The sequence below is a fragment of the Kitasatospora sp. NPDC022785 genome, from assembly GCF_055561295.1.
In genome coordinates this window covers 113,300-337,434 of the sequence record NZ_JBVHHB010000003.1, presented here as the reverse complement: position 1 = coordinate 337,434, position 224,135 = coordinate 113,300, and the positions used below count along the sequence as shown (strand labels likewise).

Below are 224,135 nucleotides of genomic sequence, written 5' to 3'. Positions count from 1 at the left end.
GTCTCCCATGCAGCCCCCGCCGCGCCCCCGCGTCCATCCCGGCGCCACCAGGCGGGTGACGTCGCGGGGCCGGAGGCGGGCCGGGCTCGGGACCCGCCCGGCGGACTCGCCGTGCGCCGGGGGCCGCGTCGAGGAGAGCGACACCGCCGGGCCCGGGGCGCCGAGCCAGGTCCTGTCCGCCCTAGTTCGAGGCCGCCAGCTTCAGCCCGAAGCCGATCACCACCGCACCGGTCACCCGGTCCAGCAGCCGGCGCGCGGCCGGCCGGCGCAGCCAGCCGCGCACCACCTGGGCGAAGCCCACCAGCACCGCCGACCAGAGCAGTCCCTCCACGACGTGCACGCAGGTCAGCGCCACGCCGGCGGCGAAGTGCGGCGCACCCGCCGGGATGAACTGCGGCAGCACCGCCACGTAGAAGACGCCGACCTTGGGGTTGAGCAGGTTGGTCAGCGTGCCGCGCCGCCAGCCGTGCGCCAGGCCCCCGCCCGCGAGCCCCTCCTCCGGCTCGGCCGCGCCGCCGCGGTTGCGCAGCATGGCGACGCCCATCCAGACCAGGTAGGCGGCCCCGCCCCAGCGCAGCACGTCGTACGCGAGCCGGGAGGCGGTCAGCAGGGCCGTCACGCCGGCCGAGGTCAGCGTGCCCCAGAGCAGCGTGCCGGTCTGGATGCCGAGCACCACGCCCCACGCCTGCCGCCGGTGCCCGAGCGCCGAGGTGCGCAGGATCAGCGCGGTGTCGAGCCCGGGCGTGAGGGTGAGCAGCCCCACGACGAGGGCGAAGGACCACAGGGCGGTCGTCATCTCCATGGGTCCTGATCGTAGGCGGCCGGGCCGCTCCTACAACCGGCGGACCCGCTCGGCGACCGGGCGGCCCTCCTGCTCCGTCGGGTCGAACTCCACCCGCTGGCCCTCGGTGAGCGCCCGGTCCCCCTCCGCCACGATCGAGTCGAAGTAGACGTACAGCGCGGGACCTTCCTCGTCGGGCGTGATCAGGCCGTAGCCGTGGTCCGCGTGGTAGGACTGCACGGTGCCGGTGGCCATGGGTGTGCTCCTTCGGTCGGCGGGTGGGGGTGTCCCCGGTTTCCACCCATCGTCACCGCCGGGCCGCCTCGCCGCACGCCGCGTTCACCGCACGCCCCCGGCAAGGGCGCCGTGGCGCCGCCCGCCGCCCGCCGCCCGACCAGTGCGACCTTGCCCTTGAGCGGCTGCTTCATGCGCGTGCCTTCCCTCGTGGCTGCCCGTCTCCTGCGGCGACGCCGACGCCCCGGTGAGGGGCGCGGCGTCGACGTCAGTCACGGTACGAGGCGGGAGGGCGTTCCCCAACCGCGAGGGCCGGTGAGGTCGAGTCCGGGTGGAGTCGACCTCACCGGCCCCGTGGCACGCGCCGTCAGGTCAGGCCGTGGGCGGGCGCCTCACTGGCAGCCGTGCTGCCAGTTCCAGCCGATGAAGGTGTGCTTCAGCTGCACGTCGAAGGTGCAGCTGCTGGTGAGGTCCGGGTTCAGCGTCAGGTACGTGTGGTGGGTGTTGCCGTACCAGCCACCGGTGACGTCGAAGATGCCCTTGTATCCGAAGTCGGCGTGCGCCTGGGAGTTGACCACGGCGCAGTCGGTGGTGCAGTCGTCGCTGCTGGTGGCGGACTTCACCGACCAGCCGGCGTCCCACGGCTCGCGGTTGAACTCCTGGCGCGCCACGGTGGTGGCGCTGGTGACGCGACCGTCGGCGGTGTTCCAGTCGGACGTGGTGTACAGCCCGGTCATCCGGATGTTGCAGCAGTCGAACATCTGGTTCCAGCTGCTGATCTGCCGCTTGCCCGTGGTGGCGCCGGCGGCGGCCGCGGCCTTCACGGACTTCGCGGCGGGGGTGGTGGTGGCCGGGACGTACGTCACCGGGCCCTCCTGCGGCTTGCAGTCCTCGCCGATCGTCACCGTCTGCTGGACCGCGAGGCCGGCGGGCGGCACCGGCAGCGATCCGGAGAGCGTGACGCCCTCGCACGACCTGGCGTTCGTCGTCTCGGCGGCGGGTGCGGCGGAGGCCCCCGGAGCCACCGCCAGGACCAGGCCCACCGCGGAGAGCGCAGCGGAAACCAGACGCTTGTTCACTTGATCTGTCCCCTCGTCATGATCTTCGCCGGAGCCTAACGACGCCCGGCCGGGGCCGGGCGTCGCCAGGGGGATGTTGGCAGGAACCTGCCGCCGGCCGGCTTCAGGTGACGTTGAGGCGGGCGGCGAGGCGCAGGAGGCCCGGGGAGAGGCGGCTGAGGAGGCGGGCGGCCTTGGCCTCGGGAGTCACCGGGACCACGGGCTTTCCGGCGCGGACGGCGTGCAGGATCGCGGCGGCGACCTTCTCGGGCGGGAAGCCGCGACGGGCGTAGAGCCTGGCGGCACGGGCCTGCTTGGCGGCCTGCTGGGCGGCGCTGGTCGCGGAGAAGGTGGAGGTGCGGGTGATGTTGGTGTTGACGATACCGGGGCAGATGGTGGAGACGCCGATGCCGTGGCCGGCCAGCTCGGCGCGCAGGCAGTCGGAGAGCATGAAGACGGCGGCCTTGCTGGTGGCGTAGGCGGTGAGCGCCTTGGACGGCAGGTAGGCGGCGGCCGAGGCGAGGTTGACGATGTGGCCGCCGGCGCCGCGGTCGGCCATCAGGGTGCCGAACGCGCGGCAGCCGTGGATGACACCCCAGAGGTTGACGTCCAGGACGCGCTGCCACTCCTTCTCGGTGGTCTGCAGGAACGTCCCGGAGTGGCCGATGCCCGCGTTGTTGACCACCACGTCGGGGACGCCGTGGTCCTCGGCGACCTGCTGGGCGAAGGCGTCGACGGCGGCGCCGTCGCTGACGTCCACCCGGTAGGCGTGGGCCGGCGGGCCGATCAGGGAGGCCAGTTCGGCGGTGCGGCGGGCCGCGTCCAGGTCGAGGTCGCAGACGACGACGCGGGCGCCGTCCTCGGCGAAGGCCAGCGCGGTGGCGCGGCCGATGCCGCTGCCGCCACCGGTGACCACCACCAGCCGGCCGAGACCGGCCCGCTCGGCGCTCTGCCCGGCGTCGACGGCGGTGGTGAACTCACGGACCATGCCGGCCACGGCGGATCCCTTCTCCAGCAGGGCGGACCAGTGGGTGGCGTGCAGCGAGCGGCGGGTCAGCCTGGGCACCCAGCGCTCCAGGCCCTCGGAGAGGAACTCGCCGACGTAGTGGTCCTTGGTCAGGGTGATCAGCTGGACCGGCACCTCGGTGGGCCGCTCGCGCGGGCTGCGCAGGGTGGGCCGCATGTTGGCGCGGTACAGCTCGATGCCGCGCACCGCGTCCCGCCGCAGGGTGGGCTGGGGGTGTCCGGGCCGCGGGGTGACCTCCTCCAGGTCGCGCAGCACCCGGCCCCAGGCGCGGGCCAGGCCGAGCCGCCAGATGCCGGGGGCGAGGTAGGGCAGGTGGAAGGCGGTGATGTACCAGGAGTGGACGCCCTGGGAGAGCAGCTGCTTCAGGTGGCGCGGGGTGGGGCGGCGGTAGCGGTCGCGTAGCCAGTACCCCATGTGGTCGAGGCAGGGCCCGGACATGGTGGTGTAGGAGGCGATCCGCTGCTCGGCGCCGGGCGAGGTGACGGCCTCCCAGGACTGCAGCGAGCCCCAGTCGTGGGCGACCACGTGCACCGGGCGGTCCGGGCTGACGGCGTCGGCGACCGCGAACAGGTCGGCGGCGAGCTGCTCCAGCCGGTAGCCCTCGCGGGAGGCCGGGGCACCGGACTCCCCGGCGCCGCGCACGTCGTAGCGGACGACGTGGTGGTCACGGGCGAGGTCGGCGGCGACGTCGTCCCAGACCACGTGGGTGTCCGGGTAGCCGTGCACCAGCAGGACGGTGGGCGCGGCCGGGTCGCCGTCCTCGAAGACGGCGAGCGGCAGCCCGCCGGAGTGGACGGTCCGGCGGCGGGTGGTCGTCATCGGGTCGCCTCCTGGGCGGTCTTGGGCGCACCGGCCGCGGTCTCGGTCCCGGCCGGTGCCACGGTCAGGGCCGACGCGGTCCCGGAGGCGGCCGCCGTGCTCTCGCTCCCGGCCGCCGCCGTCCAGCGGCGGACGTGCGGCAGGTCGTCGTCGAGCCAGTACGCGTCGTCCTCGGTGACCACGAGCAGCTCCTCGAACTTGATACCCACCTCGCGGAACCCGATGTGCGGCTCCACCGCCCACAGGCCCGGGGTCGGCGCGTGCCGGGACGCCCGGCCGTCCGCCCAGAGCGGCGAACGGCCGTGCAGGCGCTCACTGATCAGCTCACGGCCGAGCGTCTGGAGTGTACGCACCCCGAAGCCGAAGAGGTTGACCCCGGCCGGGCCGCGGGCGGTCGTCCGGGTCACCTGGTGGCCGATCACCCGGCCCGGGTAGACCTGGTGGCGGTTGTCGTAGCCGTGCGCGGCGATCTGCGCGTCCACCGCCGCGTACACCTCGTCGAGCGGCTTGCGGGCGCGGACCTCGGCGAGGATCAGCTCGCGGTAGACCCGCAGGTCGGCGGCGAGCCGGTCCCAGACCGGGTTCTCGCCGACCTTGCCGCCGTAGCCGATGTCGGCGGTGTAGCCGTCCACGACGGGCGCGCAGTCCAGGACGTACGGCATGCCCTCCTCCAGCCGGCGGCCGCCGGCGAAGAACTGCAGCGGCGTGTGGAAGTGCCGGAACGCCGTCCGGTCGCCGAACCAGGCGAACGGGACGTGGAAGAAGTCCTGCACCCCGGCGGCGACCAGGCAGCGGCGCAGCTCGGCGGTGGCCTGCCGCTCGGTGACGCCCGGTTCGATCCAGGCGGCGACCTGTTCGGCGCAGTGGTAGGCGAGTTGCTGGGTCTCCCGGAACCGGGCGAGGTCGTGCTCGGTGAACGGGAAGGCGGGCTGGGCCATCGGGGGCTCCTTAGACGTCGAGCACGAGGGTCTCGCCCTCGGCGGCCCGGGAGACGCAGGGCAGCAGGGCGCCGGCGGCGCGCTGCTCGGGGGTGAGACGGCGGTCGCGGTGGTCGGGGGTGCCGGACAGCAGCCGGACCTCGCAGGTGCCGCAGAACCCCTGGTGGCAGGAGTAGGGAAGGTCGGGCCGGGCCTCGCGGAGAACCTCCAGGGCGGTCCGGTCGGCGGGGACGTCGAGCACCGGGCCGTCCGTGCCGAGCCGGAGGGTGAACGGCTCGCCGCCGGTGACCGGCGCGGCGCCGAACCGCTCGAAGTGCAGGGCGGCGGAGGGCGATCCGTCCAGTGCCCGCTGGACGGCGGCCAGCATCGGGGCCGGGCCGCAGCAGTAGACGGCGGCACCGCGCGGGGCGTACGCGAGCAGCTCGGCACCGGTCGGCACGCCTCCGTGCACGTCGTCGGTACGCAGGTGCACCCGGTCGGGGTCGAGGGCGCGCAGCTCGTCCGCGTACGGGAGGGTGCCGGCGGTGCGGCCGACGTGGACGAGCTGCCAGTCCAGGCCGTGGCGCCGCGCCTCGCGGGCCATCGGGAGCAGCGGGGTGACGCCGATGCCGCCGGCCAGCAGCAGGACGGCGGGCTCGGCGCAGAAGGCGAAGCCGTTGCGCGGGCGGCGGGCGGTGAGGCGGGCGCCGGGGTGCAGGGTCTCGTGGATCTCCACCGAGCCACCGCCGCCCTCGGGCAGCCGGCGGACGGCGATCCGGTAGGCGGTGCGGTCGGCGGGGTCCCCGCAGAGGGAGTAGTGGCGCTCGCGGCCGGAGGGGAGCGCCAGCCGCAGGTGCGCTCCGGGCTGCCAGGCGGGGAGCGGGCCGCCGGAGGGGTCGGCGAGGCTCAACTCGACGGCGTCGGCGGCGACCTGGCGGCGGGCGGTGACGACCAGTTGCAGCGGCGGGGTGGGGCGGCTGGGCGGGCGGCGGGGGCTGCGGCGCAGCAGCGGCGAGCCGAGCGCGGGGCTGTAGCGGTCGCCGAAGGCGGTGAGGCGCCGCATGAACCGGTCGGCGCGGGGGCGGCCGTAGAGGTCGGGGGGCGGGTTGTGCAGGTCCATCCGGCGGGTCCTTCGGTCCTTGGGGCCTTGGCGGCGGGAGGGCGGCGGAGACGGCTGCCGGTCGTCAGCCGGCGGCGGCCGCGCGGGCGGCCGGGGAGGTGGCGAGGTAGCCGAGCGCCTGGCTGGAGGAGCCCTCCTGGGTCGGGTGGTAGCCGGGCCGCAGGTAACGCAGGCCGGAGCGGACCGACTTGACCGGATCGGGCAGCAGCCCGCGCTTGGCGATCCGGCCGGCCTCGCGCCAGCTGGGCCGCAGCCGGCCGTCCAGGGTCGGGTCGGCGGCCAGCAGGAAGCGGGCGCCGCGCACCCAGAGGTGGACCAGCAGCGGGCCGGAGACCGCCATGCCGCGGATCCGCCGCAGGTAGCCCGGGTCGAGGTGGACCATCAGGTCGAACGCGACGCTGCGGTGCTCGACCTCCTCCGCGCCGTGCCAGCGCAGCAGGTCCAGCATGGTCGGGTCGGCCTTGGCACGGTCCAGGCCCGGGGAGTTGAGCGCCCAGTTGCCGAGGAAGGCGGTGAAGTGCTCGATGGCCGCGACGAACGCGACCCGCTCGATGATGTTCTCGCGCCGCCGGGCGGGCGACAGTCCGGGCTTGTCGCCGAGCACGCGCCGGAACAGCCAGGAGACCTGCCGGACGTACGGGCGCGGGTCGAGGCCCTGGCCGAGCAGGTGGTCCAGCACCTCCTGGTGCGCCTCGGCGTGGATCGCCTCCTGCCCGATGAAGCCGAGCACCTCCTCGCGCAGCTGCTCGTCCCTGATCAGCGGCAGCGCCTCCTTGAACACCTTGACGAACCAGCGCTCGCCCTCGGGCAGGAGGAGGTGGAGGACGTTGACGATGTGGGTGGCCATCGGCTCGTCCGGGATCCAGTGCAGCGGCAGCCCGGCCCAGTCGAAGCGGACGTCGCGGGGCTCCAGGACGAGGCTGTCGTGCACGCGAGGGGCGGGGGCGGCGACGGCGGGGACGGGAGTGGTGCTGGGCATGGGAGGGCCCTCCTGACCTGCGGGTGGCGGCTCGGGTCCAGAGCAACTTACCCATGGGTACAGCAGGCCACAATGGTTTCGGCCAACCTTATCGACAGCACGTCTAATAAGCCCGCGCCGACGACTCCCCCGACGCCTCGGACCGGGCCGCACACCCCTGCCACCGGACCTGCGGCGTCGAGGTCCGCGGCCGAATGCCGGGCGCCGGCCCGCCGGCCCTGTGCCGTCGTCGATCTGCCGACGTATCGACACCAAGCGGTCGCGACCCCCGCCACCCGGGCGGGAGCCGCGACCGTCCGCACCGTGCCACCACAGCCCGGTGCTGTCAGCACCTGCCGGGAAGGCCCGCCGACCCACCCCGAGTGCGGTCGGCGTGCCGCCGGCGCTGCGAATGGCCCGGGCAGTCCGATGGACGCGAGCCGTTCAGACGCGCACCTTGCCGGAGGCCTTGTGGGAAGCCCGCCGCCCCTTCTGCCGCGGCGAGGTCCGGCACGACTTGCGACTGCCGATGATCTGACGCACCAGCTGGTGCAGCGAGACCACCCCGGTGATCGGCGGCAGGCCGGCGACCACGAGGTCCGGCATCGTTCGCGACACGCCGACCGCACACAGCCAGGTCGCGACACCGGCGAACAGGGTCACCACGATCCAGGAGTGCACGGCCCGACGACCGTCCAGGGCTGCCCGCAGCACCGACAGACAGCCCACGAGCCACGGGCCGATGACGACGACGGGCCACAGTCCCGACAGGCCGTGCGGAACCCTGGAGATGGCCAGACCCTGCAGCGGGTCGTAGGAGAGGGCCCAGCCCAGAAGGCACACGGCGGTGAACGTGGCCGCCGTCATCACCCCGAACAACGGGCCGACCAACCGCGCCCACGAGCCCCCGGGCGGCCTCGGCCGCCGCCGTGGCCCCGCGGGCGGCACGGCGGCGACGCCGGGCGCGGCCGGTGACGGCTCCTCGGTCGCGACACGGGGCGGAGGAACGAAGAGCCCGACCGGCTCCCAGGTGTCCATGACTTCGAGGTCGGGGGCGAACCAGGGGCCGCCGGAGACCTCACCGTCGACGTGCCAACCGTGCTGCTCATAGGCCGCGGCCCGCTGGTAGTCCTCCGCGGATCCGTACCAGGTGGCGCCGTAACCGTGCGGGGCGTAGAACTCACCTGTCCGGTCATAGGTCACGGGACGCTCCGGACAGTCGACGCCTCGCGGGTCCGCCGGCTATCGCCCTCCCGCATCCGATCGGGGCCGTCACGCTCCGCCCTCCGCCCGCTGGGAACCGGACCGCGCGACGAAGTCGTCCTCCAGCTGACGGATCGTCCGCACGAACTCGGCCAGGATGCGCGAGCAGTTCTTCAGGACGACACGCTCGCCATTGCGGGAGAGGTAGCCGATGCGCAGGTCACCCACGACGTTCGGCCGGTCGGGGACGAAGAGCCACATACCCAGCCTGCAGACGGGGTCACGCGCTGGTGGGACGGGTGGACGACACATTGCAGTCATGCCACGTCAACGAGGCGCGGCCGGGCCGGAATGTACGACATTCGGGCGTCCTTCTATATTCAACGGGATATCGCTCCGCGAAATTCCCCGGCGGCACACCCCCAGCCACCCGACCTTTCCACCGGTCCCTTTCCCCGTCCGGTCGCCCCGGGCCCGGTAAAAGGACCAGACCAAAGCACCTTACCGCATTCACGGCAATGGTGCTCGATGAAACTCCCCAGGCGCGCCGAGCCACTCCTCACTCCCCCCACCCGACCAAAAGCGCTGGTCAGGGAAGTAGCAAGATTCCGGCACACGCCTTGCCCCGTCGGCCCACAATCACGCTCCGCGAAATTCCCCAACCCCATTGCCAGACTGCATAAACCTTTCTGCAGGGCGAGCCGTCCGACATCGTGCTATATTTCCCGCCTCGTTGGAGACGCCATTGCTTCAGAGTCCGCATGGGCAGGAGAACGGATTGCAAGGGGGTTTGGATGCTCACCAAGGAGGAATTCGAGGAGGCTCGCTCACGTCGCGCGCAGGGGTGGACGATCTCGGCGATCGCCCGCCACCTGGGCCGCGACCGCAAGACCGTGCGGTCCTACCTCGACGGGGAGCGGATCGCGGGCGTCCGGAGCCGCCCGCAGGACGGCTTCACCCGGTTCTCGCCGTACTGCCGCCAGCGGCTGGCCGATGACCCGCACCTGTCGGCGAGCACGCTGTTCGAGGAGATCGTCGAGCTGGGCTACCCCGGCGGCTACTCGACCTTCACCCGCTCGCTGCGACAGCACCAACTGCGACCGCGTTGCCCGCACTGCCAGCGCATCGCCCGCGATCACAGCACCGTCCCGTCCCCGCCGGCCAGCGAGGAGGTGCGCTTCGACTGGCTCACCCTGCCCGGCGCCCCGACCCACTGGGGCAGCGGCGGACGCGCCCATCTGCTGGTGGGCTCGCTCACCCGTACGGGGCGCTGGCGCGCGGTCGTGGCCGAGAACCAGGAGTTTCCGCAGGTCGTGGAGGCCATGGACCAGCTGCTGAGACGGCTGGGTGGCACCGGCACGCGATGGCGGTTTCACCGGACGCCCGCGGCCTGCTGTCCCGAGACCGGCCGGGTGACCCCGGCCTTCAGCGAGGTCGCGAAGTACTACCACGTGGCGATCGCCTGCCCGCCCCGCTGGGAGGACCGCGACCGAGGGCCGGACGAGGGCCTTCGGGCCACCACTCACCACTGGTGGCGCAACCTGCGCCACGAGACCCCTCTGCTGGCAGCGCAGGACCACCTCGACGAGCTCGCGGCGAGGATGGACCGTGTCCGGCCGACGGACGGGGTGCCGGACGAGGGACACGCCGGCGCGAACGGCCTCCTGGACCTGCCGAGCGCTCCCTTCCCCGCGCGGATCTGCGTCACCCGTACGGTCAGCACTCACAACGTGGTCCCCTTCCGTGGCAACGTCTACGCGGTCCCGCCCGAACTGTCCGGCGCCACCGTGCAGGTCCGCTGGCGCCTGGACGAACCGCACCTGTCGATCTCCACCACCCGCGGAGCGGTGATCGCCCGACACGCCGTCGCCCCGCGGGGAGCGGGCGTCGCCGTGACGGGACGCGGACACGCCGTCGTCCTGGAACGCCCGCTCCCCGCCCGAGCCGCGCCCTGCCCCGCCAACACCCACCGCCCGCCGTCGGCGGCGGCCCTCGCCGAGGCCGAGGCCGTGCGCACGGGCCGTCCGGGGTAGGGACGCCCTGACGCCCGACGCCCGACGTCCGACGCCGGCCGAACCTCGTGCCGCCACCCCGGGATCCGGGCGGCTTCGGACGACCTCCGGCGGGCCGGACCGGCTCCATCCCGCCCGGCCCGAACACGCGGGCGACCCTCGGACGGGCGGTCAGACGGCCATGGCCAGCATCAGCGGCGCCGCCCGGGCCGCCAACAGCTCGGCGGCCGCCTTCAGCCGGTGCACGTTGTCCACCGGCATCGAGGTGGCCAGGCAGCCCACCGTGCTGCCCGCCATCACCGGGACGGCCGCGCAGACCGTGCCGAGCGCGTACTCCTGGATGTCCAGCACCGGCACGGTGGCCGGCTGGCGCTCCAGCCGGTGCATCAGCTGGTCGGCGTCGGTGACGGTCCGCGAGGTCAGCCGGGCCACCGGGTGCCGGGACAGGTGGTCCCGGCGGGCGTCGTGGTCGAGCTGGCTCAGCAGGCACTTGCCGATCGCGCTCGCGTGCGCGGTGGCCCGGAAGTCCACCCACTCCTGCACCGCAGGCGCGTGGTCGGCGGCGGAGACCGCCTCCACCGACAACTCGCCGTCGTGGTAGCGGCTGAAGTACACGGCCGCACCCAACTCGTCGCGCAGGTCCGCGAGCTTGCGGTCGAGCCGGGCGCGTACCAGCTGCTCCCGGTTGCCCTGCCCGAGCAGGGCGAAGGTGCCGCCGAGCACCCAACCGCCGTCCTGGCACTGGAGATAGCCCTCGATCTCCAGGATCTCGGCGAGCCGGCGAACCGTCGGCAGGCCCAGGGACGTCTCCCTGGCGAGGGAGACCAGGGTGGCACCGCCGGGGTGCCGGTCGACGGCCTCCAGCAGTCTGAGCGCGTACTGCAAGGAGGTGAACGGACCGGGCATGCCCTGGTCCAGTGCGGCGTGACGACCCGGGGCTGGTGTCGACATGTCGTCCCCTTCCGATGTCCGCCCGCGGAGCGACCTGCGGGCGTCCTCCAGCCTAGCCACCCCGAGGCCCCGGCAGTTGCCGTCCGCGAATATTCGGTGAAGGTGCTGGACGACCGGGCGGCGGCGTGCTTCCGGCGGACCGGCGTACGCCTGCGGCACGCGCCGTACGCACCGGGCCGGCGCACGACGGACGGGCCCCTCCCCCACTGCCCTGGGGGGAGAGGCCCGGTCGCGACCGCCGGGGTGCGGGCCCCGGCGGCCGGTGAGGGTGGTCCGGCGGAACGTCAGCCCTCTTCGCCGGCACGGAGCTTGGCGACGGCGGCCTCCAGGCGGGCGCCGTACTCCTCGTCGGCCGCGTGGAAGTGGGCGAGGTTCCTCTCGACGATGTCGTCGCGCGAGACCTGCGCCAGGAAGCCCGCGATGTTGTCGATCAGGCGGGTCTTCTCGCCGGCCGACATCAGCCGGTAGAGCTCACCGGCCTGGAAGAAGTCGTCGTCCTTGGTGTGCGCCGGCGTGGTGTAGGTGCCGGTGTAGCCGTCCAGCTTGACCGGCGCGGCGAGCGCGCTGTCGGTCTGGGCGGGGCCGTCGTACGAGTTGGGCTCGTAGTTCTTGCCGCGGCCCGACTTGTTGACGGCGGAGAAGCCGTCACGGCCGTAGTTGTTCGCCTCGGTGGCCCGGGGGGCGTTGACGGCGAGCAGGGTGTGGTTGACGCCGAGGCGGTAGCGCTGGGCGTCGGCGTAGGCGAACAGGCGGCCCTGGAGCATCTTGTCCGGGGACGGACCGATGCCGGGCACAAAGTTGTTCGGCGAGAACGCGGACTGCTCGACGTCGGCGAAGACGTTCTCGGGGTTGCGGTTCAGCACCAGGCGGCCGACCTTGACCAGCGGGTAGTCGGCGTGCGGCCACACCTTGGTGAGGTCGAACGGGTTGAAGCGGTACTCCGCGGCCTCGGCGACCGGCATCAGCTGGACGTAGAGGGTCCAGGACGGGAAGACGCCGCGCTCGATGGCCTGGTGCAGGTCACGCTGGTGCGAGTCGGCGTCGGCGCCGAGCACCTCGGCGGACTGGTCGCCGTCCAGCGAGCGGATGCCCTGGTTGGTCTTGAAGTGGTACTTCACCCAGAAGGCGTCGCCCTGCTCGTTGACCCACTGGTAGGTGTGCGAGCCGTAGCCGTTCATGTGGCGGTACGAGGCCGGGATGCCGCGGTCGCCGAAGAGCCAGGTGATCTGGTGGGTGGAGGCCGGCGAGTGGGCCCAGAAGTCCCAGACGTTGTCGGCTTCCTGGACGCCGGTGTACGGGTCGCGCTTCTGCGAGTGGATGAAGTCGGGGAACTTCAGCGGGTCCTTGATGAAGAAGACCGGGGTGTTGTTGCCGACGAGGTCGTAGTTGCCCTCCTCGGTGTAGAACTTCAGCGCGAAGCCGCGCGGGTCGCGGACGGCGTCGCTGGAGCCCAGGTTGCCGGCCACGGTGGAGAAGCGCAGGAACAGCTCGGTGCGCTTGCCCACCTCGGAGAGGAACGCGGCCCTGGTGTACTGCGAGACCTCGTCGGTCACCTCGAAGTAGCCGTACGCGCCGGAGCCGCGGGCGTGCACGACGCGCTCCGGGATGCGCTCGCGGTTGAACCGGGCGAGCTTCTCCAGGAGCTGCTGGTCCTGGATGAGCAGCGGGCCGTACTCGCCGGCCGACGCCGAGTTCTGGTTGTCGGCGATGGGCGCGCCGGACTCCGTGGTCAGGATCTTGGACATGGAGGGTCCTTCAGGTGTCGATAAAGGCGTTGCGTGGAGAGTGAGGTGACGGGACCTCAGGTGACGAATGCTCGGATCCGGGGTGCCGCTCCGGCCCCGGACTGCTCAGATGCCGAGCAGGCGCCAGACGGCGGAGCGACGGCGGGAGGAGTGCTCGCCGTCCGGGCCGTCGGTCGGCCGGAGCGCGGCGACGGCGGCGGCGGCCGCGCTCCGGTCCGCCAGCGGGCGGGCGGCGGCCAGGTCGGCGGCCTCGTCGGCGCTCAGGCCGGCGTCGGTGAGCGCCGCGGAGGCCTCGGCGGCCGGGACGGCGTTGAACCAGCGCAGCGCGAGGGCGGCGCGGCCGGCCTCGGTGAGCCGGCCGGTGAGGCGCAGCCGGGCGAGGCCGCCGTCCGGGTGGACGTTGATCCGGACGTGCGTCACCGGGCGGCCCACGTCGAGCCGGAAGCGGTGCCGGGTGTCGGGCTGGAGGCGGGTGCGGGGCAGGATCTCGAACCAGCCGTCAGCGTCGTTCGAAGGTTCCGCGGCCTCGGACGGGTTTCCGCCGGCCGAGGCGTCGTAGCCGGCCAGGTCGGCCCAGCCGGGGGCGTTGGCGACGAAGTGGGTGGTGTCCACCTCGGCTGCCAGGACCTCGCCGCCCCCGGCCAGGGCGATCTGCACCCAGTCGTTGGCCTTGTCGCGCCGACGCCGGGTCTCCCAGCCCTCGCCCATGACGGAGGCGCGACCGGGAGCGTTCAGGTTGTGCGGGGAGGAGAAGTAGCGGTCGGACGCCGCCTCGGCCACGCCGCCGTACTCCTGGGCGGCCAGGTCGAAGGTGAGGCCGTCCAGTTCGCGCGGGTCGGGCAGGACCTCGCCGTGCACGCGGAGCCGGGCGACGCCGCCGTCCGGGAAGATGTTGAGGCGTACGTGGGTGAAGCGGGTGGCGTTGTCGACGGCGAACTCGTGCGCGGTGTCGCCCTGGAGCGGGGTGCGCGGCAGGAGCTCGATCCACTCGGCGCCGGCCAGCTCCTCCGGCGACGGGTGCCCGGGGACGGCCGCGGCCTCGACCGAGGCGCTCTCCGGGTAGTTGCCGGTGAAGTGGGCGGTGTCGACGACCAGCCCGCGGACGACGCCGCCGACGCCGAGCCGCACGATCGTCCAGTCGTGGTCGTCGTCGGTGGGGTGCGGCTGGTCGGCGCTGACGCCGCGGCGGCGCTTGGACTCCCAGCCGTCCATGATCTGGCCCTTGTGGCCGAAGGTGTGCGCACGGAACTCGGCGGGCTTGGCGACCAGCAGGTTCTCCGCGTCGGCGAAGGTGTCCTCGTTGGTGGCGACGACGCCGGCACCGAGCAGCCGGGAGGCCAGGTTGACCAGCTCGGTGAACGGAGCGCTCGGGGTGTTGGCAGTGCTCACGGAGACTCCTCGTGGCGGATGACCGGGCGGGTGATCTGGCGGCCGAACGGCTCGGCCGTGACGTCGACGACCCGGCCGCGGAGCCAGGTGGCGCGCACGGCGCCGGTCAGCGTCCGGCCCGCGTACGGGGTGACGGGGTTGCGGTGGTGGAGTTCGGCGGCGTGCACCGCGAAGTCGGCGTCCGGGTCGAAGGCGACCAGGTCGGCGTCGTGGCCGACCGCGATGGCGCCCTTGGTGCCGGTCAGCCCGACCAGGCTCGCCGGCCCGCCGGCCATCCAGCGGACGACGTCGACGAGCGTGTGGCCGCGGCGGCGGGCCTCGGTCCAGATCGCCGGCAGGCCGAGCTGCAGGGAGGCGATGCCGCCCCAGGCCGCGGCGAAGTCCCCGCTGCCGCCGAACTCGGGCAGCAGCTTGAGGTCCGGGGTGGACGGCGAGTGGTCGGAGACGATCGCGATGAACTCGCCGTCGGCCAGGGCCGCCCAGAGCGCGTCGCGGTTGGACTCGTCCCGGATCGGGGGGCAGCACTTGAAGGCGGTGTCGCCGTCCGGGATCTCCTCGGCCGCGAGGGTGAGGTAGTGCGGACAGGTCTCGGCGGTCACCTGCACGCCGTCCTCGCGGGCCTGGCGCAGCAGCGGCAGCACGGCGGCGGAGGAGACGTGCAGGATGTGGACGCGGGCGCCGGTGCGGCGGGCCGTGTCCAGCAGCCGGGCGACGGCGGTGGTCTCCGCGTCGTCGGGGCGCGAGGCGAGGAAGTCCCGGTAGTGGACGCCGGGCTGCTGCGGGGCGGCGGCGAGGACCGCCGGGTCCTCGGCGTGGATGATCGCCAGCGCGCCGATCCGGGCCTGCTCGGCCAGCGCGGCCTCCAGGTCGGCCTGCTCGACGTGCGGGAACTCGTCGACGCCGGACGGCGCGAGGAAGCTCTTGAAACCGAACACACCGGCGCGGTGCAGCGGTTCGAGGTCGGGGACGTTGCCGGGGACGGCGCCGCCCCAGAAGCCGAGGTCGATCCAGGCCTGGCCGTCGGCGATCTTCCGCTTGGCCTCCAGGCCCTCCACCGTGGTGGTGGGCGGGATGGAGTTGAGCGGCATGTCGATGACGGTGGTGACGCCGCCGGCCGCGGCGGCCCGGGTGGCGGTGGCGAAGCCCTCCCACTCGGTCCGGCCGGGCTCGTTGACGTGCACGTGGGTGTCGACCAGGCCTGGGAGCAGGGCGGTGTCGCCGAGGTCGGTCAGATGCTGGTCGCCGGCCAGGAGGGACCCGTGCGCGGCGATCTGCTCGATCCGCCCGTCCCGGATCAGCACGTCCGCGGGACGCTCGCCGTCCGGCAGGACCACCCGGCGGGAACGGATCACCACGGTGTCGCTGAAGGGCATGGGGGACCTCCGAAAACCTTAGGGGGTGGTCTGATGAAGGAAGGGGGCTTCGTCGAAGGATTGCCGGGAGCCTAGGGCCGCCTTCAACAAAACGTCAATGGAGGAACGCACGAGGGGCGGGCGGCTCGTTCATCCGCCCAGGAGCGCGGCCGCGAGCCGCTCCCCCGCGACCTCGGCCAGTTCCGCAGCCTTGGTCATGCTGTCCCCGGGCTGTTCGGCCAGGTCGGTGAGGGCGTAGGCGGCGGCGAACCCGGCCGCCCGCCACTCGCTCTCCGACAGTTCCAGCCGCCCTGCCACAGCGGCCACCCGAACCCCCGCCCGGGCGGCCGCCGCGGCAACTCCGGCGGGTGCCTTGCCATGGAGCGTCTGTGCGTCCAGGCAGCCCTCACCGGTCACGACGAGGCGTGCCCCACGCACGGCCTCGTCGAAACCCAGCAGTTCGAGCATGAGCTCGATGCCGGGTCGCATGGTGGCGCCGAGCAGGGCGAGGGCGGCGAAGCCCACCCCGCCCGCCGCCCCGGCGCCGGGGGCGTCACGGAAGTCCCGTCCGACGGCCTCGCCGACCACGTCGGCGAAGCGGGTCAGGCCTTCCTCGAGGACCACCAGGTCGTCGCCGTCGGCGCCCTTCTGCGGGCCGTACACGGCGGTCGCGCCGCGCGGGCCGAGCAGCGGGTTGTCCACGTCGCAGGCCACCACGACCTCGACCCCGGTCAGCGAGTCCGCCAGCGGGCCGACGTCGAGCCGGGCCAGCCTGCGCAGCGCGGCCCCGCCCGGCGGCAGCTCGGTGCCGTCGGCGTCCAGCAGCGAGACGCCGAGCGCCTGGACCATGCCCGCGCCGCCGTCGGTGCAGGCGCTGCCGCCGAGACCGAGCACGATCCGCTTGGCGCCCAACGAGACCGCCCGGCCGATCAGCTGGCCGACCCCGTAGGAACCGGCCGCGAGCGGGGCGGTCCGGCCGCCGGGGAGCCGGGCCAGCCCGGAGGACTGCGCCAGCTCGACCACGGCGGTGTCGCCCCTGACGGCGAGCGCGGCGTCCACCGGCAGGCCGGTGGGGCCGGCCACCTTGGCCGGGATCCGGGTGAATCCGGCCGCCAGCGCGGCGGCCAGGGTGCCCTCACCGCCGTCGGCGACGGGCAGTTCACGGATGTCGGTGCCGGGCGCGGCCCGTCGGATGCCGGCGGCGATCCGGGCGGCGACCTCGGCACCCTCAAGGGTGCCCTTGAACTTGTCGGGAGCTACGACCACATGGCCCTGGGTGGGGGTGGCGGGCATGGCGTGGGCCTCACTTCCGGACGGGTCTGGCGATGGTTCAAGCATGTGCCCCGGGGTCCGCCGAGGGACCCCCGTGGACCGCTGTGCCCCGGGTGGGTGGGTGCGGCCCCCTCCCCGCCGTTCCCCTCGTCCCGCTTCCGACGTACGAGAGGCTCCCCTCGGCGAGGGAGGGGGCCGGGCGACGCACAACAGGCACGACCGAAGTGCCCCCGACAGGGAGTGTGCGTCGCCGGTCTGGACGATCGGCAGGAGGCGGATGAGCCCCAGCCCACCTGCCGATCGGGCCTGGCCTCCTGGTGACGCGGGCACGACCGGTTAGGTACACGCCACCAGGAGGAGTCTCCGGGGCCGGGGCGGGTGTCACCGCCCCGGCGTGGTGGCCGGGGTCTCACCACCCCGGCCACCGGGGTGTCCGCGCCGCGCGGCCCGAAGGGGCGGCGGCGGGCTCGGGTCCCCCGGCCTGAGGCCGGGGGAGGACGGGCTACTTGACCTCGCGGCCCGACAGTCGCTCGACGCCGCGCAGCAGCGCCGAGTGGTCGAGGGAGCCGTCGCCGTTGGCCCGGGCCGAGGCGACCAGCTGGGCGACGACCGCGCCGACCGGCAGGGCGGCGCCGACGGCACGGGCGGCGTCGGTGACGATGCCCATGTCCTTGTGGTGCAGGTCGATGCGGAAGCCGGGGGCGAACTCGCGGCCCAGCATGTTCGCCTTCTTGCGGTTGAGCACGGTCGAGCCGGCCAGGCCGCCGCCGAGCACGTCCAGCGCCGCGGCGAGGTCGACGCCGGCGTTCTCCAGGAAGACCACGGCCTCGGCCAGTACCTGGATGTTGACGGCGACGATCAGCTGGTTGGCGGCCTTGACGGTCTGGCCGGCACCGGCCGGGCCGACGTGGACGACCGTGGTGCCCAGCACGTCGAACAGCGGCTTCGCCTCGGCGAAGTCCTCGGCGGCGCCACCGACCATGATCGACAGCACGGCCTCGATGGCACCGGCCTCGCCACCGGAGACCGGGGCGTCCAGGGTGCGGACGCCCTTCTCCTTGGCGGCGGCCTCGACCTTGATCGAGGTCTGCGGGGTGATGCTCGACATGTCGATCACGAGGGTGCCCGGCTTCACGTTCTCCAGCACACCGCCCTCGCCCAGGATGGCCTGCTCGACGTGCGGGTCGGCCGGGACCATGGTGATGACGACCTCGGCGTCCTTCACCGCGTCCGCGATGCTGGTCGCACCGTGGCCGCCGGCCGCGACCAGGGCGTCGATCTGCGGCTGGGTGAGGTTGAAGCCGGTGACGTGGTGACCGGCCTTGACGAGGTTGGCGGCCATCGGGCTGCCCATGATGCCGAGGCCGATGAAGGCGATCTTGCGGCTCATCGCGTCGTTCCTTTGTACGTGGTGGGGTGGGGGTGCCGAAGGGCCTACCGAGCGGCGCGCGTCACCTGGACGGACGCAGCTCGCGCGGGAGCCACTCGAAGCTGTCGGCGCTGACGCCGGTGGAGGGGCGGTACTCCAGGCCGATCCGGCCGGTGTAGCCGGCGGCGGTGAGACGGGAGAAGAGGTCCTCGAAGTCCAGCTCGCCGGTGCCGGGCTCGTTGCGGCCCGGGTTGTCGGCGATCTGCACGTGGCCGAAGCGGTCGGCGTAGGCGTCGATGACGGCCGCCAGGTCCTCGCCGTTCTTGGCCAGGTGGTACAGGTCGCAGAGGAACTTCGCGTTGCCGAGGCCGGTCGCGGCGTTCACCTTGTCGACGACCTCGACGGCGGCGGCGGCGGAGACCAGCGGGTAGTCCGGGGACTCCGGCTTGTTGAGCGCCTCGACCAGCAGGATCGCGCCGACCTCGTGGGCGGCCCTGGCCGCGAGAACGAGGTGCTCCAGCGCGAGGGCGTCCTGCTCGGCCGGGTCCACGCCCTCGACCCGGTTGCCGTAGAGGGCGTTGAGCGCCTTGGTGCCGAGCGAGGCGGCGAGCTCGGCGGTGACCGGGACGTTGGCCCGGAAGCGCTCCTGCTCGGACGGTACGGAGACGGTACCGCGGGCGCCCTTGGTCAGGTCGTCCAGGAAGTTGAGGCCGGTGAGCTGCACGCCGGCGTCGGTGAAGGCCTTGCGGAGCGCGTCCTGCTCGGCCTGCGACGGGGCGTGCTCCTCACCGAACGGCCACCACAGCTCGGCGGCGGTGAAGCCGGCGGCGGCGGCAGCGGCCGGGCGCTCCAGGAGCGGCAGCTCGCTGAACAGGATCGACAGGTTGACCGTGAAGCTGTGCTGGGCGGCGGCCGTCACGTCAATCACCTCTCACTCTCTTCCGTCATCCGCAACTTCCACGATCCGGAAGAGGGATTCTGCTTGGTGGAAGCATGTCCGCACCGCTGAGCGGGTGTCAAGACTGTCGCAACAATTTGTTGAAGCCGACCGAAACCACTCCGCCCCAGGCCCGGCCGCTGTTCGATCGACCAGCCCCCAACCTCGCCCGCACCCGCTCGCTAGAGTGAGCAGGTGCGATTGATGGTGGAGTTCACGACAGAACCGTTCGAACTGGACACGTTCCCGGAGCACGCCGTGGCGGCCCGGAAGGTGGTCGACGACGCCGGCCTGGCCGTCTCGGTCGGCCCGTTCGGCACCGGCGCGGAAGGCGGGGCCGAGGAGGTCCTGGCCGCCGTGACCAAGCTGCTCCGGGAGACCCTGGACGCGGGTGCGACCCGGATCTCCGTCCAGGTCAGCGTCCTCGGCGAGGAGGGCGGTACGCCATGACCGATCACCTGGAACACCCGCTCTCCGCGGCGATAAAGCCGCTGCTGGCCGCCGTCGGCGCGACGCCCGTCCCGCTGGACGAGGCCAAGGCCGAGGACGTCGTCCTGGAGTGGGAGGGCACCCCGGCACTGGCAGTCCGACTGCCGCACCTGAGCAGTGCGCTGGACCGGCTGCTGGCCGAGATGACCCGCCAGTTCGACGGCCGCCCACTGTCCGAGCTGGACCGCTGGGAGAAGCAGCGCGTGGTCGCCCTGCTGGAGGAGCGAGGCGCCTTCACCGTCCGCCACGGAGTGGAGACGGTCGCCACGGCGCTGGGCGTGAGCCGCTTCACCGTGTACAACTACCTCAACCGCCAGGACGGCTCGAAGTCCGGCTGAGCACGGCCGGGCACGCCCTGACGGGTGTGCCCGGGTGAGCCCTGCCGGCCCGGCCAGTCTTCACCAGCCCCCGGCGGGGCACACTTGTCTCATCGCACACGAAACGGCCCGGTAACCGGGGCCGGTTCAAAACGTAACCACCAACCGTTCAACAAAGTGTTGACGGCCCGGATGGGTGGATCTAGCTTGTGCGGGTGGCACCACTCTTCAGGAGGTCCACTCGTGACCAACCACCCCCACGCCCTTGACGCCCTGGCGGCGGCCGACGCCGCCGAGCTGAGGACGATCCTGCTGGAGGTCTGCTCCAGCCCCCGTTGGGCCGACGCCGTCGCGGCGGCCCGCCCGTGGTCCGACCGCGAGGCCCTGCTCGACGCCAACGCGTCGGCCATGGCCACGCTCACGGCCGCGGACCTGCACGACGCGATGGCCGGCCACGCCCGGATCGGCAAGCCGAAGTCGGGCGACGCCACCTCCGAGCGCGAGCAGGCCGGCATCCGGGGAGTGGACACCGCACTCCTCGACGAACTGCACGACGCCAACGCGGCCTACGAGGCCAAGTTCGGCCACGTGTTCCTGATCTGCGCGACCGGGCGCACCGCGGACACCATGCTCGCCGCCCTGCGCGAGCGGTTCCCCAACGACGCCGCCACCGAGGCGGAGATCGTCCGGGGCGAGCTGCGCAAGATCAACGACATTCGCATCAACCGCCTGCTCGACGAGGCCTGACGTCACTTCTGACGTAACGTCAGTCTCTTCCGACGTAAAGTCACATCTGCCATCAGTAAGGTCACTTCACCCATGACTGGCATCTCCACCCACGTGCTCGACACCAGCCTCGGCCGCCCGGCCGAGGGTGTCCCGGTCGAGCTCGCACTGCACACCGAGGGTGGCTGGAAGGTGCTCGGCACCTCCGCCACGGACTCCGACGGCCGGGCGAAGGACCTGCCGGCCGTGGAGGCGGGCTCGGTCGTCCGGCTGCTCTTCGACACCGCCGCGTACTACGCCGGCCGGTCGGACGGGACGCCGTTCTTCCCCGAGGTCTCGATCGTCTTCACGGTCGCGCCCGCGCAGCACCACTACCACGTGCCGCTGCTGCTCAACCCGTTCGGATACTCGGTCTACCGCGGAAGCTAGACCGCTTGATTGATTGGGAGCCAAGTCATGGCCCACGTGCTCGGTCAGAACCAGTACGGCAAGGCGGAGAACCGCATCGTCCGGATCTACCGTGACTCGACCCGTCACGAGATCAAGGACCTGAACGTCTCGGTCTCCCTCCAGGGCGAGTTCGAGGACGTCCACCTCACCGGGTCGAACGCCAACTGCCTGCCCACCGACACGACGAAGAACACCGTGTACGCCTTCGCCAAGGAGTACGGGATCGAGTCGGCGGAGCAGTTCGGCATCATCCTGGCGCGGCACTTCGTGGACGACACCGAGCGCGGTGTGGTGCACAGCGCCCGGATCCGGATCGAGGAGTACGTCTGGGACCGGATCAAGACGCCGGACAACTCGGCCCGCTTCATCGGCTCCGAGGAGGTCGGCCACTCCTTCGTCCGCAACGGGCAGGAGACCCGCACCACCGAGATCGTCTACGACGGCGAGACCGTCCAGGTCATCTCGGGCCTCAAGGACCTCATCGTGATGAACTCCACCAACTCGGAGTTCTGGGGCTACATCAAGGACAAGTACACCACCCTCCAGGAGGCGTACGACCGCATCCTCGCCACCCAGGTGACGGCGCGGTGGAAGTACGGCTTCAGCGGCCGTGACGGCGAGGCCCAGCCCAACTGGAACCGCTCCTACACCCACGTGCGGCGGCACCTGCTGGAGGCCTTCGCCGAGACCTACTCGTACTCGCTGCAGCAGACCCTGCACGCGATGGGGACCCGGGTCCTGAACAACCGCGCCGAGGTGGACGAGGTCCGCCTGGAGCTCCCCAACAAGCACCACTTCCTCGTCGACCTGGAGCCGTTCGGCCTCAAGAACGACAACGAGGTGTACTACGCCGCCGACCGGATGTACGGCCTGATCGAGGGCACCGTGCACCGCGAGGGCGTGGTACCCGTCATCCCGGTCGCCTGACCTCTCCACCCCCATGCCCCCGCCCGGCACGGTTGCACCCTCCGGCCCCCCGCGGCCGGCCGATGCCGGACGGACGGAAACACCCGCAGTACCGGCACCACCCGCTGTACCCGCACCACCTGTTTCTCCATCCCCCACCCACCGGAGATCGTGCCCGCCTCACGGCGGCCGGCCCCGGGTGCTGGAGAGGCCGGCCGAGGGACCCTTGCACCGCCGTCCCGCCCTCGGCCGAGGCAGTACCAGCCAGTCTCCAGCGCCACGGGCGCGTCGCGAGCCACGGGCACAAGAGGGGCTCGACATGGCACCCAGTAACACCGGCAACACCGACGGCGGTTCCACCCCTGCAAGACCTTCTGGTCCGGACGGTGCGTCAAGCAGCCTCCCCGGCAAGCCGTCCGGACCGGAAACCCACCCCGTGGACGAGTTGCTGCCACCGGTGAAGCTCGTCTCCACCGGCCTGCAGCACGTCGCCGCGATGTACGCGGGAGTCGTCGCTCCCCCGCTCATCGTCGGCGCCGGCGTGGGGCTCTCCCCCACCGAGCTCGCCCTGCTCATATCGGCCAGCCTGTTCACCGCCGGACTGGCCACCCTGCTCCAGACCCTCGGCATCTGGAAGATCGGAGCGCGGCTGCCGTTCGTGAACGGCGTCTCGTTCGCGGGCGTCGCGCCCATGATCGCCATCGCCGAGGAGCACGGGCCGAAGGACGCCCTCCCGGTGATCTTCGGAGCGGTGATCGTCGCGGGGATCCTGTGCTTCCTCGCGGCACCGTACTTCTGCAAACTGATCAGGTTCTTCCCACCGGTCGTCCAGGGCACCGTGATCACCCTCATCGGGGTGTCCCTGCTCCCGGTGGCGGTGAACTGGGCGCGCGGCGGCTCGCCGGGCGCCCCCGGATACGGCTCCATGCGGGCCATCGGTCTCGCCGCGATCACCCTCGTCGCGGTGGTGCTCTGCAACCGGCTGCTGCGCGGCTTCTGGCAGCAGCTCTCCCTGCTCCTCGGACTGGCGATCGGCACCCTGCTCGCCTTCCCGCTGGGCCTGGCCGACTTCGGCGCGGTCCAGGACGCGAAGATCTTCGCGCTCCCCTCCCCGTTCCACTTCGGCGCCCCCGCCTTCGACGCGGCCGCGATCGTCTCGCTCTGCATCGTCATGGTGGTCTCGATGACCGAGTCCACCGCCGACATGCTGGCGCTCGGCAAGATCGTCGACCGCGAGGCCGACGAGCCCGTGCTCGCCGCCGGCCTGCGGGCCGACGGACTGGCCACCGCGCTCAGCCCGGTCTTCAACGGGTTCGCCGCCAGCGCCTTCGCCCAGAACATCGGACTGGTGGCGCTGACGAAGATCCGCAGCCGTTTCGTGGTCGCGGCCGGCGGAGGCATCCTGATCCTGCTCGGGCTCTTCCCGGTGCTCGGGTCGGTCGTCTCCCTCGTACCGCAGCCGGTCCTCGGCGGCGCCGGGATCGTGCTCTTCGGCACGGTCGCGGCAAGCGGCATCCGCACCCTCGCGGAGGCGGGAATGGAGTCCAGCTCCAACACCATCCTGGTGTCGGTCTCGCTCGGCGTCGGCATCATCCCGATCGCCGTCCCGGCCTTCTACGACGCGTTCCCCGAAGCCGTCCGCACCCTGATGCACTCCGGGATCTCGGCCGGCTGCGTGATGGCCGTCCTGCTCAACCTGCTCTTCCACCACGTCGGAGTCGCCCGCCGGTCGCCGGCCGACGGGACATCCGGCACGACGGTGCCGACGGCGACACCGTCCTGACCCACCGGGCGGGCATGCGCCCCATGCCCGCCCGGCCTCCCCCATAGGAGTTCCCCATGGCAGTCCAGCCTCCGCCCGCCGACCAGCGGATCGTGATCGAGAACGTCGCGATCGCGACGGTCGACGCCAACGACACCGAGTACGCCCGCGGCCACGTGGTCATCCTCGGCAACAAGATCGAGTCGGTCGGCGACGGCCCCGCCCCGCAGTGGCTGGACAACGTGGTACGCCGGATCAACGGCGAGGGCCACCTCGTCACCCCCGGCCTCGTCAACACCCACCACCACTTCTACCAGTGGATCACCCGCGGCCTCGCCCAGGACAACATCCTCTTCGACTGGCTGGTCGCGCTCTACCCGACCTGGGCCCGCATCGACGACAAGCTCGTCCACGCCGCCGCCCAGGGCTCGGCCGCCGCACTACTCAAGTCCGGCTGCACTACCGCCTCCGACCACCACTACGTGTTCCCGAAGGACGGCGGCGACATCCTCGGCGCCGAGATCGAGGCCGTCCAGGAGCTCGGCATGCGCTTCACCGCGCTGCGCGGCTCCATGGACCGCAGCAAGAAGGACGGCGGCCTGCCGCCGGACCACGCGGTCGAGAACACCGAGGAGATCCTGATCGCCTCCGAGGCGGCCGTCGACACCTACCACGACGCCTCCTTCGACTCGATGCTGCAGATCGCCATCGCGCCCTGCTCGCCCTTCTCGGTCTCCACCGAACTGATGCGCGAGGCCGCCCTGCTGGCCCGCCGCAAGGGCGTCCGGCTGCACACCCACGGCTCCGAGACCGCCGAGGAAGAGGCGTTCTGCAAGGAGCTGTTCGGCATGGGCCCGACCGACTACTTCGAGTCGGTGGGCTGGCTCGGCGAGGACGTCTGGATGGCGCACTGCGTCCACATGAACGACTCCGACATCGCCAAGTTCGCCGAAACCGGCACCGGTGTCGCCCACTGCCCCTCCTCCAACGCCCGCCTCGCCGCCGGCATCGCCCGCGTCCCGGACATGCTCAAGGCCGGCGTCCCGGTCGGCCTCGGCGTGGACGGCACCGCCTCCAACGAGTCCGGCGAGCTCGGCACCGAGCTGCGCAACGCCCTGCTGATCAACCGCCTGCACGGCTACCCGACCGCGCTCACCGGCCGGCAGGCCCTGCGCCTGGGCACCATGGGCGGCGCCCGGGTGCTCGGCCGGCAGAACGAGATCGGCTCGATCGAGGTCGGCAAGCTCGCGGACCTCGCGCTCTGGAAGATCGACGGGATCATGCACTCCTCGATCGCCGACCCGATCGCCGCCCTCACCCTCGGCGCGCTGCCGCCGCTGGCCACCCTCTTCGTCAACGGCAACGCCGTGGTCGAGAAGGGCTTGCTGACCACGGTGAACGAGGACCGGATCGCCCAGGCCTGCGCCCGCGCCGCCAAGGAGCTGGCCGCCCGCCCCGTCTGACCCCCGTTCGCTGTACCCCTGAACTCCGGGCCGCCCAGGGACGGTGCGTCACCCGGACTCCGTGCGCCGTCGCTCAGGACGGCCCACGGAACACAGCCCCGGACCCACGGCGAGGGTCCGGGGCTGTGGCGTGCCCGCGCACACCGGCCGGCCCGCTCCCACCCCCGTGGGGCGCGGGCCGACCGGCCTACCCGGCGCGCTCCGCCCCACGGGCGGCGTCGGGGGCGGCGTCGGGGGCGGCGTCGGGGGCGGCGTGACGGGCGGCCGCGCGGGCGGCCGCCGGCATGGCCAGACCGGCCAGCGCGAACAGCCCCGCCAGCACCGCCCAGCCGGCACCCCCGTGGTCGACGACCGTCAGGGTGATCACCAGCGGGCCGATCACGTGCGCGGCCGCCTGACCGCTCATGAACACCCCCTGGTACTCGCCGTGCGCCTGCGGATCGGCCAGGTCCAGACTGAGCGTCCAACCGCCGGCCGAGGTCAGCAGCTCGCCGAGGCTGTGCACCAGCGCCCCCGCCAGGACCACCCCGGCCGCCAGGGCCGCCGGACCGGACTGCGCCGCCGCGTACACCAGACAGGCCCCCGCCAGCAGCAGCGCACCCCGCGCACAGGCCCGCCCGGCCGAGACGACCTCGGTGACCCCGCGGCTCGCCCGGACCTGGAACACCACCACCAGCAGGCAGTTGACCACGTTCACCGCCGAGACCACCGCCGCCGGCGCGTCCGTGGCGAGCACGATCCAGAGCGGCAGGCCCACGCTGAGCACCGCGAGCTGCAGCTCCAGCACCGCGTGCAGCCCGGTGACCAGCAGGTACCGGCCGTCCCGCAGCGCCGTGCGCCGCTTCGCCGGCCCGCCCTCGGCACCCGCCGGGCGGGCCGCCCCGTCCGGGACGGGCAGGCCGACCAGCAGCGCCGCCGCGCCCAGGAAGCTCACGGCGTCCAGCGCCAGCACGGCCACGTAGCCGGCGTACGCATCGGCCTGCAGGGCGAGCGCCGCGCCACCGGACCCCACGACGAGACCCGCGTTCATCACCGAGCGCAGCAGCGCCCGGGCGCGGACCTGGCTCTCGGCGGGCAGCGCCCGGGCGATCAGGGCGCTGCGCACCGCCACCGCGCCGCGCTCCAGCACCGTTGCCGCACAGGCCAGTGCCACGAAGGCGGCGAAGGAGTGCACGAACGCGTAGCCGAGCACCGCCGCGGCCTCCAGCGGCCCGACCACCATCAGCAGCCGCTTGCTGCCGACCCGGTCGGCCAGCCGCCCCATCGGCACGCCGGCGAGCACGCCGCAGATGCCGGCCGCGGTGAGCCCGAGCGCGACCCGGCCGGGCGTCAGACCGATGGAACGGGTGAAGAACAGGACGCTCACCGTGATGAAGAGTCCGTTGCCGACGGTGTTCACCAGGCTCATCAGGACGAGCCGGCGCAGGAGCGGATCGTCCGGCAGAAGGCGGCCGGAAGCAGCGGGGCGCACCGCGGTGGAGGTCATGGCAGAAGCACAGCGGGCTTCCCGGGCGGGCGGAATTCTTTTACCGTTACGGTCAATGTTCGAGTTCCGCTTCGGCGTTGACGACCTCGCCGCCACCTGGTTCGCCTATTCGCCACTCCAGGAGGCGGTGCTGAGCCTTCGTGCCCGCCGGTCCGCCGCCCGCTATCCGGAGCAGCAGCCGTGGATCGCCGGCTGGCGCTCCCGGTACGAGAGGCTGGACACCGCGCTGCTGGAGTCGCTGATCGCGCCGGTCGGCTTCGTGCCGGACTTCCTCACCCCCCGTCCGGCGGCCCCCCGCCCGGACTTCCACGCCGAACTCGCGCGGCTGGCGGCCACACCGCCGGAGGTCGTGCGCTCCGACGTGCTCGCCGCGTACGGGGGCGACGGGAGCCCACTGCCGCCCGTACTGGCCGGGCTCATCGACGACCCGGCGGCGCTCACCGCACGGGTGGCCGAGGTGCTGGAGGCGTACTGGACGCGCTGCCTCGCCCCGGCCTGGTGGCCGAGGGCGCGGTCGGTGCTGGAGGCGGACATCGCCTACCGGGGCCGGATGCTCTCGGAGCGCGGCGCGGAGGGGCTCTTCGCCGATCTCGACGTCCGGCTCTCCTGGCGTGCCGGGGTGCTGCGGCTCACCGATCCCCATCCGGCCGTGCAGGCCGTGGGCGCCTCGGTGGACGTCGCCGGGCGGGGGCTGGTGCTGATCCCGACGCTGTCCGGGCTCGGTGCGCAGACCGACATCAGCCAGGTGGGGCCGCCGCTGATCGCGTACCCCGCGCGCGGCAAGGCCACGATGGCCGAGGGCCTGGACGCGGGTCTCCGTGGGGACCGGGCCGGGCCGGGCGGGCCGCTGGCCGGGCTGATCGGTTCGCCGCGGGCCAGGCTGCTCGCCCTGTTGGAGACCCCCGCCAGCACCACCGAACTCGCCCACCGACTGGGCGTCACCCCGGGCGCGGTCAGCCGCCATCTCGGCGCGCTCGCCGCCGCCGGCCTCCTCGACCGCACCCGGCACGGCCGCAGTGTCCTCTACCGCCGCAGCCGTCTCGGCGACGCCCTGCTCGGGCGGGAGTCCTGACCAGGGGTGCTCGGCGGTTCAGGCCGTAGGGCCAAGAGGTGCTCCGCGGCTCAGGCCGTACGGCCCAGGGTGGCGAGGTAGGCGCGCCAGCCGCCGTGGTGGGTGATCTCGCGGTGGACGCCGCGGTCGGCCTCGCCGCGGGCCAGCAGCATGGAGAGGCAGGCGGAGCCGTCGGCCAGCTCGATGACGCCGAGTTCCAGCTCGCGCGGCTCACCGGGGAGGATGACGTCGCGGAGGTGTTCGAGGGTGATGTCGTACAGCTCGCCCTCGATCGCGGTGCCGGCGGCGGGGTCCGGGTGCAGGCCGGGGCAGACGTCTCCGATGGAGAAGAAGCGGTAGCCGGGCGCGGTGCGGACCGGGCCGATCAGGGCGTCGGCGACGGACGCGTGGAACGGGCCGCCGACCATGGCCTGGCCGTTGAAGAAGATGCGGGGCATGGGGGTTCCTCGGGCGAAGGGGCCGTTCCGTACGGCGACGAGAGGACAGGTGGATTCGTCGCCGTACGGAACGGAGCAATGGGGCGGGAGGAGTGCTACAGCCTGGCAGGCGGCAGCCTCCTCCGCACTGGATAGATTGGGGCTCAGCCCAGCAGGGGAAGCGCGGGGAGGGTCAGGAAGTCCGCGAACTCCTCGGCCAGGGCGACCTGTTCGAAGAGCTTGGCGGCCTCGCGCCAGCGCCCACCGGCGTAGGCGTCCTCGCCCAGCTCGGCCCGGAGCCCGGCGAGCTCCTCGGCCACCAGGCGGCGCACGAGGTCGGCGGTGGCCTTCTCGCCGGTGTCGGAGAGCACGACGCCGTTGTTGATCCACTGCCAGATCTGCGAGCGGGAGATCTCGGCGGTGGCGGCGTCCTCCATCATGTTGAAGATGCCGACGGCCCCGAGGCCGCGCAGCCAGGCCTCGATGTAGCGGACGCCGACCTGGACGGCGTTGTGCAGGCCCGCATGGGTGCAGGTCCCGCCGGCGCCGGCGATGTCGAGCAGTTGGGCGGCGGTGACGGGCTCGGCCGGGCCGGGGTTGTCCTTCTGGTTCGGGCGGTCGCCGAGGACGGCGTCGAAGGAGGCGCGGGCGACGGGCACGAGGTCCGGGTGAGCGACCCAGGAACCGTCGAATCCGTTGGCGGCCTCGCGGTCCTTGTCGGCCTTGACCTTCTCCAGGGCCGCGGCGTTGACCGCCGGGTCCTTGCGGCTGGGGATGAACGCGGCCATGCCGCCGATCGCGTGGGCGCCGCGGCGGTGGCAGGTCTGCACCAGCAGCCGGGTGTAGGCGGCCATGAACGGGGACGCCATGGTGACGGTGTTGCGGTCGGGCAGGATGTAGTGCTCGCCGGCGTCGCGGAAGTTCTTGACGATCGAGAACAGGTAGTCCCAGCGGCCGGCGTTGAGCCCGGCGGCGTGCTCGCGCAGCTCGTGGAGGATCTCCTCCATCTCGAAAGCGGCCGTGATGGTCTCGATCAGCACGGTGGCCCGGATGGTGCCGTGCGGGATGCCCAGGGCGGCCTGGGCGTGGGTGAAGACGTCGTTCCAGAGCCTGGCCTCGAGGTGGCTCTCGGTCTTCGGCAGGTAGAAGTACGGGCCGGAGTTCGGGTCCTCGGGGCCGCGGGCGATCAGCCGGGCCGCGTTGTGGAAGAAGTAGAGCCCGAAGTCGAAGAAGGCGCCGGCCACCGGGACGCCGTCGACCAGCAGGTGGTTCTCGTCCAGGTGCCAGCCGCGCGGGCGGACCACGACGGTGGCGAGTTCGGCGGCGGGCTTGAGGGTGTAGGCCTTGCCGGCCGAGGACGTGAAGTCGATCCGGCCCTCGAAGGCGTCGATCAGGTTGATCTGGCCGCTGACCACGTTGTCCCAGGTCGGGGCGGTGGCGTCTTCGAAGTCGGCGAGCCAGACGCGGGCACCGGAGTTCAGGGCGTTGATGACCATCTTGCGGTCGGTGGGGCCGGTGATCTCGACCCGGCGGTCCTGGAGCGCGCGCGGGGCCTCGGCCACCGTCCAGTCGCCTTCGCGCACGGCGGCCGTCTCGGGGAGGAAGTCCAGGGTGCCGGCGCGGGCGATCTCTGCGCGGCGGGTCTTGCGGCGGGCCAGGAGCTCCTGTCGGCGGTCCTCGAAGGCGCGGTGAAGCCCGACGACGAAGGCGACCGCCTCCGGAGTGAGCACCTCCTCCGCCCGATGGACGCGCGGACCGGCGACAGTGACGACCGGAGCGGCGGGGGAGGCGCCGGCGGGTCCCTGATCTGTAGCCATGAGCAGGACACTCCTAAGACGGTTGAGCATGGCGAAGGGAGCTCCGGTGGGAACTTCCTTGATCTGAACCGATCTGAACCCGACTACCGGCGGGTTCGATTCTGTAAGGTGGAGACTAGTTTCCGCGATACAGAATTTCAACGGTTTGTTGAGGTGATCGCAGGGACTCTACTCCTCCCCCGACATCGAAGGGAACGCCGGTGGTTGCGACCCCCGACACGGCATCGACGACGGGCACGGACCGCGCGAGCGGCGGTGTGCAGTCCGTCGAGCGCGCCTTCCAGCTGCTGGAGGCGCTGGCCGACTCCGGCGGCGTGGCGACGCTCAGCGAGCTCTCCACCACCTCCGGGCTTCCGATGCCCACCATCCACCGACTGGTTCGTACCCTCGTCCAGCAGGGCTATGTACGCCAGGACACCGCGCGTCGCTACACCCTCGGCCCGCGGCTGATCCGGCTCGGCGAGACGGCCGGCCGGCTGCTCGGCAGCTGGGCCCGCCCCTACCTGGCCGAGCTGATGGAGGCCACCGGCGAGACGGCCAACCTGGCCGTACTGGAGGGTGGCGAGGTGGTCTACGTCGGGCAGGTGCAGTCGCGGCGCTCGATGCGAATGTTCACCGAGGTCGGCCGCCGCGTGCAGCCGCACTGCACCGGGGTCGGCAAGGCCCTGCTGGCCCAGCTGCCCGAGGCCGAGGCACGCGCCGTCCTGGGCCCCAACCCGCTGCCCGCCCACACCGAGTTCACGGTGACCGACCCGCAGGAGCTGCTGGACCAACTGGCCGAGGCACGCGAGCGCGGCTACGTGGTGGACGACCAGGAGCAGGAGATCGGGGTGCGCTGCATCGCCCTCGCGGTGCCTGGCGCGCCGACCCCGACGGCGCTCTCGGTCTCCGGCCCGGAGGCCCGGATCCGGGCACTGGAGGAGCAGGCCGGCGCGGCCTCCCTGGTGCCGGTGATGCACCACATCGCGGCCCGGCTGGGGCAGGTCCTGGCCCCCTGACGCGGCATCACCGGGGTTTTCGCGCACAGGAGGTCGGCCCGGGACGACTTCCTGTGGACGTGTTCGCCCGTTCGAGCGGCCCGAGGGCGGGTTGCCCCGGCGGCGGGGGGCCGGTCGGTCACGCTGGGTGCGGACGCGCCCCGCGACGATGCGGGGCGCCGGAACGCAGAGGGCAGGGTGAGCGGCGATGTCGCGCAGTGGGTCCGTACGGGGTTATTTCGGCAGGTCACTGACGGTGGGGTCCGTGCTGGTGGCGCTGGCCGCCGGGCCGGCGTGGGCGTGTCCGGGCGCCGACCCGGAGCCCGGGGGCGATCCGGCGGCGGAGGTCGCCGCACCCGCGGCGCCCGCGGCACCCGCCGCGCCCGTGACGTCCGACTCGGACCTGGAGGTGGTCCGGATCGACCCGGACGCCGCCACGCCGGGAGGCACCACCACGGTGCACGCCTTCATCGCCAACACCGGACCGGACCGGACGGCCTCCCCCTTCACCCTGGTGATCACCCTGCCGGAGGGGGTGACGGCCGAGGGGCCGTTCTTCCCGGAGAACTGCTACGACTTCCAGAACGGCCACCGGGTGCGCTGCACCTTCCCGGCCGGGCTGGGCGCGTTCCGGAGCGCGACGGCGCTGGTCCCGGTCCGGCTCGCCACCACCGTCCCCGTCGGCGACCTGAGCGGCGGCTACGTCGCGGTGCGTAGTGACGACGACCGGAACGACGCCAACAACCGGCAGCCGTTCACGATCCACGTCGTGGAGACCGCCCGCTCCTGACGGGACGGGCGGTCTCCGACGGGCCTCTCGGCCGGGCAAGGCCTAGCGGTACACCCGGACGTAGTCCGCGGCGAAGGTGATCGGAGCCGTGCCCTGGGGCGCGGGGTGGTACTGCCCCGCGCTCAGGGACAGGTTGAGGATCAGGTACGCGGACCAGTCGGCGCCGACGCCCTTGCCGTCCGAGAACACCTTGGTGCCGTTGACGTACCAGTCGACCGAGTTGGCGCCGTAGTAGGTGCCGATGGTGACCCAGCCGTCCTTCGCGATCGCCTTGGCGTCCGTGTAGTACAGGTGGCCCGGGTTGACGTGGTTGGTCAGCTCCAGCAGGTTCGGGTTGTCGGGGTGGTACTCGAAGGAGTCGATCTCCCCGTGGGTGCCGCTGGTGCCGTTCCAGGTCCAGAGCGCCGGCCAGGCGCCGGTGCCGGCCGGGAGCTTGACCCGGGTCTCGGCGTAGTCGCCGGTCTTCACCTTGAAGGCCTCGTTGGAGTACTCGGTGGTGAGCAGGCCGGTGTCCCAGGCCTGCTTGCCGTTCTCCAGCGTGTGCGCGCCCGGCTTGGCGGTGAAGGTGGCGACGCCGCCGGAGACGCTGACGTTGTTCTTGTTCAGCCAGTCGAGCTTGTTGTCGTTCGGGTTGTGGTCCCCGTAGTGGTACGAGCTGCTCTTGTCTGCGGTCCAGCGGGAGCCCAGGCCGAGGCTGTTGAAGTCGTCGGACCAGGTGAGCTTCTTGCCGGCCACGGGCGCGCCGGTGGCCGGGGTGCCGGTGGCGCTCGGCGAGGGGGTCGCCGACGGGGTCGGCGCCGGGGCGGCGGTGGGCGTCGGCGCGGGGGTGGCGGTGGCGTTGGAGACCACCAGCTGCTGGGAGGCCAGGTTGTGCCAGGCGCCGCCGTTGTCCTGCCAGAAGCCGAACTGGGTGTAGGTGCCGGCCGGCAGGGTGCGCGAGCCGGTGGTGATCGACAGCCCGCTCGGGCAGATCTGCTTGTTGGAGACGTTGCCGGGGAAGTCGAGGTTGTGGCCGGCCGCGTCGCGCACGCCGACGCCGACCGTCTTGGCGGTGAAGCAGGCCGACGAGTGGACGGTCAGCGAGGCGGTGGAGGCCTTGCCCGCGACCATGGTGGCCGGGCCGAGCTTGTCCTGGGTGACGGTCGGCGCCGTGGCCGCCTGGGCCCCGGTCACCGCCGGCACGCCGAGCAGTCCGGCGCCACTGATGGCGAGCGCTCCGGTGACGGCGAAGGCGGCGTTGCGGCCGCGGCGGGAGGGGCGAGCATGGCGCGGCGCGGCGCGCCGGGCAGGCTTCTGCATGGCGGTGTCCTCTGTGACGCCTGCGAGGTGAGCTGTCGGGTTCGGGCTGAGGTCGCCCGGCCGCCCTTGGAGCGGCTTCACCCCTAGCCGCGGCCCGCGCGCACGGAGCGCACGGGCCGGGCACTGACCTGGGTCCCCCGCTCCCGTCCGCTGTGGTGCTCGGTTGCCGGCCGGCGGGTGGACAGGACTCGGCGTCCCGACGGCGGAGGTCCGCGAAGCGGACGTCCCGTGCAGGCTAGGCAGGCCGTCCGGGAGGCGACAACCCGACGGGGGGCGTTGTCGCGCAGCTCACAGTGGAGTCGATCAACGACGGTGCGGAGTGGATCAGTTGGCTTGGCCGGTCAGCCGAGCCAGCTGTCCACCTGGCTCATCGCGTCCGGGGACCAGGCCAGCTCCAGGTGGTTGAGCCCGGTGAGCAGCCGGGTGCCGCCGAGGGTACCGATCCCGGTGGCGTCCAGGGCGCTGCGGGTGAGGACGATGCCGTCGCTCGGCCCGCGGTTCTCGTTGAGCACGCCCGGGATGTCGGCCGAGCCGCCGGCCAGCAGGTAGGTGCGGACCGCCGCCGGGACGCCCGCCTGCTGGAGCGGCCCGATCAGCGAGCCGGCGTCGATGGCCGCCTGGATGCCCTGGCCGGAGGTGTAGTAACCCTGGCCGCCGTAGTAGGTCGTCCACCAGTCCTGGGCTGAGCCGTCCACCCCGTAGGTGGCGTCCCAGCGGGCGAGCAGCTGGCGCTGGCCCGGGTAGCAGTCGTACCCGCCGCTGGGCAGCACCCCGAGGCAGGGCTGGGCGGTGGAGGTGCCGTAGCAGGTCATGTACAGGTGCGGAGACGGCGCGTTGGCGGTGCCGCCACAGGCCGGCCAGGTGGCCAGCGAGAACGCCCAGCCGTGCGCGTACACGTAGTCCAGGCCGCCGTTCGGCCCGCCGAGGGTGACCAGGCGGCGGACGTCGCCCGCGTACGCCCGGCCCCAGGACGGACGCACCGAGGACACGTACGCGCGGGCCGCGACCTCGCCCTTGCTCCACGCGACCACGTCCACCCGGGGCACCCCGAGCCGGGCGCGGATCAGGGCGATCGCGTCGCCGACGGCCTGTGCCTGGAGCAGGTTGTCGCCCTGCTTGTGGGCGAACCCGATCGCGAAGACGCGGTGGCCGGTGCCGGCGAGGTACTGGGCGAGCCCGGTGGAGGGGCAGGCGGACGCGCCGCAGGTGCCGCTCTCGCCCGGGTCGGCCCAGGCGCGGTCCGCGTTGTCGTTGGCGCCGTGGACGAGCAGGACGGGGGTGGCGCGACTGCTGGTGTCCCAGCCGGCGGCGGAGTAGAGCAGGAAGCGCCCGGAGTAGGGCTGGCGGACACCGCCGAAGTAGGTGAGGCGGGCGCCGTCCTGGTCACCGCGCCCGCCGGGCGGGTACTGCTCGGTGCGGAAGCCGGTATTGGTGTCCAGGTAGCGCTCGACCTTGGCCCAGCCGTTGCCGGGGGCGGGGAAGCCGGCCTCCAGGGTGAGGGATGCGATGGCGGGGGCGGCGGTGGCCGCCGATGCGGGTGGGGGCGCACCGAGGAGGAGGGCGGCGAGGGTGAGGACGGCGGTGAGGACGGCGGTGAGGACGGCGGACGGACGGCGGGCGGTGGGGCGCGGGGTGGCGGGGCGCGGGGTGGCGGGCGGTCGTCTGTCGGACGGGCGTCTGTCGGACGGGCGTCCGGTGGTGAGGCGCGAGGCGGCGGGCATCGGCGGCTCCCTGGTCGGGCCGGTGGGCCGTAGGGCGGGCTGGGGCAGGCCCACGTCCCGGTGGGCCGGAGCTGCACGGTACGGCCGGGCCGCCGGGCCGCCCATGTGCCGGTGTCACACCCGGCGGGCGGGCGGCGTGGCGGCCTGTGCCGTGGCGGGAGTGGCCGCAAGGCCGCCGCCGAGGTCACCCGTCGGATAGGTTGGAGCTCCACCCGCGGTGCCGTACCGCCCAGACGAGAGACGAGGACCCGTCCCGCCATGACCGCGCCCCTGCCCGCCTTCGCCGGCCGCACCTACCTCTTCCAGGTCGACAACGGCGCGGCCTTCCGCAACGCCTACTCGGCCGACGGCAAGCGGCTGCGCTGGGAGGGCCTCGGCGAGTCGGCCGGCCAGTGGGAGGACGTGGCGCTGCACGTCGCCGAGGTGGGCCCGGAGCTGTACTTCGTCAGCTGGACCGAGCAGAGCGGCATCACCGTCAGCCACGTGATGGACCTCGGAAAGCTGACGGTGCGTGCGTTCTGGACGTACGAGGGCGAGGGCGGCCGGGTCGGCGAGCTGCACACGGGCACGCTGGAGCCGGTGGCCTGAGCCGGTGCGCTGAGCAGGTGGGTCGGGCCGATGCTCTGCGCCGGTGCTCTGAGCCGGTGCTCTGAGCCGGTGCTCTGAGCCGGTGCTCTGAGCCGGTAGACCTGCCGGACCGGCCGGACCGGCCGCCCCGTCAGACCGGCTGGCCCGGCACCTGGAGGTGCTGCGAGAGCCACTCCAGCGAGGACGGCAGCAGCTTGCTCCACGTCTCGAAGTTGTGGCCGCCGGTGTGCAGCATGCTGTACGAGACCTTCATCGGGCTCTGCACCGCGGCCACGAACGCCTCGGTCTCGCGCCGGTAGTTGCCGTCGCCCTCCTTGGTCCCGGCCAGCAGCACGGACACCTTGGGCTGCGGCAGGTTCTTGAGACGCCACATCAGGTCGGCCTCGTTGCGCCTCCGCTCACTGCCCTTGAAGAGGTCGGGGACGGTCGGGTCGTCGGCGGCCTGGTAGTAGCCGGAGAGCGAGACGGCGGTCGGGAAGACCTCCGGGTGCCGCATGGCGAGCTTGAGCGCGCAGTAGCCGCCGGTCGAGTTGCCCATGAAGCCCCACGCCCGCGGGTCGGCGGAGACCCGGTAGCTCGCCTGGAGCGCCGACGGGACGTCCTTGGTGAAGTACGTCTCCGACTGGGCGCCGCCCGGGATGTCCTCGCACTCGGTGTCCAGCGGCAGCGCGGGCGAGGGACGCACCAGCACCATCACGGTCGGCTGCATCCTCCCCTCCTGGAGCAGCTTGAGCGCCGCGCCCGGGTAGTTCAGCCGGGTCACCAGGTTCTTGGCGATGCCGGGGAAGCCGGTGCTGACGATCACCACCGGGAACTGCCGCTGCGCGTACTCCGGTTGGAAGTACTGCGGAGGCAGGTAGACGTATCCCTCGGTGGAGAGCCGGGTGGTGGCCCCGTCGATCCGCACCTCGCGGATCTCGCCGGACTGCTTGGGCTCGCGACCGAGCGCACCGCCGCCCTGGACGGAGGCGTGGCCGATGGTCTCCACCGTGAGCCGGCCGGAGGCGTCCGCCTTGTTCTGGATGACCACCGGGCCGGAGTCGCCGGTGCCGAGCAGGTCGTCCCAGCTGCTGTAGAAGGCGAAGTAGTTGTTGGCCACCAGGCCGAGTGCGGCGAGCACCGTGAGCTGGGTGGCGAGCAGCGCGCCGATCCGGCCGAACACCGCCTGCCAGGTCTGCTTCGCCAGCCTCGGCCACAGCCAGACCGTGCCGGCCATCATCACGACCGCGATCAAGACGGTCAGCGCCAGCACCTTGTGGCTCGTCAGACCCATGTCCTACTTGCTCCCACGCCTCGTACGTCCCCTGCCCCGACCACCGGCGGCCAGTTGCCAGGACACTCGGGACGGCCGCCCCGGTTCCCCCGTCCGCAGCGGGGGCCGTCGCCGAGGCTCGGTCAACAACCCTAGCGGTCCACGGAGGCCTTCCGAACCCGCCGACCAGCGGGGATCCGCGGGTGGGACGGGGTCCGGAAGTATGACGTGGGGGCGTGCGGTGGTGCGCTGCGGGGGTGCGGTGGTGCGAGGCCGCGGGTGATACGGGCGGGGCGCGCATCGGGCGCTCCGGGCGTGGCGCGAGGCGTTCGGTGGCGCAGGTGGGCCGTGGCGCAGCTGGGCGGTGGCGCGGGGCCGTGGTGCGGGCACGGGCCGGTGCCGGTGGTGAACTGGCGCCCGGTGAACTGGCGCCCGGTCAGCTGACGAGCGTCCAGAGGCGCAGGCCCGCGGTCAGTTCGCGCATGCAGCGGGCGCCCAGTTCCTGGGGCGATCCCGGGCCGGTGGTCGGGGCCTGTGAGAAGGCCCACTCCTCCAACGCCACCCGAATGGCGGTGGTCGCGGCCGCCGCCGCGAGCCGGATCTCCAGCGCGTCCGTCCCGTGCGGGCAACGGGAGGCGATCACCTCGCGCAGCCGCTCCTCCGAGTCGCCGTGCACCCGCTGCCAGACGTCGGCCAGGCTCGGGTCCCGGAGCAGGTCGCGGGTCCAGTGCATGGCCTCGACGGCCGGGTCGTCGGACGGGGTCAGCGACTCGACCGCCGAGCGCTCCAGCGCCGCACGTACCGACAGCTCGGCCGAGCTCTCCGCGAACAGCAGGACCCAACGCTGCCCGCCCGCCGCCAGCAACGGGGCGACGGCGTCCTCCTTCACCGAGAAGTAGCGGTAGAAGGTGCGCAGCGAGATGCCGGAGGCGAGGGCGATCTCCTCGGCGGTGACCGCCTCGGCGCCGCGCTCGGCGAAGAGTTCGGCGGCGTTGCGGGCGATCTCCAGCCGGGTGGCGTCACGGCGGCGCTGGTTCAGGGTCGGGCGTCCGGTCACGGTGGTCAGCGTACGCGGGCGGGCGGGCGCGGTGGCGCGACGTGCCACTTCGGCGCGGCGTGCCGTGGTGGCGTGGCGTGTCGCGGGGACGCGGCATGCCTGGGCGGCCTGGCGCGCCCGGGTGGCGTGGCGCGTCGTGGTGGCGTGGCGCGCCCGGGTGGCGTGGCGTACCCAGGTGGGTGCGGCGGGTCGTGGTGGCGCAGCGGGTCACGTCGGCGCAGCGCAGCGCGCTCACACGGCGTGTCGCAGTGGCACATCGAGCCTTATTGGCACGTCGTGCCACTTAGGCGTACCGTGCCATGCGAGGGTCGCGAGACCATGAACGAACGGAGTACCACCATGGAGCGCTTCAGCGGACGGAACGTCCTGATCACCGGCGGCGGCTCGGGCATCGGCCAGGCCACCGTGCACCGGATCCTCTGCGAGGGCGGGCGGGTCGTCGCGGTCGACGTCAACGAGGACGGCCTCAAGGCCACCCTGGACCGGGCGGCCGCCGCAGGCACCGCCGACCGGCTGACGATCACGGTGCTGGACATCTCGGACGAGGCCGCCGTCCGGACGGGTGTCGCCGAGGCGGTGGCCGGCCTCGGCGGGCTGGACGTCCTGGTCAACGCCGCCGGGATCCTCCGCTCCTCGCACACCCACGAGACCACGCTGGAGTTCTGGAACAAGCTGATCGCGGTCAACCTGACCGGCACGTTCCTGATGACCCGCGAGGCTCTCCCCGCCCTGCTCGCCGGCGGGAAGGGCGTGGTGGTGAACTTCAGCTCCACCTCCGCGACCTTCGCCCACCCCTACATGGCCGCGTACGCCGCGACCAAGGGCGGTATCCAGTCCTTCACGCACGCGATCGCGTCGGAGTACTCGAAGCAGGGACTGCGCGCGGTCTGCGTCGCCCCCGGCAGCATCGACAGCGGCATGACCAACAACCCCGGCCTGCCGGCGGACGCCGACTTCAGCCTGCTCGCCAAACTCTCCCCCGCCCTCGGCCAGGGCTTCGCCGGGCCGGAGACGGTGGCCGGCGTGATCGCCATGCTGGCCTCGGACGACGGCGCCTTCGTGACCGGCACCGAGATCCGGATCGACGGCGGCACCCACATGTGACCCGCTGCCCCACCGGACGGCTGTGACGGGCTGCGAGCGGGGCCCGGCGGTGCCCCGGCGCCCGGCGCCCGAGCCCGCCGGCCGGCCGTTTCCCGGACGGCGACCCCGGTCGGGGCTGTTCCTGAGCGCGGGGGTGGCCTTTACTGGAAGGGAAGGCACCCGAGCCGACGGGCGGGCGGACCGATCCGCCGCCGTCAGTGGTTCACCGGTTCACCGGTTCGCCGGTCTCACCCGGCAGGAGGTAGTGCCATGAGCCCGCCTTCGCGAGAGCAAGCCTTACCCCGTCTCGTCGTCGACAGCCCCGACCAGCTCCAGGGGCAGGTCTTCGTCCTCGCCGATCAGCCGATGACGGTCGGCCGGGACTCCGAATGTCAGATCCACGTGGGCGATCCCGGCGTCAGCCGGCGCCATGCCGTGGTGTGGCGGTCCGGCGGGCACACGACAGTCGAGGATCTGGCGTCCACCAACGGCACCCGGCTGAACGGCCACCCGGTGCTCGGGCAGCAGGAGCTGCACACCGGGGACGTGCTGGACTTCGGCCCGTTCGAGGTGCACTACGAGGAGCCGCGCGACACCGCCGTGACCGTCCCCGGGGTCGGCGCGGCGGGGCTGACGGCCACCGTCGCGGGCGTCCCGCCGCCGGGCCGGCAGGCACCAGCGCCGCCACCGCCGTCACAGCCACCACGGCCCCAGTGGCCGCAGCCGTCCCAGCAGGCACCGCCGCCGTCCCACCAGCCGCTGTCCCACCAGGCGCCGCCGCCGCCGTCCCACCAGGCGCAGCCGCCGTCCCACCAGGCGCAGCCCGCGGCGGGGCACCGGTTCGACGTGGAGCAGCAGCAGGCCGGGAACCTCAGCAACGTCGCCGGGAACCAGTACAACTACGTGATGCAGGCGCGGCGGGACAGCTTCTTCCGCGAGATCGCCGCCACCCGCACCCGGGCACGGCACCTGGTCATGGCCGGTTTCCTGCTGCTCGTGATCGGCGGCGGAGTCTACGGCTGGGCGCTGGTCAGCTTCATCGTCCACACCAACAACGCCGCCCAGTCCGCCAACCCCGACTTCTCCGTACCCGACCTGCTCGGGCCGAAGGTCGGCGGAGTACCGGTCGGCGCCCTCGGCTTCGCGGCGGCGGCGATCGGCGGCGTCCTGCTGATCGTCGGCATCGTCCTGCACGTCGTGACCACCTCGCGGCGCCGGCGCTTCGAGGAGGAGGAGTCACGCCGGCTGAACGTGCCGCCCCCGCCGCGCTGAGGCCACCGCGTCGCCCCCGTCGATGGCCGCCGGCCCGGGCGGTCGCATCAGGCCGACGCAGCAAGCCAAGGCGTCAAGCCGTCGCATCGAGCCACCGCACCGAGTCCATCACGGGAGGACCGGCCATGGTCTTCAACATCGGCAGCCAGCAGGGCGGCGTGATCAACAACGTCGCCGGCGACCAGACCGTCCACGGCGGTCAGTCCGGCCACTTCACGGCGGACGGGCAGGACGTGCGCGGGCTGGTCGGCGAACTCCGTACGGCCGTCGAGCAGGCGCAGCTGCCGCCGGCGGTGGCGCCCGAGGTCCGGGCCGAACTGGACTCGATCGATGCGGAGGTCGCCCGGCCGGAGCCGGACCGCGAGGCGGTCGCCGGCCGACTGACCCGGGTCACCAAGCTGCTCAGCTCCGCCGGCGCCCTCGTCGCCGCCGGCACCGGCCTGCTCGGACCTCTCTCCGCACTGGCCGGCTGGCTGGGCACCCTGGGCCTGCCGATCCTGCATGCCCTCGGGGGCTGAGGCCGGCCGTCCTCGGACCGTCTGCTCGGACCACCCGGCTTTCGGTCGGTGGCTCGCCGCCGCCGGCCGCGGTCGTCGGACCGCGTCCAGGGCGCGCCTCCGGCTCGTGCTCACGTCGGCCGGGCGTGGGCGCGGCGGCCGGTCGGCGCGGTGCCGGTACGGACGTCCCGGCGGTCGCCGAGGGTGTTGCCCGCCCACAGCAGCACGGCCCCGACCAGGGCGAAGCCCCCGGTCGTCAGGAAGGACGCCCCCGCGACCCGGCAGTAGCCGCCCGGGATGGTGGGGTCGAGGAACACGTACGGGTACCAGTCGACCACCACGCCGCGGAGCAGCGTGTAGGCGAGGTAGAGCAGCGGGGGTACCAGCCAGCCGGCCGCCTCCACCGGGCGGATCCGGCGCTCCGGCGGGTCGACCAGCCAGTCGGCGAGCACTGCGGCCGGCACCACCTGGTGCACGACGTGGTGGACCCACGGGACCATCATGTCGACGGGGTAGGGCGCCTGGAGCAGTCCGTACGCGAGCCCGGTGACGGTCGTGCAGAGCAGTACCGCGCCCCGCACCGTACCGGGCACCGGGCGCCGGCCGGTCAGTGCGGCCCCTCCGCCGAGCAGCAGGACGACCGCGGCGGCCATGGCGCTGAGGTTGCCGAAATAGCTGAAGAAGTTCGGCAGTCCGGTGATGCCGGTCGCGGCGCGGTGGCCCGCGAAGCCGAGTGCGACGACGGTGAGGAGCGCGAAGGCGATCCTGGCCGGGGCGAGCCATCGGTACATCCTCGGATCCGCCTCTCCGCCGGGGGCTACGGTGCCGTGGTTGCTCAGATTCAAACCCCGGCACGGGAATCCGGCCACCGGGCGGCGGCCGACGGGCCGGCACGTCGGCGGGCCGGCACGTCGGTCGGTGGGCAGCGGGGCCTGAGTGGCGGGGCGAGGGGCGACCTACGGCGGGCGGCGGGCGGCGGATCGGGCTGTCGGGGGGAGGCGCTAGCGTGCGGGCATGACCGCGACGACGACCGGCGACGACCGCAGCTTCCCGCCCGCCCTGGCCGAGGTGGCCCGGGTGGAGTTCGAGTACGGCGAGGAGGGCGAGGGCGTCGACTTCGAGCCGTACGACGTCTTCGACTCCGCCGAGGAGACCACCGACTGGATCCGGTCCTGGACCGGCAACCGCGAGCTCGACGGTGCCGCCTACCGGGTGTTCGGGCAGGACGGCACCGGGGGCCTGGCCGCACTCTGGCTGGTGCGGCCCGGCCGCCCGCTCGCCGACCAGCCGGTGGTCTTCCTGGGCTCGGAGGGCGAGCGGGGGGTGGTGGCCGGGAGCCTCTCCGACTTCCTGTGGGTGCTGGCCGACGGCCTCGGCCCGCTGGAGGCCGCCGTCCACGAGGAGTGGGAGTCCCGTCCCTCCCCCGTCCTGGCCGACCTGGCCGAGCGCCACGCCACCACCGCGCGCCGGCCCGCCCGCGAGATCATCGCGGAGGCGCAGACCGAGTTCGCCACGTTCTCGGAGGACCTCGACGCACTCTGCCGCTGAACCGGCCGCGGGGACAGGACCCGGTACGTCGGTGCCGGAGGACCCGCCCGCTCAGGAGGGCCAGGCCACGGCCAGCGCCCGGGCCGGGTTGGCCGTCAGGAGGAGCTCGGGCAGCTCGGGGCCGAACTCACGGGCGAGGCGCGGGGCGAGGGCGGTGAGGAGGTGCGCCGGGCCGGGGGCCAGGCGAGCGGTGCGGGTGGTGGTGTCGCCGCCGAGGAGGAGTTGCGGGGCGTGGCCGGCCTCCACCAGGGCGGCGACGGTGTCGAACAGGTGGTGGTCGGTGGCGTGGTGGGCGCGGGAGGGGCCGTCCAGGGCGAGGTACGCGCCGGACTCGGCGAGGTGCCGGTGCAGCCGTAGGTCGGGGAACCGGTTGAGGTGGCCGAGGATCACCCGCTGCGGGGGCACGCCGTACCGGTCGCAGAGCAGGTCCAGCACGTCGGACGCGGCGGTGCCGAGTTCGTGGTGCACGGCGATCGGGGCCCCGGTGGCGTGGTGGGCCTCGGCTGCGGCCGCCATCACGCGGCGGGTGTGGTCGCCGAGGCCGTGGTAGTCGCCGGCCACCTTGACGAGCCCGGCCCGGACGCCGCCCGGCACGTCGCGCAGGCCGATGGTCAGCTCGGCGGTGAACAGCTCGCCGAGCCCCTCGTACAGCGCGTCCAACACGGCCGGTTCGTAGTGGACGGCCTGGTGCAGGCCGGTGGCCGCGACCAGGTGGACGCCGGTGGCGCGGGAGAGCCCGGCGAGCGCGTCGCCACCGCGGCCCATGCCGTGCGGGGTCCACTGGACGAACGCCCGGCCGCCGGCCGCCGCGAAGGCGCGCAGGACCTCCTCGGCCGCGGCGGCGTCGTCCAGCTCCTCGCCGGGGAGGCGGGGGCTGCGAAGGAAGAGGTGGTCGTGGGCGTCGCACACGCCGAGCTCGACGGGGTCGAGGTCGCCGAGGACGGTGCGGACGGCGGCGCCCGGAGCGACGGCGCCGGTCATGCGGACTCGGAGAAGGTCGCGGCGGCGACCCGCAGGCCGGCCAGCACCTTGGGAACGCCGACGTAGGGCGCGAGGTGGACCAGCACCTCGGTGATCTCCTCCCGGGTGACACCGATCCGCAGGCTGTTGCGGACGTGGTCGGCGAGCTGTGGTTCGACGCCGCCGAGCGCGGTCAGGGCCGCCAGGTTGGCGATCTGACGGTCACGCAGGGCGAGGCCTGGCCGCTGGTAGGTGCCGCCGAAGAGGCTGGTGACGATCCAGTCGGGGAAACCGGGCGCCAGTTCGTCCAGGCCCTGGAGGGTGGTCGCCTGCGTCTGCGGGCCGGCGAGTTCGTTCAGCAGGGCGTAGCCGGCGGCGCGGTCCAAGGGGGTGGGGGTGAGCGCGGTGGAGTCCATCGGAGGGGGTGGTCCTTTCACCAGTGGCGCCCGGCGGGCAGCCGGTCGAGTTCGGGGCTGGACAGGTGGAGCACCTCGTAGCGGGTGCCGGGATCGGCCTCGGGGGCCGCGCCGTCCCAGAGGGCGATGCGCAGCAGCTCCCAGCGGCTGGGGTCGACGGCGACCGCGGCCGTGTGCAGGGCGGGGTGGTCGGGCAGGGCGGGGTGGTCGGGCAGGGCGGCGAGGGCGGCCTCCACGGCCTCGGCCGGGTCGGCGCCCTCCGGGAGGCGTTCGATGTGGCGGGTGGCGGTGACCGGGGCGTCCCTGGCGGGGCCGCGGCGCAGGCCGGTGCCGAGCCAGTGACGGACGGCGGGGCGGCCGAAGTCCTGGCTCAGGCCGCGGAAGCCCGGGCCCCAGAGGAAGCTGTTCATGCCCTCGGGGGTGCGCCAGAGGTAGAACGGGGCGTACTCGTTGACGGGCGACCCGGCCCGGCCGCGCTCGCGGATCAGGTACGCCTTGAGGCCGAGGCCGGGGAAGGCGTCGAGCAGGTGGCCCTTGTCGGCGACCCGCCGACGGATGATCCCCATGTCGTAGTCGGCCGGGAGGGTGATCTCGTACTGCATGGCGTGCACGGGCGGTCTCCCCGAGTCGTGACTCCGGGCCGGACGCGTCGGCCGGCCCGGCGTGCGGCGGGTGCTTCAAGGCGGGTAGCTCAGGCGGGTAGCTCAGGCGAGCGTCTCGCGCGGGCAGCTCAGGCGGGTGCGCCGGGCCGGTGCGCCGGGCCGGTGCTTCACGCAGGTGCTTCGGCCGGGGCGATGGGCCGGTCAGCCGATGCGGTGGGCGGCGAGCAGGCCGAGGACGCCGCGGACGGCCTGTTCGAACGGCGCGGCGGTGCCGGCGGCCCGGGCGAGGACGTATCCGCCCTGGACGACGGCGACCACGGCAGCGGCGGTGTCGGCCGGGTCGGCGGCGGGGGTGAGCTCACCGGCGGACTGTCCCTCGGCGACCACCTCGGCGAGACGGCCGCGCAGCCAGTCGAAGGTCTCCTCGACGGGTGCGCGCAGCTGTGGGTCGGCGATGACGTCCGGGTCCTGGGCCATCCGCCCCATCCGGCAGCCGCGCAGCACCTCGCGTTCGCGGTGCAGGTAGGCGGCGATCCGGTCGTAGGCGGTGCCGGGGCCGGCCAGGTCGGCCTCGGCGATCGCCCGCATCTGCTCGGCGCTTCGGCGCAGGGCGGCGGCGGCGAGGCCGGGCTTGCCGGTGAAGTGGTGGTACATGCTGCCCTGGCCGACGCCGGCGTGCTGCTGGATGGCCTTGGGGCTGGTGCCGACGTAGCCGCGCTCCCAGAGGAGTTCCTGGGTGCTCTCGATGAGGCGGTCCTGGGTTGCTGCCATGCGGATCACTGTACATACCTGTAGGTACAGTGTCCATACCAGTAGGTACAGAAGCCGGGAGCTCGTGAAACGCCGATGGGCCGTGGGCCGCCCCCCAGCGGCCCACGGCCCCGCGTGATCACCGCCCCCCGGGACGCAGCGCGGCATTCACCGCGCCACGGAGGCGCGCGTCACCCGGGGGAACGGTCGGGCGGCGGTTGCCGGAGCCGCATCCCGGCCGACGAGGCCGAAGCGTCAGGCCCACTGGCAGTCACGGCAGTTCACGGCGGATCACCGGGGCGACCTCACTCGCGAACAGTTCCAGTTGCTCGTGCTGCACCTCCTCGGTGAGCGAGTCCACGCCGATGCCGACCACCTCGTTGCCGAAGGCCTCGTGGTAGCGGTGGATCTTCTCGATCACCTGCTGCGGACTGCCGACCAGCGCCGAACCGCGCTCCAGCGCGTCCTCCAGGGACGCGAACGGCGAGTTGTTGTGCTTGCCGGCCGCGGAGTTGAACAGCGCGTCCCAGTAAGGGCGGAAGCCCGCGACGGCATCCTGCGAGCGCCGGGCGATGAACAGGCCGCCGAAGCCGGTGCCGACCCTGGCGTCCTTCGGGTCGCGGCCGTGGTGCTCCCAGCGCTCGCGGTAGTGGTCGACCAGCGCCTTGTACTTCGCCAGCGGGTGAAAGGAGTTGGCGGAGAACAGCGGGTCCCCGTAGCGGGCGGCGAGATCGGTGGACTGCTCGCTGGTGGCGCTGCCGTGCCAGACCGGGATCGGATCCTGGAACGGGCGCGGCGAGGTGGTCACTTCCGTGAGCGGCGGCCGGGTGGACCCCTCCCAGCTGACCTTCTCCTCACGCCAGAGCCGGTGCAGCAGGCCGTAGTTCTCGGCCAGCGCGTCCCACTGGCGCTCCTCCGGCAGGCCGAACAGGTCTAAGTGGCGCGGGTCGTTGCCCTTGCCGATGATCAGTTCGAGGCGTCCTCCGGAGAGTTGGTCGAGCACCGCGTAGTCCTCGGCGACCCGGACCGGGTCCAGGATGCTGAGCACCGTGACGGTGGTGAAGAGCCGGATGGTGGACGTGCGGGCGGCGATGGCGCTGAGCAGCACGGGCGGCGCCGGGGAGAGGAACGGCTCACCGTGCCGCTCGCCCACCCCGTAGCCGTCGAACCCGAGCCGCTCGGCGGTGACGGCCTGGTCGATGACGTTGTGCAGCTTCTCGTACGGGGTGCGCTGCACCCCGGTGACGGGGTCGGGTCCGTTGGAGACGAGGGACGAGACGGTGAACCGCATGGCGGCCTCCTTGTGGGCGTTCGGCGGCCTGGGGCCACCGGGCGTGCCCCGCAAGGCCTGCGAGGGCCTTCGGGGCGTCCGGTGGCCTTGAGAGGCGCTCGGAGATCGGCTCCGCCGGGAGACGGCGGGGCCCGGGGCTTCGGTGGCGGCCCGGCGGAGCGCCCGGCAGGCGGCTGCGCTCGCACGGGGGCAGCACCGGGGGCGGGATCGCGCGGAGGTCGACTCTCGGGCGGAGGCCGGCTCTCGCGCGGTGTCAGCGCGCGGCGGGGCGCGGGCCGCGGAGGTTACCGGGGCTGCCGGGGCTGCCGGGGCTGCCGGGGCGACAACAGCGCAGGGGCGCGGCACGGTCGGACATCCCCGCTCCCCCTTTCGCCTCGCACACACACGATCCCCGCGAGCATAGGCACCGGTCGGGAGCGGGGCAAGAGCTTGATCCCGGCCGCCGGACTGGCAGGATGTCCGCCATGACCTACCTCGCCGCGGATGACCGCTATGCCTCGATGACCTACCGCCGGGCCGGCCGCAGTGGCGTCCAGCTGCCCGCCGTCTCGCTGGGTCTGTGGCACAACTTCGGTGACACCCAGCCCCTCGACGTGCAGCGGGCGGTACTGCGCCGCGCGTTCGACCGGGGCATCACCCACTTCGACCTGGCGAACAACTACGGCCCGCCGTACGGCAGTGCCGAGCGCAACTTCGGCTACCTGTTCGCGCAGGACTTCCGCCCGTACCGGGACGAGCTGTTCATCGCGAGCAAGGCGGGCTGGGACATGTGGCCGGGCCCGTACGGCGACGGCGGCAGCCGCAAGTACCTCCTGGCCAGTCTGGACCAGTCGCTGGGCCGGATGGGCCTGGACTACGTGGACGTCTTCTACTCGCACCGCCACGACCCGGACACTCCGCTGGAGGAGACCATGGGCGCGCTGGACTCGGCGGTGCGCTCGGGCAAGGCCCTGTACGCGGGCATCTCCAACTACCCGGCCGCGCAGCACCGGGAGGCGGTGGCGATCCTCCGCGACCTGGGCACGCCGGTCCTGATGAACCAGTCCGCGTACTCGATCCTCAACCGGTCCGTGGAGGACGGCGTCCTCGACGCGGTCGGCGACACCGGGACCAGCCTGATCGCCTACTCGCCGCTCGCCCAGGGCCTGCTGACCGACCGCTACCTCTCCGGCGAGGTGCCGGCGGGTTCGCGGATGTCGGTCGGGCACTTCCTCAAGGAGGAGGCGCTGACCGGCGCCAAGCTGGAGCAGCTGCGGGCCCTGAACAAGGTGGCCGAACGGCGCGGCCAGACCCTCGCCCAGCTGGCGCTCTCGTGGGTGCTGCGGGACGAGCGTGTGGTGTCGGTGATCATCGGCGCCAGCAGCGTCAAGCAGCTCGACCAGAACATCGACGCGCTGAACGGCGGCCCGCTGACCGCCGAGGAGCTGGCGGAGATCGACGCGCTGAGCCGCTGAACTCCGGGCGGGCCTCGGCGGGTCGCGCGGGGACCCGGCGGGGTAGCGCGGGGTGGACCGACCCTCCTCCGTCCACCCCGCGACCGCACTCCGGCCGGGCAGGCCACGCACGCCGGGGCCGTGACCCGCCGGGGCGCCGGGCGTTGTACCGTCCGCACACGTCCTTCGAGACCCCGGGAGTCCCCGTGCGGACGATCCTCCTGCGCGCCCTGGCCCGCTTCGCCCGTCAGCTGGCGCTGACCTCCCCCGTGCCGTTCCCCGTCCTGCCCGGCACGCTGCCGCGCGCTACCGGCGACTGATCCCCAGCGCGGGCAACACCGTCTCGGCCACCCGGTGGGCCTCCTCCAGCAGCGGGTTGCCGGAGAGGATGAAGGTGTCCACGCCGAGCGACTCGAACTCCTGGAGGCGCTCGACCACCTGCGCGGTGGAGCCGACCACCGCGGTGCCCGGCCCCGGGCGGAACAGGCTCATTCCGGGCCAGAGATTCGGGTGGCTCTCCAACTCCCTTGCACGCGCTGGGACTCTGCCGCCGTACTGGCGGAACTGCCGCTGCCAGCCGACCCCGTCCTCACCCTTGGCACCGCCGAGCTGCCGGGCGTAGGTGGCCTCGCTGGTGACGTCGAGCAGCCGGTCGGCGGCGGCCCAGGCCTCGTCCTCGGTGTCACGGACGATCAGGTGCAGCCGCAGCCCGATCCGCAGGCTGCGCCCGTACGCGGCGGCACGCTCGCGGACGAGGTCCAGCTTCTCCTTCAGCAGGTGCGGCGGCTCGCCCCAGGTGAGGTAGACGTCCACATGCCGGGCGGCCATCTCGATGCCGGCCGCCGAACTGCCGCCGAACCAGAGCGGGATGCCGCCCGGCTGCACCGGGGTCAGCTCGCGCAGGCTCGCACCGGCGTTCTTCAGGTCATAGAACTCGCCCTTGTGGTCGAAGACTTCACCCGCCGTGAGGCGCTTGACGATCGACCAGTACTCGGCGCTGAGCCGGTACCGGTCGTCGTGCTCGATGTCCAGGCCGTACTCGCGCAGCTGCGCGGTCGATCCGTTGACCACGTTGAAGCGCAGCCGGCCGCCGTGCAGGTGGTCGAAGCTGAGCGCCATCTTGGCCAGCAGGGTGGGCGAGATCAGTCCGGGGTGCACGGCCAGCAGCGGCTTGAACGCGGGGGTGGTGGCGGCCGCGAGCGCGTTGCCGAGATCCCAGACGTCGTAGAGGTCGGTCGCCAACAGCGCGCCGGCGTAGCCCAACCGCTCGACGCTGCCCGCGAGTTGCTGGAGGTAGCGGAGGTCGACCGGTCGGCGGCCGGCGGGCTCCCACGGGTAGTGCCCCTCGCGCGGGATGATGTACCAGAGGACTTCGGAGGCCATCGGGTCAGACCGCCCTGGCGAGCGCGGCGGCCACCGGGGCCTCCAGGCCGGGCAGATGGGCGTCGGCCACGGTCACCGCGCGGTCGATGAAGCCGACCCCGTGGAAGATGTCCGCCGCCTCCTGCTGCTCGGCGACGAACCCGGCGGTGGCGGGCTCCAGTTGCCACGGAAGCGCGGCCAGAGCGGCCTCCCAGTCCTCGGCCGTGCCGCCCAGGTCGGCGGCGGCGATCGCGGCCGCCTCGGCCGGGTTGGCCGCCACCCAGGCGTCCGCCCGGCGCAGCGCGGCGCCGATCGCGGCGACCACCTCGGGGCGGTCGGTGGCGAAGCCTCGGCGGGTGAAGAACACCGAGCGGTCGGTGATGACGTCGCCCGTCCGGATCAGCTCGCGGAACCCTCCGCCCCGCCGGGCTGCGGCCAGCTCGGCGCCCTGCGCGATCCAGCCGGCGATCTCGCCGTCGCGCAGCCGCTGCGCCTGGTCCTGGCCGGCCGCCGGGCGGACGGGGGTGATGTCGGCAGCGTAGGAGAGGCCCTCGGCGTGCAGGGCCTTGGCGAGCAGGTGGGTCTGCCAGGAGCCGACGCCGAGCACGACGGTCCCGCCCTTGAGGTCGGCGACGGACCGCACCGGGCCGTCGTCACGCACCAGCAGCGCGCCGTGGCCCGGACGGGGCGCGGAGACCACCGCGTACACCAGGTCGTGGCCGGCGGCCTGGGCGGTGACCGGCGGGGTGGATCCGGTGCCGCCGAAGTCGATCGTTCCGTCGGCGAGCAACTCGCCGGTTCGGGTGCCGTCGGTGTAGTGGTGGAACGCGCCGGTCTCGCCGAGCGGGGCCAGCTCCTCGTCGAGGTGGTCCAGCCGGGAGAGGTAGTAGAGCGTGGGGTTGGCGGCATGGACGCCGAGAGTGATGGCCATGGTGAACTCCGTTGCGGGTGGTGGGGGCTGGGGCCGGCTCCGGTGGAGCGGGGTCAGTGGACGCCGAGGTCGGCGAGCAGGCGGCGGCGCAGCTCGGCGAAGGCCGGGCCGGCGGGGTCGCGGGGCCGCCCGACGGTGACGCGTTCGTCGCGGACGAGGCGGCCGTCGCGCAGGACGGCGACGCGGTCGGCGAGCCGGACGGCCTCCTCGACGTCGTGGGTGACCAGCAGCACGGCCGGACGGTGACGGCGGACGAGCTCGCCGACCAAGTCCTGCATGCGCAGTCGGGTGAGCGCGTCCAGGGCGGCGAACGGCTCGTCCAGCAGCAGCAGTCGGGGCTCGCGGACGAGCGCCCGGGCGAGCGCGACGCGCTGCGCCTCGCCGCCGGAGAGGGTGGCGGGCCAGGCGCCGGCGTGCTCCTCCAGGCCGACCTCGGCGAGCGCCCGCAGCCCGGTCGCGCGGGTTGCGGCGGCGCGTGGCAGGCCGACGGTGACGTTGGCCAGGACCCGCCTCGAGGGGACCAGCCGGGGCTCCTGGAAGACCACAGTGCGCGCCGGCGGGACGAGAACGGTGCCGGCATCGGCCTTGTCCAGGGCGCCGAGGATGCGCAGCAGGGTGGTCTTGCCGGTGCCGCTGGCGCCGAGCAGGGCGACGAACTCGCCGCGGGCGATGGAGAGATCGACACCGTCGAGGACGGCCCGGGTGCCGAAGACCCGGCGCAGACCGCGCAGGTGGACGGCGGGGACCGCTGCGGCGCCGGCCGTCGGCGACTCGGCGGCGGGCCCTGCGGGGGTCGCGGGTTCGGCGGTGGCGGGCGCGGTGGTGGCGGGCGCGGTGGTGGCGGTCGGAGTGGTCATCGGCCCGCTCCTTGGGTGGCCTTGCGCCAGGGCATCAGGAAGCGCTCCAGGACGCGGACGACGCCGTCGGCGGTGAGGCCGAGCAGCCCGTAGATCAGGATGCAGACGGCGAGGACGTCGGTGCGCGAGTAGTTCTGCGCCTGGGCCATCAAGTAGCCGATTCCCTCGGTGGAGTTGATCTCCTCGGCGGCGATCAGGGCGATCACGCTGAGCGTCATGGAGAGCCGCAGACCGGAGAGGAGCGAGGGCAGGGCGCCGGGCAGGACCACGGTGCGCACGATAGCCCAGCGGCCGAGGCCGAAGCTGCGCATGGCCTCGATCAGCTTGCGGTCGGTGTTGCGGACGCCGCCGGAGGTGGAGACGTACATCGGGAAGCTGGTGGCGACGCCGATCAGGGCGATCTTCGCCGTCTCGGTGATGCCGAACCAGACCATGAACAGCGGCACCAGAGCCAGGAATGGCACCGTGCGCAGGACTTGGACCGCCGAGTCGAGCAGCTCCTCGCCGAGCCGGAAGAACCCGGTGACCACGCCGAGGACCAGCCCGGCCGTGGCGCCGAAGAGCAGGCCCAGGCCGGCCCGGGTGAGCGAGACGGTCAGCGCGTCGGTGAGCTGGCCGTTGCCCCAGAGCTCGCCGACCGCGTGGGCGACCTGGCGGGGCGAGGCGAGCACGTCCTGGGTGAGGGCGCCCGTGCCGGAGGCCAGTGCCCAGCCACCGAGCAGGGCGAGCGGGCCGATGGTGCGCAGGGTGACGGCGAGGGCGCGCGGGCGGGGCGCGGGCAGCCTGGTCCGCGGGGCGACGAGACCGGCGTCGAGGGCGGCCGCGGTGCCGTCGTCGGCGGCGGTCGCGGTGACGGGGCCGGTGGCCACGGTGGCCGCACCCGGGGCCGCCGTGGCCGTGGCGGTGCTCACTTGGCGCCGCCCGCGAACGTGCTGATGTCGATCAGGTACGGCCTGACGTCGACCAGCTGCTTGGTGACCTTCTGGTCGGCGAAGAACCGGGCGACGGTGCCGAAGCGGACGGTGTCGGCCTCGGAGATCACGTCCGCGGTGGCGCCCTGCCTGCCGACGTCGATCGCGAGGTCCTTCTCGGCCGCGGTGACGGCCGTCGGTCCGGCATCCGTGAACACGTTGAGGTAGGCGGCCGGGTCGGCCTTCTCCTTGAGGCTGTTCTCGTGCAGGTAGGTGTAGAAGGCCTTGACCACCCCCGGGTGCTTCTCCGCGAAGCCGTTGCGCACCGCCCAGACGGCGTAGTTGTCGGAGCCGACCTCCTTGCCGTTGGCCAGGAAGTGCGCACCCGCGTTGGCGATCGACGGGGTGGAGAAGGTGTTCCACGTCGCCCAGGCGTCCACCTGTCCCGAGTTGAAGACCCCCGAGGTCTGGTCGGCGCGCAGGTAGACGCGCTCCACCGCGTCGGCCGGGACGTTGTCCTTCTCCAGTGCCTTCAGCAGCAGGTACTCGCTGGTGCCGCCCTGCGAGACGGCGACCTTCCTGCCGGCCAGATCCCGGACGGACTTGATGGGCGAGTCGTTCTTCACCAGGATGCCCTCGCCCACCCCGTCGGGTGCGGTCTGGGCGAACAGCTTGAAGCCGGGCTTCTGGGCGAGCGCGGCGACGGCCGAGGTGATCGAGCCCTGGGCAACGTCGAGCTGGTCGGCGGAGAGCGCCTGGGCGGCGGGGGCGAACGGGCCGGCGCTGCCGGTCCAGGCGACCTTGGCGTGGACGGCGGCCAGGGCTCTGTCCAGCGAGCCGTCCTTCTTGCCCACTGCGAGGAAGCCGTTGTTGCCCGGATCGGGCACGCGCAGCACGACGTCGGCCCTGCCCCCGCCGTCGGCGGAGGCCCTGGCCCTGTCGGCGGACGAGCCGCAGGCGGCCAGGGCGGTGGTGGCGAGCAGCACGGTGCCGGCGAGGGCGAGGCGGGAGGTCTTCACTGGCTGGCTCCAGGTGGGGTCGGCAGGGGGCGGGGCTCGGAAAACGGGCGGCCGGGGGCTTCGGGCAGACGGCCAGTGGCTTGGGGCAGAGGGCCGGACGCTCCGGGCAGACGGCCGGCGGCGCGCCGGCGTTCGACCAGCTCGCGGGCGGCGCGCAGCGGCTCGGGGTCGGTCCAGGCGCGGACGTCGACGGGGGCGGCGAGGAAGCCGTGGCGGCGCAGGAACCGCTCCTGCTGGGCCAGCAGGCCGAGGCGCTCCTCGGAGAGGTCGAGGTGCAGGGTGCGGTGACCGCCCGCCGCGTACGCCCCGGCGACGCCCTCGGCACCTGCGCCCGTCTCGGCCTGCAGGATGCGGACCACCTCGGCGGGGTGGCCGGCGGCCCAGTCCGCGGCGTCCAGCAGGACGGCGAGGAAGCGGGCGACCAGCTCCGGGTGGTCCTCCAGCAGCCGCTGGTGGACGGTGACCGGGCGCGGCGTGCCGTTGTTGACCCGGGCGCGGCGGTCCGGCGCGGCGTCCAGCTCGACGGCGACCTCGGCGCCGATCCGGCGGGCCGCCTCGACGGCCAGCGCCCCCTTGACGTAGACGGCGTCCACGGTGCCGTCGCGCAGCGCGGCCAGCTCGGCCGCCCACTGCCCGCCACCGGGCAGGGCCGGGACGTCCACCAACTCCGCGTCGTCCGGGGTGAGTCCGGCCAGCGACAGTGCACCGTGCAGGCCGGCCAGTGCCATGGCCCGCCAGAAATCGATGCCGATCCCATGACGTGGAACGGCGAGCCGCAGACCGCGCAGCTGCCCGGGCGCGGTGATCCCGCTGCCGGAGCGGACCAGGACGACTTGGCGCTCCTCGATCCAGGTGAGGCCGATCAGCCGCGTCCGCTCACCCCGCGAACGGGCCCAGAGGGCGGGCACGTTGCCGCCCTCACGGAACAGTCCGGTCAGCGCGTGGGTGTAGTGGTGGTCGGCGGCGACCTCGGGCGGGGCGTCCTGGAGCGAGCGGACGGCGATGCCGTCGGCGGCGAACTCCCGGTCGAGCCACCCCTGGCCGGCGGCGATGCCGGTGGCGGTGGGGACGGGGCAGCGGGTGAACCAGAGGGTGTCCGGGGCTTCGGCTGACGCCTGGACGGCGGTGCGGGCGTGACTGGGCACGGTGGGCGGGTTCCTCTGCGGATGGGGGTGCACGGGCGCGGCGGGGCGCGGCTCGGACGCGGGACGCCGGGTGGGCGGTGTGGCTTCGCGGCGGCGCTGGAGGGGTCAGCGACAACAGACGCAGGGGGCGGGGCACCGGTGTGTCGTCACGGCGCTCCTCCTTCCTGCGGATCGGGCCGTCGATGCGGCCGACCGACGGGGATCGTCGGGGGCCGTCGGCGAGCCGGACGCGCACGGGCCCGGCGGGCGCTCCGGGCGGGGCCGTCCGGAGCGATGCGCCGAGCGTTCCACGGCGCGGGAGCACGAAGCAAGCTTTTGCCACATGATGGGATCGCTTGTTCATGAACGCCATTCCATTGCAACGCCATCGACATAATCCCGAAGCATCGGCTGCCCTACTCTGGGGACCGACTTCGGTGAACCGGCCGGAGCGCCGGACAGAACGCGAGGTGCCATGGCCGAGGCCGCCACCGCCGTCCAGAGCCCGCCGGCCGGCGCACAGGCCGTCCAGCGGGCCCTGGGGCTGCTGCACTGCTTCCACGACAACGGCCCCGACCTGAGCGCCTCGGACCTGGCCCGCCGGATGGGACTGTCGGTCTCCACCGCGCACCGGCTGGCCCGCACCCTGGTGAGCGCCGCGTTCCTGGAGCAGGACGAGCAGACCGCCCGGTACCGGCTCGGCCCGGCCGTCGCCGAACTCGGCCAACTCAGTTTTCACCAGCGCGGGCTGCACCTCGCCGCTCCCGAGCTCGACCTGCTCTCCAGGCGCACCGGCGCCACCGCGGACCTGGCGATCCGCAGCGGTCCGCACGCGGTGATCCTGGTCGGCGCCTCGGTCCGCCCGGACACCGGGCTCGGCCTGCGCCGGCCGCTGCACTCGACGGCGCTGGGCAAGGTCCTGCTGGCCTGGCCGCGCCCCGGCGACCCGGGGGCGGCGGCGATCGGCCCGCTGCAACCGTTCACCGACCGGACGATCACCGAACCGGAGCTGCTGGCCGAGGAGTTGGTCAAGGTCCGCGCCGCGGGCTTCGCGCTCAACGACGGCGAGTCGGCCACCGGGGTCCGGACCGTGGCGGTGCCGGTACTGGACAGCGGTGGGCAGGCCCGGTTCGCGCTGGCCCTCCGCTCGACCCCGGCGCACCTCACCGACGACCGGCTGGACTGGTTCCTCGGGCACGCGCGGACCTGCGCGGGCGCACTGGCCGTCCTGCTGCTGCCACCGGACCAGCGCGCCTGAACGACAGGGCCGGCCGGCACTCCCGGCCGGGCCGGCAATCCGGACCGGGCCGGGCCCGGAACGACGGTGCGGGCCGGGCGTTCAGGGGGAACGCCCGGCCCGCACCGGCAGGGTTCAGCGGCGGCTCGCGCGCGTGTCCGCGCCCGGGTTCACGCCACCGGGGTGTACTTGTAGCCGACCCGACGGACCGTCACGATGCTGTCGCGGTAGGCCGATCCGAGCTTGCGGCGCAGGCGTGCCACGTGCACGTCCACCGTGCGGCCGTCGCCGACGTGGCCGTAGCCCCAGACGGCGGAGACCAGGTGGTCGCGGGTGTGCACGCGCTGCGGGTGCTCGGTCAGGTGGGCCAGCAGCTCGAACTCCAGGTAGGTGAGGTCGAGCAACCGCCCGTCGACGTAAGCGTTGCGGCGCTCCACGTCGACGGTGATGCCGCGGCCGGCGGGGCGGACCGGGCGGACGACAGCAGAGCCGTGGGACGGGACCGCCGACGGCACCCGGGCGCCACCGGAAACGGCGGAGACCGTCGAAGTCGCGCCGACGGAGGACGAGTCGGCCGGAGCCGCCCCGGTCTCGGCGGGCACCAGGACCAGGTACCCGACCATCGGGTGGCCGTTCGCACCGCCGAGCTGCGCACCGAACTGGGCGCCGTACTGGGCCAGCAGGGCCTGCGGCAGCGCACCCTGAGGGAGAGCGGCGACCACGGTGGCCCCCTCCGGCAGTGCGGCGAGCAGGGCCTGCGGAGCCTGCGGGGCCGGGGCTCCCGGCGCGACCGCGGCCACTGCCGCTGCCGCGGTGTGCGACGGGGTAGCCACCGGGTGCTGCTGGACGGACGGGTGCTGCGGGCTGATGGCGTGCGGACCGGCCTGGTGCTGGCCGTGCCATCGGTCGGCGGTGGAGGGGACGGAGCGGACCGCGCGCAGGTGCGGGGTCGCGGCGGGCAGGGGAAGGGTGGCCGTGGAGGAAGAAGACATGGTGCCGCTCATTTCGCGCGTGTGACGGACGGGGTGGAGTCGTCTGCGCGTCGACCGGGCGTACTGCCGGGGGCTGATCAGAAGTCAGCGGGCGGAGTGCCGGGACGCGCTGGGCGAACCCGGACACGTCTGGTCGAACAGGTGCGGCTGCCGGGACGGCCAGAACGGCTCGAGGTCGAAGTGACCTCGGCTGCTGTCCACGACGTTGCTCATGCGCCCATTCAACCATGTGAACGGACCGTTGCTCCGCACGCGGTGCATCGCCCCCGGCACGCGGACGGGACCGGCAACGGCTCTGATGCCGGCGACGGCGACGGGGGTGGAGGTGGGGAAGACGAGGTTCACTGATGCTCTCCGCGAGGCGGGCCTTGGCCACGGCCGTACGCCGGACGGGGCGATGTCCGATACGGCCGGGTCGACGAGTTGACGGATCGTCAGGAAGTGGACGGGGCGGTGACCCGGCGACCGCCACCGGAGGGGGCGGGGCGCGCGGGGCCGGCCGGGAGATCCGTCGGAACAGCGGGGACGGGCTGGTCCGTCACCGACAACAGGCGCTGCAGATCAACGCGTGGTCGATGTACCGGCGGATCGTCAGCGCCGGGGTGACCGGAGTGCGGGCGGGTGCGGCTGCTGCGCGTCGCTGGTCGACGGTCACGGTGCTACCCCTCCCCCTGGTTCCCGAACGTCCTGGCCGAACGCCATGGCCGGACATCCCTTGCCGGACGCCCCTGCCGGACGCCCTTCTCGGACATCCCTTGCGGCATGCGGTACATCGTTGCCGTGGTGCGCCCCGGTGCCTGACCGCGACGTCCTGCGCGGTGCCCCTTCGGGCGCCCCGGGACATCCCGAAAGCAGGTCCGGGCGGCCTTCGAGGACAGAGCCTTCCACGCCGCGCCGGTCAAGGCAACCTCCCGGCCGCAGAACGTCCGGGATGCGGACGCCCGAATGAGACGGCGGACTCCCGAGCCCCGGCCGGACCGTCCGACCGACCGCCCGTCGAACCGTCGCCCGCCCCTCCGTCAGACCCGTGCGGCAGCGCCCCGGCGTCGGTCCGCGGCGTGTTCGACCAGCGTGACCAGGAGTTCCTTCCCGTCCTCGCGCCGGCGCGCATCGCAGAGCACCACCGGGATACCCGGGTCCAGATCGAGCGCGTCCCGGACCTCCTCCGTCGTGAACGCCTCGGTGCCGTCGAAGCAGTTCACCGCCACCACGAAGGGGATGCCGCGCTGCTCGAAGAAGTCCACCGACGGGAAGCAGTCCGCCAGCCGCCGGGTGTCGGCGAGCACCACGGCGCCGAGCGAACCGCGCGCCAGCTCGTCCCAGACGAACCAGAACCGGTCCTGGCCCGGCGTGCCGAACAGGTAGAGCGCGAGCCCGGGTCTCAGGTCGATCCGGCCGAAGTCCATCGCCACGGTGGTGGTGCGCTTGGCCTCCACGCCCGAGGTGTCGTCCACCGGGCGGCCGAGCTCGCTCAGCTCCTCCTCGGTGCGCAGCGGACGGATCTCGCTCACCGAGCCGACCAGCGTCGTCTTGCCAGCGCCGAACCCGCCGGCGACCAGGATCTTCACGGCGACGCCCGGACCGCCCCGCCACTGCGGGTCGCCGGCGTTCCCCTGCCCCTCGGCTTGCCGGTGTCCCCGGTGTCCCTCGTGTTCCCCGCGGGGCTGGTGGTCAGAGCGCACGGAGTCCATTGATCACGTCTCGCAGCAGGCGCTCGTCCGGCAGCTCGGCGAGCGGAACGGGTCGGGTGACGCTGATCAGCTCGGCGTCGTAGAGGTCACCGAGCAGGACGCGGACCACACTGACCGGAAGGTCGGTGTAGGAGCCGAGTTCGGCGACGGACAGCGGCTCCCGGCGGCACCAGGCCAGGATGGTCTGGTGCTCCGGGTCGAGCACGTGCGCGGGCACGGCGCCCGCTGACGGCCCGGGCTCGGCGGCGGTGACCAGCGAGATCAGGTCGAACAGACCGTCCTCGACCGGCCGGGTGCGGCCCCGGGTCATCGAGTAAAGCCGCACCACCGGCCCGGCGTCGTCGTCGAACCAGCGGTCGTCGACCGGGGTGCGCGCCCGGAACAGGTCGACGTCGGGCTCGTCCCCGCCCGGGTCGTCCTGTTCGCGCGTCGGCTCCTCCTCCGCCATCGGGCCGCTCATCTCCCCGGCGGGGCGACTTCGGTGCGTGGCTCGGCGGCCAGGTGCTCGCCGACCCGCTTGACCAGCAGGGCCATCTCGTAGGCGATCTGGCCGATGTCGGCCTCGGCCTCGCTCAGCACCGCCAGGCAGCTGCCGTCGCCGGCCGCGGTGATGAAGAGGAACGCCTCGTCGAGTTCCACCATGGTCTGGCGGACGCCGCCGACCTTGAAGTGGCCGCCGGCGCCCTTGGCCAGGCTGTGGAAGCCGGCCGCCACGGCGGCGAGGTGCTCGGCGTCCTCGCGGTCGAGGTCGCGGGAGGCGCCGGTGGCCAGCCCGTCGCTGGACAGGATCACCGCGTGCCGCAGGGCCGCGACGCGACCCACCAGGTCGTCCAGGAGCCAGTTGAGGTCCCCGGATGACTGCGTCGAAGTGGTCATGAATCTGTTCCTTCCGCTGGAGCGGGTGGTGCGGGTGGTGCAGACACTGCAGGTGGTGCGGGTACTGCGGTTGGTGAGGGTGTTGACGACGGTGTCCGGGCCGCGCGCGGCGCCGGGGGTGCAGACGGCATGCGGCGGGCCAGCGGCGCCGAGCCGGTCGCGGGCGGGGCGGGCAGCGCGGCCGGGGCGGGCGCCGGGCTGATCGCCCGTCGGGCCGGGTCCGGAGGCAGCCAGGCGGGTACGGCGACGGGCCGGGCGAGCGGGTTCGCCGGGGCGGTCCCGGTGCCGGTCCCGGTCCCGGTCCTGGTTCCGCCCCCGGCGCCGGTGCCGGCGCCGGTGGTGACTCCGGCGCCGCGTCCACGGGTGAAGCCGCGCTGGAACGAGGCGAAGGTCGCCCGCGCCTCCTCGGGCGAGCGCTCCCGGATGCTCTCGGCACCACCCGAGCCCTGCCCGGAACCCGGAGAGGCGTCCTGGGCGGCGCGCTCGCGCAACTGCGGCGCGAGGCTCGCCTGGCGCACCCGACGCGGGAGCGGGCCGGGGCCCGCGGGCGCGCCGCCCGCCGGAGCGGCGCCGGCAGGGCCGGAGGCGGCGGGCGCGGGTACGGCGGCGGGGGCAGCTGCGGCGGCCGGGGCAGGTACAGCGGCAGGCGCAGGTACGGCGGCGGGCGCCGAGACGGGTCCAGCGGCAGGCGCAGGCACGGCCGCCGGGGCAGTCGCGGCCGCCTCATCGCGGCGGTGGCGGCCGGTGCCCGGGGAGTCCTCGTCGCCGGGCGTCGGCACCAGCACCGGACCGCTCTTGGTCCGGGAGCGCCTCGGCAGCCCGCCCGGGGTGCGGGCCGGTTCAGGCGCCGACGGGCGCGGCCCGCCGCTCACCCGGTGCCGCCCGCCCTGGCCGGCCGCGGCGACCGGGCCGCCACCCGCCGCGCCGCCGGCACGGCCGTCGTCGCCCTCGTCGCTCAGCGCCGGCACCGCGACCAGGTCGCGCTGGCCCCGCCGGGCGGGCACCGCGCGCTGCGCCGTACCGGCAGCGCCGGTGACACCCGAAGCACCCGAAGCGGCGACGCCCCCTCCCGAGGGCGGCTCCGGCAGTCCGTCCGGCGCCTCCGCCAGCAGCTCGCGCGGGATCAGCACCACCGCCGTCGTCCCCCCGTACGGCGAGGGCCGCAGGTGGACCCGGATACCGTGCCGGCGGGCCAGCCGGCTGACCACGAAGAGACCGAGCCGGTCGGTGTCGGCGAGGTCGAACTCCTGCTCCACGGCGAGGCGTTCGTTGATCTCGGCGAGCGCCTGCTCGCTCAGCCCGAGGCCGCGGTCGTCGACCTCCAGAGCGAAGCCGTGCGCCACCACCTCGCCCTGGACGGTCACCTGGGTGTTGGGCGGGGAGAACACGGCGGCGTTCTCGACCAGTTCGGCCACCAGGTGGGTGACGTCGGCGACCGCACTGCCGAGCAGGCCGGTGCCGGGGAACGGCCGGACGGTCACCCGGGCGTAGTCCTCCACCTCGCCGACGGCGGCGCGGACCACGTCCACCATCCGCACCGGCTTGCGCCAGGCCCGGCCCGGCGAGCCGCCGGCCAGGATGATCAGGCCCTCGGCGTGGCGGCGCATACGCGTGGTGAGGTGGTCGACCTTGAAGAGGTCCTCCAGCTCCGCCGGGTCCTCGGTGCGGCGCTCCATGGTGTCGAGCAGGGTCAGCTGGCGGTGCAGCAGCACCTGGCTGCGCCGGGCCAGGTTGACGAAGACCGCGGAGACGCCGCGCCGCAGGTCGGCCTGTTCGACGGCGGCCTCGACGGCGGCCCGCTGCACGGCGTTGATCGCCCGCCCGACCTGGCCGACCTCGGCCGGGCCGAATTCCAGCTCGGGTGCCTCCGCCGCGACGTCCACCGCCTCGCCCCTGCGCAGCCGCAGCATCACCGAGGGCAGGCGGGTGCCGGCCAGCTCGTTGGCCGCGTTGCGCAGGCCGATCAGCTCGCGGGCCATGCCGCGGCCGATGCGGTAGGAGATCATCACCGACAGCACCACGGCGATCAGGCCGATCGCACCGGCGATGCCGCCGCGCCAGAGCATACCGACGGCGTAGGAGCGTTCGCGGTCGCCGATCGCCACGGCGAGGCGGCTGTTGATCGCGGCGAGGTCGCCCAGGGCCCGGTCCGCGGTCTCCCGCCAGGAGTCGCCGTTGATCGCCTGGACCACCCGGTCCGGCCCGCCCGCGCCGACGAAGTCCGCCTCGGCGCGGGCCAGCGCCGCCCAGGCCTCGCCGCCGCGCAGGGCGATGTAGTCGGTCTGGTCGGCCGGTTCGAGCTCGGCGATGTAGACGGTGAACAGCGCCTGCTGGTTGTGCAGGGCGTCCAGCGCGACCTGGTACTGCTCGGCCGTGGGCCGCCCGGTGGCGGTGCGCAGCCCCTCCATCGCCGCGTCCTCCTGCGCGAGGTACTCGCGGGCGCGCGCCAGCTCGATCAGGATCGTTCCCTGGCGCGGAAGTTGGCCGCTCTGCCGGGCGACGAAGGCGGACCGGAAGCTGAAGGTGGGCTTGACGAGGTCGCTGTACTGGCCGAGCGCGAACTCCCAGTTGAGTGCCGCGCGGTTGACCTGGCCACGCAGCGGGGCGAGCTGGTCCGCGGCGGCGAGGATCTGCACGTAGCGCCCGCGCTGCGCGGTGTCGAGCCGGCTGCCGCCGCTGTCCTTCTTCTGCCGCAGCACGGCGAGGCCCTGGTCGGTGGCGGCCTGGGCGTGCTCGAAGGCGTCCCGGGCGGCCCGCGAGGCCGGGTCGGCCAGCCGCTGGACGGCGGCGCGGCGCTCGTTCTGCAGGTCGGCCGCGTACTGGTCGACCGGTGTCCCGAACTCCTTGTACGTACTGCTGACCTCCAGCCGGCTCCAGACGTCTCCGGTGGTGGCGAGTGTCGCGTAGGCCCACAGGGCGGTCAGGGCGACGATGGGCACCAGGAGCAGCGCGATGATCTTCGCGCGGATCGAGCTGCTGCGCAGACGCATGGAGTCCTCGGTCGGGAAGTGCCAGGCGCGGACGGGGAGCGGTTCGAGGGACGGACGGGACGACAGTACGGGCGGGAAGACCGTTACGAACGGGACGGGCGGGACGACAGTACGGGCGGAACAGGCGGAACGACGGTACGGCAGGGCGGGTCGGGCGGGCGGTCGGTGGGCACATCAGGCCTGGCCGGGAGCTCCCGGCCGCAGGTCTGCGAGAGCCTACTACGCCCTGACCACTCGTTCGAGGGTCGAACCCGTCCTCCCCCGCCCTCGCCCCGATCCCGTCCGGATCATCCCTGAAGTCCCGGATTCACCCACTCCCCCGCCCGTCCCACGCCACCCCGGCCGCGGCCCGCTACGGCACTTTCCCTACGAGCCTGTGCCGATCTCGTCGCGTCACGGTCACAACCCTGGGCAGTGACAGAGCAATCCGATAGTTTCGCTCCCACCTGCCCGACCGGTCAGCGCGCCGCCGATCCGGACGCCCGAACGGGCCCGGCAGGCAGGGGCCGCAACGGGATCGGGGGCAATGTGCGCGAGTTCACCACCCCCGCACCGGCCGGCCCCCCGGCCAGTGGCGGACTGGCCGACTCGCTCTACGACGCCGCCGAACGCACGCCCGGACTGATCCAGCTGGCCCGCCTGGACGGTTCCGGCCGGGAATGGCACGAGGTCACCGCGACGGTCTTCCGGGACGAGGTGCTGGCGCTCGCCAAGGGCCTGCTCACCCGCGGCGTCCGCTACGGCGACCGGGTCGCACTGATGTCCCGCACCCGCTACGAGTGGACGCTGTTCGACTACGCACTCTGGTCGATCGGGGCGATCCCCGTCCCGGTCTACCCGACGGCGGCGCCCGAGCAGGTGCGCTGGATCCTGGCCGAGACCCAGGCGGTGGCCTGCGTGGTCGAGGACGAGGACCACGCCATGACGGTCGGCGCGGTCTGCGACGCACTGCCGGACCTCACCGGGATCTGGCAGCTGGACCGCGGCTGCCTCGCCGCGATCACCGAGGACGGGCGCGGCGTGCCGGACTCGCTCGTCCACCGCCAGCGGCTCGGCGTCGCGGCGGCGAACATCGCCACCGTCGTCTACACCTCGGGCACCACCGGCCGGCCCAAGGGCTGCCTGCTCACCCACGCCAACCTGGCCGCCGCGGCCGACGCCCTGCTCGACGGCTGGGGCGACGTCCTCCGGGACACCGGCTGCGGCAGCCAGCCGTCGACCCTGCTCTTCCTCCCGCTGGCGCACGTCTACGGCCGGATGGTGCAGGTCGCGGCGGTCCGCGGCGGCTTCCGGATCGGGCACGTCCCCGACGTCACCACCGAGGCCCTGCTGCCCGCGATGGCCTCCTACCGGCCGACCTTCCTGCACGTCGTCCCGTACATCTTCGAGAAGATCTTCCAGCGGGCCCGGCGGACCGCCGAGGAGTCCGGGCGCGGCGAACTCTTCGAACAGGCCCGGCAGGTGGCCGTCGAGTGGGCCGCCGCCCGCGAGCAGCGCACGCTCGGCCGCGGCCCTGGTCCCGGCCCCAAGCTGCGGCTGCGCCACCTGGCGTACGAGCGGACCGTCTACCAGCGGCTGCGGGCGGTGCTCGGCGGCCGGGTGCGCGGTGTGATGTGCGGCGGCTCCTCGCTCGGCCGGGAGCTCGGCCTCTTCTTCACCGGCATCGGCCTCGACCTGTACGAGGGGTACGGCCTCACCGAGACCTCCGCCGCGATCACCGCCAATCCGGCCGGGCGGCAGAAGCTCGGCACGGTCGGCCGGCCGGTGCCCGGCGCCACCGTGGCGATCGCCGACGACGGCGAGGTCTGGGTCCGCGGCTCCGGCGTCTTCGACGGCTACCTCAACCACCCGCAGTGCACGGCCGAGGCGCTGTACGACGGCTGGTTCGGCACCGGGGACCTGGGCAGCCTGGACGAGGACGGCTACCTCACCATCACCGGGCGCAAGAAGGACCTGATCGTCACCAGCAGCGGCAAGAACCTCGCCCCGGGCGCCCTGGAGGAGCGGGTCCAGGCGCATCCGCTGGTCTCCCAGTGCCTGGTGGTCGGCGACGACCGCCCGTACGTGGCCGCGCTGATCACACTGGATCCGGCGGCGCTGGCGCACTGGCTGAAGTCGCACGGCCGCGAGCAGCTGGACCAGTGGGCGGTGCTCACCGACGAGGAGCTGCACGCCGAGATCCAGCGGGCGGTGGGCGCCGCCAACACCGCCGTCTCGCGCGCCGAGTCGATCCGTGCGTTCCGGCTGCTGCCACGGGAGTTCGGCGTGGAGCAGGGGCTGCTGACGCCGTCCCTGAAGCTGCGGCGCTCGGCGATCACGGAGTACTACGGGCAGGACATCGAGGAGTTGTACTCCCCCTGACGGTGCGTCTCGTCCCTTTTGCCGCACGGCGGATGACTTTCTGCTGCTTCGGCGCGCGGGGACGCGCGGTTCACCCCTCGCTCCCTTGACGATCCCAGTGGTCCAGTCCATTGTTCTGCCACGGTCCGCGTGCGGCACGCCGACGGCTCCCGTCCCTCGGGGAGTGCTCCACCCCGTTCCACCCGCCCTCCCCACGGGCGTGGTCCCCCACGGCCCCACGGCCCCACGCAGGAGTCCTCACGTGTCCATGTCCTCACGCCTGTCCGCGATCTCGCGCCGGTCCTCACACCTGTCCGCGCTGGCCGCCTGCGCCTCGCTCGCCGTATGCGGCCTCGCCGCCCCGGCGTCCGCCGAGCCTGCCGCACCTGCCGCACCTGCCGCACCTGCCGCGAGCGTCGCCCCGACGGTCAACCTGGCGACCAACCCCGGGTTCGAGATCCCCGCCTCCTCGCTGGCCGACTGGGGCAGCGTCCCCGGCTGGCGCTGCACCGGCGGCCCCGCCGAGGCGGCCGTCACCACCGCCGCCCCGCACTCGGGCGGCTCCGCCCTGGCCGTCACCCCGGCGGGCGACGACTCCAACGGCGAGTGCGCCCAGACCGTCTCCGTCCGGCCCGACACCACGTACACCGCCTCGGCGTGGGTCCGCGGCACATTCGTCTACCTGGGCGCCACCGGTACCGGCCGCGACGTCGCCCCCGCCTGGACCGAGACCACCGACGGCGGCTGGCAACAGCTGACCACCCGGTTCACCACCGGCCCCGACGCGCGCACCGTCCGGCTCTACGTCCACGGCTGGTACCAGCAGGGCCCGTTCGCCGTCGACGACGTCCGGGTGGACGGCCCGGCCCCCACCCCCGCGACCGGCTCGGGCTCGGTGCCGACCGGCGACAAGGTGGTCTTCTTCACCGTGGACGACGGCTGGCAGCGCACCCCCGAGGCGGAGAGGTTCATCGCCGACCACAAGCTGCCGATCACCGCCTTCCCGCTGCCGATGCCGGCCGCCACCGACCCCGACTTCTTCCGGCGCGTCACCGCCGTCCCCGGCTCGTCGATCCAGGACCACAGCGTCTCCCACACCGACCTGACCACGCTCTCGCCCGCCGAGCAGCAGGTCGAGATCTGCGACGCCCGGGACTCCCTGACCCGCGCCTTCGGCACCGCCCCGACCGTCTTCCGCCCGCCGTACTTCGCGTGGAACGCCGACACCCTGCAGGCCGCCGCCAACTGCGGCATCCGCACCGTCCTGACGGCGGACGCCGACTTCAGCTGGGGCGCCTCCGACATCTGGCACGAAGGCACCCTGTCGCCCGGTGACGTCGTCCTGATGCACTGGACCGACACCCTCGCCACCGACCTCCAGCGTGCCCTCGCCGCCGCAGACGCGGCCGGCCTCAAGCCCGCCGGGCTGGCCTCCTACCTGCACTGACCACTGCGGGGCCGCTCTGCCGATCCCGGGGGGACCGGCAGAGTGGCCCCGCGGCACCCCCGGCCCGACGGCGACTACGGCCCGACGGCGACTACGGCCGGACACCGAGGACCTGCCGCACCCAACCGTCGAGCAGCCCGCCGAAGACGCGGGCCGCCGAAGACGCGGGCCGAGGTGATGCCCTGAGCCGGGATCGCGCCGCCCTCACCGCCGGACAGATGGTCGACGTCGGCCCAGCCGCCCCGGAAGAGGACCACCAGCAGCTCGGTCTCCGCCGGGCCGGAGAGGTGGATCCCGACGGAATCCGGATCGGCCGCCCGGGCCCGGTCCGTCTCCAGGGGCTGCGGCCACCGGGCGAGCCCGTCCCGCCAGGTGACCGGGCGGACCACCGGGCCGGCCGCCCGCCACCGGTCGAGCCGTGCAGCCAGCTCCTCGGCCGCCACGTCCACATCGACATGACGTTCCATGACGGGATCATCCGCCAGCCACCGCAGGCCGGGCACCCGGTTTTTCGCGGCACCGGCCGACGCCCCGGCGATCTTGCTCGTTGACAGGTGGCGGGGCGGGTGGCTCTAATGTGAGGCGTGCAGCGCGGCATCGGCCAAAGAGAACTGGGCCGGCCGACAGCCGAGCAAGCACCTTTCACAGAGGGACGATGCGCGATGAGTACCTACTCCGCTTCCCTTGTCTGACCTCAGCGGCTGCGGCGGCGTCCGCGTGACGGCTTTCGTCCTCGACTGCTGAGCCTCCGGGCTCCGGCCTCCCGCCTGCTCACGCATTGCTGCACCGCTCCGTGCAGCTCTCTACAGCGCCGCCTGTGGCCCTTCGCTCCCCATGTTCACGTTCGGAGAATCCACAGGCGTATGCCCATGTCTTTCAATCAAGCGATCATCGAGGAATTCCGCGCCAACGCCGGCAAGGTCGGCGGCCCCTTCGAGGGCGGGGACCTGCTCCTGCTGACCACCCTCGGCGCCCGGTCCGGACAGGAGCACACCGTGCCGCTCGGCTACGTCCGGGCGGACGGGCTGTTGCTGGTCGTCGCCTCGGCGGCCGGAGCTCCGGAGCACCCGCAGTGGTACCGCAACCTGCTCGCCCGGCCGACGGTGCGGGTGGAGCTCGGGACGGAGGTGTTCGATGCGGTCGCGGTGCCGGCCGAGGGCCCCCGGCGGGACCGGCTGTTCGAGGCGGTGGTGCGGGTGGCGCCCGGGTACGGCGACTACCAGGCGCACACCGCACGGCTGCTGCCGGTCGTGGTGCTGAAGCAGTCCGCGACCGAACCGCGTGAGGTGACCACCCTCGCGGACAAGCTGCTGGAGGTGCACACCTGGCTGCGCGCCCAGCTGCAGCACGTCCGGGCGGAGACCGAGGCGCACTTCGCGGCCGGGCCCGCGGGCGACGGCCGGCCGCCGGGCCTCGGGCTGCAGATCCGGCAGCACTGCCTCGCGCTCTGCGAGGGGCTGACCCACCATCACACCGGCGAGGACGCGGCGGTCTTCCCCGCGCTGGGGCGGAGCCACCCGCAGCTGCGGGGGACGCTGGCGCGGCTGGGCGAGGAACACCGCTCGGTCGGCCGGATCAAGGACGAGCTGATGGGGCTGCTCGCCGGGATCGGGGTGGCCGAACCGGAGCGGTTCCGGGCGGAGCTGGCGCGGATGTCGGCCGAGCTGGAGGCGCATCTGGACTACGAGGAGCAGGAGCTGCTGCCGGTGCTCGCCGGCATCCCGTTCCCGCCGAGGCGCTGAGACGCCGCGCCCGCCGGTCCCCCGCCCCGTTGCCGGGGTGGGGGACCGGCGGTGCGCAGCCGGAACCGGCAGGCGCCCGGCTCCGGTCCGGTTACACCTGCGCGGAGAACACCGGCAGGTAGCCGCCCGAGTGACCGGAGGCCTTCGGGTGGTAGCTCTCGTCGATGGGCAGGGTGGTGCTGTTCAGCCAGGTGGTGCCGGAACCGCAGATCTCGTGCTCGGTGAAGATGCTCCGGACGTCACCGAAGGCGAAGCCCGCGTTGGCGGCACGCTTGGCGATGACGCCGTCCAGGACGTCCGCCGCGCTGTTGATGGCGGAGCGCTTGGTGTCGCCGATACCGAAGATGCAGCTTCCGCCGATCTTGTAGAGGTGGGGGTAGCCCAGCACGACCACGTGGGCGTTGGGGGCCTTGGCGTGGATCGCCGCGTAGACCTGGTCGAGCAGGCCGGGCAGGGTGTTGGTGGCGTAGTTCTTCGCGGTGGCGACGGCATTGAGGCAGGCGCTGTCGGAGTCCAGCACGCAGGTCTGCATGGTGCTGGCGAAGCCCGCGTCGTTGCCGCCGATGCTGATGCTGACCAGCGTGGTGCCGGAGTTCAGCACCGAGAGCTGGTTGTTGAGTACGTCACCGGTTCTGGCGCCGGAACAGGCGACGAAGGAGAAGGACGACGGCGCGTGCGCGTTCTTCCAGAGGTAGGGGTAGGCGTTGGTGCTCCGCTTGCAGCTTCCGCTCTCGCTCGTGTAGCTGCCGGCGCCGACACCGGAAGCGTAGGAGTCGCCCAGAGCAGCGTAGTTGACGCCGGCTGCGTGGGCGGACGAGGCGGTGAAGAGGGTGGACAGGGTGAGGAGCGCCGCGAAGGCGGCGACGGACATGGAGCGAGTGGGGCGCAGCATGACACCTCCAGGGAGTGACGTGAGTCACAGAATTTGATACCAGGCAGTAGGTATCCCGGGAAGTGGTCATGCCAAGGCAATTGACGGTCAGTCTGACGACCGCCAGGTGAACTACCCTGCGGACAGGGGAAAGTGCGCCGGTCAGGCACCCGCGAAGCACCCTGGGGCACCCCACGGCAAGTCACTCATTCGGAGGACCGCACTCGGCCTGAGGGCCGTCCGGCAGTCCGACGGCGGGGCCCACGGCGAAGTCCACCGGCGTGGCGGAGTGGCGGCGTGGCGGAGTGGACTGCGCGCGGCTCGAAGCGCTGACCGTCGATCAGGTGTACTGCCCCGACGGGGGCGACGCGCGGCGTCCGGTCGGAGGTTCACTCCCCTCCGGGGCGGGTCGTACCGGCGCCCCGGTAGGACGCGCCGGGGTGGACCGTGCCGGGTGAACCGAACTGGGTCGGACGGCACCGGGGTTGACCGCGCCGGGGTTGACCGCGCCGGGGTTGACCGCGCTGGGGCCAACCGTGCCGGAATGAGCGGCACCGGGTCGGGCGGCACCGGGCTGGGCTCCGCCGGGATGGGCGGCGGCCCCGCCCAGGTGGACCACGCCTGGGAAGACCGCGCCCGGGAAGACCTCGCAGCCCTCGTCCGGCAGCTCCTCGATCGTCTCGTTGGCGGCCGCGGGCACGCCGAGCCACCGGACGCCGGCCGACACCGCCGCCCGGGCCTGCCGCAGGCCGGGCGCACCCCAGCCGAGCAGCTCGACCGCGAGGCCGGGTGCGACCAGCAACCGCCGGTAGTGCCGCCCGGAGGCCGGGTCCGGTGCGCTGGGGCCGACGGCCCGCAGCGCCGCGGCCATCCGGACCCGTGCGCACTCGTGCCCGCCGTTGGCCGAGCCCACCCGGTCGTAGAGGTAGCCGAGGTAGTGCGGCGTGCCGATCAGCGCCTGGGCCTCCTCGGCCGCCTCGCGGGCCAGGGCGGAACCCGGATCACCGGCGTCCTCGGGCTCCAGCGAGCCGCCGGGGAGCGAGACGATGCCGTCCCTGGGGTTGACCAGGGTCAGCACCCGGCCGTCCGGTGCGAACAGCCAGCCCCACGACTGCTTGACCGGCAGCCCGTCGGGCACCCGCTCGGCCGGCCGCCAGGGCCAGCCTGCGGTGGGACGCCGTCGCACCTTGCCGAGCAGCTCGGCGATCTCCGCGCTGTACTCGATCCGGCTCATGCGTCCCCCCTTTCGGTGTCGGGCTCGCCGGACCGGCGGTGCGCGGGGAGGACCTGCGGTGCGCGGTTCGGGGCGGAGCGGCCGGAGCGGCGGCGTGGGGTACCGCCGGCTCCTGCTGTTGATCTTCCCCGAAATCTTCCCCGAACAGGCGGTCGATGAACAGTCCCCAGCGCCGCTTGGTGGACACGGAGACCTGAAGTACCTGGTCAGCCCACGGCCTCACCACCCTCCTCACGCGCCCCGCCGGCACCCGGCGGCCCGGCGCCCCGCGGCCCGTCGGGCGGCACCGCGCCCGGCAGCGCGAAGCCCGGCAGCGGGACGGCGCCCGGCGGGAAGGGCATGCCCCGGCCCACGTCGTCGGCGAGCGAGTCGAACACCTCCTGGGCACTCATCGGCGCCAACCGGCCGCCCTCGAGGGTCCAGCCGCGCACCGCCTGGCCGCCGGGCGCGGCCGGATCGCCGTGCAGCAGCAGCGCGCCCTCGCCACCGGCGGCCACGCCCGCCGCGAGCGTGACGCAGAACGCCTCGGTGTCCCGGCCGGCGTCGAGCAGGCGGCCGCCCCGGACCCGGACGTCCGCGGCGGCGGTGAGCTGCTCGCCGTCCTCCGGGCCGTGGCAGCGCAGGGTCAGCAGGTGGCGCCCCTCGCCGGCGCCCTCGGCCAGCGCCAGGTAGACGGAGGTGACGTACGTCATCACCGCCACCAGCCCCGGCCGCCCGGCCGGGCCCTCCCCGAGCGCGTCCAGCAGCGCGGTGCAGCCGACGGTGATCCGCACCCTGGCCCGGTGGTCGTCGGCCAGCACCGGGAGCAGCTCGGTCAGCCGTTCCCCCGCGTAGACGAAGGGCTCGCCGGCCAGCTCCGGGTCGGCGGCGTAGGCGACGCGCGCGGCCGCGCCCGCGGGATCGAAGCCGAGGGCCTCGCAGTAGTCCTCGTAGTCGGCCGGGTCGAGCACCCGCAGGTGCACCTCGACCCCCTGCCCGCACAGGGCTCTGAGCTGGGACTCCGTCCGGCGCAGGTACTCCCGGAAGGCGAGGCCTCCGAACAGTCCGCGGCGGGCCAGGCCGGAGAAGTCGGCCTGGCGGACGGCCAGGGCGACCGCCACCGGCAGCGGCGGCGGCGCGCCGCGCGCACGGCCCCGCTGCCGCGCTCTGCCGCCGGGCCCGCCCGGGCCACCGGCGCCGCTGGGAGTGCCCCGGCCCACGCCGCCCGCACCGCCGCGCGGAGGCCGGCCGCCACCCCTCCCGTCGGACGGCGGACCGCCCGGCCGACCACCCGGCAGACCGCCCGAAGGACCGCCGCCGCCCGGCCCGCCCGGACCCGGCCGCCGCGCGGACACCCTCCCGGGCAGCCTCCCGGAGGCCCTCCCGGGCGGCACCTGGCGGCCACCCGCAGCCGCCCCCGCAACGGCGCGCACCCGCCGCGCCAGGGGCTCGGCGAGGCCGAAGAACTGGGACTGCACGGACATGGTTCCTCCCACGAGGTCGTGCCGGTCGCTCCCGAGCGGCGCCGGCGATCGCGACCATACACACCGTCACCGACAATCCACCGAGAGCGACCACCGGCCGCCCCGGGCGGGACCCCCGAGTCCCCTGTTCACGCCGCGTTGTCAGTGCCGGACGTTAGGGTCGGGGACCATGCGACTGCTGCATACCTCCGACTGGCATCTCGGGCGCTCCTTCCACCGGGAGAGCCTGCACGACGCCCAGCGCGCCTTCCTGGACCACCTCGTGGCGGTGGTCCGGGCCGAGCGCGTCGACGCCGTGCTGGTCGCCGGCGACGTGTACGACCGGGCGCTGCCGGGCCTCGAGGCGGTCGCCCTGTTCGACGACGTGCTGCACCGGCTGGCCGAGCTGGGCGTGCCCACGGTGTTCATCAGCGGCAACCACGACTCGGCCCGCCGACTGGGCGTGGGCGCCGGCCTGATCGGCCGGGCCGGCATCCACCTGCGGACGGACCCCGGCGAGTGCGCCGTGCCCGTCCTGCTGGCCGACGAGCACGGGCCGGTGGCCGTCTACGGGCTGCCCTACCTGGAGCCGACCCTGGTCCGCGAGCAGTTCGGGCTGGCGCGCGGCGGCCACGCGGCGGTGCTCGGCGCGGCGATGGACGCCGTCCGGGCCGACCTCGCGGCCCGCCCGGACGGCACCCGCGCGGTGGTGCTGGCGCACGCCTTCGTCACCGGCGGCGCCCCCAGCGACAGCGAGCGGGACATCGCGGTCGGCGGCGTCGCCTCCGTGCCCGCATCCGTCTTCGACGGCGTGCACTACGCCGCGCTCGGCCACCTGCACGGTTGCCAGACCCTCGCTCCCCACCTGCGCTACAGCGGCTCCCCGCTCGCCTACTCGTTCTCCGAGGCCGGGCAGCGCAAGACGATGTGGCTGGTCGACCTTGCCGCGGACGGTTCGGTCACCGCCGAGCGGGCCGACTGCCCGCAGCCGCGCCCGCTGGCCTGCCTGCGCGGCCGGCTGGACGAGCTGCTCACCGACGAGAGGTACGCCGGGTACGAGCAGTCCTGGGTGCAGGCGACGCTCACCGATCCGGGCCGCCCCGCCGAGCCGATGGAGCAGCTGCGCCGGCGCTTCCCGCACACCCTCCAGCTGCTGTTCGACCCCGAGGAGAGCGGGACCGCCCCCTCCCCGTCGTACGCGGCGCGGGTGAGCGGGCGGGCCGACCTGGAGATCGCCGAGGGCTTCCTGCGGCACGTCCGCCCCGGCGCCGAGCCTGACCCGGACGAGCTGGGCTGGCTGCGCGAGGGCTTCGAGACCGTCCGGGAGACCGGCGACCGGAAGGCGGAGCTGCCCCGATGAGGCTGCACCAACTCACCGTCACCGCCTTCGGCCCGTTCGCCGGCACCGAGACGGTGGACTTCGACGCGCTCGCCGCCGGAGGCCTCTTCCTGCTGCGCGGGGCGACCGGCGCGGGAAAGAGCAGCGTGCTGGACGCCGTCTGCTACGCCCTCTACGGCGAGGTGCCCGGCACCCGCCGGGTCAACCGGCTGCGCAGCGACCACGCCGACCCCCGGCGGCTGACCGAGGTCCGGCTGGAGCTGACGCTCGGCGGGCGCAGGCTCCAGATCACCCGCCTCCCGGAGCAGCTGCGGCCGAAGAAGGTCGGCACGGGGACGACCGTCGAGCGGGCTCAGACGCTGCTGCGCGAGTGGTCCGCGGACGGCTCCGGCAGCGGCGACGGCACGCCCGGCTGGCGGGCCGTCAGCAAGTCCCACCAGGAGGCCGGGGAGGAGATCCACCGCCTGGTCGGGATGAGCCGGGACCAGTTCTGCCAGGTGGTGCTGCTGCCGCAGGGCGACTTCGCGCGCTTCCTCAAGGCCGACTCGGAGGAGCGCAGCAAGCTGCTGCGGCGGCTGTTCGACACCGAGCGGTTCCAGCACGTGGAGTCCTGGCTGGCCGAGCAGCGGCGGGCCCAGGAGGCCGCCGTCCAGGCCGGGCGCCGCCGGCTGCGGGACCTGGCCAGCAAGGCCGAGCAGGCGGCCGGCCCGCAGGCCGAGCCGGCCACCGGCTGGGTGCCCGGCGAGGACGGGCCGGCCCAGGCCGCCGACCTCACCGCGGGCGTGCTCGGCTGGGCCGCGATCCTGCGCAGCGGCGCCGCCGAGCAGCTCGCCGTCGCGGACGCCGCGCTGGCCGGCGCCGAGGCCGGCCACCGCGCGGCCCAGCTCGCCCGGGCCGCCGCCGAGGAGCTGGCCGGCCGGCAGCGGCGCCACCAGGCGGCGGCGCAGGAGGCGGCGCGCCTCACCGCGAGCGGTCCGGCGGTCGAGCACGACCGCCGCCGGCTGGCCGACGCCCAGGCGGCCGTCGGGGTCGAGTCGGTTCTGCACCTGCGCCGAGCCGCCGCCGAGGCCCACCGGGCGGCCGCCCAGGAGGAGCGCCTCCGCCGCGAGGCGCTGGCCGGCGCACCCGGCGGCGAGGGCGCAGAGCCGGCCCGGGCCGGGGCCGAGGGGCTGGCCGCGGCCGAACAGCGGCTGCGGGCCGAGGTCGTCCGGCTGGAGGCGGCCCAGGCCGACGAGCGGCGGTGCGCGGCGCTCGGCCGTGAGCAGGCCTCGCTGGACGCGGACCGGCGCCGGGCCGAGGAGCTCGCCGAGGAGGCGGCCGACTGGCTGGCCGAGTTCGACGGCCGGCTCGCCACGCTGCAGGAGGAGCAGACCGCCGCCCGGGAGGCCGGCACGCGCGTCGAGCAACTGGACTCCCGGCACGGCGAGATGACGGAGCGACTGGCCGCCGCCCGCCGCCGGGACGGCCTCCGGGCGGAGATCGGGGCGGCCGAGCCGCGCGCGCTCGCCCGGCGCGCCGAGGCGCTGGACGCCCGCGAGCACAGCCAGGACGTCCGGGAGCGCCGGCTCACCGGCATGGCCGCCGAGCTGGCGGAGCAGCTCCGGTCGGGCGAGGCCTGCCGGGTCTGCGGTTCGCCGGAGCACCCGGAGCCGGCCAGGCCGGCCGGCGGGCAGGTCGGCGCGGCGGACGAGGAGCGTGCCCGGGCCGCTCAGGCGGCGGCCGAGCAGGCGGCCGACGCCGCCGAACGCGAGCTCGCGGGCCTCCGGGTGCGCGAGGCGGCCGCCGCCGGCGCGGCCGGGCCCGAGAGCGTCGGGGCCCTCGCCGAGGCGCTCGCCACGCTGGAGCGGGAGCGTCGGGAGGCGCTGCGGTCGGCGGAGGGGCTGGGCCCCGTCACCCGCCAGATCGAGCGGCTGACGGACGACCGGAACCGCCGGCTCGCCGAGCTGCGCGACGCCGGTGAGCGCACGGCCGCGCTCACCGCGCGGATCGAGGCGCTCGGCACCGAACGGGAGGGGCTCGACCACCGGGTCGCGGCCGCCCGGGGCGACGCGCCCTCGGTGGCCGGCCGGGCCGCGGCGCTGGCCCGCCTCGCCGGGGCCGTGGCGGCGGTCGCCGACGCGGCGCGGGCTACCCGGGCGGCGGCCGGGCGGCTGGAGGAGGCCTCCGGGGAGCTGGCCCGGGCCGCCGAGGCGGCCGGGTTCCCGGGCCCGGAGGAGGCCGCTGCCGTCCTGCTGCCGCGGGAGCAGCGAGAGCAGCTCGACGGCCGGCTCAAGCGGTACCACGCGGAGCTGGCCTCGGCGCAGCAGCAGCTCACCGAGCCGGAGCTGGCCGCGGCCGCGGCCCGCCCCCCGGCGGACGTTCCGGGCGCGCAGTCCCGGCTCCACGCGGCCGTCGACCGGCTGCGCCGGGCGCACGCGGCGCAGGAGGCGGCCCGGGAGCGTGGCGAGGCGCTCGCGGCGATCGGCCGGGAGCTGTCGGAGCTGGCCGCCTCGCTGGCCCCGGCCCTGGACCGGTTCGGCCGGATCAACCGGCTCGCCGCGCTCACCGCCGGCACCTCGGCGGAGAACCGGCTGCGGATGCGCCTGGAGTCGTACGTGCTGGCGGCACGGCTGGAGCAGGTGGCGGCAGCGGCCAGCGACCGGCTGGTGCGGATGTCGGGTGGCCGGTACACCCTCGTCCACAGCGACGACCGGGGCACCGGCACCAAGCGCTCGGGCCTGGCCCTGCGCGTGGTGGACGCCTGGACCGGCACCGAGCGGGACACCGCGACGCTCTCCGGCGGCGAGAGCTTCTTCGCCTCGCTGGCCCTCGCCCTCGGCCTGGCCGACGTGGTCACGGACGAAGCGGGCGGCATGCCGCTGGACACGCTCTTCATCGACGAGGGCTTCGGCACGCTGGACGAACAGGCGCTGGAGGAGGTGATGGACGTCCTCGACGGCCTCCGGGAGCGGGACCGCGCGGTCGGCATCGTCAGCCACGTCGCCGACCTGAGGTCCCGGATCCCGGCGCAGCTGCTCGTCCGCAAGGGCCGGAACGGCTCCACCCTCGCCCTGGCCGGCCGGGAGGACGCCTGACGAGGAGATGAGGAGAGGGGGGAATCCGCGTTCCGGGATCCCGGAACCCGGAGAACAAGGGACAGGCAGGAAAGGTAGGGGCAGGTACCGGCGGGGTCAGCCGGAACATGCGATCCGCTGTGCCTGCTGCCAGGCGCAGACCGGGCAGAGCGTGGTGCCCGGGTGGTCGGCGGGCAGCTCGGTCGGCTCGCCGCAGAGCACGCAGTCCGCGCGCGGACCGGTCAGCCCGGGATCGTGCGCCAGCGCGGCCTGCGCCGCCTCGGCCCCGGCCAGGACGCACACCAAGCCGTCGCCGTCCGCCACCGAACCGGCCGTCGCCGAGTCGTCCGTCACCGAGCGGTCCATCGCCGAGCCGTCCGCCGCCGCGCTGCCGGCCGTCACAGCCGCCGTCACGCCCACCGCCGCGTCCACCGCCACCGAGTCGCCCGCCGCCGCTGCTTCGCTGCTCATGCCGCCTTCCTACTCCGCTCACCCACCCGGCCGCAAGGCCACCCGTGGCGCCCCGGCGACGGACCCGGACCCGCGGCGTTCCCGCTCTACGGCCTCCCGTACGGTGGCCCCGTGCCTGCCGACCTCGCCCAGATCCTGGCTTCCGCCCGCGCCGCCTCGCCGAGCTACCCCGAGGTGGGCGCCACCCGGGGGCCCCGGCTGCCGGCCGGGTACGCGCAGCTGCGGCGGCGCGTCCACCTCGGTCACGGGCCCGCCGTGCTGGAGCGGGCCGGGCGGTACGTGCTCGGCTGGGGCTGCCAGCTCGGCACCGGCTTCGCCGTCCACCCGTACGCGCCGGCCGAGGAGGGCGCGACCATCCTGCTGCGGCTGAGCCCGCCCCGGCTGCGGTGGCCCCGCGTGGTGATCCCCTGCCGGGTGATCTGGACGGTGGACGAGCCGGACCGGATCGGCTTCGCCTACGGGACGCTGCCCGGGCACCCGGAGTGCGGCGAGGAGGCGTTCCTGGTGACCATGGACGCGACGGGCGAGGTCTGGTTCGAGGTCACGGCGTTCGCCCGGCTCGCCGCCTGGTACGCGCGGCTCGGCCGCCCGGTGGCGGTGCTCTGCCAGTACCTGGCGATCGAGCGCTACCTCGCCGCGGTGGCCGCCGCCGTCGCCGACCTCCCCGCTCTCCCCGCCCTCACCGACCTCTCCCCAGCCCCCGGCGAAGCCTCAGAAACCACAGAAGCCGGGTAGCCGAGGCCACCGGGCCACCGGGCCACCGGGCCAGCGCGAAAGCCGCGCCACCCGGCCCACCGAGGCCACCGGGCCACCGAGGCCACCGGGCCACCGAGGCCACCGCGAAAGCCCCTCAACCCCTCAGCCCGTCACGGCCGTCACGCCCGTCAGCCGAGGAAGGACAGCCGGACCGTCCGGTGCGGGTTGTCGCCGTTGGTGTCGATCAGGACGACCGACTGCCAGACGCCCAGCGCGAGTTGGCCGCCGATCACCGGCAGGGTGGCGTGCGGGGCGACCAGGCCGGGGACGACGTGGTCGCGCCCGTGGCCGGGGCTGCCGTGCCGGTGGCGCCAGCGGTCGTCCGCGGGGAGCAGGTCGCGAAGGACGGCGAGGAAGTCGGAGTCGCTGCCCGAACCCGTCTCCAGTACCGCGATGCCGGCCGTGGCGTGCGGCACGAAGACGTTGAGCAGGCCGTCGCGCCCGGCGGCCCGGTCGTTGAGGAACTCGGCGCAGCGGTCGGTGATGTCGAGTGCGACCTCACGGCTGCCCGTGGTGATCTCGATGGTGGTGGTGTGGAAGGGGCTGGAGTGGGTGTTGTCCGCCATGCCGTCATCCTCACCCACGCCCGGGGGTGCGCCGGCCCGCCTCGCCGACTCTCCTTGCCTGGGAGGCAGGGTGTCGTAGGCTGAACGGTTCGGGCAGCTGCCGGGCCGAGCCGATCCCCCCGGGCCGTCCCCCGAGCCGATCGACCGCCCCCGAGTCGACCGACCGCCCCGGGCCCACGCTGCCGCCCCTGCCCCGCCGTTCGCCCGCGGACACACCAAAGACCCGACGGTCCCTGAGGTCCGTCGGGCCGGATGCCGGTCGACGCGGGGCGGCGTACTGCCCCAGGTCCCGTCCGGTCGATCTTGGCGGATCAACGCCCGGCAAGATCGGCCGGGCAGGACCTAGCCGCGACTCCCGAACAGGCTCCGCCGCAGCCGGCGCAACGGCGCCAGCAGCGACACCCGCACGTGGCGGCGCGGCGCGGTGGGGGCGCCGGCGCCGCGCGGCGTCAGCTCCCTTATCAACCCGAGAGCCTCGGCGGTGTCCACCGCCGGGAGTGCGGGCGCGCCGAGCACAGCCAGGTGACGCTCGATCCGACGGCCGGTCGCGCCGACACCGCACTGGATCGCCGGCACGCGGGGCCGAGTCCGCACTTGCATGTGTTCCATCAGTTTTTCCCACCCCTACGAGGCGCCAGGGCCGTGAGGCGAAGACTATCCGTGACTGACGGCCTTCGCGCAACCGTCCTGGTGTCCCGCCACCGTATCGCGCGGCGTCAACTGACGGCGCACCAGGGGCCACCCGTCCCGGTCACGACTAGGCATCAATGATGGTGCACGACCCGCAGAACGTCACCGGGGCCACGGGGGCACGGGCCCGGCGCCTGCCCGGGAGGCACGCGCCGGGCGCGCAGGGTCACCGCCGGTCACGGTCCGCACACCGCGCCCGCCCTTGACAGCCGCACATCACCCTGCGGAGTTACCTCGACAAATCCCTATGACAATCAGTTCAGGAAGTGAACACAATCGAGGGATTGACTCGAGCGAAACCTCCAAGCAATATCTTCATCGACCGCACAGGGTTGCTTCCCGCTCACCTGCGCGTTCGACTGATGAACATCGATGAGGGTCGATGATGATCTCCGGCTCCCCCGAGCCACTGCCCGGCCGCCTCGACGCTGCGGTGGCCAGGCTCGGGAGGTTGCCCGGACCGGCGGCCGGCCGTAGAGGGTCGGCCGGGCCGCCACCAGGCTGCCGGTGCCGCCCCGTACGGGGCCCGGCACCGGCGGTTCCGGCCCCGGCCCCCGGGGGCCCCGCCCCCGCCGCTCGCGCCGCCCACGCCCCGGACCCGGCCGATCCCGGCCCCCGGCCCCGAGCGGCCCCGGACGCCGTCGCGCTCGGTAGACTCACCCAGCGTGCCAGTCCTCCTCAGCATCGTGCTCCCGGTCCACGGAGTGGAGCGCTACCTGCCCCGCTGCCTCGACTCGATCCTGGAAGCCACTCCCGCCGGGGAGTCCCGCTTCGAGGTGATCGCCGTCGACGACCTCTCCCCCGACCGCTGCGGCGCGATCCTGGACGAGTACGCGGCCCGCGACCACCGGCTGCGTGTGCTGCATCTCACCGAGAACCAGGGTCTCGGCGGCGCCCGTACCGCCGCCCTCCCCGAGGTGCGCGGCGAGTACGTCTGGTTCGTCGACAGCGACGACTGGCTTCCCGAGGGCACGGTCTCCGCCCTCCTCGACGAACTCGACGGGGAGCGCCGCCGCGAGACCCCCGCCGATGTGCTGCTCACAGGTTTCACCCACGTCTACCCGGACGGCGGGACCGAGCCCAACCCCTGGCGCCACGTGCTGGTCGGCTCCCCGCTGACCGACGGCGCCACTCTCGCCGAGCACCCGGCCCTGTTCCAGACCGTGATGTCGGTCTGGAACAAGGTGTTCCGCCGGGAGTTCCTGCTCGGCCTCGGCGTCTCCTTCGGGCGCGGCTTCTACGAGGACATCTCGGTCACCTACCCCGCGCTGCTCGCCGCCGAGCGGCTGCGCTACCTCGACCGCCCCTGCTACTTCTACCGGCGCGGGCGGGCCGGCGCGATCACCTCCACCGCCTCCCCCAAGCACGCCGACGCCTTCGCCCAGTACGACGCGATCTTCGCGTTCCTGGACCGCCCGGACCGGCCCGGCCGCCCGGTGCCGGACTCGCTGCGCACCCTCGTCTTCGACCGGACCGTCAAGCAGGCGCTCACCGTCTACGACACCCCCGGGCTCGTCCCGGAGGACCGGCGCAAGGACTTCTTCCGCCGGATCGCCGAGCACTTCGCCCGCCACCGCCCGGCCGGCTACCGGTTCCCGGCCGGCCTGCGCGGCGTCCAGTACCGGCTGGCGGCGCGCGGCGCCCGGATCGCGTACGCCGAGCTGCGCCGCACCGGGCGGCTTCCGCGCGAACTCAAGCGCGGGGCGCGCGCGGTGGCGCCGGCGGTGAAGAAGGGGGTCAAGAAGGGCGTGCGAAGCAGCGCCCGGTTCACCGCGTACAACGCGTTCCGCCGGCTGCCGCTGGACGAGCACCTGGCGGTCTACGCGGCGTACTGGCACCGGGGCTACGCGTGCAGCCCGGCGGCGATCTACGAGAAGGCGAAGGAGCTGGCGCCGGACGTCCGGGGCGTCTGGGTGGTGGAGAACCGCACCCAGGCGGCCACGCTGCCCGCCGGCGTGCCGTACGTGATCGTCAACACACCCGCGTACCTGAAGGCGATGGCGACCGCCAAGTACTTCGTCAACAACGTCAACTTCCCGCGGACCATGGCGAAGCGGCCGGGCACGGTGCACGTCCAGACGCAGCACGGCACGCCGCTGAAGGCGATGGGGATGGACCTCAGGGACCACCCGGTCGCGGCCGACGGGATGGACTTCGACCGGCTGCAGGAGGCCGTCGACCGCTGGGACTTCCTGGTCTCCTCCAACCCGCACACCAGCGAGCACTTCGCCCGGGCCTTCCCCGGCCGGTACGAGATGCTGGACACCGGCTACCCGCGCAACGACCGGCTGGCCGCCGCCACCCGGGCCGAGGTGGCGGCGATGCGCGAGCGGTTCGGCCTGGCGCCGGGCCGTACGGCGGTGCTGTACGCGCCGACGCACCGCGAGGGCAAGGGCGGCTACGTCCCGCTGGTGGACGTACGCGAGCTGGCCCGTCGGCTCGGGCCCGGCTTCACCCTGCTGGTCCGCACGCACTACTTCCACACCGGCGGCCCGGGCGACCTGGTGGCGGGCCCGGACGCGGCGGAGATCGTGGACGTCTCCGCGCACCCGACCGTGGAGGACCTCTACCTTGCGGCGGACGTGCTGGTCACGGACTACTCGTCGATGATGTTCGACTACGCGGTGCTGGACCGGCCGGTGGTGATCTTCGCGCCGGACTGGGACGAGTACCGGCAGAACCGCGGCGTCTACTTCGACCTGTTCGAACAGCCGCCGGGCGCGGTGACGGTGGACGCCGACGGGCTCGCGAAGGCGCTGCTGGCGGGCGATCCGGAGCCGGCGGCGCGGGCGCGGTTCCGCGAGCGGTTCTGCCCGTGGGACGACGGCGGGGCGGCGGAGCGCGTGGTCCGCCGGGTGTTCCCGACCCGGGGCTGAGGCACCGGCCCCGAGGACGGACGGGTGCCGAGCAGGCGCTGAGCCCGGGCCGGCCCCTCGGTGCGGGCCCGTGGGTGGGCCCGTGAGTGCGCCCGTGAGTGGGCCCGGATGGGCGACGGGCGGGTCCCCGGGAGTCCCGGAGCCCCGCCCGAACCGACTCGGCCGGTCTTGGCCGATCTCGGCCGATCTCGGCCGGCCCGACCCGACTCAGCCCTGACGCGCGGCCAGGAACTCCTCGAAGGTCAGCTCGCCGTCGTGGTTGGTGTCCATCTGCTTGATGATGGCCTCGGCCACCGAGATCGACGTGGTGAGGTCGCCGAGCTCGCGCGCGACCTTGGCGTACTCGACGGCGGTGATCCGGCCGTTGCCGTCCACGTCGTACTTGTCGAACGCCGCGCGGATGGTGTCGACGTCTGCCATGGGTGGGCCCTTCCTGATGAACTGCTGATGTGCGTTTCCGACGGCCGTACCCTACCCGCCGTGGCGAGCGCCACGGCTGGCGGGAGTGGACGGGCTCGGGGGTGGGTGTCGTAGTCTGCGGGTCTGTTCCCGGCCCGGCCGGGGATTGATCGACCACCGATCGTCGTCTGTTCAGGCCCGGGCACACCCCTCGGGCGTGCACGTCCTGGGAGGGACCATGCTCGATCTCGTCACCAAGCTGGTGCTGAAACCGCTCGCGCGGGGGATCTGGCGGCCCACCATCGAGGGCCTGGAGAACGTGCCGCGCAAGGGCGGTGTGATCCTGGCCAGCAATCACCTCTCCTTCATCGACAGCGTCGTGATCCCGATGACCGCCCCGCGCCGGGTGCACTTCCTGGCCAAGGCCGAGTACTTCACCGGCACCGGGCTGAAGGGCGCGCTGTCCAAGAGCTTCTTCCAGGCCATCGGCGCGGTGCCGGTCGAGCGCGGCACCTACCGCTCGGCGCAGGCCTCGCTGGAGTCGGCGCTGGAGATCCTGGAGGACGGCAAGGCCTTCGGCATCTACCCGGAGGGCACCCGCTCCCTCGACGGCCGCCTCTACCGCGGCAAGACCGGCGTGGCCTGGCTGGCCCTCACCGCGGGCGTCCCCGTGGTCCCGGTGGCGTTGGAGGGGCCGGAGCAGATCCTGCCGGTCGGCAAGCGCGTGCCCCGCATCCGCAAGGTGACGGTCCGCTTCGGCGAGCCGCTGCACTTCGACGAGCTGCACGGCCAGGCCCGCTCGCTCAAGGCCCGCCGGCAGGTCACCGACGAGGTGATGCGGGCGATCCAGGAGCTCTCCGGCCAGGAGGTCGCGGAGACCTACAACGAGGTCCCCAAGGCCGCCTGAGGCTCCTGCGGCCGCCTGGAGGTCTCCGAGGCGCCCGAGCCGGCCGGCGCGGCCGAGGCGGCGGCCGGCCCGGCCCGAGGCGGCTCCGGGCTCTCGGCCGGCTCCCGGGACCCGGCTACACGTGCCCCAGCGCCGCGGGCACCGGTGCCTCGCGGCGCAGCAGTGCCGCGTAACGGCCGTCCGCCTCGACCAGTTCGTCGTGGGTGCCCAGCTCGGCCACCTCACCGCGGTCCAGGACGACGATCTGGTCGGCGGCCCGGACGGTGGAGAGCCGGTGGGCGATGGTGATGGTGGTCCGGCCGGCCGCCAGGGTGTCGATGGCCTTCTGGACGGCGTGCTCGGTGCGGTTGTCCAGCGCACTGGTGGCCTCGTCCAGGATCAGCACCGGCGGGTTGCGCAGGATGGTCCGGGCGAGCGCGAGGCGCTGCTTCTCCCCTCCCGAGAAGCGGTAGCCGCGCTCGCCGACCAGGGTGTCGTAGCCGTCGGGCAGGCCGGCGATGGTGTCGTGGATCTGGGCGGCCCCGGCGGCGGCGACCAGTTCGGCGTCGGTGGCGTCCGGCTTGGCGAAGCGCAGGTTGTCGGCGACCGAGGCGTGGAAGAGGTAGGTCTCCTGGGAGACCACGCCGACCGCCCGGGACAGCGTGTCGAAGGAGAGGTCGCGGACGTCGACGCCGTCGATGGTGACCCGGCCGCCGGTCACGTCGTAGAGGCGCGGGACGAGGTAGCTGAGCGTGGTCTTGCCGGAGCCGGTCTCGCCGACCACCGCGAGCGAGCTGCCGGCCGGCACCTTGAGTTCGACGCCGGAGAGCGTCGGCCGCTCCTGCTCCGGGTCGTAGCGGAAGTCGACGCCCTCGAAGCGCACCTCGCCGCGGATCTCCTCCAGTGCGACGGGGCGCTCGGGCTCGGCGATCTCCACGGGGAGGTCGAGGTACTCGAAGATGCGCTGGAACAGCGCCAGCGAGGTCTGCACCTGCACGCCCGTGGAGAGCAGGCTGATCGTCGGGCGGAAGAGCCCCTGCTGGAGCGAGACGAAGGCGACCAGGGTGCCGACCGAGACGATCGGCGCACCGTCGGCGGCGGCCAGGCCGGCCGCCCAGTAGATCACCGCCGGCATGGCGGCCATCACGATCTGGATGGTGTTCATCCGCCAGCGCCCCGCCATGCTGGCGCGCACCTCCAGCTCGGCCAGCTGGTCGGACTGCCCGGTGAACTCCTTGGCCAGCGAGTCGGAGCGGCCCATGGTGCGGCCGAGCAGGATGCCGCTGACCGAGAGCGACTCCTGCACCGCCGAGCTCATCGCGGCGAGCTGCTTCTGTCGCTCGGTGGTGATCTTCTTGCGCTCGTTGCCGACCCGCCGGCTGATCCAGACGAAGAGCGGCAGGAGCAGCAGCGAGACCACGGTGAGCCGCCAGTCCAGTGCGACCATGGCGACCACGGAGGCGATCACGCTGGTGAAGTTGGAGACCAGCGAGGTGGCGGTGGAGGTCACGGTGGACTGCATGCCGCCGATGTCGTTGGCGATCCGGGACTGCACCTCGCCGGTGCGGGTCCGGGTGAAGAACGCCAGTGACATCCGCTGGAGGTGGCTGTAGACGGCGGTGCGCAGGTCGTGCATGACGCGCTGGCCGACGGTGGTGGAGATCAGCGTCTGCAGCACGTTGAAGATGCTGTTGACCACGGCGGCGGCGATCATGCCGAGCGCGAGCAGGCTCAGCAGGCCGGTGCGGCCCTGCGGGATGGCGGTGTCCAGCACGGCCCTCAGCAGGAACGGCGATATCACCGAGACCACTGCGGAGGCCGCCACCAGCAGGCCGACCACGGTGAGGCGGCCCGAGTACGGGCGGAACAGCGCAAGGATGCGGTGCCACTGGGCCGGCGGGCGGGGTTCGTCCTCGGCGCGGGCGGGCGGGGTCCATCGGATGCCGTCGGGCCTCAAGGGCGGGCCTCCCTGGGTCGGATGCGCGGGCGCGCGGCGGGCTTGGCGGGTGTCGCGGCCGCCGCGGGGTTCGCGGGCGTGCCGGGTGCCGCGGGGTTCGCCGGTGCCACGGGTGTCACGGATGTGGCGGGTGCCGCGGGGTTCGCGGGCACGGCGGGTGCCGCGGGCATGGCGGTCGGGCGGCCGCCAGCATAGCGAGAATAGCTCATAGTTAGCGAAGCTAATAGTGAGGCTCGCCCTATTCCCACTTCCCGTGGATGCTGTGCGGCCGCCCGGGGCCGGAGTGCTGCCCGGCCCCCGCCGGGTCCGCCCGTCCGCACGGGCAGCCGCCGACGCGGGCCGCCCGTCGATGCGGACCACCCCGTCCGCACAGGGCCCGCCGAGGCCGGCCGCCCGTCCGCTTCCGAGGTGCGCCGGCCGGCTAGGTGGTGCGGTAGGTCCGCGCCGCCTTCGAGGAGACCCCGCCGAGCTTGCCGGACGGCAGCAGGCGGGCGATGGCGACCGCGATCTTGTAGCGCTTGCCCGGGACGGACACCGAGCGGCCGCGGGCCAGGTCGCGCATGGCCTCGTCGACCACCCGCTCGGCGGACAGCCAGCCCCACGACGGGATGTTGCCCGTGCCCATGCCGGCCCGCTGGTGGAACTCGGTCCGGGTGAAGCCCGGGCAGAGCGCCATCAACCGCACGCCTGCGCCGCCGAGGTCCCGCTGCACGCCCTGGGTGAAGCTCACGACCCACGACTTGCTCGCGCCGTACGTGCCGCGCGGCAGGAAGGCCGCCACCGAGGCGACGTTGACGATCGCCCCGCGCCCTCGCTCGCGCATGCCCGGCAGGGCGGCGGTGGTCAGCCGGAGGATCGCCTCCACGTGCACCTTCAGCATGTCCAGCTCGTCCTGGAGCGGGACGGTCAGGAACGCGCCCTTGTTGCCGAAGCCGGCGTTGTTCACCAGCAGGTCCACCGGGCGGCCGGCGTCGGCCAGCCGTGCCTCCACGGCGGCGATGCCGTCATCGGTGGCCAGGTCGGCGGTCAGCACCTCGGCGTCGACGCCGTACTTCGCTTGCAGGTCGGCGGCGGCGCGCTCCAGCCGCTCGGTGTCCCGGGCCACCAGGACGAGCCGGTAGCCGCTCCGGGCGAGCCGGCGCACGAACGCGGCTCCGATGCCGGCGGTCGCGCCGGTGATCAAGGCAGTGGTCATGCCCCTGACCGTACCGACTGCGCCCGGCGACGGGTACCGCTATCCGCAACGCGCGCCCGCCCCGCGGAGCGGCGGACCGGGACCGGAGGGCCGGCGGACCGGGACCGGGGGGCCGGCGGACCGGGGAGCCGGCGGACCGGGACCGGGGAGCCGGAGGGCCGGCCCCGGGGGGATCACCATCCGCCACCGGCGCTGCCTGCCGCACCCGACACCGGACTTCGCCACCGGTCACGCAGCGTACTCGGGTGGCGTCAGACGGTTCGCACCCGTATCGTCGGTAGAGGGGCATCGCCGGGACTGGCGATGACATCTTCGATGAGGAGGCACCTGATGCTTGCTCAGACCACGCAGACCACGCAGGCGCCGCTCGCCACTCCGGCTGAGGCGGACGCGCTCGGCATGCTGATGACGGAGGACGAGGCGACCGTCAGCGACGCGCCCACGTACTGCCCTGAAGCCGCCGGCGTGCTGATCGCCCTGCTGCTGCTGTCGCCGAAGCAGCCCAAGGAGAAGACCCGGTAGCCCTTCGGGCGCGCCGGTCTCCGGAACAGGAGAAGTCAACTCTCATGCCGTTCGCCGACACTTCCCTCCGTGACGAGTACGCCGCGGCCGTCGAGCGAGTGGCGGGCCGGGTCCTCGACGCCCTCCGCGGCGGCGGGGGCCCGGCCGCGCCCGCCCGGCCGGACGGCGGCTCCGCGCCGGCCGGCGGGTCCCCGCTGAGCGCCGGGTCCCCGCTGAGCGCCGGGTCCGCTTCCGGCTCCCCCCTCGCCGACCTCTCGCCGACCGACTCCTCCCTGATCGACTCCTCCCTGGCCGAACCATCCCTGGCCAGAGCGGAGTTGGCGGCTGTCCGGGTCCTCGGCCCCGACGCCTTCGCCCCCGGGCTGCTGGACGGCGCGGCGCCGGACGCGGCGACCGCCCTCGTGGTGGCCCAGGCGCTCGACGTGTTCCCCGCCGTCACCACGGACGCCACCGGCGCCACCGGCTCCACCTCCGCCGGTGGACGGCCGGAGGCCGCGCTCGTCGCCGCCTGGCGCAACCGGGCCACCGCCCAACTGCTCGCCCGGGCCGGCCGGCCGATCACCGGCCCGACCGCCGAACACGTGCCCGGCGCCCTCCCCGGACCGGACCAACTCGGCTGGCCGCGCTGGACGGTGACCATGGCCCAACTCTCCTCCCTCGCCCTGCCAGGGCTCGACGGCCCGGTCCACGATCTCGCCCGCCGGCACGACCTGGCCCTGGCCCGCGGAGCCGTCCGGTCGATGCTGCGCCGCGACCACCGGACGGCCGCCCGGCTCGCGCGCTGGCTGGCCCGGACCGGCGCGGACGGCGTCCCGGCCAGGCTCGACCTCGCCCCGATCCTCGACCGGATCCGGGCGGCCGGCGACGGCAGCGCCCGCACCGCTCTCGAAGTCACCATCGCCGAACGTCTGTTGAAAGGAGCGCCGGCATGACCGGGCCCGCCGTCCTGCGCACCGCCCAACAGGTCTCCTCCGGCGCCCTGCGCTGGCTGCACGGCTGCTACGAGAACGGCCTCGGCCGCTTCCCCGAGGACGCCACCATCGACCTGGCCGACCCCAACAACGTCTACAAGCCGCTCGGCGAGGCCGCGTTGGCCACCGGACTGCTGCTGCGCGAGGGGGTCGGCGGCGCCGAGGACAGCAGGATCGCCCGCCGGATCCTCGACCTCTGCTGGGCCGAGCTGCGCGAGGGCGACCTCCTCTACGAACGGCAGCTGCGCTACCCGCTGGTGACCGACCCGCTGGAGGTCTACGTCCACTTCGCCCGCGCGGGCTTCCGCCACCACCCGCTGGAAGGCCTGCTGCAGTCGCTGGCGGGGCTCCGCTCCGTCCAGGCCACCGAGATCGTGCCCAACCGGCGTCTCGCCGTGGCCAACGCCCGCCGGGTGGTCGGGCTGGCCCAGCAGCCGGACTGGTCCGCGCTCGCCGCCGCCACCTGGCTCGGCGCCACTCCGGAACCGTGGATGATCGACTGGCTCACCGCCTACGACGTCACCCACACCGTGTTCCACCTCACCGACTGGGGCGCCCGGCCGGACGGCCTGCCCGCCCCGATGCGCGACTACCTTGGCGACTGGCTGCCGGCCTGGCTGGACATCTGGCAGGAGATCGGCCAGTGGGACCTCCTGGGCGAACTGCTCATCGTCGCCGCCTGCATCGGCGAGCCCGGCATCGGCGCGCCCGGATGGGAGGCGCTGGCCGCCGTCCAGCGGAGCGACGGCCTGGTGCCGCGCGACACCGACCCGATCACCGACGACCCGGAACAGCTGCTCACCGACCACGGCCACACCGCCGTCGTCACCGTGGTGGCCGCCGCCGTCACCCTCGCCCGCGCACTCGGCGGCGCCACCGACGGCGCGCCGGTGGCGGCCTAGGTGGAACGGCCGGTCGGCGAGGAGGAGTTGGCCGGGCTCGTCCGGGCCGCCGCGCCGCACGCCACCGCCGTCACCCTGGCGGTCGCTGCCGGCGACCGGGAGGCCGTCCACTGCCACGGGCGGCTCGGCCGGGACAGTACCGCACCCTGCACGCCGGACACCGTCTTCGAACTCGGCTCCGTCACCAAGACGTTCACCGCCCTGATGCTCGCCGCCATGGCCGCGCGCGGCGAACTCGCCCTGGACGACCCGGTGGAGCACCACCTCCCCCGCCACTGGCCGGCCCCCGCCGTCCGCTCCGGCGCACCGATCCGGCTGCTGCACCTGGCCACCCACACCTCCGGGCTCCCCCGCCTGCCGCCCGGGCTGCTGGCCGGCGCCCTCCCCACCTTCTTCAGCAACCCGTACGCCGCCTTCGGGGACGAACAGTTGAGGTCCGGGCTGAAGCGAACCACCGTGCACCACCGCCCGGGTGCGTACTTCGCCTACTCCAACTACGGCGTCGGGCTGCTCGGCCGGCTGCTCGCCGAGGCCGGCTCCACCACATATGCCGAGCTGCTGGCCGAAAGCGTCTGCCGCCCGCTCGGCCTGCGCTCCGCCACCACCAGCCCCGACACCCCCGGCCGCGCCGTCGGCCACCGCCGCGGCCGTCCGCTGCCGCCCTGGCGCATCCCCGGCCTGGCGGGCGCCGGCGCCGTCCGGGCCGGCGGCGCCGACCTGCTGCGCTACCTCCGGGCCCATCTCTCGCCGGCGGGGGAGTTGGGCGCCGCCCTGCGCGACGTCCAACGGCCCCGGCTGCGCCTGCCGCGCTCGGCGGACCAGCTCGCCCTGGTCTGGAACCACCGCCCGACCGCCGGCCGCGACCTCCTCTTCCATGCCGGCGCCACCCGAGGCTTCACCGCCTTCGTCGGCTTCTGCCCGCAGTCCGCCACCGCCGTCGCCGCCCTCGCCAACTGCGGCCCCGCCCTGGACGGCCGGTTCGTCCAGGGCGGCTACGAGGTGCTCAAGCGGCTGTCGCGCGGACGGGGCTGACGGAAGCGGCCGGCAGATTCGCCATCGGGCGGCGGCCGTCCGCCATCCGTGAGCGTCGGCTCAGTTCCGCTCGGAGCGGGCGGCACTGTCGGCCGCTCCCCCGGCGCCGACCGGGCGCAGTCGGGTGGCGGCGGTGGCGGCGAGCTGCGGGGCGAGCCTGGCGATGTCGCGGGAGCCGACGGCGGCGATCACCAGGGGCAGGACGGCGCGGACCGGCTGCATGCCGCGCAGCCAGGCCTGGGCGTAGACGTGGGCGGAGCGGCGGGCGATACCGGCGACCAGGCGGTCCACGGCCGGGCCGAGCGGGTAGGTCTTGTTGGCGGGCCAGGGGAGGCGGGAGCGCATCTGCCTGAGGACGGCGTCCTGGTCCGCGCCGCGCACCATGTCGGTGTCGGTCCAGCTCAGGTAGCCGACGCCGACCTTGACGCCCTGGTGGGCGACCTCGGCGCGGATCGAGTGGGCGAAGGCCTCGACACCGGCCTTGCTCGCGCAGTACGCGCTCATCAGCGGCGCGGGGGTGAGCGCCGCGAGCGAGGCGATCTGGAGGAGGTAGCCGCGGCTCTCGGCGAGGGCGGGCAGGAAGGCGCGGGCGGTGGCGACGCTGCCCAGCAGGTTGACCTCGATCACCCGGCTGAACGCCTTGTGGTCGCTCTCCAGCAGCGGGCCGCCGATGGCGATGCCCGCGTTGGCGACGACGGCGTCGATCCGGCCGTAGTGCTCCTTGATCAGCCGGGCGGTCTCGGTGAGCGCCTCGACGTCGGTGACGTCGGCCTCCCAGGCGGTGGCGGAGGGGCCGCAGAGCGCGGCGACGGCCTTGAGCTCGGCCGGCTCCAGGCCGAGCAGTGCGACCTTGGCGCCCTGCGCGGTGAGTTTGCGGGCGAGGGCGGCGCCGACGCCGCGCGCGGCACCCGTGACGACAACGACCTGTGCGGACAGCGGCGGAACGACGCTCATGCGGTCAGGCTCCTCTGCGGGCTGGGAAGTCGGGTCGCCGTCAGGTGGGCGGCGGCCATGCGGTCGATCTCGGCGGCGACCTCGGCGGGCCGCTCCAGCGGCGCCATGTGGCCGACGCCGGGCAGCAGGAGCAGGCCCTGCGGGTCGGGCAGTGCGGCGACCATCCGGTGGGCGTGCACCGGCGGGGTCAGGCGGTCGTCGGTGCCCACCACCACGGCGGTCGGCGCGGCGAGCGCCGCCATCCCGGCCCGGACGTCGAGGACGTCCAGCACGCCGGCCCACGCGGCCCGGACGGCGGTCGGGCAGGCGTGCACGATCCGGGCCGTCGCCTCGACCCGCCCGGCCGGTGAACCCGGCCCCATCGTCCCGTACTTGAGGGCTGCGCGGCTCACCGGGCCGACCGGTCCGAGCGGGAGCCGGGAGCGCAGCACCTGGCGGTGCAGGAGGCGCCGAAGCCGCGGGGCGCGGACCGCGTCGGGCAGCACCCGCAGTTCGGCCACCAGGTCGGACGGGCCGGTGGAGACCAGCACCGCGGCGGCCGTCCGCCCGGCGACCTCGGGGCGCCCGCCGGCGGCCATGATGGTCATGCCGCCCATGCTGTGGCCGGCGAGGACGGCGCGTTCCCCCGCCGGAACGGTCCGGGCGAGCACCGCGGAGAGGTCCTCGGCGAGCGCGCGGGTGGAGTAGCGGAGCCGGCTGGGCGGGATCTCGCTGCGGCCGTGGCCGCGCTGGTCGTACGCCACCACCCGGTACCGGTCGGAGAGTTGGCGGATCACCGGCGCCCAGAAGGCCGTTGAACACGTCCAGCCGTGGGCGAGCACAACGGTCGGGGCGGCCGGCTGACCGTGGATCTCGACGTGCAGCCGGATGCCGTCGGCCGAGCGGACGTCCAACTCCTCGACGGGGGTGGGCGCAACGCAGTCGGCGGGGATCGCGGGGCTCATGCCACGACCTCCTCGACCGCGGCCGTCCGGGGCTTCGGCGTGGTGCGCATGATCAGCTCGTACTCGCCGAGGTCGACCTTGCGGGTGGCACGGCGGAACGAGGTGGTCGAGCCGGGCCAGAGCACGGTGTTCCTGCCGCTCGGGTCGAGGTACCAGCTGCGGCAGCCGCCGGTGGTCCAGACGGTGCGGTCCATCCGGTGCTGGAGTTCGAGGTTCCAGTGCCGCTGGGCGCGTTCGGTGGGCTGCATCGCGGTGGCACCGATCGAGCCGAGCGTGGTGAGCGCGTCGATCAGGTAGTTCAGCTGGGACTCGATCATCAGGATCATCGAGCTGTTGCCGAGCCCGGTGTTGGGGCCGATGACGAAGAAGAGGTTGGGGAACCCGCGGACGGTGGAGCCGCGCAGCGCCTCCATGCCGTCCTTCCAGTGCTCCGCCAGGCTGGTGCCGTCGACGCCGAACACCCGGGCGCCGATGGGCATGTCGGTGACGTGGAAGCCGGTGCCGAAGACGATCGCGTCCACCTCGTGTTCGCTGCCGTCGGCCGCGACCAGGGTCGAGCCGCGCACCTCGCGCAGGCCGGACGCGACCACCTCGGTGTTGGCGGCGGCGAGGGCCGGGTAGTAGGTGTTGCTGAGCAGGATGCGCTTGCACCCGATCCGGTAGTCCGGGGTGAGCTTGGCGCGCAGCGCCGGGTCGGCGACGCCCTGGGCGATGTGCCGTTCGGCGAGCTGCTGGACCACCTTCAGCAGGCCGGGACGGCGGACGAAGGCGTCCACCTGGAGCTCGCGGAGGGCGAACAGGGCGCCGCGGCGCAGCTTGGCGGTGACGGGCAGGCGGCCGTGCAGCCACTTCTCGATCTCGGTGATCTCGCGGTCGCGGCGCGGCAGCACCCAGGCGGGCGTGCGCTGGAAGACCGTCAGTTTGCCGACTTTCGGCTGGATCGAGGGGATGATCTGGGCGGCGGAGGCGCCGGTGCCGACCATCGCGACCCGCCGGCCGGCGAGTTCGTAGTCGTGGTCCCAGCGGGAGGAGTGGAACACCTTGCCGGGGAAGGCGTCGAGGCCCGGCAGGTCCGGGATCTGCGGGTCGGCGAGCGGCCCGGCGGCGGAGACGACGGCGTCGGCGGTCCACTCGCCGGCCGTGGTGGTGATCCGCCAGCGGGTGTGCTCCGCCTCCCAGCGGGCCTCGGTGACCTCGGTGTCGAAGCGCAGGTGGGGGCGGAGGCCGAAGACGTCGGTGACCTTCTCCAGGTAGGCGCGGATGTCGGGCTGGCCGGAGAAGCTGCGCGGCCAGTCGGCGTTGGGCGCGAAGGAGAAGGAGTAGAGGTGGGAGGGGACGTCGCAGGCGCAGCCGGGGTAGCTGTTGTCCCGCCAGGTGCCACCGACCGAGCCGGCGCGCTCCAGGATCACGAAGTCGGTGATGCCGGCGCGGCGCAGCCGGACACCGGCGCCGAGGCCGCCGAAGCCGGAGCCGATGACCGCCACCCGGACGTGCGGGACGGGCTGGGCGGCCTCGGCCCGGGACTCCTGGCCGGACGTGCCGGGGCGGGGGCGCTTGGTCGTGGATGCCATGCGGCGTCCTCCTGAGGGTGGGGGCCTGAGGTGCGCACTGCTGCGACGCGCCGCCTTCATGGTGCCGTGGCGCCGCCGCGATAACCATGCCAGCAATCACTGGCACGATTGGCAGATTAGCTCGTGGCGCCGGTGGAGGGAAGGAGTCCGACCACCGCGCTTCGACAATCTCCCGTCCTATGCTGAGCGCCGTGGACAAGCCCAGAGCAGCTGCGGACGACAGAAAACGCGAGTACCGGGTGGAGGAACTGGCCGAGGCGGCCGGCATCACCACCCGCACCCTGCGCTTCTACCGCGAGCGCAAGCTGCTCCAGCCGCCACGCAAGGAGGGCCGGATCGCCTGGTACGGGGAGGCCCACCTGGCCCGCCTGCGGGTCATCGCCGAACTGCTGGAGCGCGGCCACACCCTGGGCGGGATCGCCGAGTTGATCGGCGCGGGCGAGAGCGGCCGGGACGTCGCCGAGCTGATCGGGCTGGAGGCCGCGATCGTCGCCCCCTGGTCCGACGAGACCCCGGTCCACCTCGACTGGGCCGAACTGACGGCCACCTTCGGCGGCCAGCTCACCGAGGGGACCACCGCGGAGGCGATCGCCCAGGGCTACATCACGGTGGAGGAGGACGGGATCACCCATGTCAGCCGCCGGCTGATGGACGCGACCACGGCGCTGGTCGCCGAGGGCGTGCCGCTCTCCGTCGTCCTGGAGGCCAGCCGGCGCACCCAGGAACACGTGGACGCGATCGCGGAGATCTTCACCGCGCTGGTCCGCGACCGGATCCTCGGCGCGCTCGCCGCCGACGCCCCGCTGCCGCCCGGCGAGGCCGCCCGGCTGACCGAGCAGATCCTGCGGGTACGCCCGCTCGCCCGGACGGTCACCGACGCCCAGTTCGCCCTGGCGATGGACCGGCGGGTACACGCCGAGTACGACGAGCTGCGGCGGCAGCGGATGGAGTGCCGGGAGGACGGGGAGGGCGGAGAGGGCGAGGCGCCCGGGGAGGCCACGGACGGGGAGAGCGGGAAGGACCAGGAGGGCGGGAAGCCCGGGGATCCCGGGGAGGCGGCGGGCGGCCGAACGCCACCGCCCGCCCCCGCGCGACCCGCCCCCGAGGCGTAGCGGCGCCCGCCGCCGGGCAGGGATCGGGGCGCCTCGCCGCCCCGGAACGGAGTCGCCCGATGCCCCCTGCCCTGCCCGCCGATCTCGCTCCCGCCCTCACCCGCCGCAGCCTGCTCGCCCTCGCCTCCGCGCTCGCGCTGGCCGCCTGCGGGTCGAACAGCTCCGGCGGCGCCGACAGCTCGAACGGTGCCGGCGACGCGACCGCCGGCTCCACCTCCGCGCCGGCCGCGACCGGCCCCCGAACCGTCCGCCACGCGCGCGGTGAGAGCACCGTGCCCGCGCGCGCCGCCCGCGTCGTCGTACTGGACACCGACGCACTGGACTCCGCCGTCACCCTCGGCCTCACCCCGGTCGGCGCCACCGCCGTCGCCGAGGGCGCGCCGCTGTCCGGGTACCTGCCGGCCGCCCGGCTCGCCGGGATCAAGCGGGTCGGCACGATCGGCCAGCCCAGCCTGGAGGCCGTCGCCGCGCTGAAACCGGACCTCATCCTGAGCAACCAGGTGCGCGACGACAAGCGGTACGACGAGCTCTCCAAGATCGCGCCGACCGTACTGACGAAGACCACCGGGCCCGCCTGGAGGGAGAACGTCCGGCTGCACGCCGAGGCGCTGGGCCGCCAGAGCGAGGCCACGGCGGCGGAGGCGGCGTACCGGGCCAAGGCGGCGGAGCTGGTCACCGCGCTCGGCGGGCCGGAGAAGGCGGCGGCCACCAGGGTGGAGATGGCCCGCTTCCTGGCGGGCGCGCCCACCCGGCTCTACCTGAACGACACCTTCGTCGGCTCGATCCTCAAGGACCTCGGCCTCGGCCGGCCCGCCAACCAGGACAAGGCCGGCTTCTCGATGGAGATCAGCCCCGAGCAGGTCGACCAGGCGGCCGCGGACGTCATCTTCTACTCGGTCTACGGCGACGCGGCCAAGTCCGACCGGGCGAAGGTCATGGAGGGCTCGCTCTGGAAGAACCTGGACGCGGTGCGCAGCGGCCGGGTCTTCCCGGTGGACGACGGTCTCTGGATGCTGGGCATCGGCTACACCGGCGCCGGCCTGATCCTGGACCAGATCCGGAAGAACCTCGTCGCCTGAACGGCTCGGCGGCGGCCCCGTTGGCCGGTCCTCCAACACGATCGAGGACCGGGCGCCGACTGCGCTGGGTGATCGCACGGTTACCTGGAGGATCGTCCGAGCCGTACGGTCGGAACTCACCCGCGGGTCGCACACTCACCAGGCCGGGCCGGTGGTGGGAGGCGGGCGCCCACCCGGCTCCGTGTGGGGGCTCAGAGGAATGTCCGTGGTCACGAGGTTCCGTTCAGCGGCACGGCTGACGGGTGGTGGGGTGCTGCTCTGGTCGCTGCTGGGGCGGCTGCCGAACGCGATGTGCCCGATCGGCACGCTGCTGCTGGTCACCCGGAACACCGACAGCGTCTGGCGCGGTTCGGTGGTCGCCGGGGCGCTGGCCGTCGGGCAGGCGGTCGGCGGTCCGCTGGTCGGCCGGCTCGCGGACCGGCGCGGGCAGCGGACGGTCGGGCTGGTCGCGGCGGCCGTCAACGCGGTGGCGATCGTCGCCCTGGTCGCGGCCTCCGAGGCCGGACTCCCGCTGGTCTGGCAGATCGCACCCGCCGCGCTGATCGGCCTCTCGGTACCGCTGGTGGGCCCGCTGTCCCGTAGTCGCTGGGTCCGACTGGCCGACGGGGACACCGAGTTGACGTCCTCGATGCTCTCGCTGGACGGCATCGTCGACGAGGTCAGCTTCACCACCGGTCCGGCGCTGATCGGCCTGCTCGCCACACTGGCCTCCCCCGCCGCCGGCCTGCTGACGGCGGCCGCACTGGTCGGCGTCTGCGCGTCCCTCTTCGCGCTGCACCCGACGGCGACCCGGGGGGCCGTCGGCGCCGGCGCCGGCGTGCGGCCCTCCGGGCGGCTGATGAGCGCGCCCTACGTCCTGCTGCTGGCCGGGATGGCACTGCTGGGCGCCTGCTTCGGCTCGGTGCAGGTCGGGGTGACGGCCACCACGGACGCCCTCGGGCAGCCGGGCGCGGCCGGACTGCTCTACGGCTTCATGGGCTTCACCAGCGCCTTCGCGGGCATCGCCACCGCCGCCCTGCCCGCCCGCTGGGAGCTACCGCTGCGCCTGCGGGCGGGGACCGTCCTGCTCTGCTCCGCCTCCGTCCTGCTCCTGTTCTCCGGCGGCAGCGTGGCCGCCCTGGCCGCCGCCATCGGGTGCCTGGGCGTGGCGGTCGCGCCGCAGATGATCACCATGTTCGGACTGGTGGAGCGGACGGTGCCGCCCGCCCGCCTGGGCGAGGCGATGGCGGCGCTGGTCAGCGCGATCATCCTGGCCCAGTCGGCGGGGACATTCCTCGGCGGCTGGGCGGCCGACAACGTCGGGCCCGCCGCGCCGTTCCGGATCACGGTCGCCGCCGCGGTGGCCGCCCTGCTGCTGGCCGCGTTCACCGCCACCGACCGCCGCTACCGCCGCCGCGACGACCCGCCGGACGTTCCGCCGGCGACTTCATCGGCCACTTCATCGGCCACGCCCTCGGACGCCCTGTCGGACACTCCGTCGGACGTCCTGCCGGACGTTTCGCCGGGTGGTGGAGGAGGCGCCGCGAAGGGTGGCGGCCCGATACCCAAGAGCATCCCAAGCGCAGGCAAAGATTCCCCGAAGGACATGGAGCCGACGCACCGTCTGCGTGAAGAAGACGAGGAGCCGGTGCAGCCCTCACGGGCGTAACACCCCGGCCTCCGGCACACGTTAGGCTCAGCCACCGATGTCCGCGCCGCACCACAGGCTCGGGCATCGAGCCATTCGGACACACCGCGGATGCGTCGGCGGACGTTCCGAGGAACGTAGCGGCGGACGTACCGGACGACGTGAAGACGTCCCGGAGACGGGGGAACGGGGAACCATGAGCGGCGGGACAGGCGCAGGAGCAGCGGGGCCGGGAGCGGGCGGGGCGGGCGGATACGGCGTCAGCCTGGCCGGTCTGAGCGGCGTCAGCGACCAACTGGGCAAGACGGCGACCGACATCGCGACGGCAAAGACCGCCTACGCGGGCTCGGTCTGCTACGCGTCCACGGCCTTCGGCGAGTTCGGCATGGACCAGGCGTGGGCCGCCTTCGACGCCGCCTGGTCGAAGGAGATCGAGGTCACCCAGCGCGCCCTCGACGAGCTGTCGCAGAAGATGTCGACGACGACGCAGAACTACCGCAACGCGGAGAAGGCCGTCACCGCCTCGCTCGTGCCGGCGGGTGGCCGGTGAGCAAGGTCAAGGATCTGGAGCACGCCCAGCACAACATCGAGCAGGTGCAGTTCATGCTCGCCAACCTGCACCTGCTGGAGGGGATCAACGACGCGCTCGCCGTCCCCGAGCCGGTCGGCGACCCGGGCGCCGTGCGGGCGCGCGCGAAGGACTACGCGCAGGCGGCCACCTCCTTCGGCCAGGCCTCGCAGGACCTCGCGGGCATCGCCACCAACCAGCTGCCCGCGGTCTGGACGGGTTCCGTGGCCGAGCACGCCACCCAGGCGATCCACGCCATGTCGGCGGAGACCACCACCTCCAAGGAGACCCTGGCCGCGGCGGCCACGCTGCTGGACGCCTGGGCCAACGAGCTGGAGGCGGCGAAGAGGACCGACGCCGACGGGTGCCGCCAGCTGAAGGAGGCCGGGGAGAAGGCCAGGCAGGACCCGGGCGGCTTCGACCCGGACGCGCGGAACACCGCGCTGTCCGGGGTGGGCGCACGGCTGGCGGCGGCACGGCGGGTCGAGAGCTCCGCCACCAGCACCGCGAGCAAGCTGAACCAGCTGACCTCCAAGGCCCGCGCCTCACGCGCCGGCCTGGGCTCGATCGACCCGTTGGCGGCCGTGGTGCTGGCCACCGAGAAGAACCCGGGCGCGGGCGAGGACGACGGCTACATCCTGACGCCGGGCCAGCTCGACCGGGCCACCCAGACCCTCGGCGTGATGCCCGGCGCCGACCAGGCCGCGTTCCGCGCCCTGCTGGCCGGAGCCAAGTCCCCCGAGGAGGCCGCCTACCTCTGGAAGGCGCTGGCGGCCGGCCACTCGGTGGCCGACATCCAGAAGTTCGACGAGGGCATCCACCCGCACGGCGACGACCCGGCCTGGCTCGCCCAGCACCTGGTGCCCGCGACCAGCACCAAGGACATCAACCGCGAGTCCTCGGACAACATCGACCTCACCTACCAGGGCAAGCAGGTCAACATCAACGGGTACGGCGTCTACTCTCAGCGCGACGTCAACGACTGCGTGGCCGCGTCCACCGTGATCGCCCAGGCCAAGCTGGACCCGCTGCTGATGTACCAGCTCACCACCGGCGGCACGCCCGACACCCCCGGCTCGGACTCCGCCGACAACTTCGAGCAGCGGCTGCAGAAGACCTACGTGGACGAGTACATAGCGGGTCAGAAGGTCGACGGCCGGAAGACCTACCCCAAGGAGGACAGCGGTCTCGGCCCCGATGCCCAGACCTACCTGGCCGACAAGGACCTCGGCAAGGCCACCGGCGCCGACTACGAGCACGTGGAGCTGGAGAGCGACGAGGACCGGCGAGCGGCGCTGGCCCGGATCGAGAAGTCCGTGGACGAGGGCCTGCCCGTCCCGATCAGCGTCCGCAACAAGGACGAGGGCCATCAGATGATGATCATCGGCCGGGACGGCGACAAGCTCCAGATCTACAACCCCTGGGGCTTCACCTCCTGGGTGACCGAGGACCAGTTCGTCAACAGCCAGCTCGGCGGACTGACCCCCGGCGAACACCCCCTGAACAAGCCGACCGCCCTGGAGCTGCCGAAATGACCACCGTCCGGCCGGATGCCGAACTGGCGGACCTCGACGTGCCCGCCGCCATCACCCGCGGCCTGCTGCTCGCCGGCGGCCCGCGCCAGGCCCTCTTCACCGAGGCCGCCATCGCCGCCACCCACCGCGCGGAGGCGGCGGGCGTCGGCCCGTACCCGCTGGGCTTCCTCGCCCGGCACGTCCGGGCCGGCGGCTTCGCGGCCGCCCTGGCACTGCCCGAGCCGGTGATCGGCGCGGCCGGCCGCGCCCTGGTCCGCGACTGGCTGCAGGCCGCCGCGGCGACCGGCGCCGACGTGGCCCGCGAGCACCTGTTCGCGCGCTGGTTGGCGGAGGTCTCCGCGCTGCTCGCGCTGCGGCGCGACCTGCGGGCACTGACCGACTGAGCGGTCGCCCGGCGCGGCGGCGTTCCGCCGTGGGGCTGGGGAACGGGGGGCGGCCCGGGGTCGGGGGTGCGGTCGCCGCACGCATCCCCGGCCCCGGCGGCGGCCGGGGATGCGTGCGCGTCGCCGTGCGGCCCACAGCTTTCCTCCCCCGATGAGGGTCATGACCCCCTTTTGTGCCGGGACGGGCGGGACAGGGTGATCCCTTGCAGGACCACTGACAGGCCCGCCGCGCACTCCAGCCGCAGGATTCTGCCGTCCCGTCAGATCTCTTGTCGCGAAGACGTATCAACTGCATCCGAAGACTGATGCCGCGACCCGCCGGTCCCTATGCTGTCGGCCCAGGAACGGAGGATGACACCCGTTCCGGGACCGAAGGGGGGACCCACCGTGAACGAGCTCGCCGAACTGGCAGGCATGGCCGGCCCGACCATCACCAACCTGATGGTCACGGATGCGTGGGCGGCGGTGCGCACAGGTCTGATCGGCCTCTGGCAACGGGTGATGCCGGGCCAGGCGGAGACGATCACCACCGACCTCGACGCACTGCGGAACACCGTCGCCGCCGCCCATGCCGGCGGGGACCAGAGCGCCACCCAGGCCGCCCAGCAGAACCTCCAGCAGCGCATCGCCTGGCTCCTCATGCAGGACCCGAGCGTCGCCGCGGACCTCCGGCAGCTGTTGGCCGCTCCCCACCGGGGCGCCGTGACGGGGCACATCGAGCAGCACGTGACCCACTCCGGGACGGGCGACTCGTTCGTGGCGGGCGGCGACATCACCGTCAACCGATGACCACTCCGTACCAGGGCCCCAACGGCCGGCAGACACAGCAGAGCCGCCACAGCGGCCCCGGGGACTCGTTCGTCGCCGGCGGGAACATCACCTTCGCCCCGCCGCCACCCGCCCCACCTCCGCCCCGGCGCTCGAAGGTCAGGGGATTAGCCATCGGCGTGAGCATCGCGGCCGCGATGGTCCTCGTGGCCGCCCTCGGCGCCCAGCTCGGCCGGTACTCCGCCGACCAGGACAGTCGCGCCTCACACGGCAGCCGGGACTCCCCGGGAGAAGTGACCGCCCCGCCGACGGCGGCCGTACCCTCGGCCGGATCCGGCGGGCTGGGCTGGGGCGGGGTGCCGGACGGGAACGACACGCCTGCCCCTCCGGCTCCCTCCGCCGGCCGGACGGTCGGCGGCTCCGGCAAGGACGGTGTCCGGTATCAGGGTGGAGTCCGGCTGGCCAGCGTCGACCTCGACGCGAATCCCCCCACGGTGAACGACGCCGACGGCTATGACATGAGCGGGTTCGCGGTGATGTATCCCAACCTCAGCGGCCGGGGTGCGATGGCGTTCGGCACCAGCGGCACCATCCTGAACAAGACACCGGCGCTGGCGCTCTACACCCGCCCCGGCCCACCGAGCCGCAAGGACTGCTCCGACCTGCTCCGGACCCAGGCCTCCGAGATGCTGCAGATCGAGGAGGGCTCCCGCCTCTGCGTGAAGACCGTGAACGGCCGGATCGCCTTCATCACGGCCGGCCGGTTCACCAACGGAGCGTTCGACGGACAGGCCTTCATCTGGGAGGGCGTCGGGTGACCCCCGGAGCGCCGCACCACGCGGCCCGGGTCACCCACACCGGCCCGGCCATCCGATAAGACGCTCCCCGGCGCGGGAAGTGGGCCGGTCCCACTTCCCACTCCCCTCTGCCTGCGCTACTCCGCGGGGCACCGGGAGGCCTCCGGGGCGGCGCCGCTGACGACCCGGCCTTCTCCCGGCTCGGGCTCACGAGCCATGCGCACGTTGCGCAGCCTGCCGCGCCAGAGCTCACGCTCACCGGTGATCCTGAATCCGTACCGCTGGTAGAAGCGGATCGCCTTCTCGTTGTAGTCGGTCACCCACAGGCGCATGGGAGCGCCGCGTGCCCACTCCAGGAACTCGCCCATCAACCGGCCGCCGGTGCCTCGGCCTTGGGCTTCGTCAAGCAGGTACATCGGCCCGAGCGTGACCACGTCGTCCCGGCGGCCGCAGAGGAACCCGACGATCTCCCCTCCCGAGCGAACGACACGGCAGAACAACAGATCCGGCTGCCGCGAGGCCTCCTCGATGAACTCCCGCCACTGGTCGATGCCCTCCGCCGTCACGGTGGATCCGCGGTGCTCGTGGATCCACGCCTCGTCGATCCCCGCTCTCTCGCTGGGGTAGGTCTGGAGCCAGGCTCTCAACTGCGTCCGGCCCACGGGGGCTGCATCGTCAGGTCGGGGTACGTCGATCTGATGGACCATGGGGCCATTGTTCGCAATGCAGCCGATGTGTTCCACGTGATTTTCCGTCCGGTCCCGGAACGTCCGCGAGGGGACACCGCCGGCCCCGGAGGGCCGTCGTACGACGATCCGTCCATGTCCGTGATCGCTCGCACGGAAGGCGCCTTCGACGTCGAAACCGACCCCGGCCGGCACGGCGTAGCGGCCCGGAGCGCGCTCAGCCCGCCCCCACCGCCGGGAACGCCTGGCGCAACCTGGCCAGCAGTTCCCGCGCCGCCGGGCGGGGCGGGCCGTCGGTCTGCCAGGCGAGGGCGATGCGGCCGCGGGGCGCCGGGTCGGTGAGCCGCCGGGTTTCGAGGCCCAGGGCGGCGGCGTACTCGGCGGGGAGGTCCGGCAGTACCGCCACCCCGAGGCCCCGGGAGGCGAGTTGGGCGAGGAGGGCCGGCGACGACGCCTCGAAGGCGATGCGCGGCCGGATGCCGGCCCGGGCGCAGGCGCGTTCGAGGGCAACGCGCAGGCCCGTGCCGCGCGGGAGGCTGATCAGGGGGCGGTCGGCGAGGGCGGCCACGGGGAGGCGGTCGGCGGCGAGGAGTGGGTCGCCGGCGGCGGTGGCGGCGACCAGCGGGGTGTCCACCACCACCTGGAACTCGATTCCCGCTGGCGGCTGTCGATCCGCCACCCCGGCGATCGCGATGTCCAACTCGCCGCGGCGCAGGGCGGCGAGCATCTGCTCGGAGGTGGATTCGCTCAGCGAGATCTCGACGCCGGGGTGGTCGCGGTGGAAGCCGGCGAGGAGTTCGGCGACCGCGAACTCCTCCGTCGCCGCCCCCGACACCAGCCCGATCGCGACCTGCCCGCGCACCAGACCCGCGTACTCGTCGGCCGTCTGCCGGATGCCCTCGACCGCCGCGAGCACCGCCCGGACGTACGGCAGGACGGCCTCGCCCACCTCGGTCGTGGTGACCGTCCGGCCCGAACGGTCGAGCAACTGATGACCCAGCTCCCGCTCCAGTTGCCGGATCTGGGCGCTCACGCCGGGCTGGGCGAGGTGCAGACGTGCCGCGGCCCGGGTGAAGTTGGCCTCCTCGACCACGGCCGTCAGGTACTGCAACTGACGAAGCTCCATAACCAGGGATGCTAGCGATCAGAAGATCCAGCTCTTGGACTGATGACGCGGGCCCGGGCAGGCTGGTGATCATGGGAAGCAGCACCGCATCGACCGTCCGGGCCGCCATCGCCGCCGAGCGCCGCGAACTCGCCGACGTCCTCGACAGCCTCACCGACGCGCAGTGGGACGCCCCCTCGCTCTGCGCCGGCTGGCGCGTGCGCGAGGTGGCCGCGCACATGAGCCTGGGGTTCCGCTACTCACTCCCCCGCACCGCGCTCGAACTCGCCCGGGCGCGCGGCAGCCTGCACCGGATGACGGACCGCACCGCCCGGCGCGACGCCGCCGCGCTCGGGCCGCGCGAACTCGCCGACGCCCTGCGGGAGAACGCCGATCACCCGTGGACGCCGCCGGTCGGCGGGTTCACGGCCGCGCTCGGGCACGACGTCGTCCACGGCCTGGACATCACCGTCCCGCTTGGCCTCGACCGCCGGGTGCCCGCCGACCGCCTGCGCCTCCTCCTGGACGCCGTCACCCCGCGCAGCCTCCGCTTCTTCGGCGCGCAGCTGGGCGGGGTGGAGCTGCGCGCCACCGACCTCGACTGGTCCTACGGCAGCGGCGGCCGCACGGTGGCCCGGCCGGCCCGTGAGCTGCTCCTGCTCGCCTACGGGCGGAAGTTGGCAGCCTGACCCGGGGCCCGACGGGCGGGTGCCGCACGGGCAGGCTGCGGGCCGTCGGGATTCGGTCTGCGAGGCGTCGGGCTCAGTGAGCCGGACGGGACCGCCGCCCCAACGAACGGAAGATCATCTCAGTGCCAGGACCGGGCGGACGGAGAGGCCCTCGAAGAGGCGCTCACCCTCGGGGCCGTGCACGAACTCGGCCATGAAGGGGTTGCGGTTGGCGGTGGCCAGGGGCAGCCAGCCCAGCAGGTGCCCGTAGCCGCCGCAGACCGACTCGCCGCCGTCCCCGCCGTGGACGGCCGTGACGTCGCTGCTCAGCTCGGTACGGTAGGTGTCGTAGGCGATGCGCAGTCCGAAGGCGTTCGGCTGCTCGTGCGGGCCGCCGGCGTCCCCGTACGGGATGCGGTCGAGCGGGCAGTCGTTGCCCCAGCGGAAGAGGGTGGAGGCGCCGGCGCCGCAGGCGTGCTCCCACTCGTCGGCGGTCGGCAGCCGCAGGCCGCGGTCGGCGAGGGCGGCGGGCAGGCCGGCGGGAGGCTCGGTCAGCTCCTCGTCCGTGACCGCCATCAGCACCGTCGGGAGGGTCACGACACGGCGAGGGCTGAGCAGTTGGGCGAGGTGCTCCCGCAGGTCGGCGCCGAAGCCGAAGCCCTCCGACAGGCTCTGCGCGTAGTCGGCGGTCTGCTCGGGCGTGGGCTCCCAGGCGTCCAGGCCGAAGCCGAGCGTCACCCGGCCGCCGGGCACCAGCGCGAACTCCTCACCGTCCCGGTCGATCCGGACGCGGTGGAGCGGCGCGCCGAGGTGGTCGACGGTCTCCACCGCGGCCACCCGGCCGCCCACACCGTCGGCAGCCGCCCGGGCGACGCCTCGGGCGGCGGGGAGGTCGTAGGAGCGCCACTGATCGAGGGTGAGGTCGGCGAGGGACATGGGCAGGAGTCTGCTACGGGCCACTGACACGGCCGCCCCGCCGAGAAGCAGGACGTCCACCCGAACAGCCTTCTGTTTCTCGGCCGCCCCGGCGTCAGAACGTGCGCTTCAGCAGGGCGAGCAGCGCGTCCCAGTGACGGGCGGCCGCCTCCGGATGGTAGGCGGCGGTGTCGGCCTGGGTGAAGCCGTGCGACGCGCCCTCGTAGACCTCGCAGGTGTGGCGGACACCGGCCTCCGTCAGGGCCTCGGCCAGGCGGTCTATCTGGTCGGCCGGGAGCGACGGGTCCTGGTCGGCGTGCCCGAAGTACAGCTCCGCCGTGACCTTGCCCGCGACCAGGTGGGGGCTGTCCTCCTCGTCGGTGGCGAGCATGCCGCCGTGGAAGCCCGCCGCCGCCGCGACCCGGTCGGGGTAGGCCCCCGCGGTGCGCAGCGCGAGCTGGGCGCCGAGGCAGTAGCCGGTGATGCCGACCGGCCCGTCGGTCGTCAGCGGCGATTCGGCGAGCCAGTCCAGGTACGCGCCGGCGTCGCGGACGGCCAGCTCGGCGGTGAGCGAGTCCATGATCGGGCCGAGGCGCTCGAACAGGGTCGGGTCGGCGGCCGGGTTGATCAGCTCCGGCGGTTCGGGCAGCGCGACGACCGGCGCGCGGCCGTGCCGGAAGAACACGTTGGGCACCAGCACCGTGTAGCCCTCGGCGGCGAGCCGCTCGGCCAGCGACTCCAGGAACGGGCGGAGTCCGAAGGCGTTCATGTAGAGCAGCACGGCGGGGTGCGCGCGGCCGTCGTCCGGGTGGGCCAGGTAGGCGTCGGCGATGCCGTCCGCCGCCGGGATGTCCACGCTCGTACCACGCACGGCAATCGTCACGGTCGGGTCTCCTCGGTGCTGCTGGGCGGTTGGGACGGCCGGGCGGGCGGGAGGTCGGCGCATCCGGCCCGGAGATTATCGACGCCCGGGTGCGGCCCGTCCACGCAATTCCCGCCGCGGCCCGGGCCGGGCGCAGCCGCCCGCGTGGCGCGGACTAGCCGCGGGCGACGGCGCGCAGGAACGACGTCAGGTGCGCGTTGAACTCCTCCGGCCGCTCCATGTTGGGGTAGTGCGCGGTGCCGTCGAGCTCGACGGTGCGCCCGTCGGGGACGGTCGCGATGAGCCGGGCGGGCATGGCCAGGTGGTCGGCGCTGTCGAGCGCGCCGTTGATCGCGAGGACGGGAACGGCGATGGTGGCCGCGCGGGCCCAGGTGCCGGTGACGGGCACCCGGTGGTCCGGCTCGTCGGCGGTGTGCTTGAGGAGCGTGCCGAGGGCCATGGCGCGCTGGAGTTCCAGCACGTCGCGGTCGACGTCGGCGGTCGAACGGTGCGGTCCGGGAAGGAACTTGAGGAAGGCGTCGGCCCAGCCGTCGACGTCGCCGGCGGCCAGCGCCCGGCTCCATTCGGCCAACACGCCGAGGGTCCAGGGGTCCTGGAAGTCGGGCTCGCTGGTGCCCGCCCCGCTGACCACCAACGCGCCGACCAGGTCCGGGTGTTCGAGGGCCGTGTCGACGGCGATGCCCGCGCCCATCGAGACACCGACGAGCGGGACGGGCCCGGTGCCGAGGTGGCGCAGCAGGGCGGCGAGGTCGTCACAGGGGCGGAACGGGCGGGTGGCGTTGGCGGACTTGCCGTGACCGCGGACATCCGGCGCGATGACCCGGTACTCCGGGGCGAGGGCGGCCAGCTGGGCGTCCCACATGCGGTGGTCCAGGAAGCCGCCGTGCAGCAGGACCACCGGCCGGCCGGTCCCGGCGTCCCGGTAGGCGAGTTCGCCGTCGTCGGTCGTGAACGACGAGAGGTGGGTGACAGCGGCGTCAGGTGATCCAGCGGCGTCAGTCATGACAACCAAGGTGCCATCCTGCCCGGAGAATGGCAACCAGGGTGTCATGATGGTGCCCATGCAGGAACACCCGCTGGAACCCGACGAACTCGCCCACCGCCTCACCGAGGTGTTCGACCTGGTGGGCCCGCTCTACCGCCGGGTGCTGCGCAAGGTCGAGCAGGCCGCACCCGCCGAAGGCCTCTCGGTCGGCGTGCGGGCCGTGCTGAACCTGCTGGGCGAGCACGGCCCGATGACCGTCCCGCAGATGGGCCGCGCGCAGGCACTGAGCCGGCAGTTCGTGCAGCGGATGGTGAACGAGGCGGCGGCCGACCGGCTCGTCGAGGCCGTCCCCAACCCGGCCCACCGGCGCTCCTCGCTGATCCGGCTCACCGACGACGGGCGGGCCGCCATCGCCGCCGTGACCACGCGCGAGCACGCGCTGATGCGCCAGGTCGGCGGCGGCCTCACCGACGCCGAAGTGACCGCCTGCGTGAAGGTGCTCGGCGAGATGCTCGCACTCTTCGACGATGTGGATGTGGACGGGCGGCTGGACTGAACTCCGGGCGGACGGCCCACCGGCCGGACGATCAGGCGCCGGCCGGGCGGGCACTCGGGATGAACGGGAGGTCGGGCACTCCGACACCCGGGCCGTCAGGCAGTCAGGCGGCCCAGGTGCGGGTGCAGAGCACCAGGCGGTAGCCGTCCGGGTCGCTGACGGTGACGCCGAACTCGTCCCAGTACGGGTTGTGGGCGGGGACGCGGGTGCCGCCGGCGGCCTCCAGCCGGGCGACGAGGGCCTCGTCCACGGGCGCGCCCAGGTAGAGGACGAAGAGGTCGTCGACGGTCGGGGCCGGCTCGACGGGGTGGCCGGGGTCGCGGGTGAGCTCGAAGTGCCAACTGCCGCTGGGGAAGCCGACCATGAGCAGGTCGTGCTCACCGGGAACGTGCTCGGTGGTGCGCCAGAGCACGGAGAGGCCGAGGCCGTCGACGTAGAAGCGCTCGGCGGCGGCGAGGTCCCTGGAGGGGCGGGCGACCCGGACGTGGGCGGTGGAGTCGATCATGCGACCGATCGTACCGGTCGTGATGTGAGCAGGCGTCAGAGCCGCTGCAGGCGCTCCTCGTCGGGCGTCCGGGGGCAGGTGACGCAGGCGGAGTCGGGGCGGATCGCGTAGTAGAGGCAGCAGCCGAGGCGGGTCCGGGTGGGGTGGCTCCGGCCGTCCGGGCCGCACAGCGTGCGGAAGGCGGCGGCCCCGAGGAGGGGCTGGGTGCCACCCGGGAGGACGGCCCCGGCGGCGGCGACCGCCTCGGCCTCCCCGGCGGCGACGGCCTCCCCGGCTCCGGCGGCACCGGCAGCACTGGCAACACCGGCAGCACCGCCGGCGGGCGCGGTGACGCCGGCCCGCGCATCGAGCATCCGGCCCAGGTACCAGATCGCGGAGGCCAGGTCGTCCGTGACCATGCCCCAGAGCGCCCGGGTGCCACGGCGGGTGGGGGCGGCGAAGGCGGTGAGCAGCGGTTCGACGTGGGTGACGACGGCGGCGCGCAGTTCGGCACGGAGTTCGTCCTCGCCCGGGAGCGTGACGTGGGCGCGCGGGCGCAGGGCGAGGTCGCCGGTGGGGGCGTGCAGCCAGAGGTCCGATCCGTCGATCACGGGGACGCGGCGGGCGAGGTGCCAGGGTCCGGCGGTCAGGACGCAGACCGACCACAGGTAGTGGTGCAGCAGCCGGGACGCGGCGACGTGCGGGCGCGGGGCGGTGCCGTGCTCGGCGGCGACCGGGGCGATCCGGGCCGCCTCGCCGGCCAGCGCGGCCTCCAGGGCCGTGGGGTCCGCGGCCAGTTCGGCGGCGGAGTACCAGCCCTGAGCACGCGTCGGGGACGGTTCGCCGTCCGCGATCAGCGTGACCTGCAAGACGGGGCAGAGGTCCAGCAGCCGCCGGTAGTCCACCCGGAGAGGAGAGGGGCTCCGGCCGGTGGCGGGCATGGGCGCAGGTCCCAAGATCATCGGCACTCCCGAGATCGGATAAGGTGAGGCTCACCTTATAGGCACCCGGAGGCCGCTTCGACTGTGCCACCCCCGCCTGGGTCACCCCCGGACGGATTTGACGAACTTAGGTTTGCCTAACCTAATATCTCGTCTCGTGTTCACCACCGACCCACCGGCCACCACGGCCCTGGCCCCGCCTCGGACCTCGGCGCTCCGGCGGCCCCTGCTGCTGGCCGCCGGAGCCACCGCGCTCGTGCTGTGCGCCGCGCTGAGCCTCGCGCTCGGCTCCCGCGCCATCCCGCTCTCCACCGTGCTCGACGCCCTCACCGGATCCGGATCCGGTGGCGATGCCGACGTGGTGACGGGCCTTCGGGTCCCCCGGACGATCACCGGCCTGGTGCTCGGCGCGGCCCTCGGCGTCGCCGGGGCGGTCGCCCAGGGCGTCACCCGCAACCCGCTCGCCTCGCCGATCACCCTCGGGATCAACGCGGGCGCGAGCTTCGCCGTCGTCGCCGCGATCTACACCTTCGGGCTCACCCGGCCGGTCGAGTACGTCTGGTTCGCCTTCGCCGGCGCGGCCGTCGCCGCCGTGGCCGCGTACGCGATGTCCCGGCGCGGCGGGGATCTCGACCCCGTCCGGCTGGCACTCGGCGGCACCGTGCTCACCGTGGTCCTCACCTCGTGGACGTCGGCGTTGATGCTGGCCAGTCACCGCACCCTGGACGAGGCCCGGTTCTGGCTGGCCGGCTCGATCGCCGGGCGCCACCTGGACACCCTGACGCCCGTCCTGCCGTTCCTCGTCCTCGGCCTGGTCGGTGCGTTCGCCGTCGCCCCCGCACTCAACGCGCTGGCACTCGGCGACGAGGCCGCGCAGTCGCTCGGCGTGCCGGTGGCCCGGATCCGGGTGCTCGGAGGGCTGGCCGTCGTGCTCCTGGCGGGCGGCGCGGTCGCCGTCGCCGGGCCGGTCGCCTTCATCGGGCTGGCCGCGCCGCACCTCGTCCGGCCGCTCCTCGGCAACGACCACCGATGGCTGCTGCCCGGCTGCCTGATCGCCGGTCCGGTGCTGCTGCTCGCCGCCGACGTGCTGGGGCGTGTGGTGGCCCGGCCGTCCGAGATCGAGGTCGGCATCGTGACCGCCTTCCTCGGCGCGCCGCTGCTCGCGGTGCTGGCCCGGAAGGTGGCCCGATGAGCGTCCTCACCCCGAACCCCCCGGCGGGCACCACCATGGCCCGGCGCCGGGCCAGGACCGCCGCCTGGTCGCTGGTGGCCGCCGCGCTGCTCGTCCTGCTGACCGGCGTCGCACTCGGCACCGGCCAGGTGAAGATGTCCGTCTGGGACGCACTGCGCGCCCTGGCCGGGCTCGGCGACGCCGGAAACGTGCTGGTGGTGCAGGAGTTCCGCGCACCCCGCGTGGTCTCGGCCCTGATCGCCGGCGCCGGGCTGGCGGTGGCCGGCTCGATGCTGCAGCGGCTCTTCCGCAACCCGCTGGCCTCCCCCGACACCATCGGCGTCACCGGCGGCGCCTCCTTCGGCGCGGTGCTGATGCTCGCCACCGGCGCCTCGCAGGAGCTGATCCCGCTCGCCGCGCTCGGCGGCGGTCTGCTGGCCGCACTGCTGCTCGGCGGGTTCGCCTGGCGCTCGCGGATGGCCGTGACCCGGCTGGTGCTGGTCGGCCTGGCGGTCCAGCAGGGCCTGGCCGCCGCCGTGAACCTGATGATCGTGCGGTTCCCGGCCGAGCTGGCCTCCTCCGCGATGCAGTGGACCACCGGCTCGCTCTACGGCCGGGACTGGACCGAGGTCCGGATCGGCGGCGCCGCCATCGCACTCACCGCGCTCGCCGCGCTGCTCGCCCAGCGGCGCGTCGCCGTGCTCGACCTCGGTGACGACTCGGCCGGCGGGCTCGGCCTCGACCCGGGCCGCGACCGGGTGCTGCTCCTGCTGCTCACCATCACACTGGCCTCGCTCGCCGCCGCCCTCACCGGACCGGTCGCCTTCGTCGCCCTCGCCGTGCCGCACCTGGTCCGGCTGCTCGCCGGCCCGCCCACCCTCGGCACGCTCGGCCTCACCGCCCTCACCGGCGCCGTGCTGCTGCTCTCCTCCGACCTGCTCGTGCTCCACGTGATCCCCGTCCACGGCCTGCCGGTCGGTGCCGTCACCGCCACGCTCGGCGCGCCCTGGCTCCTGGTGCTGATGATCCGCCAGGGCCGGCTTCCCCAGAGGAGCAGCTGATGACCGCCGACCCCACCAGCACCGCCGACCCCACCAGCACCGCTGACCCCACCACCGCCGCCGTCGGGACCGCCGGCACGCCGGCCAACCGCCTGGCCGCCCACGGACTGCACCTGCACTACGGCAACCGGGTGATCGTGGACGGGCTGGACCTGGAACTTCCCGGCGGCGCCGTCACCGCGATCGTCGGCCCCAACGCCTGCGGCAAGTCCACCCTGCTGCGCGGCCTCGTCCGGCTGCTCGACCCCGCCGCGGGCACCGTCACCCTGGACGGCTCCGACATCCACCGGATGCCCGCCCGGACACTCGCCAAGCGGATGGGACTGCTGCCCCAGCAGCCGGTCACCCCCGAGGCGATCACCGTCGAGTCGCTGGTCCGGCTCGGCCGCTTCCCGCACCAGCGGATGCTCAGCCCATGGTCCAAGGCCGATCAGGCGGCCGTCGAGGACGCACTCGCCCGAACCGGCACCGCCGAGCTGCGCGACCAGCAGGTCGACCGGCTCTCCGGCGGTCAGCGCCAACGCGCCTGGATCGCGCTCGCCCTCGCCCAGGACACCGACCTGCTGCTGCTCGACGAGCCGACCACCTTCCTCGACCTCCGGCACCAGCTGGACGTCCTCGACCTGGTCTCCGACCTGCACGCCGAGGCCGGGCGCACCGTCGTCATGGTGCTGCACGACCTCGGGCAGGCCGCCCGGTACGCCGACCACCTGGTCGTGCTCAAGGACGGCCGCCTCGCCGCCGCCGGGGCACCCGCCGAGGTGCTGACGGCCGAACTGGTGGAGGAGGTCTTCCAGGTGCCCTGCCTGGTCGTGCCCGACCCGGAGACCGGCACGCCGCTGGTCGTGCCGCGAGCCCGGACCAGGCCGCGCACCGCCGCCGTCACCAGCTGACGGCCCCCGTCCTCCGGCCGCCCGCGCACACCCGCGGGCCGCCCCCGCCCTGCCCGGATCCGTCCGGCGGCGCCCGGATCCGTCCGGGCACCCGCCGGACGCGTCCGACCACCCCGCCCCCGAGACAAGGAACCGCCTTGAACCGCTCCAGCCGCGCCCGCAGGCTCCCCGTCGCCGTCCTCGCCGTCGCGCTCTCCACCACCCTGCTCGCCGCGTGCGGCAGCAACGGTGACACCAAGGACGCCGCCGAGCCGGCCGGCGACTCCGCCGCGTCCGCCGGGTCCGCCGCCGTCTTCCCCCGCAGCGTGAGCCACGCCGCGGGCACCGCCCAGATCAAGGCCCAGCCCAAGCGCGTCGTGGTCCTGGACAGCGGCGAGCTGGACGACGTCACCCTGCTGGGCATCACGCCGGTCGGCGCGGTCTCCCCGCACATGAAGACCGAGGGCGGGTTCCCGAACTACCTCAAGGACAAGACCAAGGACACCAAGGACGTCGGCCCGATGAACGAGCCGAACCTGGAACTGATCGCCTCCCTCAAGCCCGACCTGATCCTCTCCTCGAAGGTCCGGCACGCCAAGGTCTACGACAAGCTCAACGCCATCGCGCCGACCGTGCTCGCCGAGACCACCGGCTTCCCGTGGAAGGAGAACCTCGCCCTCTACGCGCAGGCGCTCGGCAAGGAGGCCGAGGCCAAGAAGGCGCTCGCCGACTACGAGGCCCGCGCCGCCAAGCTGGGCGAGGCGATCAAGGCCAAGAACGGCGGCAAGGAGCCGACCGCCTCGGTCGTCCGCTTCGTGGCCGGCCCGACCCGCCTGTACGCCAAGTCGTCCTACAGCGGCGTCGTGCTGAAGGACGTCGGCCTGGCCCGCCCGGCCTCCCAGGACGTGGACCAGAACATCATCGAGGTCAGCGCCGAGCAGATCAACCAGGCCGACGCCGACCTGGTCTTCGTCACCGTCGCCGACGACCCGACCAAGACCAAGGAGAGCGAGGTCCAGGGCACCCCGGTCTGGCAGGGCCTGAACGCCGTCAAGAACGGCAAGGTCTTCAACGTGCCGGACGAGACCTGGATGTCCGGCATCGGCGTCCAGGCCGCCGACGCCATGCTCGGCGACATCGCCAAGGCCGCGGGCGTCGACGCGCCCAAGTAGCAGCCGGCCAGTACCCGTTGACGTTCGGGGGCGGGCCATGCGGAGCCCGCCCCCGGGGACCGCCCCGCTCCCCCACCCCATGGAGAGGACCCGCGCCGACATGCGGCTCTACCTGCTCGCCCTCAACCCCACCGACTCCGTCACCCAGGGGTTCCTGCCGGCCGCCGCCCGGCTCGGGCTCGATGTCACGGTGCTCACCGACCACGCCGAACCCCACCGACGTGCCTACGCCGAGCTGGAGTCCGCGCCGGAGGTGGTGGAGTGCGACGTCCGGGACTTCCGTGAGGTGATCGGACTGATCACCCGGCACCACACCCCCCGGCCCGACGCCGGCCGGGCCGCCGGTCCCGTCGCCGGTGCCGCCCGAGCCGTCGCCATCGCCGACACCGGAGCGGACACCGACACCTGCGCCGGCCGGGCCGCGGGTGCGCCGTTCGCCGTGTTCAGCAACAGCGACCACCTGCAGACCCAGACCGCCCTCGTCGCCGGGTACTTCGGGCTGCCGGCCAAGGACTGGAAGGCCGCGCTGCGGGCCAAGAACAAGGGCGAGCTGCGCCGCCACCTCGCCGCCGCCGGCGTGGACACCGTCCGCTCGGTCGAGCTCGACCCCGGACAGGACCCGTCCCTGCTGGGGGACGCGAACCTTCCGTACCCGGTCGTGGTGAAGCCGCGTGAGGGCGTCGCCAGCGAGGACGTCTCGCTGGTCGCCGACGCCGACGAGCTGGTGCTGCGCTGCAAGGAGATCCAGCACCGGCGGCCCGGCGCCGCGCTGGTCGTCGAGGAGTTCCTGGACGGGCAGCTGTGCACCCTGGAGACGCTCGGCGACGGGCGGCGCCGCCACGTCCTCGGCGGCTTCCGGACCAGGCTCTCCCCGCCCCCGCACTTCATCGAGGAGGTGCTGGAGTTCGTCCCCGCCCACCCGGCCGCGGTGGTCGAGCAGGTGCTCGCCCAGCTCGACGCGATCGGCGTCGGACTCGGCGCCTGCCACACCGAGTTCGTCGTCCAGCCGGACGGCCGCGCCCGGATCATCGAGGTCAACTACCGCGCCATCGGCGACCAGTGCGACCTCATGCTCGCCGAGATCCTCGGCATACCGCTGTTCGAGCACATCCTCGCCGCCCACCTCGGCCGCGAACTGCCCGCCGACCTCGCCGAGCGCTGCGCCGCCACCCCGCTGCGCGCCCGCAACGAGGTGGTCTGCGCCGACCGCGCCGGCACCCTCACCGCCGCCCCCGGCCCGTACGACGAGGAGCGCGACGGCGTCCGGCTCGCCTACCGGCCGCTGCGCCCGCTCGGCGAACGGCACGAGCACTACCGCACCAACCGGGACTACCTGGGCGTGATCTGGGCCGTCGGCCCCGAGCAGACCACCGTGGACGCCGCCGTCGCCCGCTTCGTCGCGGCCAACCGCTGGGAGATCACGCCGTGACCACGTCTGCCGACAGGGCTCCTGCCACCTCCGCCACTCCCGGAGACTCCGCCACGTCCGAGCGTTCCGGCGCCGCTGCCGCGCCCGAGCGGTCCGCAGCCCCCGCCGCGTCCGACGCCCTGGCACTCCGGGTGCTCTCCGCCCTGCTGCGCGAGGACGTACTCGGGCTGCGCACCCGCAGCACGGCCGAGGACCGGCCGGACGGCCGCTGGCTCGTCCTCGCGGACGCCCGCCTGGCGCTGCCCGTCGACGCCGACGGCTTCCAGAGCGAGTACGCCGCCCGGCTGCCGCTGCTGGAGCTGGACGGCGCCCGGCTCGACGGCCTGGACACCGTCGTGACCGCCCTGGCCGGCCTCGCCGAGGCGCAGGACCGGCCCGGCTGGACGGCCTTCGCCGAGGAGTGCCGGCAGACCCTCGCCACCATGGAGCTGCACGACCGCGCCCGGGCCGGGGTGCACGCCGCGCTCACCGACCTGTACGGCACGGACCCGGCACACTGGACCGGCCCCGCCGCCGCCCTCGGCCACGACACCCTCGCCGCCTACCTCGACCACCCGGTCTACCCGACCGCGCGCGGCCGGTCCGGCCTCACCGACGCGCAACTGCGCTCCTACGCACCGGAGTTCCACCCGTCCTTCGAGTTGCGCTGGCTCGCCGTCCCCGCCGGGGAGCTGACCACCCACGGCGACCGGCCGCTGCCCGGCTGGTGGCCCACCCCGAGCCGGCTCGGCCTCGGCCTCCCGGGCGGCGACGCGGCCTGGGCCACCCTGCCGGTCCACCCGCTCACCGTCGGCGCACCACTGGCCGAGGCCCTGGACGCCTCCGGCCTGGCGGGCCGCGCCGTACTCGCCGACCGGCCGTACCTCACCGCGCTGCCCACCCTCTCCATGCGGACCGTGGCCGTCGCCGACGACCCCGTCCACCACCTCAAACTCCCGCTCGCCACCGCCACCCTGGGCCGGCTCAACCGCCGCACCATCAAGCCCGGCACGCTGCTCGACGGCGCCGCCGGCCAGCGGCTGATCGAGGCCGTGCTGAAGCGCGAACCGCGCTTCGCCGGCCGGATCCTGCACGCCGACGAGCAGAGCTGGGCACACGCCGGGCACGAGCTGCTCGCCGTGCTGCTCCGCCGCTACCCCGCCCAGCCCGGCGGATCCGTCACGGTGCCGCTGGCCGCCCTGCTGGCCCCGGCCCCCGGCGGGCGCCTGGTGATCGACCACCTCGCCGACCGCTTCCACGGCGGTGACCCCGTCGCCCTCTTCGACGCCCTGCTGGAGCTGCTGCTCGACTGGCAGACCACCCTCTTCGGCTACGGCATCGCCCTGGAGTCCCACCAGCAGAACACCTCCCTGGTGCTGGACGAGGACGGCGGCCTGCGCCTGCTCTACAAGGACGACGACGGGCCGCGCGTCCACACCGCCCGGCTCGCCGCCACACTCGGCGAACTCGCCCCAGGACGCGACGAGTTCGACGACGCCAGGATCTTCGGCGACGACGACCGGCCGCTGACCGACCTGTTCACCACCATCACCGGCCACCTCTGCACCGGCGCCCTCGCCTTCGGCCTGGCCGCGCACGGCCGCGGCGAACTCGCCGACCTGCTCGCCCTGTTGCGCAAGCGACTGGCCGAGGCCGTCGACCGGACCGGACCGGCCGGCGAACCCCTGCGCGCCGCGCTGCTGGACGCCGAACGGCTGCCGGTCAAGGCCATGGTCACGGCCGGGACCCTGCTCACGAAGCAGCGCTCGGGCGCCGCGGACATCAACAAGCACTACACCGACGGCCCCAACTATCTGCTGCCGCCCGTCTCCTCCCCCCGGGGAAGGCTCCGATGACGGTCGACGCGCTCGCCGCGCACCCCGGGAGCGGCACCGCCCGCACCGGCGGGCTCGGCCGGCGCCAGGTGCACGCGGTGGCCGCCTGCTACTTCGTCGCCTCCTTCGCCGCGCTCGGCCTGCCGCCGTACCTGACCGCCATCCTGCCCACGCTCGGTGACCCCCAGGGCCGGTGGGCCGGCGTGCTCTACATCGTGCCGACGGTGTTCAGCGGCCTCGGCGCCCCGCTCTGGGGGCGGCTCGCCGACCGGTTCGGCCGCAAGCGGCTGCTGCTCCGCGCCCAACTCGGGCTCGCCGTCTCATTCCTGCTGGCCGGCGCCGCCGACAGCCTGCCCGCCTTCACCCTCGCCCTCGTCCTCCAGGGCTTCCTCGGCGGTACCTTCGCCGCCACCAACGGCTACCTCGCCGCCGCGCTCGACGGTTCGCAGCTGTCCCGGGCGCTCACCCTGATGCAGGGCAGCGCGCGGGCCGCGCTGGTCGCCGCGCCGATCCTGGTCGGCGTGCTCTCGCCGTGGATCGACCCGCACCGGCAGTACCTGCTGATGGCGGCCCTGCCGCTGGCGGCCGCCGTCCTGCTCTCGCTGCTGCCGGAACCGGCCCGGCCGGTCCGGACGGGCCAGGAGGAGGACCCGTCCGGCGACGGGCCGCCCGCCGCGGGCGCCGAGCCGGCCGGGCGGGCGCCGCTCGCCGTGCTCTACACCTTCGAGTTCGCCTTCGTCTTCGCGACCGTGATCTCCTTCCCCTATCTGATATCCCTGGCGCAGGAGCGGCTGCCCGGCGTCTCCGGGACCACGACCGGCATACTGTTCGCGATGCCCCACCTGTGCTACCTGGCCTTCGCCGCCCGCACCCACACCGCCTTCCTCACCCGCCCGCACACCGGCATCGCGCTCGGCTTCGGCTTCGTCGCGCTGGGCCTGGCCGGGCACGCCGTCGCCCACTCGCTGCCGGCCTTCGTCGCCGTCCGGCTGCTGCTCGGCGCCGGGCTCACACTCGGCCTGGTCTGCCTCTCGGTGCTGGCCGCCGAGGCCGCCCGCGGCCGGGCACCGGGCCGGATGTTCGGCACCCTCGAACTCATCTCCAAGGGCGGCGCCGTGGCCGCCGGCGCCGTCGCGGCGCTGGCCAACGGCCGGTTCGGCGCCGCCTCCCCCGTGCTGGCCGGCACCGCCGCCGCACTGCTGGCCGCCGCCGCGGCCGCACTGCTCGCCGTCCCCTCCCGCAAGCGTTGGAGTCACCGATGACCCACGAACTCCCCACCGCCGACCACGCGGTGGCCCACACCCTGCTCAACTGCCTGCTGCGCGAGGTCTCCGCGCCCGAGCACCAGACCGCCGTCACCGACGGCCGCCTGCTGCTGCGCCTCCCGCGGCGCGGCGCCCTGCTCCGGATCGCGCTGCGCCGCACCTCACTGCTCGGCGCACACCGTTTCACCGGTCCGGTGCAGGAGGAACGGGGCGACGGCTGGGCCGAGTTGGACTGGCGGACGCTGGCCGGGTACGTCCGGGACGAACTGGAGCTGCGCACCGGGACGGTGAACGAGGAGTTCCTCGGCCAGCTGACGTCAAGTCACGAGGTCGTCCGGAACGCCCTCGAAGGCCGCCCGGCACCCGGCGCGGACCGCTACCTGGAGTCCGAGCAGGCCCTGCTCTTCGGCCACCGGTTCCACCCCGCGCCCAAGTCCCGCTCCGCCGAGCGCGGCGACTGGCAGTCGTACGCGCCGGAGTCGCGCGCGGCGTTCCGGCTGCGGTACCTGGCCGTTCGGGAGCAGCTGATCGCCGAGGGCTCGGCGGACCGGGCGGCGACCGGGCTCCTCGACGGGCTGCTGGACGGCCTGCCGGACGGCGCGCACGAGGTGCCGGACGGCTACCGGCTGCTGCCCGCCCACCCCTGGCAGTACCAACTGCTCACCGACCACCCGCTGCTGCGCGGTGCGCTGGAGCGCGGCGACATCCTGGACCTCGGCCCCGGCGGCGAGCCGTTCACCGCCACCGCCTCGGTTCGCACCCTGTACGGCGCGGGCGCGTTCCTGAAGTTCAGCCTCAACGTGCGCATCACCAACTGCCTCCGCAAGAACGCCGCCTACGAGCTGACCGGCGCCGTCGCCCTGACCCGGCTGCTCGCTCCCGCGCTGGCCGACCTCGCCGAGCGGTTCCCCGACGCCGCGATGCTGCGCGAACCGGCCTTCCGCACGCTCGCCCTGCCCGGCGCGGACGGCCTCCCGGACCGCGCCCTCTACGAGGGGTTCGGCCTGATCGTCCGCGAGGGCTTCGCGGGCGTCCTGCGCCCCGGCGTCACCCCGCTGCTGGCCGCCGCCGTCGCCGACGAGCACCCGACCAGCTCCGCCCACGTCTCCGCACTGCTCGGGCCGGACGCGACCGCGCAGGACGCCCTGGACTGGTGGACGGCCTACCTGCGGCTGCTCGTGCCGCCGGTGCTCGCGGCCTACTTCGACCACGGCGTGGTGCTGGAACCGCATCTGCAGAACGTGCTGATCGGCGTGGACGCGGCCGGGTGGCCGGCCCAGGTGCTCTTCCGCGACCTGGAGGGCACCAAGCTCGTCCCGGACCAGAACACCGCCCTGCTCGCCGCACTGCCGCCCGAGGTGGCCGGCCCGATGGCCTACGACGCCGAGCGCGGCTGGGACCGCGTGGTCTACTGCCTGCTGGTCAACCACGTGGCCGAGCTGCTGGCCGCCCTCGCCGACCTCCACCCGGAGGCGGAGGGCGCGCTCTGGGAGGCCGTCCGGCGTGTCCTGGAGGAGTACGCCGCCTCCCACGGCCGCCCGCCCAGGCTGCGCGCCCTGCTCGCCGGGGTGCCACTGCCCGCCAAGGCCAACCTGCTGACCCGCTGGGAGCGCCGCCCGGACCGCGAGGCCGGCTACGTCCGGCTGCCGTCCCCGCTCGCCCGCACCGTCCTCGCGGAGGCCGCGCACCTGCCGGCGCGGGGCGTGCGGAGGCCGGCCCCGCGGACGCCGGCCCCGCGGACGCCGGCCTGGAGTGCCCGATGACCGCCCCCGACCGTGTGGAGGAGACCCCGATGACCGACGCCGTCCGCCGGCACGTCGCCGCACTGGCACCGGACGCCCTGCCCGCCTTTGTCTACGACCTCGCGGCGCTGCGCGCGCACGCCGCCGCCGTCCGGGCCGCGCTGCCCGCGCGCGTCGAGCTGTACTACGCCGCCAAGGCCAACCCCGACGCGCCCGTGCTGACCGCGCTGCGGGGCGCGGTCGACGGCTACGAGGTCTCCAGCGGCGGCGAGTTGGCGCACGTCCGGGAGGCCGTACCGGGCGCACCGCTGGCCTTCGGCGGGCCCGGCAAGACGCCCGCCGAGATCGCGGCCGCCGTGGACGCCGGGGTGCACCGCTGGCACGTGGAGAGCGAACAGGAGCTGCACCGGCTCGCCGCCGTCCTGACCGACGACCGGCCGCAGGCCTCCGTGGACGTGCTGCTGCGGGTCAACCTCCCGGTGGGCTCGGGCGCGCTGGACACGGTGGCACTCGCGATGGGCGGCCGGCCGACCCCGTTCGGCCTGGACCCGGACCGCGCCGAGGCCTGCGCCCGCCTGCTGACCGATCCGCTCGGCCCCTTCGCCCCGCTCCGCCCGCGGCTGCGACTGCGCGGCGTGCACGCGCACCTGGCCAGCGGGCTGGCGGCGGCCGAGCAACTGACCCTCGCCGAGCAGATCGTCGGCTGGGCGGCCCGGCTGGCGGAACGGCACGCGTTCACGCTGGACGAGGTCAACGTGGGCGGTGGCATGGCCGTCGACTACGACGACCCCGGGGCGCGCTTCGACTGGGCGGAGTTCGGCGAGGGCCTGGGCAAGCTGCTCGACCGGCACCCCGGCCTGACCCTGCGGATCGAACCGGGCCGCGCCCTGACCGCCTACTGCGGCTGGTACGCCACCGAGGTGCTGGACGTGAAGCAGAGCCACGGCGAGGACTTCGCGGTGGTCCGCGGCGGCACCCACCACCTGCGCACCCCGGCCACCCGCGGCCACGACCAGCCCTTCGCCGTGCTGCCGGTCGACGCCTGGCCGCACCCCTGGCCGCGCCCCTCGGTCACCACCGGCCGCGCCACCCTGGCCGGCCAGCTCTGCACCCCGAAGGACGTCCTCGCCCGCGCCGCGACGAGCGCGGACGGCCTCCGGACGGCGGACCGGGTGCTCTTCGCGATGGCGGGCGCGTACGGGTGGAACATCTCGCACCACGACTTCCTGATGCACCCCCGGCCGGGGTTCCACTACCTGGGCGGGTGACGGCTGGCGGCTCGCAGCTCACGGTTCAGGGGCGGCGGCCCACGGCTCACGGCTGGCGGCTCACGGCTGGCGGACGGCGGACGGCGGACGGCGGACGGCGGACGGCGGACGGACAATCTTCAGCCGACAGATTTTGAACGCCGTCACCCGGTCGACCACCGGCAGCCGTCGCCCGCCCCTCCCCCGCCCGAGGGGGCTGCCGCAGGTCACCGCCGCACAAGCGTGCGAGAGTGGTAGCCAGCGAAGGGAGCGCGCACGTGCTGATGGACAGGGTGGCCGAGATCCTCGCCGAGGCGTCGGCCGAGGTGGTGGAGCCGCGGTTCCGGGCGCTTGCCGCCGGCGAGGTGATGGAGAAGGCCCCCGGCGAGGTGGTCACCATCGCCGACCGCGAGGCCGAGGTGATCATCGAGCGGCGGCTGCGCGAGCTGCTTCCCGTCCCGGTGGTCGGCGAGGAGGCCGTCGCCGCCGACCCCGGGCTCGCCCGGGCACTCCACTCCGAGCCGGCCGTCTGGCTGGTCGACCCGGTGGACGGGACGTCCAACTTCATCGCCGGCCGCCCCGAGTACGCCGTGATGGCCTCCCTGGTCCGCTCGGGCCAGACCGTCGCCGCCTGGATCTGGCAGCCCGCCACCGCCACCGGCTACACCGCCGAGCTGGGCTCCGGCGCCTGGCGCAACGGCCACCGCCTCACCCGGACGCCCGCGCCCGGCGAACCCGCCAAGTGGTGCGGCTCCGTCAAGAGCCGCTTCCTGGAGCCGGACCGGCGCCGGCAGGTGGAGGCCAACGCCACGGCGTTCGGCGAGGTCACCCCCGGCCGGCACGCCGCCGGGATCGAGTACCCGGACGTCGCCGAGGGCGCCCTCGACTTCATCCTCTACTGGCGCACCCTCCCCTGGGACCACGCCCCCGGCTCACTGCTGGTCGCCGAGGCCGGCGGCGTCTCCGCCCGCCTGGACGGCAGCCCCTACCGGCCGGAGGCGCCGGGCGGCGAGGACGGCCTGCTGGTCGCCGCCGACCCGGAGTGCTGGGAGCGCACCCGCGACATCCTGCTCGGCCGGTAGGCCCTCCCGGCACCGCCCTCGCCCCTGCGGGGCCCCGGTCTCAGGCCCCCACCTCCAACCTCACCGGAAGGCGGGTCCTCCCACCTGCCGGCCGGCCTCAGCCGTCGCCGGTCACCTGGCGCAGGTCCCACCTGCCGACGGGCCACAGCCGCCGGCCGGTCTCACCAGACGACCGGCAGCCGCTCCGGCAGCCGCTTGATGAACCCCGGCCGCCAGGCCAGCTGCTCGACCGGCAGGGCGAGCCGCAGGCCCGGCAGCCGCTCGACCAGCGCCGTGATCGCGATCTCGGCATGGGTGCGGCCGAGCGCCGAGGCCGGGCAGAAGTGGCGGCCCCCACCGAAGGCCAGGTGCGGGTTGTCGGCCCGGCCGAAGTCGATCTTCTCCGGATCCGGGAAGACCGCCGGGTCGTAGTTGGCACCCTCGATCAGGACGAGCACCAGCTCGCCCTGCTTCACCTCCACCTCGCCGAGCCGCACATCCGCCAGCGCGATCCGGGGCAGTGCGTCGCCGATCGACAGGTTGACCCGGAGCAGCTCGTCCACCGCGCGGCCGATCAGCGCGGGTTCCCGCCGCAGCCGCTCGGCCAGTGCGGGCTGCCGGGCCAGGTAGATGATCGCGTGCAGCAGGAACGAGGACGTCGAGACGGCACCCGCGCCGAACAGCGACAGCGCGACGGTGGCCAGCAGCTCGTCACCGACCTGGTCCGAGACCTCGGGCGAGCGGCGCAGCTCGGCGAACCGGCCGAGCAGGCCGTCCTTGGGCTCCGGGTCGGCGTTGAGCCGGTCCAGCATGTAGCCGAGGTCCTTGTACCAGTTGGCCGCCGCGCCCTCGAACGGCACCGGGCTGGTGAGGAAGGCGACATCGATGCCGGCCATCAGCCGCCGCCAGTCGTCGGTGGGGATGCCCAGCAACCGGCAGTGCAGGGCGGCGGAGTAGGGGTCGGTGAAGCCGTCCCGCAGTTCGCCGGGGGCACCCTGGTCGACCAGCGCGTCGATCAGCCGGTGCGCCTCGGCCTGCAGCCAGCCGTCCAACTCCCGGTCGGCGCGCGGCGAGAGGGTCTTCATGACGGCGTTGCGCAGGCCGGCGCTGTTGATGTTGCCCATGTTGTTGACCACCTCGGGCGGGATGGTCAGCGCGTACTGGCGGGGGACGCCCGGGTTTGCGGTGTCCTTGAGGCTGAACCGCTCGTCCTCCAGTACCTGCTTGGCCAGCTCGTAGCTGCTGACCAGCCAGGCGGGGTCGCCGGTCATCGTGCGGACCCGGGCGACGGGCCGCTCCTCGCGGAGCCGTCGCGCCTCCTCGGGAAGGACGTCGCCTCTGCGGGAGAGCGGGAAGGTCAGGTCGGTCACAGGTGTGCTCCAGGTGCGGATGCGGGGTACAGGGTGCGGGTGCGGGGTGCTGCAAGGTGCGGGGTGCGGGAATGGCTCTGGGAATCCGGTCTCGCGGTCGCGGTTCGGGGGTCTCGCGGCTTCAGGCGGCGTGCGCAGGCGCGACGACGACGGAGGCGGCAGCGGGGGCAGACGGGGCGGACGCGGTCGGCGACGCCGGACGGACCACGGCGTACCCCTGGCCGGGCGCCGCGCGCAGCCCCTCGTCGCGGCCGAACAGAACGGGGGTGAGGGGCAGTTGGAGGTGGTAGCAGCTGACCGAGGAAGGCACGCCGAGCAGCGCCGGGGTGTCCAGGAAGAACGGCAGCTCAGCGGCGATGTACCGGAGCCCGGCGGCGAGCTGGGGCTCGTTCGGTACCAGGCCCTCGTCCATCCGGGCCGCCAGGAACCCGCGCGCCATGCCCTCGGCGGCCTCACGGAACACCCCGTCGGTGGCGAGTGCGTCAAGGGCCTGCCGGTGCAGCCGCCGGTAGGCGGGGTGGCCGGTGAACTCGGAGAGCGCGTGCGTCCGGACGCGGTCGGGCCGGCCGGCCTCCTCGGCGCCGCGGGCGATCCGCCGGGCGGTGGCCTTGACCTCCTTGGCGGCCCGGCGTCGGGCGTGCTCGGCGGTGTAGCCGAAGCTCTCGAACTGCGCCTCGACGTGCAGGTCGGCGTGGACGATGTCGATTCTCTCGAAGAACTCCTTCCCCCACCCGATGAGTTCGGCTATTCGGCGGTGGCTGAAATAGCTGTTTCCCGGACTGACGCCGATGAGCAGGTGGTCGCCGCGGCGCCAGATGTCCCGGCAACGGCCGGAGAACGGCAGTGCCTCATACGTGGCCGGTTCGATGGTGACGGCGCTTTCGCCCGGGAGGGTTTCGCGCATGCCTTGCCTCCGCTTCGCAGGATTGGTCAAAGGATTGGTCTCACGTGGTTCACGCGGTTTTTACCGGGGTTCACCGAAGTGCATGACGGATAGGCGGAGTTCACTCGGCTGTAGGGGTGAGCTCACCGCATGTGGATGGCGCGCGCCTGGTCAGGCGGCCTGCACCGAGGAGCCGTGTGCTCTTGGTGGGGCGGCGACCACATGAAGTTACCGCCGCTCTTCGGGATCTCCGCAAGCCCTGCCAGGGGGTTGGCGAAATCTGATCACCGGGCGGCCGGAATCGGCCTGTACTCCCGTGGAAACGTATGTCCACGGAGCCTTTTCGGGGGCGGCCGAATATCCCCCGGACAGCATGTCACGCCAGTGTGCCTTCCTCCAACATCCCTCCGGGGAAAAGGCGTTGTTTTGGAATGCGGCGCGCTGCGGCCGGGACCGGCCGCGCCAGGCACTCGGCCGCCCGGGGCCCGGCGCTACGCCGGCCGGACGTCCCGCCCGGTCCGTACGATCGCGTGCAGCAGTTCGCCGACCTCGGCGGCGGTGGTGTGCGGGTTGAGCAGGGTCAGCTTCAGGCGGACCCGGCCCGGGCCCTCGCCGGGCAGTTCGGTCCGGCCGACGACGGCGCGGCCGGTGCGCAGCAGGGTCCGGCGCACTTCGGCGTTGACCGCGTCGAGCGCGGCTCCGCCCTGCCCGCCGGGCGGGCGGTAGCGGAACACCACGGTGGTGAGGACGGGTTCGGCGTGGAGTTCCAGTTCGGGTTCGGCGCGGACGGCCTCGGCGGTGTCCAGGGCCAGTTGGTGGCAGGCGTCGACCAGCCGGCCGAGTCCGGCGCGGCCGAGGGTGCGCAGGGTGACGGCGATCTTGAAGGCGTCGGCCCGCCGGGTGGTGCGCAGCGACTGCCCCAACAGACTGGGGTAGCCGGCCCGTTCGTCGTCGGCCGGGTTGAGGTACTCGGCGCGGCGGGCGAGCGAGACGTAGGTCTCGGCGCGGCGCACCAGGAAGACCCCGGCGGCGGCCGGCTGCCAGCCGAGCTTGTGCCAGTCGAGGGAGACGGAGTCGGCCCGGGCGATGCCGTCGAGCAGCGGGGCGAGCCGGTCGGAGAGCAGCGCGCCGCCGCCGTAGGCGGCGTCGACGTGCAGCCAGGCGCCGTATCGGGCGGCGAGGTCGGCGGCGGTGTGCAGGGGGTCGATCGCACCGGTGTCGGTGGTGCCGGCGGTGGCGACGACGGCGATCGGGGTCCGGCCGGCCCAGCTGGTCTCGGCCAGGGCCCGCGCCAGCCCGTCCGGGTCCATCCGCAGTTCGCGGTCGACCGGGACGGGGATCACGGCGCGCTCCCCGAGGCCGAGCAGGGCCGCGGCGCGCTGGACGGAGAAGTGCGCGGCCTGCGAGGCGATGATCCGGGGTGCGGCGCCGGCCGGGATTCCGTCCAGCTCCACGATGCCGTCGAGTTTCTGGTCCCGGGCCAGCATCAGGCCCATCAGGTTGGACTCGGTGCCGCCGGAGGTCAGCACGCCGGCCGCGTGGGCCGGGTCGTAGCCGACCAGGGCGGCGAGTTCGGCGAGCAGTGCGGTCTCCAGCGCGGTCGCGGCGGGGGCCTGGTCCCAGGAGTCCTGGGAGGGGTTGAGCGCGCTCACGGCGAGGTCGGCGGCGGCCGCGACGGCCAGTGGCGGGCAGTGCAGGTGGGCGGCGCAGGCCGGGTCGGCGGGGTCGGCGGCGCCGTGGGTGAGCAGTTCGGTGAGGGTGGCGAGCGCCTGCGGCCCGTGGGCGGCGGCCAGCCCGTCGGTGACGGCTGCGGCGATCCCGGCCGGGTGCCCGGCGGGCAGCGGGCCGCCGCGGCGGGCGGCGCCGGCGTCCAGCGCGTCCAGCACGGTGGCCAGCAGCGGTCCGAGCGCGGCCGGGCCCGCCACGCCGCCGGCCAGCGCGTCGGGCGGGGCCGCCGGGTCGTCGGGGAGGCCGGGCTCCTCGGGCTGCTCCGGCACCCCGGAGAAGCCCGGGCCGCTCACCGGGCCTCCGCAACAGCCGCAGCGACGGCCGTGCCGTCGACCGCGCCGTCGGCGGCACGGGCGGGCGCGCGGCCCGCCCCGGTGGCACTCCCGGTCCCGGTGGCGCCCACGGCCCGGGCGGCCGCCGCGATGGCGTCGGCGAGCCGGTCGAGGACGGCGTCGGCCTGCTCGTCGGTGATGGTGAGCGGCGGGAGCAGACGCAGCACCGCGTCGTGCCGGCCGCCGAGTTCGACGATCAGCCCGCGCGCGAGGCAGGCCTCGCGGACCTTGACGGCGAGCGCGGGCGCCGCCGGGCGCGCCCCGCAGGCGTCCGGTTCGGCGGCCGGGTCCACCAGTTCGACGCCGATCATCAGCCCGCGCCCGCGCACGTCGCCGATCACCGGGAGTTCGCCGGCCAGCGCGCGGAGCCGCTCGGTCATCCGGGCGCCGACCAGCGCGGCCCGGTCGGCCAGGCCGTGCGCGGCGACGTACCGGAGGGTGGCCGCGCCGGCCGCCATGGCGAGGGTGTTGCCACGGAACGTGCCGGTGTGCGCGCCGGGGCGCCAGCCGTCGTACTCCGCGCGGTAGACGACGACGGCGAGCGGCAGGCTGCCGCCGATCGCCTTGGAGAGCACCATGGCGTCCGGGACGATCCCGCTGTGCTCGACCGCCCACATCGCGCCGGTGCGGCCGACCCCGGTCTGCACCTCGTCGACGATCAGCGGGATGCCGCGTTCGGCGGTGATCCGGCGCATCGCGCGCAGCCACTCGTCGGGGGCGGGGACGACGCCACCCTCACCCTGTACGGCCTCCAGGACCATCGCGGCGGGCCGGACCACGCCGCCCGAGGGATCGTCCAGCAGCCGCTCGGCGTAGGTGGCGGCGAGGCCGGCTCCCGCCTCGCCGCCGACCCCGAACGGGCAGCGGTAGCCGTACGGGTAGGGCAGCCGGACCACCTCGCCGCCGCCCGGCAGCGGCTCCTTGACGGCGACGTTGCCGGTGAGCGCGAGGGCGCCGGCGGTCATGCCGTGGTAGGCGCCGGTGAAGGCGAGGGCGCCGGAGCGGCCGGTGGCGGTCTGCATCAGCTTGAGCGCGGCCTCGACGGCGTCCGTCCCGGCGGGTCCGCAGAAGTGCACGCGGGCCTGTTCGCCGAACTCCCGCGGCAGGCTCTCGAACAGGGCGGTGGTGAAGTCGTCCTTCTCGGCGGTGGCGAGGTCCAGCAGGTGCAGCGGCGCGCCGCTGTCGAGGGTGCGGCGGATCGCCTCCAGGACGACCGGGTGGTTGTGGCCGAGCGCGAGGGTGCCGGCGCCGGAGAGGCAGTCCAGGTAGCGGCGGCCGTCGGCGCCCTCGACCGTCATGCCGTTGGCGCGCACCGGGACGATCGGGAACGAGCGGGCGTAGGTGCGGGCGGCGGACTCGCGGACGCGCTGGCGGCGCAGAATGGCGTCGCCGCCCTGGGCCTGGGCGGGGACGGCAGCGGACCCGGTGGCGGGGACGGCGGCGAGCGTCAAGACGGACTCCCAAGAAGTTAGGTAAGCCTAACTTTACTTCCCTGACCTGGGCGGGAGCGCCGCGGGGCACGAGAACCACCCGAGCGAGTGACGGGGAGCCCGATTCCCCAACGATCGGCCGGGCCGCAGGTTACGGCCGGGCGCTACGCTCGCCGCATGTCGCCGTCCACGCCTCCGACCTCCCCGTACGCCGCCGAACTGGCCCGCACCCGCGAGTTCTTCGCCGCCCGCGCCGCCGGCTGGGACGCCCGCTTCCCCGACGACGGCCCCCGCTACGCCGCCGCGATCGCCGGACTCGGCCTGCGGGCGGGCGATTCCGTACTCGACGCAGGCTGCGGCACCGGCCGCGCGCTCCCTCTACTGCGCGCGGCGGTCGGCCCCGAGGGCCGGGTGCTCGGCGCCGACGTCACCCCCGAGATGCTGCACGAGGCCGACGCCCGCCACCCCGGCACCGCCACCCTGCTGCTCGCCGACTGCGCCCGCCTCCCGCTCCCCGACGCCACCCTCGACGCCGTCTTCGCCGCCGGCCTGATCTCCCACCTCCCCGACCCGGCCCGCACTCTGCGCGAACTCGCCCGCGTCAGCCGCCCCGGCGCCACGCTCGCCCTCTTCCACCCCATCGGCCGCGCCGCCCTCGCCGCCCGCCACGGCCGCGAGCTCACCCCTGACGACCTCCGCGCCGAGCCCAACCTCCGCCCCCTGCTGACCGCCGCCGGCTGGCGACTGGACAGCTACACGGACGCGGAGGACCAGTACCTCGTACGGGCCGGACGCCGGTAGCCGCAGGACGGCCGCCCGACCCCCGTCCGGGCCACCCGGCCGACCTCGCCCGGCCGTTCCGACCAGGGGCCCACTCCGACCCGAGATCGCCGCCGTGCCAGACTCGGTGCCCGACGCACCCGCGGCGGGTGCCTGACGGAAGGACCGCGCATGGCGCTCTTCGGCAACGCACACCGGGTGGACAACGCCGAGGCCCAGAAGGAGTTTTCCCGGCTGTTCGGCCAGGGCGAGCAGGTGCAGGCCGCCTACCAGCTGGTGCGCGACACCTTCCTGTTCACCGACCGGCGGCTGATCCTGATCGACAAGCAGGGCATCACCGGCAAGAAGACCGAGTACCACTCGGTCCCCTACCGCAGCATCACCCACTTCGCCGTGGAGACCGCCGGGACCTTCGACCTCGACGCCGAGCTGAAGATATGGGTCTCGGGTGCGGCGCTGCCGATCTCGAAGAACTTCACCAAGGGCGTCGACATCTACGAGGTCCAGGCGCTGCTCACCGCCTTCGTGGCCCGCTAGCAGGCACCCGGCCGCCCTCGGCCACCGTCCTCCGCCGGCCCTTACCCGCCCCCGCCCGTCCAGCGGTAACAGAGTTCGGGCCGACCGACGTTGCCGTACTGGGGTTCGCGGGCGGCGAGGCCGGTGTCGACGAGGTGTTCGAGGTAGCGGCGGGCGGTGATGCGGGAGACGCCCGCCGCCGTGCCGGCGGCCGCTGCGGAGAGGCCGGTACGGGCATCGCGCAGAACGGTGGCCACGGTGTCCAGGGTGGGGGCGCTCAACCCCTTGGGGAGGGCGGTGCGTTCGGGGGTGCGCAGGAGGGCGAGGGCCTGGTCGACCTCGTCCTGGCCGGTGGCCTGGCCGGTGCGGGCGAGCGTGTCGCGGTAGCGGGCGTACCGTTCCAGCCGGTCGTGCAGGGCGGCGGCGCTGAACGGCTTCAGCAGGTACTGGACGACGCCCGCCGAGACGGCCTGGCGGACCATCGCGAGGTCGCGGGCGGAGGTGACGGCGATGACGTCGGTGGTGTGGCCGGCAGCGCGCAGGGTGCCGCAGAGCTGGAGGCCGTGCCCGTCCGGCAGGTAGAGGTCGAGCAGGGTGAGGTCGACGGGCCGGCCGGCGGCGCGGGCGCGGTCCAGGAAGCGCAGCGCGTCCGCACAGCTGTGCACCGTGCCGGCGGCACGGAAGCCCGGTTCGCGCTGGACGTAGAGGGTGTGGGCGGCGGCGGCAACCGGGTCGTCCTCGACCACCAGGACGGAGATGTCGGGCCGGCCCGCGATGTCCGGCCGGCCCGGGGAGCGGCTCACGACGCCACCGCGTCACGCCGGCGGGGCAGCCGGCTCAGCGGCAGCCGGACGGTGAGCACCGCGCCGCGGTCCCGGCCGACCTCGACGGTGCCGCCGTTGCGCCGGGCGGCCTGAGCCACGAGGGCGAGCCCTAGCCCGTGCCCGCGGCCGTCCTGCTTGGTGCTCCAACCGCGCCGGAACACGTCCTCCACGGCGGCCGGGTCGATGCCGGTGCCGGTGTCGGCGACCCGCAGCAGCAGGTGCTCGCCCTCGGGCCGGGCGGCGTCGGGCGCGGCGGCATCGATCCGGGCGCTCTCGGGCGGGGTGACGTCGGCCCGGTTGCTCTCGGGCGGGAGGGTGTCGGCCCGGTTGCTCTCGGGCAGGAGGGCGTCGATCCGGGCGGTGACGGTGACCTCGGGTGGATCGGGGCTCTCGGCGGCGCCGGCGATCGCCGCGTCCACCGCATTGTCGATCAGGTTCCCGAGGACGGTGATCAGGTCGCGGGCGGAGAGGCCGGGCGGCAGCACGCCGTCGTCAATCCGACTGTCCTCGGTAAGCGTCAACTCGACTCCCCGCTCGGCGGCTTGGGCGGCCTTGCCGAGCAGCAGCGCGGCCAGTACCGGCTCGCCCACGGCGGCGACCACGCGGTCGGTGAGCTGCTGGGCGAGGGCGAGTTCGGCGGTCGCGAACTCCACCGCCTCCTGGTGACGCCCGAGTTCGATCAGCGAGACCACGGCGTGCAGTCGGTTGGCGGCCTCGTGCGCCTGTGCGCCGAGCGCCTCGGTGAAGCCGCGGACGGAGTCCAACTCTCCGCTCAACGACTGCAGTTCGGTGTGATCGCGGAGGGTGAGGACCCGGCCGAGGCCGGTGCCGATGGTGGAGGTGTTGAGCACCACGACGCGTTCGGCGGTGAGGTGGACCTCGTCCCGGACCGGCTCCGCCCCGAGCACGGCCGCCACCAGCGCCTCCGGCAGCCCCAGACCGTCGACCGGGAGGCCTTCCAAGTCTCCTGTCAGCCCGAGGAGTTCGCGGGCCGCGTCGTTGCAGAGCACCACCCGGTGGCGGCGGTCCAGCAGCACCAGCCCCTCGCGCACCGAGCGCAGGGTGGCCTGGTGGTACTCGTAGAGGTGGCTGAGCTCGGCCGGTCCCATGCCGTGGGTGTGCCGCCGCAGCCGGGAGTTGGCGAGGTAGGTGCCGACCCCGCCGAGCGCCAGCGCGGCCACCGCGACACCGGCCAGGGCCAGCAGGGGCCCGCTCAGCTGGGCGGAGATGGACTTCACCGTGATGCCCGCGCTGACCAGCGCGACCACCCGGTGCCGCTCGTCCAGCACCGGCGTGACCACCCGGACGGACGGGCCGAGCGTGCCGGTGTACGTCTCGCTGCGGGTCTCCCCGGCGAGCGCCCAGTCGATGTGGCCGAGGAAGGTCTTGCCGATCTGCTCGGGCAGCGGGTGGGTCCAGCGCACCCCGGCGGTGTCCATCACCGTGATGAACGAGACCCCGGTGTCGGCCCGCACCTGCTCGGCGTAGGGCTGGAGGACGCCGGTCGGGTCGGGCCCGGCGACGGCGGCCCGCACGGACGGCGAGTCGGCGACCGACCGGGCGACGGCGGTGACCTGGGCTCGGGCCGCGTCCTCGGCCCGGCCGGCGGTGAACAGGTACGCGAGCACGGCACCCCCGGCCACCACGGCGGCGACGATGACCACCTGGACAACGAAGAGCTGTCCGGCCAGGCTGCGCACCAGCCGGCGCGGCGTGGGGAGCATGCGCGGGGACATGCCTGCCAGTGTGCACCACGGCGGCCCGGCGTCCAGGTGGGCGGCGGAAGGCGGGCAGCCGACCTGCGGGGCGTGGACCGGCGCACAGGGGAACGCGGGCAGCCGACCTGCGGGGCGTGGACCGGCGCGCGGAGGAACGCAGTCAGCCGAGCCACGGGACGCGGGCGGCCGGCCCGGGGGGCGCGGGGGGCGCGGGCGTACGTGAACTCTATGAACGCAAACGTGACCTCCGTCACTGCGCAGCACATAGTCGGAGCGGCCCACCACCCGGGGCCGCCAGGACTGCAGGGCGAAGGAGCCGCAGATGTCGATCACCGGAGCAGGACCGCAGGCGGGGGTCAGACGGAAGGACCGCACCCACTACCTCTATCTCGCGGTCATCGTGGCCGTGGTCGCGGGCGTGGTGGTCGGCCTGGCCGCACCGAAGTTCGCGGTCGAGCTGAAGCCGGTCGGGACCGGCTTCGTCAACCTGATCAAGATGATGATCAGCCCCGTCATCTTCTGCACCATCGTGCTGGGCATCGGCTCCGTGACCAAGGCCGCCAAGGTCGGCAAGGTCGGCGGTCTGGCCCTCGGCTACTTCCTCACCATGTCGACGGTGGCACTGGGCATCGGCCTGGTGGTCGGCAACCTGCTGGAGCCCGGCGGCGGACTGCACCTGACCGCCGCATTGGCCAAGTCCGGACACGCCCAGGCCGCCGCGGGGGCGGCCCAGTCCACCACCGACTTCCTGCTCGGGATGATCCCGACCACCATGCTCTCGGCCCTCACCGAGGGCAAGGTGCTGCAGACCCTGCTGGTCGCCCTGCTGGCCGGCTTCGCGCTGCAGGCGATGGGCCCGGCCGGCGCGCCCGTGCTGCGCGGGATCGAGCACGTGCAGCGACTGGTGTTCCGGGTCATGTCGATGATCATGTGGGTGGCCCCGATCGGCGCCTTCGGGGCGATGGCCGCGGTGGTCGGCGCCACCGGCACGGCCGCGCTGAAGAGCCTCGCCGTCATCATGATCGGCTTCTACATCACCTGCGCGCTCTTCGTGGTGGTGGTGCTCGGCGCGCTGCTGCGGCTGGTCGCGGGCGTCAACGTGTTCACGCTGCTTCGCTACCTCGGCCGCGAGTTCCTGCTGATCCTCTCCACCTCCTCCTCGGAGAGCGCGCTGCCCCGGCTGATCGCCAAGATGGAGCACCTGGGCGTCAGCCGCCCGGTCGTCGGCATCACCGTCCCGACCGGCTACAGCTTCAACCTCGACGGCACCGCGATCTACCTGACCATGGCCTCGATCTTCATCTCCGAGGCGATGGACAAGCCGATGTCGCTGGGCGAGCAGGCCTCGCTGCTGGTCTTCATGATCATCGCCAGCAAGGGTGCGGCCGGGGTCACCGGCGCCGGGCTGGCCACCCTGGCCGGCGGGCTGCAGTCGCACAAGCCGGCACTGGTGGACGGGGTCGGCCTGATCGTCGGCATCGACCGCTTCATGTCGGAGGCCCGGGCGCTCACCAACTTCGCGGGCAACGCCGTGGCCACCGTGCTGATCGGGCACTGGACCGGTGAGTTCGACCGCGAGCGCGCCCGGCAGGTGCTGGCGGGCGAGGTGCCGTTCGACGAGCGGACGTTGGTCGACGCGCACGGCGGTCCGGCCTCGTCCGGGGCCGCAGAGGCTCCCGACGCCGCTCCCGCGCCACCGGAGACCGTCCCGCCGCAGGGTGGAGCGCCGAGCCCGACGGCCGTCTGACCGCCGCTCCCACTCCTGCACTCCCCTACTCCCCGGCCCGGCGCCGCAGCCCGATCCCCCGGGCGGCGCCGGGCCGGGGTCCGTCGCACACGGGGCCTGCCCGGCCCTCGCGCCACCGCCCCGCGGCCCTGTCGCCGCGACCACGGCCCCACGGCCCCACGGCCCCACGCACTGTCCTCTCCCGCGGCCCCGCGCGCACGCGTCAGGGCTCGTCCGATCCGCTGACCGCCCAGCTCAGGCCGCTCGCCGGGTCCTCCATCGCGACGTGGACGTGGCGCAGGCCGTCCGCCGGGTCGCACCAGGTGAAGCAGCGCATCCGGGCCACCAGCGCGTTCACCTCGGCACGGTTCGGCCCGTCGCCGCCGGCCATCGCGCCGAGCGCCCGCCAGAGCGCCAGCCGGCCGTCCGCCGAGCCGTGCGCCCGGTCCGCCGCCGCCGCCTGCACCAGCACCGGGTAGGCGATGGCGAACGGCAGGTACCCGCCGGTGACCCGTCGGCCCGGAGCCAGCTGCCCGGCCGCCTGTGGCGCCGGCCCCCGGACGCAGGCCACCTCCGCCCACTCCGCCAGCGCGGCCAACGCCCGCGTCGCCCGCTGACCGCGCAGGCGCGCTCCCGGCTCGGGCAGCAGCACCGGGCCCAGGCCCTCCCGGGTGGCGGGCAGCGTCAGCAGTGCGCTGCGCGAGCCGCCGCGCGGCAGGTAGTCCCGGACCCGCGCGCCCTCGCCCCAGCCCGCCGACTCCCAGGGCTCCAGCACCAGCGGGACGCCCTCCGGGTCCGGCTCGGCGCCGTACGAGAGGTCCTCGCCGATCAGCACCCGGGTGTGGGCGACCAGCCGGCGCACCGGCGCCGGGCCGAGCAGCGGGGCCAGCCGCAGCCACGAGTGCCGGGTGGCCAGCACCTCCCAGAGCGGCCCGGCGTCATGGTCCGCGACCCCGGCGGCGGTGCCGGGCCCGCCGTCCGGGTCGAACAGGCGCACGGCCAGCTCGGGCGGCGCGGCGTACGCGATCAGGTGGCCGAGCGGTGCGGTCGCGGCCGCCGCCCGGCCCTCGCCCGCGCGCGACACGGCGGCGGCCCGGGCCTGGCGGTAGGCGCCCAGCAGTTCGGGCCAGCGGCCGTCCTCGGCCAGGGTGCGGAGCCGGTGCTCCTCGTACGTGATCACGGATCGCAGCGTACGGGCCGGGGCGGCGCATCAGCTGACTTGTCGTCAGCTCGGTGCGTCGGGCCGGGACGGCGGCCTCGTCGCATCGCGGCCGCCGGCGCCGTCGCGGCCACTGCCGCCGCTACCACTGCCACTGCCACCCAGGTCGCTGCCGCCCGCCCGGTCGTCCACCCGGCCGTCCACCCGGTCGTCCGCCCGGCCACAGTCGTCCGCCCGGTCGCGCTCGCGTTCGAGGACGGCCCGGAGCCGGCTCAGCGCGCGGCGCCGGGTGACCGCCAGCGTGGAGCGGTGCACGCCCAGCAGGAGCGCCGCCTCGTCGACCGTGTACCCGCCGAGGTCGACCAGCACCACCACGCGGGCCTGCTTGGCGGTCAGGAGCCGCAGCAGCCGGACCACCTCCCAGCGAGCCTGCAACTCTCCCAGCCCCCCGCCGAGCGGGTCGGCCCGGGCACGCTCCCCCTCGGCCTGCTCCGGAACGACCACCCGGCGGCGCTCCCTGCGCCACTGGTCGCGCACGATGTTCGCCATAGTGGTGAACGCGTAGGCATAGGGCTGGGGGTGACGGAGAAACCGCTCGGGCCTGCGGGCGATGCGCAGATACGCGTCGTGCACGACGTCCCCGGCCGCGAACGGGCTTCCGGTGAGCGAGAGGGCCGCCCGGTGGAGCCGCGGCAGCATTTCCGTGAACACCCGGTTGAATTCCGCCGTTTCGGGATCGGCCGGACCCGGATCCCGCGCACCGCGGTCCGGTGTGCTGCGATCCGGTGCACCGAGCCCCACCTCGCCGCGGGCCGCCACCGCACGATCCTCCCCGGGAGCGGCGGCGATGCCCGGATCCCGCCCGCCCCGGCACCGACCGGTGAATTCCATGCCGCTCCCCTCGGAAATCGGCACCCCGAAGGCACGGCCGACGATCCGATCGGCCGGCCTGTGACTCACATCACATCGTAGTTCGTCGTCTCACCGTGCGCAGTCATTCGTGTGCAATGCGTCATCACCCCGGCGGGGCACGGGAATTACCGATTCAGACCCCACCCGGACGGGGCAGACAGCACGAGCGAGGAGAGATCACCATGTCAGGTTGCATCGCCCGGAACATCGCCAGGCTCGGGATGGTGGCCGCGGCCGCCCTCGGCGTGCTCGGCACCACGACCCTGCCGGCCGCCGCCACCACGCCCGCCGCCGACCAGAGCATCTCCGCCGGCTCGGGCTCCGCGTCGTCCGAGGCCATCACCGCCTCCTACCACTGCACCATCACCGCCGACTACGGCTGGCGCTGGGAGGGCAACTGCCGGATCTACTCCGGCGAGCTGCGCACCATCACCTACTGTGCCAACGGCACGTCCACCACCGGCCTCTGGATCGGCGCCCGGTCCCAGCCGTGGGCGGTCTGGGGCAACTGCCCGGGCTCCAGCTGGACCCGGATCGTCTTCCAGACCCGCGGCTGACCGACCACCGGCGGTGACACTCCGACAGGCGCGCTCCGACGACAGAACCCATTGACCGGCCGATCGACCGACTGACTGACCGGCTGGAGGGGTCCGACAGCACCGAGGGGTGCCGCCCGCACGGGTGGCACCCCTCTCCGCCCTTGCCGGGCCAGGCCGTTGCCGTGGCCTACCTCACGGCCGCGCCGGCATCGGCCAGCAGGCGGGCGGCGTGCACCCGGCCGGCGTGCTCGACCAGGTTGATCAGTACCTGCTTACCGGAGGCGCGGCGGCGCGCGTCGCAGAGCACCACCGGGGTGCCGGACTCCAGGTCCAGCGCCCGGGCGACCTCCTCCGTCCCGAAGTCACGGGTGCCGGCGAAACGGTTGACCGCCACCACGAACGGAATGCCCCGGTGCTCGAAGAAGTCCACCGCGGGGAAGCAGTCGGTCAGCCGCCGGGTGTCGGCGAGCACCACCGCCCCGAGCGCGCCCTGCGCCAGCTCGTCCCAGAGGAACCAGAACCGGTCCTGCCCAGGCGTACCGAAGAGATAGACGGACAGGCCCTCGCGGATGGTGATCCGGCCGAAGTCCATGGCCACCGTCGTGGTGGTCTTCTGTTCGACCCCGCCGGTGTCGTCCACGCCCCGCCCGGCCTCGGTGAGCCTCTCCTCGGTGCGCAGCGGGCGGATCTCGCTGACCGACCCGACCAGGGTGGTCTTGCCGACCCCGAATCCGCCCGCGACCAGGATCTTCAGGGCGAGCACGGCGGTGTCCGAGGGGGCGGCGGTATCCGAGGGGGCGGCGGTGTCTGAGGGGGCGGCGGTATCCGAGGGGCCCTCGTCCTCGGCCCCGTCCCGACCCCCGTCCCGGCCCCCGCCGTTCTCGCGCCCGTTCCCGGGCCCGGTCTCCCTCCCGGTCTCCCTCCCGGTCTCGGGCGGGCCGTCCCCGTACAGGCTGTCGGCGTACGGGCGGTCAGAGTGCGCGGAGTCCATGGATGACCTCCTGGAGGATGCGCTCGTCAGGGAGCAGTGCGGGTGGGACGGGGCGGCTGACCCGGATGCAGCCGGCCGCCAGCAGATCGCCGAGCAGCACCCGCACCACGCCGAGCGGCAGGTCGAGGTCGGCGGCGATCTCGGCCACCGAGAGGGCGTTGCCGCGGCAGAGGTCCAGGATCAGGCTCTGCTCGGGGCCGACCGGCACGTCCGGCGCGTCCGGGAAGTCCGCCGGGTCGGGGACATCGCTGACGACCAGGGCGATCAGGTCGAACTCCCGCCCGGTGGGCCTGGTCCGCCCCCTGGTCATCGCGTACGGGCGGACCAGCGGTCCGGCCTCCTCGTCGTACCAGCGCGAGCGGTAGGCGGCGGCGAGCGGATTCCTGGCGAGCGGCGGGGTCCTGGACGGTGTGGTCCCGGGCGGCGTGGTGCTGGGCTGCATGGTGCCGGACGGCGGGGCGTTGGTCGGCGGGGCGTTGGGCGGCGGCTCGTGAGGCTGTCGGTACGGCTGTTCGTCCGGATGCGGCACCCGGCTCACCGGCCGTCCGCGCTGCGCGGTGGTGTGAACAGGTGCTCGCCGACCCGGCGGACCAGTCTGGCCATCTCGTACGCGACCAGGCCGAGGTCGGCGTCGGCGGTGGAGAACACCGCCAGGCAGGTGCCCTCGCCCGCGGCGGCCACGAACAGGAAGCCGTGCTCCAGCTCGACCATGGTCTGGCGGACCTCGCCGGCCTCGAAGTGCCGGCCCGCGCCCTTGGCAAGGCTGTGGAAGGCGGAGGCGACGGCGGCCAGATGCTCGCCGTCCTCGCGGCCGAGGCCGGCCGAGGTGCCCATGGCGAGGCCGTCGGCGGAGAGCATCACGGCGAACCGGACCTCGACGACCCGCGAGACCAGGTCGTCGAGCAGCCAGTTGAGCTCTCCCGCGCGGTGGGTGGTGCCGATCATGGGCGCTCTCCTTCGTGGTGGTGCGGTGGGAGGGGGTGGTGCGGGGGCAGCGGCGTCCCGTCCGGACGGCTGTCCGGGCGACGTCGCGCCGGGTACTGGTCGGGGTGCCGTTGGTCCGGGTGCTGGTCCCGCTGCTGCTCCCGGTGGTCGTCATGGTGCTCGTCGCGGACCTGCGGGCGTGTGCCGCGGGCCCAGCCGGCCTGGAACGCGGACATCGCGGCCCGGGCCGCCTCCGGGTTCCGTCCGGGAGCGGAAGCGGTGACGCCGCGACGGCGGCCCGGAGCCGGCCGCGGCGGGGCGTCGCGCAACTGCGGGACGAGGCTGGCCTGGCGGACCCGCCGGGGCAGCTCGTCCGGCCCGGCAGGCCCGGCCGGCCCCGCAGGTCCGGCGGCGGGGTTCACGCCGGACGGGCCGGTGGGCACGGCGGAGGGCGTGGCTCCGGGAGCGGCCTCGGCCCGGTGACCACGGACGGCCCGGACCGGCCGAACGGCAGGGGCTGCCGCCGGCGACAGCGGGCCCGCGTCGACCGCCGGACCGTCCGCGCGAGCTCCGGAAGCCCGGAACGGGATGGGGCGCAACACCCCGGGGTCGCCGCCCCGGGCGCCGAACGGCAGCAGTGCGCCGCTCTCCGACGGCGGCTCGGCGCCCGGCGCTCCGTCCGCCCGGGTGTACCCGGTCCCGGCGTACGAGGCCCCGGCGTGCCCGGGCGGCCTCGCAGGCGCGGGCGTCACAGGCGCGGGCTTGCCGGGCTCGGGCGTCTCCGCCGGTGGACCGACGAACGCAGGCTTGACGCCCGCAGGCTTCACGAACGCGGGCGCCACGAACGCGGGCGCCACGAACGCGGGCGCCACGACCTCGGGCTCCGCAGGGGCGGGCCTCACGACCTCGGGTCCGGCCAAATCGACGACGGGAAAGGCCGGTTCGTCGTACCAGGGCCCGTGGCCCGTCCGGCCGGAGACCTCCCCCGGCGCCGGATCGACATCCAACTCCGGTACCACGTCCTGGACTTCCTGCCGCACCCGAGGACCTTCATCGGCCAGCAGAACGGTGGGCAACAGCACCACGGCGGTCGTCCCGCCGTACGCGGAGGTCTGGAGCGAGACCCGGACTCCGTGCCGCCGGGCCAGCCGGCTGACCACGAACAGGCCGAGCCGGTCGCTGTCGAAGAGATCGGTCTGCTCGGCCGCGGCGATCCGCCGGTTGGCGTCGGCGAGCACCTCCGATCCCATACCGAGGCCGCGGTCCTCGATCTCCAACGCGTAGCCGTTGCCGACCTGTTCACCCCGGACGTGCACCCGGGTGTGCGGCGGCGAGAAGCCGGTCGCGTTCTCGACCAGTTCGGCGACCAGGTGGGTGAGGTCGGCGACGGCCTGCCCGGTGACCGCCGCGTGAGGGAGCCGGTGGACCTCGACCCGGGCGTACTCCTCGACCTCGGAGACGGCGGCGCGCACCACGTCCAGCAACGGGACCGGTTTTCGCCAGGCCCGGCCGGGGGCGGCGCCGGAGAGGATGATCAGGCCCTCGGCGTGGCGGCGCATCCGGGTGGTGAGGTGGTCCAGCCGGAACAGGTCGGACAGTTCGGCCGGGTCCTCCGTTCGCCTCTCCATGGCGTCCAGCAAGGTGAGTTGGCGGTGAACCAGGACCTGGCTGCGCCGGGCGAGGTTGACGAAGACGCCGGAGACGCCGGAGAGCACCTCGGCCCGTTCGACCGCCGCGGTGACCGCCGCCCGCCGGACGGTGCCGAGCGCGCCGTGCACCTGGCCGATCTCGTCGCTGCCGTGCACCGGGACGGGCGCCTCGGCGTCGATGTCCACCTCCTCGCCGGCGCGCAACCGCCGCATCGTGGCCGGCAGTTTGCGCCCGGCCAGTTCGAGGGCCGAGTTCCGGAGGCCGATCAGCTCGGTGACCAGGCCGCGCCCGATCTGCACCGAGATCACCAGCGAGGCCACCACACCGGCCAGACCGAGAAACACGGCCGCCCCGGCCGGTGTGAACAGGCCCAGCGCGTACGGGTCTTCCCGGTCGGACGCCGCCCGGCCGGCCGTGTCCTCGACGGCGCGCAGGTCGCGGGCGACGTTGCCCGCCGCCACCGACCAGTGTTCGGGCGGGACGGCGGCTGCCGCGGCGCGACCGTCGGCGGCGGTGCGGACCTTGTCCTCGTAGGAGGTGAGGTCCCGGTGGTCCTGGCCCCCGGTGACGGCGAGCAGGGCGGCGCGGTCCTCGGGACGCAGGTCGGCAGCGGAGCCCTGCTCGAACTGGCGGCGGGCGAAGACGGCACCGGAGAACTCGCGCAACTGGTCCTCGGCGAGGCCGCCGGAGAGCTGGGCGGCGCGCAGCAGCGCGTCCTCGCGGCTGAGGAGTTCACGCGAGCGGGCGAACTCCAGCAGGAGCCGGGCGTCCGAGGCGGCCCGGTGGTCCTGCATCGGGGTGAGCGCCCCGGCCACCGCCAACGCCCGGTCCACGGCGGCCCCGTACGCGGCGTACGCCTCGGGCCAGCCGACACCGCGGGCCAGCACCCGGGTCCGCAGCTCGGGCAGCGCATCGACGGCGGCGCCGAGCGCGTCCAGCCGGGCGGCGGCGTCCGGGCCGAGGCCCTGGGCGTCGGCCCGGTTGTAGCCCGGGCTGATGCCGCCGTCGCCCGTGCTGCCGCGGCCCGGGCCGCCCTGGCTGTTGCCGCCCTGACCGCCCAGACCGCCCGGACCGCCCGGACCGCCCGGGTTCCGGCCGCCGGACGGGCCATCGAGGAAGAGCGGGGCGAGGGCCCGGTCGGTGGCCGCGGCGGCCTCGCGCAGGGCGCTCTCCCGGGCGGCTCCGGGAGCGGCCAACACCTGCCCGGCAGCAGCGCGTTCGGCCTGGAGGCCGGTGACGGTCGCGCCGACGGGGGTGAGCACGGTGCGCTGGGCCTCGCGCAGCCGCAGCAGGTCCCAGACGTCCTGGGCGGCGGTGACGCTGGCGAACGCCCAGAGCGCCAGCACGGACACCACCGGGACCATGAGCAGTGCCACGATCCGGGCACGGACGGTCCGGGGACGCAGCCCGCGGCCGGGGCGGGGTGTGCGGCGGGTCGCTTCACGAGCCGGCCGGGCGGGCGGCCCGGCGTGGGCACCCCGGCGGGTACCGGGCGCGGTACCGCGGCTTTCGCGCATGGGTGAGGAGCCTTTCGGGCGGGGGACGTGCGGTGCAGGACGTCGGAAGGGGGAACCGGCGGGGAACACCGGCGAAGGATGCCGACGGGAAGTGCCGAGGGAGGCCACCGGCGGACAGCCAGGGGGTGCCACTCAGGCTGGTGCTGCTCAGGCGGCGCGGTGGTGCTGCTCAGGCGCCGGACGCGCGGGCGTCGTCGGGAACTCCTCGATGGTCAGCTCGCCCGCCTCCTGGTAGTCGGCGCGCTCCTGGGCGGTCGGGGAGAGGGCGACGAAGGCCGAGGTGAGGAAGAGGAAGGAGCCGAGGCCGACCGCGAGCGGGAAGACGAACTCCATCGGCGCGGCCCCGCCGAGCCCGGTCCGCGCCGGCTCCAGTTGGACGTGGACCGCCGCCATGCCGGTGTAGTGCATACAGCTCACGGCGAGGCCCATCACCAGCGAAGCGCCCACCGCGGCATACACGTTGCGGATGGTGACGGCCGCCCAGAGCGCGGCGGTGGCGGCTCCGACGGCGATCAGCACGGAGAGCGCCACCGTGCCCGGGTCGTAGTGCAGGCCGCCGTGCAGCCGCATGGCCGCCATGCCGAGGTAGTGCATCGCGGCGACGCCGAGGCCGGTGGTGAGCCCGCCCGTGAGCAGTGCCAGGCCCCGGTGCCGTCCGTAGCCGACCGCCATCAGCCCGAGCCCGGTGACCAGGATCGCGACCACCAGGCTGAGCACGGTCAGCGGGACGTTGTACCGCAGCTCCGTCCCGTCGACCGCGAAGCCGAACATGGCGACGAAGTGCATCGTCCAGATGCCGGACCCGATCGCGGCGGCCGCCGTGAGCAGCCAGTTCCGGCGCGGGGCACCGGTCGCGACGAGTCCGCGCAGCGTGCACCGCAGCCCCAGCGCGGCGCCGGCGCACGCCACCACGTAGGAGAGCGCGGGCGTCAGCCAGCCGAAGCTGAAGTGGTTCATCGTGCCCATGGGGACCTCCGGTCGACCGGTCGGGCCCGGGGCGTTCACGCTGCGCCCGGGCTCCCTGGACCGGGCGGACTCCGCGTGGGGGCGGACGGTGAAGGGTCCGGGCCGGTCAGGACCAGCCCGGAGGATCGATCACCCGTCATATGCCAGACACACGTGCGCTTCCGGTCCGGGGTGCGTGGGACGCTATCGGGGTCCGGAATGAGCTACGCGAAGATGTGAAAAGCCGCCCACGGCGTGCGGGCGCTGTGTTCGAATGGGTCGGTCCCGTGCCCATGCGCCCCAGCTGACAACTCCGCTCCATCGGCCGCCAGTTGTCGGCTGTCACCCGCAGGCCGTCGGCCCCACACCCCGTCAGCGCGGCGCAAGCCGGATCCGCATCGGGCTGTCCACCCGCAGCGTGATGCCCTGGCCGAGCGCCACCCGGCGGTCGATCACCTCGAAGTCGAAATCGCGCAGCAGCACCCCCAGGGCCAGCACCGACTCCAGCATCGAGAAGTGCTGCCCGATGCAGGCGCGGGGGCCGCCGCCGAACGGGTACCAGGCGTAGCGGTGGCGCTCCTTCTCCCGCTCGGGCAGGAAGCGGTCCGGGTCGAAGCGCTCCGGCTGCTCCCAGTGGTCGGGGTGCCGGTGGGTGACCAGCGGCGCCAGGATCACCTGTGCGCCCGCCGGGATGACGTGCCCGCCGATCACGGACTCGGCCACCGCCCGCCGTCCTATCACCGAGGCCGCCGGGTAGAGCCGCATCGCCTCCTTGAGCACCCGGGTGATGTACGGCAGCGCCTCCAGGTCGGCGGCGGTCGGCTCGCGGCCGGTGAGCACCGCGTCGGCCTCCTCCTGGGCCCGGCGCCGCTGCTCCGGGTGCCCTGCCAGCAGGTGGAGGGCGAAAGCGAGCGACGTGGCCGTGGTCTCGTGCCCGGCCAGCAGGAAGATCAGCACCTGGTCGCGCAGTTCGTCCGGGTCGAGCCGTTCGCCGTCCTCGCCGCGCGCGAGCGTGAGCAGTGCGAGCAGGTCGTCGGACTTGCCGCCGGCTCCGTCCGGACGCAGGGCGCGCTCGGCGATGATCCGGTCGCAGATCCCGTAGAGGTCCCGCTGCGCCTCGGCGCCGCGCCGGTTGGCGGGGGTCGGCCAGTTGCGCGGGGTGCGCACGGGTGAGAAGCCGCGGTCCAGGAGGTACTCCCCGAGCGCCGGGAAGCTGCGGTGCACGACGTCCACCGCCGCCTCGACGTCGGCCCCGAACAGGATCCGGGAGACCGTGCGCAGCGCGAACCGGGACATCTCGTCCGCCGCGTCCACCACGCCGTCCGGCACGGCCTTCCAGCGCTCGGCCAGCACCCGCGCCTCCAGGGCGATCGCGTCCACGTAGCCGTCGACCCGGCGGCGGGTGAACAGCGGCTGGATCAGCCGGCGCTGGCGCTGGTAGTCGTCGTCCTGGCTGGTGAGCAGGCCGTTGCCGACGCTGGTCCGCAGCTCGTCGTAGAAGGCGCTCTCCTTGCGGAAGTTGGCCGCCTCGCTGCCGAGTACCTGGTGGGCGCCCTCCGGGGAGAAGACCACGAAGAACTCGGCCCGCAGTCCGGGCGGCCCGGCGGTGAACCGGACGACGTCGCCGTAGTCGCGCCGCGCGGCCAGGTAGGTCCGCAGCGGCCGGCGGGTGAGGTCGAACATCGAACCGATCAGCGGGTGTCCGGACGGGCCGGGCACCCGGGCTTTCACAGTGGTCATGAGGGGGCCTCCTTCAATGGCGACCCACCAACGTAACTGACACGGCGTCACCGGAGAAGAGGGCCCCGGGGTGGCCACGGACCGCCCGCGGCCACCCGGCCCGCGCCGGAAGCGGCCCGGTCACTCGTACTCGGTGCCGCCCTTGCGGGTCAGGTAGGCGTCGCTGACCACCTTGGCGATCGCCCGCCCGCCCACCACCGGGCTCCAGCGCTCCGTCACGGGCCGGATCACCACGCCCTCGCGCAGGTGCAGTCCGCGCCCGGAGACGGTCTCCCGCCCCTGGGCGAACGCCAGCGCGGTGTCCGGGTCGAACGGCCCGCGCCACAGCTCGGGCACCACCGGCAGCTCACCGTCCAGCAGTTCGGCGGCCGGCAGCCAGCGCAGCTGCCCCGCCACCACGGCCGACACGTCGAACGCGGCATAGCCGGGCAGCTCGGTGCGGCCGGACTCGCCGTAGGTGAGGTCCTGCACGCCGGCGCCGAAGACCTCGCCGAAGATGCCGACCCGCTCGGCCCCGAGCCGCTCCGCCAGCCGGGCGGCCACCTCCGGTATGCGGTGCGCGCGCACCGCCCGCCAGTAGAGGTTGCGCTCGTCCTCGGCCAGGGCCAGCCCCTGGGCACCGATGCCCTTGGAGGAGACCTGCACCTCGCCGGTTTCGGCGTGGTAGGTGACCAGACAGCAGCTGCCGTGCAGCTTCTCGGTCAGCACGACCGGCTCGCCGGGCTCGAAGATGCCGGGGAAGCGCTTGAGGTTCTCGATGTCCACCCAGGGCAGCAGGTCGGGCGCGCGGACCACGTCGCCGTTCATCGAGGTCGGGATCGGCGGCTGCCACTTGGTGACGCCCAGGACGTCGGCGAAGTCCTCGCCGCTCTCGGCGGCGGCGGCCAGGTCGGTGCCGGCCAGCGCGCCGGGCCGGCAGACGATGCCCTGCGACAGCTCGCCGCGCAGCCGGACCGCCTTGACCCGGTCGGCCTTGCTCCCGGCGAGCCGCCCGGTCAGGCCCAGCTCCTCGATCAGCTCGGCGGGCAGCACGGCCTGCTCGGGGATGTAGACGGCGTGGTCGCCGGTGCGGTAGGCGCCCTTGGCGACCACGGCACGGTAGAGGCCGACCTGGGCGAGTTCGAGGGCGTCCGCGTTGGGATGGGCCAGGATGGTCAGCCGCTCGGCGGTGACGCGCAGTGTGGACATGGGTGTGCTCCTCCCCTTGGCTCGGCCGGTCGGCCGGCGGTGCGTACCAGGTGCCGTACCGCGTGCGGACCTGCCACACCCCGTGCGAACCGGGTGCGGCAGGCCGTACGGACAGGTCGTGCGTGCGAGTCGGCCGGACGACCTGCGCGGGTACGGACGGTGACCACTCTGGCCTGTCGGGGCACCCGTGCGCGAACGGTTTTCCCCAGGGGTTCTCCAGGGTTTCCGGAGGGGTTGCCGGAGCAGTTGCCGGAAGGGTTCTCCAGGGTTGCCGGAGGGTTTTCCGGGGATTCCTCCGGCGGTCCGGGGTGGAATCCGGGGCCCGCCGGCGCAGCGGTGCCCACTCGGTTTGAGCCTTCCGACAGCCGCGCAGTGATCAGCGGCGGTCCTTGCCTGTGCAATGCGACAGACGATTTTCAGCTGGTATTTGCGGCACTATGATCGCCGTAAAGGCCGCAGCTGCGGCTGCATCCCCGCGCCCCTTCCGGCGCCCCCAGGAGGGGAAACACCCATGAGCACCCGCACCTCCCGCACCCGCAGACTCGCCGTCGCCGCCGCCGCGGCCCTCGCTCTCAGCCTCGGGGTCACCGCATGCGGCAGCGACGGCGACACCAAGGCCTCGGACGCCTCCACGGGCAGCGCGTCCACGAGCGCCTCCACCGGCAGCAGCAGCGCGCCGAAGGCCACCGGCGGCATCACCGTCTTCGCCGCGGCCTCGCTCAAGGAGAGCTTCGCCGACCTCGGCAAGAAGTTCGAGGCCGCCAACCCCGGCGCCAAGGTGACGTTCAACTTCGGCGGCAGCTCCGCCCTCGCCAGCAGCATCAACTCCGGTGCCCCGGCCGATGTCTTCGCCGCCGCCAGCCCGGCCACCATGAAGACGGTCACCGACGCGGGCGGCGCCACCGGCGCGCCCAAGACCTTCGTCAGGAACACGCTCACCATCGCCGTCCCCAAGGGCAACCCCAAGCACGTCGCGGCGCTGAAGGACCTCGCCGCCCCGGGTGCCAAGGTCGCGCTGTGCGCGAAGGAGGTGCCGTGCGGGGCCGCCGCCCTGACGGCGCTCAAGGCCGCCGGCGTCGACCTCACCCCGGTCACCCTGGAGCAGGACGTCAAGGGCGCACTGACCAAGGTCGAGCTCGGCGAGGTCGACGCGTCGCTGGTCTACAAGACCGACGTGAAGGCCGATACTGCGAAGATCGACGGCGTGGACTTCCCCGAGGCCGGCAAGGCCGTGAACGACTACCCGATCGCCGCGCTGGCCAAGGCACCCAACAAGGACGGCGCCGCCGCCTTCGTCGCCTACATCCAGTCGCCCGAGGCCCAGCAGGTCCTGACCGCGGCCGGGTTCCAGACACCGTGAGCCGTCGCACCGACCGGTCCGCTGCCGGGGTGGCCGCCCCGGCAGCGGACCGGCCGCCCCGGCGGCGGCGCGCGAACCGCGTCCCGGTCGTGCTGCTGCTCCCGGCGCTGCTCGGGCTGGCGTTCCTCGTCCTGCCGGTGGTCGGGCTGCTGGTCCGGGCGCCCTGGAGCAGCCTCTCCGACCAGCTCACCAGCACCGAGGTGTGGGAAGCCCTGCGCCTCTCGCTGGTCTGTGCCACAGCGGCCACGGCGGTGTCGCTGGTGCTCGGAGTGCCGCTGGCCTGGCTGCTGGCGCGCACCGATCTGCCGGGCCGGCGGCTCGTCCGGGCGCTGGTCACGCTGCCGCTGGTGCTGCCGCCGGTGGTCGGCGGTGTGGCACTGCTGCTGGTGCTCGGCCGGCGCGGCATCGTCGGCTCCTGGCTGGACTCCGCCTTCGGCATCACCCTGCCGTTCACCACCACCGGTGTGATCATCGCCGAGGCGTTCGTGGCGATGCCGTTCCTGGTGATCAGTGTGGAGGGCGCGCTGCGGGCCGCCGACCCGCGCTACGAGGAGGCGGCCGCCACCCTGGGCGCCTCCCGGCTGACCGCCTTCCGCCGGGTCACCCTGCCGCTGATCGCGCCCGGCATCGCCGCTGGCGCCGTCCTGGCCTGGGCCCGCGCGCTCGGTGAGTTCGGCGCGACGATCACGTTCGCGGGCAACTTCCCCGGCCGGACGCAGACCATGCCGCTCGCCGTCTACCTGGCCATGGAGTCCGATCCGGAGGCGGCGATCGCCCTCTCGCTCGTGCTGCTGGTGGTCTCGGTCGCCGTACTGGTCGGCCTGCGCGAACGCTGGATGCCCGCCCCGTGAGCGCCCTGCGGCCGCTGCCGCCGTCCGCCCCGCCGGTGCCGGTGTCGCTGCCGTCCGCCCTGTCGGCGCCGGTGTCGCCACAGTTCGCCCCGCCGGTGCCGGTGTCGCCGCCGTCGACGCTGCCGCCGTTCTCGCCGTCGCGGCCTGCGCCACCACCGCAGGAGCGGGAGGTCCGACCCGCCGGACTCCCCCTCCGCCCTCCGCGCCGGGCCCCACTCGACCACGCTGCCCCCTGGACACCCACATCGTGACTGACGCCGCCCCCGCCCTCGACGCCCGGCTGCGGGTGGACCGCGCCGCCTTCCGCCTCGACCTCGCACTCACCGCCGCCCCCGGCGAGGTGGTCGCCCTGCTCGGCCCGAACGGCGCCGGCAAGTCCACCGCCCTGCGCGCACTCGCCGGGCTGCTCCCGCTCACCGGCGGCCACCTGCGGCTGGACGGCCGCGTCCTGGAGGACCCGGCCGAGCGCCTGCACACGCCCGCCGAGGAGCGCCCGGTCGGCGTGGTGTTCCAGGACTACCTGCTCTTCCCGCACCTCAGCGCGCTCGACAACGTCGCCTTCGGCCCGCGCTGCCAGGGCCGCCCCAGGCGTGAGGCCCGCGCCGAGGCGGCCGGCTGGCTGGAGCGGATGGGCCTGGCCGAGCACGCCGCCGCCCGCCCCGGCCGGCTCTCCGGCGGTCAGGCGCAGCGGGTGGCGCTCGCCCGGGCGCTGGCCGTCCGGCCCCGGCTCCTTCTGCTCGACGAGCCGCTGGCCGCCCTGGACGCCCGCACCCGGCTCGACGTCCGCTCCCAACTGCGCCGCCACCTCGCCGAGTTCGAGGCGGTGGCGGTCCTGGTGACACACGACCCGCTGGACGCGATGGTGCTGGCCGACCGGCTGGTGGTGATCGAGAACGGGCGCGAGGTGCAGTCCGGCACCCCCGCCGAGATCGCCCGGCGGCCGCGCACCGACTACATCGCCCGGCTGGTCGGCCTCAACCTGTACCAGGGCAGCGCCGACGGCCACCGGGTCATGCTGGCGGACGGCACCGAACTGGCCACCAGCGAGGAGCTGACCGGTCCCGCCTTCGTGGCCTTCCCGCCGTCCGCCGTGACGCTCCACCGGGAGAAGCCGCAGTCCAGCGCGCGCAACGTCTGGGAGATGGAGGTCGCCGGCCTGGACCTGCACGGCGACCAGGTCCGCGCCGACCTGGCCGGGGCCCTCCCGATGGCCGCCGACCTCACCCCGGCCGCCGCCGCAGATCTCGACCTCGCCCCCGGCACCATCGTGTGGGCGACGGTCAAGGCGACCCAGACGCACGCGTACCCGGCCTGAGCCCGCCGCCCCACGGGGCCACCCGGGTCCGCAGGGCCACCCGGGTCCGCAGGACTACTGCGCCGGCTCCACGAATCCGGACTCGTACGCGGCGATCACCGCCTGGGTCCGGTCCCGGGCACCGAGCTTCGCCAGCACACTGCTGACGTGCGTCTTCACCGTCTGCACGCCGAGGAACAGCTGATCGGCGATCTCGCCGTTGGTCAGGCCCTGCGCCACCAGGCGCAGCACCTCGGCCTCACGGTCGGTCAGGGCGGCGCGGGCCATGGCGTCCCGGGCCGCCCGGTTGCCCTGGCCGGCAGCGAGGCGGCGGATGGTGGCGGGGAAGAGCAGCGACTCGCCCGCCGCGACCAACCGGACGGCGTGGGCGATCTCGGCCGGCCGGGAGCGCTTCAGCAGGAAGCCGTCGGCGCCCGCGCGCAGGGCCTGGTAGACGTAGTCGTCGATCTCGAAGGTGGTGACGACCAGGATCTTCGGCGACCATCCGCCGGGCGTGGCGCCGTCCCGGACGAGCTCGCGGGTGGCCGCCAGACCGTCCATCCCCGGCATGCGGACGTCCATCAGCACCACGTGCGGCCGCAGTTCACGGGCCAGGGCCACCGCCTGGGCCCCGTCGGCCGCCTCGCCGACCACCCGGAGGTCGCCCTGCGCCTCCAGTACGGCCCGCAGGCCGGCCCGGACCAGCTCCTCGTCGTCGGCCAGCAGAATGTCGGTCATCACGCACCCAAGCGTAGGGGCACCCGCACGGCCAGCACCCACTCACCGGACTCCGTGCCGGCCGAGGCCTCACCGCCGAGCAGCACGGCCCGCTCGCGGATGCCGCGAAGTCCCTTGCCGCCCCGGCGCGGTGTGCCGCGGGCGGGCGCCGCCACGGCCAGGGCGTTGGCGCAGCGCAGCTCCAACCGACCGTCCCGCAGCGCGACCCGGACGCTGATCGGCTCGCCGGGCGCGTACTTGAGGGCGTTGGTGACGCCCTCCTGGACGATGCGGTAGCCCTCGCGGGAGAGCACCCCGGGCAGCCTCCCGGACGGCACGTCGATCCACGCCTCGACCGGGCTGCCGGCCGAGCGCGCGGTGTCCAGGAGCGCGGGCAGCTGCTCGATGCCGGGCCGCTCGCGGGCGTCACCTGCCCCGGGCGTGCCGTGCGCCCCGCCGATGCCGCGGGCGCCACCGATGCCGTGCGCCCCACCGATGCCGTGCGCCCCGCCGATGCCGCGGGCGCCACCGGCCTCGGCGGGGTCGGCCGCCTCGCCGGTGTCCCGGAGCAGGGCGAGGGTGCGTTCCAGGTCCTCCATCGCCTGCCGCCCGGTCTCCTCGATGACTTCGAGTGCTTTGGCGACGAACGCCCCGTCGCCCACCTCGCGCGCCGCACCGGCCTGAATGACCGTCACCGTCAGGGCGTGGCCGATGGAGTCGTGAAGTTCCCGCGCCAACAGGTTGCGCTCCAGCAGGCGTTCGGCCCGCAGCTCGGCGGCGGCCAGCCGCTCGGCCGGGGACGGCCCCAGCAGCCTCCGAGCCATGGCGAGTTGGAGGCGGCCCGCCCAGACGACCAGCCAGCCGAGGGCGAACAGCACCACCGGCGCCAGCAGCGGGCACCACGGCAGCCCGTCCGCGGCGGGGAGCCGGAGGCCGCCCGGCAGCTGCGGCGCGGGACGGACCAGCAGGTCGAAGGCGGCGGCGGGCACCACCACGGAGAACATCCCGACGAGCGAGCCGAGAGCCACCCGTCCGACCAGCCAGGCCGCCGTCCGGCGCCGGTCGGCCCAGCTGCGGGCGGGCTCGGCGGCGATGTCCTGCTCGCGCTCGGGCATCAACAGCAGCCGCGCCTGCACACCCTCCGCGCGGCGCATCGCCGGGAGCAGGGCGGCGAGCACCAGCAGCGCCGCGTCCACCGGGACCGCCCGCAGCAGGATCCCGCCGGGGCCGAAGGCGTACGTCCCCGGATAGACCATCAGGACGACCCCGGCGAAGATCCATCCGATGGCCAGGTGCAACCACCGCGCGTAGGTGGCGGCGCTCAGCAAGGGCGCGAATATTCGGGGCATCCCGCCATCCTGCCAGGTCAGCGTAGTACGGGGCTCTCCCTCCCGAGAGGGAGTCAAGTCCCCTCCCCGGCGGGATCCGCCGGGAGGTCCGGTCCGGTCGAATGGGGCCATCGACAGCCGGGGCGGCTGCCGGGCCGGACCATCCAGACCCGGGCCGCCCCGGTCCGCACCGACCACGGGCGCGCAGGCCAGGACCGCCCACGACCGCCCACGACCGGCCCGGCCCGCCCACGAGCGGGTCGCCGGCAGCGGGACCGACAGCGACAGGACAGGGAGGGCAGCCGTGATCCAGGTTCAGGGCCTCACCAAGGAGTACGACGGGACGCGCGTGGTCGACGACCTCAGTTTCGAGGTCCGGCCCGGCGTGGTGACGGGCTTCCTCGGGCCGAACGGCGCGGGCAAGAGCACCACCATGCGGCTGATCCTCGGCCTGGACCGGCCCACCGCCGGCCACGCCCTGGTCGGCGGCCGCCCGTACGCCGGGCTGGCCGACCCGCTGCGGCAGGTCGGCGCGCTGCTCGACGCCCACGCCGTGCACGGCGGCCGCACCGCCCGCGGCCAACTGCGCTGGCTCGCCGCCAGCAACGGCCTGCCCGACCGGCGGGTCGACGAGGTGCTCGCCCAGGTCGGCCTCGCCGACGCGGCCGACCGCCGGATCCGCGGCTTCTCGCTCGGCATGCGCCAGCGCCTCGGCGTGGCCGCCGCGCTGCTCGGCGACCCGCCGGTCCTCATGCTGGACGAGCCGGTCAACGGCCTCGACCCGGAAGGGATCCGCTGGATCCGCACGCTGCTGCGCGACCTCGCCGCCGAAGGCCGCTCGGTCCTGGTCTCCTCGCACCTGATGACGGAGATGGCGCTCACCGCCGACCACCTGGTGGTGATCGGCCGGGGCCGGCTGCTGGCGGACGCCGCCACCTCGGAGTTCATCGACCGGCACGGCCGCACCCGGATCCGGGTCCGCGCGGTGGACGGCGCCAAGCTCGACGCGCTGCTCCGCGGCTCCGGCCTGGCGGCCGAACCGGTGGACGGCGGCGCCTGGGAGATCACCGGCGCCGAGCCCGAGCAGATCGCCGCACTGGCGGCGGCCAACGGCGTGGTGCTGTACGAGATCGCCGTCCAACAGGACTCCCTGGAGGAGGCGTTCATGCGGATGACCGCCGACAGCGTCGAGTACCGGGCGGTGGCGGCATGAGTACCTCCACCGCTCTCGGAGGGAACGTCCTGCGGGCCGAGTGGATCAAGCTCACCACCCTCCGCTCGCTCTGGCTCACCCCGCTGCTCTCCGTCCTGCTCACGGCCGGCCTCGGCACCGCCGTCGCCGCGGCACTCGGCAACGAGGACCCGACCCTGACCGACGACCCGGGCACCGGCATCTACTACGGGCTCAACTTCGGCCAGGCCGCACTGGCCTGCTTCGGGATCCTGCTGATCGGGCAGGAGTTCAACACCCGCATGATCGGCGTCTCCCTCACCGCCGTCCCCCGGCGCGGGCGGCTCTACGCCGCGAAGCTCGCCCTCGGCGCACTGACCGCCCTCGGTGTCGGCCTGCTCGCGACGGCCGGCTCCTTCGCCGGGTACGCCGCCTTCGCCTCCGGTGACTGGGACGGGCCCGCCTTCGCTCGCAGCGCCACCGCCGGGGTGCTCTACCCGGTGCTGCTGGTGGTGCTCTGCCTCGGCCTGACGGCCCTGCTCCGCAACCTCACCGCCGCGATGGGCCTGCTGGTGCCGACGGTCTTCCTGCTCTCCCCGCTCCTGGGCGGCGTGCCGGGCGTCCGCGACGTGGTCCAGTTCCTCCCCGACCGGGCCGGCCAGTACGCGCTGCACTACGCCGACGACCCGAAGACCGCGTACGGGCACTGGACCGGCCTGCTGATCATGGCGCTCTGGGCCGGGGCGGCGGCGTACGGAGGCCTGCGCTCGATACGCCGCTACGAGGCGTGAACCGGGGCGGCCCCGCCGCCACGCCCCACGCCCCCGCCAACACGCCGCTCCGCCAACACCCCGCTCTGCCACCACCCGCTCCGCCACCACCCGCTCCGCCACCACGCTGCTCCGCCGCCTGCCGCGACGACACCCGCCTGCGCCCTCCGGCGCCCGGGGAAGGGACACTACCGATGACCACCGCCACCGCCGTACTCCGGTCCGAGCGGATCAAATTCACCACGCTCCGCTCCCAGTGGATCGTGCCGCTCGTCGCCGTCGGGCTCACGGTCGGCATCACCCTCGCGGTCAACGCCGCGTACGGGGAGGCGGACCACACACCGGGCGAGGACCAGGCGGGCGGGATCTACTACGGCCTGCTGTTCGGCCACGTCGCCGTCGCCTGCCTCGGCATCCTCCTGATCGGGCAGGAGTTCAACACCCGCATGATCGGCGCCTCGCTCACCGCCGTGCCCCGTCGCGAGCGGCTCTACGGCGCGAAGCTCGCCCTCGGTGCCGGGCTGGGGCTGCTGCTCGGGCTGGTCTCCACGGCCGGCTCGTTCCTCGCGGTCTCCGCCACCGTCGGCCTGGACCTCTCCGTCCCCGGCATGGGGCGCAGCTTCCTGGCGGGCGTGCTCTACCACCCGCTGCTGGTGGTGCTCTGCCTCGGCCTGACCGCCGTGCTGCGCAACTTCACCGCCGCACTCGGCCTGCTCACTCCGATGGCCTTCCTCGGCACCACCGTGCTGGCCGCGATCCCCGGAGTGCGCGAGGCCGGCCAGTTCCTGCCCGACCGGGCCGGCCTGTACGCGATGCGCACCCAGCCCGACCCCACCGTCCACTACGGGCACTGGACCGGCCTGCTGATCATGACCCTCTGGGCCGCCGCCGCGGCGTACGGAGGCCTGCGCTCGATACGCCGCTACGAGGCCTGAACCCGGGCGGATCCCCCCTTGCGGAAGCCCGGTGGCCGCCCGCCACGCGGTCCCCCGCGTGCTGTCTGCGCCCGGTCAGCCGTCGGCGGCGAGCCCTCTGCCCGGTGCCCTCCGCCGACGCTTCCCGCTCACCCGCGCAGGGCCGGGTGCTCCGCCACCACGGTGCAGCTCCCCGGGGCGATCTCCGTGAAGCCCGCGTCCTGGACCAGCGGCAGGCCGCTCGCGACCAGCTCCGCCCAGGCCGCCGGGTCGGCCGTGCGAACCGCCAGCGCGAAGCCGGTCTCGGCCCACTCCTTGCGCTGCGCGTCGTCCAGCCGCCACCACGCCAGCTGGGCGGCATGACCGGTCTGGGCCATGGTCTTCCCGGCGCTCATCTCCAGCTCGGGGTTGAGCCAGAGCACGGGCACGCCGGGCTCGGGAGCGCCGACCGGGCCGGTCTCCTCGAGGTCGGTGCCGGAGACCTGCAGCTTGACGAGGTCCTTGGGCCAGCCGTCGAGCGGGATCGGCGGGAACACCCGCACCTCCGCCTCGCGCCCGCTCACCGTGATCCCCGGCAGCTCGCCGGCCCGGCGCCACTCGCCGCCCCGCGCCCGCCGGACCACCTTGCGGATCCGGGCGTCCTCCCAGGCCGCGACCCGCTCCGCCCACTCGCCGTCCGGCTCGGTGACCCGGGGGTCGGCCAGCAGGGTGAGCACGGCTCGCGCCGAGGTCTCCAGCGCGTCGGTCCGCCCGGGCGGGGTGGCCCGCTCCAGCCGGACGAGGAGCGGCAGCACGTACTGCGGCCGGGCGTCGCGGTCCTCGGGGGCAGGGTCAGGGACGGGGGCGTCGAACGGAGAAGTCACCCGTCAAGCATGCCAGCCCCCACCCCGCCGCGATCACGCCAGGTGGAGATCGTCAGGGGGCCGGGAGGAACGGAAGGACCGATCCGGTCGAGCCTACCTGGGAAGCCGGGGAAGCCTGGGAGGCCGGCGAGGCCGGCACCGGTAGGGGCAGGAAAGGCAGGCGTCAGGAAAGGTAGTCCTCCGCCCCGCCGTCCCGCCGGATGTCCAGGGTCACGCAGTGGAAGCCCCCGCCGAGCACCCGTGAGTGACGGAGCCGGTGCGGAAGGACGGTGATGCCCGCGTGTTCCAGCTGCTTGACCAGACTCTGCTGGCCGGACTCCACGATGGCGGTGTCGGGGCTGACCATCAACAGGTTCATGCTGATCCAGCTCTCACTGAGCGCATGCTCGGGCGAGTCCGCAGCCGGCTCGGCAGGCGGGCACCAGAGGATGTCCCAGCCGCGCAGGGGCTCGGGCACCGTCTCGGGGCTGATCCGCTCCGGGTTGAGCAGCACCAGGCCCGGCCGCAGCAGAGCGATGGTGCTGTCGATGTGGGTGTAGCCGTAGATGTCGCGCAGCGGGTGCAGCCGCAGGTCGCCGAGCAGTCCGAGGGTGGACTCCAGCCACTTCAGGCCGAGTTCGTTGCCGCTTCGGGAGACCTGGTAGAACACGTCGCGGCCGAGCCTCAGCACGTTGGCGGCGTCGAACACGGGCTCGGCCTCACCGAGCAGGGGAAGACCGTCGGTGTCGAACTCGAAGAGCGTGTCGTCCAGTCGCGGACGCGGTGCGGCCAGCCACCGTGCCCCGCCTCGCAGATACTCCTGGAAGAGGTCACGCAGGCCGAACACCTCGAAGTAGCGGTGGCGCATCGGGCTCGCCACCTCGATCACCGTCTCACCGACGACCAGGGTGAGGTCACGCGGGCAGTAGGAGTGGAAGCCGCCGTCGGCGCGCCACTCGGGGGCGGCGAACTCGGCGCTGTGGTCCACGATTTCGGGCCGGCGAACGGTGACGCCGAGCCCGCGAAGGGTGGCGGCCAGCGCGTCCAGGTCCTCCTCCGTCTCCTCGATCACCTGCTGCGGGTAGGCGCCCACCGGGACCGTGGCGAGCTCGGCGGCGCTGGTCTTCGGGAAGCAGGACAGCCACGACGAGGGGTCGGACTGCTCGGGCAGCCGTGCGCCCACCGCGGTGCCGACCACCACCTCACGCAGCGTGGTGAACTCGTCCCAACTGTGCACCGGACGGGCCGGCTGGGCCGGGCTGGCCGAACTGGACATGACTCCCCCTTGACGCGGATTCGGGATCGGTAGGGACGGCTGGAACACCGGGTCGGCCCCCGACTGCGGGAGCCGACCCGCACGACGGAGAGCGGGAGGAACCGGCGAAGGACGACAACCCCCGGCGAGCAACCGCGAGGAACGGCAAGAACGACTAGAACGACGGGTAACGGCGACGAACGGCAAGAAGCGGCGAGAAACGAGGGAACATCGGACACGGCAGGGCACGGCAAGGCACAGCAGAGCACAGCGCGAACACCCACAGGAAACGGCTACCGAAAAACGCCGCTCCGGCGGCGGAACGGCCTCGAACATCGGTAAACCACCGCAGCGGCGCCGGCCGGTCACGATGGACGGGAAATCCCCGGCCGGGCAGGAGAATTCACAGGTTGCCTGCGCCGGGATCGATCGCCAAGCTACCCGGCCGCCCGACGGCCGCGCAAGCAGGTGATCGACATTCCCGGCGCCGGCCGATCGGCCCGCCGATCAACGACGCCGTTGTTCAACTCCCTTTTCCCCGAGGCCGATCAAAGCCGCCATGCGCGCCGGATCCGGTGCCCGCCCGCCAGTGTCAGCAGCGCCCCGCCGGCCGCCGCCACCCCGGCCAGCGCCAGGCTCTGCCGCCGGGCCCGGCGGCGGTCGGCGGCGGCCGCACGAAGCGCCGCCGCCAGGAACGCCCGCTCGACCCCGCCCGAGGCCAGCTCACCGGACGCCATCCGCCGGCGCACCTGGTCCAGGCGGGCGCCGCGGTAGAGCAGTTCGGGGTCACGGTCGGCTGCCGCCCAGCTCCGCGCGGCCACGGTGAGCCGCCGCTGCTCGCCGCGCTCCTCCCGGCCTTCGGCCAGCCAGTCGCGAAGCCTGGGCCAGGCCTGCGGCAGCGCGTGGTGGGACAGCTCCACGGTGTCCCGGTCCAGTACCACCAGCCGGGCCCGGACCAGCCGTTCGAGCATCGCGGGCACTCCGGGGTCATCGAACTCGCCGCGCCCGACCGGCTTTCGCGCACCCTCGCCGCCGGCTCCCGGGGCGGGTTCACCGCCGAGTCGCAGGAACACCGCCCGGGACCGTTCCCGGTCGGCCGCGCCCAGCCCGTCGAACAGCGCCTCGGCGGTCCGCGCGAGCGCCCCCTCGAACCCGCCGGTGGCCTGGAACCCGGCCAGGGTGAGCGCGTTGCCGCTGCGCCGCCGCCACGTCTCCAGCAGGGCCGAAGACAACAGCGGCAGCGCGCCGGGCTGTTGCGCCACGGCGGAGATCAGGACCGCGAGCAGCGCGCCCTCGACGGTGCAACCGGCCCGCAGTGCCGGCTCGGTGATCGCCCGGCGCAGCTCGTCCGGCGCGGGTGCGCCCACGGTCAGCACGGCGTCGTGGCAGGCGGCGGCCAGGCCTGGGTGCTCGGCCCGCAGCGCGGCACTCCGGTCGGACCGGACCACCAGGACCACCCTGCACCGGAAGCCCTCCCCGCCCCCGACGCCGCGGGCCGTACCTTCGGCGGCCGCCACCAGGGCGTCCAGGAAGCGCGTGCGCTCGCCGGCGTCCCCGCACCGCGTCCACAGCTCCTCGCCCTGGTCCACCACCAGGACCGGATCGCCGCCCCGTGCCCGCTCGTACCCCTCGCACCCGGCGGCGTCCAGGCCGGCTCGCACGCCCCGGGCCTGCCCGACTCGCTGCCCGAGCCGGGCGATCGCGGGCCCGTACGCCTCCATCGGCCGTTCGCCGGGGGTGAGCAGCGCCACCGGCGCCGCGCCGGATCCCGGCCTCCCCGCACCGGCCCCGCCGCGATGGCCCGTCGCACCGCGAGGCCCCGCGCAGCCACCGGTGCCATCACCTCCGCCCGGGCCCCCGGCTCCGCCCAGGCCCCCGATCCGGGCCAGCAGCCCGGCCCTGACCAGCGAGGACTTGCCCACTCCGGACGGCCCGGTGACCAGCACCAGCCGCCGCTCGCCCAGCAGTCCGACGAGCTGGTCCAACAGCGCCTCGCGCCCGAAGAACCGCTCCGCATCCGCCGCCTCGTACGCCGCCGCACCCGGGTAGGGGGCGCGTCCGGCGTCCTGGACCCGGCGCCGGGCGGCGGTGTCGGCGGCCAGTTCGGCGGCGAGCAGCTGCCAGCGGTGCTGCCACTCGCGGACGTCGCCGCCGCACGCCTGCACGTACGCGAGGGTGACGGCGAGGCTGGGCAGCCTGCGCCCTCCGGCGGCCACGGAGAGGCTGGCGGCCGAACAGTGCGCCCGGACGGCGAGTTGGCGGTAGGGCGGTGTCCCGGCGCGTTCCCTGAGCGCCCGTAGGTCGCCGGCGAACCGCAGCAGCGGTCCGTCCCCCTGGTCCAGTGGACTCTCCCGACGCGGCACAGCAGTCCCCTTCTCCGTTGAAGTGGTGACCTTCACGCGCATCCCCCAAGATTCATCATGCGCAGGACAGTTGGCGTCAAACAATGGGACCTTCGGGCCGGTTGTTCCGAGTTGATGTTCAATGTCCAGCCGCACGGCGCCGAACAAAGCCGGTGGGATAGAACCGGGAGCCGCAGACTTCGCTGACTTCGGAGATTTCCATGAAGTTCACGCGGTACTGCCGTTCCCTGCTGTCCACACCCGCGATGGCGGTGGAGCGGTACGCCAAGAGCCACCAGTCCGGGGCCGATATCGCCATGGTCGATCTGGAGGACTCGGTCCCGCCCGCACGAAAGGAGGAGGCCCGCCGGCTCGCCGAGGAGTTCTTCGCCCTGCCGTCCAGCAAACTCGCCCGGAGCGCGGTCCGTATCAACTCTCTCTCCGGCCCGGATGGTTTGCGCGATCTGATCGCCATCACGCGCTACCGCGTGAAGCCGGACATCGTCCTGATCCCGATGGCGGAGTCCCCCCGCGACATCGAGATCGCGGCCGGTGCGCTCGGGCCGGACTGCCCGGAGACGGAGTTCCTCGCCGTTGTGGAGACGCCGCTCGGGATCGAGCACGCGCCCGCCGTCGCGGCGGCCGGACACCGGCTCCGCGGGCTGGTCTTCGGCTCCGCCGACTACGCCTTCGCGGTGGGCGCCCGGCTCTCCTGGGAGGCGCTGGCGCACGCCCGCGGCCGGGTCGTCAACAGCGCCCGCGCCGCCGGGGTGGAGGCGATGGACGCGCCGTTCTTCGAGGTCGCCGACATCGACGGACTGCGCCGGGAGGCCGCCCTCGCCAGGGACTTGGGCTTCAGCGGCAAGATCGCCGTCCACCCGCGCCAGCTCCCGCTGATCAACGAGGCGTTCAGCCCGGACGAGCAACTGCTGGAGCGGGCCCGCCGGGTGGTGGAGGCGGGGCGGGAGAACGGCCGCTCGGTCACCGTCGTGGACGGGGTGATGGTCGGCATGCCGTTCTTCGAGGCCTCCCAGCGCCTGATCGAGCAGTTCGCCTCACCGGAGCCGCCCGTACCACCCGTACCACCCGCAACGCCCGTGTCACCCATCCTGGCCGCACCGCCCGGGCTCCCCGCAGCAGCCGCGCCAACCGCACCGATCGCACCGACCGATATCAGGGAGAAGCGACCATGACCGCAGCAGCCGAATCGATCCAGGGCCCACGCCGGTACCGCAACGCCGAAAAGATGCTCGCCACCGCCGACCCGGTCTGGCAGGCGGCGGGTGCCAACGGCCTGATCGGCATCAAGGTGGACTCGGAGTCCAACAACCGGCTGATCGTCCGGGAGACCGGCCACGAGTTCGCCAACATGGTCTCCTGCGCGTACCTGGGCCTGAACAACCACCCGCAGGTCGCGGCCGGTGCGGTGGACGCGCTCACCGAGTCCCGGAGCACCTGGCTGGTCACCTCCACCACCCGGATCCGGCACAACCTGCTGGTCCAGCTGGAGGAGGAGCTGGGCGAGCTGTTCGGCGCGCACATCCTGCCGGGTGCCTCCTGCACCGCGCTGACCGCCGGCATCCTGCCGCTGATCGCCTCCGGCCACCTCGACGGCACCTGCGACGGCACCGGCGGCGGGCCCCGGGTGATGGTCTTCGACCGGTTCTGCCACTTCTGCATGGCCTACGTGAAGCCGATCTGCGCGGACGAGTCGCTGGTGCTCAACTGCCCGCACAACGACCTGAACTACCTCGAGGACATCTGCCGCAAGTACCCGCGGGTCGCCTACGTGGCCGACGGCGCGTACTCGATGGGCGGCGCGGCGGCCCTCGACGGCCTGCTCGAACTCCAGGACCGCTACGGCCTGTTCCTCTACATCGACGACTCGCACTCGCTCTCCATCATGGGTGAGCGCGGCGAGGGATTCGTCCGCTCCCGGCTGGAGATGAACCCGCTGACCGTCATCGCCGCCAGCCTCGGCAAGGGCTTCGGCACCGGCGGCGGCATCGCGATGCTCGGCAACCGGGAGCAGTTCGAGTTCCTGCACCGGCATGCCGGGCCGGTCGGCTGGTCGCAGAACGTCGCACTGCCGCTGGTCGGCGCCTCGCTGGGCAGCGCCGCCATCCACCGGTCACCCGAACTCGCCGAACTCCAGGCCAGGTTGAACCACAACATCGACCTCTTCGACGAGCTGCTGCCGACCACCTTCGCCGGCAACGGCCTGCCGGTGCGCCGGGTCGACGTCGGTGACGCCGAGCGCGCGGTCAAGCTCTCCGCCCAGCTCTTCGAGCGCGGCTTCTACAGCTCGGCGGTGTTCTTCCCGATCGTCCCCAAGGGCGAGGCCGGCCTGCGGCTGATGCTGCGCTCCGACATGGACGAACGCCTGATCACCGAGTTCGCCGGCCACGTCAAGGAACTGACCTCCGACCTCTGACACTTGGGAGCACCGCATCATGGACGAACCCGAGCCGGCCGGCTACCGGCTGATCGGCGAGCGGCGCTACCGCGAGGTGGTCGGCCGCTACTACGAGGAGTTCACGGTCGGCGACGTGATCGAGCACCGCCCCGGGCGGACGGTGACCGAGTTGGACAACGTGCTGATGAGCATGCTCAGCATGAACGACGCCCCGCTGCACATCGACGCCGCGTACAGCGAGCACACGCCCTGGGGGCGGCCGATCGTCTCCAGCCTGGTGACGCTCAGCATCGTCGGCGGCATGACCGCCCGCTCCACCAGCGGGCGGACCATCGCCAACCTGGGCTGGGAGAACATCCGGATGACCCATCCGGTGTTCACCGGGGACACCCTCTACGCGGAGACCGAGACGCTGGCGAAGCGGCTCTCGAAGAGCCGCACCGGGCAGGGCATCGTCAGCTGCCGCACCACCGGGACCAAGTCCACCGGCGAGGTGGTGGTGGTCTTCGAGCGCAGCTTCCTGGTCCCGCTGCGCGGCCATGGCCTGGACGAGGTCACGGGCTACTGAGACGACGCCGAACGGCCGGCGAACGACGGCCGGCGCATGACGGCCGGCAGCCGACGGATCTCACCGCCCGTCAGCTGCCGGCCGTTCACTGCCGCCTGCCACCTGCCACCTGCCACCTATGACCGGCTACCGGGTACCGGGTACCGCTGCGGGTTCTGTGCCGTCACCCCGTCGCGGTACTCCCGCCGGACGTCCACCAGCACCTTGCCCATCGTCTCGCGCCCGCCCATCGCCCGGTGCGCGCCGGCCACGCCGTCGAGCGGGACGACCCGGTCGATCCGCGCGACCAGCCGCCGCTCCCGCGCCAGCCGGAACAGGTTCTCGGCGACGCCGGCGAACAGCGTCCGGTCGTCCAGCAGGTGCTGCAGCCAGAAGCCGAGCACGCCGGCCGAACCGTCCGCCAACTCGGCCACCGAGAAGGACTCCTCCGGGCCGCCGCGGGCCCCGACGCAGAGCAGCCGGCCGAACGGCGCCAGCGCGGCCAGGCCGGAGCGCAGCACCGCGCCGCCGACCGAGTCCACGAAGAGGTCCACTCCCCCCGACTCGCCCAGCCGGGCGGCCAACTGCGGGTCGGCCGGATCGAGTGCGGCGTCCGCACCGAGCGAGCGGACGAACTCCCGCTTGGTCGCCGTCGAGGCCAGGCCCACGACCCGCCCCGCGCCCAGCTCCCGGGCCAGCTGCACCGCCAGGTGCCCGACCCCGCCGGCCGCCGCCGTCACCGCCACCCGCTCGCCCGGCCGCAGCCGCCCGAGCAGGGTCAGCGCGCCGTAGGCCGTGGCCCCCTGCTCCAGCAGCGCCAACGCCTGCTCGTCACTGACGCCGTCCGGCACCTCCACCGTGAACGCCTCTTCGGCGCAGGCCACTTGGGCGTATCCGCCACCCGTGCGAAGGAGGGCGGCGACCCGCCTACGGTCGCCGCGCCGCCGGCCGACCACGTCCGCGCCGAGCACGGCGGGCAGCGGGTAGCGCTGGTACTCGCCCGCGCGGCAGTGCAGGTCGGCGTAGTTGAGGCCGGCCAGGGCGACGTCGATCAGTACCCGGCCGGGCCCGGCTCCCGGTTCGGGCACGGTCTCCGTCCGGAACTCCTCCGGCCCGCCGTAGCGGTGGATCACCGCCGCCCGCATCACCGGCGGCCCGACAGCAGCCCCGCCGGTCACTGCGCGAAGAGTCCGAGCAGTCGGCCTTCCGCCGCCCTGGCCGCCGCCGCGTCCTCGGCGATCACGCAGTACATCACCGAGCCGTCGGCGGGGCCGAAGTCGGCACTGAACACCACGCCGGTGCGCGTCGCCGGATCGAAGGCCAGTCCGGCCCGCTCGACCGCCGCGACGGCCTCCGGGAAGGACGGCACATGCAGGCCGGCCAGCTCCAGGATCACCCGGGCGGTGCGGTGTTCGGCACCGACCAGGCGCGCGAACAGCGCGTCGTGCAGGTGCGTCGAACCGGTCAGCCGCCCGTTGGTCTCGCTGAAGTACAGCTCGCCCTTGGGCGTGAGGAAGGCGTCCGCGCTGAGCGTGCCGCGGTAGCCGAGCACCCGAAGCGACTCGCACAGCCTGGCCGCCAGGTCGACGAGTTCGGCCAGCGTGCCGGCGTCCGGGGTGACCGGCGGGGTGATCTCGCCGACCACCACCGGGTCCATCACCATCTCCCCGCAGCCCGACAGTACCGAGCCGTGCCCGCCGATCGCGAACTCCGCGTACAGCGGCACTGCATCGGTGAAGTACCGTTCCACGACGACGCGTTGGCTGCGACCTCCGGTCAGCCACTCCCAGCGCTCCGCGACGTACGAGGCGACCGCAGCCCGGTCCGCCAGCGACACGGCCCGCTGCGCGCCGGCGGGGGTGACCTGCTCGTCCCGGCTGAGGATCTCGTTGCCGAAGCCGCCGGCCTGGTACTCGACCTTCATCATCACGCTGTGGCCCTGCTCCAGCAGGCCGTTGACCGCCGCCTCCACCTGCTGCGGCGAGGTGGCGACCGTCCCCGGCGGGACGGGCACCCCGGCGCCGGCGGCCAGGGCCCGGAACACCGCCTTGCTGTTGACCAGCGCGTTGCCGCCCTGCGCGGCGAACGCGTGCCCCGGCAGAGCGTGTTCGGCGCCGAGCGCCACGGCGAGGTCGGCCACGGCGGCGTTCGGCGAGATCGCCAGCACCTTGTCCACTCGTCGCCCGGCGAGCGCCCGGCGCAGCTCCTCACGGAAACCCGGGTCGGCCAACCGGTCCGGGGTGAGGATGTCGTCGCCCTCGCCGCCCGAGGGCGGCACCACCACGGTCAGGCTCTCCGCCCGGGTGCCGGTCAGTCCGGTGACGTACGCGAGGTACGCCGGGTCCGGCGCCCAGGGCAGCACCAGGACGTCGTGGTCCTCCGCGAACCAGAGCATCCGCTGGGCCCCGCACCCGGCGAAGAGCCGCTCCAGCGGCGTCATCCCGGTGAGGTCCCCGACCATCTCCTCGGTGCGGTTGTTTCCGATGCACAGCGTCGTCATCTGCCGAACTCTCCCCATCGCCGGTCGGTGCAGCGCTCCAGGTGTAGCGCACCGGGGTTGTTCGGGTTCGGGGCTCGGCCATTGAACAAAAACGGTGAACAACCGCCCCCGCCCACCCCCCTGGAACATCCGGCACAGGCGCCACCGGACAGCCCGGCGAAAGCCTCGCCACGTCGACACCTGGCCGCATCGACACCCCGGCACGTCGGCAGGTCGCCACGTCGCCATGTCGACACCTCGGAACCTCGGAACGTCGGAACGTCGGAACGTCGGAACGTCGGCAGCTCAACGCCTCGGCGGGGCAGCTCGACGCCTCGGCGGGGCACCTCGACGCCTCGGCGGGGCACCTCGGCGCCTCGCCGCCCGAGTGCCTCAGCGCAGACGTTGCCGCAGTTCGTCGACGGCCGACCGGATGCCGGCGCTGTAGACGTCCTCGGGCAGCGCGTCCAGGCTCCCTACGGCGCGCTCCAACTGCTCGCGCGCCTGGTCGGGCTCGCCGAGCTTGAGGTGGTCGGAGGCCAGATTGAGGTGCAGTGACGGATAGAAAGCGCGGACCTGGAGGGCGGGCTCGTAGGTCTGGGCCTGCTCGGCGGTCAGCGAGTCGGCGGCGGCCAGCGCCCGCCGGTCCCACTCCAGCTCGGCGCGCGGGTCGTCCTGCAGGTCGGCCAGGTAGTGGGCGAGCACGCAGCGGTGGAACACGTCACGTTCGCCGAGCGCCTCCCACAGCCGCTCGAAGCTCTCCCGAGCCTGCGCCGTCCGCCCGCGCTGCGCGGCCTGGACGCCGTCGAGGCCCAGCGCGATCCGGGCCAGTGCCGGATCGTCGCCCGCCTCCAGCTCGCCGCCGGACACATCAACATCGGACATATCGGACATGCTCGCAGCCTAGCCGCCGGCCTTGTCGCCCGCGCTGCACCGGGACGCCGCCCACCGCCAACGGCCGGCCGGCAGGTCGCCAGGTCGCCCAGCCGGCAGGTCACACAGCCGACAGGTCGCCCGGCCGCCACGCCCTCCGGCCGCCCGCCGTCAGCGCCGGTAGCCGCGCTGCGGGTCCCGCTCCTCCGCGTCCTCGTACACCAGGAACCAGCCCTCCGGGTGGGTGGCCGCGAGCAGCAGCTCGGTGCGCTGCTCGGCGGTCAGCTCCGGATCGCCGTCGTCCGGCCCGAAGACGCCGAACAGCTCGTCGTGGCAGCCGTCCCAGTCGTAGTCGTAGAGGTCGGCCGGAAGGTCGCCCATCATGTCGGCGACCGACTCGGGCTGCGCACCGAGCAGCGCGCGGGCGTCCACCAGGGCCATCCGCAGCGCGATCTCCTCGGCCAGGCAGCGTGGCAGCGGCCATTCGCCGAGCGCGAGGTCGTCGGCGAGGTCGTCGAAGGAGCGGGCCATCGTGCGGCGCCAGGCCCGGTGCAGACGCCAGGTGCGCTGCGGCAGCCGGCCGAAGACAGTCCAGTCCGCCTCATCGCCGTCGGTGACCGGCTCGTCCTCGTGCTCCTCCAGGTCGTCATAGGCGGCGTCGGCCAGGCCGAGCAGCTGGGCGTGGAGCAGACAGGCGGTGCGCGGGGTGAGGGTCCAGTCACCGGTTCCGCCGCCGCCGTCCTCGTCCTCGCCGCCGTCCAGCGGGAACAACTCGGCGAAGTCCGGCGCGAAGTCCTCGGTGACGCTGATCTCCAGCGTGCCGCCGATCGCCTCGACACCCGGGATCGCGGCCACCAGCCGGTCCGGGTGGAGCAGCGCGCCGAGTGCCGCGTTGGCGTCCTCGGCCACCTCGCGCAGCAGTTCGCGGCGCTGGCCGGCCGGGTCGATGCCGTCGAAGTCCAGCTCCTCCACGGCCGCGATCGCGGCCGCACGCAACGCCGGCCAGTCGGAGATCCGCAGGCCCAGCACCACCGTCGCCTCGATCTCCTGCGCGCCGGAGTCCTCCGCCGCGCCCGGCCCCTGTGGATGATCGCTTCGCTCGCCCATGGGGCTACGGTACGGCTTTTCGGGCGCCCGATCACCGGTCTGTCCGAGCTTCCCGCCGTTCCCCCCACCCTTCCCGGCCATTCCCGGCCCCTCCCGGCTTCTCCGCACGCCTCGGCGGGCCCTCCGCGTCCCTTCTCCTGCCCGCCCGGTGGCCTCTTCCCACCCTTCTCCTTCCCACCCTTCTCCGCCCGGGCCCGGCCACGCCTCTGGGCCCGAAGGCCGGCCGGCCCGCAGGATGGGCCCATGGCGAACATCGAGGAATTCGGCGGCGGGCAGCGCCCGGACGCCCAGGTACTGGTCGTGACAACCAATGACATCCCCGGCTTCCGGGTCGACCACGTGATCGGCGAGGTCTTCGGCCTGACGGTCCGCAGCCGGCACCTCGGCAGCCAGATCGGGGCCTCGCTCAAGTCGCTGGTCGGCGGCGAGCTGCGGGGTCTGACGAAGACCCTGGTGGAGAGCCGCAACGAGGCGATGGAGCGGCTGGTCGAGCAGACCAAGGCGCGCGGCGGCAACGCGGTGCTCATGTTCCGTTTTGACGTCAGCGAGGCTGCGGACGTCGGCACCGAGGTCTGCGCCTACGGCACCGCCGTGGTGATCTCCCCGGCCACCTGAGCCGGCCGCCCGAGCCGGCCGCCCGAGCCGGCTGCCCTCATCGCTGCCCGACCAGGCCGGCCGCTCTGCCTGCCCCACCCGGCCGGCTGCCCCGGCCGGCTGTCCTGACCGGCTGTGCCCCGCCGCCTGACCCCCGCCGCCGGGCCCGCCCGTGCGGCGGGGAACACTCCCCTCCCGTCCGATGTTTCACCGGCGTGACTGTTTACGGTGCAACCAACGAGGACGCGGCAGCAGACGGGACCCCGGCCGACGGAGCGCCTGTCGATGGAGCTTCGGCCGGCGGAGCTCCGGCCTCCGCGACCACGGCCGCCGGCGAGGCTCCTGCCTCCGTCACGTCGCCGGCCGCCGCCGGAACACGGCGGGTAGACGTCCTGGTGGTGGGCGCCGGGCAGGCCGGCCTGTCCGCCGCCTACCACCTGCGCCGCCGCGGCTTCGCCCCCTACCTGGCGGACACCGACGGCGGCTTCGTCGTGCTCGACGCCGACGACGCCCCCGGCGGCGCCTGGGCGCACCGCTCGCCGTCCCTGCGGATGGCCACCGTGCACGGCTTCCACGACCTGCCCGACTTCGAGCTGCCCGAGCCCGACCCGGACGCCCCCGCCCGCGAGGTGGTCCCGGGGTACTTCGCGGCGTACGAGGCGAAACACGCGCTCCCGGTGGTGCGCCCCGTCCGCGTCCGGGCGGTCCGCTCCGAGTCCGACCGGCGCGACGCCCGGCTGCTGGTCGAGACCGACGACGGCACCTGGTCCGCCCGGGCGCTGATCAACGCCACCGGCACCTGGACCCGCCCCTTCCTGCCGCACTACCCCGGCCACTTCGCCGGCCGGCAGCTGCACTACGCCGAGTACCGGGGGCCGCAGGAGTTCGCCGGAAAGCGCGTCCTGGTGGTCGGCGGCGGCGCCTCGGCGATCCAGGTGCTGTCGGAGGTCGCGGCCGTCGGCGAGACGGTCTGGGTCACCCGCACCCCGCCGGTCCACCACGAAGGACCGTTCACCCCCGAGTACGGCCGGGCGGTGGTGGCCAAGGTCGAGGAGCGGGTCCGCCAGGGCCTTCCGGTGCGCAGCGTGGTGAGTGTGACGGGGCTCGGCCCGTCCGTCGCCTACCGCCGCGCCGAGGAGCTCGGCGCGCTGCACCGCCGCCCGATGTTCGACCGCCTCACCGAGCACGGCGTCGCCTGGGGCGACGGCCCCGGGGCGGACGAGCTGGCCGTCGACGCGATCGTCTGGGCCACCGGTTTCCGCCCCGAGGTCGGCCACCTGGCCCAGCTCGGCCTGCGCTCCCCCGGCGGCGGCATCGCCCTCACCGGCACCGCCGCCACCGCCGACCCGCGCGTCCACCTGGTCGGCTACGGCCCTTCGGCCAGCACCATCGGTGCCAACCGGGCGGGCCGGGCCGCCGTCAACGACCTCGTCGCCCTGCTCGGCGCCCCGGCCCGGAAGGCCGCCGTGCCGGCTCAGCGGTCGTAGTCGACCGTCACCCGGTCGGTGAGCGGACGGGCCTGGCAGGTCAGCACGTAGCCGGCGGCCAGCTCCTTCTCCTCCAGGGCGAAGTTGCGGCGCATCTCCACCTCGCCCTCGGTCACCAGGGCACGGCAGGTGCCGCAGACGCCGCCCTTGCAGGCGAACGGCAGGTCCGGGCGGGAGCGCTGCGCGCCGTCCAGGACGGACCGGTCGCGCGGGAGGGAGAGTGTGCTGCCGCGCCCGTCGAGGACGACGGTGACCTCGCTGTACGCGCCGTCGCCGGCCGCCTCGGGCTCCCGTCCGTCGGCGCGCTCGGCGGCCGGCTCGTCCTCGGCGTGGAACAGCTCCTGGTGCACCCGCGCGCCCGGCACGCCCAGCCCGGTCAGCAGCTCCTTCGCCCCGGCGACCATCCCGAACGGGCCGCAGAGCCACCAGTGGCCGACCCGCTCCACGTCCACCAGCGCCTTCAGCAGCGCCCCGACCCGCTCCGGGTCCAGCCGGCCGCTGAGCAGCTCGGCGTCCCTGGTCTCCCGGGAGAGCACGTGCACCAGCTGGAACCGGCCGAGGTAGCGGTCCTTGAGGTCCGCCAGCTCGTCGGCGAACATCACGGTGTCGCTTCGCCGGTTGCCGTAGAGCAGGGTGACGGTGGAGGTGCGGTCGGCGGCCAGCACCGAGGCGGCGATGGAGAGCATCGGGGTGACGCCGGAACCGGCCGCGAGCAGCACGTGGTCGGCGGGCTCGCCCAGCTCGGGGGTGAAGAGGCCGGACGGGGTCAGCACCTCGACCTCCTCGCCCGGCACCGCCTCGCGCACCAGCCAGCGGGAGAACAGACCTCCCGGCACCTCACGGACGGCGATCCGCAGCGGACCACCGACGGGGGCGCAGATCGAGTACGAGCGGCGTTCGTCGGCACCGTCCACTACCCGGCGCAGTGTCAGCGTCTGCCCGGGGCGGAACGCGAACTCCGCGGCGAGCCCGTCCGGCACCTCGAAGGTCACCGCGACGGCGTCCTCACAGAGCCGCTCCACCTCGGCGATCCGCAGGTGGTGGAAGGCCGGCCGACGGGCGGGGCGGGCAGCCGGGGCAGGGGCATCGGCGGGGGCGACGGCCTCGACGGGGGCGACGGCCGGGGCGGCATCGGCGGGCGCGGGGGCGGCATCGGCAGCGGCGGCCATTCAGATCTCCTTGACGCGTTCGAAGGGCTCGCGGCAGTCGCGGCAGCGCCACAGCGCCTTGCAGGCGGTCGAGCCGAAACGGGACAGCTCCTCGGTGTCGGTGCCGCCGCAGAGCGGACAGGCCACGACGTGGCGGGTCGGGCCGAGGGCCAGCAGGCCCGGGGGGGTCCGGCGCCCGGAGGCGGGCCCGGGCGGGGCGATGCCCGCCTCGGCGAGCTTGCGGCGGCCCTCCGCGGTGATCAGGTCGGTGGACCACGGCGGATCCAGCCGCAGCCGGACCCGGACGTCCGCATAGCCGGCCGCGCGCAGCCGCCGGTCCACGTCGGCCGCCATCTCGGCGACGGCCGGGCAGCCCGAGTAGGTCGGGGTCAGCCAGGCGGTCACGACATCGCCGCCCACCTCGACCTCCGCCAGCACCCCGAGGTCGGCCAGCGTGAGCATCGGCAGCTCGGGGTCCGGCACCGTGGCCGCGACCTCCCAGGCGTCGCTGAGTACGGTCACCACGTCGCCCCCGGGTGTGCGCGGGCCACCACCTGGAACTCGGCCAGCAGCGGACCGAGCGCCTCGGTGTGCACGCCGTCCCGCCCGGCCCGGCCACCGACCGTGGCCAGCGCCGGCGCCTGCGGCACGGCCAGCCCGGCCTCGCCGAGTACGGCGGCCAGCTCCCGCAGCACCGGTTCGCGCAGCGTCCCCGGGTCGACGCCGACCCGCAGCTCCACCGGGTGCGCCGTGAACAGCTCGTCCATCAGCGGCCAGACCGCGTCCAGACCGGCCTGCATCCGCTGCGCCGAGAACGGCGTGCCGTCGCCGAGCCGCAGCGTCCACGCGGTGGCGTACTCGCGGTGGTAGGCCAGCTCCTTGACGCCCCGGGCGGCGACCGCCGCCAACACCGGGTCGCGGTGCCCGGCCAGCGCCTCGTACAGCGCACCGCGCGCGGTCGCGAAGAGCAGCAGCCGGGCGACGGAGTGGGCGAAGTCCCCGTTCGCCGCCTCGACCAGGCGGACGTTGCGGAAGTCGTGCTCCTCGCGCCAGTACGCGAGGTCGTCCTCGGTACGGCCGGAGCCGTCCGCCTGGCCGGCCCGGGTGAGCAGCTGGCGGGCCTGGCCGAGCAGGTCGAGGCCGAGGTTGGCGAGCGCCACCTCCTCCTCCAGCTCCGGAGCCCGGGTGCACCACTCGATCAGCCGCTGGGCGAGGATCAGCGCGTCGTCGCCGAGCATCAGGCAGTAGGCGGCGAGGTCGGCGCCGTCCAGGCCGGCCGGGACGGTGGTGTCCACACCGAGCAGCGGGTCGGCGAAGCCCGTCCCGTACGCCCAGCGGCCCTCGCCCTCGGGCCCGGGGGACGCCTCGGAGAGGCTCAGGTAGACGTGGTCGTCCTCGTGGCCGTGGTGGCCGTGGTGGCTTTCGTGGCTGTGGTGGCCGTCGCTGCCGAGGTGGCCCTGGTTTTCCGGGCCGGTGTGGCTGTCACGCCCGGTGTGGCGGCCGGTCACGGTGTCGTCGGTCATGGTTCTGCTGCTCCCCGTCAGATGTGCGGGACATCCTCGGGGATGTCGTAGAAGGTCGGGTGGCGGTAGACCTTGTCGCCGCTCGGCTCGAAGAACGGGTCCCGCTCGTCCGGGGTGGAGGCGGTGATCGCGTCGGAACGGACCACCCAGAGGCTGACGCCCTCGTTGCGCCGGGTGTAGAGGTCGCGGGCCGCGAGCAGCGCCATCCGGTCGTCGGGCGCGTGCAGCGAACCGACGTGGACGTGGTTCAGCCCGCGCCGGGGGCGCACGAACACCTCGTACAGCGGCCAGCCGGCCTTGGACTCGGTCACTTTCCGTTCTCCTGTTCCGGGTGGCGCTGCGCATCGGCGTGGTTCGGGGCGTCGGCGTGGTGCCGGGCTTCGGTCTCGGGCCGGGCTTCGGTCTCGGGCCGGGCTTCGGCGCGGCGCTTCTGCGCGTAGGCGGTGGCGGCCTCGCGGACCCAGGCGCCGTCCTCGTGGGCGGCGCGGCGGCGCTCGATCCGCTGGGCGTTGCACGGGCCCTGGCCCTGGATGACGCGGGTCAGCTCGGACCAGTCCGGTTCACCGAACTCCCAGCCGTCGCGCTCCTCGTTCCACCGCAGCTCGGGGTCGGGGAGGGTGACGCCGAGGTGCTCGGCCTGCGGGACGGTCATGTCGACGAAGCGCTGCCGCAGCTCGTCGTTGGTGTGCCGCTTGATCCGCCAGGCCATCGAGCGGGCGGTGTTCGGCGAGTCGCCGTCCGAGGGGCCGAACATCATCAGCGACGGCCACCACCAGCGGTCCACCGCGTCCTGCACCATCCGGCGCTGGGCCTCGGTGCCGCGCATCATCGTCATCAGCAGCTCGTAGCCCTGGCGCTGGTGGAACGACTCCTCCTTGCAGACCCGGACCATGGCGCGGGCGTACGGGCCGTAGCTGCAGCGGCAGAGCGGCACCTGGTTGCAGATCGCGGCGCCGTCGACCAGCCAGCCGATCACGCCGACGTCGGCGAAGGTGAGGGTCGGGTAGTTGAAGATCGAGGAGTACTTCTGCCGGCCGGAGATCAGCTTCTCGGTCAGCTCGGCCCGGTCCACGCCGAGGGTCTCGGCGGCGGCGTAGAGGTAGAGGCCGTGGCCGGCCTCGTCCTGGGCCTTGGCGAGCAGGATCGCCTTGCGGCGCAGCGACGGGGCCCGGGTGAGCCAGTTGCCCTCGGGCTGCATCCCGATGATCTCGGAGTGGGCGTGCTGGGCGATCTGGCGGATCAGGGTGGCCCGGTAGGCGTCGGGCATCCAGTCCCGGGGCTCGATCCGCTGCTCGGCGGCGACGACCGCCTCGAACCGCTCCTCCTGCACCTGCTCGGGGACCGGCTCGGCCACCTCTGTTGTCACCACGGTCCCCTCTCGCGTCCTGCGGCCTGCCGGCTTGCTGCCTTGCTGCGTGCCGCCTGCTGTCGTGCGGCGCGGGGCTGATGGCGGCTGGTTCCGCTGCCGCCCGCGCTACCGACTGACCGTTCGGTCGGTTCCATTGTGCGTGGCGAGACGGCGGCCTGACAAGGGAATCAGGCCGCCGTACGCCGCGGACCCCGGGTCGGGACTCCGGATCGGGGTTCCGGACCGGGGCCCCGGCGGGCGGGAGGGCAGGCCGGGGCGGGCCCTGCGCGTAGCCCTCGACGTGGGCCGGGCACGGGCCGGGCACGGTCGTCGCCTGGGCTTCCCTGCCGTGGGCTTCCCTGCAGGCCCGATCCCTCGCACGACTGGACCCCTCATGCGACTGGACCCCAGCGCACCCGGCCCCCAGCTCGCCTAGACAGACGGGCGCAGGCGGGCCAGCTTCTCTGCGCGGGCGGCGCGCTTGGCGAAGACCTTCTCCCTGCGGTCCTCCATCCGGCGCAGCGCGGTCCGGCGGCCCCGGTGCGAGAGCCGGTCGATGTAGAGGCTGCCGTGGAGATGGTCGGTCTCGTGCTGGAGGCAGCGGGCGAAGTAGCCCCGCCCCTCGATGACCAGCGGGCTGCCGCCCAGGTCGCGGCCGCGCACCACTGCGACGTCCGGCCGGGCCAGCTCCAGGTGCGGGCCGGGGACGGAGAGGCAGCCCTCCTCGGCCTCGGCCAGCCGGCGGGCACCGGCGGGCAGCTCGTCCAGCACCGGGTTGAGGATGTGGCCGACGTGCCGGACGCCGTCCTCGTCGAAGCAGTCCCAGACGAAGACCTGGAGGTCCACGCCGATCTGGTTGGCGGCAAGACCGGCACCCTCGGCCACCCACATCGCGGCGAACATGTCGTCCACCAGCCGCGACAGCTCGGGCGTGCCGAACTCCTCCTCCCTCACCTCCCGGCACCTGCGGTGCAGCACCTCTTCGCCCACCACCGTGATCCGGCGCACCTCCCCGCGCAGGGCCTCCGGCGGCACCTCCGGATAGGCCGCCACCCACTCCCCCTGCACCCGTACCGACCCGCGCTCCGCCCGCGGCGACCGCGCCGACCGCGACGCGCGCGGTGCCAGTGGCGCCTCCAGTGCCCGCGGTGGCTCTGGCGCCCGCGATGCCTGCACTTCCAGTGGCGCCCACACCGCCAGCGACCCCTGCGACCCCTGCGACCCCTGCGACCCCTGCGTGGACGACTGTTCGGCCATGGCCGGACTCCCCTCTCCTGAGCTTTCAGTGCGCCTATCCATACTTTGCAAAGTGTGGCTTTGCAAATAGTGGATGCGGGGAATCGCGGCAATCTGGGGCAGTTCCGCCCCCGATGGCTTGCCAGAGACTTTGCAAACAGGCATCTTTGCAAAGTGACCACCGACGAGACGCCGCCGACCGAGCCCACGCGCCCGCTGGATGCCGCGAACCCTTCGGAGGCGCGGGAGCCGAAGCCGCTGGAGATGCCGCCGAACCGGCCGTTGCCGCACCACCCGATCCGGCTGGCGCTGCTCGACCTGATCGCCGAGTGGGGGAAGATCACCTCCAACCAGGCGGCTCAGCATCTGCACCAGAGCTCCGGCACCTGCTCGTTCCACCTGCGTCAGCTCGCCCGCTACGGTCTGATCGAGGAGGCACCCACCGTCGACGGCCGGGCCCGCCCGTGGCGGCTCAGGTGGGAGGGATCGCTGATGCCCCCCGGCAGTGCCGCCGAGCCCGCGGCCGAGCCGGGCTCCCCCGCCCTGTCTCCGCCGTCGTCACGGCGGGGCACCCCCGGTCTGGCCGCCGGTCTCGCGGAAGACCTCGCAGAGGATCTTGAGGACACCAGCTACCGCCAGTGGCTCGCCCACCGGGCGCAGGCCCCCGCCGAGTGGCAGCGCGACGAGGCGTCCAGCGACGTCCTTCACCTCACCCCGGAGGAGCTGGCCGATCTCGGCGCCGCCGTCCGCGCACTGCTCGCCCCCTACCGACGCCGCGGGCCCGCCCCCGGCACCCGCCCGGTGGCCGCGGTGACCCGCCTGTTCCCGCTGCTCGACGGCCCTTCCGAGGGCGACGGCGGTCGGCTCTAGCGGCCGGTGATCCGGTGGCCGCTGGCCGGTGGCCGCTAAACAGTGACCGGCAGACAGTGGCCAGTAGCCCACGGCCACCGGCCCGCCGCCCCGACGGAACCGCACGATGACGCGGGCCCGCCGCCCGGCCTGCGCCGGACGACGGGCCCGTTGACTCCGGACTCCGGACCGCGTCAGCCCTCCGACCGGTCCCGCAGACGTGGCAGCGGTACGGCGAGAAGCGCCGCCAGCAGGGCGATCCGGGGGGCCAGCTGATCGATCCGGATGTGCTCGTGCCGGGCGTGTGCCCCGGCGCCGACCGCGCCGAAGCCGTCCAGCGTCGGCAACCCGCGCGATCCGGGGAGGTTGGTGTCCCCTGCCCCGCCGGCCGGAGCGCCGTCCAACTGCTGCCCGAGCACCGCGGCGAGGGACCGGACGTGCCGCAGCAACGGGTTGGCGGAGCGCTCCTGCCAGGCCGGCCGGCTGGACAGCACCTCCGTCCGAACCCGCGCCCCCGGGCGCAACGCGGTGAGGCGGGCCAGGCTGTCGAGGGTGCGGCGTTGTGCCTCGGCGGTGGCGAAGCGCAGGCCGAGTTCGGCCTCGGCTCGGCCGGCGATGACGTTGGCACGGGTGCCGCCGCTGATCCGTCCGGTGTTGAGTTCGGTGCCGGGCCGGCCGGCGAGTCCGCGGACGGCGACCAGCTGGTCGACGAGTTCGTCGACGGCGGAGACGCCCTGGGCAGCGTCGTTTCCGGCGTGCGCCTCGCGTCCGGTGACGGTGAGGCGCACCCGGGTGCTGCCTCGGCGGGCGGTCTTGAGCCGGCCGTCCGGGTGGGGCGGTTCGAGGCCCAGTACGGCGGCCGCACCGCGCAGTTGGCGTTCGACCAGGCGGCGTCCGTCGGGGCTGCCGACCTCCTCGTCCGAGACGACGACCAGCCGGACGGTGCGGTGCGGGCGCTGGCCGAGGTCGGCGAGCAGGGCGAACGCGCCTTCGAGGGCCGCGAGTCCGCCCTTCATGTCGACGACGCCGGGGCCGCTGAGCGTGCCGTCCTGTTCGGTGACCGGCCAGTCGTTGAGGATGCCGGCCGGCCAGACGGTGTCGTGGTGGCCGACCACGAGGAGGTGCGGCAGGGTCTCGTCCTGGCCTTCCCATTGGAGGACAAGGTGGTCGCCGGCCGGGCCGGGCTCGCGGTGGACGGTGGCGCCGGTGGCGCGGAACCCGGCGGCCAACTCCTCGGCGAGGGCGTTGAGTCGGGGGGCGTCGCCGCTGGGCGACTCCATCCGGGCGAGGTCGGCGCAGCGGCGGCGGACGGCGCCGGCCAGGGTGCGGGCGCGTGTGCTGATGGCCTGGGGCAGTCCGGGGAGTGCGGCGGTGGGGCTGAGCTGGCTGTCACCGTCGGCGGCGGGTGGGGCGGCAGCGGGAGTGTTCGCCGGGAGAGGTGGCAGCACGACGGCGGTGGCGGTCGTGGTGGCGGCGGTTGCCGTGGTGGTGACGGTTGTGGTGACGCCGGCGGTCGTGGTGATGGTGACCGCGGCGGTGGGTGGGACGGCCGTGGCGGTGGCGGCGGTTACGGTGCCGGCGGTTGCGCTGTCGGCTCCTGTGCCGAGGGCCGGAACGGGCGCGGGCGCGGGTGTGGAGGCCGGTGCGGCAGCGGGGGCGGTGGCGATGACGTCGGCCGGGGCGAGTGCGGGCTCGGTGGTCACGGTCGGTGTGACGGGCGGCCGGACGGCTTGGGGACTCAACGCTCGCCTCCGCGGCCGCCGCCGGTATTCAGCGGCCGCACCGGCCGGCCGGACCAGCCCGGGTGCCCGGACCAACCGGGACGTGCGGCCCCGGCCAGACGTACGGTCCGCCAGGGCGGCCCGTCTGGCCCAAGTGCGGTGGAACGGCTGGGCGGCATGCTTGGCATTGCGTCCTCCTCGCTCGATCCGGTAGCCCCGGTCGGCCCGGAGCCCCGTGGACGGCGGCTTCGATGCGGCGGGCGCAGTGACTGCACCGCCGCAGGGAAGCCGAGATGTGAGCCTAGAAGAACCGTTCGGTTTCCTGCGAGGTGGCCCTGTTCCCAGCGTGCCGGAGGCCGGGCCCGCCTCGGGCGCCCGCCGGAGAACGGTGGCAGGCGTACGGCGCGCGGGCCTGGGTCGGCGCGCGAGCGCGGTCGCCGGATCGCGCCCATCTCCACCATGGACCCCGCGCCCGGGTTCGGCAGCGCAAACGGCCAAGGCACGGCATTTCCACGCCGGATGGGTGACTCCGGCTCAACGCTCGGTACCAGGCAGCGGGTCGCGGGTGGTGACGGCGGAGGGGCCCGACAGGAGGGGCGGCGGCCGGCGCCGTGGACCGGCGCCCGGCCGCCGGTGCGATCCGCCGCTGCCGTCGGCCCAGGTCGTCAGTCACGATCATCAGTCACAGTCATCAGGCGCGCTCGTCCGTCGCACTCGTCAGTCTCCGTCGTCCTCGTACCTCGTTCCTCGTTGGTCACCGGTCGTTGGTCGCCCGTCTCCGCCGTCAGTCGCCGTCGTTGACGACTCCGGCATCGCGGGCGAGCAGGGCGGCCTGGACGCGGTTACCGACCCCGAGTGCGGTGAGGATCCGGCTGACATGGGCCTTGACCGTGCTCTCGCGCATCCCGAGAACACCGGCGATCTCGGCGTTGGACAGTCCGCGGGCGAGTTCTCGGAGCACGTCCGTCTCCCGCGGGGTGAGCCCTGCGACGCGGCCTCGGGCGGCGACCGAACGCGGGGCGCCGCTGCGGTGGTAGCGGTCGATGAGGCGGCGGGCGGCGGCCGGGTGCAGCATGCCGTGGCCGTCCGCGACGATGTGGACGGCGCGGGCGATCTCGGCGGGCGGGGTGTCCTTGAGCAGGAAGCCGTCGGCGCCGGCGGCGAGCGCCTGGTAGACGTACTCGTCCAGGTCGAAGGTGGTGAGCGCGATGACGCGCGGGCCGTCTGGCAGCTCGCGCAGGCGGCGGGTGGCGGCGATGCCGTCGAGCCGGGGCATCCGGATGTCCATCAGGGCGACGTCGATGCGTTGGCGGCGGGCAAGCTCGACGGCCTGGAGTCCGTCGGCGGCCTCGGCGACGACGGTGAGGGCCGGGTCCTGGGTGAGCAGGTCGACGAGGCCGAGGCGGACCAACGCGTCGTCGTCGACCACCATGGTGCGGATCATGTGCCCTCTCCGGCTGGTGTCGGCGAGCAGTCCGGCCGGGCCTGCGGCTGGGTGTGTCGCCCGCTCAGCGGCGCGGTGTGCTGCGCGGTGTGCGGCCGCGGGGCCGGCCGGGGCCGGGGTGGCGGTGTGGGCGGGCGCTCGGGCGACGGGAGGCGGGCCGCGAGGCGGAAGCCGCCGTGGCCGTCGGTGCCGGCATCGAGGTGTCCGCCGAGCGCGCCGACCCGTTCGGCGAGCCCGACCAGCCCGTACCCACCGCCGGTGCAGGCCCCGGACGGTGCCGGCCGGCCCGGGCCGTTGCACACCTCGACGGTGGTCGCCGGGGCGCCGTAGCGGACGCGGACGGTGACGTGTGCGGCGTACGCGTACTTGCGGGCGTTGGTCAGCGCCTCCTGCACCAGGCGGTGGACGGCCAGGCGGTGGGTGGTCGGGACGGTCTCCGGGTCACCGTCGAGGGCGAGTTCGACCGTCTGCCCGGCTGCGGCGGCATCTCCGACGAGTTCGGTGAGGTCCCGCAGGGCAGGCGCCGGGACCGGCGCGGGGACCGGCGCGGGCACCGGTGTGGGCACCGGTGTGCGCTCGGCCTCGGGCACGCGTGCGGAGTGCGACCGGGCTGGTACGGCCTCGGCCGGACGGTGCGATGCCGGGGCGGCCGGGCTGTGCCGGGGATCGGGCGCGAGCGGCCCGGGTCGGTCGAGTAGCCGGGACCGGCCCGCTGACCGCCGTCCGGCCGCCAAGGTCGGTACGGCGGGCAGACGCGGCTCGTCCGGAGGGTGGGGCGTGTTCGTCGGGTGGCGCTCGTCCGGTGCGTGGGGTGTAGCGGTCGGGTGGGGCGGGGCGTCCGGGTGGGGCGGGGCGTCCGGGAGCCGCGGTTCGGAGCGGAGGACGCCGAGGACGTCGCGCAGGTCGTCGAGGGAGCGGGCGGCCGTCGAGCGGAGAAGTTCGAGCCGGTGGGCGAGCCGGTCGGGGTCGGCGGCGGCGGTGCCCGCGGCGGCCTGGTCCCGCAGGACGCCGGCGTGCAGGACGAGCAGGCTGAGACGGTGTGCCAGGACGTCGTGCATCTCCCGGGCGATCCGGGCGCGTTCGGCGGAGCGGGCCTGTTCGGCGCGGAGTTCGCGCTCGCGGCGCAGCGCGTCGACCTGGGCGTGGAGGGTGCGGATCAGGACGCGGCGGCCGTGCAGCCAGAGCCCGAGGGAGAGGGCGGCGGCCTCGACGAGCAGTTGTGAACCGGTGGTTCCGGCCCAGCCGAGGAGCGAGTCGGCGCGGACCGCGCTGAGGACGGCAATGGCGGCTCCGCCGGCCATGGCGAGCCCGGCGCGGCCGGTGGAGGCGAGGTAGTAGACGCTGAACAGGCCGGGGAAGGCGCGGTTGAGCAGGCCTGCGGTGACGACGGGAAGGACGGCGGAGGCGACCGGGTGGCGGCGGGCGAGGACGAGGGAGAGGGCGGCGAGGGCGGCGGCGGCCGTGCGCAGCGGTCGGTAGGGCGCGTCGGTGACGAGCCACTGGGTGTACGTCTCCTCCGCCGCGAGGGCGAGGATGGTGAGCAGGAGCAGGGTCTCCGCCCAGCGGCGGCGGTCGGGCGCGTACCAGCCGAGCAGGGCGGTGGCGGGCGGGCGCGGGCCGGGGTGCTGCATGTGGCCTGAGTGGTCGGGGTGCTGCATGTGGCCTGAGCGGTCGGGGTGCTGCGGGCGGCGCGGCTGGCCGGGGTGGCCGGTGTCCTGCGGGCGGCCTGTGGTCACGCGGTCTCCTCCCGTCGGTCTGGGCCGATGTTATGGGCCGTCCTGGCCTCTGGTCCCCTGTCCAAAGACCAATGCCACCCTCGACTTTCGTCGGGGGTGGGCGTCTCGGTTCGGCCGATTCAGGCGGCTCCGGGCGGTTCTAGCTTCGATTTCATGACGACGGATCAGCTCGGCCCACGCCCCTACTACCCGCCGCGGCCCTCGGGTGAAGGTCCCGGCCGACCGGCCGGTGACCGGCTGTTGTTCCTCGGTGAGGCGCTGCGCTCGTTCCACGGTACGGGCGCCCTGGCGCCGAGTGGGCCGGACTTGGTGAACGCCCTGGTGGTCCCGGTGACCAGCCGTCCGGACCGGCCGCTGTCGGTGCTGGAGGTCGGCGCCGGGACGGGGGTGGTGACCCGGCGGCTGGCCCAAGTGCTGCGGTCGGGCGACCGGTTGCACGTGGTCGAGGCGAATCCGCGGTTCGCCGACCGGCTGCGGGACGACGCGGAGCTGACCCGGCGCGGGCCGGAGGTCGGCTTGCGGCTGTCGGCCTGCCGGGTGGAGGAGCTTCCGGAGGGCCGAGCGGAGGCGTGGAACCGGGCCGGGGACGGTGTCGGGCACGCGGGCACCGGCAACAGCACTACCGGCACCGGCACCGCTACCGCCACCGGCACAGGCACAGGCACAGGAGGTGAGCGGTACGACGTGATCGTCTCCGGCCTGCCGTTCACCAACCTCGAGCCGGCGCAGGTCCAGCAGATCCTGGACCTCTATCTGCGGCTGCTGGTGCCGGGCGGGGAGCTCACCTACTTCGGGTACCTGGGTACCACGGCCGCCCGGACTCTGGTGTCGGGGACCCGGCACGGGGCGCGGCACCGGGCGGTGGTGCGGCTGCTGCGACGGTTCGAGGCGGCGTACGGGCTGGGGAGCCGGACGGTGTGGCGCAACCTACCGCCGGCCCGGGCCCACCTGCTGCGCGCACCGGTCGCCGGGCGGGTGCGGCAGCCGGCCGGCACGGCGCCCTCGGTGACGCGGACCGGGGCGCCGACCGGGGCGACGGGCGGGTCGACGGGCGGGGCGGTGAGCGGCGCTCGATGATGGACCGGGGCCGGCCCCGGCTCCGCGTCCGGCAGCGAGGAGCCTCCGATGACCGTCACGGTTCGAGACGCCGAAGCCAGCAGCCGCTTCGAGGCCTGGGCGGACGACACCCTGGCCGGCTTCGCCGAGTACATGCGCAGCGACCACCTGGTGGTGTACCCGCACACGGTGGTGCAGCCGGCCTTCGAGGGGCAGGGGGTCGGCGGCGCGCTGGCCCGGGCGGCCCTGGAGGACGCCCGTGAGCGCGGGCTGCCGGTGCTGGCGACGTGCCCGTTCGTCAAGGCGTGGATGCTGCGCCACCCCGAGTACGCGGACCTGGCGTACGAGAACCACAGCCGGGTGAGCGACTGATGGGCGGCGGGGAGGGCGCCGGGACGGCCGGCGGACCCGGCCGGCCGGGTGCGAAGACGTACGAGGCCGCTGGGATCGCGGTGACCTTCGACCCGCAGGTCTGCCGGCACGCGGCCGAGTGCGTGCGCGGGCTGCCGTCGGTGTTCGACACGGCGCGGCGACCGTGGATCACGCCGGACGCGGGGGAGCCGGGGGTGGTCGCCGAGGTGGTGCGGCGTTGCCCGACGGGTGCGCTCCGCTACCGGCTGGCGGACGGCGGGACGGAGCAGCCGGACCGGCCGACGTCGGTGCGACGGATGCCGGACGGGCGGCTGCTGGTGCGCGGGGAGCTGCGGGTGGTGGATGCCGGGGGTGGGGTGGGAGACGCCGAGGGCGATGTTGTGCGGATGCGGGCGCAGCTCCGGGCAGCCGTACTGCGACCGGAGCGGCGTGTGCGGTGGCGCGGCAGCGAGCGAGGCGGCGATCTGAGGCGGCGGGCGCGGGCGGACGGCGGGGGCGGAGGGGGAGCACGACGGACGGACGGCGTCCCTCGGCGGGCGTCCCTCGGCCATCGAGTGACAGATGACAGAAAACAGATAACAGATAACGACTGACAGATTTTGAATTCTGTTAGCAATCGTGCCATGGTTGGACTCGGCCACCCACCACCCCCGGCCCACGCCGAACCCCTCCCCGTCAGGAGCACCCCGTGTCCACCACCCCCCGGATCCACCGGCGCGCCCTCGGCTCGACCGGCCTCACCACCTCCGCCCTCGGCCTCGGTTGCATGGGCATGTCCGACCTCTACGGCCCGGCCGACGAGGCGGAGAGCATCGCGACCATCCACGCCGCGCTCGACGCCGGCGTCACCCTGCTCGACACCGGCGACTTCTATGGCATGGGCCACAACGAGCTGCTGATCCACGACGCACTGCGCGGCCGCGACCGCGGGAGCGTCCAGATCAGCGTGAAGTTCGGCGCCCAGCGCGACCCCGGCGGCCAGTGGCTCGGCTACGACGCCCGCCCGGCCGCCACCAAGACCGCCCTCGCCTACACGCTGCGCCGCCTGCGCACCGACTACATCGACGTGTACCGCCCGGCCCGCCTCGACCCGGACGTCCCGGTCGAGGAGACCGTCGGCGCGATCGCCGACCTGGTCAAGGCCGGCTACGTCCGCCACATCGGCCTGTCCGAGGTCGGCGCCGACACGCTGCGCCGCGCCGCCACCGTCCACCCGATCAGCGACCTGCAGATCGAGTACTCGCTCATCTCGCGCTCCATCGAGGACGAGATCCTGCCCGCCGCCCGCGAGCTGGGCATCGGCGTCACCGCGTACGGGGTACTGTCGCGCGGCCTGCTCAGCGGCCACTGGAACAACGACCGCGCCCTGGCCGGCGCCGACTTCCGCGGCCACAGCCCGCGCTTCCAGGGCGACAACCTCACCCACAACCTCAAGCTGGTGGAGGCGCTGCGCGCGGTCGCCGCCGAACGGGGCGCCGGCGTCGCCCAGGTCGCGATCGCCTGGGTCGCCTCGCGTGGCGAGGACATCGTCCCGCTGGTCGGCGCCCGCCGCCGTGACCGGCTGACCGAGGCCCTCGGCGCCCTGGACCTCACGCTCACGGGGGCCGACCTGGCCGCCATCGAGGCCGCCGTCCCCGCCGGGTCCGCCGCCGGGGAGAGGTACGCTGCCGCTCAGATGGCCCACCTCGACAGCGAGCACTGACCGCGGCACCCGCCCCGGCCGACGCACCGCGGCCGGGGGCGGGCCGGGCCGGTACGACAAGCACCCCGAGAACTCGCAGCACGCACCGCCCCCGCCACCCGCAGCACCGCCAGCCGCAGCACCGTCCGCCACACACCGGCGGGCGCACCACCGTAAGGACGTACCTCGCCGTGACCACGGACAGCGCACTCACCCCCGAGCAGATCCTGAGCGCGACCGAGGACGTCCTCAGGCGGTTCGGCCCGGCCAAGGCCACGGTCGTGGACGTCGCCCGCACCCTCGGTGTCAGCCACAGCAGCGTCTACCGCTTCTTCCCGAGCAAGGCCGCGCTGCGCGAGGCCGTCACCCAGCGCTGGCTCGACCAGGCCCACAGCGACCTGCAGTTCATCGCCACCGAGCCCGGCCCGGCCGTCGAGCGGCTGCACCGCTGGCTGGAGACGCTGTTCGCCGCCAAGCGGAAGAAGGCGCTCGACGACCCGCAGCTGTTCGCCACCTACATGACGCTGGTCGCCGAGACCAGCAGCACCGTCGAGACGCACCTCGACACGCTGGTCGGCCAGATCGGCCGGATCATCCAGGACGGTGTCGGGACCAAGGAGTTCAGGCTCGCCCACATCGGCTCGACCGCCCGCGCCGTCTTCGAGGCGACCGCCCACTTCCACGACCCCGCGTACGCCTCCGAGTGGGCCGACCCGCACGCCCAGGAGCGTTTCGAGGCCCTCTGGAAGCTCATCCTCGGCGGCCTCCGCACCCCGTAGGAGCGTCAAGCAAGGGCAGGACGCCGGGCAGGCCACCGAACAAGCCGCCGAACAAAGCCGCCGGACACGACGCCGAACAGGCCGTCCGGCGGGACCTCCCGGGCGGGACGCAGCGGCCCGCCCCGGCGCTGCGCCGGGGCGTTAATCCACTCGCCGACCCGCGCCACGGCCCGGCGTCTCCCCATCCGACCCGCGGGCGGCGTCAGCGGCGGGAGTTGCCGAAGAGGATCCGGTACAGGATCAGCAGCACCAGCGCCCCGCCGATCGCCGACGCCCAGGTGGCCAGGTCGAAGAAGTGCGCGGCCACCGGCCGGTGCAGGAAGTGCGAGGAGATCCAGCCGCCGACGAAGGACCCGGCGATGCCGATCAGGGTGGTCACGACCAGGCCTCCCGGGTCCCTCCCCGGCAGCAGCAACTTGGCCAGAGCCCCGGCCACCAGGCCCAGCACGATCCACGCGACGATACCCATGCGTCCTCCCACCCTCCACGGCACCACGACGGCGGTCCCGTCCGGGCCGCTCCTGCTGCGAAGGACGCACCCGTGCGCCCGTGCGGTTCCGGTGCGCCGGGCGCGGCACCCGCCCCCGGAGGGACCCGGGCCGCGATACTGCGGCCATGCGCATCCTGATCGCCACCGCCGGGTCCCGGGGCGACGTCGCCCCCTTCGCCGGACTCGGCGCCCGGCTGCACGCGGCCGGCCATCAGGTCGCCGTCGCGACCCACGCCACCTTCGCCGACTCCGTCCGCGCGGCCGGGCTGGAGTTCCGCGCCCTCCCCGTCGACCCGCGCGCCGAACTCGCCTCCACCCGCGGCCAGCGCCTCCTCCAGGCCGGCGCCGGACCGCTCGCCATCCTCCAACTCCTGCGCCTCGGGCGCGCCTTCATGCCCGCCCTCGGCGACGGCATCGCCGCCGCCACCGAGCTGGGCGCCGACCTCCTCCTCACCACCAGCACCACCTCCGCGCTCGGCCAGGTCGCCGCCGAGGCCGCCGGCATCCCCACCCTCGGCCTCTACCTCCAACCCCTCTCCCCCACCCGGGAGTTCGCCCCAGCCGTGACGGGCACCCGGTCGCTGGGCCGCACCGGGAACCTGCTCGCCGGCCACGCCGTCCAGGCCACCACCGACCGCCTCTTCGCCCCCGCGGTGCGCCGGCTCCGGCGCCGGCTGGGCCTGCCGGCGCGCAGCATCGCACGGGCCCGGCGCCACCACCCCGTCCTGCACGGCTTCTCCCCCGCCGTCGTCCCGCGCCCCGCCGACTGGCGTCCCGGCCTCGACGTCGCCGGCTACTGGTGGCCGCGGCCCGACCCCGGCTGGCAACCCCCGCCCCGGCTCGCCGACTTCCTCGCCGCCGGGCCGCCGCCCGTCTTCGTCGGCTTCGGGAGCCTGGTCGTCCCCGACCCCGAGCGCGTCACCGCCACCGTCCTCGCCGCCGCCCGGGCGGCCCGCGTCCGCGTCGTCCTGCAGTCCGGCTGGAGCGGCCTCGGCGCACCGGACAGCGACACCGTCCTCACCATCGACGACGCCCCGCACGAGTGGCTCTTCCGCCGCGCGGCCGTCGTCGTCCACCACGCCGGGGCCGGCACCACCGCCGCCACGCTCCGCGCCGGCACACCGGCCGTCCCCGTCCCGGCCCAGCTGGACGCCCCGTTCTGGTCCGCCCGCCTCGCCCGCCTGGGCACCACGCCGGGGCCCGTCCCCCTCCCCGCGCTCACGACGGCCCGCCTGGCCGGCGCGATCCGGCAGGCCGTCGACGATCCCCGCTACCGCACCCGCGCCCGCTCGGTCGCCGCCACCCTCGCGAGCGAGGACGGCACGGCGAAGGTCCTCGCCGCTGTCGAGCGGCTCGGCGGCTGAGCCCGCCTGGCCTCCCCACGGACGGCGCCCCGCCGAACCGACGGCGCCCCCACGAGCCCCGCCCAACCGACGGCACCCCCACGGAGGACGCCCCACCGGTGGCGCCGCCCGGCGGGCGGCGGGCGGCGGCGCCCGTGGTCACGCGCGGGTGCCGCGCCCCGTCGTCACGGTGAGTGCCGTGTAGAGGGCCAGGGACGTGGTGAGACCGACGGCCCAGCCGTAGTCCGCGAGGGGTTCGAGGAACGGGACGAGACCGTCCGCCGGGAAGGGGCCGCCGTGGGAGCCGCCGACGGCGAGGAGGCCGCCGGCCAGCAGGGCGGTGACGGCGCGCCAGTTCCAGCCGGCGGTGTACCAGTAGGCGCCGTGCGGGCGGTAGAGGTCGGCGAGGTGGAGGCGGGTGCGACGCAGGAGCCAGTAGTCGGCGATGAGGACACCGGCGACGGTGCCGAGCAGGCCGCCGACGACGCCGAGCCAGGTGAAGATGTAGACGTGCGGGTCGGAGATCAGTTTCCAGGGGAGGACGGCGATCCCGATGACACCCGTGATCAGCGCCCCGGTGCGGAAGTTGACGAGGCGCGGCATCAGGTTGGCGAGGTCGTAGGCGGGTGAGACCACGTTGGCGGCGATGTTGACGGAGAGGGTCGCGACGAGGACGGTCAGCAGGGCGAACAGGATGCCGGCCGGGTTCTCCATCCTGGCGGCGAGCGCGATCGGGTCCCAGAGGGGTTCGCCGTAGACGGCCTGCGAGCCGGAGGTGACGAGGACGGAGAGCAGCGCGAAGAGGGTCATGGTGGTGGGCAGGCCGAGGGCCTGGCCGCGGATCTGCGCGCGCTGGCTGCCGCCGAAGCGGGTGAAGTCGGGGATGTTGAGGGAGAGGGTCGACCAGAACCCGATCATGCCCATGAGGGCGGGGAAGAAGACCTTCCAGAAGTCGCCGTCCCAGCCGAGCCGGGAGGGTTGGTCGAGCAGCGGGCCGAAGCCGCCCGCCTTGACGGTGATCCAGACGAGCAGGGCGAGGGCGCCGACGATGACGAAGGGCGCGGCCCAGTTCTCGAAACGGCGCAGGGTCTCCATGCCGCGGGCGATGACGGCCATCTCGACCAGCCAGAACAGCAGGAAGGAGAGCCACTGCGTCCACGGATAGCCGCCGAACTCGGCGGCGGTGCGCCAGGATTCGCCGAAGAGCTTGCCGGCGAGCAGGAAGATTCCCTCGCCGCCGATCCAGGTCTGGATGCCGAACCAGGCGCAGGCGACGGCGGCCCGCAGGAGGGCGGGCAGGTTGGCGCCGCGCAGGCCGAAGGAGGCGCGGGCGAAGACCGGGAAGGGGATGCCGTACTTGGTGCCCGCGTGGCCGGTGAGCAGCATCGGCGCGAGCACGATGAGGTTGGCGAGGGCGATGGTGAGGACGGCCTGTTTCCAGTCCATGCCGAGGGCGACGAGGCCGGAGGCTAGGGTCCAGGACGGGATGTTGTGGGCCATGCCGACCCAGAGGGCGAGGAAGTTGTAGGTGGTCCAGGTGCGGCGGCCGACCGGGACGGGGCGCAGGTCGTCGTTGGTGTAGCCGTTGGCGGGCAGGGCCGGGGCGGCCGGGTCCAACTCGACCCGGCCGTCGGCGTGCTGGAGCTGGCGTGCCGGCTGCGCGGAGCCGCCCCCTATCGCGGCGGTGCCGGTCACTGACGGGTACCTTCGCGCAACTGGGGGATGACGTCGGTGCCGTAGGCGTCGATGGTGGCTTCGACGGCGTCGTGCATGGCGTAGACGGCGAACTGGTCGACGCCGAGGGCGCGGAGCTGGTGGAGGCGTTCGCGTTGGGCCTCGACCGGGCCGATGAGGCAGAAGCGGTCGACGATCTCGTCGGGGACGAAGGCGGTGTCGGGGTTCCCGGCCCGGCCGTGGTGACTGTAGTCGTAGCCTTGGCGGCCCTTGATGTAGTCGGTGAGGGCGTCGGGGACGAGGGCGGAGTGCTCGCCGTAGTGGGTGACGAGGTCGGCGACGTGGTTGCCGACCATGCCGCCGAACCAGCGGCACTGTTCGCGGGCGTGGGCGAGGGCCTGCGGGGAGTCGTCGGTGGTGACGTAGGCGGGGGCGGCGACGCAGATGGTGACGCCGTCGGGGTCGCGGCCGGCTTCGGCGGCGGCGTTGCGCACGGCCTTGATCATGAACTCGGTGAGGTAGGGGTCGGCTAGTTGGAGGATGAACCCGTCGGCTTGACGTCCCGTCAGGTTGAGCGCCTTCGGTCCGTACGCACCCATCCAGACGGGCAGCCGGGCGCCGGGGCGGACCCAGGGCAGGTGCATGTCGGTGCCGTCGACCTCGACGGTGCGGCCTTCGGCCAGTTCCTTGATGGCGTGCATGGCTTCGGAGAGCCGGGCGAGGGTGGCGGGGCGGCGGCCGGCGACGCGCATGGCGGAGTCGCCGCGGCCGATGCCGCAGACGGTGCGGTTGCCGTACATGTCGTTGAGGGTGGCGAAGAGGGAGGCGGTGACCTCCCAGGTGCGGGTGGAGGGGTTGGTGACCATGGTGCCGACGGTCAGCTTCGTCGTCTCGGCGAGGATGCGACTGTAGATGACGAAGGGTTCCTGCCACAGGACGCAGGAGTCGAAGGTCCAGCCATGGGTGAAGCCGGCCCGTTCGGCGCGGATCATGCGGTCGATGAGCAGGCGGGCGGGCGGGTCGGTCTGCAGGACGAGGCCGATGTCCATGAGGGCTCCAGGGGCTTCGGGGGCGGGGAGGTGTGCCCGGGAGGTGCCGGGCTCCGGGCCCGGCCGGGCGTGCGGCCGGGGCCGGGTGGGTCTGCCGGGCCCCGGGGCCGGGTGGGCGTCCCGGACCGGGCGGGTGGCCGGCCCGGCTGGATGCGCCGGACCGGGCGGGTGTGCCGGGCCCGGGGCCGGAGAGCCCGGCCCCGGGCGGCGGCGGAGGTCGGACCGGGGTCAGACCAGGTACTGGCAGGTGTCGCGGCGCAGGAAGGTGCCGTGGCCGGCACGGCCGAGCCACCGGCCGTCGTCGAGGACGACGGTGCCTCGGGAGATCACCGTCCGGGCGCGGCCGGTGAGTCGACGGCCTTCGTAGGCCGAGTAGTCGACGTTCATGTGGTGGGTGGCGGCGGAGACGGTCTGCACGGCGGTGGGGTCGTAGACGACCAGGTCGGCGTCGGCGCCGGGGGCGATGGTGCCCTTGCGCGGGTGGAGGCCGAACATCCGGGCCGGGGTGGTGCAGGCGATCTCGATCCAGCGGCGGCGGGTGAGGTGTCCGTCGACCACGGCCTGGTGGAGGAGGTCCATGCGGTTCTCCACGCCGGGCAGGCCGTTGGGGATCTTGGAGAAGTCACCGCGGCCGAGCTCCTTCTGGCCCACGTAGCAGAACGGGCAGTGGTCGGTGGAGACCACCTGGAGGTCGTTGGTACGCAGGCCGCGCCAGAGTGCGGCCTGGTGTTCGCGGGGCCGCAGCGGGGTGCTGCACACGTACTTGGCGCCCTCGAAGCCGTCGGCGCCCTCCTCGGCGAGGTTGTCGGTGGAGAGGAAGAGGTACTGGGGGCAGGTCTCGCCGAAGACGTTGTGGCCGTCGTCGCGGGCGCGGGTGAGTTCGGCGAGCGCGGAAGCGGCGGAGACGTGGACGACGTAGAGGGGGCTGCCGGCGACCTGGGCGAGCTTGATGGCGCGGTGGGTGGCCTCGGCCTCCAGGAGTTCGCGGCGGACTTCTCCGTGGTAGCGGGGGGCGGTCCGGCCGGCGGCGAGGGCCTGTTCGACCAGCACGTCGATGGCGATGCCGTTCTCGGCGTGCATCATGATCAGCCCGCCGTTGGCGGCGCCGCGCTGCATGGCGCGCAGGATGCGCCCGTCGTCGCTGTAGAAGACGCCGGGGTAGGCCATGAAGAGCTTGAAGGAGGTGGACTCGCCGGAGTCCACGAGGGCGTCCATCTCCTTGAGGACGCCGTCGTTGACGTCGGAGACGATGGTGTGGAAGGCGTAGTCGACGGCGCAGTTCCCGTCGGCCTTGGCGTGCCAGGCGTCGAGGCCCTCGCGCAGGGAGCCGCCGACGGGCTGGACGGCGAAGTCGACGATGGTGGTGGTGCCGCCCCAGGCGGCGGCACGGGTGCCGGTCTCGAAGGTGTCGGAGGCGGCGGTGCCGCCGAAGGGCAGCTCCATGTGGGTGTGGGCGTCGACGCCACCGGGGATGACGTAGTGGCCGGTGGCGTCGATGACGGTGTCGGCGGTCCAGGCGAGGGCGGCGTCGCTGCCGGTGGCGGCGAGGGCCACGATGCGTTCGCCCTCGACCAGGACGTCGGCGTGGAGTTCGTCGGCGGCGGTGATGACGAGGCCGCCGCGGATGACGGTACGGGTGGTCACGGTGCGGCCCCTCTCACGCCTCGGTCAGGGGTCCGTAGGCCTCGGGGCGGCGGTCGCGGTAGAACGCCCACTGCCGGCGGACCTCTTCGATGAGGTCGAGGTCGAGGTCGCGGACGACGAGCTCCTCCTCCTTGTCGGAGGCGACGTCGCCGACGAACTGGCCGCGCGGGTCGACGAAGTAGGACGTGCCGTAGAAGTCGTTGTCGCCGTACTCCTCGGTGCCGACCCGGTTGATGGCGGCGACGAAGTACTCGTTGGCGACGGCGGCGGCGGGCTGTTCGAGCTGCCAGAGGTAGGCGGAGAGGCCGCGGCTGGTGGCGGAGGGGTTGTAGACGATCTGGGCGCCGGCCAGGCCCAGGGCGCGCCAGCCCTCGGGGAAGTGGCGGTCGTAGCAGATGTAGACGCCGACCTTGCCGACGGCGGTGTCGAAGACGGGCCAGCCGAGGTTGCCGGGCTTGAAGTAGTACTTCTCCCAGAAGCCCTTGACCTGGGGGATGTGGTGCTTGCGGTACTTGCCGAGGTAGCGGCCGTCGGCGTCGATCACGGCGGCGGTGTTGTAGTAGACGCCGGGCTGGTCCTCCTCGTAGACGGGGACGACCACGACGAGGCCGAGTTCGCGGGCGAGGTCCTGCATCCGGCGGACGGTGGGGCCGTCGGGCACGGCCTCGGCCCAGCGGTAGTGCTCGGGCTCCTGGACCTGACAGAAGTAGGGGGCGTTGAACACCTCCTGGAATCCGATGATCTTCGCACCCTGGGCGGCGGCCTCACGGGCGTACCGCTCGTGGAGGGCGATCATCGTCTCCTGGTCCCCGGTCCACCGGGTCTGGACGAGGGCGGCGCGGACGATCTGCGACATGGGTACCTCCGCAACTCCGTGGCCCGGCCGGGGGGTCGGGCCTGCGGTCTGAGGGTTGACGGGGCGGTTCTGGCTGCGGGTTCACACGTGTGCCGGCCAATGCATCTACGTGCGTAGAACGTGGTGCGTAGACCGTAGGCCCGGCCTCGGTGGCCTGACAATACGTCGGACGCAACGCGGCTGGGGCGGTCTTCTCACGCGGACACGCAGGGTCGAGTAGATGGGATGAAACGGTCATCTACCCCGCTAGGACTCTCCTTACTCATCCGGGTGAATCCTGTGCGGGGTACTGCGTATCGGGGTAGTACGCGCCATGATGCTGCTCCGGTACGTCACCGGGCAGTGGCCGACAGTGATCCGCGCCGCCCCGGCGGCCGGGTCCCGGGTGGTGCACGGGGAGGTGGTCGTGGTGGCGGTGTCCGAGGAGCTCTCCGCGTCCGTACCGCGCTGCCCGGTGCCGCCCTGGGCCGGCCTGCTGCTCGCGCTCGGTGTGCCCGTGCCGCTCGCACTGGGGTGGCTGCTGTACCGCCACTGGGCCCCCGCCGTACGGGGCGTGGCCCTGGAGCTGGCCGGCACCCGGGCGGCCGCCGAGGCCGTGGCCGGCGGGCAGCTCTCGGCGTACCGCTCGGCCCTGGCGGCCGGCTGGTGGCTGCTCGGCGGCTGCACCCTGACACTCGCCGCGGCCGGGCTGCTGGGCCGGTACGTGCTCACCCGGCCGCACTGGCGGCTCACCGCGCTCGCCTGCGGCGGCGCCGGGCTGCTCGCGGGTGCCTGCGGCCTCACCGGGAACGCGCTGCTGGGCGCGGGGCTGGACGGGGTGGACGCGGCCGGCTCCGACGCCCCCTTCGCCGCCGCGTCCGCGCTCGCCGCAGTCAGGTGGCTGCTGCTCCTGCCGGCCGCGGCGATCGCCCTGGTCATCGTCGGCGTCACCCTCCACCGTGCCCTGCGCGCCCTGCTGCGCCACCCGGCCGAGGCCGCCGCCGATCCCCCCGTGACCCCCGGGGCGCCCGCACTGGTCCCGCCCTGGCCGGTGGCCACCGCCCGCGGCGGGCACTGGCCGCCCGGCCGCCGCGCGAGCCCGCCGCTCGACCACCGCGCCCGCTGGCGCAACGGCGCCGTGGTGCCGCCGGGCCGGGAGCACGCCCGGCTGGGGTTCTGCGTCTCCGGCGGCGGCATCCGCTCCGCCTGCATCACCCTCGGCGCCCTCCAGGAGCTGCGGCCCTGGCTGAAACAGGCCCGCTACCTGGTGTCCGTCTCCGGCGGCGGCTACACCGTCGGCGCGCTGCAACTGGCGCTCAGCGACGCGGCGCCCGGAGGCCCGGTGCACGCCGTCTCCGGCCTGACGGCGGACGACGTCCTGGAGCCCGGCTCCCCGGAGGAGGACCACCTGCGCCGGCACGCCAAGTACCTGGCGGACGGCGCCGGGCAGTGGCTGGTCGCCCTCGGGACGCTGCTGCGCGGCCTGGTCGCGGCGCTCACCCTGCTGCTCGCCACCGTCCTGGTGATCGGTCTCGGGCTCAGCCGCTTCTACCACCTCGTGCCGCTGGCCGACCTCGACGGCCTGGCCGCCGTCGGCCTGCGCACCGGCGAGGCCGCCGTGCCCGGCCCGCTCACCGTCCGGGCGCCGGCCGTACTGGCGCTGCTCGGGCTGCTCGCGGCCGCCGTCGCCTGCTGGCTGCTCTGGCTGCTGGCCTTCTCACTGCTCGGCTGGAACACCCTGCTGCCGCGCGCGCTGCGCCGGCTCTCCCACGGCGCGCTGGCGCTGGCGGCGCTGCTGGCCGTCGGCGTCCTGGTGGTGCCCGGGCTCGCCTGGGGCGCGGTCCGGCTCCAGGCGGCGCTCGCGGTCGGCGCCCGGCAGACCGGCGCGGGCATCAGCCTCACCGTCCTGCTCAGCTACCTCGCGGTGCTGCTCGGCATCCTCTGGCACGGGCGCCGGGCCGTCGAGCAGGGCGCGGCGGCGCTCGGCGGGCTGGTGCACGGCGCCGGCCGCATCGGCGGCGGGATCGGCAGCCGGATCGCCGAGTACCTGCTCGTCTGGTCGGCGCTGGCCGCGCTGTCTGCGGGCGCGCTGCTCGCCCTCGGCTGGGCGGTCGCCACCGGGCACGCCTGGCCGGCCGCCGCCCAGGTGCTGCTGCCGCTCGTGCTCGGATCGGTCGGGCTCAACCTCGATCAGACCTGGATGGGCCTGCACCCGTTCTACCGGCGCCGGCTCGCCTCCGCGTTCGCCGTCCGCCGCTCCACCGAGGACGGCGAGGTGCTGGCCCGGCCGTACCACTTCTTCCGCGAGCAGACCCGGCTCAGCCACTACGGCGCCCGGCACCCCGGCTTCCCGCAGGTGGTGTTCGCGGCGGCGGCCAACCTCTCCGGCAACTCCCGTACGCCGCCCGGGCGCCGGGCCGTCTCGTTCACCTTCTCGTACGACTACGTGGGCGGGCCGGACGTCGGCTACGCCCGGACGGACCTGCTGGAGCGGCGCACCCGGCGGCACATCGCCCGGGACCTCACCGTGCAGTCCGCGATGGCCGTCTCGGGCGCCGCGTTCTCCTCGGCGATGGGGCGTCAGTCCCGCGCCTACCAGGGCCTGTTCGCGGTCACCAACGCCCGGCTCGGCAGCTGGCTGCCCAACCCGGCCGTCCTCGGACCGCTCTGGGCGCCCGACCGCGACTGGCGGCGCGCGCCGCAGCCCGCCGTCCGCCGGCTCCCGTACCAACTGCGCGAGCTGTGCGGGCGGTTCCCGATGGACGGCCGGTTCCTGCTCACCACCGACGGCGGCCACTACGAGAACCTCGGGCTGGTCGAGCTGCTCCGGCACGGCGTCCGCACCGCGGTCTGCATCGACGCCAGCGGGGACACCTCCTACGCGGCCACGCTGGCGGCGGCGATCACGCTCGCCCGCGAGGAGCTGGGCATCACCATCACCCTCCACGAGCCCGAACTGCTGATCCCCGGCAGCGCGGACGGGCAGTCGCTGCACGGTCTGGCGGCACGCCTGGCCGAGCGTCTCTCCGCCCGGACGGTGATCACCGGGTCCATCCACTACCCGGACGCGCTCACCGTCCCGGACGAGAACGGCGAGGGCGGCGAGGACGGTGGGGGCGGCAAGGACGGCGAGCGCTCCCGCGGCGGGGGCGGGGGCGGCGGGAACCTCGGCACGCTGATCGTCGTCCAGGCCGTGCTGACCGCCGACATGCCCTACGAGCTGCATTCGTACGCGGTGGCCAACCCGGCCTTCCCCAACGACTCCACCAGCGACCAGTGGTTCGACCACCGGCAGTTCGACGCCTACCAGACGCTGGGCCGCCACCTGGGCGAGCAGGCCGCGCCCGTGATCAAGGCGGCACTGGCCGGCACCGGCCCCGGTGTGCCCTCCCCCGCGCCGCCGCCCCCGGGCGCGGCGGCGCCCACCGTGCAGCCGGGCACCGAGCAGAACGCCCCGCCGAACACCCCCCGCACCCGGCCGCACGTCCCGGCGCCGGCCCCGCCCGCGCCCCGGAGCGCCACGCAGGGGTGACGGGCTCGCTTGACTCGTGCCCTTCCCGTCGGGAAGGATCCGGCGCATGGACTCCGGCACCACTCTGGTCTGCCGCCTGCACGTCGATCTGCGACGCCAGGCGAGTTCCATCTGTGCCTGTTGACCCTGCCTTTCCCCGCCGGTCCCACCCTGTGACGTCTGCCAGGGCCCGCACCGCGCACCCGCATTCCTGACGCGCCCCGCCCGGCGCACCCGTGCCCGCCCCGCTCGTCCGCGGCACACCTGCATCCGCGCCCGGGCACGGCCACCCGCCCTCCACTCGCTCCGCCTTCCCCGAGGACGCCCACATGAGCCTGGACCTCGCAGCCGACACCGCGGCCGACACCGCGACCGACACCGCAGACACCACGACGTCCACCACCACCGCGACCTCGGTGGCGGCGCCCGCCGCCACCGAGGAGACCCGCTCCCCGCTCACGCCCAACGCCCTGCGCACGATCGTCCGCGAGCTGGCCGAGCGGCCCGACCGGTGGATCCAGCACGTCCGGCTCTCCACCGACGAGCGCTGGTACCGGCGGCTGGCGGCCGACGACGACCACGAGGTCTGGCTGATCAGCTGGCTGCCGGGCCAGTCCACCGGGTTCCACGACCACGGCGGCTCGCGCGGCGCGTTCACCGTCGCGCTCGGCGAGTTGGAGGAGCTCTCGCTCGGCGGGCCCGAGCAGGGCCTGCTGATCCGCCGGGTGCCGGCCGGCACCGCCCGGGCGTTCGGCCCCGAATACGTGCACGACGTCCGCAACACGGCCTCAGGCCCGGCCGTCACCCTGCACGCCTACTCGCCGCCGCTGAGCTCGATGGCGCACTACGACCTGCGGGCCGGCGGCCTGGTCCGCACCTCGCAGGAAGGACCGGAGCAGTGGTGACCACGATTGACGACCTGGTGGAGCGTGCCCGCGAGGGCGTCCACCGGCCCGGGGCCCGGGAGGCCTACCAGGCGCAGCTGGACGGCGCGCTGCTGGTGGACATCCGGCCGGCGGCGCAGCGGGCGGCCGAGGGGGAGATCCCGGGGGCGCTGGTGATCGAGCGCAATGTGCTGGAGTGGCGGCTCGATCCGACCGGCAGCCACCGGATCCCGGAGGCGACGGGGTACGACGTGGAGGTGGTCGTGGTCTGCTCGGAGGGCTACGCCTCGAGTCTGGCCGCCGCCTCGCTGCGCGAGCTGGGGCTGCACCGGGCGACGGACCTGGACGGCGGTTTCGTCGGCTGGGCCGCCGCGGGGCTGCCGACCCGGCCCGGCGGCTGAGGCCCGGGGCTCAGCCGGACGGGGCCGGGCTCAGCCGGGCTCAACACGGCGGGGCCTCCGGACGCGGCCCGAGCGGGTCCGGGGCCACCGTCGCCGCCGGCCCCGGACCGGCCGGGTCCACCCCACCGGTCCCACCGGCCCCACCGGCCGGTCGTCCGGCGCCGGGGAGGCCCGCCCGAGTGGTATGCCGGAGACAGGAGATGATCCAGGTCATAGTCTGATCGGAGTTTCCGCCGGTCCGATGCTGGGCAGCCACGCGGGCGGAAGAACGTCCGGGCAGTTGATATGACAGACCGACGGATGCGCTACGCACCGTCAAGTGTCGACAAACCGCCACCGACCGACAGACCGCCACCATCGGCGCCGCCACCACGGGGCACCGAGACGAGGAAACTCCCCGTGATCAGATTCGACGGCGCCGGCAAGCGCCACCCCGACGGCACCATCGCCGTCGGGAGCCTGGACCTCGACGTCCCCACCGGCCGGATAACCGTGCTGGTCGGCCCCTCCGGCTGCGGCAAGACGACCCTGCTGCGCATGGTCAACCGGATGGTCGAGCCGACCTCGGGCCGGGTGCTGCTCGACGGCACGGACGTCGCCCAGCTGGAGCCCGCCAAGCTGCGCCGCGGCATCGGCTACGTGATCCAGCAGGCCGGGCTCTTCCCGCACCGCAGGGTGATCGACAACGTCGCCACCGTCCCCTACCTCCTCGGCTGGGACCGCAAGAAGGCCCGCGCCCGGGCCGCCGAGCTGCTGGAGCTGGTCGGGCTGGCGCCCGAGACCGGCAAGCGGTACCCGTTCCAACTCTCCGGCGGCCAGCAGCAGCGCGTCGGCGTGGCCCGCGCCCTGGCCGCCGACCCGCCGGTCCTGCTGATGGACGAGCCGTTCAGCGCCGTCGACCCGGTGGTCCGCGCCGGGCTCCAGGACGAGTTGCTGCGGCTCCAGTCCGAACTGCACAAGACGGTGCTGTTCGTGACGCACGACATCGAGGAGGCCGTGCGGCTCGGCGACCAGGTCGTCGTCCTGCGCGAACAGGGCCGGATCGCCCAGCTCGCCGACCCGCACACACTGCTCACCGCGCCCGCCGACGACGGCGTGGCCGCCTTCCTCGGCCGTGACCGCGGCCTGCGCGGCCTCGGGCTGCGCCCCGCCACCGCCGTCACCGTCCGCCCGGTGTCCGACGGGCTGCGCTACGGCGGCTGGGAGTTGGCACTGGACGACGAGCGCCGCCCGATCGGCTGGATCGACCGCGACGCGGCCATCGCCACCCTGCACCCGGCGGCCGGCTACCGACCCGAGAGCGACACCCTGCGCAGCGCGCTCGACGCCACCGTCCTCTCCCCCGCCGGCGTCGCCGTCGCGCTGGACGCCGACGGCCGGGCCACCGGGACCGCGAGCCGCGAGGCCGTCCTCGCCGCGCTGGCGGCAGCGCCCGCCCCCGCGAAGGCGGCCGGACCGAAGGCGGCCCCCCGGCCCCCGGCGGACGGAGCCGCGTCGACCCCGTCGGACGGAGCCACCCCGACCCCGGCCGACGGTGCCGCCTCGACCGCGACGGACGGAGTCGGCGGTGGACGATGAACCGCTCGTCCGCTGGTACTGGATCGGCGACCACCTCGGCTACCTCGGCGACCTGCTCGCCGACCACGCGGTGATCGCCCTGCTCCCGGTGCTGATCGGCCTGCTGCTGGCCGTCCCGCTCGGCCTGCTCTGCGCACGCTTCCCCCGGCTCTACCAGCCGTTCGCCGCCGTCTTCAACGTCGTCTACGCGCTGCCCTCGGTGGCCGTCTTCGTGCTGCTCATCCCCTACACCGGGCTGGCCACCCAGGCGACCGTGATGATCCCGCTCACCTTCTACGCCGTGGCCGTCCTGCTGCCGACGACGGTGGACGGGCTGCGCGCCGTCCCCGAACCGGTCCGGCAGGCGGCGACCGCGATGGGCTACGGGCCGTGGCACCGGCTGGCCGGCGTCGAACTGCCCGCCGCCGTGCCGTACCTGGTGGCGGGGCTGCGGGTGGCCGCGGTCTCCAGCATCTCGCTGGCCAGCGTCGGCGCGCTGATCGGCCGCGGCGGGCTGGGCTACCTGTTCATCGACGGCTTCCAGCGCACCTTCCCGACCCCGATCGTGGCCGGCATCGTGCTGATCGTCCTGCTGGCACTGGCCGTCGACCTGCTGCTGCTGGGCGCCCGGCGGCTGCTCGCGCCGTGGGCCGTCCGAGAGAAGGGGGCCGTCCGGTGAACTGGTTCTCCTGGCTGGGGGACTTCTTCTCCTCCCCGGACCGCCGCAGCGGGCCGGACTCCATCGTGCACCGCGTCACCGAGCACCTGCTGCTCTCCGGCGAGGCGCTGCTCTGGGCGGCCCTGCTGGCCGTCCCGCTCGGCCTGCTGATCGGTTACACCGGACGGGGCGCGGCCGCCGTGACCTCGCTGGCCGGCGCCGCCCGCGCACTGCCCACGCTCGGGCTGGTGACGCTGGCGGTTCTGCTGGCCGGGGTCGGCGACACCGCCGTCCTGGTGCCGCTGGTCGCGCTCGCCGCGCCGCCGCTGCTGGTGGCCGCCGTCGAGGGGGTCCGCGGCACCGACCCGGACGTCCGGGACGCGGCGCGCGGCGTCGGGCTGACGCACCCGCAGGTGCTCCGGCAGGTCTGCCTGCCCTCCGCGCTGCCCACCCTGCTGGCCGGCTTCCGGACCGCGACCGTCCAGGTGATCGCGACGGCCACGGTCGCCGCGTACGTCGGCCTCGGCGGCCTCGGCCGCTACGTCATCGACGGGCTGGCCACCCGGAACTACGCCGTCACGGCGGGCGGCGCACTGCTGGTGGTGCTGCTCGCGGTCGGCGTCCAGCTCTTCTTCGCCCTGCTCGCCCGGTACGCGCTCCCGCCCGGGCTGCGTGCCCAGCGCCGGGCCGGCTGATCCTCGTTCACGCACTCGAAAGGACACACATCACCATGTCGACTTCCGCACGCCGCAGAAGCGGCCGCCGGGCCCTGGCTCTCGCCACCCTCGCCGCGCTCGCCCTCGGCGCCACCGCCTGCTCCTCCTCCGGCGGCGACCCGCTCGGCGGCGGCTCCTCGTCGGCGGCCGCGTCCGGCGCGGGCGGCTCCGGAGGCTCCGGCTCGACCGTGGTGGTCGGCTCGGCGAACTTCCCCGAGAACGTGCTGCTCGGCTCGATCTACTCGCAGGCGCTGAAGGCCAAGGGCGTCAAGGTCGAGGAGAAGTTCAACATCGGCAGCCGCGAGGTGCTCTACGGGCAGCTGCAGAACGGCAGCCTGACGGTGCTGCCCGAGTACAACGGCGCGCTCCTCACCTACCTGGGCGGCACGGCGTCCTCGCCGGCCAAGGAGGACGTCAACGCCGCGCTGGCGAAGGCCCTGCCGGCCTCGCTGGGGCTCCTGGAGTCCTCGCCCGCCGAGGACAAGGACACCCTGAGCATCAGCCAGGAGAGCGCCGACAAGTACAACCTGAAGACCATCACCGACCTGGCCGCCAAGGCGGGCGAGTTCACCATCGGCGGCCCGCCGGAGTTCAAGTCCCGCCAGGAGCAGCCGCTCAAGGACGTCTACGGGCTGACCTTCAAGGAGTGGAAGCCCACCGGCGAGACCACCGCCAACGCGGTCAAGGACGGCTCGATCCAGGTCGGCAACGTGTTCTCCACCGACCCGAAGATCGCCCAGCTGAAGCTCGTGCCGCTGACCGACCCGAAGGGCCTGTTCGGCGCGCAGAACGTCACGCCGCTGGTCAACAAGGCGGGCGTGGACGCCACCGCGACGGCCGCGCTCAACGCCGTGTCGGCCAAGCTGGACACGGCGGGGCTGCTGTCACTGATGCGGAAGGTCGCCATCGACAAGGAGGACCCGTCGGCGGTGGCCAAGGAGTGGCTGAAGACCAACGGGCTGGGCTGAGCCCGGTCGGGCCGGGCCCGGCAGGTGCGGGGCGGCTCCGGGGGTGATCCCCGGGCCGCCGCGCTCCCGCTTCCGCCCGCGCCGTCGCCCCCGTGCTCCCCGACGCCGTTGCCCGCACCTGCCCCCCGACGCCTCTACCGGCGCCTGCCTCCCGCTCCCGTGACCCCTGCCTCGTCCGCTCCCGTCCCGCACCTGCTTCCCGGGCCCCTTTCCCACGTCTGAGGATCTTCCCTTGGGCGGCGCGAACATGACAGTGTGGCGGAATGCGCACTCGTCTCCTCGCCGCCACCCTCACGGCGTTCGCCGCGGTGAGCCTCGCCGCCTGCTCCAGCTCGGGCTCCGGCACCACCGCGACCGGCGCCTCCGCGAGCGGCACCCCCACCGCCCCCGCCACCGCCCCTGCCGCCGCCACCACGCCCGCCACCGGCGCCGCGAGCGCCCCGGCCACCGGCGACACCACCGCGCCGCCCGCCGCGACCACGCCGGCCACCCCCACCCCCGGCGCCCCCGACGGATCGTCGCCCGCGGCGGCCTCGTCGCCCGGCGCCCCCGATGCCGCCGAGACCCCGGCGCCGCCCAAGCCCGCCCCGCCGACCGACGCCGGACTGCCCGCCAAGCCGGGCGACGACGTCACCGCCAAGCTGGTCACCGCGCTGAACGCGATCGACCCGGCGATCGTCGGCGGCAAGCCCGAACAGGCCGTCGACCGGGCCCGCAACCAGTGCCAGTCGATGTACCAGTTCCCCAAGGACCGCGCCAAGCTGGTCGAGCTGGCCAACCAGCGCTTCACCGCGCCGGACCACCCGCAGGGCTTCGGCGCCGAGAAGGCCGAAAAGATCCTCGACGCCCTGCGCGCCACCCTCTGCCCTCCGGCCTGATCGGCCCGGATCCGCACCCCTCGTGCAGCCCGGTGTCCTGAGCGCCGGGCGGGCCGTGGCCGCGCGCGACGACCTGCGCGCGGCCACGGCACACCACACCCCCGCAGAGTTCGAACTCCCCCGCAGGGGCGGCAAGGACGGGTGCACCGCCGACGGGCTCCGACCACGGCAGTGACGAACGGGAGGTCTCCTGGATTCCAGGAGGCCTCCCGTTTCCCGTCCGCCGACGAACTGTCAGGAGTCTTGACAGAGAACTGGTCTAGTCCAATCATATGCATGTCGATCCGACCGGGATGCACTGTGGGGGTGTGACCACCGGCGGCCGAGGCACTGCCCTGCCCTGCTCCTCCCCCGAACGGCGTACGCGTGCCCGCACACCGGCACGCCCGCCCCGCCACGGCTCCCGCACGCCCCCCTCCGCACGTCGGCGAGACCGCACGTCGGCGATTCCGCATGCCGGCCGCACCTCACGCCGGCGACTCCGCACGCCGGCAACCGGGAAAGTCGGCACCCGGCATTCCCACAGCGCAGTTCAGCAGTTCACCAACGTCCTGCCCCACCAAGTCTGTTGGAGAATCCATGCGTCTACGCAGAACGATCCAGGCCGCCCTGACCGCCTGTGCCACGCTGGTCGCGTCGGCCGGGCTGGTCGCCGCCGGTACGGGACCGGCCGAGGCCGCGACCCCGCTGCCGAGCCGGGTGTTCGCCCCGTACTTCGAGTCCTGGACCGGCCAGAGCCCGGCCGCGCTGGCCGCCCAGTCCGGCGCCAAGCACCTGACGATGGCGTTCCTGCAGGCCGCCACCAAGGGCTCGTGCACCCCGTACTGGAACGGCGACACCGGGCTGCCCGTCGCCCCGTCCTCCTTCGGCGCCGACATCGCCACCATCCGGGCGGGCGGCGGCGACGTGATCCCGTCCTTCGGCGGCTACACGGCCGACAACACCGGCACCGAACTGGCCGACAGCTGCACCGACGTGAACCAGATCGCGGCCGCCTTCGAGAACGTCATCACCACCTACGACATCAGCCGGATCGACCTCGACATCGAGGACAACTCGCTGACCAACACCGCCGGCATCGACCGCCGCAACAAGGCGATCAAGCTGGTGCAGGACTGGGCCGCCGCCAACGGCCGCTCGGTCCAGTTCTCCTACACGCTGCCGACCACCACCGGCGGCCTGGCCCCCAGCGGCCTGGCGGTGCTGAAGAACGCGGTCGGCAACAACGCCCGGATCGACGTCGTCAACCTGATGACCTTCGACTACTACGACAACGCCGCCCACGACATGGCCGCCGACACCCAGACCGCGGCGACCGGCCTCTACAACCAGCTGGCCAAGCTCTACCCGGCCAAGACCCCCGCCCAGCTGTGGGGTTCGATCGGCATCACCGAGATGGTCGGCATCGACGACTTCGGCGCAGCCGAGACCTTCACCGTCGCCAACGCCACCACGGTGTACAACTGGGCGGTCTCGAAGGGCATCAACACGCTCTCCTTCTGGGCCCTCCAGCGTGACAACGGCGGCTGCCCGGGCACCGGCGGCCGGGACGACTGCTCGGGGATCGGCCAGGGCACCTGGGACTTCACGCACATCTTCGCGCCGTTCACCGGCAACACCCCGGTCGGCAACGACTTCTCGGTCGCCGTGAACCCGAACTCCGGTACGGTGAATGCCGGTTCGTCCACCAGTGCGACCATCTCCACCGCCGTGACGGCCGGATCCGCGCAGAGTGTCAACCTCACCGTCACCGGCGCCCCCTCTGGCGTCACCGCCACCATCACCCCCGGCAGCGTCACCGCCGGCAGCTCCGCCACCCTCAACATCACCACCACCGCCGCCACCGCAGCGGGAAGTTACCCGCTGACGATCGCCGGCAACGCCCCCTCCGGCAGCCACACCGGCACCTACAACCTGACCGTCACCGGCGGCACCCCGCCCGGCGGCCTGGTCAACGGTGGCCTGGAGACCGGCGGCCTCTCCCCCTGGACCTGCCAGAGCGGCGGCGCGGTGGTCTCCACCCCGGCGCACTCCGGCTCCTACGCCCTCCGGGCGGCGGCCGGCGCCGGCCAGACCGGCCAGTGCACGCAGACCGTGACGCTCAAGCCCAACACCTCGTACACGCTGAGCGGCTGGGTGCAGGGCAACTACGCCTATCTCGGCGTGAGCGGCGGCGCCACCGCCGGCACCTGGGCCAACGCCTCGGGCTGGACCAGGCTGACCGTCCCGTTCACCACCGGCGCCTCCGGCACCGTCACGGTGTACGTGCACGGCTGGTACGGCCAGGGCAACGTCTACGGCGACGACTTCGCCATCGCCTGACCCTGCCGGTAGGGGCCGTCCCGCAGTGACCGGCCACCCCGCCGGGGGTGCCGCGACCACCCGTCGCGGCGCCCCCGGCGGCGCGTCGGCGCCGGCCGCTCCCCTCAGCCCGCCGACGCGGGCGTCGCACCGGCCGGCACCGGCTCGCGGCGGCAGAGCACGAGGTAGGAGCCGGCGGCCAGGAGGGCGCAGACGAGGACCACCGTGGCGAGCAGGACCGCCGACGGCCGGCCGCCCAGGCTGCTGAGCGGGGCCACGAGCGCGCCGCAGAGGAAGTTGCCGGTGCCGAGGAGGGCCGAGGCCGAGCCTGCGGACTGCGGCGGGACGAGGCTGAGGGCCTGGGCGGCGGTGTTGGGGAGGATCACGCCGAGGCTGCCCATCAGCACGAACAGGGCCGGGCAGACCCCGGCCAGACCGAAGTCCCAGACGGCGGTGACCAGGACCAGGGCCACCCCGGCGGTGACCGCCGCGCAGAGCCCCGTGAGCATCAGGGCGCCGGCGGTGAAGCGACGTGCCAGCACGCGGCCGTTGAGCTGGGTGACGCCGACGATGGCCAGCGAGTTGAGGCCGAAGAGCAGGCTGTAGGTCTGCGGCGAGACGTGGTAGACGTGCTGGAGCACCACCGAGGAGCCGCTGATGTAGCCGAACAGCGAGCCGAAGGCGAAGGTGCTGGTCAGGACGAGGCCGAGGAACGGCGGATCGCCGAGCAGCCGGCCCATGGTGCGCAGCGTGCCGGTGAGCCCGCCGCGGTGGCGGTCGGCGGGCGGCAGGGTCTCGCGCAGGGCGGCGAGGGCGATCAGGGTGAGCAGCAGGCCGAGCGCGGTGAGGGCGCCGAAGGTGCCGCGCCAGGAGGTGACGCGGAGCAGTTGCGCGCCGAAGAGCGGGGCGAGGATCGGTGCGAGGCCGGATATCAGGCTGATCGAGGCGAGGAAGCGCAGCATGGCGACGCCCTGGAAGCGGTCCCGGGCGACGGCGCGGCCGATGACCAGCCCCGCCGCGCCGGCGGCGCCCTGGACGAAGCGGGCGGCGACCAGGACGGGCAGGGTGGGGGCGATGACGCAGACGACACTGGCCACGGTGTAGACGGCGAGTCCGGCGAGCAGCGGCGGCCGGCGGCCGAAGCGGTCGCTGAGCGGTCCGAAGATCAGCTGGCCGGCGGCGACGCCGAACATCGAGGCCGTGAGGGTGAGCTGGACGGCGGCCGGTTCGACGGCGAGGTCCTCGGCGATCGCGGGCAGGCCCGGCAGGTAGAGGTCGGTGGTGAGCGGGCCGAGGGCGACGAGGCCGCCGAGGACGGCGACGGTGGCGCGGCCGGGGGCACTGCCGGTGCGGCCGGAGCCGGCGGGGGTGGTGGGGGCGGTCGACGTCTCGCCGGCGGGGCCGGCGGTCGGACCAGGCATGGGGCTCCTCACGGGGCGGGCGCGGGTTTGTCCTCGCTCCGTCCTACCCCAGCGGACCGGGCTCGCGATACCCGGGGACGGCCGCGCGGCTCACCGCCGGCCGGCCGGGCCCGGCGCCCGGCCCCGCCGCCCGGCCCCGTCGCCCGGCTCAGTGCTTGGGCTGCCGCCCCGCGCGCTGGGCGGCCTGGACGGCGGCGCCGTCCTGCCAGGCGTACAGCTGGTTGCCGGTCAGGGTGACGTTGTAGTGCCCGCAGGTGCCGGTGACCTTCGTGGTGACGCCCGCCGGGAACCAGCCCGCCTTCAGTGCGGCCGGCGCCGGCCGGGCGCTGCGGCCCGGCTCGACGGTGTTGCAGCCGGCGGGCAGCCGGCCGTCCGGCAGGGTGGCGCTCAGCAGGCGGTCGTCGCCGGTGGTGGACATCAGGTACCGGACGGAGGACGCGTTGTCGGGCAGCCAGGCCGGCGTCGCGTGCCGGCCGGCCTTGGCGTCGCTGCCCGTGGCGTAGGTGACCTGCTCCTGGTGGCGGCCGTCGTACCACTCGGAGACCCGCGGGCCGACCGCGACGGCCGCGACGGCGACGGCCATGCCCGTGCCCGCGATCCCGAGTGCGACCTTGCTCACGATGCCGTTCATGCCCCGCCCTGCCCTCTCCTGTTCGGTACCACCGCTGCCGGTGTCCGCAGTGCCTGCCGCTCGTCCGGCCGCGCCGTGCCCGTCCGCCGCGTGTTCGCGGTCCCGTGCCGTGCGGCAGTGCCGTCCGGTCCGTCGGGGTGACTCCATCCTGACCCACCGTGGACTGCCGGGGCGTCACCTGAAGGTCGAGACCGTCCCTCCGACCGTAGGGGGACGGTCTCCCCCTTCAGGGGGACACGCGGCGCCCCGGCCTCAGGGTTCCCCGGGACGGGCGAGCCGCCCGGCGGGCCCGGTGAGGGCGGCTTTCAGGCGCCTGCCGGGACGGGCCTGGCCACCGGGAACGGGCGGCCGTCGAGCGTCCAGTGCGGGTCGATGGGCCGTCCGAGGGACGCGTAGACCTGGGCGGCGACGTCCGGGTGGCGGATCTCTCCGGCGGGCGGGGCGGCGGGGATGCCGGGACCGGCGCAGGCCACCCAGGCGGTGCGCTCCTCGGGGGTACGGCCGCCGTGGCCGCCGGCGTCGACGTGGCCGTGGTCGGTGACGACGATGACCGTCCACGCCTCGTCGGCGTGGCCGGCCCGGCCGCGGACGGCGTCGAGCAGCCGGCCGAGGCGCTGGTCGGCGGTGCGCATGGACGCCCGGTACTCGTCGCCGCAGCCGAGGAAGTGGGCGGTCTCGTCGACGGCGCCGAGGTAGACGAAGGACGCCTCCGGGTCGGCGGTGGAGAGGACGTGCACGGCCTCCCGGGTGACCTCCTCGTCCACGGCCTCCCACGCCTCGGGGGTGTCCTCGGCGGGGGCGACGTAGGAGAGGCGGCCGGGGGCGCGGAACAGCGGGCCGCCGGACTCGCTGATCATCAGCGGGTCCCAGCCGGCGGCGACGAAGGTACGGCGGCGGTCCTGCCGGGCCAGGCGGGTGGCGAAGTCGGGGAAGACGTCGAGCCGGTTGCCGGCCAGGTGGTTGCCCCAGACGCCGTGCTTGGCGGGCTCGACGCCGGTGACGATGGTGGCCCAGCAGGGTCCGGACATGGTGGGCGTGGACTCCGCCACCGTGACGGGGGCCAGGAACCCGGCCGCGGCCACCTCCGCCAGCCGCGGCATCGGGACCTGCTCCAGCAGGTCGTACCGGACGCCGTCGATCCCGACGACGAGGACCCGGGGTCGGGGCGGCGGAGGCATGGACATGTGGGGGTTCCTTTCGCGGTGCGCCCGGCCGCACCCTCGCAGGCGCCGCCGACCGCGACATGCTGCACTGCCCGGGGTACCGACCGGTGTCGCCGGAGGGAACGGCGGGTGTCCGGACCGCGGCGGGTGGAGCGTCGGGCGACGGCGCGCGAACGGGTGACGGATGCCGGCATCCGTCAGCCGTCAGCCGTCAGCCGTCAGCCGCCGGCCGGACGAACCGGCGGTCGGCGGGGCGCAGCGCGGCCACCGGGCCGGCCGCGCGCAGGACCACGTCCAGGACGCGGGCCGGGTCGGCCGCGTAGGAGTGGGCGAACCACGGCATGTTGGCCTCGACGACGGCCCAGCGCTCGGCCGCGTCGTACGGGTCGAGCAGCGGGCCGACGTCGAGGGCGACGGCGCTGGGCAGGCCCTCGCCGACGGCGGCGAGCAGGCGGCGGGCGAAGGCGGTGGCCTCCGCGGTGAGCGGGCCGGGGTCGAGCCTGCCGAAGCGGGCGTAGCGGCTGCCCGTGACCACCTCGCCGTCGAGGACGAAGAGCCGGTACTCGGAGCCGAACGTCACCGGGTCGCTGACCAGCACGGCCGTGTCCGGCCCGATCCGCTCGCCGTGGCGCGGCAGGCGGGAGCCGTCGGCGTAGACGGCGGGCGGGAGGGACTTGTCGGCGGGCGGTTTCACGAAGGCGGGCCGGGTGAGCTTCCACGCCTCGGCGAGGGTGGTCAGTTCGATCCGCCGGCCGGTGAACTCCTCGGGCAGCCCGGCCGGCCAGTCGTCCTCGGGTTCGAGCAGGGCGAGGCCGAGCGGCGCGGCGATCCGGGCGGCGGCGATCGGGCCGCCGTACCAGTGGACGGGCCGCCCGGCCAGCCGGTCCACGGTGGCCGGGCCGGTGAGGAGGGCGGTCTCCAGCCCGCGTGCGGCCGCGGCCTCGGCGAGGAGGGCGGTGGTGCTCGTCTCCTGGGCCGAGGTGAGCAGCACGGGCGCCCCGGCGGGTCGCGCACCGGCCGGCCGGGTGACGGCCTCCCGCGCGACGGCCGTCACGGGGCGGGCCGTCACGGGGCGGGCCGTCACGGGGCGGGCCCTCACGGGGCGGGCCGGAACTCGTGGACGACCTCGATGCGGCCGACGATGTGCCGGTTGAACTCCGGCAACTCCTCGGCCGGCACCCAGAGTTCGAGGATCGTCCGGCCGCCGGCCTGCTGCACCGGGTAGCGGGCCAGGAAGGCGGTGTCCACCTCGAACCGGGTCACGTACCCCACACCGGAGGCGGGGACGTTCCAGTCGCGGGCGATCCGGATCGCGTAGTCCTCATTGAGCACCGGGTAGAAGATCGGCTGGTCGGGCAGGCGGGGCGGCCACACGCGCCGACTGGAGGCCTCGACCAGGGCCAACTCCTCGGGCCCGGTGGGGCGCCAGAGGGTCGTGGTCGGGGAGGTGAGGGGCGTCCGGCTGGCCATAGGGAGGGACGGTAGCCGGGCCGGCGTCGGCCCGGCCACCGGATTTCGGGGGCGGAGCGGCGGGTCAGCGGTAGGCCGACTCGCCGGTGATGGCCTCGCCGAGGACAAGGGTGTGGATCTCGCTGGTGCCCTCGTAGGTCAGCACCGACTCCAGGTTGTTGGCGTGCCGCAGCACCGGGTACTCGGTGGTGATGCCGTTGGCGCCGAGCACCGTGCGGGCGCTGCGGGCGATCTCCAGCGCGGCGCGCACGTTGTTGAGCTTGCCGAAGCTGACGTGGGCCGGGCGGGCCGCGCCCTCGTCCTTCAGGCGGCCGATCCGCAGCGCGACCAGGTAGGCCTTCTCCACCTCCATCATCATCTCGACCAGCTTCTGCTGGGTGAGCTGGAAGCCTGCGATCGGGCGGTCGAACTGGACGCGGCTCTTGGCGTAGTCGAGCGCGGCGGTGTAGCAGTCGCGGGCGGCCCCGACGGTGCCCCAGAGGATGCCGTAGCGGGCCTCGTTGAGGGAGGAGAGCGGTCCGCGCAGGCCGGTCACGCCGGGCAGGACGGCGTCGGCGGGCAGCACGACCTCGTCGAAGGCCAGCTCGCTGGTGACCGAAGCGCGCAGCGAGAGCTTTCCGTGCACGTCGGTGGCGGTGAAGCCGGGGGTACCGGGCTCGACCAGGAAGCCGCGGACGCCGTCCTCGGTCTGCGCCCAGACGACGGCGACGTCGGAGATGCTGCCGTTGGTGATCCACATCTTGGAGCCGGAGAGCACCCAGTCGGCGCCCTCGCCGGCGCCCTTGCGGCGGGCGCGGGTACGCATGTTGGCCGGGTCGGAGCCGAAGTCGGGCTCGGTGAGGCCGAAGCAGCCGATGAGCTCGCCGGCGGCCATGCCGGGCAGCCAGCGCTGCTTCTGCTCCTCGGAGCCGTAGGCGTGGATCGAGCGCATCGCCAGCGAGCCCTGGACGGACACGAAGCTGCGCAGCCCGGAGTCGGCGGCCTCCAGCTCCATGCAGGCGACCCCGTAGGCGACGGCGGTGGAGCCGGTGCAGCCGTAGCCGTCGAGGTGCATGCCGAGCACACCGAGGGCGCCGAGTTCGGGGGCGAGTTCGCGGGCCGGGAAGACGCCGCGCTCGAACCAGTCGGCCAGGTGCGGGCGGATCCGCTCCTCGGTGAACTTCCGTACGGTGTCGCGGATCAGTCGTTCCTCGTCGGTGAGCAGGTCACCGACGGCGAGGAGGTCGGCCGGGTCGATCCGGGGCTGCTTCGCCATCGAAGCTCCTTGTCGTCCTTGTGGTCTCGGCGGGTACCGGTCCGGGCCGGTCGCGCTCCCGCTCCGGGGGCCGGCGAGGGTACCGGCCGCGGCGGGTACCGGCGAGTATTCCGCACGCGGCCGGGCTCCGGGCGGCCGGAGGCGAGGGAGTGAGCATGTCCACAGTCGATGACCACGGAGGAACCGTCGGACGCCATGGGACCGGCGGACGCCATGGGAGCGGAGGCACCCCACGCCCGACCACGCTCCTCGTCAGGGCGCCCACACCGGCGGCACTTCCCGTCGAAAGGCCTCCCGCGCCTCGATAGGATGATCGCTTTCGCAGGCTCCGGCAGCTGAAGTGAGGGGTGGGCCATGACGCGCTGGGCACTGGTCGTCCAGGAGACCGAGGGCGCCGGCAACGACCGGATCTGGGGCACCAACGTGCTCGCCGAGATCGAGGGCACCCGCGAGGAGGCCCTCGCCGAGCTGAAGCGGCTCGTGCCGACGTACACGCCGCAGCACCCGTTCAACAGCCGCCAGCGCACTCTGCTCCGGGACGGCGACACCTACCTGCTGATCTCCAAGGGCAGCATGCGGGACTACCACTGCGTGTTCAAGGTCTGGGAGCTGCTCTGGGACAGCAAGCGGCCCGAGATCCAGCAGGAGCGTCTGACGGAAGGCGCCACCGGCTGAACCCGGGCCTGCGCCCAGGCGGTCGGCCCCGAGGGGCCGCCCCACCCGACAGCGACCGGGACGGTGCGCCAGGTCGGGACGGTGCGCCGGGTCAGGGCGGTGCGCCAGGTCGGGACGGTGCGTCACGAGGGCGGGCCAGGGCGGCGGGCCGCACCCTGGCCGTGGGCGCCGCGTCAGGCGATCCCGCAGAGCCGTAGCACCGCCGTGGTCGCCGCGCCCGCCACCACCACGACCGGGAACGGCGCGCGGCGCAGCGCGAGCAGCCCGGCGACCAGTACGCCGGCGGGCCGGGCCCAGCCGGCGAAGTCGTGGCCCCGGGTGAGGGCGCCGGTGGCGACGAGGGCGACCAGCAGTACGGCGGCGGCCACGGCGAGCAGGTGGCGCAGCCGGTCGGAGAGGGTGAGCCGGTGACCGAGGGCGGGACCGGCGATCCGGAAGGCGTAGGTGCCGGCGGCCAGCAGGAGGACGGCGAGCAGGGGCATCAGCGGACCTCTTCGGCGATCGGCACGGGTGTCTGACCGGCGGGCTGCTCCCCGGTCGGGCGGGCCGGGCCCCGGCCGGCGAAGACCAGGCCGAGGAGGGCGAGCAGGACGGGCAGGCCGGCCGGCAGGAACGGGGTGGCGGCGACCGCGACGGCGGCGCCGGCCAGGGCGGCGGCGCGGGTGCGCGGGTCGGTGAGCGACGGCAGGACGAGCGCGAGCAGGACGGCGGGGAAGGCGGCGTCGAGCCCGAGGGCGTCGGTGTCGCCGATGAGGCCGCCGGCGGCGGCGCCGAGCACGACGGCGGCGTTCCAGACCATGAACAGGGCGACCCCGCAGAGCCAGAACGCGGCCCGACGGCGGCGCCGGTCGGGCTGGAGCAGGGCGAACGCGACCGACTCGTCGGTCAGCAGCTGGGCGCCGAGCAACCGCCGCCACCAGGGTCCGTCGAGGACGTCGGCGACGGTGAAGCCGAACGGCAGCAGGCGGGCGTTGAGGACCAGGCCGGTGGCGACGGCGGCGAGCGCGCCGCCGCCGGAGAGGACCACGCCGACGGCCGCGAACTGGGAGCCGCCCGCGAAGACCAGCACGGACATGGCGATCGGCACCCAGAGCGGCAGGCCGCCGGAGACGCTGATGGCGCCGAAGGAGGCACCGACCAGGGCGTCGGCCACGCAGACCAGGGCGATGTCACGCAGCGTGGAACGGTCGAGTGTTCGGAGGAGCGAACGCATGTCCAGTAGAGTGAACCCGATGACTGTCGTTCGTCAAGGCGAACGCGTGGACCTGTGGAGCGAACGCGGATGAGTGTGGGCAGCGACGGAACCGGCCCCGGCGGCGGCAGTGCCCCCGGCGGCGGCAGCGGAGCGAGCGGCACCGGCAGGCCGGGCGGCGGCGCGGGCGACAACGGCGGGCCGGCCACGTCCGGTTCGGAGCTGATCGGCCTGATCTCCGCCTCGATCCGGCGCGAGCGCGAGCGCGTCGGACTCTCGATGGCCGAGCTGGCCCGGCGGGCCGGGATCGCCAAGTCCACGCTCTCCCAGCTGGAGTCCGGCGCCGGCAACCCCAGCGTGGAGACGCTCTGGGCGCTCGGCGTCGCGCTGGACGTGCCGTTCAGCCGGCTGGTCGACCCGCCGCGGCCGGTGGTGCGGGTGATCCGGGCCGGCGAGGGGCCGGTCACCCACTCCGAGCGGGCCGACTACGCCGCCACCCTGCTGGCCTCCTGCCCGCCCAACGCCCGCCGCGACATCTACCGGATCGAGGCGCAGCCGGGCGAGACCCGCGCCTCCGATCCGCACATGCCGGGCACGGTCGAGCACCTCCTGATCGGCGCGGGGCGTGCGCTGGCCGGCCCGTCGGAGGCGCCGGTCGAGCTGGGCCCGGGCGACTACGTGAGCTACCCGGGCGACGCCCCGCACGTCTTCCGCGCGCTGGAGCCCGGAACGCTGGCCGTGATCGTGATGGAGCACGTCTGACCGGAGCGGCGCTCCCCGCCGCCGGGCGGCCCGCGCCGGACGGACCGGCCGTCAGTTCGTCAACAGCCGGTCCAGGAACGGGTTTCCGAAGACCCGGTGCGGGTCGTGGCGGTCCAGTACGGTGATCGCCTCGTCCCAGCCGGGGCCGCCGCCGTCGCGGTGGCTGGCGGGGATGACCCGGCCGAGCACGTCCGGGTCGGCCCAGGCGGCGTCCGCGGTGTAGGCCCAGCCCTTGGACCACTCGACGCGCAGGCCGGCCCGGGTGCCGTCGAAGGTGCGGAGCAGGAACTGTTCGAGCTCGCGGGCGAAGCGGTGCAGCCCGGGCGTACCGGGGAAGGCGAGGACGTCGAGCCAGACGGCGGTGTCCCATTCGGGGCGGTCGGGCCGGGGGCGCAGCGCGGAGAGCAGGGGCGGCCGGGCGCCGGGGACACCGCAGGAGGCGGGGTCGTCCAGGCCGGTGACCCGGATCTCGACCGCGCCGTTCACCGGGAACTCGCCGCGCGCCTGGTAGTCGGCGAGCAACTGCCGGTAGTGGTCGGCGAATTCGGCGAGCACCCACTGGAGGTCGGCGCGCCGGGCGAGGATGGCGTAGCCGTTGGCGGTGACCCGCAGGGTGGTGGGGCGGACGTACTGCATCAGGGTGCGGGAGGGGCCCCAGAGGTCGGAGCGCAGGCCGCCGGCGAGCAGGTGGGTGAGCACCTCGCCGGTGAGCAGGTCGCGGATCAGACCGCCGGAGAGCAGGACGTCGGTGAGGTCCCCGGTGAGCCCCACCTTGGCGACCAGGTACTGGAGTTGGCCGAAGAGCGGGGCCGACGACCAGGCGCCGGTGACGAGTTGGCCGGCGAGCCGGGCGACCGGTTCCGGGATGTTGTCGGAGAAGGGGTAGTTGTACGGTTCCTCGACGGCACGGGAGGCGAACGGGCGCTCCGGGGCGACGCTCCAGGTCTTCAGCCAGGGGCGGTCCGTGTAGGCGAACCAGATCGCCTCGGCGCGGCCGTCGCGCTCGACGAAGTCGGCGAAGGTGCGCGGCCGGCGGCCGAGGGGACCGGAGGTGCCCGGGCGGGCGAAGAGTTCGCTCGCCGGGACGTCCAGCCGGCTGACGCAGCGCAGCTGCCGGTCGGCGCCGGCCCGGAGCACCACCTCGGTCACGAAGGCCCGGCCGAGGTGGACGAGGAACGCGGCGCTGTCGGCCTCGGCGCGGTCGAAGGTGCGCAGGGTGTAGCGGCCGGTGCCGGGGTCGTGGACGACGGCGGTCAGCCGGGTGATCTGGTTGCTCAGCGAGCCGTAGCCCTGGCCGTCCGGGCGGGTCTCGCCGGCGGCCGGGGCGGCGGTGCCGTGGCCGCCGATGGCGAGCACCCCGCCGACGGTCAGCTCGCCGGGCGCGGGGCAGTTGGCGACGCCGAGGCCGCGGCCGGCCAGGTGGGCGAGCAGGTCCTCCATGGTGGCGCCGGTCTGGACCCGGACGGTGTCCGGCGAGTCGGCGGTGATCGCGGTGAGGTGGCGGGTGGTGTCGAGCAGCAGGACGCGGGCACTCTCGGGGGTGGCGTCGGCGACGGTGAGCGGGGCCCAGGTGTGCCGGTGTCCCTGGGCGCGCAGCCGCCAGCCGTTGGCGTGGGCCCAGTCGGCGAGCGGGGGCACCTCCTCGGGGGTCCGCGGGGCGCAGGTCCAGAGCTGGTCGGTGCGGACCTCGCCGGACCAGTTCTGGTAGACCCGCTGGTACAGCTCGGTACCGGCGGGCAGTCCGGGCGGCGCCGGGGTGACGGCCTGCGCGTGGTCCGGGCCGATCGTGCCGCGCAGCAGCCAGGCGGCCCCGCCGAGCGCGGCCGAGGCGCCGAGCAGTTCACGCCGGCTCAGGCCGGTGCCGCTCCTGCGGGCCCCGCGGGGCCCGTCGACGTCCGCGCCGTCGCGGCGTTCGCCGTCGTGGTGCCCGCCGGTCTGGTGCCCGCCGCCGTGGTGCCCTGGTGCTGTCATGCCCGCCCCCTGCGTGGCGACGGGTGCCGCGGGCCGCGCGTCCTGCGCCGCACGCCGCACGCGAGCGCCGTCGTGACCGTTCCCCCGATCCGCGTACGAGCGTACGAAGCCGGACGGGCCGGGCGGCCGCCAACGGGCCTCCGGCTCACGATCTTCACCCTTTCGAATGAAGCTTGCCCGGTTCCCCGACGGCTCCTAGGTTGATCGTGATCTCCACCCCTGATCACCCTCTCGGAGGCCCCACAGTGCCCGCGCCCCTGACCGTTGCCGTCGCCCAGCCCGTCTGCGCCGAGGCCTCCCGGCCGGAGACCGTGGCCGTCAACGTCCGACGGCACGTCGACGCGGTCCGCCAGGCCGGTGCCCGGCTGGTGGTCTTCCCCGAGTTCTCGCTGACCGGCTACGACCTCACCGCGCCCGCGATCGACCCCGCCGACGCGCGGCTCGCGCCGCTGGTCGAGGCCTGCGCCGCGGCCGGCACGACCGCCCTGGCCGGCGCGCCGGTGCGCGAGGCGGACGGCCGCGAGTACATCGCCACGCTCGCCGTCACCGGCGAGGGCGCCGAGGTCGTCTGCCGGAAGACCCGGCTGCACGGAGCGGAGGGCGACCGCTTCACCCCCGGCGACAAGCCCGCGGTGCTGGAGCTGGACGGCCGGCGGATGGGCCTGGCGATCTGCGCGGACGCCGCGTTCCCCGACCACGCCGAGCAGCTGGCCGCGCTCGGCATCGACGTCTACGTCGCCTCCACCCTGTACGGCGACGACCCGGTGGCGCTCGCCCGGCGGGACGGCCAGGTCCGCGACCGGCCGCCGCGCACCGGGTGTGGGGCGTGCTGGCCACCTCGGCCGGGGCCAGCGGCGGGTACCCGCGGACCTCGGGCGGGTCGGGCTTCTGGGCGCCGGGCGGCGCCCTCGTCGCCCAGGCCGGGGCCGAGCCGGGCGCGGTCGTCCGCCACGAGCTGCCCTGGCCCGAAGGAGCGGTGGCGCCGTAGTGCGGTGACCCCCGGCAAAGGGGCGGCCGGGGCCGGACGGTACCCCGGGGGCGGAAATACCAGGGGCCCGCGCGCGGCTGTCGTGATCGGAGACCGAATCCGGTACCGCTACCGGTACCGACAGCACGACCGAGACCAAGGCCGCCCCCGGGGCCGGCCGGGAGGAGCAGCGCGCGATGGGCGACGAGCAGGAGTACCGGACCGAGCACGACTCGATGGGCGAGGTCCGGGTGCCGGTGGCGGCGAAGTGGCAGGCGCAGACGCAGCGGGCGGTGGAGAACTTCCCGGTGTCCGGCCAGCGGCTGGAGCACGCCCACATCGCGGCGCTGGCCCGGATCAAGGCGGCCGCGGCGCGGGTGAACGCCCGGCTCGGGGTGCTGGACGACGAGACGGCGGAGGCGATCGCGGCCGCCGCGGAGCAGGTCGCGGAGGGCCGCTGGGACGCCGAGTTCCCGGTGGACGTGTTCCAGACCGGCTCCGGTACCTCGTCCAACATGAACACCAACGAGGTGATCGCGACGCTGGCCTCGGAGCGGCTGGGCCGGCCCGTCCACCCGAACGACCACGTCAACGCGAGCCAGTCCTCGAACGACGTGTTCCCGTCCTCGATCCACATCGCGGCCACCGCCGCCGTCACCCACGACCTGATCCCCGCACTGGAGCACCTGGCGGAGGCGCTGGAGCGCAAGGCGGCGGAGTTCGCGCAGGTGGTGAAGTCCGGCCGGACGCACCTGATGGACGCCACCCCGGTCACCCTGGGCCAGGAGTTCGCCGGGTACGCGGCGCAGGTACGGCACGGGCGGGAGCGGCTGCTGGCGACGCTCCCCCGGGTCGCCGAACTGCCGCTCGGCGGCACGGCGGTGGGCACCGGCATCAACACCCCGCCCGGGTTCGCCGCGGCCGTGATCGAGGAGGTGGCCCGGGCCACCGACCTGCCGCTGACGGAGGCCCGCGACCACTTCGAGGCGCAGGGTGCGCGGGACGGCCTGGTCGAGCTGAGCGGCCAGCTGCGCACCGTCGCGGTCGGCTTCACCAAGATCGCCAACGATCTGCGCTGGATGGGCTCGGGCCCGCGAACCGGTCTCGGGGAGATCAACCTGCCCGACCTCCAGCCGGGTTCTTCGATCATGCCCGGCAAGGTGAACCCGGTGCTGCCCGAGGTGGTGCTGATGGTCTCGGCGCAGGTGATCGGCAACGACGCGACCGTCACGGTGGCGGGCGCGAGCGGCAACTTCGAGCTGAACGTGATGCTCCCGGTGATCGCCCGCAATGTGCTGGAGTCGGTCCGGCTGCTCGCCAACAGCGCCCGGCTGCTGGCCGACCGGACGGTGGACGGCATCACCGCCAACGCCGAACGGGCCCGCGAGTACGCGGAGTCCTCGCCGTCGGTGGTCACCCCGCTCAACCGGTACATCGGCTACGAGGAGGCCGCCAAGGTCGCCAAGCAGGCGCTGGCCGAGCGGAAGACGATCCGTCAGGTGGTTCTGGAGCGGGGCTACCTGGAGCAGGGGCTGCTCACCCGGGAGCAGCTGGACGAGGCGCTGGACGTGCTGCGGATGACCCGGCCGTAGCCCGGAGACGGCGGGGCGGCCGCAGTGCCGTCCCGCAGGGGGCGGACGTGCCGGGGCGCGGACGGCGGCCTCGCCGTTCCGCGCCCCGGTCCGGGCTGCCCGTCCGGGCTTCCCGTGAGGTCAGCTCCTGGCCCGGCCGGCCCGGCCGCGCCTCATCGACGCTCCGTTCGATGTCATGGTGGCCATCGAGATCGCGGCGAGCCCCAGCAGGAACATCACGCCGCCCGCGATCAGGCAGGTGACGATGTTCTTGCCACGGTCCACCTCACCGGACACCACCCAGGGAGAGATGATCGTCCACGCGCCGAGCAGGGTCGCGGCCCAGGCCCGTGCGTGGGTGCGCTCGTACGCCGAGCCGTATCCGGCCATCAGCAGGCAGTACGCCAGGCCGACGATCAGGCAGGTGACGGTCAGCGTGCTGAAGGCGGTGAAGCCGACGATCCATGGCGAGGCCGCCAGGAAGAGACCGGCGAGAACGGCCAGGGCCTCGATGCCCTGGGCCTGCGGGGTCAGCGTGACCCGCTCGTAGTGCTCCCGTAGTTCGACGATGTCCGGATGGTGCTCCATGCCCATCGGAATCTGGGTAGACACCGATACCACCTCCTACGTCCGGAACATGGAAGGCGCTAGCGCGCCCGTACCCATTCTGGCGCTGATCTACCGTTTTGCACCTTTTTGCCTCGGAAGCTACCCTGCCGGGTTTCGCGCCGCGACGACGAAGCGGTGAGCTGCGTCTCACCGGGGCGGGGCGCCCTTGTGTATGCAACTCGTTGCATAGCAGGATGCCGGTCATGGCACTGGAGCACGCGATCCTCGTCTCGCTGCTGGAGCAGCCCGGCTCGGGCTACGAGCTGGCCCGGCGGTTCGACCGCTCGATCGGCCGCTTCTGGACCGCCACCCACCAGCAGATCTACCGGGTGCTGCGGCGCATGGAGGCCGACGGCTGGATCTCGGCCGAGGAGGTCGCCCAGGACGGCCGGCCGGACAAGAAGGTGTACTCGGCCGCCGAGCCGGGCCGCACCGCCCTGGCCGGCTGGCTGCGCGAGCCGGTCGAACCGGAGACCGTCCGGCACGAGCTGGCGGTCAAGATCCGCGCTGCGGCCTTCGACGACCCGGCCGCGCTGATCGCCGAGGTCGAACGCCACCGGGAGGGCCACGCCGCCCTGCTCGCCCGCTACCTGCACGGCGAGCAGCGCGACTTCCCCTCCCCCGCCGCGCTCGACCCCCGGCAGCAGCTCCAGCACGTGGTGCTGCGCGGCGGCATCGAGTACGAGCGGATGACCCTCGCCTGGCTGGACGACGTGCTCGCCACCCTGCACCGCCTCGCCGCCGGCCAAGCCGACCAAGCAGGCTCCGGCGGCCCCGGCGACCACCGGCCGTAGGCCCAAGCCGCCCAGGCCCCGGGGCACCCCGTACCCCACACCGTCCTCACACCCCTCGAATCCCTCGACCCCCGGGAGCCCGTGATGCTCTTCAACCCGCGTACGTACGACCCCGCGCAGTTCGACGAGCCGACCCGCCGACTGCTGCGCGCGACCGTGGACTGGTTCGAGTCCCGCGGCAAGAAGGCGCTGATCGACACCTACATCGACCGCACCTGGTACGCCGACTTCCTCGAATTCGCCGCGAAGGAAGGCCTGTTCGCGGAGTTCCTGACCCCGTCCTCGGCCGACCCGGCCAAGCGCTGGGACACCGCCCGGATCGCCGAGCTGAACGAGATCCTCGGCTTCTACGGCCTCGGCTACTGGTACACCTGGCAGGTCACCATCCTCGGCCTCGGCCCGGTCTGGCAGAGCGAGAACGAGGCCGTCCGGGCCCGTGCCGCCCAGCTGCTGGCGGAGGGTCACGTGATGGCGTTCGGGCTCTCCGAGCGCAGCCACGGCGCCGACATCTACTCGACGGACATGATCCTCACCCCCGACGGCGAAGGCGGCTTCACCGCCACCGGCCCCAAGTACTACATCGGCAACGGCAACGTCGCCGGCCTGGTCTCGGTGTTCGGCCGCCGCTCGGACGTCGAGGGCCCGGAGGGCTACGTCTTCTTCGCCGCCGACAGCCGCCACGAGGCGTACCAGCTGGTCAAGAACGTCGTGAACGCCCAGATGTACGTCAGCGAGTTCCGGCTGGAGGACTACCCGGTGCGCGCCGAGGACGTGCTGCACACCGGCAAGGCCGCCTTCGACGCCGCGCTGAACACCGTCAACGTCGGCAAGTTCAACCTCTGCACCGCCTCCGTCGGCATCTGCGAGCACGCGATGTACGAGGCCGTCACGCACGCCCACAACCGGGTGCTCTACGGCAAGAAGGTCACCGACTTCCCGCACGTGCGGCGTGAGCTGACCGACGCGTACGCCCGCCTGGTGGCGATGAAGCTGTTCTCCGACCGCGCGGTGGACTACTTCCGCACCGCCTCGCCCGAGGACCGTCGCTACCTGCTCTTCAACCCGATGACCAAGATGAAGGTCACCACGGAGGGCGAGAAGGTCATCGACCTGATGTGGGACGTCATCGCGGCCAAGGGCTTCGAGGCGGACACCTACTTCGACAAGGCGGCGAAGGACATCCGCGGCCTTCCGAAGCTGGAGGGCACCGTCCACGTCAACCTGGCGCTGATCCTCAAGTTCATGGCCAACTACCTGTTCAGCCCGGCCGAGTACGCGCCGGTGCCGAGCCGGCTGGACGCGGCCGACGACGAGTTCCTGTTCCGGCAGGGCCCGGCCCGCGGTCTGGGCGCGATCCGCTTCCACGACTGGCGCACCGCGTACGACGCGCACGCGCACGTCCCGAACGTCGCCCGGTTCCGCGAACAAGCCGACGGCTTCTGCGAGTTCCTGGTCCAGCACGCGCCGAGCGCGGAGCAGCAGGCGGACCTGGACTTCCTGCTCGAGATCGGTCAGCTGTTCGCGCTGATCGTCTACGGCCAGCTGGTGCTGGAGCAGGCCGAGTTGACCGGGCTGGAGGCGGACGTCCTGGACCAGATCTTCGACGCGCTGGTGCGGGACTTCTCCGCGCACGCCACCGAGCTGCACGGCAAGGCGTCCGCGACCGAGGCGCAGGCCGCCTGGGCGCTGGCGCACGTCCGCCGCCCGGTCGCGGACGGCGAGCGGGCGGCGAAGGTGTGGGCCCGGGTCGAGGCGCTCTCCGGCGCCTACGAGATGCAGCCGTAGCAGTCACAGGGCTGTCGTGGCCGTAGCGGCCGTCCTGGCCGCTACGGCCGCCGTGGCCGCGACGGCCTCGGCGGCTCGAGCGGCTCCGCGAGCGGGGGTGCCGGCGGCGGCCGGCACCCCTTCACCTCGTGCGGTTTGCTTCGCCCTCCTGCCGCGAGGGCGTCAGAAGGTGAGCTTCCAGCTGTCGATGTAGCCGGTGTCCTGCCGGGCCACGTCCTGGACCTTCAGCTTCCACGTGCCGTTGGCGGGCACCGCGGAGGCGTTGACCGTGTAGGTGGTCTGGACGTTGGGCGCGGAGTCGTTGCCGCTGGAGTTCTTCAGCCGGAACGTGGTGCCGTTCGGCGCGACCAGGTCGACGACGAGGTCACCGCGCCAGGTGTGCTTGATGTCGACGCCGACCTTGAGGGCGGCGGGCGCGTTGCCGGTCTGCCCGGTCACCGCGAGGTCGGAGGTCACCGCGGAACCGTAGTCGGGAATCTGGACGTCGGCGGTGTTCTCGAAGACGGTGCCGGTGGGCGGCGTGGTGTCGCCGGCCGAGAGCGTCCAGACCGCGTAGGCGATGGCGTCGCTCATCCGGTCCAGCGCCGTGTCGTCGATGTTGGCGCTGGTGTCACAGGAGGAGTGGTAGCAGCGGTCGAACGGCTGGCCCGCCGTCCCGCCCCACTTGGCCGCCTGGGCACTGGTCTTGGTGTAGTCGGCGCCGCTGAAGAGGCCTCCGACCCGGATGCCGGCGTCCTGGAACGGGGCGTGGTCGGAGCGGCCGTCGCCCTCGAAGTCCTGCTCGGTGGCGATGCCGAGGCCCGCGAAGTAGTCGCGGAACAGCGCGTCCAGCGCGGTGTCGTACCGGTAGGTGAAGTAGCCCGGGTTGGGCGAGCCGATCATGTCGAAGTTGAGGTAGGTGTCGATCTTCGAACGCTCGGCGGAGGGAAGGCTGTTGACGTAGTTCTTGGAGCCGACCATGCCGTACTCCTCGGCGCCCCACCAGCCGAAGCGCAGGTGCTTGGCGGGCTTGAGCCCGGCCCGGGAGACGGCCAGCGCGGTCTCCAGGATGCCGGCCGAGCCGGAGCCGTTGTCGTTGATGCCCGGGCCTCCGGTGACGGAGTCCAGGTGGGCTCCGGCCATCACGACGTGCGAGGTGTCCCCGCCCGGCCAGTCGGCGACCAGGTTGTAGCCGGTCGAGCCGTTGTAACTGAAGCTCTGCAGCGTGGTGGTGAAGCCCGCCGCGTCCAACTTGCCCTTCACGTAGTCGATCGAGGCCTTGTAGCCGGCCCGCCCGTGGGCGCGGTTGCCGCCGTTGGCGGTGGCTATCGACTGCAGTTGGGCCAGGTGCGCCTTCACGTTGGCGACCGGGATGTCGGGGGCGGCGGCAGCCGCCGTGCTGGCGGCCGGTGCGGCGGGGGCCGCCGTGGGGGCCGCGACTGCGGCGGGGGCGAACAGGGCGGCGGCGAGAGTGACGACCGCCCCGGTCGACAGGGCGGATCGGCGCAGGCGGGATCGCCGCGAGGCGCGCTCGGTCAAGGGAGGCTCCGGTTTCTGGTGGGGCAGAACGGAAAGTGCGGAACCTCGCGGGCGACGGGTGGAGTCAGGGGCCGGCCGGAGTAGGGGTCCGGTCGATGTGCAGAGCAAGAACAGGGGCGCGCCCGCGAAGTTGACGCGACCATGATGATTAAGGCAACCCTCGGTTCCGTCAAGAGGGCCGGGCGTGGCGGCGGCACGGTTGACGGCAGACGCATGACGGACAACAGCTGACGGATCGTGACATCCGGCAGCCGTCGTCCGTCAGCCGGACTCCGACGCGCTGCGTGCGCCCACGCTCGGAGCACCCACCTCGGAGGCGGCCGGCGTCCGCGGCAGTACCGCCCGGACGATGGCGCCGCCGTCGTGGTTGACGGCGGTGAAACCGCCACCCAATTCCTCGGCCCGCTCGGCCATCGAGCGCAGACCGAGACCGGAACCCGCCCGGTGGTCGGTCGTCGCCCCGGACGCTTCGCCGGGCCCGTCGCCGGGCCGGTGACCGGGCGCTGCATCGGCCACCGGGAGGGGCGGCGGCTCGGCCCGGCCGTCGGTGGCGCCGGCACGGCCCGGGCCCGGGAAACCGCGGCCGTCGTCGCGGGCCTCGACCACCACCTCGTCCGGGCGGACCCGCAGCGTCAACCGGGCCTCCGTGGCACCCGAGTGACGCAGCACGTTGTTCAGCGCCTCGCCGCTGATCCGCAGCACCGCCACCTCGACGGCGGCCGGCAGTGCGGGCGGCGGGTCCGGGTCGAGCACCAGGGCGAGCCGGACGTGGTCCCCGTCCAGCCCGGCGACCAGCCGGCGCAACGCGCCCGCCAGCCCGTCGCTCGCCAGCGCCGCCGGCGCCAGACCCTCCGTGATCCGGCGCAGCTCGACGATCGCCTGCCCGATCCCTGCCGAGACCGCGCGCAGCGACCGGGCGGCCGGGGAGTCCTCGGGAACGGCCGCGCGCGCGGTGTCGACGCCGAGCCGCAGCCCGGAGAGGGTGGGGCCGAGCCCGTCGTGGAGGTCGTGCCGCAGCCGACGGCGTTCCTCCTCCCGGGCCAGCACGATCTGCCGTCGCCCGGCCTGGAGTTCCTCGTACATGCGCAGCGAGGCGATGGCCGGCGCGGCCTGGTCGGCGAGGAAACGCAGCACCTCGTGATCCTGGGCGTCCAGTACGGGCTGGCCGGCGCGCGGCGGCGCGTAGAGGTCGGCGATCACGGCGCCCTCGTAACTGAGGGGGAAAACCTGGCTGTTGGGAGCGACGGTGCCGACCGAGGCGACTTCGTGCGGGCCGTTGCGGGTGTGCAGGACGACCCGGGCGCCGGGCAGGCCGAGGGCGTTGACCACCGTGTCGCAGAGCAGCGGTGGCGCGTCGGCCGGGCTGACGGCGCGGCTGAGCCGTTCGGCGAGCTCGCGCACCACCTGGTAGGGGCGGGCCCGGTCGCCGTAGTAGAAGCGGTCGACGGCGCGGAGCACCCAGCGGGTGGTCGGGCCGAGCAGTCCGCCGATGGCGAGCGCGCCGGCCGCGAGGAGCTGGGCACCGGCGGTGCTGGCCTGGGGCAGCGCGCGGCGCAGCAGCAGCCCGATGCCGAGGTAGCCCGAGATCAGCATCGCGGTGAGGGCGAGCACGCTGAGCATCCGGCGGGTGGCACGGTCGAGGTAGCGGGAGCGGTCGCGGGTGAAGGCATAGCCGACGGCGCCGAGCATCCAGAGTGCGGAGCCGGTGAAGTAGGCGAACGCACCGAAACTCTCCGAACTTCCCATCCGGAGGGCGAGGTTGGTGGTGATCAGCCAGATCAGGTACGGGACGAGCACCGGGGCGACCGTCCGGTGCGGGCGGGCCGAGCGCCGCCACCGCACCGCGGCCACCGTCAGGCTGCCCGTGACGACGGCCCAGGAGACGAGGGTGACGTGCCACTCGTCCAGCGGCAGCCCCTCCCCCTGGGGCACCAGGACGTCCCCGAAGTAGGGCAGGGGCACGCCGAGCCGCACCACGCAGGCGTGGCAGGCGCTCCACACCGCGATCGCGGCGACGAAGAGGCGCCCCCAACCGCCGGGAAGCCGGCCCTCGGGCAGCCAGAGGGGGAGCGCGAGGGACAGGAAGATGAACAGGGTGACCGAGGCGAGCAGCATCCCCGCGCCGACGGCCTCCGGCACGGGGCCGGCGCCGGCCGACGCGGCGGCGAGCAGGAAGAAGCGGGAGAGGCAGCCGCCGAGGCCGGCGGCGAGCATGGTCACGCCGAGGCTGCGGCCGACGGGGCGGGGCTCCCCGGGGGCGGGGCGGGCGGCTTCGGGGGTTGGTGTGGCGGCGGCGCGCGGGGGTGCGGCGGTGGTGGCGCGCGGGGGTGCGGCGGTGGTGGCGCGCGGGGGTGCGGCGGCGAGTGCCGGGTCGTCCGGCCCGGCGCGGTGGGCGAGGATCAGCAGGCCGGAGAGCCCGAAGGCGAACCCCAGCAGCACCGTCTCGCCGTCGTGGAGGAAGAACGGCTCGGCCCAGGCGGCGTCCTGGCGGGTCAGGGCCAGCACCACCCAGCCGAGGCCGCTGGCCAGCGTCAGCCCGCAGGCCCAGTAGGCCCAGGTCAGGCTGGCCTGCCTCGGCCGGTCGGCGGTGGCTCGGCTCATGGTGGCCGTGGCCGGTTCGCTCATGTGGGCCTCCGTGTGAGCCTCCGTACGGGCGCCTGCGGGGGTACCCGAACGGGTCCCCTTCCCCGCATCCTCGGCGGCCCGCCGTCCCGGACGCGCGGGACGGCAGGCCGGTCCCGGCCCCGGATCCGGCCTGCGGTGCAGTCGTGGCCCCGGCCGCTGCTCCGGGCCGCGCTTCGACCAGGTCGCCGTCCGGGGCGCCGGCCGAGCGGGGCTTCCGGGCCTGGTCAGCTGTCGCCGAGGCCCATGTCGCGCGCCCGGGCCACCGCCTCCGCGCGGGTCGCCACGTGCAGCTTCTCGAAGATGTGGGTGACGTGGTTGCGGACCGTCTTCTCCGCCACCACCAGCTCGCGGGCGATCCGCCGGTTGTCCAGCCCCCGCGCCACCAGGTCCAGCACCTCCGCCTCGCGGGCGGTCAGCGCGGGGAACAGCTGGCCCGCCTCGCGCAGCCGGGCCCCCGCCAGCAGCGCGGTGATCCGGCCCGCCACGTCCGCGCCGAACACCGCACCACCCGCCGCGACCGTCCGCACCGCGTGCAGCACCTCCTCCCGGCCCGCGCCCTTCACCAGGTAGCCGCGCGCTCCCGCCTGGAGCGCGGCCAGCAGGCTGCCGTCGTCGTCGGCCATGGTGAGCATCAGCACCGGCGGGGCGGGCGGCTGGGCGGCGAGCAGGCGGGCGGCCTCCAGCCCGGAGCCGTCCGGCAGCGAGAGGTCCATGACCACCACGTCCGGGCGGTGCCGGGCGACCGCGTCCGGCACTGCGCCGACCCGCTCGGCCTCGGCCACCACGGCGATGCCCTCGGCGCTCTGCAGTGCGGCCTTGAGGCCCTCGCGGAACAGCGGGTGGTCGTCGACGATCAGCACCCGGACGGGTGAGCCGTCCGGTTCCCCGGGCGGGTCCCCTGACGGCTCCCCGGAGAGGTCCCCCGCGTGATCGCGGGCCTGTGCACCCGTCGGCCCGGAGCCCGGCCAGCCGTCGTACCCGTCCGGCCCTTCGCCGCCGGGCTGCCGGACGGCCGCGTGGGCGGGCTGCTCCGCGGGTTCGTCCCGTGGCGCGTCCTGCGGCTCGTCCCGGGGGCCGGGGGCCGGCTGCGGAGCGGGCTGGGCGGCGGGGTGCTGTTGGTCCACCTGGCCGACACTACCAGCGATGGTCGAGTGACTTTCCGTGACATGCTCGGAGTGTCGCCCGTCCGTCCGGACCTCCGGCACGCAGGACGAGACCGCTGCCCCATGCGCCCGGGACGGCGGGCCGACGAGACTGCCACCAGTGCCCGGCGAACGGCCGTCGGCGGACCACACCCCAGCCCGTTTCGAGGCGGTGCCATGATCACGGTGATCTCTCCCCGGCCCCGGCCGCCCGCCCGCACCCGCCGGCCCGCCGCCCGCCGCACCGGTGCCCAGCGGCAGCTCGCGGCGGCCGCCGCCGTCACGTGCCTGTGCCTGGCCCTCGCCACCCTGTGGACCTGTTACGTTCTCGCCCATCTGGGCAGTCCGGCCGTGGTGGTGCCCCGGAACCAGCTGCTCGTACTGGCCTATGCGCTGCCCACCGCCGGGGCCGGCATGCTGCTGCACGCGCACCGGCCCGGCAGCCCGCTCGGCTGGGTGATGCTGATCTACGCGCTCGCCTCGATCGCCCCCGACGCGGCGGCCGCGGCCGTCTGGGTCGAGGTCGGCGACCCCGGGATCGTGGGCGCGGTGACCGTGCTCGACGCCGTCTGCGACACGGTCCGCGAGACGCTGTTCTTCGTCCTGCCGCTCTGGCTCCCCTCCGGGCGGCTGACGGACCGCCGGTGGTACTGGTACATCGGTGCGGTCGCACTCTGGCAGATCACGATCTACCTGTCGGAGATCGGCGAGGACCGGATGTTCGACCGCGCCAACCCGGTGGCGGGCGCCCCGCCGGCCCGGGCGCTGGCGTGGCTCTACGACCGTGTGGGCGCGTACGACCAGCAGGTCTTCTACGCCCTGGTCGCCTTCGCGGGGGCCGTGCTGCTGGCCCGGCTGCTCAGATCGGCCCCGAGGAACCGCCTGCACCTCGGCCTGATGCTCGCCGCCTATCTGTGGTGGGCCGCCATGCAGGACTTCTACACCCGGACGGCCGCGGAGGACTACTGGCGCGCCTATGTGCTCTGGGCCGCGGCCAGCGCGTTCTGGGTTGTCGCCGTCGCCGTTCTGGTCATCAAGGACGGCGGCTGGAAGCTCGACCGGGCCGCCCGCCGGATCCTCAGCGGGCTCCTGCTCGCCACCGGGCTGACCACGCTGTTCGTGGTGTTCGCCGGTCTGCTGTCGAGCTGGCTGGTGCCCGGGCGCGGCGCCGCGGCCCTGCTGCTGATCGTTCTCGTCTTCGCGCTGGGCTCCGGTCTGCCACGGGCGGCCCGGTGGGCGTCCGGGCTGGTCGACCGGCTGTACTACGGCGAGCGTGCCCAGCCCTACCAGGTGCTGCGGACGCTCGCAGAACGCGTCCGGCAGGTGGTCGACCCCGAGCGGCTACCCGTCGCGCTCTGTTCGACCGTCGCCGAGGAGCTGAGACTGCCCGGAGTCGCCCTGACGGTCAGCACACGGGCAGGCTCGCGCCGGCTGGCCGCGGTCGGGCGGCTGGACGGGACCAGGCAGGGCTTCGAGCTCGTCCACAACGGCACCGTCATCGGTGAGCTGACCGTCGGGCTCCGGGCCGGCGAGGAGCAGCTGGACCGCAGCGACGTGGACATCCTGCGCTCGCTCGCCGACCAGGCCTCGCCTGCGGTTGCCTCCCTCCGGCTGCTGGAGGACCTCCAGGCCAGCCGGGAGCAGATCGTCGCCGCACGCGAGGAGGAGCGGCGCTGGCTGCGCCGGGACATCCATGACGGCCTCGGGCCCGCCCTGGCCGGGCTGCGGCTGCGGGTCGACAGCGCCGGCATCGGGCTCGACGAGGACGACCGGCTCGCGGGCAGCCTGCGCGGCATCTCGTCCGACCTGGCGATGACCATCAAGGAGGTCCGGCGGATCACCGACCGGTTGGGGCCCGCGCAGCTCGGCGAGTTCGGGCTGACCCGGGCGGTCCGGCAGCTGGGCACCACGTTCAGCGGCGCGGGCCTGTCCATCGACGTCACGGTGCGGCCGGACCCCCTGCCGGAGCTGCCCGCCGCGGTCGAGGTGGCCGTGTACCGCATCGCGGCGGAGGCGCTCAACAACGTGCTGCGGCACGCCCGCGCCCGGTCCGCCGAGGTCTGCGTCTCGGTGGACCGCGAGAAGCTGACCCTCACCGTCCAGGACGACGGCATCGGCATCGCGGGCGGGGAGCCGCCGGCGGGCGGCGCGGATTCCGGCGGCCCGGGTGGCACCGACGACGCCACGATCGAAGCCACGACGGACGGGGCTGCGGCCGCTGGTGCTACGCAGGCCGTGGCTGCGGCGGGTGGGGCTGTTGCGGGTGGGACGGAGGTGGGTGGCGGTGTCGGGCTGCGGTCCATGGCCGACCGCGCCGCCGAGATCGGTGGCTGCTGCACCGTCGCGCCGCTGAACCACGGCACCCGGGTGCTCGCGGTACTGCCCCGCTACCCCACCACGCCCTGACCGCCCGGCCGGGCGGCGGGCGGCGGGCGGCGGGCGGCGGGCGGCGGGCGGCGGGCGGCTGTACGAAACCGCTCGGCCGGGCGCGGGCACGCGGACCGTGGGCCCGGTCCACCACGACACCCACGGCCCGGCCCGCTTCACAGGGGCTGCCCCCGGTACCAGGTCCGGTACCGGGGGCAGCCCCCGTGAGGGAATGTTCGGTCGGTCAGCAGGGCGGCTTGTCGCCGGTCCCGCACTGTCGGGCCGCGCGCAGGGCCGTGGCATCCGGCGGCTTGGCCGGCTGGCTGCCGATGGCTGTCGCGTCGGACGTACTCGACGAAGCGGTCACAGCACACCTGATCGCCGCGCCCGCCGCGGTGACACCCACCAGCAGGGACGCCACGCGCAGTGCCTTCGTTGCGGTGTTTGCAGTCATGGGAATAGCTCCAGATCTTCCGAGTGGTCGAGCCGATCGGCCGCTCTTCCACCACTGTGCGCGGGGGCCCGGCCCGGGCACATGAGCCCGCCGTCCCGTTCCGGTCCCAGGGCGGGAGCGGCGGTCGGGACGGCGGGCGTTCGGGCGGGTGAGGCCGGAGTTCAGGCCCGGGCGTTCACGGGCGGGTCCGTCGTTCGGCGCGGCGGCGGGCCAGGGCGTCCCTGGCAGCCGCGGCGCGGCGGGGTGCGGCGAGGGTGAGGGCCAGAAGTTCGGCGCCGAGCGGTCCCGCGTCGAGGTGCAGCGGCGTTGCCCGGCGGGCCAGCAGCAGATCACCGTCGACCGCCAAGTGGTCCGGCTCGTCGGTCGCCTGGCCGACGAGGAGGGAGCCACGCAGCACGTAGAGGACGGTCTCGGCCTGCCCGGGTATCACGTGGTGGGCGCCGGGGCTCAGCCGCAGGTGGTCGAAGGACTCGCAGGCGCTACTGAGCATCGAACGGCGCGCCAGGCAGCGCAGCCGGATCCGTTCGCCGTGCGGGCCGAGGATGACGGCGGCGGCGGCCGAGGCGGTGGTGACGATCACCTGGGCTCGCCTCCTTTCGGACGCTCGGGGTGGTCGGGGTGGTCCGGGTAGTCGGGGTGGTCCGGGTGGTCGGGGGCTTCGGAGTGCCCGGGGGCCTCGGCGCCGGCCGGGGGCCCGGTGACGGCGAGGACGGCATGGAAGTACTCCAGGCCCGCCGTACCGGCGGTGAGGGCCGTCCGGGCGCCGAGCGGGAGGGTCAGCGCGGTGCCCTCGAGCAGCGGGATTCCGGCATCGGGGCCCGCCTGCGCACCGGCGTCCGGGGCGGTGGCCGTGCCCGAACCCGCGGTGATGTAGAGGGCGTGCTCGACGCCTTCGGCGGCGACCTCGGTGCTGCGGCCCGGGTCGAGCCACTGCAGGCCGATCGCGCGCAGCGGGCCGGTCAGGACCCGGCTCGGGTCGACGGCGCCGCGGCGGCGGAGGTCGGTGATGACCGTTCCCGTCATGACGGGACTCCTTCTGGTCTCCGGCGGTCCGTGCTGGTCCGCCTCTGGTTTCCACGGTG

General features: G+C 74.1%; 204 protein-coding genes, 1 pseudogene and 1 riboswitch. Of the genes and pseudogenes, 90 read left to right on the top strand and 115 right to left on the bottom strand.

Annotated features, from left to right (window positions below):
* Positions 1-181 precede the first annotated feature (181 nt).
* The 9 genes from ACZ3YO_RS07180 to ACZ3YO_RS07140 form a co-directional block, all read right to left on the bottom strand.
* Entirely contained in the window at positions 182-802 is a 621-nt protein-coding gene (locus ACZ3YO_RS07180) for a LysE family translocator (RefSeq protein ID WP_465565914.1), read from the bottom strand.
* 30 nt (positions 803-832) lie between these two features.
* Entirely contained in the window at positions 833-1,036 is a 204-nt protein-coding gene (locus tag ACZ3YO_RS07175) for a cold-shock protein (protein ID WP_465544877.1), read from the bottom strand.
* A gap of 371 nt (positions 1,037-1,407) precedes the next feature.
* Positions 1,408-2,094, bottom strand: a complete 687-nt coding sequence (locus tag ACZ3YO_RS07170) for a hypothetical protein (protein WP_465565911.1) — start codon at positions 2,092-2,094, stop codon at positions 1,408-1,410.
* Between the two features lie 103 nt (positions 2,095-2,197).
* The gene (locus ACZ3YO_RS07165; protein ID WP_465565908.1) at positions 2,198-3,919 is read right to left on the bottom strand and encodes an SDR family oxidoreductase; all 1,722 of its coding nucleotides are present in this window, start codon (positions 3,917-3,919) and stop codon (positions 2,198-2,200) included.
* Positions 3,916-4,857 (bottom strand): M24 family metallopeptidase, encoded by a 942-nt coding sequence (locus ACZ3YO_RS07160; protein WP_465565905.1) that lies wholly within the window; start codon positions 4,855-4,857, stop codon positions 3,916-3,918. The genes ACZ3YO_RS07165 and ACZ3YO_RS07160 overlap by 4 nt, the downstream gene beginning before the upstream one ends.
* Before the next feature lie 10 nt (positions 4,858-4,867).
* Positions 4,868-5,956 (bottom strand): PDR/VanB family oxidoreductase, encoded by a 1,089-nt coding sequence (locus ACZ3YO_RS07155; RefSeq protein ID WP_465565902.1) that lies wholly within the window; start codon positions 5,954-5,956, stop codon positions 4,868-4,870.
* Between the two features lie 64 nt (positions 5,957-6,020).
* A complete protein-coding gene (locus ACZ3YO_RS07150) occupies positions 6,021-6,935 on the bottom strand; it encodes a metal-dependent hydrolase (RefSeq protein ID WP_465565899.1) in 915 nt (304 codons plus the stop codon).
* 423 nt (positions 6,936-7,358) lie between these two features.
* Positions 7,359-8,117: a DUF2637 domain-containing protein gene (locus tag ACZ3YO_RS07145; RefSeq protein WP_465565896.1), complete on the bottom strand. Its 759-nt coding sequence runs from the start codon at positions 8,115-8,117 to the stop codon at positions 7,359-7,361.
* 69 nt (positions 8,118-8,186) lie between these two features.
* On the bottom strand, positions 8,187-8,378 hold the full coding sequence (locus ACZ3YO_RS07140; protein ID WP_396319960.1) for a hypothetical protein: 192 nt from the start codon (positions 8,376-8,378) through the stop codon (positions 8,187-8,189).
* Positions 8,379-8,911: 533 nt separating this feature from the next.
* Between ACZ3YO_RS07140 and ACZ3YO_RS07135 the strand changes: the two genes are divergently transcribed.
* Positions 8,912-10,150, top strand: coding sequence for a Mu transposase domain-containing protein (locus tag ACZ3YO_RS07135; RefSeq protein WP_465565893.1), 1,239 nt, complete (start codon positions 8,912-8,914; stop codon positions 10,148-10,150).
* Between the two features lie 150 nt (positions 10,151-10,300).
* Here ACZ3YO_RS07135 and ACZ3YO_RS07130 read toward each other — a convergent pair whose 3' ends face one another.
* From ACZ3YO_RS07130 to ACZ3YO_RS07100, 7 genes are all read right to left on the bottom strand, one after another.
* Positions 10,301-11,080, bottom strand: coding sequence for an IclR family transcriptional regulator (locus ACZ3YO_RS07130; RefSeq protein ID WP_396319958.1), 780 nt, complete (start codon positions 11,078-11,080; stop codon positions 10,301-10,303).
* A 284-nt stretch (positions 11,081-11,364) separates the two neighbouring features.
* The gene (locus ACZ3YO_RS07125; RefSeq protein WP_465565890.1) at positions 11,365-12,825 is read right to left on the bottom strand and encodes a catalase; all 1,461 of its coding nucleotides are present in this window, start codon (positions 12,823-12,825) and stop codon (positions 11,365-11,367) included.
* Between the two features lie 105 nt (positions 12,826-12,930).
* Positions 12,931-14,214, bottom strand: a complete 1,284-nt coding sequence (gene alc / locus ACZ3YO_RS07120) for an allantoicase (RefSeq protein ID WP_465565888.1) — start codon at positions 14,212-14,214, stop codon at positions 12,931-12,933.
* Positions 14,211-15,587 (bottom strand): allantoinase AllB, encoded by a 1,377-nt coding sequence (gene allB, locus ACZ3YO_RS07115; protein ID WP_465565885.1) that lies wholly within the window; start codon positions 15,585-15,587, stop codon positions 14,211-14,213. The genes alc and allB overlap by 4 nt, the downstream gene beginning before the upstream one ends.
* A 129-nt stretch (positions 15,588-15,716) precedes the next feature.
* The gene (locus ACZ3YO_RS07110; RefSeq protein WP_465565882.1) at positions 15,717-16,859 is read right to left on the bottom strand and encodes a glycerate kinase; all 1,143 of its coding nucleotides are present in this window, start codon (positions 16,857-16,859) and stop codon (positions 15,717-15,719) included.
* 481 nt (positions 16,860-17,340) lie between these two features.
* Positions 17,341-18,228 carry a 2-hydroxy-3-oxopropionate reductase gene (locus ACZ3YO_RS07105; protein WP_465544850.1) on the bottom strand — a complete coding sequence of 296 codons (888 nt, stop codon included), beginning with the start codon at positions 18,226-18,228 and terminating at the stop codon, positions 17,341-17,343.
* Positions 18,229-18,289: 61 nt separating this feature from the next.
* Positions 18,290-19,135, bottom strand: coding sequence for a TIM barrel protein (locus ACZ3YO_RS07100; RefSeq protein WP_465565879.1), 846 nt, complete (start codon positions 19,133-19,135; stop codon positions 18,290-18,292).
* 204 nt (positions 19,136-19,339) lie between these two features.
* Here ACZ3YO_RS07100 and ACZ3YO_RS07095 point away from each other — a divergent pair, with 204 nt between their 5' ends.
* The 7 genes from ACZ3YO_RS07095 to ACZ3YO_RS07065 all read left to right on the top strand — a co-directional run bounded on the left by ACZ3YO_RS07095 (position 19,340) and on the right by ACZ3YO_RS07065 (position 25,257).
* Complete coding sequence (locus tag ACZ3YO_RS07095) at positions 19,340-19,594, top strand: thiamine-binding protein (protein WP_465565876.1); 255 nt, start codon at positions 19,340-19,342, stop codon at positions 19,592-19,594.
* Positions 19,591-19,971 (top strand): helix-turn-helix domain-containing protein, encoded by a 381-nt coding sequence (locus ACZ3YO_RS07090; protein ID WP_465565873.1) that lies wholly within the window; start codon positions 19,591-19,593, stop codon positions 19,969-19,971. Before ACZ3YO_RS07095 ends, ACZ3YO_RS07090 begins: the two co-directional genes overlap by 4 nt.
* Before the next feature lie 222 nt (positions 19,972-20,193).
* Positions 20,194-20,697 carry a 2-oxo-4-hydroxy-4-carboxy-5-ureidoimidazoline decarboxylase gene (uraD, locus tag ACZ3YO_RS07085; RefSeq protein WP_465565871.1) on the top strand — a complete coding sequence of 168 codons (504 nt, stop codon included), beginning with the start codon at positions 20,194-20,196 and terminating at the stop codon, positions 20,695-20,697.
* A 72-nt stretch (positions 20,698-20,769) separates the two neighbouring features.
* Positions 20,770-21,105, top strand: coding sequence for a hydroxyisourate hydrolase (gene uraH, locus ACZ3YO_RS07080; RefSeq protein ID WP_396319948.1), 336 nt, complete (start codon positions 20,770-20,772; stop codon positions 21,103-21,105).
* Between the two features lie 27 nt (positions 21,106-21,132).
* On the top strand, positions 21,133-22,053 hold the full coding sequence (gene pucL, locus ACZ3YO_RS07075) for a factor-independent urate hydroxylase (RefSeq protein WP_465544838.1): 921 nt from the start codon (positions 21,133-21,135) through the stop codon (positions 22,051-22,053).
* A gap of 298 nt (positions 22,054-22,351) precedes the next feature.
* A complete protein-coding gene (locus ACZ3YO_RS07070) occupies positions 22,352-23,815 on the top strand; it encodes a nucleobase:cation symporter-2 family protein (protein ID WP_465565868.1) in 1,464 nt (487 codons plus the stop codon).
* A 56-nt stretch (positions 23,816-23,871) separates the two neighbouring features.
* Positions 23,872-25,257 carry an 8-oxoguanine deaminase gene (locus ACZ3YO_RS07065; protein ID WP_396319945.1) on the top strand — a complete coding sequence of 462 codons (1,386 nt, stop codon included), beginning with the start codon at positions 23,872-23,874 and terminating at the stop codon, positions 25,255-25,257.
* 187 nt (positions 25,258-25,444) lie between these two features.
* Here the strand turns inward: ACZ3YO_RS07065 and ACZ3YO_RS07060 are convergent, their stop codons facing one another.
* The gene (locus ACZ3YO_RS07060; protein ID WP_465565864.1) at positions 25,445-26,743 is read right to left on the bottom strand and encodes an MFS transporter; all 1,299 of its coding nucleotides are present in this window, start codon (positions 26,741-26,743) and stop codon (positions 25,445-25,447) included.
* Positions 26,744-26,798: 55 nt separating this feature from the next.
* On the opposite strand from ACZ3YO_RS07060, the gene ACZ3YO_RS07055 reads away from it, so the two are divergent.
* On the top strand, positions 26,799-27,815 hold the full coding sequence (locus ACZ3YO_RS07055) for a helix-turn-helix domain-containing protein (protein WP_465565861.1): 1,017 nt from the start codon (positions 26,799-26,801) through the stop codon (positions 27,813-27,815).
* A gap of 50 nt (positions 27,816-27,865) precedes the next feature.
* Here ACZ3YO_RS07055 and ACZ3YO_RS07050 read toward each other — a convergent pair whose 3' ends face one another.
* Positions 27,866-28,252: an allophanate hydrolase-related protein gene (locus tag ACZ3YO_RS07050; protein ID WP_465544830.1), complete on the bottom strand. Its 387-nt coding sequence runs from the start codon at positions 28,250-28,252 to the stop codon at positions 27,866-27,868.
* Positions 28,253-28,395: 143 nt separating this feature from the next.
* A complete protein-coding gene (aceB, locus tag ACZ3YO_RS07045) occupies positions 28,396-30,048 on the bottom strand; it encodes a malate synthase A (protein WP_465565858.1) in 1,653 nt (550 codons plus the stop codon).
* A gap of 200 nt (positions 30,049-30,248) precedes the next feature.
* On the opposite strand from aceB, the gene ACZ3YO_RS07040 reads away from it, so the two are divergent.
* Positions 30,249-31,046 (top strand): IclR family transcriptional regulator, encoded by a 798-nt coding sequence (locus tag ACZ3YO_RS07040; RefSeq protein WP_396319940.1) that lies wholly within the window; start codon positions 30,249-30,251, stop codon positions 31,044-31,046.
* Between the two features lie 244 nt (positions 31,047-31,290).
* Positions 31,291-31,815 (top strand): hypothetical protein, encoded by a 525-nt coding sequence (locus ACZ3YO_RS07035; protein WP_465565855.1) that lies wholly within the window; start codon positions 31,291-31,293, stop codon positions 31,813-31,815.
* Positions 31,816-31,857: 42 nt separating this feature from the next.
* Here ACZ3YO_RS07035 and ACZ3YO_RS07030 read toward each other — a convergent pair whose 3' ends face one another.
* Together ACZ3YO_RS07030 and ACZ3YO_RS07025 are read right to left on the bottom strand one after the other, a co-directional pair.
* Positions 31,858-33,114 (bottom strand): glycoside hydrolase family 16 protein, encoded by a 1,257-nt coding sequence (locus tag ACZ3YO_RS07030; protein ID WP_465565853.1) that lies wholly within the window; start codon positions 33,112-33,114, stop codon positions 31,858-31,860.
* A gap of 2 nt (positions 33,115-33,116) precedes the next feature.
* Positions 33,117-33,242, bottom strand: a riboswitch (cyclic di-AMP (ydaO/yuaA leader).
* A 213-nt stretch (positions 33,243-33,455) separates the two neighbouring features.
* Positions 33,456-34,835: an esterase/lipase family protein gene (locus ACZ3YO_RS07025; RefSeq protein WP_465565850.1), complete on the bottom strand. Its 1,380-nt coding sequence runs from the start codon at positions 34,833-34,835 to the stop codon at positions 33,456-33,458.
* Between the two features lie 258 nt (positions 34,836-35,093).
* Between ACZ3YO_RS07025 and ACZ3YO_RS07020 the strand changes: the two genes are divergently transcribed.
* Positions 35,094-35,423 carry a MoaF-related domain-containing protein gene (locus ACZ3YO_RS07020; protein WP_465544820.1) on the top strand — a complete coding sequence of 110 codons (330 nt, stop codon included), beginning with the start codon at positions 35,094-35,096 and terminating at the stop codon, positions 35,421-35,423.
* A 130-nt stretch (positions 35,424-35,553) separates the two neighbouring features.
* Here the strand turns inward: ACZ3YO_RS07020 and ACZ3YO_RS07015 are convergent, their stop codons facing one another.
* A complete protein-coding gene (locus ACZ3YO_RS07015) occupies positions 35,554-36,696 on the bottom strand; it encodes an alpha/beta hydrolase (RefSeq protein ID WP_465565846.1) in 1,143 nt (380 codons plus the stop codon).
* 415 nt (positions 36,697-37,111) lie between these two features.
* Positions 37,112-37,732 carry a TetR family transcriptional regulator gene (locus ACZ3YO_RS07010; protein ID WP_465565843.1) on the bottom strand — a complete coding sequence of 207 codons (621 nt, stop codon included), beginning with the start codon at positions 37,730-37,732 and terminating at the stop codon, positions 37,112-37,114.
* 339 nt (positions 37,733-38,071) lie between these two features.
* Here ACZ3YO_RS07010 and ACZ3YO_RS07005 point away from each other — a divergent pair, with 339 nt between their 5' ends.
* The 3 genes from ACZ3YO_RS07005 (at position 38,072) to ACZ3YO_RS06995 (ending at position 40,605) form a co-directional block, all read left to right on the top strand.
* Complete coding sequence (locus tag ACZ3YO_RS07005; protein WP_465566302.1) at positions 38,072-38,836, top strand: SDR family NAD(P)-dependent oxidoreductase; 765 nt, start codon at positions 38,072-38,074, stop codon at positions 38,834-38,836.
* 249 nt (positions 38,837-39,085) lie between these two features.
* Entirely contained in the window at positions 39,086-40,087 is a 1,002-nt protein-coding gene (locus ACZ3YO_RS07000) for an FHA domain-containing protein (protein ID WP_465565840.1), read from the top strand.
* Positions 40,088-40,212: 125 nt separating this feature from the next.
* Entirely contained in the window at positions 40,213-40,605 is a 393-nt protein-coding gene (locus ACZ3YO_RS06995; RefSeq protein ID WP_396319931.1) for a hypothetical protein, read from the top strand.
* Positions 40,606-40,715: 110 nt separating this feature from the next.
* On the opposite strand, the gene ACZ3YO_RS06990 is transcribed toward ACZ3YO_RS06995, so the two are convergent.
* A complete protein-coding gene (locus ACZ3YO_RS06990) occupies positions 40,716-41,375 on the bottom strand; it encodes a Pr6Pr family membrane protein (protein WP_465565837.1) in 660 nt (219 codons plus the stop codon).
* A gap of 223 nt (positions 41,376-41,598) precedes the next feature.
* Between ACZ3YO_RS06990 and ACZ3YO_RS06985 the strand changes: the two genes are divergently transcribed.
* Complete coding sequence (locus ACZ3YO_RS06985; protein WP_465565834.1) at positions 41,599-42,132, top strand: SMI1/KNR4 family protein; 534 nt, start codon at positions 41,599-41,601, stop codon at positions 42,130-42,132.
* A 51-nt stretch (positions 42,133-42,183) separates the two neighbouring features.
* On the opposite strand, the gene ACZ3YO_RS06980 is transcribed toward ACZ3YO_RS06985, so the two are convergent.
* From ACZ3YO_RS06980 to ACZ3YO_RS06960, 5 genes are all read right to left on the bottom strand, one after another.
* Complete coding sequence (locus ACZ3YO_RS06980) at positions 42,184-43,113, bottom strand: phosphotriesterase family protein (RefSeq protein WP_465565831.1); 930 nt, start codon at positions 43,111-43,113, stop codon at positions 42,184-42,186.
* A complete protein-coding gene (locus ACZ3YO_RS06975) occupies positions 43,110-43,508 on the bottom strand; it encodes a carboxymuconolactone decarboxylase family protein (protein WP_465565828.1) in 399 nt (132 codons plus the stop codon). Before ACZ3YO_RS06975 ends, ACZ3YO_RS06980 begins: the two co-directional genes overlap by 4 nt.
* A gap of 17 nt (positions 43,509-43,525) precedes the next feature.
* Positions 43,526-44,119, bottom strand: coding sequence for a DUF4865 family protein (locus ACZ3YO_RS06970; protein ID WP_465565825.1), 594 nt, complete (start codon positions 44,117-44,119; stop codon positions 43,526-43,528).
* 192 nt (positions 44,120-44,311) lie between these two features.
* A complete protein-coding gene (locus ACZ3YO_RS06965) occupies positions 44,312-44,881 on the bottom strand; it encodes a TetR/AcrR family transcriptional regulator (RefSeq protein WP_465565822.1) in 570 nt (189 codons plus the stop codon).
* Positions 44,882-45,131: 250 nt separating this feature from the next.
* The gene (locus ACZ3YO_RS06960; RefSeq protein ID WP_465565819.1) at positions 45,132-46,151 is read right to left on the bottom strand and encodes an LLM class flavin-dependent oxidoreductase; all 1,020 of its coding nucleotides are present in this window, start codon (positions 46,149-46,151) and stop codon (positions 45,132-45,134) included.
* Between the two features lie 464 nt (positions 46,152-46,615).
* Here ACZ3YO_RS06960 and ACZ3YO_RS06955 point away from each other — a divergent pair, with 464 nt between their 5' ends.
* On the top strand, positions 46,616-47,605 hold the full coding sequence (locus ACZ3YO_RS06955) for an aldo/keto reductase (protein ID WP_465565816.1): 990 nt from the start codon (positions 46,616-46,618) through the stop codon (positions 47,603-47,605).
* Between the two features lie 285 nt (positions 47,606-47,890).
* Here the strand turns inward: ACZ3YO_RS06955 and ACZ3YO_RS06950 are convergent, their stop codons facing one another.
* From ACZ3YO_RS06950 to ACZ3YO_RS06925, 6 genes are all read right to left on the bottom strand, one after another.
* Complete coding sequence (locus tag ACZ3YO_RS06950; RefSeq protein WP_465565814.1) at positions 47,891-48,967, bottom strand: LLM class flavin-dependent oxidoreductase; 1,077 nt, start codon at positions 48,965-48,967, stop codon at positions 47,891-47,893.
* 4 nt (positions 48,968-48,971) lie between these two features.
* Entirely contained in the window at positions 48,972-49,877 is a 906-nt protein-coding gene (locus ACZ3YO_RS06945) for an ABC transporter substrate-binding protein (RefSeq protein ID WP_465565811.1), read from the bottom strand.
* Positions 49,878-49,930: 53 nt separating this feature from the next.
* Complete coding sequence (locus tag ACZ3YO_RS06940) at positions 49,931-50,734, bottom strand: ABC transporter ATP-binding protein (RefSeq protein ID WP_465565808.1); 804 nt, start codon at positions 50,732-50,734, stop codon at positions 49,931-49,933.
* Positions 50,731-51,516: an ABC transporter permease gene (locus tag ACZ3YO_RS06935; RefSeq protein WP_465566300.1), complete on the bottom strand. Its 786-nt coding sequence runs from the start codon at positions 51,514-51,516 to the stop codon at positions 50,731-50,733. The genes ACZ3YO_RS06940 and ACZ3YO_RS06935 overlap by 4 nt, the downstream gene beginning before the upstream one ends.
* A 125-nt stretch (positions 51,517-51,641) precedes the next feature.
* A complete protein-coding gene (locus tag ACZ3YO_RS06930; protein ID WP_465565805.1) occupies positions 51,642-52,664 on the bottom strand; it encodes an NrtA/SsuA/CpmA family ABC transporter substrate-binding protein in 1,023 nt (340 codons plus the stop codon).
* A complete protein-coding gene (locus tag ACZ3YO_RS06925) occupies positions 52,661-53,809 on the bottom strand; it encodes an ABC transporter substrate-binding protein (RefSeq protein ID WP_465565802.1) in 1,149 nt (382 codons plus the stop codon). Before ACZ3YO_RS06925 ends, ACZ3YO_RS06930 begins: the two co-directional genes overlap by 4 nt.
* A gap of 454 nt (positions 53,810-54,263) precedes the next feature.
* Between ACZ3YO_RS06925 and ACZ3YO_RS06920 the strand changes: the two genes are divergently transcribed.
* Entirely contained in the window at positions 54,264-55,046 is a 783-nt protein-coding gene (locus tag ACZ3YO_RS06920; protein WP_465565799.1) for an IclR family transcriptional regulator, read from the top strand.
* A 149-nt stretch (positions 55,047-55,195) separates the two neighbouring features.
* Here ACZ3YO_RS06920 and ACZ3YO_RS06915 read toward each other — a convergent pair whose 3' ends face one another.
* From ACZ3YO_RS06915 to ACZ3YO_RS06890, 6 genes are all read right to left on the bottom strand, one after another.
* Positions 55,196-56,017, bottom strand: a complete 822-nt coding sequence (locus ACZ3YO_RS06915) for a winged helix-turn-helix domain-containing protein (RefSeq protein ID WP_465565796.1) — start codon at positions 56,015-56,017, stop codon at positions 55,196-55,198.
* Positions 56,018-56,101: 84 nt separating this feature from the next.
* Complete coding sequence (locus ACZ3YO_RS06910) at positions 56,102-56,230, bottom strand: hypothetical protein (protein ID WP_465565793.1); 129 nt, start codon at positions 56,228-56,230, stop codon at positions 56,102-56,104.
* Positions 56,231-57,036: 806 nt separating this feature from the next.
* Positions 57,037-57,585 carry a GTP-binding protein gene (locus ACZ3YO_RS06905; protein WP_465565790.1) on the bottom strand — a complete coding sequence of 183 codons (549 nt, stop codon included), beginning with the start codon at positions 57,583-57,585 and terminating at the stop codon, positions 57,037-57,039.
* Positions 57,586-57,688: 103 nt separating this feature from the next.
* Positions 57,689-58,168: a DUF742 domain-containing protein gene (locus ACZ3YO_RS06900; protein ID WP_396319916.1), complete on the bottom strand. Its 480-nt coding sequence runs from the start codon at positions 58,166-58,168 to the stop codon at positions 57,689-57,691.
* On the bottom strand, positions 58,165-58,584 hold the full coding sequence (locus ACZ3YO_RS06895; RefSeq protein WP_396319915.1) for a roadblock/LC7 domain-containing protein: 420 nt from the start codon (positions 58,582-58,584) through the stop codon (positions 58,165-58,167). The genes ACZ3YO_RS06900 and ACZ3YO_RS06895 overlap by 4 nt, the downstream gene beginning before the upstream one ends.
* Positions 58,581-61,574, bottom strand: coding sequence for a sensor histidine kinase (locus tag ACZ3YO_RS06890; protein ID WP_465565786.1), 2,994 nt, complete (start codon positions 61,572-61,574; stop codon positions 58,581-58,583). Before ACZ3YO_RS06890 ends, ACZ3YO_RS06895 begins: the two co-directional genes overlap by 4 nt.
* A 528-nt stretch (positions 61,575-62,102) precedes the next feature.
* Here ACZ3YO_RS06890 and ACZ3YO_RS06885 point away from each other — a divergent pair.
* Both ACZ3YO_RS06885 and ACZ3YO_RS06880 read left to right on the top strand, forming a co-directional pair.
* Complete coding sequence (locus tag ACZ3YO_RS06885) at positions 62,103-63,935, top strand: AMP-dependent synthetase/ligase (RefSeq protein WP_465565783.1); 1,833 nt, start codon at positions 62,103-62,105, stop codon at positions 63,933-63,935.
* Positions 63,936-64,182: 247 nt separating this feature from the next.
* Positions 64,183-65,361 carry a polysaccharide deacetylase family protein gene (locus tag ACZ3YO_RS06880; protein ID WP_465565781.1) on the top strand — a complete coding sequence of 393 codons (1,179 nt, stop codon included), beginning with the start codon at positions 64,183-64,185 and terminating at the stop codon, positions 65,359-65,361.
* Positions 65,362-65,435: 74 nt separating this feature from the next.
* Here the strand turns inward: ACZ3YO_RS06880 and ACZ3YO_RS06875 are convergent, their stop codons facing one another.
* A complete protein-coding gene (locus ACZ3YO_RS06875) occupies positions 65,436-65,828 on the bottom strand; it encodes a hypothetical protein (RefSeq protein WP_465565778.1) in 393 nt (130 codons plus the stop codon).
* A gap of 396 nt (positions 65,829-66,224) precedes the next feature.
* On the opposite strand from ACZ3YO_RS06875, the gene ACZ3YO_RS06870 reads away from it, so the two are divergent.
* On the top strand, positions 66,225-67,103 hold the full coding sequence (locus ACZ3YO_RS06870; protein WP_465565776.1) for a nitroreductase/quinone reductase family protein: 879 nt from the start codon (positions 66,225-66,227) through the stop codon (positions 67,101-67,103).
* Between the two features lie 91 nt (positions 67,104-67,194).
* Here the strand turns inward: ACZ3YO_RS06870 and ACZ3YO_RS06865 are convergent, their stop codons facing one another.
* The 3 genes from ACZ3YO_RS06865 to ACZ3YO_RS06855 form a co-directional block, all read right to left on the bottom strand.
* Entirely contained in the window at positions 67,195-67,995 is an 801-nt protein-coding gene (locus tag ACZ3YO_RS06865) for an SGNH/GDSL hydrolase family protein (protein WP_396319909.1), read from the bottom strand.
* 319 nt (positions 67,996-68,314) lie between these two features.
* Positions 68,315-69,208 carry a hypothetical protein gene (locus ACZ3YO_RS06860; protein ID WP_465565773.1) on the bottom strand — a complete coding sequence of 298 codons (894 nt, stop codon included), beginning with the start codon at positions 69,206-69,208 and terminating at the stop codon, positions 68,315-68,317.
* Between the two features lie 206 nt (positions 69,209-69,414).
* Entirely contained in the window at positions 69,415-70,308 is an 894-nt protein-coding gene (locus tag ACZ3YO_RS06855; RefSeq protein WP_465565770.1) for a hypothetical protein, read from the bottom strand.
* A 532-nt stretch (positions 70,309-70,840) separates the two neighbouring features.
* On the opposite strand from ACZ3YO_RS06855, the gene ACZ3YO_RS06850 reads away from it, so the two are divergent.
* Both ACZ3YO_RS06850 and ACZ3YO_RS06845 read left to right on the top strand, forming a co-directional pair.
* Positions 70,841-72,010 carry an exonuclease SbcCD subunit D gene (locus ACZ3YO_RS06850; protein WP_465565767.1) on the top strand — a complete coding sequence of 390 codons (1,170 nt, stop codon included), beginning with the start codon at positions 70,841-70,843 and terminating at the stop codon, positions 72,008-72,010.
* Complete coding sequence (locus tag ACZ3YO_RS06845; RefSeq protein WP_465565764.1) at positions 72,007-75,063, top strand: AAA family ATPase; 3,057 nt, start codon at positions 72,007-72,009, stop codon at positions 75,061-75,063. Before ACZ3YO_RS06850 ends, ACZ3YO_RS06845 begins: the two co-directional genes overlap by 4 nt.
* Positions 75,064-75,159: 96 nt before the next feature.
* Here ACZ3YO_RS06845 and ACZ3YO_RS06840 read toward each other — a convergent pair whose 3' ends face one another.
* A complete protein-coding gene (locus ACZ3YO_RS06840; protein WP_465566297.1) occupies positions 75,160-75,408 on the bottom strand; it encodes a hypothetical protein in 249 nt (82 codons plus the stop codon).
* Between the two features lie 216 nt (positions 75,409-75,624).
* Here ACZ3YO_RS06840 and ACZ3YO_RS06835 point away from each other — a divergent pair, with 216 nt between their 5' ends.
* A complete protein-coding gene (locus tag ACZ3YO_RS06835) occupies positions 75,625-76,248 on the top strand; it encodes a DUF1990 family protein (RefSeq protein ID WP_465565761.1) in 624 nt (207 codons plus the stop codon).
* Positions 76,249-76,397: 149 nt separating this feature from the next.
* Here ACZ3YO_RS06835 and ACZ3YO_RS06830 read toward each other — a convergent pair whose 3' ends face one another.
* Together ACZ3YO_RS06830 and ACZ3YO_RS06825 are read right to left on the bottom strand one after the other, a co-directional pair.
* Entirely contained in the window at positions 76,398-76,835 is a 438-nt protein-coding gene (locus ACZ3YO_RS06830) for a YjbQ family protein (protein WP_396319903.1), read from the bottom strand.
* 342 nt (positions 76,836-77,177) lie between these two features.
* Positions 77,178-77,444 (bottom strand): hypothetical protein, encoded by a 267-nt coding sequence (locus ACZ3YO_RS06825; protein WP_396319902.1) that lies wholly within the window; start codon positions 77,442-77,444, stop codon positions 77,178-77,180.
* A 746-nt stretch (positions 77,445-78,190) separates the two neighbouring features.
* Between ACZ3YO_RS06825 and ACZ3YO_RS06820 the strand changes: the two genes are divergently transcribed.
* Entirely contained in the window at positions 78,191-80,401 is a 2,211-nt protein-coding gene (locus ACZ3YO_RS06820; RefSeq protein ID WP_465565757.1) for a bifunctional glycosyltransferase/CDP-glycerol:glycerophosphate glycerophosphotransferase, read from the top strand.
* A gap of 207 nt (positions 80,402-80,608) precedes the next feature.
* Here ACZ3YO_RS06820 and ACZ3YO_RS06815 read toward each other — a convergent pair whose 3' ends face one another.
* Positions 80,609-80,821 (bottom strand): EF-hand domain-containing protein, encoded by a 213-nt coding sequence (locus ACZ3YO_RS06815; protein ID WP_396319900.1) that lies wholly within the window; start codon positions 80,819-80,821, stop codon positions 80,609-80,611.
* Positions 80,822-81,038: 217 nt separating this feature from the next.
* On the opposite strand from ACZ3YO_RS06815, the gene ACZ3YO_RS06810 reads away from it, so the two are divergent.
* The gene (locus tag ACZ3YO_RS06810; RefSeq protein ID WP_465544743.1) at positions 81,039-81,707 is read left to right on the top strand and encodes a lysophospholipid acyltransferase family protein; all 669 of its coding nucleotides are present in this window, start codon (positions 81,039-81,041) and stop codon (positions 81,705-81,707) included.
* Positions 81,708-81,822: 115 nt separating this feature from the next.
* Here the strand turns inward: ACZ3YO_RS06810 and ACZ3YO_RS06805 are convergent, their stop codons facing one another.
* Both ACZ3YO_RS06805 and ACZ3YO_RS06800 read right to left on the bottom strand, forming a co-directional pair.
* On the bottom strand, positions 81,823-83,643 hold the full coding sequence (locus ACZ3YO_RS06805; RefSeq protein WP_465565753.1) for an ABC transporter ATP-binding protein: 1,821 nt from the start codon (positions 83,641-83,643) through the stop codon (positions 81,823-81,825).
* A 421-nt stretch (positions 83,644-84,064) separates the two neighbouring features.
* On the bottom strand, positions 84,065-84,838 hold the full coding sequence (locus ACZ3YO_RS06800) for an SDR family NAD(P)-dependent oxidoreductase (RefSeq protein WP_465565750.1): 774 nt from the start codon (positions 84,836-84,838) through the stop codon (positions 84,065-84,067).
* A gap of 330 nt (positions 84,839-85,168) precedes the next feature.
* On the opposite strand from ACZ3YO_RS06800, the gene ACZ3YO_RS06795 reads away from it, so the two are divergent.
* Genes ACZ3YO_RS06795 through ACZ3YO_RS06780 form a run of 4 tightly spaced genes read left to right on the top strand, consistent with a single transcriptional unit; the run spans position 85,169 to position 88,265 of the window.
* Entirely contained in the window at positions 85,169-85,360 is a 192-nt protein-coding gene (locus ACZ3YO_RS06795; RefSeq protein WP_465565747.1) for a hypothetical protein, read from the top strand.
* 44 nt (positions 85,361-85,404) lie between these two features.
* A complete protein-coding gene (locus ACZ3YO_RS06790; RefSeq protein ID WP_465565745.1) occupies positions 85,405-86,292 on the top strand; it encodes a hypothetical protein in 888 nt (295 codons plus the stop codon).
* Positions 86,289-87,233 (top strand): DUF6895 family protein, encoded by a 945-nt coding sequence (locus ACZ3YO_RS06785; RefSeq protein WP_465565743.1) that lies wholly within the window; start codon positions 86,289-86,291, stop codon positions 87,231-87,233. Before ACZ3YO_RS06790 ends, ACZ3YO_RS06785 begins: the two co-directional genes overlap by 4 nt.
* Positions 87,234-88,265: a serine hydrolase domain-containing protein gene (locus ACZ3YO_RS06780; protein WP_465565740.1), complete on the top strand. Its 1,032-nt coding sequence runs from the start codon at positions 87,234-87,236 to the stop codon at positions 88,263-88,265.
* Positions 88,266-88,325: 60 nt separating this feature from the next.
* Here the strand turns inward: ACZ3YO_RS06780 and ACZ3YO_RS06775 are convergent, their stop codons facing one another.
* The 3 genes from ACZ3YO_RS06775 to ACZ3YO_RS06765 are packed head-to-tail and all read right to left on the bottom strand — an operon-like array spanning position 88,326 to position 91,734.
* A complete protein-coding gene (locus ACZ3YO_RS06775) occupies positions 88,326-89,219 on the bottom strand; it encodes an SDR family oxidoreductase (protein ID WP_465565738.1) in 894 nt (297 codons plus the stop codon).
* Entirely contained in the window at positions 89,216-90,163 is a 948-nt protein-coding gene (locus ACZ3YO_RS06770; protein ID WP_465565735.1) for an alpha/beta fold hydrolase, read from the bottom strand. The genes ACZ3YO_RS06775 and ACZ3YO_RS06770 overlap by 4 nt, the downstream gene beginning before the upstream one ends.
* Positions 90,160-91,734, bottom strand: a complete 1,575-nt coding sequence (locus tag ACZ3YO_RS06765) for a flavin-containing monooxygenase (protein WP_465565732.1) — start codon at positions 91,732-91,734, stop codon at positions 90,160-90,162. Before ACZ3YO_RS06765 ends, ACZ3YO_RS06770 begins: the two co-directional genes overlap by 4 nt.
* A 191-nt stretch (positions 91,735-91,925) precedes the next feature.
* On the opposite strand from ACZ3YO_RS06765, the gene ACZ3YO_RS06760 reads away from it, so the two are divergent.
* The 8 genes from ACZ3YO_RS06760 to ACZ3YO_RS06725 all read left to right on the top strand — a co-directional run bounded on the left by ACZ3YO_RS06760 (position 91,926) and on the right by ACZ3YO_RS06725 (position 99,624).
* A complete protein-coding gene (locus ACZ3YO_RS06760; RefSeq protein WP_465565730.1) occupies positions 91,926-92,846 on the top strand; it encodes a MerR family transcriptional regulator in 921 nt (306 codons plus the stop codon).
* A 59-nt stretch (positions 92,847-92,905) separates the two neighbouring features.
* Complete coding sequence (locus tag ACZ3YO_RS06755; RefSeq protein WP_465565727.1) at positions 92,906-93,925, top strand: ABC transporter substrate-binding protein; 1,020 nt, start codon at positions 92,906-92,908, stop codon at positions 93,923-93,925.
* Between the two features lie 205 nt (positions 93,926-94,130).
* Entirely contained in the window at positions 94,131-95,573 is a 1,443-nt protein-coding gene (locus ACZ3YO_RS06750; RefSeq protein WP_465565724.1) for an MFS transporter, read from the top strand.
* 175 nt (positions 95,574-95,748) lie between these two features.
* Positions 95,749-96,102 (top strand): type VII secretion target, encoded by a 354-nt coding sequence (locus tag ACZ3YO_RS06745; RefSeq protein WP_465544727.1) that lies wholly within the window; start codon positions 95,749-95,751, stop codon positions 96,100-96,102.
* Entirely contained in the window at positions 96,099-97,655 is a 1,557-nt protein-coding gene (locus ACZ3YO_RS06740) for a hypothetical protein (RefSeq protein WP_465565721.1), read from the top strand. Before ACZ3YO_RS06745 ends, ACZ3YO_RS06740 begins: the two co-directional genes overlap by 4 nt.
* Positions 97,652-98,038 (top strand): hypothetical protein, encoded by a 387-nt coding sequence (locus ACZ3YO_RS06735; RefSeq protein WP_396319887.1) that lies wholly within the window; start codon positions 97,652-97,654, stop codon positions 98,036-98,038. The genes ACZ3YO_RS06740 and ACZ3YO_RS06735 overlap by 4 nt, the downstream gene beginning before the upstream one ends.
* Before the next feature lie 387 nt (positions 98,039-98,425).
* Positions 98,426-98,827, top strand: a complete 402-nt coding sequence (locus ACZ3YO_RS06730) for a hypothetical protein (RefSeq protein WP_465565718.1) — start codon at positions 98,426-98,428, stop codon at positions 98,825-98,827.
* Positions 98,824-99,624, top strand: a complete 801-nt coding sequence (locus ACZ3YO_RS06725; RefSeq protein ID WP_465565715.1) for a hypothetical protein — start codon at positions 98,824-98,826, stop codon at positions 99,622-99,624. The genes ACZ3YO_RS06730 and ACZ3YO_RS06725 overlap by 4 nt, the downstream gene beginning before the upstream one ends.
* Before the next feature lie 116 nt (positions 99,625-99,740).
* Here ACZ3YO_RS06725 and ACZ3YO_RS06720 read toward each other — a convergent pair whose 3' ends face one another.
* Both ACZ3YO_RS06720 and ACZ3YO_RS06715 read right to left on the bottom strand, forming a co-directional pair.
* The gene (locus tag ACZ3YO_RS06720; protein ID WP_465565712.1) at positions 99,741-100,346 is read right to left on the bottom strand and encodes a GNAT family N-acetyltransferase; all 606 of its coding nucleotides are present in this window, start codon (positions 100,344-100,346) and stop codon (positions 99,741-99,743) included.
* Between the two features lie 160 nt (positions 100,347-100,506).
* A complete protein-coding gene (locus tag ACZ3YO_RS06715) occupies positions 100,507-101,415 on the bottom strand; it encodes a LysR family transcriptional regulator (RefSeq protein WP_465565709.1) in 909 nt (302 codons plus the stop codon).
* A 71-nt stretch (positions 101,416-101,486) separates the two neighbouring features.
* Here ACZ3YO_RS06715 and ACZ3YO_RS06710 point away from each other — a divergent pair, with 71 nt between their 5' ends.
* On the top strand, positions 101,487-102,083 hold the full coding sequence (locus ACZ3YO_RS06710) for a maleylpyruvate isomerase family mycothiol-dependent enzyme (protein ID WP_465565706.1): 597 nt from the start codon (positions 101,487-101,489) through the stop codon (positions 102,081-102,083).
* 114 nt (positions 102,084-102,197) lie between these two features.
* Here the strand turns inward: ACZ3YO_RS06710 and ACZ3YO_RS06705 are convergent, their stop codons facing one another.
* The 3 genes from ACZ3YO_RS06705 to ACZ3YO_RS06695 form a co-directional block, all read right to left on the bottom strand.
* The gene (locus tag ACZ3YO_RS06705) at positions 102,198-102,998 is read right to left on the bottom strand and encodes a hypothetical protein (protein WP_465565703.1); all 801 of its coding nucleotides are present in this window, start codon (positions 102,996-102,998) and stop codon (positions 102,198-102,200) included.
* 94 nt (positions 102,999-103,092) lie between these two features.
* On the bottom strand, positions 103,093-103,860 hold the full coding sequence (locus tag ACZ3YO_RS06700) for a dienelactone hydrolase family protein (RefSeq protein WP_465565700.1): 768 nt from the start codon (positions 103,858-103,860) through the stop codon (positions 103,093-103,095).
* A 154-nt stretch (positions 103,861-104,014) separates the two neighbouring features.
* Entirely contained in the window at positions 104,015-104,863 is an 849-nt protein-coding gene (locus ACZ3YO_RS06695) for an alpha/beta fold hydrolase (protein ID WP_465565697.1), read from the bottom strand.
* A gap of 58 nt (positions 104,864-104,921) precedes the next feature.
* Here ACZ3YO_RS06695 and ACZ3YO_RS06690 point away from each other — a divergent pair, with 58 nt between their 5' ends.
* A complete protein-coding gene (locus ACZ3YO_RS06690) occupies positions 104,922-105,401 on the top strand; it encodes a MarR family winged helix-turn-helix transcriptional regulator (RefSeq protein WP_465544704.1) in 480 nt (159 codons plus the stop codon).
* A 103-nt stretch (positions 105,402-105,504) separates the two neighbouring features.
* On the opposite strand, the gene ACZ3YO_RS06685 is transcribed toward ACZ3YO_RS06690, so the two are convergent.
* Both ACZ3YO_RS06685 and ACZ3YO_RS06680 read right to left on the bottom strand, forming a co-directional pair.
* Positions 105,505-105,906 carry a VOC family protein gene (locus ACZ3YO_RS06685; protein ID WP_465565694.1) on the bottom strand — a complete coding sequence of 134 codons (402 nt, stop codon included), beginning with the start codon at positions 105,904-105,906 and terminating at the stop codon, positions 105,505-105,507.
* A 35-nt stretch (positions 105,907-105,941) separates the two neighbouring features.
* The gene (locus ACZ3YO_RS06680) at positions 105,942-106,847 is read right to left on the bottom strand and encodes a (2Fe-2S)-binding protein (RefSeq protein ID WP_465565691.1); all 906 of its coding nucleotides are present in this window, start codon (positions 106,845-106,847) and stop codon (positions 105,942-105,944) included.
* A 169-nt stretch (positions 106,848-107,016) separates the two neighbouring features.
* On the opposite strand from ACZ3YO_RS06680, the gene ACZ3YO_RS06675 reads away from it, so the two are divergent.
* The 10 genes from ACZ3YO_RS06675 to ACZ3YO_RS06630 all read left to right on the top strand — a co-directional run bounded on the left by ACZ3YO_RS06675 (position 107,017) and on the right by ACZ3YO_RS06630 (position 119,681).
* Positions 107,017-108,018 carry a FecCD family ABC transporter permease gene (locus tag ACZ3YO_RS06675; protein WP_465566294.1) on the top strand — a complete coding sequence of 334 codons (1,002 nt, stop codon included), beginning with the start codon at positions 107,017-107,019 and terminating at the stop codon, positions 108,016-108,018.
* A complete protein-coding gene (locus ACZ3YO_RS06670; protein WP_465565688.1) occupies positions 108,015-109,058 on the top strand; it encodes a FecCD family ABC transporter permease in 1,044 nt (347 codons plus the stop codon). Before ACZ3YO_RS06675 ends, ACZ3YO_RS06670 begins: the two co-directional genes overlap by 4 nt.
* Positions 109,058-109,951, top strand: a complete 894-nt coding sequence (locus ACZ3YO_RS06665; protein ID WP_465565685.1) for an ABC transporter ATP-binding protein — start codon at positions 109,058-109,060, stop codon at positions 109,949-109,951. Before ACZ3YO_RS06670 ends, ACZ3YO_RS06665 begins: the two co-directional genes overlap by 1 nt.
* Positions 109,952-110,088: 137 nt before the next feature.
* Positions 110,089-111,102, top strand: a complete 1,014-nt coding sequence (locus ACZ3YO_RS06660) for an ABC transporter substrate-binding protein (protein ID WP_465565682.1) — start codon at positions 110,089-110,091, stop codon at positions 111,100-111,102.
* Positions 111,103-111,202: 100 nt separating this feature from the next.
* Positions 111,203-112,531, top strand: coding sequence for an ATP-grasp domain-containing protein (locus ACZ3YO_RS06655; RefSeq protein ID WP_465566291.1), 1,329 nt, complete (start codon positions 111,203-111,205; stop codon positions 112,529-112,531).
* A 119-nt stretch (positions 112,532-112,650) separates the two neighbouring features.
* A complete protein-coding gene (locus ACZ3YO_RS06650) occupies positions 112,651-114,366 on the top strand; it encodes an IucA/IucC family protein (RefSeq protein ID WP_465566288.1) in 1,716 nt (571 codons plus the stop codon).
* Positions 114,363-115,607, top strand: coding sequence for an MFS transporter (locus ACZ3YO_RS06645; RefSeq protein WP_465565679.1), 1,245 nt, complete (start codon positions 114,363-114,365; stop codon positions 115,605-115,607). Before ACZ3YO_RS06650 ends, ACZ3YO_RS06645 begins: the two co-directional genes overlap by 4 nt.
* Positions 115,604-117,373: an IucA/IucC family protein gene (locus tag ACZ3YO_RS06640; protein WP_465565676.1), complete on the top strand. Its 1,770-nt coding sequence runs from the start codon at positions 115,604-115,606 to the stop codon at positions 117,371-117,373. The genes ACZ3YO_RS06645 and ACZ3YO_RS06640 overlap by 4 nt, the downstream gene beginning before the upstream one ends.
* Positions 117,370-118,620: a type III PLP-dependent enzyme gene (locus tag ACZ3YO_RS06635; protein ID WP_465565673.1), complete on the top strand. Its 1,251-nt coding sequence runs from the start codon at positions 117,370-117,372 to the stop codon at positions 118,618-118,620. Before ACZ3YO_RS06640 ends, ACZ3YO_RS06635 begins: the two co-directional genes overlap by 4 nt.
* A 263-nt stretch (positions 118,621-118,883) precedes the next feature.
* On the top strand, positions 118,884-119,681 hold the full coding sequence (locus ACZ3YO_RS06630) for an inositol monophosphatase family protein (RefSeq protein WP_465566286.1): 798 nt from the start codon (positions 118,884-118,886) through the stop codon (positions 119,679-119,681).
* Between the two features lie 161 nt (positions 119,682-119,842).
* Here ACZ3YO_RS06630 and ACZ3YO_RS06625 read toward each other — a convergent pair whose 3' ends face one another.
* From ACZ3YO_RS06625 to ACZ3YO_RS06610, 4 genes are all read right to left on the bottom strand, one after another.
* Positions 119,843-121,030 (bottom strand): cytochrome P450, encoded by a 1,188-nt coding sequence (locus tag ACZ3YO_RS06625; RefSeq protein WP_465565670.1) that lies wholly within the window; start codon positions 121,028-121,030, stop codon positions 119,843-119,845.
* Positions 121,031-121,151: 121 nt separating this feature from the next.
* Positions 121,152-121,934 (bottom strand): tRNA-dependent cyclodipeptide synthase, encoded by a 783-nt coding sequence (locus ACZ3YO_RS06620; protein WP_465565667.1) that lies wholly within the window; start codon positions 121,932-121,934, stop codon positions 121,152-121,154.
* Between the two features lie 470 nt (positions 121,935-122,404).
* Positions 122,405-123,934 (bottom strand): pyridoxal phosphate-dependent decarboxylase family protein, encoded by a 1,530-nt coding sequence (locus tag ACZ3YO_RS06615; RefSeq protein ID WP_465565665.1) that lies wholly within the window; start codon positions 123,932-123,934, stop codon positions 122,405-122,407.
* Complete coding sequence (locus tag ACZ3YO_RS06610) at positions 123,931-125,424, bottom strand: diaminobutyrate--2-oxoglutarate transaminase family protein (protein WP_465565663.1); 1,494 nt, start codon at positions 125,422-125,424, stop codon at positions 123,931-123,933. Before ACZ3YO_RS06610 ends, ACZ3YO_RS06615 begins: the two co-directional genes overlap by 4 nt.
* Positions 125,425-125,580: 156 nt before the next feature.
* On the opposite strand from ACZ3YO_RS06610, the gene ACZ3YO_RS06605 reads away from it, so the two are divergent.
* Both ACZ3YO_RS06605 and ACZ3YO_RS06600 read left to right on the top strand, forming a co-directional pair.
* Positions 125,581-126,204, top strand: a complete 624-nt coding sequence (locus tag ACZ3YO_RS06605; RefSeq protein WP_465565660.1) for a class I SAM-dependent methyltransferase — start codon at positions 125,581-125,583, stop codon at positions 126,202-126,204.
* Between the two features lie 150 nt (positions 126,205-126,354).
* A complete protein-coding gene (locus ACZ3YO_RS06600; protein ID WP_465544674.1) occupies positions 126,355-126,720 on the top strand; it encodes a PH domain-containing protein in 366 nt (121 codons plus the stop codon).
* A 41-nt stretch (positions 126,721-126,761) separates the two neighbouring features.
* Here ACZ3YO_RS06600 and ACZ3YO_RS06595 read toward each other — a convergent pair whose 3' ends face one another.
* Together ACZ3YO_RS06595 and ACZ3YO_RS06590 are read right to left on the bottom strand one after the other, a co-directional pair.
* On the bottom strand, positions 126,762-127,502 hold the full coding sequence (locus ACZ3YO_RS06595; RefSeq protein ID WP_465565656.1) for a response regulator: 741 nt from the start codon (positions 127,500-127,502) through the stop codon (positions 126,762-126,764).
* Positions 127,499-129,259: a sensor histidine kinase gene (locus ACZ3YO_RS06590; protein ID WP_465565653.1), complete on the bottom strand. Its 1,761-nt coding sequence runs from the start codon at positions 129,257-129,259 to the stop codon at positions 127,499-127,501. The genes ACZ3YO_RS06595 and ACZ3YO_RS06590 overlap by 4 nt, the downstream gene beginning before the upstream one ends.
* A gap of 304 nt (positions 129,260-129,563) precedes the next feature.
* On the opposite strand from ACZ3YO_RS06590, the gene ACZ3YO_RS06585 reads away from it, so the two are divergent.
* Positions 129,564-130,988, top strand: coding sequence for a cation:dicarboxylate symporter family transporter (locus ACZ3YO_RS06585; protein WP_465565651.1), 1,425 nt, complete (start codon positions 129,564-129,566; stop codon positions 130,986-130,988).
* Between the two features lie 202 nt (positions 130,989-131,190).
* On the opposite strand, the gene ACZ3YO_RS06580 is transcribed toward ACZ3YO_RS06585, so the two are convergent.
* Both ACZ3YO_RS06580 and ACZ3YO_RS06575 read right to left on the bottom strand, forming a co-directional pair.
* Positions 131,191-132,147, bottom strand: a complete 957-nt coding sequence (locus ACZ3YO_RS06580) for a hypothetical protein (protein WP_465565648.1) — start codon at positions 132,145-132,147, stop codon at positions 131,191-131,193.
* A gap of 45 nt (positions 132,148-132,192) precedes the next feature.
* Entirely contained in the window at positions 132,193-132,837 is a 645-nt protein-coding gene (locus ACZ3YO_RS06575; RefSeq protein ID WP_465565645.1) for an RNA polymerase sigma factor, read from the bottom strand.
* Positions 132,838-133,220: 383 nt separating this feature from the next.
* On the opposite strand from ACZ3YO_RS06575, the gene ACZ3YO_RS06570 reads away from it, so the two are divergent.
* Entirely contained in the window at positions 133,221-133,595 is a 375-nt protein-coding gene (locus ACZ3YO_RS06570) for a hypothetical protein (protein ID WP_465565642.1), read from the top strand.
* Between the two features lie 169 nt (positions 133,596-133,764).
* Here the strand turns inward: ACZ3YO_RS06570 and ACZ3YO_RS06565 are convergent, their stop codons facing one another.
* The 7 genes from ACZ3YO_RS06565 to ACZ3YO_RS06535 form a co-directional block, all read right to left on the bottom strand.
* Positions 133,765-134,340 carry a GTP-binding protein gene (locus tag ACZ3YO_RS06565; RefSeq protein WP_465566283.1) on the bottom strand — a complete coding sequence of 192 codons (576 nt, stop codon included), beginning with the start codon at positions 134,338-134,340 and terminating at the stop codon, positions 133,765-133,767.
* A gap of 208 nt (positions 134,341-134,548) precedes the next feature.
* On the bottom strand, positions 134,549-135,010 hold the full coding sequence (locus tag ACZ3YO_RS06560; protein WP_465566280.1) for a DUF742 domain-containing protein: 462 nt from the start codon (positions 135,008-135,010) through the stop codon (positions 134,549-134,551).
* Positions 135,011-135,102: 92 nt separating this feature from the next.
* Positions 135,103-135,513 (bottom strand): roadblock/LC7 domain-containing protein, encoded by a 411-nt coding sequence (locus ACZ3YO_RS06555; RefSeq protein WP_465565639.1) that lies wholly within the window; start codon positions 135,511-135,513, stop codon positions 135,103-135,105.
* Positions 135,510-138,518 carry a sensor histidine kinase gene (locus tag ACZ3YO_RS06550; RefSeq protein ID WP_465565636.1) on the bottom strand — a complete coding sequence of 1,003 codons (3,009 nt, stop codon included), beginning with the start codon at positions 138,516-138,518 and terminating at the stop codon, positions 135,510-135,512. Before ACZ3YO_RS06550 ends, ACZ3YO_RS06555 begins: the two co-directional genes overlap by 4 nt.
* A 288-nt stretch (positions 138,519-138,806) precedes the next feature.
* The gene (locus tag ACZ3YO_RS06545; RefSeq protein WP_465565633.1) at positions 138,807-139,625 is read right to left on the bottom strand and encodes an MHYT domain-containing protein; all 819 of its coding nucleotides are present in this window, start codon (positions 139,623-139,625) and stop codon (positions 138,807-138,809) included.
* 351 nt (positions 139,626-139,976) lie between these two features.
* A complete protein-coding gene (locus tag ACZ3YO_RS06540) occupies positions 139,977-141,344 on the bottom strand; it encodes a cytochrome P450 (RefSeq protein WP_465565631.1) in 1,368 nt (455 codons plus the stop codon).
* A 120-nt stretch (positions 141,345-141,464) separates the two neighbouring features.
* Entirely contained in the window at positions 141,465-142,532 is a 1,068-nt protein-coding gene (locus ACZ3YO_RS06535; protein ID WP_465565628.1) for an RNA ligase (ATP), read from the bottom strand.
* A 511-nt stretch (positions 142,533-143,043) separates the two neighbouring features.
* Between ACZ3YO_RS06535 and modA the strand changes: the two genes are divergently transcribed.
* From modA to ACZ3YO_RS06520, 3 genes are all read left to right on the top strand, one after another.
* Complete coding sequence (modA, locus tag ACZ3YO_RS06530; protein ID WP_465565625.1) at positions 143,044-143,892, top strand: molybdate ABC transporter substrate-binding protein; 849 nt, start codon at positions 143,044-143,046, stop codon at positions 143,890-143,892.
* A complete protein-coding gene (locus ACZ3YO_RS06525; protein WP_465565622.1) occupies positions 143,889-144,743 on the top strand; it encodes an ABC transporter permease in 855 nt (284 codons plus the stop codon). The genes modA and ACZ3YO_RS06525 overlap by 4 nt, the downstream gene beginning before the upstream one ends.
* 247 nt (positions 144,744-144,990) lie before the next feature.
* A complete protein-coding gene (locus tag ACZ3YO_RS06520; RefSeq protein ID WP_465565619.1) occupies positions 144,991-146,058 on the top strand; it encodes an ABC transporter ATP-binding protein in 1,068 nt (355 codons plus the stop codon).
* A gap of 54 nt (positions 146,059-146,112) precedes the next feature.
* Here the strand turns inward: ACZ3YO_RS06520 and ACZ3YO_RS06515 are convergent, their stop codons facing one another.
* Positions 146,113-146,775: a response regulator transcription factor gene (locus ACZ3YO_RS06515; RefSeq protein ID WP_465566277.1), complete on the bottom strand. Its 663-nt coding sequence runs from the start codon at positions 146,773-146,775 to the stop codon at positions 146,113-146,115.
* Positions 146,775-148,103, bottom strand: coding sequence for a sensor histidine kinase (locus ACZ3YO_RS06510; protein WP_465565616.1), 1,329 nt, complete (start codon positions 148,101-148,103; stop codon positions 146,775-146,777). Before ACZ3YO_RS06510 ends, ACZ3YO_RS06515 begins: the two co-directional genes overlap by 1 nt.
* Positions 148,104-148,386: 283 nt before the next feature.
* On the opposite strand from ACZ3YO_RS06510, the gene ACZ3YO_RS06505 reads away from it, so the two are divergent.
* The 3 genes from ACZ3YO_RS06505 (at position 148,387) to ACZ3YO_RS06495 (ending at position 150,958) form a co-directional block, all read left to right on the top strand.
* Complete coding sequence (locus ACZ3YO_RS06505; RefSeq protein ID WP_465565613.1) at positions 148,387-149,295, top strand: ABC transporter ATP-binding protein; 909 nt, start codon at positions 148,387-148,389, stop codon at positions 149,293-149,295.
* Positions 149,292-150,044, top strand: a complete 753-nt coding sequence (locus ACZ3YO_RS06500) for a hypothetical protein (protein ID WP_465565610.1) — start codon at positions 149,292-149,294, stop codon at positions 150,042-150,044. Before ACZ3YO_RS06505 ends, ACZ3YO_RS06500 begins: the two co-directional genes overlap by 4 nt.
* Positions 150,045-150,217: 173 nt before the next feature.
* A complete protein-coding gene (locus tag ACZ3YO_RS06495) occupies positions 150,218-150,958 on the top strand; it encodes a hypothetical protein (RefSeq protein WP_465565608.1) in 741 nt (246 codons plus the stop codon).
* A gap of 128 nt (positions 150,959-151,086) precedes the next feature.
* Here the strand turns inward: ACZ3YO_RS06495 and ACZ3YO_RS06490 are convergent, their stop codons facing one another.
* From ACZ3YO_RS06490 to ACZ3YO_RS06480, 3 genes are all read right to left on the bottom strand, one after another.
* The gene (locus ACZ3YO_RS06490) at positions 151,087-151,800 is read right to left on the bottom strand and encodes an aminoacyl-tRNA hydrolase (protein ID WP_465565605.1); all 714 of its coding nucleotides are present in this window, start codon (positions 151,798-151,800) and stop codon (positions 151,087-151,089) included.
* A gap of 163 nt (positions 151,801-151,963) precedes the next feature.
* Positions 151,964-153,055, bottom strand: a complete 1,092-nt coding sequence (locus tag ACZ3YO_RS06485; protein WP_465565602.1) for an inosamine-phosphate amidinotransferase 1 — start codon at positions 153,053-153,055, stop codon at positions 151,964-151,966.
* Positions 153,056-153,582: 527 nt separating this feature from the next.
* Entirely contained in the window at positions 153,583-155,397 is a 1,815-nt protein-coding gene (locus tag ACZ3YO_RS06480; RefSeq protein WP_465565599.1) for an ATP-binding protein, read from the bottom strand.
* 200 nt (positions 155,398-155,597) lie between these two features.
* Between ACZ3YO_RS06480 and ACZ3YO_RS06475 the strand changes: the two genes are divergently transcribed.
* Genes ACZ3YO_RS06475 through ACZ3YO_RS06465 form a run of 3 tightly spaced genes read left to right on the top strand, consistent with a single transcriptional unit; the run spans position 155,598 to position 158,360 of the window.
* A complete protein-coding gene (locus tag ACZ3YO_RS06475) occupies positions 155,598-156,569 on the top strand; it encodes an HpcH/HpaI aldolase/citrate lyase family protein (protein ID WP_465565596.1) in 972 nt (323 codons plus the stop codon).
* The gene (locus tag ACZ3YO_RS06470; RefSeq protein ID WP_465565594.1) at positions 156,566-157,810 is read left to right on the top strand and encodes an aminotransferase class I/II-fold pyridoxal phosphate-dependent enzyme; all 1,245 of its coding nucleotides are present in this window, start codon (positions 156,566-156,568) and stop codon (positions 157,808-157,810) included. The genes ACZ3YO_RS06475 and ACZ3YO_RS06470 overlap by 4 nt, the downstream gene beginning before the upstream one ends.
* A 19-nt stretch (positions 157,811-157,829) precedes the next feature.
* Entirely contained in the window at positions 157,830-158,360 is a 531-nt protein-coding gene (locus ACZ3YO_RS06465) for a MaoC family dehydratase (RefSeq protein ID WP_396319844.1), read from the top strand.
* Positions 158,361-158,476: 116 nt separating this feature from the next.
* On the opposite strand, the gene ACZ3YO_RS06460 is transcribed toward ACZ3YO_RS06465, so the two are convergent.
* From ACZ3YO_RS06460 to ACZ3YO_RS06445, 4 genes are all read right to left on the bottom strand, one after another.
* Positions 158,477-159,517 carry a quinone oxidoreductase family protein gene (locus ACZ3YO_RS06460; RefSeq protein WP_465565592.1) on the bottom strand — a complete coding sequence of 347 codons (1,041 nt, stop codon included), beginning with the start codon at positions 159,515-159,517 and terminating at the stop codon, positions 158,477-158,479.
* Positions 159,514-160,839, bottom strand: coding sequence for a preATP grasp domain-containing protein (locus tag ACZ3YO_RS06455; RefSeq protein ID WP_465565590.1), 1,326 nt, complete (start codon positions 160,837-160,839; stop codon positions 159,514-159,516). The genes ACZ3YO_RS06460 and ACZ3YO_RS06455 overlap by 4 nt, the downstream gene beginning before the upstream one ends.
* Before the next feature lie 372 nt (positions 160,840-161,211).
* Positions 161,212-161,703: a hypothetical protein gene (locus ACZ3YO_RS06450; protein ID WP_465565587.1), complete on the bottom strand. Its 492-nt coding sequence runs from the start codon at positions 161,701-161,703 to the stop codon at positions 161,212-161,214.
* A gap of 159 nt (positions 161,704-161,862) precedes the next feature.
* Positions 161,863-162,798, bottom strand: coding sequence for a hypothetical protein (locus ACZ3YO_RS06445; protein ID WP_396319840.1), 936 nt, complete (start codon positions 162,796-162,798; stop codon positions 161,863-161,865).
* Between the two features lie 243 nt (positions 162,799-163,041).
* Here ACZ3YO_RS06445 and ACZ3YO_RS06440 point away from each other — a divergent pair, with 243 nt between their 5' ends.
* Both ACZ3YO_RS06440 and ACZ3YO_RS06435 read left to right on the top strand, forming a co-directional pair.
* On the top strand, positions 163,042-163,413 hold the full coding sequence (locus ACZ3YO_RS06440) for a YbjQ family protein (RefSeq protein ID WP_465544619.1): 372 nt from the start codon (positions 163,042-163,044) through the stop codon (positions 163,411-163,413).
* Positions 163,414-163,790: 377 nt separating this feature from the next.
* The gene (locus ACZ3YO_RS06435; RefSeq protein WP_465565583.1) at positions 163,791-164,879 is read left to right on the top strand and encodes an NAD(P)-binding domain-containing protein; all 1,089 of its coding nucleotides are present in this window, start codon (positions 163,791-163,793) and stop codon (positions 164,877-164,879) included.
* On the opposite strand, the gene paaE is transcribed toward ACZ3YO_RS06435, so the two are convergent.
* The 6 genes from paaE to def form a co-directional block, all read right to left on the bottom strand.
* Complete coding sequence (gene paaE / locus ACZ3YO_RS06430; protein ID WP_465565582.1) at positions 164,867-166,048, bottom strand: 1,2-phenylacetyl-CoA epoxidase subunit PaaE; 1,182 nt, start codon at positions 166,046-166,048, stop codon at positions 164,867-164,869. The two genes, ACZ3YO_RS06435 and paaE, sit on opposite strands and share 13 nt — an antisense overlap.
* Entirely contained in the window at positions 166,049-166,552 is a 504-nt protein-coding gene (gene paaD / locus ACZ3YO_RS06425; RefSeq protein WP_465565579.1) for a 1,2-phenylacetyl-CoA epoxidase subunit PaaD, read from the bottom strand.
* Positions 166,546-167,550 carry a 1,2-phenylacetyl-CoA epoxidase subunit PaaC gene (paaC, locus tag ACZ3YO_RS06420; RefSeq protein ID WP_465565576.1) on the bottom strand — a complete coding sequence of 335 codons (1,005 nt, stop codon included), beginning with the start codon at positions 167,548-167,550 and terminating at the stop codon, positions 166,546-166,548. Before paaC ends, paaD begins: the two co-directional genes overlap by 7 nt.
* 17 nt (positions 167,551-167,567) lie before the next feature.
* The gene (gene paaB, locus ACZ3YO_RS06415) at positions 167,568-167,861 is read right to left on the bottom strand and encodes a 1,2-phenylacetyl-CoA epoxidase subunit PaaB (protein ID WP_218199217.1); all 294 of its coding nucleotides are present in this window, start codon (positions 167,859-167,861) and stop codon (positions 167,568-167,570) included.
* Positions 167,858-168,919, bottom strand: a complete 1,062-nt coding sequence (gene paaA, locus ACZ3YO_RS06410) for a 1,2-phenylacetyl-CoA epoxidase subunit PaaA (RefSeq protein WP_465565572.1) — start codon at positions 168,917-168,919, stop codon at positions 167,858-167,860. Before paaA ends, paaB begins: the two co-directional genes overlap by 4 nt.
* A gap of 411 nt (positions 168,920-169,330) precedes the next feature.
* Positions 169,331-169,966, bottom strand: a complete 636-nt coding sequence (def, locus tag ACZ3YO_RS06405; RefSeq protein WP_465565569.1) for a peptide deformylase — start codon at positions 169,964-169,966, stop codon at positions 169,331-169,333.
* 432 nt (positions 169,967-170,398) lie between these two features.
* Between def and ACZ3YO_RS06400 the strand changes: the two genes are divergently transcribed.
* Positions 170,399-171,004, top strand: coding sequence for an ArsR/SmtB family transcription factor (locus tag ACZ3YO_RS06400; protein ID WP_465566274.1), 606 nt, complete (start codon positions 170,399-170,401; stop codon positions 171,002-171,004).
* A 173-nt stretch (positions 171,005-171,177) separates the two neighbouring features.
* Here ACZ3YO_RS06400 and ACZ3YO_RS06395 read toward each other — a convergent pair whose 3' ends face one another.
* The 3 genes from ACZ3YO_RS06395 to ACZ3YO_RS06385 form a co-directional block, all read right to left on the bottom strand.
* Positions 171,178-172,686: a M20 family metallopeptidase gene (locus ACZ3YO_RS06395; RefSeq protein WP_465565566.1), complete on the bottom strand. Its 1,509-nt coding sequence runs from the start codon at positions 172,684-172,686 to the stop codon at positions 171,178-171,180.
* An 802-nt stretch (positions 172,687-173,488) separates the two neighbouring features.
* Entirely contained in the window at positions 173,489-174,148 is a 660-nt protein-coding gene (locus tag ACZ3YO_RS06390) for a response regulator (protein WP_465565563.1), read from the bottom strand.
* Positions 174,145-175,884: a sensor histidine kinase gene (locus tag ACZ3YO_RS06385; protein WP_465565560.1), complete on the bottom strand. Its 1,740-nt coding sequence runs from the start codon at positions 175,882-175,884 to the stop codon at positions 174,145-174,147. The genes ACZ3YO_RS06390 and ACZ3YO_RS06385 overlap by 4 nt, the downstream gene beginning before the upstream one ends.
* Positions 175,885-176,037: 153 nt before the next feature.
* Between ACZ3YO_RS06385 and ACZ3YO_RS06380 the strand changes: the two genes are divergently transcribed.
* The 5 genes from ACZ3YO_RS06380 (at position 176,038) to ACZ3YO_RS06360 (ending at position 179,772) form a co-directional block, all read left to right on the top strand.
* The gene (locus tag ACZ3YO_RS06380) at positions 176,038-176,961 is read left to right on the top strand and encodes a class I SAM-dependent methyltransferase (RefSeq protein ID WP_465565557.1); all 924 of its coding nucleotides are present in this window, start codon (positions 176,038-176,040) and stop codon (positions 176,959-176,961) included.
* A gap of 48 nt (positions 176,962-177,009) precedes the next feature.
* On the top strand, positions 177,010-177,312 hold the full coding sequence (locus tag ACZ3YO_RS06375; RefSeq protein ID WP_465565554.1) for a GNAT family N-acetyltransferase: 303 nt from the start codon (positions 177,010-177,012) through the stop codon (positions 177,310-177,312).
* Entirely contained in the window at positions 177,312-177,905 is a 594-nt protein-coding gene (locus tag ACZ3YO_RS06370; RefSeq protein ID WP_465565551.1) for a (4Fe-4S)-binding protein, read from the top strand. The genes ACZ3YO_RS06375 and ACZ3YO_RS06370 overlap by 1 nt, the downstream gene beginning before the upstream one ends.
* A gap of 95 nt (positions 177,906-178,000) precedes the next feature.
* Entirely contained in the window at positions 178,001-179,014 is a 1,014-nt protein-coding gene (locus ACZ3YO_RS06365) for an aldo/keto reductase (protein ID WP_465565548.1), read from the top strand.
* 170 nt (positions 179,015-179,184) lie between these two features.
* A complete protein-coding gene (locus ACZ3YO_RS06360) occupies positions 179,185-179,772 on the top strand; it encodes a TetR/AcrR family transcriptional regulator (protein WP_465565545.1) in 588 nt (195 codons plus the stop codon).
* A gap of 202 nt (positions 179,773-179,974) precedes the next feature.
* Here ACZ3YO_RS06360 and ACZ3YO_RS06355 read toward each other — a convergent pair whose 3' ends face one another.
* Positions 179,975-180,241: a GlsB/YeaQ/YmgE family stress response membrane protein gene (locus ACZ3YO_RS06355; protein WP_396320145.1), complete on the bottom strand. Its 267-nt coding sequence runs from the start codon at positions 180,239-180,241 to the stop codon at positions 179,975-179,977.
* A 146-nt stretch (positions 180,242-180,387) separates the two neighbouring features.
* On the opposite strand from ACZ3YO_RS06355, the gene ACZ3YO_RS06350 reads away from it, so the two are divergent.
* Positions 180,388-181,626 (top strand): glycosyltransferase, encoded by a 1,239-nt coding sequence (locus tag ACZ3YO_RS06350; RefSeq protein WP_465565542.1) that lies wholly within the window; start codon positions 180,388-180,390, stop codon positions 181,624-181,626.
* 138 nt (positions 181,627-181,764) lie between these two features.
* Here ACZ3YO_RS06350 and ACZ3YO_RS06345 read toward each other — a convergent pair whose 3' ends face one another.
* The 4 genes from ACZ3YO_RS06345 to ACZ3YO_RS06330 form a co-directional block, all read right to left on the bottom strand.
* Positions 181,765-183,282 carry an NCS1 family nucleobase:cation symporter-1 gene (locus ACZ3YO_RS06345; protein WP_465566271.1) on the bottom strand — a complete coding sequence of 506 codons (1,518 nt, stop codon included), beginning with the start codon at positions 183,280-183,282 and terminating at the stop codon, positions 181,765-181,767.
* Positions 183,283-183,296: 14 nt separating this feature from the next.
* Entirely contained in the window at positions 183,297-184,328 is a 1,032-nt protein-coding gene (locus tag ACZ3YO_RS06340) for a TIGR03842 family LLM class F420-dependent oxidoreductase (protein ID WP_465544596.1), read from the bottom strand.
* A gap of 228 nt (positions 184,329-184,556) precedes the next feature.
* Positions 184,557-185,972 (bottom strand): dihydropyrimidinase, encoded by a 1,416-nt coding sequence (gene hydA / locus ACZ3YO_RS06335; RefSeq protein WP_465544594.1) that lies wholly within the window; start codon positions 185,970-185,972, stop codon positions 184,557-184,559.
* A 13-nt stretch (positions 185,973-185,985) separates the two neighbouring features.
* A complete protein-coding gene (locus ACZ3YO_RS06330) occupies positions 185,986-186,828 on the bottom strand; it encodes a nitrilase-related carbon-nitrogen hydrolase (protein WP_396319821.1) in 843 nt (280 codons plus the stop codon).
* Between the two features lie 313 nt (positions 186,829-187,141).
* On the opposite strand from ACZ3YO_RS06330, the gene ACZ3YO_RS06325 reads away from it, so the two are divergent.
* From ACZ3YO_RS06325 to ACZ3YO_RS06280, 10 genes are all read left to right on the top strand, one after another.
* On the top strand, positions 187,142-190,339 hold the full coding sequence (locus tag ACZ3YO_RS06325; protein ID WP_465565537.1) for a hypothetical protein: 3,198 nt from the start codon (positions 187,142-187,144) through the stop codon (positions 190,337-190,339).
* Positions 190,340-190,385: 46 nt separating this feature from the next.
* Positions 190,386-190,463, top strand: coding sequence for a putative leader peptide (locus ACZ3YO_RS06320; RefSeq protein ID WP_101948289.1), 78 nt, complete (start codon positions 190,386-190,388; stop codon positions 190,461-190,463).
* Positions 190,464-190,647: 184 nt separating this feature from the next.
* Entirely contained in the window at positions 190,648-191,223 is a 576-nt protein-coding gene (locus ACZ3YO_RS06315) for a cysteine dioxygenase (protein ID WP_465565534.1), read from the top strand.
* A complete protein-coding gene (locus ACZ3YO_RS06310; protein ID WP_465544588.1) occupies positions 191,217-191,603 on the top strand; it encodes a rhodanese-like domain-containing protein in 387 nt (128 codons plus the stop codon). Before ACZ3YO_RS06315 ends, ACZ3YO_RS06310 begins: the two co-directional genes overlap by 7 nt.
* A 399-nt stretch (positions 191,604-192,002) precedes the next feature.
* Positions 192,003-193,181, top strand: a complete 1,179-nt coding sequence (locus ACZ3YO_RS06305; RefSeq protein ID WP_465565531.1) for an ABC transporter ATP-binding protein — start codon at positions 192,003-192,005, stop codon at positions 193,179-193,181.
* On the top strand, positions 193,171-193,839 hold the full coding sequence (locus ACZ3YO_RS06300; protein WP_465565528.1) for an ABC transporter permease: 669 nt from the start codon (positions 193,171-193,173) through the stop codon (positions 193,837-193,839). Before ACZ3YO_RS06305 ends, ACZ3YO_RS06300 begins: the two co-directional genes overlap by 11 nt.
* Positions 193,836-194,513: an ABC transporter permease gene (locus ACZ3YO_RS06295; RefSeq protein ID WP_396319815.1), complete on the top strand. Its 678-nt coding sequence runs from the start codon at positions 193,836-193,838 to the stop codon at positions 194,511-194,513. Before ACZ3YO_RS06300 ends, ACZ3YO_RS06295 begins: the two co-directional genes overlap by 4 nt.
* Positions 194,514-194,548: 35 nt before the next feature.
* Positions 194,549-195,502, top strand: coding sequence for an ABC transporter substrate-binding protein (locus ACZ3YO_RS06290; RefSeq protein ID WP_465565524.1), 954 nt, complete (start codon positions 194,549-194,551; stop codon positions 195,500-195,502).
* Positions 195,503-195,765: 263 nt separating this feature from the next.
* Positions 195,766-196,380, top strand: coding sequence for a hypothetical protein (locus ACZ3YO_RS06285; RefSeq protein ID WP_465565521.1), 615 nt, complete (start codon positions 195,766-195,768; stop codon positions 196,378-196,380).
* 579 nt (positions 196,381-196,959) lie between these two features.
* Positions 196,960-198,702, top strand: coding sequence for a glycosyl hydrolase family 18 protein (locus ACZ3YO_RS06280; RefSeq protein WP_465565518.1), 1,743 nt, complete (start codon positions 196,960-196,962; stop codon positions 198,700-198,702).
* A 104-nt stretch (positions 198,703-198,806) separates the two neighbouring features.
* Here the strand turns inward: ACZ3YO_RS06280 and ACZ3YO_RS06275 are convergent, their stop codons facing one another.
* The 6 genes from ACZ3YO_RS06275 to ACZ3YO_RS06250 form a co-directional block, all read right to left on the bottom strand.
* The gene (locus tag ACZ3YO_RS06275; protein WP_465565515.1) at positions 198,807-200,102 is read right to left on the bottom strand and encodes a multidrug effflux MFS transporter; all 1,296 of its coding nucleotides are present in this window, start codon (positions 200,100-200,102) and stop codon (positions 198,807-198,809) included.
* A gap of 148 nt (positions 200,103-200,250) precedes the next feature.
* Positions 200,251-200,721 (bottom strand): hypothetical protein, encoded by a 471-nt coding sequence (locus ACZ3YO_RS06270; protein ID WP_396319810.1) that lies wholly within the window; start codon positions 200,719-200,721, stop codon positions 200,251-200,253.
* Between the two features lie 317 nt (positions 200,722-201,038).
* A complete protein-coding gene (locus tag ACZ3YO_RS06265; RefSeq protein ID WP_465565512.1) occupies positions 201,039-201,917 on the bottom strand; it encodes an alkaline phosphatase family protein in 879 nt (292 codons plus the stop codon).
* Positions 201,918-202,107: 190 nt separating this feature from the next.
* The gene (locus ACZ3YO_RS06260; protein WP_465566268.1) at positions 202,108-202,887 is read right to left on the bottom strand and encodes an ATP-grasp domain-containing protein; all 780 of its coding nucleotides are present in this window, start codon (positions 202,885-202,887) and stop codon (positions 202,108-202,110) included.
* A gap of 104 nt (positions 202,888-202,991) precedes the next feature.
* Positions 202,992-203,366, bottom strand: a complete 375-nt coding sequence (locus ACZ3YO_RS06255; RefSeq protein ID WP_465565509.1) for a hypothetical protein — start codon at positions 203,364-203,366, stop codon at positions 202,992-202,994.
* Between the two features lie 64 nt (positions 203,367-203,430).
* A complete protein-coding gene (locus tag ACZ3YO_RS06250) occupies positions 203,431-204,621 on the bottom strand; it encodes an acyl-CoA dehydrogenase family protein (protein WP_465544568.1) in 1,191 nt (396 codons plus the stop codon).
* A 354-nt stretch (positions 204,622-204,975) separates the two neighbouring features.
* Between ACZ3YO_RS06250 and ACZ3YO_RS06245 the strand changes: the two genes are divergently transcribed.
* Entirely contained in the window at positions 204,976-205,296 is a 321-nt protein-coding gene (locus tag ACZ3YO_RS06245; protein WP_396319806.1) for a hypothetical protein, read from the top strand.
* 173 nt (positions 205,297-205,469) lie between these two features.
* On the opposite strand, the gene ACZ3YO_RS06240 is transcribed toward ACZ3YO_RS06245, so the two are convergent.
* Both ACZ3YO_RS06240 and ACZ3YO_RS06235 read right to left on the bottom strand, forming a co-directional pair.
* On the bottom strand, positions 205,470-205,778 hold the full coding sequence (locus tag ACZ3YO_RS06240) for an AzlD domain-containing protein (protein WP_396319805.1): 309 nt from the start codon (positions 205,776-205,778) through the stop codon (positions 205,470-205,472).
* A complete protein-coding gene (locus tag ACZ3YO_RS06235) occupies positions 205,778-206,509 on the bottom strand; it encodes an AzlC family ABC transporter permease (RefSeq protein ID WP_465565504.1) in 732 nt (243 codons plus the stop codon). The genes ACZ3YO_RS06240 and ACZ3YO_RS06235 overlap by 1 nt, the downstream gene beginning before the upstream one ends.
* 69 nt (positions 206,510-206,578) lie before the next feature.
* Between ACZ3YO_RS06235 and ACZ3YO_RS06230 the strand changes: the two genes are divergently transcribed.
* The gene (locus ACZ3YO_RS06230) at positions 206,579-207,250 is read left to right on the top strand and encodes a helix-turn-helix domain-containing protein (RefSeq protein ID WP_465565502.1); all 672 of its coding nucleotides are present in this window, start codon (positions 206,579-206,581) and stop codon (positions 207,248-207,250) included.
* 51 nt (positions 207,251-207,301) lie between these two features.
* Here ACZ3YO_RS06230 and ACZ3YO_RS06225 read toward each other — a convergent pair whose 3' ends face one another.
* Positions 207,302-209,221: a cholesterol oxidase substrate-binding domain-containing protein gene (locus tag ACZ3YO_RS06225; protein ID WP_465565499.1), complete on the bottom strand. Its 1,920-nt coding sequence runs from the start codon at positions 209,219-209,221 to the stop codon at positions 207,302-207,304.
* A gap of 206 nt (positions 209,222-209,427) precedes the next feature.
* On the opposite strand from ACZ3YO_RS06225, the pseudogene ACZ3YO_RS06220 reads away from it, so the two are divergent.
* The 3 genes and pseudogenes from ACZ3YO_RS06220 to ACZ3YO_RS06210 form a co-directional block, all read left to right on the top strand.
* Positions 209,428-209,901: pseudogene (locus ACZ3YO_RS06220) on the top strand (nitrilase-related carbon-nitrogen hydrolase); the annotation flags it as partial.
* Positions 209,902-210,047: 146 nt separating this feature from the next.
* Positions 210,048-210,209 (top strand): hypothetical protein, encoded by a 162-nt coding sequence (locus ACZ3YO_RS06215; RefSeq protein WP_465565496.1) that lies wholly within the window; start codon positions 210,048-210,050, stop codon positions 210,207-210,209.
* 176 nt (positions 210,210-210,385) lie between these two features.
* On the top strand, positions 210,386-211,780 hold the full coding sequence (locus tag ACZ3YO_RS06210; protein WP_465565493.1) for a class II fumarate hydratase: 1,395 nt from the start codon (positions 210,386-210,388) through the stop codon (positions 211,778-211,780).
* A 120-nt stretch (positions 211,781-211,900) separates the two neighbouring features.
* Here ACZ3YO_RS06210 and ACZ3YO_RS06205 read toward each other — a convergent pair whose 3' ends face one another.
* A complete protein-coding gene (locus tag ACZ3YO_RS06205; RefSeq protein WP_396319800.1) occupies positions 211,901-212,371 on the bottom strand; it encodes an SPW repeat protein in 471 nt (156 codons plus the stop codon).
* Between the two features lie 200 nt (positions 212,372-212,571).
* On the opposite strand from ACZ3YO_RS06205, the gene ACZ3YO_RS06200 reads away from it, so the two are divergent.
* Together ACZ3YO_RS06200 and ACZ3YO_RS06195 are read left to right on the top strand one after the other, a co-directional pair.
* The gene (locus tag ACZ3YO_RS06200; protein WP_465565490.1) at positions 212,572-213,162 is read left to right on the top strand and encodes a PadR family transcriptional regulator; all 591 of its coding nucleotides are present in this window, start codon (positions 212,572-212,574) and stop codon (positions 213,160-213,162) included.
* Between the two features lie 84 nt (positions 213,163-213,246).
* Complete coding sequence (locus tag ACZ3YO_RS06195) at positions 213,247-214,947, top strand: acyl-CoA dehydrogenase family protein (RefSeq protein ID WP_465565487.1); 1,701 nt, start codon at positions 213,247-213,249, stop codon at positions 214,945-214,947.
* 162 nt (positions 214,948-215,109) lie between these two features.
* Here ACZ3YO_RS06195 and ACZ3YO_RS06190 read toward each other — a convergent pair whose 3' ends face one another.
* The 3 genes from ACZ3YO_RS06190 to ACZ3YO_RS06180 all read right to left on the bottom strand — a co-directional run bounded on the left by ACZ3YO_RS06190 (position 215,110) and on the right by ACZ3YO_RS06180 (position 219,950).
* Positions 215,110-216,384: a M28 family metallopeptidase gene (locus tag ACZ3YO_RS06190; RefSeq protein ID WP_465566265.1), complete on the bottom strand. Its 1,275-nt coding sequence runs from the start codon at positions 216,382-216,384 to the stop codon at positions 215,110-215,112.
* 342 nt (positions 216,385-216,726) lie between these two features.
* Positions 216,727-219,090: a sensor histidine kinase gene (locus ACZ3YO_RS06185; RefSeq protein WP_465565484.1), complete on the bottom strand. Its 2,364-nt coding sequence runs from the start codon at positions 219,088-219,090 to the stop codon at positions 216,727-216,729.
* A 224-nt stretch (positions 219,091-219,314) separates the two neighbouring features.
* Complete coding sequence (locus ACZ3YO_RS06180) at positions 219,315-219,950, bottom strand: response regulator (RefSeq protein ID WP_396320141.1); 636 nt, start codon at positions 219,948-219,950, stop codon at positions 219,315-219,317.
* 459 nt (positions 219,951-220,409) lie between these two features.
* Here ACZ3YO_RS06180 and ACZ3YO_RS06175 point away from each other — a divergent pair, with 459 nt between their 5' ends.
* Positions 220,410-222,638, top strand: a complete 2,229-nt coding sequence (locus ACZ3YO_RS06175; RefSeq protein WP_465565482.1) for a sensor histidine kinase — start codon at positions 220,410-220,412, stop codon at positions 222,636-222,638.
* A gap of 205 nt (positions 222,639-222,843) precedes the next feature.
* On the opposite strand, the gene ACZ3YO_RS06170 is transcribed toward ACZ3YO_RS06175, so the two are convergent.
* From ACZ3YO_RS06170 to ACZ3YO_RS06160, 3 genes are all read right to left on the bottom strand, one after another.
* Complete coding sequence (locus ACZ3YO_RS06170) at positions 222,844-223,053, bottom strand: hypothetical protein (RefSeq protein ID WP_465565479.1); 210 nt, start codon at positions 223,051-223,053, stop codon at positions 222,844-222,846.
* Positions 223,054-223,228: 175 nt separating this feature from the next.
* Complete coding sequence (locus tag ACZ3YO_RS06165; protein WP_465565477.1) at positions 223,229-223,633, bottom strand: cupin domain-containing protein; 405 nt, start codon at positions 223,631-223,633, stop codon at positions 223,229-223,231.
* On the bottom strand, positions 223,630-224,076 hold the full coding sequence (locus ACZ3YO_RS06160; protein ID WP_465565474.1) for a hypothetical protein: 447 nt from the start codon (positions 224,074-224,076) through the stop codon (positions 223,630-223,632). The genes ACZ3YO_RS06165 and ACZ3YO_RS06160 overlap by 4 nt, the downstream gene beginning before the upstream one ends.
* Positions 224,077-224,135 lie beyond the last annotated feature (59 nt).

Bases quoted from the DNA above. Each gene is read 5' to 3' on its own strand.
- ACZ3YO_RS07180 (WP_465565914.1), bottom strand. From the start codon at position 802: ATGGAGATGACGACCGCCCTGTGGTCCTTCGCCCTCGTCGTGGGGCTG.
- ACZ3YO_RS07175 (WP_465544877.1), bottom strand. From the start codon at position 1,036: ATGGCCACCGGCACCGTGCAGTCCTACCACGCGGACCACGGCTACGGC.
- ACZ3YO_RS07165 (WP_465565908.1), bottom strand. From the start codon at position 3,919: ATGACGACCACCCGCCGCCGGACCGTCCACTCCGGCGGGCTGCCGCTC.
- ACZ3YO_RS07160 (WP_465565905.1), bottom strand. From the start codon at position 4,857: ATGGCCCAGCCCGCCTTCCCGTTCACCGAGCACGACCTCGCCCGGTTC.
- ACZ3YO_RS07155 (WP_465565902.1), bottom strand. From the start codon at position 5,956: ATGGACCTGCACAACCCGCCCCCCGACCTCTACGGCCGCCCCCGCGCC.
- ACZ3YO_RS07150 (WP_465565899.1), bottom strand. From the start codon at position 6,935: ATGCCCAGCACCACTCCCGTCCCCGCCGTCGCCGCCCCCGCCCCTCGC.
- ACZ3YO_RS07140 (WP_396319960.1), bottom strand. From the start codon at position 8,378: ATGTGGCTCTTCGTCCCCGACCGGCCGAACGTCGTGGGTGACCTGCGC.
- ACZ3YO_RS07135 (WP_465565893.1), top strand. From the start codon at position 8,912: ATGCTCACCAAGGAGGAATTCGAGGAGGCTCGCTCACGTCGCGCGCAG.
- ACZ3YO_RS07130 (WP_396319958.1), bottom strand. From the start codon at position 11,080: ATGTCGACACCAGCCCCGGGTCGTCACGCCGCACTGGACCAGGGCATG.
- ACZ3YO_RS07125 (WP_465565890.1), bottom strand. From the start codon at position 12,825: ATGTCCAAGATCCTGACCACGGAGTCCGGCGCGCCCATCGCCGACAAC.
- allB (WP_465565885.1), bottom strand. From the start codon at position 15,587: ATGCCCTTCAGCGACACCGTGGTGATCCGTTCCCGCCGGGTGGTCCTG.
- ACZ3YO_RS07110 (WP_465565882.1), bottom strand. From the start codon at position 16,859: ATGCCCGCCACCCCCACCCAGGGCCATGTGGTCGTAGCTCCCGACAAG.
- ACZ3YO_RS07105 (WP_465544850.1), bottom strand. From the start codon at position 18,228: ATGAGCCGCAAGATCGCCTTCATCGGCCTCGGCATCATGGGCAGCCCG.
- ACZ3YO_RS07090 (WP_465565873.1), top strand. From the start codon at position 19,591: ATGACCGATCACCTGGAACACCCGCTCTCCGCGGCGATAAAGCCGCTG.
- uraH (WP_396319948.1), top strand. From the start codon at position 20,770: ATGACTGGCATCTCCACCCACGTGCTCGACACCAGCCTCGGCCGCCCG.
- pucL (WP_465544838.1), top strand. From the start codon at position 21,133: ATGGCCCACGTGCTCGGTCAGAACCAGTACGGCAAGGCGGAGAACCGC.
- ACZ3YO_RS07070 (WP_465565868.1), top strand. From the start codon at position 22,352: ATGGCACCCAGTAACACCGGCAACACCGACGGCGGTTCCACCCCTGCA.
- ACZ3YO_RS07065 (WP_396319945.1), top strand. From the start codon at position 23,872: ATGGCAGTCCAGCCTCCGCCCGCCGACCAGCGGATCGTGATCGAGAAC.
- ACZ3YO_RS07060 (WP_465565864.1), bottom strand. From the start codon at position 26,743: ATGACCTCCACCGCGGTGCGCCCCGCTGCTTCCGGCCGCCTTCTGCCG.
- ACZ3YO_RS07055 (WP_465565861.1), top strand. From the start codon at position 26,799: ATGTTCGAGTTCCGCTTCGGCGTTGACGACCTCGCCGCCACCTGGTTC.
- ACZ3YO_RS07050 (WP_465544830.1), bottom strand. From the start codon at position 28,252: ATGCCCCGCATCTTCTTCAACGGCCAGGCCATGGTCGGCGGCCCGTTC.
- aceB (WP_465565858.1), bottom strand. From the start codon at position 30,048: ATGGCTACAGATCAGGGACCCGCCGGCGCCTCCCCCGCCGCTCCGGTC.
- ACZ3YO_RS07030 (WP_465565853.1), bottom strand. From the start codon at position 33,114: ATGCAGAAGCCTGCCCGGCGCGCCGCGCCGCGCCATGCTCGCCCCTCC.
- ACZ3YO_RS07025 (WP_465565850.1), bottom strand. From the start codon at position 34,835: ATGCCCGCCGCCTCGCGCCTCACCACCGGACGCCCGTCCGACAGACGC.
- ACZ3YO_RS07020 (WP_465544820.1), top strand. From the start codon at position 35,094: ATGACCGCGCCCCTGCCCGCCTTCGCCGGCCGCACCTACCTCTTCCAG.
- ACZ3YO_RS07015 (WP_465565846.1), bottom strand. From the start codon at position 36,696: ATGGGTCTGACGAGCCACAAGGTGCTGGCGCTGACCGTCTTGATCGCG.
- ACZ3YO_RS07005 (WP_465566302.1), top strand. From the start codon at position 38,072: ATGGAGCGCTTCAGCGGACGGAACGTCCTGATCACCGGCGGCGGCTCG.
- ACZ3YO_RS07000 (WP_465565840.1), top strand. From the start codon at position 39,086: ATGAGCCCGCCTTCGCGAGAGCAAGCCTTACCCCGTCTCGTCGTCGAC.
- ACZ3YO_RS06995 (WP_396319931.1), top strand. From the start codon at position 40,213: ATGGTCTTCAACATCGGCAGCCAGCAGGGCGGCGTGATCAACAACGTC.
- ACZ3YO_RS06990 (WP_465565837.1), bottom strand. From the start codon at position 41,375: ATGTACCGATGGCTCGCCCCGGCCAGGATCGCCTTCGCGCTCCTCACC.
- ACZ3YO_RS06985 (WP_465565834.1), top strand. From the start codon at position 41,599: ATGACCGCGACGACGACCGGCGACGACCGCAGCTTCCCGCCCGCCCTG.
- ACZ3YO_RS06980 (WP_465565831.1), bottom strand. From the start codon at position 43,113: ATGACCGGCGCCGTCGCTCCGGGCGCCGCCGTCCGCACCGTCCTCGGC.
- ACZ3YO_RS06975 (WP_465565828.1), bottom strand. From the start codon at position 43,508: ATGGACTCCACCGCGCTCACCCCCACCCCCTTGGACCGCGCCGCCGGC.
- ACZ3YO_RS06965 (WP_465565822.1), bottom strand. From the start codon at position 44,881: ATGGCAGCAACCCAGGACCGCCTCATCGAGAGCACCCAGGAACTCCTC.
- ACZ3YO_RS06960 (WP_465565819.1), bottom strand. From the start codon at position 46,151: ATGCGGTTCACCGTCTCGTCCCTCGTCTCCAACGGACCCGACCCCGTC.
- ACZ3YO_RS06955 (WP_465565816.1), top strand. From the start codon at position 46,616: ATGACCTACCTCGCCGCGGATGACCGCTATGCCTCGATGACCTACCGC.
- ACZ3YO_RS06950 (WP_465565814.1), bottom strand. From the start codon at position 48,967: ATGGCCTCCGAAGTCCTCTGGTACATCATCCCGCGCGAGGGGCACTAC.
- ACZ3YO_RS06945 (WP_465565811.1), bottom strand. From the start codon at position 49,877: ATGGCCATCACTCTCGGCGTCCATGCCGCCAACCCCACGCTCTACTAC.
- ACZ3YO_RS06940 (WP_465565808.1), bottom strand. From the start codon at position 50,734: ATGACCACTCCGACCGCCACCACCGCGCCCGCCACCACCGCGCCCGCC.
- ACZ3YO_RS06920 (WP_465565799.1), top strand. From the start codon at position 54,264: ATGGCCGAGGCCGCCACCGCCGTCCAGAGCCCGCCGGCCGGCGCACAG.
- ACZ3YO_RS06915 (WP_465565796.1), bottom strand. From the start codon at position 56,017: ATGTCTTCTTCCTCCACGGCCACCCTTCCCCTGCCCGCCGCGACCCCG.
- ACZ3YO_RS06910 (WP_465565793.1), bottom strand. From the start codon at position 56,230: ATGAGCAACGTCGTGGACAGCAGCCGAGGTCACTTCGACCTCGAGCCG.
- ACZ3YO_RS06900 (WP_396319916.1), bottom strand. From the start codon at position 58,168: ATGAGCGGCCCGATGGCGGAGGAGGAGCCGACGCGCGAACAGGACGAC.
- ACZ3YO_RS06895 (WP_396319915.1), bottom strand. From the start codon at position 58,584: ATGACCACTTCGACGCAGTCATCCGGGGACCTCAACTGGCTCCTGGAC.
- ACZ3YO_RS06890 (WP_465565786.1), bottom strand. From the start codon at position 61,574: ATGCGTCTGCGCAGCAGCTCGATCCGCGCGAAGATCATCGCGCTGCTC.
- ACZ3YO_RS06880 (WP_465565781.1), top strand. From the start codon at position 64,183: ATGTCCTCACGCCTGTCCGCGATCTCGCGCCGGTCCTCACACCTGTCC.
- ACZ3YO_RS06875 (WP_465565778.1), bottom strand. From the start codon at position 65,828: ATGGAACGTCATGTCGATGTGGACGTGGCGGCCGAGGAGCTGGCTGCA.
- ACZ3YO_RS06870 (WP_465565776.1), top strand. From the start codon at position 66,225: ATGCCCATGTCTTTCAATCAAGCGATCATCGAGGAATTCCGCGCCAAC.
- ACZ3YO_RS06865 (WP_396319909.1), bottom strand. From the start codon at position 67,995: ATGCTGCGCCCCACTCGCTCCATGTCCGTCGCCGCCTTCGCGGCGCTC.
- ACZ3YO_RS06860 (WP_465565773.1), bottom strand. From the start codon at position 69,208: ATGAGCCGGATCGAGTACAGCGCGGAGATCGCCGAGCTGCTCGGCAAG.
- ACZ3YO_RS06850 (WP_465565767.1), top strand. From the start codon at position 70,841: ATGCGACTGCTGCATACCTCCGACTGGCATCTCGGGCGCTCCTTCCAC.
- ACZ3YO_RS06845 (WP_465565764.1), top strand. From the start codon at position 72,007: ATGAGGCTGCACCAACTCACCGTCACCGCCTTCGGCCCGTTCGCCGGC.
- ACZ3YO_RS06840 (WP_465566297.1), bottom strand. From the start codon at position 75,408: ATGGACCGCTCGGTGACGGACGACTCGGCGACGGCCGGTTCGGTGGCG.
- ACZ3YO_RS06830 (WP_396319903.1), bottom strand. From the start codon at position 76,835: ATGGCGGACAACACCCACTCCAGCCCCTTCCACACCACCACCATCGAG.
- ACZ3YO_RS06825 (WP_396319902.1), bottom strand. From the start codon at position 77,444: ATGGAACACATGCAAGTGCGGACTCGGCCCCGCGTGCCGGCGATCCAG.
- ACZ3YO_RS06815 (WP_396319900.1), bottom strand. From the start codon at position 80,821: ATGGCAGACGTCGACACCATCCGCGCGGCGTTCGACAAGTACGACGTG.
- ACZ3YO_RS06810 (WP_465544743.1), top strand. From the start codon at position 81,039: ATGCTCGATCTCGTCACCAAGCTGGTGCTGAAACCGCTCGCGCGGGGG.
- ACZ3YO_RS06800 (WP_465565750.1), bottom strand. From the start codon at position 84,838: ATGACCACTGCCTTGATCACCGGCGCGACCGCCGGCATCGGAGCCGCG.
- ACZ3YO_RS06795 (WP_465565747.1), top strand. From the start codon at position 85,169: ATGCTTGCTCAGACCACGCAGACCACGCAGGCGCCGCTCGCCACTCCG.
- ACZ3YO_RS06790 (WP_465565745.1), top strand. From the start codon at position 85,405: ATGCCGTTCGCCGACACTTCCCTCCGTGACGAGTACGCCGCGGCCGTC.
- ACZ3YO_RS06785 (WP_465565743.1), top strand. From the start codon at position 86,289: ATGACCGGGCCCGCCGTCCTGCGCACCGCCCAACAGGTCTCCTCCGGC.
- ACZ3YO_RS06775 (WP_465565738.1), bottom strand. From the start codon at position 89,219: ATGAGCGTCGTTCCGCCGCTGTCCGCACAGGTCGTTGTCGTCACGGGT.
- ACZ3YO_RS06770 (WP_465565735.1), bottom strand. From the start codon at position 90,163: ATGAGCCCCGCGATCCCCGCCGACTGCGTTGCGCCCACCCCCGTCGAG.
- ACZ3YO_RS06765 (WP_465565732.1), bottom strand. From the start codon at position 91,734: ATGGCATCCACGACCAAGCGCCCCCGCCCCGGCACGTCCGGCCAGGAG.
- ACZ3YO_RS06755 (WP_465565727.1), top strand. From the start codon at position 92,906: ATGCCCCCTGCCCTGCCCGCCGATCTCGCTCCCGCCCTCACCCGCCGC.
- ACZ3YO_RS06745 (WP_465544727.1), top strand. From the start codon at position 95,749: ATGAGCGGCGGGACAGGCGCAGGAGCAGCGGGGCCGGGAGCGGGCGGG.
- ACZ3YO_RS06735 (WP_396319887.1), top strand. From the start codon at position 97,652: ATGACCACCGTCCGGCCGGATGCCGAACTGGCGGACCTCGACGTGCCC.
- ACZ3YO_RS06725 (WP_465565715.1), top strand. From the start codon at position 98,824: ATGACCACTCCGTACCAGGGCCCCAACGGCCGGCAGACACAGCAGAGC.
- ACZ3YO_RS06715 (WP_465565709.1), bottom strand. From the start codon at position 101,415: ATGGAGCTTCGTCAGTTGCAGTACCTGACGGCCGTGGTCGAGGAGGCC.
- ACZ3YO_RS06710 (WP_465565706.1), top strand. From the start codon at position 101,487: ATGGGAAGCAGCACCGCATCGACCGTCCGGGCCGCCATCGCCGCCGAG.
- ACZ3YO_RS06705 (WP_465565703.1), bottom strand. From the start codon at position 102,998: ATGTCCCTCGCCGACCTCACCCTCGATCAGTGGCGCTCCTACGACCTC.
- ACZ3YO_RS06695 (WP_465565697.1), bottom strand. From the start codon at position 104,863: ATGACTGACGCCGCTGGATCACCTGACGCCGCTGTCACCCACCTCTCG.
- ACZ3YO_RS06690 (WP_465544704.1), top strand. From the start codon at position 104,922: ATGCAGGAACACCCGCTGGAACCCGACGAACTCGCCCACCGCCTCACC.
- ACZ3YO_RS06685 (WP_465565694.1), bottom strand. From the start codon at position 105,906: ATGATCGACTCCACCGCCCACGTCCGGGTCGCCCGCCCCTCCAGGGAC.
- ACZ3YO_RS06680 (WP_465565691.1), bottom strand. From the start codon at position 106,847: ATGATCTTGGGACCTGCGCCCATGCCCGCCACCGGCCGGAGCCCCTCT.
- ACZ3YO_RS06670 (WP_465565688.1), top strand. From the start codon at position 108,015: ATGAGCGTCCTCACCCCGAACCCCCCGGCGGGCACCACCATGGCCCGG.
- ACZ3YO_RS06665 (WP_465565685.1), top strand. From the start codon at position 109,058: ATGACCGCCGACCCCACCAGCACCGCCGACCCCACCAGCACCGCTGAC.
- ACZ3YO_RS06655 (WP_465566291.1), top strand. From the start codon at position 111,203: ATGCGGCTCTACCTGCTCGCCCTCAACCCCACCGACTCCGTCACCCAG.
- ACZ3YO_RS06645 (WP_465565679.1), top strand. From the start codon at position 114,363: ATGACGGTCGACGCGCTCGCCGCGCACCCCGGGAGCGGCACCGCCCGC.
- ACZ3YO_RS06640 (WP_465565676.1), top strand. From the start codon at position 115,604: ATGACCCACGAACTCCCCACCGCCGACCACGCGGTGGCCCACACCCTG.
- ACZ3YO_RS06635 (WP_465565673.1), top strand. From the start codon at position 117,370: ATGACCGCCCCCGACCGTGTGGAGGAGACCCCGATGACCGACGCCGTC.
- ACZ3YO_RS06630 (WP_465566286.1), top strand. From the start codon at position 118,884: ATGGACAGGGTGGCCGAGATCCTCGCCGAGGCGTCGGCCGAGGTGGTG.
- ACZ3YO_RS06620 (WP_465565667.1), bottom strand. From the start codon at position 121,934: ATGCGCGAAACCCTCCCGGGCGAAAGCGCCGTCACCATCGAACCGGCC.
- ACZ3YO_RS06605 (WP_465565660.1), top strand. From the start codon at position 125,581: ATGTCGCCGTCCACGCCTCCGACCTCCCCGTACGCCGCCGAACTGGCC.
- ACZ3YO_RS06600 (WP_465544674.1), top strand. From the start codon at position 126,355: ATGGCGCTCTTCGGCAACGCACACCGGGTGGACAACGCCGAGGCCCAG.
- ACZ3YO_RS06590 (WP_465565653.1), bottom strand. From the start codon at position 129,259: ATGTCCCCGCGCATGCTCCCCACGCCGCGCCGGCTGGTGCGCAGCCTG.
- ACZ3YO_RS06585 (WP_465565651.1), top strand. From the start codon at position 129,564: ATGTCGATCACCGGAGCAGGACCGCAGGCGGGGGTCAGACGGAAGGAC.
- ACZ3YO_RS06570 (WP_465565642.1), top strand. From the start codon at position 133,221: ATGTCAGGTTGCATCGCCCGGAACATCGCCAGGCTCGGGATGGTGGCC.
- ACZ3YO_RS06560 (WP_465566280.1), bottom strand. From the start codon at position 135,010: ATGCAGCCCAGCACCACGCCGCCCGGGACCACACCGTCCAGGACCCCG.
- ACZ3YO_RS06555 (WP_465565639.1), bottom strand. From the start codon at position 135,513: ATGATCGGCACCACCCACCGCGCGGGAGAGCTCAACTGGCTGCTCGAC.
- ACZ3YO_RS06545 (WP_465565633.1), bottom strand. From the start codon at position 139,625: ATGGGCACGATGAACCACTTCAGCTTCGGCTGGCTGACGCCCGCGCTC.
- ACZ3YO_RS06540 (WP_465565631.1), bottom strand. From the start codon at position 141,344: ATGACCACTGTGAAAGCCCGGGTGCCCGGCCCGTCCGGACACCCGCTG.
- ACZ3YO_RS06535 (WP_465565628.1), bottom strand. From the start codon at position 142,532: ATGTCCACACTGCGCGTCACCGCCGAGCGGCTGACCATCCTGGCCCAT.
- modA (WP_465565625.1), top strand. From the start codon at position 143,044: ATGAGCACCCGCACCTCCCGCACCCGCAGACTCGCCGTCGCCGCCGCC.
- ACZ3YO_RS06515 (WP_465566277.1), bottom strand. From the start codon at position 146,775: ATGACCGACATTCTGCTGGCCGACGACGAGGAGCTGGTCCGGGCCGGC.
- ACZ3YO_RS06510 (WP_465565616.1), bottom strand. From the start codon at position 148,103: ATGCCCCGAATATTCGCGCCCTTGCTGAGCGCCGCCACCTACGCGCGG.
- ACZ3YO_RS06500 (WP_465565610.1), top strand. From the start codon at position 149,292: ATGAGTACCTCCACCGCTCTCGGAGGGAACGTCCTGCGGGCCGAGTGG.
- ACZ3YO_RS06495 (WP_465565608.1), top strand. From the start codon at position 150,218: ATGACCACCGCCACCGCCGTACTCCGGTCCGAGCGGATCAAATTCACC.
- ACZ3YO_RS06485 (WP_465565602.1), bottom strand. From the start codon at position 153,055: ATGTCCAGTTCGGCCAGCCCGGCCCAGCCGGCCCGTCCGGTGCACAGT.
- ACZ3YO_RS06475 (WP_465565596.1), top strand. From the start codon at position 155,598: ATGAAGTTCACGCGGTACTGCCGTTCCCTGCTGTCCACACCCGCGATG.
- ACZ3YO_RS06470 (WP_465565594.1), top strand. From the start codon at position 156,566: ATGACCGCAGCAGCCGAATCGATCCAGGGCCCACGCCGGTACCGCAAC.
- ACZ3YO_RS06465 (WP_396319844.1), top strand. From the start codon at position 157,830: ATGGACGAACCCGAGCCGGCCGGCTACCGGCTGATCGGCGAGCGGCGC.
- ACZ3YO_RS06455 (WP_465565590.1), bottom strand. From the start codon at position 160,839: ATGACGACGCTGTGCATCGGAAACAACCGCACCGAGGAGATGGTCGGG.
- ACZ3YO_RS06450 (WP_465565587.1), bottom strand. From the start codon at position 161,703: ATGTCCGATGTTGATGTGTCCGGCGGCGAGCTGGAGGCGGGCGACGAT.
- ACZ3YO_RS06445 (WP_396319840.1), bottom strand. From the start codon at position 162,798: ATGGGCGAGCGAAGCGATCATCCACAGGGGCCGGGCGCGGCGGAGGAC.
- ACZ3YO_RS06440 (WP_465544619.1), top strand. From the start codon at position 163,042: ATGGCGAACATCGAGGAATTCGGCGGCGGGCAGCGCCCGGACGCCCAG.
- paaE (WP_465565582.1), bottom strand. From the start codon at position 166,048: ATGGCCGCCGCTGCCGATGCCGCCCCCGCGCCCGCCGATGCCGCCCCG.
- paaC (WP_465565576.1), bottom strand. From the start codon at position 167,550: ATGACCGACGACACCGTGACCGGCCGCCACACCGGGCGTGACAGCCAC.
- ACZ3YO_RS06400 (WP_465566274.1), top strand. From the start codon at position 170,399: ATGCCGCCGAACCGGCCGTTGCCGCACCACCCGATCCGGCTGGCGCTG.
- ACZ3YO_RS06390 (WP_465565563.1), bottom strand. From the start codon at position 174,148: ATGATCCGCACCATGGTGGTCGACGACGACGCGTTGGTCCGCCTCGGC.
- ACZ3YO_RS06380 (WP_465565557.1), top strand. From the start codon at position 176,038: ATGACGACGGATCAGCTCGGCCCACGCCCCTACTACCCGCCGCGGCCC.
- ACZ3YO_RS06375 (WP_465565554.1), top strand. From the start codon at position 177,010: ATGACCGTCACGGTTCGAGACGCCGAAGCCAGCAGCCGCTTCGAGGCC.
- ACZ3YO_RS06370 (WP_465565551.1), top strand. From the start codon at position 177,312: ATGGGCGGCGGGGAGGGCGCCGGGACGGCCGGCGGACCCGGCCGGCCG.
- ACZ3YO_RS06355 (WP_396320145.1), bottom strand. From the start codon at position 180,241: ATGGGTATCGTCGCGTGGATCGTGCTGGGCCTGGTGGCCGGGGCTCTG.
- ACZ3YO_RS06350 (WP_465565542.1), top strand. From the start codon at position 180,388: ATGCGCATCCTGATCGCCACCGCCGGGTCCCGGGGCGACGTCGCCCCC.
- ACZ3YO_RS06340 (WP_465544596.1), bottom strand. From the start codon at position 184,328: ATGGACATCGGCCTCGTCCTGCAGACCGACCCGCCCGCCCGCCTGCTC.
- ACZ3YO_RS06330 (WP_396319821.1), bottom strand. From the start codon at position 186,828: ATGTCGCAGATCGTCCGCGCCGCCCTCGTCCAGACCCGGTGGACCGGG.
- ACZ3YO_RS06325 (WP_465565537.1), top strand. From the start codon at position 187,142: ATGATGCTGCTCCGGTACGTCACCGGGCAGTGGCCGACAGTGATCCGC.
- ACZ3YO_RS06320 (WP_101948289.1), top strand. From the start codon at position 190,386: ATGGACTCCGGCACCACTCTGGTCTGCCGCCTGCACGTCGATCTGCGA.
- ACZ3YO_RS06315 (WP_465565534.1), top strand. From the start codon at position 190,648: ATGAGCCTGGACCTCGCAGCCGACACCGCGGCCGACACCGCGACCGAC.
- ACZ3YO_RS06290 (WP_465565524.1), top strand. From the start codon at position 194,549: ATGTCGACTTCCGCACGCCGCAGAAGCGGCCGCCGGGCCCTGGCTCTC.
- ACZ3YO_RS06285 (WP_465565521.1), top strand. From the start codon at position 195,766: ATGCGCACTCGTCTCCTCGCCGCCACCCTCACGGCGTTCGCCGCGGTG.
- ACZ3YO_RS06280 (WP_465565518.1), top strand. From the start codon at position 196,960: ATGCGTCTACGCAGAACGATCCAGGCCGCCCTGACCGCCTGTGCCACG.
- ACZ3YO_RS06275 (WP_465565515.1), bottom strand. From the start codon at position 200,102: ATGCCTGGTCCGACCGCCGGCCCCGCCGGCGAGACGTCGACCGCCCCC.
- ACZ3YO_RS06265 (WP_465565512.1), bottom strand. From the start codon at position 201,917: ATGTCCATGCCTCCGCCGCCCCGACCCCGGGTCCTCGTCGTCGGGATC.
- ACZ3YO_RS06255 (WP_465565509.1), bottom strand. From the start codon at position 203,366: ATGGCCAGCCGGACGCCCCTCACCTCCCCGACCACGACCCTCTGGCGC.
- ACZ3YO_RS06250 (WP_465544568.1), bottom strand. From the start codon at position 204,621: ATGGCGAAGCAGCCCCGGATCGACCCGGCCGACCTCCTCGCCGTCGGT.
- ACZ3YO_RS06245 (WP_396319806.1), top strand. From the start codon at position 204,976: ATGACGCGCTGGGCACTGGTCGTCCAGGAGACCGAGGGCGCCGGCAAC.
- ACZ3YO_RS06240 (WP_396319805.1), bottom strand. From the start codon at position 205,778: ATGCCCCTGCTCGCCGTCCTCCTGCTGGCCGCCGGCACCTACGCCTTC.
- ACZ3YO_RS06235 (WP_465565504.1), bottom strand. From the start codon at position 206,509: ATGCGTTCGCTCCTCCGAACACTCGACCGTTCCACGCTGCGTGACATC.
- ACZ3YO_RS06230 (WP_465565502.1), top strand. From the start codon at position 206,579: ATGAGTGTGGGCAGCGACGGAACCGGCCCCGGCGGCGGCAGTGCCCCC.
- ACZ3YO_RS06225 (WP_465565499.1), bottom strand. From the start codon at position 209,221: ATGACAGCACCAGGGCACCACGGCGGCGGGCACCAGACCGGCGGGCAC.
- ACZ3YO_RS06210 (WP_465565493.1), top strand. From the start codon at position 210,386: ATGGGCGACGAGCAGGAGTACCGGACCGAGCACGACTCGATGGGCGAG.
- ACZ3YO_RS06200 (WP_465565490.1), top strand. From the start codon at position 212,572: ATGGCACTGGAGCACGCGATCCTCGTCTCGCTGCTGGAGCAGCCCGGC.
- ACZ3YO_RS06195 (WP_465565487.1), top strand. From the start codon at position 213,247: ATGCTCTTCAACCCGCGTACGTACGACCCCGCGCAGTTCGACGAGCCG.
- ACZ3YO_RS06185 (WP_465565484.1), bottom strand. From the start codon at position 219,090: ATGAGCGAACCGGCCACGGCCACCATGAGCCGAGCCACCGCCGACCGG.
- ACZ3YO_RS06175 (WP_465565482.1), top strand. From the start codon at position 220,410: ATGATCACGGTGATCTCTCCCCGGCCCCGGCCGCCCGCCCGCACCCGC.
- ACZ3YO_RS06170 (WP_465565479.1), bottom strand. From the start codon at position 223,053: ATGACTGCAAACACCGCAACGAAGGCACTGCGCGTGGCGTCCCTGCTG.
- ACZ3YO_RS06160 (WP_465565474.1), bottom strand. From the start codon at position 224,076: ATGACGGGAACGGTCATCACCGACCTCCGCCGCCGCGGCGCCGTCGAC.